We start from the raw sequence: 176,550 nt of genomic DNA, 5'->3' as shown, positions 1-176,550 counted from the left end.
CCGCCCTCCACCCTCCCCGCCGCCACCCACACGGCACCCCCGCACCCACACACTTCCACGCCTCACCACGCCGCCACGGCACCCCGCACCACCCCGACACCCGACCCTCGCCTCGACACTCCCCCGCACTCGACGCTCCCCAGCGCGCCCAGCCACACCCCCTGCACGTACGACTCGATTTAGCGACAGCTCTCCGCCGCTGAAAACGAGGTGATTCGCTAGGCTTAAGCGCGGCACCCGTCTTTCCGTACATGCGCCAAGGTGGCAGAGTCCGGCCATACGCGACGGCCTGCAGAGCCGTTATACGCCGGTTCAAATCCGGCCCTTGGCTTCTTTCGATTCAGCGACGAAACGCGACAGCCTCAGCGACGCGTCCGTGTCCCGACGAGCGCCCGTCGACGAGCGCCCGTCGACGCGCGCCTAAAGCGGGCCGGGCGGGTCGCACACTTCATCGAAAAGTAACGGTTAAACGCCGGGCGGACTGTCGTCCGCGTATGCAACGTCGTGCCGCGGCAATCTACGTCGCGTTCTTCGTCGTCGTCGGAGCGGCGTCGTTCTCGCTCATCGCTACGGCGAGCGCGCCGCACCTCTCCTTCGACAACCCGAACCACGAGCTCGCACCGGGCGAGAGCATCACCGTGGACGGGACTCAGTACCGGCTCACCGAGATCACCGCCGAGATGCAGGGCGGCGGTGGCGGCGGCCACGGCGGCGGTGGCCCGGCGACCCTGGTCCGCTCGGGGACGTTGGAGTGGACGAATCAGTCGTCGCGGTACACCGTCGAGTGGGCGAACGGCTCCACCGTGACGTACGACGGCGAGGACTGGACCGTCGTCGTCGAGAGCGGTGACGACCCGACGCAGTTCACGCTGCGCGAGAACATCGACCGGTCCGCCATCCTGCAGAACGACTCGTCGGTCGAGAACGAGACGACGACCGTCGACGGCCAGACGTACGTCGTGCGGAAGGCGACCGAGAACGGGAGCCGCGAACTCGTCCCGGCGGACGACTACTTCCCCGAGCCGGCGACCCGCGAGTACGCCGAGGGCGACGAGGTCTCGGACGTCCAGAACCACACCGCGACGGTCGCGTCCGTGACCGGGAGCGGTGCGACGCTGGAGTGGTTCGCGCCGCGCACGAACACCATCGACGTCGCGGACACCGCGAACGTGACGCTCGGGTCGACGACGTACTTCGCGCACTTCCCGAACAACCAGACGCTGGTGTTGACCCAGAACTTCGAGCAGTACGACGAGTACCAGCACCAGTCGTCGCTACACACGACGATGAAGAACGGGCTGTGGGGCGTCACCATCCTCAGCGGCGTCGTCGCCTTCCTCATGACCGGCTTGGCGTACCTGCCGTCGCGGTACTGAGCCGCCAGCCCCGCTTCGCCGCCACGACTGCACACGACTCGACTCCCGTTTTTCCGATTCGACGCGACCCGCCGAGCGGCGGCGCTGTCGAACGGCCGGTTCAGCTCGAAAACGGCGTCTCGCGGTGGTCGGCGGACCGCCGGTCCGCGGTTCGGTGGACGGGCACGATGGGATTTGAACCCACGGCCACCGGATTAGAAGTCCGGCGCTCTCATCCGGACTGAGCTACGTGCCCCGTCGTGGGTGAGTGCGGACAGCGGGAAAAACGACGCGGTTAGCGAGCCGTCACGGCGCCCGGCGGCCGGCTTCAGCGGAGCGCTGCGTCCCGTCGTCGGGGTCTTCCTGGTCCGGGTCGTCGTCGGGGTCGTCGTTGGGGTCGTCTTCGTCGTCCGGGTCCTCGTCGAGTCGGTGGTCGCCGCGTCCGGCTGGCGCGTCGCGAGCGGCCGGCGTGTCGCGGACGAGCGGGCGACTGCGTGGTGCTGTGTCGGGGACCATACGAGCCGGTCGGCCGCCGTCGACAAGAGCCCGGGTGACGTTCCGGTTCGGGGACACGTCCCGCGGATGCGTCGGCGCCGCCACGGGGTCCCGCAGCCCTTAACTCCGGGAGCGGCGAAGCCGGGAGTAATGCGAGTTATCGGGACGGTCGGCCTGCCGGGTAGCGGAAAGGGCGAGGCCGCCGCGGTCGCCGAGGAGGAGGGCGTCCCCGTCGTGACGATGGGGGACGTCATCCGCGAGGAGTGTCGGCGCCGCGGACTCGACCCCGCCGAGCACCACGGCGAGGTGGCGAAGGCGCTCCGCGAGGAGGAGGGCCCGGCCGCCATCGCGGAGCGGTCGATTCCGCTCATCGAGGAGGCCGCCGCCGAGACCGACGCGGACGCGGTGCTCGTCGACGGGCTCCGGTCGATGGTGGAACTGGAGCGGTTCCGCGACCGCTTCGGCGACGACTTCCTCCTGGTCAGCATCGAGGCGCCGTTCGACGTGCGCGCCGAGCGGCTCGGCGCCCGCGGCCGCGACGACTCCGACGTGGACGTGGACGCGCTGCGCCGCCGGGAGGAGCGCGAACTGGAGTTCGGGATGGGCGAGGTCATCGACGCCGCCGACGTCACCGTCGAGAACACCGAGTCGCTCGCGGCGTTCCGCGACCGGGTCCGCGACCTGCTCGGCGGCGCCGCAGCCGACGCGGACGCCGACGAGGCGGGGCGGGAGGCCGCCGGCGACGACGCCGCGGAGGTGCGCGAATGACGACGGTGTACAGCGTCGACGCCCGCATCGAGGTGCCGGTGCACCGCACGGAGGTCACGGACCGCGTCGCCGACGCCGTCACGAACCTGTTTCCGAACGCGGAACTGGAGTCGGAGCCGGGCGACCCCGGCCGGCTCGTCGCGGAGACGCACACTCTCGACCCGTTTTCGGACCTGCTGCACGAACAGGAGATTCTCGACACGGCGCGCCGCGAGTTCGAGCGCAACGCCGACGAGGACGGCTTCTCGTTCGAACTGAAAAAGCAGGCGGCGCTGCAGGGCGTCGTGAACTTCGCCGTCGGCGACACGGACGAACTCGGCGACATCCGCGTCGACGTGACCGTCCGGGAGCCGTCCGTCGAGGAGTACATCGACCACATCGCGCCGCCAACCGAGGGCGGCCGGCCGGTCGACCCGGACGCGACCCGCGGGTAGCGACGCCGGGGCCGCCGCTACGTGAACAGCACCACGGCGCCGAACAGGACGACGACGCCGAGCACGTCGCAGACGTTCGTGACGACCGGGATGACGACGTCGTCGGGGTCGAGCGACAGCACGTAGGCGACGTAGGTTGCGACGACGGTGACGGCGACGGCGAGCGCGGCGAGCGTGACGCCCGCGGTGGTGGCGACGAGCAGCACTGTCGTGACCGGGAGCGACGCGCCGCCGGTGAGCGACGCGAGCGCCCAGGCGCCGGCGCCGACGACCGGGAACAGCGTGGCGGCGAGCGCGACGGTCGCGACGGCGTTGCCGGCGAGTTCGTCGTCCGTCGCGTCGAAGCTGAGCGTCCCGAGGTGGAACGCGGTCGACAGCCGCGAGGCGAGGACGCTGCCGAGGTTCCCGGCGGTGCCGATTGTGACCGGTACCAGCACCAGCAGCGACGGCGCCCGGTACAGCCGCTGTTCGAAGCTGCCGAGCACCAGTCCGGAGCCGAGTTCGACGACGGTCAGCGCGAGCAGCACCGGGAGCGTCGCCCGCGTGATCGACCGGACGGTCCACTCGGTCGGCACTACCCGCCACCTCCGAGTGCGGCGAGCGTCACCCGGACCGCGAGCAGCAGGAACGCGACGCCGAACACGTCGCCGGTCGTCGTGACCAGCGGCCCGACGAGCGTGTCCGGGTTCCGGCCGCGGCGGTAGCCGGCGAACACGACCGTCACGACGACGGCGGTGAGCGCGACGCCCGACAGGACGCCGGCGATGAGCGCGATGCTTACCAGCACGGGCAGCGGCGCCGCGCCGCGGCCGAGCACCGCGAGCACGACGGCGGCGGCGACGGCGGCGAACACGGACGCGAACACGCCGTTCACGAGCGCCGCGGCGGCCGCCCCGCGGAGCCGTTCGTCGCCGACGGTCACCCGGGGCTCGATGAGCCCCTGGTGCAGCCCGGTGGAGAGCCGCGCCCCGAAGCTCCCGTAGACGTTTCCGCGGGTCGCGAGCAGCGCCGGCACCAGCACCAGCAGCCCCTCGACGGCGCGCAGTTCGGCGCGCATCCCGCCGAGCACGACGCCGGCGAGCAGCCCGCCGACCAGCGACGCCGACAGCGCCGGCAACGCCTCCCGGTAGGCCTCCCGTGCCGTTCCCAGCACGCCGCCGACGCCGTCGCCGCGCCCGCCGGTACTCATTCGTTCGGGGCAACGAGCGCCCCCGTGAAAAGTCGGCCGGGGTCTGCCGGCCGCCGAGCGCCGCGCCGTTCGGCGACGCGGCGGACCGACGCGCACTTGCCGGCGCGCACGAACGCTTCGGCAATGAGCGACCGCCAGGTGCTGTTGACGAACGACGACGGCGTGGACTCGCCGGGGCTCGCCGCGCTGTACGAGGAGCTGCGCGCCGTCGCGGACGTGACGGTCGTCGCGCCCGCGGCGGACCAGTCCGGCGTCGGACGCTCGCGCTCGCGCGCGGTCGACGTCGACGACCACGAGTGGGGGTACGCGGTCCACGGGACGCCCGCGGACTGCGCCGCCTTCGGGCTCCGCGGACTCGACCGCCGGTTCGACGTCGTCGTCTCCGGCTGTAACCTCGGCCCGAACTGCGGCGAGTACATCATGGGCCACTCCGGCACCGTCGGCGCCGCCGTCGAGGCCGCCTACCTCGGGACGCCCGCCGTCGCGGTCTCCGCGTACCACCGCGAGGAGTTCTTCCCGCCGAACCGGTTCACGTTCGACCTGCCGGCGCAGGTGACCCGCGACGTCGTCGAGCGCGCGGCCGGCGGCGGCGACGCCGACGTGTTCGACGCCGCGGACTACCTCAGCCTGAACGTCCCGGTCGAGGACGCCGGCCCGATGCGGGTGACCGAGCCGCTCGCGGACTACGGCGTCGACGCCCGCGACGCCACCGACGAGGAGCGCGACGAGTACGGCGGCGCCTACCGGCTCGAAAGCGACTACTGGGCGCGGCTCGACCAGCCGGACCGCTACCCGACGCTGGAGCAGGTGAGCCGGACGTACCCGACGTGGTCCGACCGCGCCGCCGTCGTCGACGGCGACGTCAGCCTCTCCGCGCTCCGCGTCCCGCAGGAGCCGGTGCACGACCCCGCGATCGACGACTTCGTCGCCCGCTACAACGACGTCCGCGGCGCGCTCGCCGCCGACGGCGACGGTGCCGGCGGTGCCGGCGACGTCGACCGGGGCAGTGGCAGCGACGTCGGCGACGCCGGCGACGACGACTGATTCTTCTCGGCTCCTCCGGTCCGTCGCCGGTCCATCCCCGTGCCGTCAGGATTCGAGCAGCGCGACGACGCCCGTCAGGGCCGCGGCGGCGACGAGCGCGAGCGCGAGGACGCCGAACGCCGCGCCGAAGCCGACGGCGTCCGCGACGACGCCGACGACCGCGGGCGCGACGGCGCCGGCGCCCATCAGCAGCGTCCGGACCGCGCCGAGGCCGCTGCCGGCGACCTCGTCCGGGATGACCGCCGCGAGGTAGGCGCCGCGGACCGGCCGGAAGCCGTGGCTGCCGAGGCCGAACGCGACGACGGCGGCGCCGAGCACCGCGGGGCCGGCGGCGCCGACGGCGAGCAGCGCGCCGAGCCCGCAGGCGGCGAGCGTCAGCGTCGCGCCGACGACCGGGAGGCGGCCGACGCGGTCGGAGAGGTCGCCGGTGACGAGCTGAACCGGGTTCACGACGAACAGCGCGCTGTACAGCAGCGACGCCGTCGCGTCCGGCAGCCCGGCGCTGTCGGTGAGGTACAGCGGCAGGAACGCGACGGCGCCGTTGTACGCGAACGAGAAGCACAGCGTCACGGCGACGAACGCGGAGAACGCGGGCCGGCGGAACAGCCGAACGTACGCCGCCGCGGAGACGCCGCCGTCGCCGCCGCCGCGGTCGGTGTCGGAGACGCGGTTCGGCACCCGGAGCAGGAACGCGGCGACGAGCGCGAGACCGGCGACGCCGCCGGCGAGAAACAGCGTGTGCCAGTCGGCCCACCCGGTGGCGACGGCGACGGTGACGGCGGCGGGCGCGACGACGCCGCCGAACGCGCCGAACGTGTCGAGGACGCCGAGCGCACGGCCGGTCCGCGTCGGGTAGATGCGCGAGAGCAGGCCGACGGCGACCGTCTTGTGCGCGCCGGTGCCGACGCCGACGAGCAGCATTCCGGCGACGAGCGCGACGAACCCGGCGGCGACGTCGCCGACGACCGGCACCACCACCACGTCGTCCCCGACGGCCGGGAACAGCGCCAGCGCGCCGACCGCCGCCGTCACCGCGCCCGCCGCGATGACTTTCGTGGCGCCGAGCCGGTCGGCGACGGCGCCGCTCGGGAACTGCATCAGCGCGTACACCGTCATCATCGCGGTGAACGCCGCGCCGAGCGCCGCGTTCGACGCGCCGAACGCGGCCTGATACGTCGGGAACAGCGGCGGGAACGCGTACCGCAGGAACTTCGCGAGGAACCAGATGAGCGCGGTCAGCGTCAGCGCGTCGTAGTCGGCGAGCGCGGACAGCCGCGGAACCCGGACGCGCATGGTCGTTCGAGCCGTCGGCGCGCCGCCTGAAAAGCGGACGGAAACCGGCGTTCGACCGGAAGCTGTCGGGGCCGCCGGAAGTCGTCGAGGCTGCCGGGGGTAGTCGATGCCGCCGGGAGTCACCGGGAGTTGTCGGAGTCGCCGCGACCGCCGCCTCCCGGGGATTACGCGGGCAGCGGGATGCTCTCGACGGTTTCGTAGACCGGGCCGTCGTCGGTCAGCGTCGACTCCGTGAGCCGGATTGCGTCGACGTCGAACCGGCCGACGACCGGCTCCTCGTCGAGGAACGCCTGCACCGTCGCTTTCCCGCGGGCGTCGTCCATCCGGGCGAGCGTCAGGTGCGGCGTGAAGTCGTGCTCCTCCGGCTCGAAGCCGAGCGCCGTGGTTTCGCGTTCGACGGCCTCGTGCAGCCGGGCGAGTTCGTCGGCGCCGTCGCCGACGCCGACCCAGACGACGTTGATGTACTCGGGCGACGGGAACGCGCCGACGCCGCCGACTTCGGCCTCGAACGGCTCGACGCCGGCGTCGTCGACGGCGCGTTCGAGCGCGGCGACCACGTCGTCGACGCGGTCCTCGTCGACGTCGCCGAGGAACTTCACGGTGAGGTGCGCCTGCGCGGGGTCGGTGAACCGGAGCGCCTCGACGTCTTCGAGCTCCTGCTGGACGGCGGCGAACTCGCCGGCGAGCGTCGCCGGGAGGTCGACCGAGACGAACAGTCGCGGCATACCGGTGGCTCCGCCGCCGAGCCGGAAAAGTCCGACGCGCAACATACATCCGTCCGCTCGGCCAACTCACGGGTAATGAGTGACGAAGAGCCAGAACCTGGGAGCCACGAGTTCTCGTCCGGGCAGGGGCTCGATGAGGACTACGACGAGTTCTCGCTCGACCCGGAGGAGCTGAACGCCGACCCGTCGAAGGTCGACCCGGTGGACACGCGCGTCATCACCGACATGCTCGACGAGCGGAACATCGCGAAAGACCAGGTGGACATCGACAGCCTGCTCGACGTCGGCCTCTCGTACATGGGTATCAACCGGTTCGAGGCCGCGACGGAGACGTTCGGCCGCGCCGCGCAGTTCGCCGAGGACGACTCGCTCGACGAGCAGGAGGCGTGGGTGAACAAGGGCGCAGCGCACGCCCAACTGGAGGAGTGGGACGAGGCCATCGGCGCCTACGAGGAGGCCATCCGCATCGACGACAGCTCCGAACACGCCGCGTCCGCCGAGACGAACCTCGCGTACGCGCTCCACAAGTCCGGCCGGACCGAGCAGGCGCTCGAACACGCCGAACGCGCCGTCGAGGCCGACCCGCGGTCGCCGCAGGCGTGGTACAACCGCGGCTTCTTCCTCGTCGAACGCGGCCTGCTCGAAGACGCCGTCAACGCCTTCGACAACGCCATCCGGCTCGGCATGCGGAACGCCGAGGTGCTCGAAGAGAAGGCCCGCGCGCTCGACGAACTCGGGAAAGTCGAGGAGGCCGAGGAGGTCGCAGAGGAAGCCGAGGAACTCCGCCAGCAGGCCGAAGCCGAGATGGTCGAGGAGTACGGGGAGCGCTGATGCTGCTGAAGGAGCGAGACACGCCCGAGGGCACGCTCGTGTCCGTCTGCGACCCGGACTGCCTCGGCGAGACGTTCGAGAGCGGCGACGTCACGCTCGCGGTCACCGAGGAGTTCTACGGCGGCGACGACGCCGAACTGGCCGACGCCGACGCCGTCGTCGCGAGTCTCCGCTCGGCCACGACCGCGAACCTCGTCGGCGAGGAGTGCGTCGGCGTCGCCGTCGACGCCGGCATCATCGACGAGGAGCGCGTACTCGAAGTCGACGGGACGCCCCACGCACAGCTCCTGTACGTCTAACTGACGCCCTGTATCCGGGCCGAGCGGAACGGTTTTCCGGCGCGCCGCGGACCAGCCGAACATGGAGTCACGTGTCCTCGTCCGAATCGACGTCCTCCTCGGCCTCCTGGCGCTGTCGCTCCTCGTCGCGTGCTGCTTTCTGGTCGCGCTGAACGCGTTCGCGGGCGGCGTCGCGCTGGTCGTCGTCGCCGCCGGGCTGTACGCGCTGTGGTCGTATCTCTCCGGGTTCCTCGGCGCCGTCGACGCCGCCCCGGCGTCCGACACTGCCGCCGCGGCCGACACCGGCGCTGCGGCCGACGCCGACGGCGACACCAGCACGGGCACCGATACCGACGCCTGAGCCCCGGCCGGTTCGCGGCGCCGAAGCCGAACGCGGCTTCTCGGCGCGCTTCGCGTAACTGCTCGCGGTTTCGCGTCGCTGACGCGACCGAAGGGGTGTTAGTCCTGCAAACCGTTCGTGGACCTAATGGGAACACAGGAGCTGTCTCCGCTCGACGTCGACGCCATCCGGGCGGACTTCCCCATCCTCGACCGGACGGTCGGCGGTGACGCCACCGTCCCCGGCGAGGGCGACGGGGACACGAAGCCGCTGGTGTACCTCGACAACGCGGCGACCAGCCACACGCCCGACCAGGTCGTCGACGCCATCGCGGACTACTACCGGTCGTACAACTCGAACGTCCACCGCGGCATCCACCACCTCAGCCAGGAGGCGAGCGTCGCCTACGAGCACGCCCACGACCGCGTCGCGGAGTTCATCGGGGCCGACGGCCGCGAGGAGGTCGTGTTCACGAAGAACACCACCGAGGCCGAGAACCTCGTCGCGTACGCCTGGGGGCTGAACGAACTCGGCCCGTCGGACAACGTCGTGCTCACCGAGATGGAGCACCACGCGTCGCTCGTCACGTGGCAGCAGATCGGGAAGAAGACCGGCGCCGACGTCCGGTTCATCCGCATCGACGACGACGGCCGCCTCGACATGGACCACGCCGCCGAACTCATAGACGACGACACCGCGATGGTGTCGGCGGTCCACGTCTCGAACACGCTCGGCACCATCAACCCGATTTCGGCGCTCGCCGACGTCGCGCACGACCACGGCGCGTACATCTTCGTCGACGGCGCCCAGTCCGTCCCGACCCGTCCCGTCGACGTCGACGACCTCGGCGCCGACTTCCTCGCGTTCTCCGGGCACAAGATGCTCGGCCCGACCGGCATCGGCGTCCTCTACGGCCGCGAGGAGCTGCTCGAAGAGATGGAGCCGTACCTGTACGGCGGCGAGATGATTCGGTCCGTCACCTACGAGGACTCCGAGTGGGAGGACCTGCCGTGGAAGTTCGAAGCCGGCACGCCCGTCATCGCGCAGGGCGTCGCGCTCCACGCCGCCATCGACTACCTCGACGACCTCGGCATGGACAACGTCGAACGCCACGAGTCCCTGCTCGCCGAGTACGCCTACGACCGGCTCACGGAGTTCGACGACGTCGAAATCTACGGTCCGCCCGGCGACGACCGCGGCGGCCTCGTCGCGTTCAACGTCGACGGCGTCCACGCCCACGACCTGTCGAGCATCCTCAACGACCACGCCGTCGCCGTCCGCGCCGGCGACCACTGCACCCAGCCGCTCCACGACAAACTCGGCGTCGCCGCCTCCGCCCGCGCCAGCTTCTACGTCTACAACACCCGCGACGAAATCGACGCGCTCGTCGACGCCATCGACGACGCCCGGCAACTGTTCGCCTGAAGCGGAGGCGGAGCCGGAGCGGTCGGCGTTGCCGGCGCGGTCCACGGGGCGGTAGCCTTTTCCACCGCAGCGCCCAATATTCCGGTAATATGGGTATCGGCGGCGGCTCCGACATGTATCGGCAGCAGATCCTCGACCACTACAAGAACCCGCGGAACTACGGCGAGATGGACGACCCGACGTTCTCGCACGTCGGCGAGAACCCCTCCTGTGGCGACACCATCCAGGTGGACGTGAAACTGGCCGACGACGACGAGACGATCGAGCGGGTCACGTTCTCCGGCGACGGCTGCGCCATCTCGCAGGCCTCGGCGTCGATGCTCTCCCAGCGCCTGCAGGGGATGACCATCGACGAACTGGAGGCGATGGACACCGACGACGTCACCGAGATGCTCGGCGTCGACATCTCCCCGATGCGAATCAAGTGCGCCGTGCTCGCCCGGCAGGTCGCACAGGACGGCGCGAAGCTGTACGAGGGCGACCTCGACGACCTCGACGTCACCAAGACCGAAGACGACGAGTAGCGACGGCGGCTCCTTCTCCCGGCCCGAGCGGCTCGACCAGCGGAGCCGCGTTCGTCGGCCGCGCGACCGGCTTCGCCTCGCCGGCGAAAGATTCACGCGGTCGCTCGCGTATGCACGGACCGTGCCTCCCCGCACGTCCGCTCCCCTCCTGGTCGCGGCGCTGGCCGTCCTCGCGCTCGCCGTGGGCGCCAGCACGTTCGACGCCGTCCACCGGCTCGACGGCGCGTCCGCCGGCGCGCCGAACGACGGTGTGCGCGCGGATTCGTCCAGCGCCAGCCCCGAACAGCAGCGCAGCCAACAGCAGGACGCCGCGCCCGACGACGATGCCGGCGCCGACACCGGCGGCGACGTCGACCGGACCGGCACCGGCGGGTCCCCGGTTCTCATGGTCGGCTTCGTCGCCGCCGGCGTGCTCGCGGCCGCCGTCCTCCTCCGGAGGCTCGCCGCCGGCGACGGCGAGTCCGTTGACCGGTCGACCGGCGACGGCTCCGACGACGACGCCGGGCGGAGAGCCGACCGGGCGGACCCGACGCCCGAGAACCCGGTCACTGCGGCGTGGCTCACGCTCGCGCGCCGCGTCGCCGGCGCCGACTGGCGACGCCGGACGCCCGGCGAAATCGCGGCTGCGGCGCGGGACGACGGGCTGCCGGCCGCCTCCGTCGCCGAACTCCGCGGCCTGTTCGAGCGGGTGCGCTACGGCGGCGCGCCGGTGACGCCCGAACGCGAGGCGCGCGCCGAAGCCGCGGTCGACCGGCTGGACGCGGGCGGCGAGAACGCACAGTGACGCCCGCGTCGCTCCGGCGAGCCCTGCTCGCCGTCGGCGTCGTCGGCTGTGCGTACGGACTCGTCGCCGTCGCGGTTCCGGCGGCGGCCGTCCCGCTCCCCCTTTCGACCCCGGTCGTCGCGGCGGTCGGACTCGCCGCGTTCGCCGCCGCCGCTGTCGGCGGGATGCGGCGGGTCCGGCGGCCACGACCGCTCCCCGTCGGGGACGGCCCGGAGCCGTATCCGGCGCCCGGCGACGACTGGCGAGCCAGGCTCGCAGCGACGAGCGCGGCCGACGAGGACGCCCAGCGCGCGCTCCGCGACGACCTCGCCGCGTCGGCGGTCGCGGCGCTGGCCGCACGCGGCACGCCGCCCGAGACCGCCCGCGACCGCGTCGAACGGGGCGTCTGGACGGACGACCCGCTCGCGGCGGCGTACCTCCGCGGCGACCCGCCGTCGCTCGCCGAGCGAATCAGGGCCGTGTTCGGCGGCGACGCCCCGTTCCGTCGGCGCGCCCGGCGGACGATGGCCGCCGTCGCCGCGATCCGCGAGGTGGACGAGTGACCCGGACGAGCCGCTGGGACGGCGCCGTCTCGCTCTCGCTCCTCGCGGTCGCGCTCGGCGTCGTGACCGGCCGGCCGGCGCTGCTCGTCGCCGCGTCGGTGCCGCTCGCGCTCGGCGCCGTCACGCGGGCGCGCGCCCCGCCGGAGCCGACGCTCACCGTCTCCCGCGACGTTTCGGAGCGAACGCCGCGCCCGGGCGAGGACGTCAGGGTCTCGCTCCGCGTCCGCAACGACGGCGACCGGACGCTCCGGTCGCTCCGGTTCGCCGACGACGTCCCGCGCGGACTCGACGTCGTCGACGGCTCCCCCGAGCGCGCCACGCCGCTCCGGCCCGACGCGACCGCGACGGTCGAGTACGTCGTGACCGCGGCCCGCGGGCGCCACGAGTTCGACGCGCTGACGGTTCGGACCGGCGCCCCGCCGTCCGGTCGGGAGCGGCGAACCACGGTCCGAGCCGACCCGGTCACCGTCGAGTGCGTCCCGCGGCTCGACAGCGACCCTCGGCCGCCGCGTCGGGCGGTCGCCCGGTTGGCCGGCACCGCTCCGAGCCCCGGCGAGGGCGCCGGCACCGAGTTCAGCTCCGTCAGGGAGTACCACCGCGGCGACCCGGTTTCGCACATCGACTGGCGCGGCTGGGCGAAGCGCGGCGAGCCGACGACGGTCGCGTTCCGCGCCGAGCGGACCGCCCGCGTCGTACTCGTCGTCGACGCCCGCGCCGCGGCCTACGTCGCTCCCGACCCGGCGGGGCCGCCGGCCGTAGACCGGTGTGTCGCCGCCGCCCGGTCCGTCGCCGGCGGCCTCCTCTCCGCCGGCCACCGAGTCGGCGTCGCCGCGCTGTCGCCGCGGCCGTGCAGAATCGGCCCGGGCGCCGGGTCGGGCCACCGTGCCCGGCTGGAGCGCGCGCTCGCGCTCTCCTCCGCGTTCGACGCGGCGCCACCGCCGAACGACGCCGCGGGTGACGACGCGGACGCCGTCGCGGGTGACGACGCGGACCGGGACGCACGGGCGGTGCTCGACGGCGTGCGCCGCTGGCTGCCGGGCGACGCGCGAGTCGTGGTCTGCTCGCCGCTGACCGACGACGGGGCCGTCGACGCCGCCCGGCGCCTGGCCGGGTACGGACACGAGGTCGCGGTGCTCTCGCCGGACCCGACGACCGTCGACTCCCCGGTGGCCCGCTTCGCGCGCGCCGAACGCGACCGGCGGCTCACGGCGCTTCGCAGCCGCGGAATCACGGTCGTCGACGTCCCGTTCGACGCCGACCCGGGCGACGCACTCCGGCGGAGGGCGCCGTGACTCGGCCCGGGCGGACCGGACTCGGCGTCGCCGTCGTCGCCGGAGCGGTCGCCGTCGGCGCGCTCCTCGCTGTCGGCGAGCCCCGGCCGGCGCTGCTCGCGCTCGGCGGCGTCGCGCTGGTCGCCGTCGGCGCACACCGGCCGGCTCGGCGCCCGGTTTCGCTCGGCGGCCTGACGCTCGCGGCCGGCGTTCTCCTCGCGGGCGCCGTCGGTGTCGGCGCGGTGCCGCTGCTCGTCGCGTCGGGCGCGGCCGCGCTCGCGTACGACGCCGCCGACCGGGCGGCGACGCTCCGCGCCGGGTCGAGGCGGACGACCGACACGCGGGAGGCCGAACTCAGCGGGTCGGCGCTGACGCTCATCGTCGTTCTCCTCGCCGGCGGCGGCGGGTACCTCGCGACGCTCGCCGTCTCGTCGGCGTCGGCGATCGCGGTGCTCGCGCTGCTCGCGGGCGCGGTGTCGCTGGTGGCGCTGCTCGGTAGCCGGGCGCCGTAGGGACGCTGCTCCCGCTCGGCCACGGTCTTGCGCGCGAGGAGATGAGGTCCGCGTGAGAATCGGTGCGTCGGGGCGGGGACCGGGACGAGGGCCGCCGGCCGGTGACGCTGCCGGGTCGGCGGTTACTCGGGCTTCAGGCCTTCGTCCTGCACGCGCATGATGGCCTCGCCGTCGGCGAGGTTCGGCGCGTCGACGAGTCGGACGATGCGCTTGTCGCCCTTCGACTTCCGGAGGTAGATGCGGAACGTCGAGGTGTGTCCGAGGATGTTGCCGCCGATGGGCTGGGTCGGGTCGCCGAAGTAGGAGTCGGGGTTGGAGGCGACCTGGTTCGTGACGAGCACGACGCAGTTGTAGAGGTCGCCGATGCGCATCAGGTCGTGGAGGTGCTTGTTGAGCTTCTGCTGGCGGTCGGCGAGTTCGCCGCGGCCGACGTACTCCGCGCGGAAGTGCGCGGTGAGCGAGTCGACAGCGAGCATCCGGACCGGCCGCTCGGTGTCCTCGTGTTCGCTCGCGAGCTCTTTCGCCTTCTCGGCGAGCAGAATCTGGTGGTTGGAGTTGAACGCCTTCGCGACGTGGATGTAGTCGAGGAAGTCCTCGACGAGCGTCTGCATCGCCTCGTCGTCGTCGGGCGACCCATCGATTTCGCGCTCTTCGAACTCGCGTTCGAGAATGTCGTCGTCGAGCCCGCGCACCATGTCGTCGATGCGTTCGGGGCGGAACGTGTCCTCGGAGTCGATGAAGATGGCGCTGCCGCCGAGCCCGCCGTCCTCCGGCTGGAGCTGGACGTTCACGGCCATCTGGTGGGTGACCTGCGACTTCCCGGCGCCGAACTCGCCGTACACCTCGGTGATGGACTGCGTTTCGAGGCCGCCGCCGAGCAGGTCGTCGGCCTCCGGAATCAGCCACGACAGCTTCCCGATCTGTTCGCGTCGTTCGAGCACCTGCGCGCCGGACTCGAAGCCGCCGACGTCGGCGGCCTCGCGGGCGCCCTGGATGATGTCGTTCGCCGTCGAGTCGCCGATGTCGGCGGTGTTCGACAGTTCGCCGGGGCTGGCGACCGCGATGCTCTGGTAGCTCTCGAAGCCCGATTCCACGAGTTTGTCCGCCGTCGCCGGGCCGACGCCCGGGAGGCTCTGGAGGTCGTCCTCTGCCATCGTGACTACTCGTTGCGCGGCTCCGCACATAAACCCTCGTTAACACCAAAGTGAAAGTGAAAATGCGGGACGCGAAGCCGCCGGCTACTCGGGAAACCGTAGGTTTAGGCGGGAGAAGGCGGATGCCGACGGGCGACTCGTCGGCGGCGTCGCCGCGGGCCGAGCGAAACTGAACCGGGTGGGAGGCCGGGGTCGGGTCCGGTGCCGCGAACTCGGGAGTCTCGCCGCGTCAAGGTCGCTTCTGGTTCTGGGTCACTCCCAGGGGTGTGCCCCGGGCGTGTCCGGCCACAGCGGGTACCAGTACTCCTTGTCGGGCTCTAAGTCGAGTTCGCCGTCGAGGACGGACTCCAGTTTGAACTCGATTCGGCGGTCGTGTTCGCCGCCGTCGGGCGCGAACGGGTAGTAGGCGCCGCGGCGGAACGAGTACACCCAGTAGGCGCGCTCGCGGCCGGCGTCGCGGCCGCCGGACCCGCCGCCGTCGCCGTCCCGTTCGAAGCCGAAGACGGCGGCGAGGAGCCGCGACCCGTAGCCGCGCTCGACGAACTCGTCGGCGGCGAAGTGGACGGACGTGACGAGGTCCTCGGGGTCGTCGTCGGCGAGCACGACCCAGTTGTAGCCGTGGTCGTCCTCGTGCCGCCGGAACTCGGTGCCGGTCTCCTCGCTGCCGGCGTCGAGGATGGACTCGACGGCGTCGACGGTGTCGGCGAAGTCGGTGGAGTCGACGGCGGAGAAACACAGCGCGGCCTCGCCGACCGGCCGGAAGCCGAGGTCGGCCTCCATGGTGACGTAGGCGGTGCTCATCCCGAACAGGTCTTCGGGGTCGGCGTCGCGGGCGGCGTCGGACTCGGCGCGGACACCGAGCGCCGACTTGAGCGAGTCGAACAGGCCCATCAGACGGTTTCCATCTCGCGCTCCAGGTCGCGGAGCCGCTCGACGCGCTTCTCCGTGCTCGGGTGCGTCGAGAACAGTTTGCCGACGATGCCGGTCTTGATGGGGATGACGAAGAACGCGTTCATCTCCGCGGAGTCGCGCAGGTCGTCGTCGGGCACCTTGTCCATCCGGCCGTCGATGGTGAGAAGCGCCGACGCGAGCGCGCCGGGCTTCCCGCTGATGGCGGCGCCGCCGCGGTCGGCCGCGAACTCGCGGTACCGCGAGAGCGCGCGAATCAGCAGGAACGACACGACCCACACGACGAGCGAGACGGCGATGGCGGCGAGCGCGCCGCCGTTCTGCCGGTCGCGGCCGCCCGTGAACAGCCATCCCCACCGCACGACGATGAACGCGATGGTCGACAGGAACGACGCGATGGTCATCACCATCACGTCGCGGTTCTTCACGTGCGCCAGTTCGTGCGCCAGCACGCCCTCGAGTTCGTCGTCGTCGAGCGCGTGCAGCAGTCCGGTCGTGACGCACACCGCCGAGCTCTTCTGTGACCGGCCGGTCGCGAACGCGTTCGGGACGCGCGAGTCGGCGACGGCGACCTTCGGCTTCGGCAGGTCGGCCTGCTGGCTCAGCCGCGTCACCGTCGCGTGCAGTTCGGGGTACTCCTCCTCGCTGACCTCGTGGGCGCCCATCGAGTACAGCGCCAGTTTGTCGCTGAAGAAGAACTGGCCGACGAGGAACAGCCCCATCACCGCGACGATGCCGAACATTCCGATGCTTGTCTGCGACAGCACGGCGATGAACACGACGTACAGCGCGAACAGCAGGAACATCGTGAAGAACATCCGGCCGCGCAGGCCCCAGTCCGTCTTCCACTCCATGTCTCTCACTACTTGACGGACGGCTTAAACGCTGTCGTGCGTGCGGCGACCGCGGCCCGCCCGATTCCGAGAACTAATACGCGAACGGGAAGCGTTATTGTCGCCGTTCCACCCGGTCTGTCCGTGCAGCAGCGCGGGCAGTCGTCGGTGCTCGGCGTCGTCGCGACGACCGCGGTCATCGTCCTCGTGGTCGGCACCGTCAGCTACGCGTTCGTCGGCGGGACCGTCACGGAGGCCCCGAGCCGCGACCCGGTCGGCGACTACCGGTTCGCGGTCGACGGCGAGGTCACCGTCACGAACGCCGGCGGCGACGCGCTCGACCCGGCTGTCCTCTCGCTCGTCGTCCGCGGCCCCGACGGCACCACCCGCGTCCCGTTCACCGACCCGGCGGTGACGCTGACGGCTGACCGGTTCGCGCCCGGAACGACGATGCGGTACGGCGGCGCGCCGCTCCCGCTTCCCGCCGGCACGACCGTCCACCTGTACGTCGTCCACGAGCCGACCGGAGCCGTCGTCGACGACGCGGTCGTCCAGATACCCGAAGCCACCGCGACGCCGACCGCAACGCCGACAGCGACGCCGACGGCGACACCGACAGTGACGCCGACGGCCACCGCGTCGCCGACGCCGACTGCCACGCCGTCGCCGACCGCGACGCCCGCTCCGCCCGAAATCCGCTCCTTCCGAGCGCACGGCACCGGCGGCGACCTCTCGGTCAGCGTCCGCGCCGACGCGCGGCTGTCCACGGTCCGCGTCGCCGTCTACGGCCTCCGCGGCCGGGAGTGGACCCGCGTGGCGACGCTGCCCCGCGACGCGTTCACCGTGCGCGCCGTCGGCGACGACTACCGCTACCGCGCCCGCATCGACGTGCCCGACGGCCTCTACCTCGCGTCGCTCTCGCGGGGCGCCGGCGACGACGCCCGAACGTACTCCGACTTCGCACTCGTCCGTGGCGGCGGCGACGGCGACCGCGGTGGGAACGACACCGGCGACGGCGACCCCGGTAGCGACGACGGTGGCGGCGAGGATGGAGGCAGTGGCGGCGGTAGCGACGATGGTGGCGGCGAGGATGGAGGCAGTGGCGGCGGTGGAGACGGCGACGACGACCCGTGGTGGCGGTGGTGGTGACGGAGCGGCAGCGACGCGGTCGGCGGTGACGCGGGGGACTTATTTCCGACGCGCCACCACTACCGGCGTGGTCGAAGTACTCCTCATCGTCGGACTCGCGGTCGCCGCGTTCGTCGGATTCAACATCGGCGGCTCCTCCACGGGGGTATCGTTCGGCCCCGCAGTCGGCAGCGGCCTGCTGTCGAAACTCGCGGCCGCGGCGCTGATGACCGGGTTCGCGTTCGCGGGCGCGTGGACGGTCGGCCGCGGCGTCATCGCGACGATGGGCGGCCGAATCGTCCCGTCGGCGCAGTTCACGCTCGGCGTCAGCGTCGCCGTCCTGTTTTTCGTCGGCCTGGCGCTGCTCATCTCGAACACGTTCGGGGTCCCGGCGTCCACGTCGATGACGGCGGTCGGCGCCATCGCCGGCCTCGGCGCCGCCACCGGGACGCTCATCACGGACACGATGGTCCGCATCGTCGGCTGGTGGCTCGTCTCGCCGGTCATCGCCTTCTGGGTGTGCGCCGTCATCGGTCGCTACCTCTACCCGCACCTCGACGCCCTGTTCGCCGTCGACCGCAGCGACGGCTCGCTGCTGTCGTTCGACGGCGTCGTCCCGACGCTCGCTGACAACACCACGCCGCGGGAGTTCGCCGGCACCGTCCTCGTCGTCGTCATCGCGTGCTACATGGCGTTCTCCGCGGGTGCGTCCAACGCCGCCAACGCCGTCGCGCCGCTGGTCGCCGGCGGCTCCGGGCCGCTGAAAATCGAGCAGGGCATCCTGCTCGCCTCCGCCGCCATCGGCCTCGGCGCGTTCACCATCGCCCGCCGGACGCTCGACACCGTCGGCAACGACCTCACCGACCTGCCGCTGCTCGCCGCGCTCGTCGTCGAGGTCGTCTCGGCGAGCCTCATCACGTTCCTGTCGTACATCGACATTCCGGCGTCGCTCGCCGTGTCGGCGACGATGTGTATCGTCGGGCTCGGCTGGGGCCGCGCCACCCGGACGTCGACGCTCGGCGACGCGGTCGGCGAGGCGGTCCGCGGCGAGGGTCCGGAGGTGTCGGTGAACGCGCTCGCCGCCGAAACCGAGGCGGGCGAAGTGCCGCAGGTCGGCGAGGAGCGCGGCTCCGACCTGCTCGCGGAGGACCTGTTCGACCCCGGGACGACCGGCCGCGTCATCTTCTTCTGGATTCTGACGCCGTCGCTGTCGTTCGCGGCGTCGTTCGCGCTGTTCACGCTGTTTTCGGTGTAGCCGGTCGCCCTGTCGACGCGGCGATTCGCCGCTCGTACGGCGCCGCCTCCGCGGACTTTTCGCCGGCTTCCCGTCGGTTTCCGCCGACGTTCCGATAACTTCCTTCGTCACCTCGACTTCCTCGGCGGCGGCCGCTGACCCTGGCTGGCCGGAGCGAAGCCGCGGGACGGAAACCGGTGTTTTGGCTGGCCTAAACGGCTGGCTTCGGCTGATGCCGGGGACCGAGATAGCAAAGTCTAATGCGTAACGACCGAAAAACGCCGGTGAGATGCCCACGGTCGAATACCTCAACTACGAAGTACTGGACGATCACGGCTGGGAGATGGACGACGACGACCTCTTCGAGGAGGCCGCCGACGCCGACCTCGACGAGGAGGACTACGGCGAAATCGAGGTCAACGAAGGCGAGTACATCCTCGAAGCCGCCGAGGCGCAGGGGTACGACTGGCCGTTCTCGTGCCGCGCCGGCGCCTGCGCGAACTGCGCGTCCATCCTGAAGGAGGGCGAAATCAACATGGACATGCAGCAGATCCTCAGCGACGAGGAGGTCAACGAGAAGAACGTCCGGCTCACCTGCATCGGGACGCCGGAGGCCGAGGAAGTCAAGATCGTCTACAACGCGAAGCACCTCGACTACCTCCAGAACCGCGTCATCTAACGCCGCTCCCGCGCCGTTTTCACCGTTTTTGCTCGCGGACAGCCACCGGCTCTCCCGGCCGCACCGCGCGTATACCAAACGCCTAACTCCCCTGCGTCCCGCCGTTCGGCAATGACCGTACTCGGCGTCGCCTCAGCCGCCGACCTGCTCCGGCTGTTCGTCGTCCCGGCGTTCGCGTGGGCGGCGTACCGGGACGTGCTGACGCGGCGGCTGCCGAACAAGCTGTGGCCGCCGCTGCTCGCCGTCGGCGTCGTCGCGCTCGCGCTCGACGTCCTCCGGTTCGCGCCATTCACCGGCTACGAGAGCCGACTGTTTCTGGTCCGCGTCGGCTTCGCGCTGCTGTTTCTCGTGCCGTTCTCGCTGCTCGCCTACCGGCTCGCGGCGTTCGGCGGCGCCGACACGAAGGCGCTCATCGTCCTCGCCGTCACCTACCCGGCGACCCCGGAGTACGTCGTGCCGCTGTGGTTGCTCCCGGAGACCTCGTGGCTGCACACCGCCGTCTTCCCGCTCCACCCGTCGGCGCTCGGCGTCACCGCGATGTCGGCGCTGACGAACGCGGTGCTGTTCGGCCTGCTGTACGTCGTCCACATCGGCGTCCGGAACGCCGTCGCCGGCCGGTTCTCCCCGGCGATGTTCGTCGGGACGCCGACCGCCGTGAGCCGGCTCCCCGACCGGCACGGCTCGCTGCTCGACACCGACGGCGCCGTCCCGACGCGCGGGCTCGACCTCGACGCCCTGCGGATGTACCTCCGGTGGCGCGGCTGCACGCTCGCCGAACTCCGTCGCGACCCGGCGGCCCACCGCGACCCGACGTCCGTCGGCGCCACCAACGACCCGACCGACGGCGCCGTCGACGCCGACGTCCCCGACGTCGCGGAGACGACGCCGCGCCCCGACGGCGGCGCCCCGACGGACGACGCCGCCGCGGTCGACGCGGCCGTCGAGTCCGCCGCTGACGGCGTCGCCGCCGAGGACGACCCGTGGGCGGCCGACCGGTTCCTCGCGGAAATCAGCGGGACGGCGTACGGCACGACGCCCGAGACGCTCCGGGAGGGGCTCGACCGGCTCGCCGAACACGACGTCGTCTGGGTGTCGCCGGGGCTGCCGTTCGTCGCGCCGCTGTTCGCCGGCCTCGTCGTCGCGCTCACCTACGGCGACGTGCTCACCGAACTGCTCCGCCTCGTCGGCGTTCTCTGAGCCGGCCCCGTCTCCGAGGCGGCGTCCGCCCCGGCTCCCACCGGTGGCGCGCGGCGGCCGTGCCGTGTCACGGCCGGAAGCGCGCGAGGGGCGGCGGCGCGACCGAGCGGCAGCGAGGCCGCGCCGGCGTCGGCTGGGGAGGGCGAGGCCACGCAAAAGACCTATGCGACGCACGCGCCTCCCGTCGACCAATGAGTGAGCAGACGGAGGAGACGGAGGCGGCGCCGACGCGGCGCGTCGACGTCGACTTCGGCGAGGACGGACTCGTCCCGGCGGTCGCACAGGACGCCGACTCCGGCGAGGTGTTGATGCTGGCGTACGTCACCGACGAGGCCCTCCGACGCACCCGCGAAACCGGCCGCGCCCACTACTACTCGCGCTCCCGCGACGAACTCTGGGAGAAGGGCGCCACCAGCGGCCACACCCAGGCCGTCGAGGAGGTCCGCGTCGACTGCGACGGCGACGCGCTGCTGTACCTCGTCGACCAGACTGGCGGCGCCTGCCACACCGGCCACCGGTCGTGTTTCCACCGCACCCTCGACGGCGACGAGGTCGGCGAGCGCGTGTTCGACCCCGAAGCAGTCTACGAGTGATGGCGGGACAGAACCGCGACACCGGCGCCGACGCGGACCGCGACGGCGACGCAGGCGGCAGCCACGACGACCGCGACGGCGACGCGGACGCCGCTGACGCCGCGGTCGACACGGACGTCGCCGGGCTCGTCGCGGAACTCCGCGACGCCCGCGACCGCCGCCGCGCCGCCGAAGCCGCCGTCCGAGACGTCGGCGAAGACGCGCTCGAAGCCGTCGCCGACGCCGTCGAACGCGCCGACGGCCTCCTCCGGCGCTACGAGGACTCCGCGACCGGCACCGGCGACTTCGAGGCGTACCTGGAGTTCCAGAGCCAGTTCGCCGAACTCGCCGAGTCGCTCCCGGACGACCTGCCCGCCCGCGACGCCTTCGACGCCGCGAACGACATCGTCGATCAGCGCCGGCTCTCCGACGCCGACTTCGCGGACGCCCGCGACGCGCTCGCGCCGGCCCGCGATCTCGCCGACCGGCTCGCCGAACGCGAACGCGCCGAAGACGCCGTCGCGGACGCCGAACGGCGCGCCACCGACCGGCTCGCCGAACTCGACGACCGAATCGACTCGCTCGAACGCCTCCTCGAACTCGGCGCCGCCGACCTCTCCGCGCCGACCGAACGGCTCCGCGACCCCATCTCGTCGTACAACGACGCCGTCACCGACGCCTTCGACCGGTTCCGCCGCGAAGAGCCCGCCCGGACGGTGCTGCGCGTCGTCGACGACGCCGCGTCGTTCCCGCTCGTCGACGCCGGCCCGGTGCCCGCCGAACTCCGCGAGTACGTCGAGTCGCACGCCGCCGGCGACGAGCCGGTGCCGACGCTGCTCGAATACGCCGACTACTCTCAGTCGAAACTGAGCCACTACGTCGACGACACCGACGCCTTCCGGACGACCGTCCCGGTTCACCGCACCGCGCTCGACCGGCTCTCCGCCGACCCGTACACCGTCGATTGGCCGCCGGCGCCCGCCGGCGAACTCCGCGCCGTCGCCGGCGAACTCGTGTCCGTCACCGCGAAGTTCGCCGACGAGGAGGTCGTCGCGAGGGTGCGCCGCGTCGGCCGACTCGCCGACCGCGACGACTACGACCGGCTCCGCACCGCCGCCGAAGCCGAAGCCCGGCTCGGCCCCGGCGAACGCGACCGGCTCGAACGCGGCGGCGTCCAGCGCGAACTCGACGCCGTCCGGGCCGCCCGGTCGACGCTCGCGGACGCGCTCGCCGAAGACGACGAACGCGACCGCTGACGCTGTCTACCAGTCGGCCAGCCGGGTTCATCGAAAAGCCACTCAGTCCACTCGGTCGGCTCGCCGCCGAACGCTGCGTCGTCAGTGCGTCGTCAGCGCGCCGATTCGAGCGCGTCGCGGACGGCGTCCGCCAGTTCCTCCGCGCGGTCGGGGTCGCGCGCCTCCGCGTACACGCGGACCTTCGGCTCCGTGCCGGACGGCCGGACGAGCACCCAGGCGTCGCCGTAGTCGAGCCGGTAGCCGTCGATGGTGTTCGGTTCGGCGTCGGCGGACGCCGCGAACGACTCGGCGGCGTCGAGCATCGACTGCAGTTCGGCGTCGTCGTCGTACTCGAGGTTGACGCGGACGTTGTGGTAGTCCGCGAACGGCTCCACCACCGTCGAGACGGCGGCGTCGCGCTCGGCGAGCAGTTCGAGGAACTTCGCGGCGATGAACGCGCCGTCGCGCACCAGCCGGTACTCCGGGAAGAAGACGCCGCCGTTCCCCTCGCCGGCGACCGGGACGGACTCGCCGTCGTCCCACAGCTCCCGGATTCGCGTGATGATGTTGGTCGAGCCGATGGGCGTCAGTTCGAGGTTCGCGCCGACGTCCTCGCAGACGTCGACGAGCCGCTGGGAGACGTTCACCGCGGCGACCGTCGTGTCGCCCTCCGAGAGCGCCGCGTCGGCGAGCGCCGCGAGCGACGCGTCGCCCTCGACGTAGTCGCCGTTCTCGTCGTAGAAGATGGCTCGGTCGGCGTCGCCGTCGTGTGCGACCCCGACGTCGGCATCGCTCGCGCGGACCAGTCTGCCGAGGTCGGCGAGGTTCTCCTCGACGGGCTCCGGGTCCCGGCCCGGGAAGTGGCCGTCCGGCTGGCCGTTCACGGTGACGACGTCGCAGCCGAGCCGCCGGAAGAAGCCGGGCGACGTGAGCGCGCCGGCGCCGTGGCCGGGGTCGAGCGCGACGGTGAGGTCCGCGTCGGCGACGGCGTCGCGGTCGACCGCCGCGAGCATCTCGTCGACGTAGTCGCCGTTCGCGGTGCCGACCGACCGGCGCGTCCCGACGTCGTCCCACGACACGGTGCTGACGTCGTCGGCGAGCAGCACCTCCTCGACGGCTTCGAGCCGGTGGACGGGAAGCTCGATTCCCTCCGCGCCGACCAGCTTCACGCCGTTGTACTCCGGCGGATTGTGCGACGCCGTGATGAGGACGCCGGGAACCGATTCGACTTCGCAGTACCTGACGAGCGCGGGAGTCGGGGTGACGCCGAGGTCGTCGACGTCGACGCCGGCGGCGGTGAGCCCGGACGCCGCGGCGTCCGCGAACGTCGCCCCGGACGTCCGGGTGTCGCGGCCGAGCGCCACCCGGTCAGTCCCCCACACGGTCGCCGCGGCGCCGGCGACCCGGAGGACGAACTCCGAGGTGAGCTCCTCGCCGGCGACGCCGCGGGTCCCGCTGGAGCCGAACACCTTCATTCGATTCGACAATCCGTCGGTGAGGGGATAGTGGTTCCGAACCGCCACGGAATCCGTCGCCCCGCCGACGATTCTTCCGCGGTTCACCGCCGCCGGCCGCGCCGAGAGAGGCGAGCGTTTAACCGGGAGAACGCCCCACCGTCACGCAGACATGGCGACGGCTGACGCGGAGACTGACGCCCCGGTGCCGGCGCTGCACGGGCGAGCACAGCGGTGTGCGGCGCGGCTGCGGGAGGCCGACTCGGTCCTGCTGGCGTCACACATCGACGCCGACGGGCTGACGAGCGCCGCGGTGGCGTCCCGCGCGCTCGAACGCGCCGGGCTGCAGTTCGAGACGCTGTTCTCGAAGCAGCTCGACGAGGCCGAAGTCGCCAGAATCGCCGCCACGGACTACGACACCGTGCTGTTCACCGACTTCGGGAGCGGCCAACTCGACGTCATCGCGCGCCACGAAGCCGCCGGCGACTTCACGCCGGTCATCGCCGACCACCACCAGCCGGCGGACGCCGACACGGAGTACCACCTGAACCCGCTGCTGGAGGGAATCGACGGCGCCGCGGAGCTCTCCGGCGCCGGCGCCGCCTACGTGCTCGCGCGGGCGCTCGAAGGCGACGGCGACAACCGCGACCTCGCGAAGCTCGCCGTCGTCGGCGCCGTCGGCGACATGCAGGACACCGACGGCGGGCTCCGCGGCGCCAACGAAGGCATCGTCGCGGACGGCGTCGCAGCCGGCGTGCTCGCCGAAGAGACCGACCTGGCGCTGTACGGCCGGCAGACCAGGCCGCTCCCCAAGCTGCTCGAGTACGCGAGCGAGGCCCGAATCCCCGGTATCTCGAACGACGAGGCCGGCGCCATCGAGTTCCTCTCCGGGCTGGACCTGCCGCTGAAGGACGGCGACGGCGACTGGCGGCGCTGGGTCGACCTCGACGGCGACGAACGCCAGCAGGTCGCGTCGGCGCTCATCCGCCGCGCCGTCGCCTCCGGCGTCCCGTCCGACCGAATCGACGGCCTCGTCGGCACCACGTACGTCCTCACCGACGAGACGCCCGGCACCGAACTGCGCGACGTCAGCGAGTTCTCGACGCTGCTGAACGCGACGGCGCGCTACGAACGCGCGGACGTCGGCCTCGCGGTGTGTCTCGGCGACCGCGGCGGCGCGCTCGACCGCGCCCGGACGCTGCTCCGGAACCACCGCCGGAACCTCTCGGAGGGGCTGCAGTGGGTGAAAACGGAGGGCGTCACCGCCGAGGAGAACGTCCAGTGGTTCGACGCCGAGAGCCGCATCCGCGAAACCATCGTCGGCATCGTCGCCGGCATGGCCGTCGGCGCCAGCGGCGTCTCCCGCAGCAAACCCATCGTCGCGTTCGCCGACAAGAACGACGACGAGGTGAAAGTGTCCGCCCGCGGCAGCGGCCACCTCGTCCGCGACGGCCTCGACCTCTCGGCCGTGATGCGCGAGGCGTCCCGCGCCGTCGGCGGCGACGGCGGCGGCCACGACGTCGCCGCCGGCGCGACTATTCCGCGGGGCGAACGTGACGCGTTCATCGAGGCGGCCGACGAACTGGTCGGCGAACAACTCGAATAACGCGGTATCCTCCGAAAATTGCGCACTTGGTCGACGACGGCGGCCAGTGCGGGGCTAGACGGATTCGGTCGTGGACTGGCTGCCGTCGTCGCCGATGTCGCGGAACAGCATCCGGTAGTCGTCGGTGGAGAACGCGGTCGCGAGGTCGTCGAGCTCCGATTCGAGCCCTTCGATGCGAGCGATGAGGTCGTCGTACTCCGGGCTCGACCGGAGCTCGGTCGGCGTCCGCTCCGTCTCCAGGACGGCCCGCTTCGTGACGAGCGCGGCGGTCCGCTGGAGCTTCGTGTCGTAGTTCGCGCGCGTGTCCAGCCGCTCCACGGCGGAAACGATGTCGTCGCGGGTCGCCGGCTTCACCAGGTAGAGGTCGAAGCCCATCTCGATGATGTCGACGTCCGGCTCGACGGCGGTCACCATCGCGACCCGGCAGTTCAGGTCGCGTGCGCGGAGTTCGGTGAGCACCTCCGACCCGGACAGGTCCGGGAGTCGCCGATCGAGCAGCACGGCGTCGACCGTCTCGTCGGCGAGCTCCAGCGCCTCCTCGCCCGTGGTCGCGACGTCGACGTCGTAGTCGTCGGCGAGGTAGCCCCGGTAGAGGTCTGCGACCTCCGGTTCGTCCTCGACGATCAGCACGTGCCGCGTCATCGCCCCGTACTCACCGTGGGCCGCGCGCGGAATCCAGTCATGGCTGTGACGGCGAATCCTCCGAACTTAAACCTATCGCACACGGCGGGCCTCGGCGTCGGAACCGTTTTCATTTATGCGGCCCCCACGTCTGTCAACGAGCATGGTCGATACGGTCAAAACCGGGGTCGACGGCCTCGACTCCATTCTCAACGGCGGGCTGGTGAAGGACGCGACGGTACTCGTGAGCGGGAACCCCGGCACCGGGAAGTCGCTGTTCGGCATCCAGTACCTCTACACCGGCGTCACCGAGTTCGACGAGCAGGGCATCTACATCTCCTTCGAGGAGAACGAAGCGGACATCCGGGAGGCGGCCGAGTCCATCGGGTTCTCCGAGTGGGGGTCGCTCGTCGACGACGGCGACATCAAAGTGTACGACAAGAGCCACATGCTCCGGGAGGGCGATTTCACCTCCACGATGGACACGCTGCTGGAGGACTTCGGCGAGCAGGCGTACGACCGCCTCGTCCTCGACTCGCTCACGATGTTCGAACTGTTCTTCGAGACGGAGCAGGAGAAACGCACCTACCTGTTGAAGTTCTCCGACATCCTCAAGCAGAACGGGCTGACGTCGCTGCTCATCAACGAGCAGGGCGCCGTCTTCCCCGAAACCGAAATCGGCCTCGAGAACTTCCTCACCGACGGGAACATCTACTTCATCCAGACGCCGACCGACTCCGGCGTGAACCGCTACGTCTGGGTCGCGAAGATGCGGAAACAGGACATCGACACCGACATCTTCCCGATGGAGATCGCCGACGGCGGCATCAAAGTGTACGAGCGCGCCGGCGGCTTCTCGATGATGGGCCGCGACGGCCCGGACGCCGGCTTCTAACCGGGCCGCCCGACGCGTCGCGCCTCAGACCCGCCCGGTCTCTCAGTTGTCGTTCATCGTCTGCCACACCTGGTCGAGCTTGTTCTTCACTTCCGACCGCCGCTCCAGCTCGACAGTGAGCCCGTCTCGGAACCTGACGTTGACCCCGTCGACGCAGCGCCGATACACCTTGATTCGGCGGTGTTCGTCCGACAGCGGCCGGTCGTGCAGCTCGATGAGGTCCGTCTCTTCGAGTTCGTTGATGCGTCGGTAGCAGGTCGCTATCGGGACGCCGAGTTCGTCCGAAAGCTCCTGTGCCGACTTCGGTTCCCCAGCCGCGTCGAGGATTTCGGGGTTGTACTTGTTCCCGAGCACCTCGATGATTTCCTCGTCGTCCACCGCCATTGAGTATCGTATCTGATTTTCCGAGGTATAAGCGTACCGACCGCATTCCGGCCGTGTCCGCCGAATCTGTCGGCGGCAACTGGGCGGTATCACGGCTGAATACCACGACGCACCTGGCCGACTGGAACGGTTCGACGGATTGAGGCAGACGTCGCCGGTAGTTATCTACTCTGAAAACTAGCGAGTCAGGTTTAATAGGTGAATCCGATTCGGTGGGTCCAGAGCCCGGCCGTACGGCACGAGCCGGGACCCACTACCAAACAGATGTTCGAGTTCATAACGGACGAGGAAGAGCGCGGTCAGGTTGGTATCGGGACGCTCATCGTGTTCATCGCGATGGTGCTCGTGGCGGCGATCGCCGCGGGGGTCCTGATCAACACGGCCGGCTTCCTCCAATCGAAAGCACAGGAAACGGGGCAGCAGTCAGCGAAGCAGGTGTCCGACCGCCTGCAGGAAGTCGTCACGTCTGGTAACGTCAACAACGGCGAGGTCGACTTCGTGAACGTCACGGTCACGCTCGCACCTGGCTCCGGGGAGGTCGACCTCTCTAACGCCACAATCAGCTGGATCGGGCCGCAAGGCACCGAGACGCTGACGCACAGCTCCGCGAGCGAGTCGGGGTGGCAGTTCACGACGTCCATCGTGAAGAACACCGACGGCTCCAACACGGTCCTGAACGACCCGGACGACCGGTTCAACATCGAGTTCGACCTCAACGCTTCCAGCAGTCCGGCGTTCCTCCAGGAGGGGCAGTCGGTGACCATCAAGATTAACACGATGTCGGGCGCGACCACGACGGTCCGGTTCACCGTCCCGCAGTCGCTCGACGGCAAGGACGCGGTGGAACTGTAACCATGTTCGAGTTCATCACCGAAGAGGAAGAGCGCGGTCAGGTTGGTATCGGGACGCTCATCGTGTTCATCGCGATGGTGCTCGTGGCGGCGATCGCCGCGGGGGTCCTGATCAACACGGCCGGCTTCCTCCAATCGAAAGCGCAGGCGACGGGTGAACAGTCCGCACAGCAGGTGTCCGACCGCCTGCAGGCCGTCTCGACCACCGGCCACGTCAACGGCTCGCAGGTCGACAAGGTCAACGTCACCGTCTCACAGGCACCGGGTGCAGGTGAGATCGACCTCCGGAACGTCTCCGTCAACTGGATCGGCCCTGACGGGACGTACACCATCGTTCACAACAAAGTGGCTGCGGGGGCGACCAGCGCCGACAGCCGCTTCACGGTGACCGAGGTCAAGGACGCTGACAACTCCGCGCCGGTTCTCAACGACGCCGACGACCGGCTGAAGATCACCTTCGATCTGTCCGACGCGAACTCGCCGAACGAACTCGCCGAGGGCGAATCGGTCACGATCAAGGTCAACACGATGGCGGGCGCGACCACGGCCATTCGGTTCACCGTTCCTGAGTCCCTCGACGGGAAGCAGGGCGTGGAACTGTAAGCCGGTCCCGCTGAATCGACTCACACCTTTTTAGCGCTCCACGAACGTACACTGCACTGATGAGCGACGACCACAGCGATCCGGCGCTCGACCCGGACGATCTCGACATCTCCCGGAGCGAGTACGTCCGGGAGCTGGGCGACGATCGCTACGTCGTCTCCGCGGGCGCGGGTCCGCCGCGCGCCCCGCCCGACCCGGAGGACGACGCTCCGGACGCCGACGCGGAGGCTCAGAGCCCGGAGGCGGCGGGCGACGCCGCCCCCGACGACTCGAATGCTCCCTCGGTGAGCGACATCGCGGCCCGCGACCTCGGCGGCGGCGCTGAGGCGAGCGCGGACGCCGCCGACGTCCCGACCGGCAGCGACGCGCTGGACGGCCTCCCGGGCGACGACGGGACGGCCACGTCGACGCAGCCGGCCGCCGAGCCGTCCAGCGGCGCGTCTCGGCAGCAGGACGAGTCGCCGGGCAGTCCGGCGTCACACAGCCGCCGGGGCGCGCCGTCGCAGAACCGCGGTTCGTCGGCCGCCGCCGGCGACGTGGACGCCGCGACGGTCGGGCAGTGGCTCGCGGAGTCGCTGTCGGAGTCGGAGTTCGAGTACGGTTTCGACGCGACGCTGTCGTTCGGCGACGAGACGACGCGGCACCGGATGGCGTCTGACGACGTCGTCGAGGCGTTCGAGACGCTGGCGACGTGGTTCGCGGGGTCGGCCGCCGGCGACGACGCGACGGCGGCGCGGGCGCTCGGGATTCTGCTCGTCGAGATGGACTCGTCGGTGGAGGTGCCGGCCGCGGCGGTGACGCGGTCGCTCGCCGACCTCGGCCTGTCGCGGAGCGACTCCATCGACGACCTGCTCGCCGCGATGGAGGAGTCCGGCGGACTGACGCTGGAGTAACGCCCGGCGCCGGCGCCTCCGCGAGGGCTCACCGAAGCGGCACGCGTCTGTTTTCACGGCTGATACTCTCGGGGGAGCGTTTATGTCCGCTGGAGGGTGGCAGATACCTATGCCGACTAAAGTGTTGATCGCCGACGACTCGGAGTTCATGCGGAACCTGCTCCGGGAGATTCTCGAAGGCGAGTTCGAAATCGTGGGGGAGGCGGAGAACGGCGTCGAAGCCGTCGACATGTACGGCGAGTACGACCCGGACCTGGTGATGATGGACATCGTGATGCCGATCCGGAACGGCATCGAGGCGACCGAGGAGATCACGGCGGACAACCCCGGCGCGAACATCATCATGTGCACCAGCGTCGGGCAGGAAGAGAAGATGAAAGCCGCCGTGAAGGCCGGCGCGGAGGGGTACATCACGAAGCCGTTCCAGAAACCGAACGTCCTCGAAGCAATCAACGACGTGGTCCCCGCGTAGGGATGTACGTCGACATCCAGTCGCTCGGCACCTTCAGCGACCTGGCGAGCCAGGGCGCCGACCGCGCCGCCGACGCCCTCGGCCAGCTCACCGGCACGGACGTGTACGTCGACGTCACGGACGTGACGCTGATGGCGGCGGGCGACCTCGAAGAGGCGTTCGCCGGCCGGGAGTTCGTCGGCGTCGAAATCGGGCTGCACGGCGGCATCGCCGGGCAGACCGTGATGGCGTTCGAACGCGACGCCGCCGGCGAACTCGTCTCGCGGCTCATGCCGGGCGGCAGCGACGACGACGCCCTCGTTCGCAGCGGCGTCACCGAAGCCGGCAACATCATGACGTCCGGGTTCATCGACGGCTGGGCCGACCACCTCGGCGTCGCCATCGACATGACGCCGCCGACGTACGTGCAGGCGTCCGGCCCCGACATCCTGCCGGACGGCGCGTTCGACTCGGACCGCGCCGGCGTGTTCATGTTCGAATCGCAGATCTCGTCGATGGACACGGAGCTGTCGTTCACCATCTACATGCTGCCGGAGTACGCCGGCTTCACCGACATGCTCGGCCACGACGGCGCGAACCCGAGCGCCTCCGCCGCCGCCGGCGAAGCCGTCCCGGTCGACAAGCTCCCGGCGTTCAACCAGATGACGAAACGCGGCGCGTCCAGCGCCGCCGACAACATCACGATGATGACCGGCACCGAAACCGACGTCGACGTCTCCCGGCTCCGGTTCGTCCCGGTGCAGGACGTCCCCTCGGAGGTGGGCGACGAAACCGTCGCCGGAACCATCTTCGAACTCCACGGGGAGCCGAGCGGCTTCCTCGCCATCCTGTTCGACGAGGCGTCCGCCGAGGAGGTCGCCGCCGGCATGATTCCGACCGAGACCGACCCCGGCATCGGCGACATGGAGAAGGGGGCGCTCCGGGAACTCGGCAACATCATGACGTCAGGGTTCATCGACGGCTGGGCGAACGTGCTCGGCACGTCCATCGAGCACACGCCGCCGCAGTTCGTCCACGACATGGGGTCGGCCGTGATGAGCCCGCTCGTCAGCCGGCTCTGCCGCCGACAGGACCACGCGTTCATCATCGACTCCACGGTCCACACGCCCGACGGCGACGTCCGGTGTGACATCTACGCGCTGCCGGACCAGCAGGAACTGGCGGCGGCGCTCGACCGCATCGACCCGGCGGCCGCCGACGGCGGAACGGTCGGGGGCGATGGACTTCACTGATTCTCACGCCAGTCCGGGCGGCGACGCGGCCCCGCCGACCGAGTTCACTATCGACGGCGCGCCGCGACGCAAAGTCGGCCTGTCAGAACACGGCGTCGCCACCGACGGCGCCGTCCTCGTCACCAGCGGCCTCGGCTCCTGTCTCGGCGTGACGCTGTACCACCCGCGGACCGAAACCGGCGGGCTGCTCCACGCGATGCTGCCGGCCGCGGCCGACCGGCCGGGTCCGGAGACGAAGTTCGTCGCGGAAGGGGTCGGGCTGCTCGTCGACGAACTCGTCGACGCCGGCGCGGCCCGCGGCGAACTCCGCGCGAAACTCGTCGGCGGCGCCGCCATCCTGAACCTGGATCTCGGCGACGACGCCGGCTCAATCGGCGAACGGAACGTCGCCGCGGCGGAAGCGGTGCTCGAACGGCTCGACGTCCCGGTCGTCGCGGACGACACGGGCGGTGACCGCGGCCGATCCATCCAGTTCGACACCGCCTCCGGCGACCTCCGCATCTCGTACGCCGACGGCTCACAGCTCGTACTGTAGCGTCGCGGTCGCCAACCGAGCCTCAAACTGCACTCACGGCCTTCTCCACGGCGAACCGCTCCCCTGCGCGCGGCAATTACTCTCGGGGCGGTAGTTCCTCGCGGCGGTAGTCTCTCACAGCGGTAGTTCCTCGCTGCGGTAGTCACGACGGCCACCGATTCGCCGACCGGAATCTCGTCCGCGACAGCCTGAGGCGTCTGTTATCGCCCCCGATAATCTGCGGGGAGGGTTTAAGTTTCGGTCAGGGAAGAATCGAGGCAATGGGTCTCCTCACCGCACTGTCGGGAGCCGGGGTCATCCCAGGCGGCCAGGCGTGGCTCCTCGCCTCGCTCGGCCTGCTCGGCGCGAGCCTCCTCGATCGGTTCCGCGACGGCGACGACGACTCCGTGGACACCGACGACTCCGAGGACCCGTTGCTCGACGACGACGGCGCGTTCGGCGGCGGCGACGCCGACGGCGGCGACGGCGGGGGCGACGACCTCGGCGAATTAGGCGAAATGGACGACTGGGACGACGACGACCCCTTCGGCGGCGGCGACGACGGGGGCGACGACTCCACAGCCGAACTAGAGAAGCGGCTCGAAGACCTCGAAAACGAGGTCGCCAGCCTCTCCTCCACCGTCAACACGGTCCGCTCGGAGAACGAGGAGATCTCCGGGCAGGTCGACGACATGGGCGAGGACGTCCGGAGCCTCCTCGACATCTACGAGATGGTGACGCGGGGCATCAACCCGTTCGTCGACGACGTCTCCACCGGCGGCATGGCCGGTGACGACCTCGGCGGCGAGGGCAGCTTCGGGCTGTTCGACGACGACGGCGCCGAGGAGGTAGAGGAGGACCTCGACGAGGACCTCGCCACCGCCGACGCGGAAGGGTTCTTCGACGAGGACCTCGCGGAGGACGACGACCTCGGCGACGGCGAAGACGACCTGGATGACGGGGACGACCTCGACGGGCTGGACGACGGCTTCGACGAACTCGACGATGAAACCGACGACGACACCACTGATTCAGAAACTATGGCGAGCGACAACGGAGGTAAGAGCTTCAGCGAACTGAAAGACGAATACGAATCCGGTGACGCCGACTGGGACGAAGCGCCCGGCGACGACGAGGCGGAGGCGGAGCCGGACGACGACCCGCTCGACGCGCTCGACGCGGGCCCGGAAGCCGGCAACGGCCACGGCGGCGACGACTTCGACGTGGCCGACGACCCCGAACCCGAGCCGGAACCGGACGCCGGGACGTCGACGGCCGCGCCGACGGACCCGAGTTCCGCGGGCGTCGGCGGCGACGACGGCGGCTTCGAGTTCGTCGAGGAGGACGACCTCTCCGACGAGCCGGAGAAGCCGTATCTCTGTGACCTCCCCGGCGACTACGTCGGCGACCTGATGGTGATGGAGTGGCTGGAGTACCTCGTCGAGGAGTCCAGCACCACCGACGCCGTCCGCGCCGTCAACTACTACCACCGCGTCGACTGGATCGACGACGACGTCGCAGACCAGCTCAAGGCGTTCCTCTCCGGCTTCGGCGACATCGACCGGAACCTCATGGACCGCCCCGGAACGTCCCAGCTCGACCTGGACCACCACACGCAGAGCCTGAAATACATCATGCAGCTAACCAACGCCACGGCCGAGTCGGTCGTCATCGACCGGTGGCCGCAGCTCTCGGGGGGCCTGCATGGGCCTCAGCGTTAGCGCGTCGTCGGCCGTCGTGTTCCTCGGCGTGTTCCTCGCCGCGGGCATCCTCTACCCGGCCGCAGCGAACGGCGCAGAACAGGTCACAGAAGCACACCACGCCGCACGCGACCGCGCGCTCGACCAGCAGAACACACACATCACCGTGACGAACGCAACGTACTACGACGGCAACTCGACGCTGGTCGTCACCGCCGAGAACGACGGCACCACGTCGCTGTCGCTCGACCACGTCGACCTGTTCGCCGACAACAGCTACGTCACGGTGCCGCCCGAGAACGTCACCGTCGCCGGCGACGCCGCGACGTCGCTGTGGCTGCCCGGCGAAACTGCCCGGTTCGAGGTCGGACTGCCGTCCGAGCCGAGTCGGAGCAGCGTCGTCGTGGACCACGGCGTCAGCGACGCCGAGGAGGTGGCCTGATGGCGGGCGGCAGCGCCGCCGAGATGATCCTGTTCATCGCCGCCATCCTCGTCGCCGCCTCCGTCGCCGGCACGCTCACCAGCGAGGTCGGCCGGGTCAGCGACGCCATCAGCGCCCGGTCCCTCGACGTCGCCGGCGACGTCCGTGCCGACACCGAAATCGTCTCCGATCCCGGCGCGCCCGTCTGGAACACGTCCGGCAACGGCAACGTCACGGTCTACGTCCGCAACACCGGGTCGTCCTCGCTCGAGGCGTCGCCGGCGGCGTTCGACGTGATACTCGACGGTCAGTACGAGACCGACGTGTCCGTCAGCGTCGTCGGCGCCGCGTCGACGTGGTACTCCGGCGAAGTCGTGAAGCTCGAAATCCCCGCAGACAACCTCGATGCGGGCGACCACCGGCTGAAGCTGGTGGTCCGCGAAGACGAGGAGGTGTTCACCTTCAGAACATGAGCCGGAACCAACAGAACACGCTGCTGTCCATCGGCCTTCCGGAGCGCGACCAGCTGAACAAGGAACTCGGCGGCGGCATCCCGCGCGGCTCCATCGTCCTCATGGAGGGCGACTACGGCGCCGGCAAGTCCGCCATCAGCCAGCGGTTCAGCTACGGGCTCGTCGAGGAGGGCGCGAGCGTCACGCTGCTGTCGACGGAGCTCACCGTCTCCGGGTTCATCGACCAGATGTACTCGCTCGACTACGACGTCACCAAGCCGCTGTTGAACGAGGAGCTGCTGTTCCTCGCAGCCGACTTCGACTCCGGCGGCAACTTCTCGGAGTCATCGGGCGACCGCAAGGAGCTGCTGAAGCGGCTGATGGAGGCGGAGACGATGTGGAACTCCGACGTCATCATCATCGACACGTTCGACTCCATCCTCCGGAACGACCCGACGTTCGAGGCGCTCGTCCGGAACAACGACGAGCGGCAGGCCGCCCTCGAAATCATCTCGTTCTTCCGCGACATGATTTCGGAGGGGAAAGTCATCGTCCTCACCGTCGACCCCTCGGCGGTCGGCGAGGAGGCCATCGGCCCGTTCCGCTCCATCGCGGACGTCTTCTTCGAACTCCAGATGGTGGAGGTCGGCAGCGACGTCCGGCGGAACATCGCCGTGAAACGCTTCGCCGGCATGGGCAGCCAGGTCGGCGACACCATCGGGTTCTCCGTGCGGTCCGGCACGGGAATCGTCATCGAGTCACGGAGCGTCGCCTGATGCCGGGGCCCGGCGTGCACCCGGTGCCGCGACCGCCGCGGCGACGCCGCACGCCACACGCGACAACCAGAGGTGATATGACATGACGGACCAAGGAACTGCGCAGCCGTCCAGCGAACTGAAGCAGCTCGCGATGAAGCGACCGCACCTCCGGGAGCACCTGCAGAAGTTCAAACAGATCACCGGGGAGTTCCCGATGTTCGTCGACGAAATCGAGGGCGAACACGAGACGCGGCGGCCGAACGTGCTGTACCCGGTCGGCGGCCCCATCTACTGTCACGTCTACGGCGACTTCGGGCAGGACACGAAGTACTACGCCGTCGAACCGACGCTGTCGTCGGCCGAAGAGCAGGTGCTCGACATCGTGAAGGGCAAACTGCTGAACAAGAGCGGCCACAAACAGACGCCGGACGCCGAAGCCGGCTACGACGACCTCATCGAGGAGCTGCTCGAAGAGGTCACCGTCATCGCCGAAGAGCAGGGCGACTACGGGCCGCTGTCGAAGGTGATGAACTTCGGGCGCACCGAGGTGTCCCAGCAGACCTACGAGTCGATTCGGTACCGGCTGAACCGCGACATCGTCGGGTTCGGGCCGCTCGAACCGGTGATGCGCGACCCGGAGAACGAGGACATTCACGTCATCGGGCCGAAGGAGTGCCACGTCGACCACGGCGTCTTCGGTATGCTGGAGACCACCGTCGACTTCGGGACGCCGAAGGAGTTCGACAACTGGCTCCGCAACATGGGCGAACGGATGGGCGACCCGGTCTCCGACTCCCACCCCATCGTCGACTCGACGCTCCCGGACGGCTCCCGTATCAACATCATCTACTCCGACGACGTCTCCATCAAGGGGTCGTCGCTCACCATCCGGCAGAGCGAGGACACGCCGCTGTCGGTCAACCAGATCACGAAGTGGGGGACGCTCAGCCCGGAGCTGGCGGCGTACCTCTGGCTGTGCCTGGAGAACGAACAGACCGTGTTCGTCGTCGGGGAGACGGCGTCCGGGAAGACGACGACGCTGAACTCCATCCTCTCGTACATCCCGCGGGACTCCAAGATATACACCGCGGAGGACACCGCGGAGGTCGTCCCGCCGCACAACACGTGGCAGCAGCTGCTCACCCGCGAGGGCGACGGCGGCGACTCGAACGACGTCGACATGTTCGACCTCGTCGCGGCCGCGCTGCGCTCCCGGCCCGACTACATCATCGTCGGTGAGGTGCGTGGCGCCGAAGGTCGCATGGCGTTCCAGGCCGCCCAGACCGGCCACCCCGTCATGCTGACGTTCCACGCGTCCGACATCGTCTCGATGATTCAGCGGTTCACGTCCGACCCCATCAACGTCCCCGAGACGTTCATGGACAACGCCGACGTCGCGCTGTTCCAGAACCGCGTGAAGCAGGGCGACAAGGTGCTTCGCCGCGTCACGTCCGTCCAGGAGATCGAGGGGTACTCGAAGGAGATGGACGGCGTCGTCACCCGCGAAGTGTTCAACTGGGACCCCGTCGAGGACGAAATCGTGTTCCGCGGCATGAACAACTCGTACGTCCTCGAAGACCAGATCGCGACGCTGCTCGGCTACGCAGACACCCGCGACATCTACGACGACCTGTCGTTCCGGGCCGACCTCGTCGACCGCATGATTCAGGAGGGCGTCCTCGGCTACCACGAGGTGAACGAGGCCATCACGTCGTTCCAGCGCGACGGCGTCGAGGGCCTCCCGTTCGACATGCACCGCTCGACGAGGTAGCGGGACCGACAGATGAGCACCGGCGCGTCGACGTCCGACTCCGAGCTGTTCCCCGACTCCGTAGCCGAGGCAGTCGCGGACCTGCTGGACTCGTACGACGCGCTCGACATGTCCAAGCGGAAGTACGTCGGCGTCGTGCTGCTGCCGTCGTTCGGCTTCCTCCTCCTGACGCTCGTCGGCGCCGTCCTGCTCCCGCTGCCGCTGACGGTCAGGCTCCCGATTCCGGCGCTCGGCCTGCTCGTGTTCGTCGCCGCGGTCATCTACCCGAAGCTGTACCTGAACGGCCGGAAGGTCGCCATCGAGAACCAGCTGCACCTCGTCATGACGCACATGACGGTGCTGTCGACGACGAACATCGACCGGATGGAGGTGTTCCGGACGCTCGCCGCAGAGGAGGAGTACGGCGCCGCCGCGGACGAACTCGCCCGCGTCACCCACCTCGTCGACACCTGGAACCAGTCGCTCGACGACGCGCTGCGCCGCCGCGCGAAGGAGGTGCCGTCGGACGCCTTCTCCGACTTCTTCGACCGGCTCGGCTACACCATCGGCGCCGGCCAGTCGCTCGACGACTTCCTGCTGTCCGAACAGGACGCCGTCATCCAGAACTACATCACGGTGTACGAGGGCGCGCTCGCGAACCTCGAGGTCATGAAGGACCTCTACATGTCGATGATTCTGTCGATGACGTTCGCGCTGGTGTTCGCCATCGTCCTCCCGATTCTCACCGGGAACAACCCGACCGCGACGGTGTCTGCGGTCATCGTCCTGTTCATGGTCGTTCAGCTCGCCTTCTACGTCATCATCCGGGCGATGGCGCCGCACGACCCGGTGTGGTTCCACTCCGAGCAGGGCGCGCCGTCGGACTTCCGGCTGTGGCTCAGCTTCGCGGTCGGCGTCGGCGCGACGTTCCTGCTCGTCGCGTACGTCGGCGCCGGCCTGTTCGACGTCGGCCCGGGGCTCCGCGGCCTCCTGTTCTTCCTCAACGAAATCCCGCTGCCGCTGTACATCTGCGTCCCCATCACGCCGATGGCGTTCACCGGCGTCATGCTCCGCATCGAAGAGCGCAACATCGAGGAGCGCGACGCCGAGTTCCCGTCGTTCATCCGCGCGCTCGGCGCCGCCGAATCCGCGAAGCAGTCCACCACCGGCGACGTCCTCGAGACGCTCCACCAGAAGGACTTCGGCGCGCTCACCGACTCCATCACGCGGCTGTACCGCCGGCTCAACATCCGCATCGACTCCGGGCAGGCGTGGTACACCTTCGCCACCGACACCCGGTCGTACCTCATCCAGAAGTTCTCCGACATGTACCTCGAGGGGCGGTCGATGGGCGGGGAGCCCAAACAGCTCGGCGAACTCATCTCCGAGAACATGAACACGGTGATGCAGCTCCGCGAGCAGCGCCGGCAGGCGACCGTCACCATGATCGGGCTGCTGTACGGCATCACGTCCGCCTCCGCGTTCGCGTTCTTCATCGGCCTGCAGGTCGTCAGCATCCTCGCCGACCTCTCCGCGCAGTTCAACATCACCGACACCGGCAGCGTCGGCCAGATCATCTACGCCGGCGCCTACGACATCGCGCTCATCGAGTTCCTGCTGCTGCTCGTCATCCTGTTCAACGCCGTCCTCTCGTCGGTGATGATTCGGACCATCGACGGCGGCAACAAGGCGAACGCCTACCTCCACTTCGTGCTGATGACGTGGCTCGGCTGCCTGGTCGCCATCTTCACGAAACACCTCGTCACGTCTATCCTGACCATCTGACGGGACTCGGCTCCGCCGCTCCCGGCTCGGCGCCCGCTCAAGCCTCCATTTCTCCCCGGGGTTCGTCTCCGCGGCAGCGCCCGTCTCCGCGGCAGCGCCCGTCTCCGCGGCAGCGCCCGTCAGCCGAGCAGCGACAGCGTCGCGGTCATGGCCGCGCCGGCGACCGGCGGAATCGTGAGGTTGTCGTCGACGACGTAGCCGCGGATGACCGGCTTCAGTCCGTCGGCGGCGGTCGCGCCAGCGGCGCCGGCGGCGGCGACCGCGACGCCGGCGACCCGGCCGAACGCCGGGACGGTGAACGGCACGGCGAGCGCGAAGCAGACGAGGAACATGACGCCGAGCACGCCCAGTTCCTTCGCGGTCGTCGCGTCGTTCGAGCCGAGGTAGCCCGACACCGGGTCGCCGATGGTCAACATCAGCACGGCCGGGACGGCCATCGCCGGCTGAAACACGACGACGGCGATGAACGAGCCGACCATGTACAGCGCGTAGCCGGCGACGTTGTCCTGTTCGTACTGGCGGGTCAGTTCGTCGTAGACGCGGTGGTCGACGCCGACGACGAGCCGGGCGAACTCGAGCGCGAACGCGACGACGACGGCGGCGCCGAACAGCGCCTGGAGCTGCGACCACGTCACCAGCTCCAGGACGTACAGCAGCGGCAGCCCCGTCCCGGACGCGTGGACGAGCCGTCGGTTGAGTTCGCCGCTCATCGGCTCAGGCCGTGTCGACGCCGGTGTCGATTTCGTCGTACGCGGCTGCGACGTCGCCGAACGTCCGGTCGGACTCGGCGTCGTGCAGCGCCGCGAGTTCGTCGGCGACGTCGTCGACGGGGAGCCGGACCTGCCGCGCCGAGTCGCGTTCGCGGACCGTCACGGTGTCCGGGCCGCCGCCTTCGAGGCCGTCGCGGTCGACGGTGACGCAGAACGGCGTGCCGACCTCGTCCTGCCGTCGGTACCGGCGGCCGATGCTGCCGGAGTCGTCGTACTCGACGGAGAGGCCGGCGTCGCGCAGCGCCGCCATCACGTCGTCGGCGAGCGCCGTCAGTTCGTCGTCGTTGGTGACGAGCGGGAAGACCGCGGCGTCCCGCGGCGCCACCTCGGACTCCAGCGAGAGGTACGTCCGCGGCTCGCCGTCGACGGTGTCCTCGCGGTAGGCGTGTTCGACGAGCGTGTACAGGATGCGGTCGACGCCGAACGACGGCTCGACGACGTGCGGCGTGACGTGCTCGCCGTTCTCCGTCACCTCCTCCACCGAGAAGTTCGCGACGTCCGCGTCCACCGCGTACGTCTCGCCGTCGACGGTGACGGTGACCTCGTCGGCGTCGAAGGCGTCCGGGTCGCGCTCGGCGAGCGACTCGAGCGCGTCAGCCACCGCGCCGGCGTCGCCGCCGAACTCGGGGCCGAGCGTCGCCATGTCCGGGTCGACCGTGGCGCGCTCCACCGTCTTCGGCTCGTCGTACTGCTGGAACACCGTGAACGACTCGCCGGAGTGTTCGGCGTGCTTTTTCAGGTCGTAGTCGCCGCGGTAGGCGAAGCCGGTGATTTCGATCCAGTCGCCGTCGACTTCGGCCTCGGCGTCCCAGCAGTCCGCGGCGTAGTGTGCGAGTTCGCCGGGGAGGTGCTGACGGAACCGGAACCGGTCCATGTCGACGCCGATGCGCTCGTACCACCCCTGCGCGACGCCGAGGTAGTACGCCACCCAGTCGGAGCCGATGACGCCTTCCTCGACCGCCTCGCCGACGGTCGCCGTGTACGGCTCGCCGTCCGCGCTCGCGGCTTCGCCGCTCGCCTCCGAGGCGCTCTGCGCCTCGCTGGCCTCCTGCTCGTCGGCGGGGTACAGCGTCACTTCGACGTCTTCGACGTCGGCCAGCGGCGGTTCGTCGGTCTCGGGGTCGATGAACTGCTCCAGTTCGGCCTGCGTGAACTCGCGGACGCGGATGATGCCCTTCCGCGGCGAAATCTCGTTCCGGTACGCCGGGCCGATCTGCGTGACGCCGAACGGCAGCCGGTTCCGGGCGTACTCTTTGAGCCGCGGGAACTCCACGAAGATGCCCTGCGCCGTTTCCGGGCGGAGGTAGCCGGGCTGGCCGGAGCCGGGGCCGATGGCGGTCTCGAACATGAGGTTGAACTCCTCGACCGGCTCGTCCGCCAGCGCGGCGTCGCAGGACGGGCAGCGCAGGTCGTGGTCGCGAATCAGCATCTCGACCTCCGAAATCGGGAGCGACTCGGCCTCCTCGATGCCGGTGTTGTCCTCGATGAGGTGGTCGGCGCGGTGGGACTCGCCGCACTCGGGGCACTCGACGAGCATGTCGTCGAAGCCGTCGAGGTGGCCGGACGCCTCGAAGACGGCCTCCGGCATCACGGTCGGCGCCTCGATTTCGTGGTTACCCTGCTTGACGGTGAACCGGTCACGCCACGCGGATTCGAGGTTGTCTTTCAGCGCGGCGCCCTGCGGGCCGTAGGTGTAGAAGCCGGCGACGCCGCCGTACGCGCCGTTGGCGCCGAAGAAGAAGCCGCGGCGCTTCGCCAGCTCCATGACGTCCGACTGCGTCGCCATTACAGCGCCTCCAGCAGGTCGACGTCGCGGACGATGCCGGCGAGGTCGCCGCCGGTGACGAGCGGGAGCTGCTCGACGTCGTTCGTGATCATCGCCTGGGCGGCCTCGGTGACGGTGCGGCGCCGGCCGACGGTGACGACGTCGGCGGTCATGAACTCGGACACCGCCTCTGCCGGAATCTGGACGTTCCGGGTCGGGACGTAGGCGTTCCCGACGGACTTGATGCCCTCCCACTTCCAGTCGTCGTCCTCGTCGGCGATGGAGCCGCCGGTGTCGTCTTCGCCCTCGACGATGCGCGCGACGTCGAGCACGTCGACCTCCGTGAGCACGCCGGCCATGTCGCCGTCGTCGCCCAGCACGACCGCGTACGGGACGTTCGCGTAGTACAGTTCGCGCTCGGCGACCGGGAGCGGCGTCTCGGCGTACACCGTGTTGACGTCGCGGCCGGCGACGTCGCCGCAGGTCTCGTCGACGTCGATGTCGCCGTGAGCGATGGCGTGGACGACGTCGGTGACGGTGACGATGCCGGCGAGCCGGTCGCCGTCGTCGGTTTCGACGACCGGGATGCGGCGGATGCCGTCGCCGAGCATGATCTGTGCGGCGTCCCGGAGGTTGGTCGACGGCGTCACCGTCGGTACCTCGCGCAGCAGCAGCGCGAGCTGGTCCTCGTCGGGGTTCTCCGTGATGTCGTCGCGGGAGACGAGGCCGCGGTACTGCTCGCCGCCGTCCGTCTCTTTCACCACCGGCACCGAGGAGAACTTGTACTCCTGCAGGTACGCTAGGGCGTCGTCGCGGCTGCCCGGGAGCGACACCGTCACCAGGTCCTCCCGCGGCGTCATCGCGTCGGCTACGTTCATACCCCGGCTTTCCCGCCGACGCCTCTTGTAAACTGCGAAGCCCCGTTCACCTGTCTCACGGTGCCGTTCAGCCGGACGGCCACCAGACTCACAACCCCGGGCGCCGTCCGACTCGTTCCACTCGGCCGTTTCGGCGATCGCGTCGCCGCGGCTGTCGTTCCGATGTGCTTATCAGTGTGTGGGAGAGAGTCGCATTCATGACACGGGTCAGCACGGAGCCCGAGGTGATGGCGTCAGTCGACGAATCCACCGCGGAGTTCGTCATTGCCGACATCGAACACGACGACGCGTGGCTCTCCATCGGAGAGCGAGACGCACCGGTCCTCGAGAACTGGTGTTGAGCCGCTGACCCGTCCGCGCACCGCTCTTCACTTTTCACGCCGCTCCGCCGCACGTCGACTCACAGCACGTCGCTCCGCCGCGCCGCCGTGGTGACACTGCGCAGCCGAACTCACACGACGTCGTCCGGATCGTGTTCGTCGGCCATCCGCTCCGCCTCCGCCGCGTAGCGCTCGCGCGCCTCCTCGTCGTCGACAGCGGCGACGTCGTCTTCGGTCTTTTCGACGGCCGCGGTCGCCGGGTTTCGCTGCAGTAACTCGACGGACGCTTGCCGCGTGTACGTGGCGTCGCCGTCGACCGTCGCGTACCGGAGCGTCACGGTCTGCCGCGTGTCGTACTCGCGTTCGACCAGCCAGAGGCGCATACCGTCGCGTCGGGCGCGAACGGAAAAAGCAGTGGGGAGTTCCGGCCGCCGCCGCGGCGTCCGCGTGGCTCAGCGGTCCGCGCCGAACTCGAAGCCGCCGGTGTCGCTGTCGGCGACGCCGCCGGCGCCGTCGTCCGGCTCGGAGTCGGCTTCCACGCCGCTGCGGCGGGCGATGCCGCCGTCCGTCCGGAACGGCGACTCGCCGCGGTTCACGCCGCCGTCCGTCTGGACGCCCGAGTCGCGGCCGCGCAGCTCCCTGACCCGATCGGAGAGCGCGTCGATGGCCTCCGTCTGCTCGTCCGTCGCCGCGACGATGCGGTCCGCCGCCGCCTCGGTCTCGCCGGACCGGTCCCGGACGTCCTCGATGGTGGCGGTCAGCTCCTCGACGGTCGCGGCCTGGTCGTCGGTCGCCCGCGACACCTCGGTGATGCCGTCGGCGGCCTGATCGATGGACGCCGCGATGTCCTCGAACGCCTCCAGTACGTCGTCGATCTGGTCGGCCGCGTGGTCGATCTGCTGGTGACTCTGCTCGGCGGCGACGACCGTCGAGTCGGTCTGGTTCTGGAGTTCGCTGATGTTCCCCGTGATCTGTTCGGTGTGCTGACGGGTCTCGTCGGCGAGGGTCTTGACCTCCTCGGCGACCACTGCGAAGCCGTCGCCGTCCTTGCCGGCGCGCGCCGCCTCGATGTTCGCGTTCAGCGCGAGCAGGTTCGTCTGCTCTGCGACGTCCGAGATGACCTCGACGACCGCCTCGATGTCGTCCATCCGGTCGCCGAGGTCCGTCACGGACTCGACGAGCTCCTCGCCGATTTCGGTCACTTCCTCCGTGGCTTCGCGGGCGTCCTCGGAGGCGTCGAGCCCCTCGTTGGCGGCGTCGCGCGCCTGGTCGGCGGCCGTGTCGACCTCCTCTGCGGTCGCGGCGACCTCCTCCATCGACGCGGAGAACGTCTGCATCTCCGAGACGGCTTCGGTGAGCAGCTCGTTCTGCTCGCCGACGTTCTCGGAGATGTCGCCGGCGGCGTCGACGGCTTCGTCCACGGACTCACGCAGGTGCTCCGTCCGGTCGTCCACGCCGCGAGTCATCTCCTGGAACTCCCGGCCGAGGTCGTTCACCTCCTCGACGACGGTGAGGAGCCGGTCGTCGAGCAGGTCGTTCTCGTGGTCGAAGTCGGCGCGGGCCGACAGTTCGCCGTCCATGAGCGACTGCATCGTGGACTGCAACTCGGTGACCAGTGATTCGACGGCCTCCTGCCGGCGCTGCTGTTCGGTCCGGTCGCGAACCGTCTCGATGACCGCGACCACGTCGCCGTCCTCGTACAGCGGCATCGCCGTGAAGTAGATGTGGCGGTCCTCGCCGTGACGGTCGGTCATCACGCTCTCGTCGCAGTAGAGGTTCTGCTCGCGGTCCTCGACGGACACCCCGAACTCCTTGTCCGCGGTCTGGGGCGCTTCGAGCACCTTGTCGGCGAGCGTCTTCGCCCGCCGGCCGTCGGGGTAGAACATCTCGCTGGCGTGTTCGTGGCCGACTGCGTCGTCGGCGGAGACGCCCGTGAGGTCCTCTATCGGGTTGTTCCAGGCAACGATTTCACCGTCCGCGTCGATCATGAACACCGGCGAGCCGACGCCGTCGAGCAGGAGGTCGTCGTCGACGTTCAGTTCTTCCGACTTCTCCTCTGCGGTCGGCATCTCGGCGGGGTCGCTGCTGTCCTGCACCGTGACCCCACCGTCCGGAACCGGGTCGGTCTGCGACCCGACGAGTTTCTCCCCGAGCCGCCTGAGCCAAGTACGCATACTGGAACCCGCCCAACCATTCCCCCTATACGTTTCCTTCAAATACTCAGATGTGATACTCCGGCGCCCGACGCGTCACCCTCAAGCGCGCCGAGCACCCACGGAGACACATGGACGCGAGCGCCGTCCGTGACCGGGCAGCGGCGTTCCCGCGTGAGCCCGGCGTCTACCAGTTCCACGAGGGCGACGCCGTGCTGTACGTCGGGAAGGCGCTGGACCTCCGCGACCGGGTGCGGTCGTACGCAGACCCGCGGAGCGCCCGCGTCGCCCGGATGGTGCAGCGGGCCGACGCGCTCGACTTCGCGGTCACCGACACGGAAACGCAGGCGCTGCTGCTCGAAGCGAACCTCATCAAGCGGCACAACCCCCGGTTCAACGTCCGGCTGAAAGACGACAAGTCGTACCCGCTCGTCCAGTTGACTGACCACGCCGTCCCGCGGATTCAGGTGACGCGCGACCCGGAGGAGGGCGCGACCGTGTTCGGGCCGTTCACGGACAAGGGCCGCGTCGAAACCGTCGTGAAGGCGCTGCGGGAGACGTACGGGCTCCGCGGCTGCTCGGACCACAAGTACAGCGGCCGCGACCGCCCGTGTCTCGACTACGAGATGGGGCTGTGCTCGGCGCCCTGCACCGGCGAAATTGCCGAATCCGCGTACCGCGAGGACGTCGAATCCGTGACTCGGTTCTTCGAGGGCGAGACGGGCGTGCTCGCGGACCCGCTGCGCCGCGCGATGGACGAGGCCGCACAGCAGCAGGAATACGAACGAGCGGCGAACCTCCGGGATAAACTCGACGCAGTCGAGTCGTTCCACGGCGCCGGCGAGGAGGCCGTGTCGAGCCGCGGCGACGAACGCGCGGTCGACGTCCTCGGCGCGGCCGTGGAGGGTGATTCGGCGGTGGTCGCTCGGCTGCACAGCGAACGCGGCCAGCTCGTCGACCGCACCCGCCACGTCCTCGAAGCGCCGGACGCCGAAGACCGGGTGGCGGAGGTGCTCGCGGCGTTCCTCGTGCAGTACTACGCCGAACGGGAGCTCCCGGACGCCGTCCTGCTCTCGGAGCGCCCCGCTGACGACGACGTGCTCGCGTGGCTCCGCGCCGAGGACGTCGCGGTCCGCGTCCCCGGCGCCGGTCGGGAGGCGAAGCTCGTCGAGCTCGCGCTGAAGAACGCGAGAAGCGGGCCGGCCCGCGAGGACGGCCTCGCGGCGCTCGGCGACGCGCTCGGCATCCCCCGGCCGGAGCGCATCGAGGGGTTCGACGTGAGCCACGCGCAGGGGAAACAGGTCGTCGGCTCCGACGTCTGTTTCGTGGACGGCGCCGCCGAGAAGGCGGACTACCGGCGGAAGAAGCTCGCCGACCGCAACGACGACTACGGGAACATGCGCGACCTGATTCGGTGGCGAGCGGTGTGCGCCGTCGAGGGTCGCGACGACCGACCGGATCCGGACCTGCTGCTCGTCGACGGCGGCGACGGACAGCTCGGCGCTGCTCGGGACGCGCTCCGCGAAGTCGGCTGGGACGTCCCGACGGTTGCGCTTGCCAAGGAGGACGAACTCGTAATCACGCCTGACCGGGTCTTCGATTGGCCGGAGGACGCGCCGCAGCTTCACGTCCTGCAGCGCGTCCGCGACGAGGCCCACCGGTTCGCCGTGCAGTACCACCAGACGCTCCGGGACGACGTCTCGACGGTACTCGACGACGTCCCGGGAATCGGGCCGGAGACGCGCCGGCGGCTCCTCCGGCGGTTCGGCAGCGTCGAGAACGTCCGGGCGGCGACGGAGGCGGACCTGACGGACGTCCCGGGCGTCGGCGAGAAGACGGCGCAGGCGCTCAAGGCGCGGCTGTGATGGCTGGCAGGCGGCGCGGCCTCGGACGCGGAGCGGTGCGCCGCACACCCGCTGGTCGCTCCGCGGCGACTGTCAGGTCACGGCGACGCTGGCCGCGTCCCCCTATTTGAATCTTCGCGGAGTCAGGCGGCGTCACCGTCGTCCGAAGCGACCGGGTCGGCGTCGTCGTCGGCGACGCCGGTATCGGCATCGGCGGCGTCGTCGACGAGCGGTGTCGCCGTCGCGGGGTCGAGCAGGTCGCTCCGGGCCAGCAGCCACGCCGCGGTGGCGATGAACGGGGCGCAGGCGACGATGCCGACCGGGATCGGGCCGAGCAGCGGATTCGGGTCGCCGGCGACGAACACGGCGGCGAGCGGCGCGATGGCGTTGACCGCGCCGTGCCCGACGGCAGCCGGCCACACAGACTCGACCCGGAACGTCGCCCAGGCGAAGATGACGCCGAGCGACACCGTGAACGGCAGGAACACGAGGAACCCCGTCCACGGGAATCCGGGGTAGCCGAAGCCGTACTCGTCTCCCATCGCGATGAGCGGCCAGTGCCAGACGCCCCAGACGACGCCGTGGAGCAGCACCGCCTCGCGGACGCCGAGCGGGAGCAGTTTCGGGAGCAGGTACGCCCGCCAGCCGAACTCCTCGCCGAACGCGAACAGCCCGTTGAGCAGCGGCGCGACCGTCACCGCGGCGACGACCTGGATTGCGACGAGCAGCGCCGGGTCGATACTCGTCGCGCCGGCCTCGGCGAGCGCGTCGGCGTACCCCTGCATCGACGGGTCGAACGTCGACGGGAACGCGGCGAAAAACAGGGCCGCGCCGAGCAGCGTCAGCACCGCGGGAGCGAGCCACATCGCGGCGTACGTCCGGAGGTTCCCCTCCGGGTTCGGGTCGAGCAGCAACTCGGTCCAGCCTTCATTCGTCGCGATTCGAGTGACGACGTTTCCGACGGCGGGGCCGAACATGTAGCCAGTCGGCAGCAGTACCGCGGAAACGGTCAGCGGCCCGACGAGCGTCGCGCTGTCGGTGAGGCCGCCGGTCGCGTAGATGACGGCTGCGGTCGCCCACGAGACGGCGAACGTCACGGCGAGGAACACCGAGACGCGGCGGGTGTCGACGTCCTCCATGCCGCACCCGTGACAGCGAACCGACGTGATTCTATCGGCTGCGTCGCGCGAAAACGAGGAGGAAACCGAAGACGGCCGAAGGCGGTGGCGAGGTCGCGGCGCGGAGTCAGGAGATTTTGTCGTACTGCTCGGAGAGCTTCTCGGCGGCTTCGTCCATCAGGTCGGCTTCGTAGTCGTCGAGGTCCCACTCCACGACTTCCTCGACGCCGTTCGAGCCGAGTTTGACGGGGACGCCGAAGGCGGTGTCCTCGTAGCCGAACTCGCCGTCGAGGACGACCGACCCCGGAAGCACTTCGCCGGTGTCCCGCAGGATGGCTTCGACCATGTGGGCGACGCCGGTCGCCGGCCCCCACTGGGTCGCGCCTTTCCGGCTGATGACGTCCATCGCGGACTCCTGGAGGTCGCCCAGTATCTCCTCTTTCTCGTCGGCGTCGAACGACGGGTCGCGGCCGTCGACGCGGACCTTCGAGAACACCGGGACCTGCGCGTCGCCGTGCTCGCCGAGAATCGTCGCCTCGACGTTCTTGACGGGGACGTCGAAGCGCTCGGAGAGCACGTACCGGAACCGCGCGGAGTCGAGTCGGCCGCCGAAGCCGACGACCGTGTGGCGGTCGCGGTCGCCGGCTTCGTACAGGTGGCGGTTCAGCAGGTCGACCGGGTTCGACGTCGTCACGGAGACGAAATCGTCGTTGTACTCGGCGAGCGACTCGCCGATGTCGGCCATTATCGGGGCGTTGTCCCCCGCGAGGTCGATGCGGGTCTGCCCCTCCTTCCGCGGGATTCCGGCCGTGATCACCACGACGTCGGACCCCTCGGTCGCAGAGTAGTCACCCTGTCGCACGCGCGTGTTCGAGTCGTAGGCGATGCCGTGGTTCGTGTCCGCGGCCTGCCCGACGGTTTTCTCCTCCATGTCGGGGATGTCGACGAACACGAGTTCGTCCGCGACGTCCCGAAGCGCCAGGTTGTAGCCGGCGGCGGCCCCGACCGTTCCGGCCGCACCGACGATGCTAACCTTCGTCATACCACGTAAACCCGGGGTCGAAATTCGGGTAAGCGTTTCGGAACCCGAGACTACGCCACGCAGACGACGTATCTCTATTCGTCGACTGTCGTATTCTGGTCCGCGTTCAACTCTCTCGGCCTCCGCGGCAGCGACGGAGGACGGGTCGGCTGCGCGGATTGACCGGGGTTTATCAGCCCGCACGTCCCCCATTCAGGGTAAGCTATGCCCATCGAGGACCGGGGGGACGCGAAACTCATCACGCACGCGCTCGCCAAGGACACCCTGTCGAAGCTCCGAGACGTCGAGACCGAGCAGGTCGCGTTCCGGAAGGGGCTCGTCAAACTCGGCCGCATCTGCGGCTACGAAATCATCGACGGCGCGATGGAGACCGAGTTCGTGTCGATTCAGACGCCGCTCGCCGAAACCACCGGCGAGCGCGTCAAGGGGCTCGACGACGTCGTCATCATCAACGTTCTGCGCGCCGCGACGCCGTTCGTCGAGGGGCTGTTGAAGGCGTTCCCGCGCGCCAAACAGGGCGTCATCTCCGCCGGCCGAAACGAGGAAGCCGGGATGGCCGAGGACGGCACCTTCCCCATCGAAATCGACTACACCAAACTCCCGGACATCGCGCCGACCGACACCGTCATCGTCGCCGACCCGATGCTCGCGACCGGGTCGACGATGTGCGCGGTGCTCGACCACGTCCTCGACCAGAACGCGACGCCCGAACACCTGTTCGTCCTGTCGGCGGTGTCGGCGCCGACCGGGCTGCTCCGCGTCGACAGCGAGTTCCCGGAGGCCGACCTGCTCACCGTCGCCATCGACGACGAACTCGACGACGACGGCTTCATCGTCCCCGGACTCGGCGACGCAGGCGACCGCGCCTTCCGAACGCAGTAGCGCCCGCGACCGCTGCTCGCCGCTCGCCGGTCACCGTCCACCGCTCACCGCTTTCCGTCTCGCCGCTCGCCAATCTCGACAATTCCGTCCGCGAGCGGCGCCACGGCTTTTTGAACCATGACGGCACCAGCACCGCCGTGACCTGACTGCGGCCGCGGCGGGGGAAGCGGGTGTGCGGCACGTCCCGCCGCGGCGACCAGTGCCGCCTGTCCGCCCACTACTCGCCCGACGGCACCGGTGACGTCGCCGTGCCGCACCCGGCCCGAGGCAACGCCTATATCCCTGGCTGACGCACCGGTGAGCCATGGCCGATTCCTGTGACGCCTGCGGCGACGACGTCGAGGACGCGCTCGCCCGCACGGTGCGGCTGTCGGTCGACCGGTCGAACGTCGACGAGCAGCGGCTCTGCCCGAGCTGCTTCGCCGACTGGATCGAACGCTACGCCGAGAAGATGCAGTCGGAGACCGGCGTCACCGTCGACGAGGACGACATCATCGTCGACTGAGCGGCGCTACGGCTCGACGGAGCAGGTCGTTCCGACGGCCAGCCCCTCCGCGTCGACGTGGGCCGCGAGGCAGCCGTAGTTGCAGAACGGCGTCTCCTCGTCCGGGTCGTCGTCGGCTTCTCGGACGTAGACGGGGTCGTGTGCCGTCACGTCACAGCCGCAGTACGCGCAGGCGGTGGTTGCCATCGCCGTCACGTACGTCCTGCAGCCGCAAAGAAGTCGCGACGCAGACGGCGTCCGAGAGGCGTTCCTCCCCCCGATTCGGCCGTGTCGTCCCTCGGTCTACTCGTCGCCGCTGCGGTCACCGCCCGCATCGTCGCCGTTTCCGTCTGCGTCGCTCTCCTCGCCGTCCTCGTCGTCGCCGGCGCTGAGTCCGTCGTTCTCCGGCCGGTCGAGTGCGCGCTCCGCGTCGTGGTACTCGGAGTAGCCGTCGAACCACCGGACGATGCGTTCGATTCGGTCGACGATGTGCGCCGGTTCGCCCGAGCGCGACAGCTCGTGGCCTTCACGCGGATACCGGACCATCCGCGTGTCGACGCCCTGTTTCCGCAGGATGCGGTGGAACAGCTCCGCCGTGTTCGCTGGCGTCCGGTAGTCCTGGTCCGAGTGGATGACGAGCGTCGGCGTCGTCACGCCGTCGGCGTGCGCCACCGGCGACTGCTCCCAGAGGAACTCCGGCTCCTCCCACGGGGTCGTGTCGTAGTCGCCTTCGACGAGCTTGTAGGCGCTGTCGGTCGACCCGTAGAAGCCGGTGAAGTCGTAGACGCCGCGCTGGGAGACGGCGGCGCGGTAGTAGTCGGTCTGCCCGACCGTCCACGACGTCATGAACCCGCCGAAGGAGCCGCCGGTGAGGAACACGTTCGACTCGTCGACGTAGTCGCGGGCGGCGACGGTTTCGGCGCCGGCCTGCACGTCCGTGAGCGTCACGTCGCCCCAGTCGCGCTCGATGGCCTGCATGAACTGTTCGCCGTAACCGGTGGAGCCGCGCGGGTTCGACCAGAAGACGACGTACCCGCGCGCCGCGAGCGTCTGGAACTCGTGCCACATCGTCCCGGACGTCGTCCACATCGCGTGCGGGCCGCCGTGGACTTCGACCGCCAGCGGGTACTGCTCGTCGCCGTCCTCGTCGAACCCCGGCGGCGTCAACACCCAGCCGTCGACGTCGCCCTGGTCCGACTCGAAGTGCAGCGCCTCCGGCTCGCGCACCTCGACGTCGTCGAGGTAGTCGGCGTTCAGCTCGGTGAGCCGCTGCTCCTCGTCGCCGACGGCGTCCTCGCCGGTGAGTACGAACACGTCGCCGGGGTGGTCCCACTCGCTTTTCGCGAGCACCGCCGCGGACTCGCCGACGTGGCCGCCGCTGATTTCGCCGCCGCGGTACTCCTTCGCCGGCGGTTCGCTCGCGTCGCCCGGCGCGGACCACAGCGCCGTCGCGCCCCGGTCGGGCGTCGTGAAGTACAGCGTCTCGCCGTCCGGCCCCCACTGCGGATGCGCCTCGAAGCCGAGCGTCCGGTCGAGCGTCTCGGTCACGTCGTACGTCTCTCCGGTTTCGCGGTCGTACACGTGGAGTTCGGTCGGCTGGATACTCGCCTGCTCCTCGGCGGTGTACAGGTAGGCGATTCGGTCGCCGGCCGCGGCGAGCGCGGCGCCCCAGCCGGACGACCGGTGGACGTCCTCGGCCTCCCCGGTGTCGGTGTCGTAGGCGACGATGTCGTACCGCAGGTCGTCGTCGGGGTCGTCGCCGACCTTGTCCGCGGCGAAGTACAGCGTCGACTCGTCGCCCCACGTCGGCGACATGTGGTCGTGGTCGCCGTCGGTGACGCGCGTCACGTCGCCGTCGTCGACGTCGAGGACGTACACCTGCGAGCGCTTCCCGTCGAAGTAGTGCTCGGCGGACCGGTAGACGGTGCGGTCGATGACCCGCGGGTCCGGCTCTTCGGATTCGTACTCGTCCGGAACCTCCAGGTCGCGGTCGGCGTCGCGGTCGTCGTCGGTCACCGACTGCGTGAACGCGATTCGGGAGCCGTCCGGGCTCCACTCGACGTTGCTCACGCCGCCGACGACGTCCGTCACCTGCTCGGCCTCCCCGCCGGCCAGCGGGAGCAGCCATAGCTGCTGGGTGTCGTCTTCTTTGCCGCGCGTCGACGTGAACGCCAGCCGGTCGCCGTCCGGCGAGAACCGCGGCTCGGCGTCGTTCCCTTCTTCGAGCGTCAGCCGCCGCGCGTCGTCGCTGCCGTCGGCCGGCACCACGTACACCGTCGACTCGTACTCCTCGTCGCCGTCCGGCACCGTCCGCACGAACGCGACGCGCTCTCCGTCCGGCGAGAGCCGCGGGTCGCCGGGCTTCGCGATGTCGTGGTAGTCGGCAGCCTGAATTCGCTCCATACCGCGGCGGTCGAAGCCGCGGCGGAAAGGCGTTCTGAACCCGGAACTCCGCGGTCGGTACGGGTGATTCCTGCCGATTCACTCGAACCGCGCCGGGTCGAACGCGGCCGGGTCGGTCGGCGGCGACTCGCCGCGGACGAGGTCGGCGACGACGCGTCCGCTGTAGGGGCCGAGCTGCAGTCCGGTCGCGCCGTGGCCGGTGGCGAGGTACGCGCCGTCGACGTCCGGCGCGGCGCCGACGAGCGGCAGGCCGTCCGCGGCGACCGGCCGGAGTCCGACGCGGGTGTCGGTCGGCTCCGCGTCCCGGAGGCCGGTGGCGACGCGGAGCGCTTCGCCGTACACGTCGTGGAGTCCTTCCAGCGTGGCGTGCGGCGCGAACCCGGTGCCGTCCTCGCGGGTGGCGCCGACGGCGACGCGGCCGTCCGGCCACGGGACGAGGTACTTGTGGCGGAACGCGGTCAGAATCGGCCAGCCGGCGGTGTTGTCGTCGACGTCGAAGTGGACGATTTGGCCGCGCTGCGGCTCGACGGGGATGTCGAGGCGGAGCGCGTCCGCGAACTCGCCGGACCACGCGCCGCCGGCGACGACGACCGCGTCGAACGCCCGGGTCTCGCCGCCGACGTCGACGCCGGTGACCGCGCCGCCGTCGGTTCTGATAGCCGTCACGTCGGCGCGTTCGACGGTGAGCCCGTGCGTCTCGCCGGCGGCGCGGAGCGCGTCGGCGAACTCGCGGCCGTCGACGCGCGCCTGGTCGCGGTACAGCATCGCCCGGTCGGCGTCGCCGAGCGGCGGGAACAGCTCGCGCGCTCGGTCGACCGAAATCTCCTCGAACGACCCGGGCTCGGGGGCGCCGTACTGTTCGGCTCGCCGCTCGGAGCGCCGTTTCGCGTCCGCGAACGGCTCGGCTTCGTCGTCGTCGAACGCGACGCTCAGCAGGTCGCAGTCGGCGTAGCCGTGGTCGGTCGCGCCGTCGGTTTCGAGCCGGTCGACCAGTTCCGGGTAGTACGCCGCGGCGTCGACGGCGAACTCGAACCACGGCTCCGACCCGGTTCGGCTGCTCGTCGCCGGCGCGATGATGCCGGCGCCGGCGTCGGTCGCTCTGCCCTCGTCCACCCGGTCGAACAGCACGGCGTCGACGCCGCCGCTGGCGAGGTGGTACGCGACCGACGACCCGACGATGCCGCCGCCGACGACGGCGACGCGGCTCGGTGAATCCATACGTCGAGGTTCGGCGCCGGCACCGTCAACGTACCTCCCGCCGACCCGGTTGCCGCTACCGCTTCGCCGCGGGCTCGTCGCGTCGTCGCCGGCGGGCTACTCGATGTCGACGCGGCCGCTGGTGGCGCTGCGAAGCCGGTCGCGGAGGCCCGCCGCGTCGTCGACGGGCGCGCGGACCCTGAACTCGACGGCCGCGTCGTACTCCGCGTCGAAGTCGACGCCGGCCGACTCCAGGATGCCGCGCACCGTCCCGGAGTCGTCGTAGGCGGTCGTCACCGCGAACCGCTCGTGCGGCACCTCCTCGGCGACGCCGGCGGCGTCGACGCCGTCCTTCACTGCTTTCGCGTACGCCCGCGCGAGGCCGCCGACCCCGAGGTTCGTGCCGCCGTAGTACCGCGTGACGACGACGACGAGGTTCCGGAGGTCGCGCTGCTGGAGGACGTTCAGCGCCGGCTTCCCGGCGGAGCCGGTCGGCTCGCCGTCGTCGCTCGAATACTCGCGGAGCAGCACGTCTCCGGGCGCCGTCGACGCGTCGTCGCCGGCCGGGACGCGGTAGGCGGGGACGTTGTGCGTGGCGTCGTCGTACTCGGCTTCGACGGCGGCGACGAACGCCTCGGCTTCGTCGACGGTGTCCGCCGGGGCGACGTGGCCGATGAACTCCGAGCCCTGCACGACGAACTCGGCGGCCGCCCGCTCTGCGACGGTCCGGTACGACTCCATGGCGGCCGTTGGGCGTCAGCGCTGAAAGGTCACTCGTCCGGCGCGGACTCCGCCGCGCCATCCACGTCGTCCACGCCGTCCCTGCTGTTCGCGCTGTTCGCGCTGTTCGCGCCGTGCTGCGCCTCCGGGTCGCCGACGAACAGCGCGAGGAACGCGGCGACGCCGACCAGTTCCGCGGCGAACGACACCAGCGCGAGCGCGTCGGTCGCGAGGTGGCCGGCGACGATGGTGACCGGGTTCCCGACGCCGTGGCCGGAGTAGAGGCCGCCGTGGCCGGTGAGGTGCCACCAGCAGTAGCCGACGAGGTACGTCCCGAGGACCCCGGCGGTCAGCGCGTACAGCCGACGGTGGTGTGCGCCGCGGACGACGACGGCCGCGAGCACCAGGAGCAGCACCGCCGACGGGACGAACAGGTACGGGCGCGGGTCGGCCGCCGAGAGCAGCGGCAGGTACACCGCCAGTTTCGGGAGTCCGACGAACAGGTGGACGGCGGCGGCGACGGCGGCGGCCTGTACGCCGATGATTCGGAGGACGGTCGCGGCGCGGTCGTTCATGGCTCGGCGTCGGGACTCGGCGGCGAAGAACACGTCGGTTCCGTCCGCGCGGCCTCAGAATTCGAGGCTCTTGACGTACGGCAGCTCCCGGATTTCGACGAGCAGGTCGCCCGGCACCGGCTCGTCGGTGATGACGTACAGCTTCGGGTCGTCGGCGAACTCCGGGTCGTCCGACAGCACCTGCCGCAGCGAGATGTCCGCGTCCGCGAGCATCCCCGTGATGTCGGCGACGATGCCGGCGGCGTCCGGGTCGCCCACCTCGACGGTGAGCACTGTCAGCCCGAGCACCGGCGCGAGGTCCATCAGGCTCGGCACGGACGTGATGTTCTCGAAGATGCTGCGTAGCTCGTCGTCCGCCAGAATCGCGGTCGTGGTCGTGTCGACGACGCGGCGGTCCACGCCGGCCTCCCGCGCGATGCCGGTGTTCGGGATCTCGATGCCGCCGGAGACGACGCGGCCGTCCTCGTTCACGGAGAAGCCCCGCTCCAACAGCAGCCGGATGACGGCCTGCTGACCGGGCGACCCCTCGAACTTCCCCATGATTTCGTCGAACATCCGTGTCCTACAGTGTACAGGGTTGGGCATAACAGTTCGGTGTCGCCGTCGCCGCCGCGTCGCCGCCGGGCCGGTGTTCCGTCGCTGCCGGGTCGCCGGGTCGACGCGGTCGGGCGTCACACCTCTGTCCGACGGAAGGCACTTGGCCTCCCGCGCCGACGTGGCTGACATGCGCGAACTCGACTGCGACTTCTGCGGCGCGCCGGCCGCCGGCGCCTACGAGGTCGTCCCGGAGGAACTCGACCCGGCGCCCGCCGAACAGGTCCGCGTCGTCCTCTGCGCCGACTGCCGCGCCACTCTCGACACCGTCGTCGGCCCGCTGCTCGACCGCCTCGGCGTCGACGACGCCGCCGACACCGCCGCCGCGGGCGACGTCAGAACCGGCGGCGGCGACGCCGACGCCAACGCCGCGGCCGGCCAGGAGCGCACCCCTGGACCCGACGCGGGCGGAGACGCAGGCGGCGCGGGCGGCGACGACGACGGCCCCGCGGACGCCGAACGCGGCCGGAAACTGTCGCCGGCGGACGACGCCGTCATCATCGACCCGGCGGGCCGCGTCGACAGCGAGGACGGCGCGCAGGCGGCGGCCCGCAGCGGCGACGACGGCGGCGACGCCGGATTCGACGACGGCGGGGACTCGCTCAACAGCCTCGTCACCGAGGCCGGCGGCGACGCCGACGCGGAGAACGGGGCCGGGGGCGCGGCGCGCGGTTCCGGCGACCCGACCGCCGCGGACGCCGACTCGGGCGGCGCCGACGACGCTGACGGCGACGACTCGGCCGCCGGCGCCGGGGCCGAACCGCCGAACTTCCGGAAGGTCATGCGGCTGTTGAACAACCGCGAGTTCCCGGTCGACCGCGCCGAAATCGTCGAGCTCGCCAGCGGCGCCTACGAACTCGACACGCGCGATGTCGACGACATCATCGACTACGCCGTCGACCGCGGCGTGCTCGCCGAGGAGAACGGCGCGCTCACGAAGGCGTGAGGCGCTGCGGCGACGGCCGCGGCGGCGACGGTTCTGGTGAACGGTAGCGGTGGTGACGGCGACGGCCGCGACAGCGACGGCGACGGCCGCGACGGGCGCCTGTTACAGTTCGCCTTTCGTGCTCGGCGTGTCGCTGCGGCGGTCGTCGAGCCGCGTCGCGTCGTCGAGCGCCCGGGCGAGCGCCTTGAACAGCGCCTCGACCTCGTGGTGGGCGTTGACGCCGCGCTCCACCTCCGCGTGCAGCGTCAGGCCGGCGTTCGTCGCCAGCGAATACGCGAAGTGCCGCGCCATGTCGCTGGTGAAGCCGCCGACCTGCGCCTGTGAGAACTCGCCGCGGAACTCGAAGTACGGCCGGCCGGCGACGTCGACGACGACGTTCGCGACGGCCTCGTCCAGCGGGACGCGCCGGTCGGCGTACCGCCGGATGCCGCGCTTGTCGCCGAGCGCCTCGTCGAGCGCCTCGCCGAGCACGATAGCGACGTCCTCGACGGTGTGGTGGTCGTCGACCGCGAGGTCGCCGTCACACCGCACCGTCAGGTCGAATAGGCCGTGTTTGGCGAGCGCCTCCAGCATGTGGTCGAAGAAGCCGATGCCGGTGTCGACCTCAGCGTCGCCGTCGCCGTCGACGGTCAGCGTAACCTCGACTGTCGTCTCCGCGGTGTCGCGGCTGACGGCCGCCGTGCGCTCGGTCATCGTCGGACCGACGACGCCGCGCGACAAGACCGTTGCGGAACCGCGGGTGTGGCGGAACCGCGGGTGTGGCGGGACCGCGGGTGTGGCGGGACCGCGGGTGTGGCGGGACCGCGGGTGCCCCGGAACCGCGGACGTGTCCGGCCGCCGCGTCGCCCGTGTCACCCCTCCGCCGTCTCCCCTGCCGTCTCTCCTGTCGCGGCGTCAGACCGCCATCGCCTCCTGCAGCGTGAACCGACCCTCGTAGAGCGCGGTGCCGACGACGACCGCGGCGGCGCCGGCGTCCCGGAGCGCCTCGATGTCGTACAGCGTCGCGACGCCGCCGGAGGCGATGACCGGGATGTCGACGGCGTCGGCGACCGCGGCGACCGCGGCGCGGTTCACGCCCTCCAGTTGCCCCTCGACGTCGACGTCGGTGAACAGGATGGCGCCGGCGCCGAGGCCCTCGTAGCGCGCCGCCGCCTCGGCCGGGTCCAGCCCGGTGGCTTCGGTCCAGCCGGAGACGACGACCTCGCCGTCTTTCGCGTCGAGGCTGACGACGACGCTGCCGGGGTGCTCCGCCGATATCTCCTCGACGACGTCGGGGTTCTCGACGGCGGCGGTGCCGAGGATGACGCGGTCGACGCCGTACTCCAGCAGCCACGTCGCGTCCGCGACCGACCGGATGCCGCCGCCGACCTGCACCGCCACGTCGTCGCCGACGGCGTCCACGACCGCCTCCAGCGCCGGCGCGTTCGCCCGCTCGCCGACGAACGCCCCGTCGAGGTCGACGAGGTGCAGCGTCTTCGCGCCCGCGTCCACCCACCGCTGTGCGACCTCGACCGGGTCGCCGTACCGCGACTCCGTGCCCGGCTCCCCCTGCACGAGCTGGACGGTTTCGCCGTCTTTCACGTCCACCGCCGGGATGACCTCGAACTCCGGAAACAGGCTCATGTCCCCGTGGTCAGCGGCGCCGGGCAAAACGTTCGTGGTCCCGACGGACCTGGTGCATCGACCGGAATCGGGGAGTCGACCCGGCTCGGCGGTCTCGGGGTCGCCGTCGCGGCGCTGCCCCACACTTATCTCGGCGCGCCGCGTCGGTCCGACGACAGATGACGGTGTACGAGTCGGATCTGCCGGGGGTGGGGAAGAAACACGAACTGGAGCTGAGCGACGGCGCCAGGCTCGTCGTCGTGACGCACAACTCCGGGAAGCGCGAGGTGTTCCGCCGCGCCTCGGCGGACGCGGACGCCGAGAAGCTGTTCGAACTCCCGGACGAGCTCGCGCGGACGTTCGGGACCGTCCTCGAGGGCGCGTACTTCCAGCCGGTGCAGTCCGCCGGCGCCGAGACGGTGCTCGGCGGCGACACGCTCCTCGAGTGGCACGAACTGCCCGCGGACTCGCCGCTCGTCGGGCAGACGCTGCAGGACGCGGACGTCCGCGGGCGGACGGGCGTCACCGTCATCGCGGTGCAGCGCGGCGACGAGACGATTCGGAACCCGTTCCCGGACACGACGCTGACGGACGGTGACACCGTCATCGTCGTCGGCACCGACGACCAGATGGACGCGTTCGCCGCCGAGTACGGGCTGGACTGATGGCGGGCGCCGGAGTCGGCGGCCTGCTCGCGCTCGGCGTCCTGTTCGCCGCCGTCGCCGCCGCCGGCGCGGTCGGTCGCCGCGTCGACCTCCCGTCGGTGCCGCTGTACGTCGTCGCCGGCGTCGTCGTCGGCCCGCACGTCGCCGGCGCGGTCGCTCCGTCGCTCGCCGTCCAGCCGACGGCGGGCGTCACGCTGCTCGCGGAGGTCGGCGTCGTGCTGCTGCTGTTCTTCCTCGGCCTGGAGTTCAGCATCGACCGGCTGCTCGCCGCGCGCCGCCGCCTCACCGCCGCCGCCGGCGTCGACCTGCTGGTGAACTTCCCGCTCGGCGTCGCCGTCGGCCTCCTGTTCGGCTGGGGGCCGGTCGCGGCGTTCCTGCTCGGCGGCGTCGTCTACGTCTCCTCGTCGGCGGTCATCACGAAGTCGCTCGTCGACCTCGGCTGGATCGCCGACCCCGAAGCCGAGCCGGTGCTTGGCGTCCTCGTCGCCGAAGACCTCGTCGTCGCCGTCTACCTCGCGCTCGCCGCCGCGCTCGTCGCCGGCGGCGACCCGGCGACGGCGCTGCCGTCCATCGCCGTCGCCGTTGGGTTCCTGCTCGTCGTCGCCGCCGCGGCGCAGTTCCTCGCGCCCCGGGTCGGCCACCTGTTCGGCGGCAACGACGAGGAGCTGGTGCTCCGGGTGCTCGCGCTCGCGCTCGTCGTCTCGGGCGTCGCGCTCGCCGTCGGCGCCTCCGAGGGCGTCGCCGGCTTCTTCGTCGGCGTCGGCGTCGGCGGCACGTCGCTGCACGACCGCGCCGCGGAGACGCTCGCACCGGTCAGGGACGCCGTCGCCGCCGTCTTCTTCGCGTGGGTCGGCCTCCGGACCGACCCGTGGCTGGTGATCGGCGTCGCCGCTCCGCTCGTCGTCGCCGTCGCGGTCACGGTGCCCGCGAAGGTCGTCTCGGGCACGTTCGCCGGGCGGCTGTACGGGCTCTCCGACCGGCGCGCCGTCCGCGTCGGGCTCGCGATGGTGCCGCGCGGCGAGTTCTCGCTCGTCATCGCCGCGCTCGCCGCCGCCTCCCCGAACCCGGTCGTCGCCGCGACGGTTCCGGCGTTCGCCGTCGGCTACGTGCTGTTCACGGCGTTCCTCGGCACCGTCGGGATGAGCCAGGCTGACCGCGTCGGCCGTTTCGTGGGCGTCGGTGACTATCACAACTGAATCGAGGGGCGAAACTGTCAAGTCCTCCTGGGTGTAGCGAAGAGTATGACCGAGTCGGTCGTCGCGGACTTCATCGGCCGGTTTTTCGTCCCCGGCGTTCGGGGGGAACCGCCGACCGGCCGCATCATCCTCAGCCAGCGCCGGCTGGTGCTGGCGGCCGACGACCACAAGGAGACGGTGCCGCTCTCGAAGGTGTTCGACGTGAAAGTCGGGCAGGTGCCGCCGGAGATGGCCGGCTACTTCAACGACACCGTCACCGTCGCGTACCGCTCCGGCGACGAGCGCCGCGTCGCCGCCATCGAAGGGAAGGACAAGAACATCGACCGGTTCGCGACGGTGCTGTTCAAGGTGCTGCTCAACGGCACCCCCGCGCTCGTCCGCCACCCGGCGCGCGTCGGCGGCCGGGTCACGGACGCCGACTCCGCGAGGGCGACGCTGGACGTCACCCGCGGCGCGCTGACGTTCGCGGACTGCCCGGAGCCGTTCACGGTCGACCTGAGCGCCGTCATCGACGTCGAACGGGAGGACCGCAACATCGGCGGCGGGAAGACCGCCGTCATCTCGTTCCGGCACATCCCGGACGGCACCGCCGTCACCTCGGAGGTGTCCATCGACTCCCCGCGGCTCACCAACATCCTCGGCCGCTACATCCGCCTGAAGTACGCCGACGTCCGCGAGGAGCTCGACGACGTCGACCTGCAGGAGCCCGAACTGGAGGTGCTCACCGCCATCTACTCCGCGGGCGAAGCCGTGTCGCTGTCGGCGGTCATCGACATGGAGCCCCAGCGGCTCACGATGCTGCTCAACGGCCTCGCCGACGACGGCCTCGTCGCCGACACCGAGTCCGGCACGACGCTCACCGCGAAAGGCCGCGTCGTCGTCGGCCAGCGCCTCGAATCCGTCAACACCTGACGCGGCCGCCGCAGCCGCGGTTCCTGTTCAGCCGGCCGCGACGACCTGGTTCTGTCAGCCGCCGTCGTCGACCCGATCTGTTCCGCCGCCGGCGACGCTTTTCACCTCGCGTCGTCCCTGCGGCTCCGGCCGGTACGCTTCGAAAATAGCGGCGTCGTTACTGTTCGTTCATCGCCTCGCTGGCGATGTTGCGGCCGCGCGGCATCAGGTTCACTTCCCGGCGCGTCCGGACCTCCTCGAGCACGTCGAGTTCGATGAGCCGCTCGAACGTCTCCTCGACGCGGTCGACGTCCATCCCGAGGAAGTTCGGGACCTCGAACGAGGAGACGCCGGAGTACAGCGCCATCAGGACTTCGCGCTCGGCCTCGGAGAGTTCGACGGCGCCCTGGTTCTGCTGTTGGCCCTGCTTCAGGTACGACTTCAGGACGGCGACGTGCCACGTCTCCCCGGAGAGGTACGTCTGGACGGACGTGCCGTTCTCGTCGGTGTGTTCGGCTTCGATGACGCCGCGCTTCTCGTCGAAGACGGTGCGCTCCACCTCTTCGAGCGTCCCGATGTCGTCGAGTTCGAGCCGGACGAACGCGCCGCTCTGGAGCGCGACGCTGACGCCGTCCGCCTCGATTTTGACGCGGGCGCGCTCGAACTCGGTGTCCTGGACGACGCCGCCCTCGACGGCGGGGTGGCGCGCGAAGATGACTTTCCGGTCGAGGAACGCCCGGTAGAGGTTCGTCCGGAACTCCTCGTGGTCCTCGGTGGTGAGCAGGAACACCTCGTCGTCGAACCGGAGGCTGACGTAGTTCGAGACGCGCGCCACCTCCTGGCTCGCGTCGTAGCGGCCGCCGAGCCCCTCGACTTTCGACAGCGACAGGGTGCGTTTCCCCTCGTTGCCGACGAGGACGATGCGCTTGTTCGACAGGATGATGCGGCCGTTCGTCCACGACACGTCGTTGATCTTCCGGCCGCCCTTCATCGCCTGCGCGAACCGGCCGCGGGTGTCCGTCACCTTGTACTCTTCTTGCTCCTGCTCTTTGCGTTGCTCCGTCATTGTCTAGCACCTCCGAGTTTCGACAGCGAGGCGAACGCTCGCTTCCGCACCTCCTTTTCGACGTCCTCGTCCGTGATTCGGTCGAGCGCCTCCTTCGCCCGCGACCCGCCGACGTCGCCGAGCGAGTACGCCGCCTTCGCGCGCGCCTCCGTCGACGCCTCGTCGTCGCGCAGCAGTGAGATGAGCGTCGACTCCACGTACAGCCCGTCGAGGTTGCTGATGCTGGTCGCGGCGAACTGCGCCGTCATCTTGTCGTCGTCGCCGAGCGCCTCCACGAGCGCGTCCACGACGGCCTCCGGCGGGTCGTCGCTGGTGACGCGCCCGAGGAACCAGACGGCGTTTCGGCGCTGACGGGCCTGCGAGGCCTCTTCGAGGATCTCGGTGAGCGGCCCGAGCACGGTCTCGTCGTCGGCCTGCTTCAGTTCGGAGACGACGGCGTCGCGGACGGCGTGGCTCTGCTTCGTCGGCGCGTTCGACAGCAGTTCGATGATGGAGAACACGGCGGTCCGCCGCACCGTGTCGTGCTCGTCGCCGAGCGCCGACGCCAGCATCGGCACCGGCTCCGCGCTGGAGGCGTTCCCGAGCGCGTTCGCGGCGACGCGCCGGATGCTGGGGTTGTCGTCGTCCAGCAGGTCGACCAGCGCGCTCAGCGCCGGCTGGGAGGCGATGGTGCCGAGCGCGTCCGCGGCGGCGGCCTTCACGGCGCCGTGGTCGTCGTCGAGTCGCTGCTTCAGTTTGCCGACCGGCCGCGGGTCGCCGATCTGGCCGAGCGCGTAGCAGGCGCGTTCGCGGACCCGGGGGTCGTCGTCGCCGAGCCCGCCGACCAGCGGCTTCACGGCGTCCGAGTCGCCGAGGTCGCCGAGCGCGTTCGCCGCCGCCATCCGGAACTCCGGCACCGACGACTGCAGCGCCTTCGCGTACGCCCGGACCGCCGCCCAGTCGGCCGCCGCCGGGTCGACGCCGAACTCCTCGGCGAGCAGCCGCTCGACGCAGCCGTCGCCGAGGTCGCCGAGCGCGTCGACGCCGGCCGCCCGCACCGAGTCGTCGTCGTCGTTGCGCGCGAGGTGGATGAGGACGTCGACGGTCCGGTCGTCCTCCGGGTCGCCGACGTCGCCGAGCATCTCCGCGGCGCGGCGGCGAACAGCGGCGCTGTCGCTGTTTTTCGCTCTGTCGGTGAGCGTCTCCATGTCGTTATCGCGGGCGAGTTTGTACAGCGACATTATCCCGTGTACTGGTAGATTCGGCTGCGTTTCGCGACGGCGTCGAACGCGTCACGGCAGCCGGGCGGCACCGTCTCGGTCTTCCCGACGACGAGGTAGCCGCCCGGCCGAAGCGCGGTCTGCAGCGTCTCGAACAGCGGCTCCTTGTACGCCGCGTCGATGTAGATGAGCAGGTTCCGGCAGAACAGCAGGTCGACGTCGGTCCGCGGCCGGTCCTGAATCAGGTCGTGCGTCTCGAACGTGACCCGCCGCTTCAGCGACTCGCGGATGCGGAACGTCGCGTCCTCCTGTTCGACGTACGGCTCGTAGCTCGTCAGCGGCCCGAGCTCCTCGCCGATGTCGGTGGTGCGCGTCGTCTCGTAGATGCCGGTGCGCGCCGCCTCGATGGCCTCCTCGCTGATGTCGCAGGCGTAGATGTCGAGGCTGCGGTCGTCGATGTCCGGGTCGTCCGCCGCCAGCATCGCCAGCGAGTACGGCTCGCGGCCGTCGGCGCACGGCGCGCTCCACGCCGTCACCGACCGCTGCTCGGCGGTGAGTTCCTGCACCACCGGCCGGAGGTCCGCCCACATGTCCGGGTCGCGGAAGAACCCGGTGACGTTGATGGTGAGCGCGTCGAGCAGCGCCTGCCGCTCGTCGTCGTCGCCGCGGAGGACGCTGAGGTAGTCGTCGTGGCTGTCGGCGTTCCGCCGCTGCATCCGCGCGGCGATGCGGCGCTGCAGGTACGCCTCGTTGTAGTACCCCGGCTCGAACGGCACCTCGTCTTCGACGTAGCGGATGACCCGCGACAGCCCGTCGTTCTCCACGGAACTCATCGCGGCTCCCCCAGCGTCTCCACGTCGAGGATGGTGACGACGTCGCCGTCGCCGAGCACCGCCGTCCCGGACAGCCCCGGGATGCCCGACAGGATGCCTTCGAGCGGCTTCACGACGACCTCCTCCTGGTGGAGCACGTCGTCGCAGTGCAGCGCAATCGGCCGCTTCTCCTCCCGGATTCGGAGCAGCATCCCGTCGTCCTCGTCGCCGCCGGCGTCGGTGCCGGCGCTTCCGACGTCGCCGCCGTAGCCGTCCGCGTCCGGGTCGCCGGGGACGGCGGCCGGGTCGTCCGGGCCGCTGCCGCCGTCGGCGTACGCCGCGTTCGCGGAGTCGCTGAGCACGTCGCCGAGCCGGACGACCGGGTAGATGTCGTCGTCGTGCCGGACGACCTCGTCTCCGTGGGCCGTGTCGATGCCGCCGGCGCGGGACACCTCCGCGATGTTCTTGATGGGGACGCCGTACTCGACGCCGTCGACCTCGACGAACATGACGCGGACGATGGCGACCGTCACGGGCAGCCGAATCTCGAACCGGGTGCCTTCGCCGGGCGTCGACTCCAGCGTGACGGCGCCGTCGAGCTGCTTGACGGTGGTGCGGACGACGTCCATGCCGACGCCGCGGCCCGACACGTCCGTCACTTCGTCGTTCGTGGAGAACCCGGGGTGGAACACGAGGTCGCGGGCCTCCGCGTCGTCCATCGCGTCGACTTCGGCCTGGGTCTTCACGCCCTTCTCGACGGCCTTCTCGCGGAGCGCGTCCGCCTCGATACCGCCGCCGTCGTCCTCGACGACGATGGTGACGTGGTCGCGTTCGCGGCTCGCCCGGAGCTCGATGGTGCCCTCCGGGTCCTTCCCGGCGGCCTCGCGCTCGGCGGGCGGCTCGATGCCGTGGTCGACCGCGTTCCGCAGGATGTGCACCAGCGGGTCGCGGATCTCGGTCAGGATGGTGCGGTCGAGTTCGATGTCGCGGCCGTCGATGTCGAACTGCACCTGCTTGTCCTGGTCGCGCGCCAGGTCGCGGACGAGCCGCGGGAACGTGTCCACGACCGCCGACAGCGGGATGAGCCGCATGTCCATCACGGTGTTCTGGAGGTTCGACGAGATCTTGTCGAGCTCGTCGAGGTTCTCCGACTCGATGCCGGCGGTCTCCATCTCGCGGCGGAGCTTGATGCGGCTCGTCACGAGCTGTTCGACCAGCCCGTACAGGTCGTCGAGCTGCTCGACGTCCACCCGGACCGACGAAATCGTGTCCGAGGAGCTGCTCGACCCGCCGGAGTCCCCGGTTTCGCCGTCCGCGGCGTCTCCAGCGTCGCCCTCCGCGTCGTCCGCGGTGTCGGAAGCGTCGGCGGCGGGCTCGCCGGTCGAACTGCCCGCCGCGTCTTCGTCGCCACCGGCGGCGTCGTCGCTGTCAGCGTCGCTGCCGGCGTCCGCTGATTCCGGAGCGTCGTCGCCGGGCGCCGGGTCGACCGCGTCCACGGACACCTCGTCGACCTGGCTGACGGCGTCGAGGCCGGCGGCGACGGCGTCGCCGGTGGTCGCCGGGACGTACACGTCGAACGTGTCGTCGTAGTCGCCGTCCTCGACCGCGTCGCGGTCCGGGTCCGTGCCGACGGCGCCGAACGCCTCCTCGACGGCCTCCAGCACGAACATCGCGTCGACGCCCGGCATCTCGGTGTCGCCGAGCGAGACGGTTCCGCGGTAGACGCCCTCGTCGTCGGCCGGCTCGATGCCGTGGTCGACGTCGACGTCGACGCCGGCCGACTCGGCGTCGTCGGTGTTGGGTTCCGATTCGAGGTCCGTGTCCGCCGTCGCCGCCGACTCCGATTCGGCCGCCGATTCCGTGTCTGCGTCGTCGCCGTCGCCGTTGCCGCCGGCGGTTTCGAGCGCCTCGGAGCCGTCCTCGGCGAGGGTGCGGAGCGCCTCCTCGGTGTCGGTCGGGTCGACGGCGGTGTCGCCGGTCTCGTCGATGTCGCCGAGCATCTCGTCGAGCAGGTCGACGCCCTCGAACAGCAGGTCCATGAGCTCCGGCGACACGTCGATGTCGCCGTCGCGGACCTCGTCGAGCAGGTCCTCCATCGCGTGCGCGAGCCCGGAGAAGTCGCCGAACCCCATCGCCGCGGCGTTCCCCTTCAGGGTGTGCGCGGTCCGGAAGATGGCGTCCATCGCCTCCGCGTCGTCCGGGTCGGATTCGAGCGCGAGCAGCGAGTTGTTCAGCTCCGTGATTCCCTCCTCGGACTCGCGGACGAACGCCCGGATGTGCGCTTCGGACATCAGCGCTCACCTCCGACGATGCCGACAGCGACGTCGTCGAGCGGCACCACGGAGTCGACGCTGCCGGTCTCGGCGGCGCGCTTCGGCATCCCGTAGACGACGCAGCTCTGTTCGTCCTGCGCGACGACGCGGCCGCCGGCGCGGCTGATGGCCTCGACGCCGTCGGCGCCGTCGCTCCCCATTCCGGTGAGGATGACGCCGACGAGCGGACCGTCGATGACCGCGGCCGCGGACTCCATCGTGACGTTCGCGGACGGCCGGACGCCCTGCCCGCGGTCCTCGTCGACGAGTTTCACGCGGAGCCGGCCGTCGCGGTAGTCCGACACCTCCATGTGGGCGCCGCCGCGCGCGACGAGCGCCTCGCCGCGGGCGATTCGGGCGCCGTCGGTCGCCTCCGACACGTCGAGGTCGCAGGCGTCGTCGAGCCGCTCGGCGAACCGGCCCGTGAACGCCTCCGGCATGTGCTGGACGACGAGGACGCGGATGTCGGCGTCGCCCGGGAGCCCCGAGAGGACGCGCTCGACGGCGTCCGGTCCGCCGGTCGACGAGCCGATGACGACCGTCGTGTTCGGCTCCACGTCGTGCGTCGACGTCGCGGTCAACGCCGCGGTCGTCCCGGTCGCGGACCGGCTCGCTGTCGTCGTGGACGCGCCGCCGCCCGAGATGTCGGCGCCCGCGACCGACCGGACCGTGTCCACGAGCTGGTCTTCGAGCCGTGAGACGCCCATCGACACCTCTCCGCCCGGCTTCGCGAAGAAGTCGACGGCGCCCGCGTCGAGCGCTTCGAACGTCTCCTCGGCGCCGTCTTCGGTGTACGCCGACAGCATCAACACCGGCGTCGGGTGTTCGCGCATCAGTTCCTCGACGGCTTCGATGCCGTCCATCTGCGGCATTTCGACGTCCATCGTGACGACGTCCGGGTCGGTGTCGCGGACGACCGACAGCACCTCCGTGCCGTCTTTCGCTTCCCCGACGACGTCCACCCCGCCCGCCTCCAGGATGTCCGTGATGAGTCCCCGCATGAACCGGGAGTCGTCCACGACGACCGTCCGCGGCGCAGCGGTGCCGCCGCGTGCGCTCCCTCCGGGCCGCGTGGCGTGTCGCGTCATGGCTTCAGCTTCCAACACGCCGTTCTTCAAGGCTCCGTCCCGAATTTCAGCGGTGATACCTCGGGGAGTACGGTTAAGGTCGGCGACCCGCCCGAATCGGGTATGGCGAGCACGCAACGCACATCTGACGGCGACGCGGCGGCGGAGGCGGACGTCACGCAGGTACTCGAGTTCGGCCTCGGCGAGGAAACGTACTGTCTCGACATCGCGTACATCGACGAGATCGTCGACGCGGCCGACCTGACGGCCATCCCGAACTCGCCCCGGCACGTCGAGGGCGTCATGGACCTCCGCGGCAAGACGACGACCATCATCGATCCGAAGACGCTGCTCGGCGTCGCGGAGAGCGGCGCGCGCGAACGAATCATCGTGTTCGACCCGGACGAGGTCAACGACGGCAACACCGTCGGCTGGGTCGTCGACGAGGTGTTCCAGGTCCGCGACGTCGCCGCCGACCAGGTCGACGAGGCGACGACCGCCGGCGACGACGACGTCCGCGGCATCGTCAAGGGCGACGACCGGTTCGTCGTCTGGGTCGAACCGCAGACCGAGTAACCCGGCCGCGTCGCGCCGGCGAAACTCCGATTCCAGTTCCGCGGTGTCGCTTCGACACCGCTTCACTGACGGTTCGATGATGGTTCTACGGTGCTTCTTCGACGCTTTAGTGACGCTTCGATAGCACGTCGACGTATTATCGACATCGCTTTTCTGCGGCTCCCCGGCGAAGCTGTCCGGGCTCTCTTCGCTCGCGCCCCCAGTCCGTTATCACGCCTGAGAGCCGGGGACGAATCCTTATGCGGCGCGTCGGCGCAGCACGACCATGCGCGTATCGAGCGGCGTGGACGGGTTCGACCGCCTGGTCGACGGCGGCCTCCCGGGCGGCAGGCTCTACGTCATCTGCGGCCCCCCGGGCAGCGGCAAGACGACGTTCTCCGCACAGTTCGTCGCCGACGGCGCCACCGACGGCGAGCGCTGCCTGTTCATCAGCATGCACGAGAGCCGCGATGACCTCGAACAGGACATGGCCGGCTACGACTTCGGCTTCGCGGAGGTGCTCGACTCCGGGAACGTCACGTTCCTCGACGCCTTCTCCTCCGACGGCAAACGGTTCTTCGGGATGCCGGGCGAACGCCGCGACCTCAACAGCATCTCCAACCGAATCACGTCGTTCGTCGAGTCCCGCGACGTCGACCGCGTCGTCATCGACTCGACGATGCTGCTCCGCTACTACCTCGACGACACCGACGACACCGTGATGCGGTTCCTCTCGTCGCTCAAGCGGACCGACGCCACGACGTACCTCATCTCCGAGATGACCGACCCGTCCGCGTACGCCGACGAACACTACCTGGCGCACGGCGTCATCTTCTTCCACAACTACATGGAGGACGACGGGATGCGCCGCGGCGTCCAGGTCGTGAAGATGCGGGGCACCGACGTCGACACCGACATCCACGACCTCCGGTTCACCGACGCCGGCCTCGCCGTCGGCGACGCCGACGCCACGATTCCCCAGTGATGTACGAGGAACGACTCGGCACCGACTGGACCGACATCTCCCCGGACGAAGCCATCCGCCGGGCGTACGCGCTCGGCGTCGCCGCCTCGTTCGGCTACCGGAACGACGACGAGTTCGACCGGCTCCGCGACGCCCTCGACACCTCCTACGACCGCAGCATCATCGACCTCGCCTACCAGGAGGGGAAACAGACCGCGACCGAACTCCGCGGCACCGACGACGTCGACGGCGCCGACGACATCTGGACTCACCTCGTCACGGGCGCGTCGCCCACGGACCCCGGCGACGTCGACGCCGAGGACGACCCGGGGACTCCCGGCCCTGCCGGCGAGTTCCCGACGATGCTCGACCGCGCCGCCCTCCTCGACCGCGCCGAACTGCTCGACGGGGGCGCCGACCTCGGCGCGCTCGGCTTCCCGTCGCTGCTCGGCTCGCCGACCGACCGGTCCGACGCGGAGGAGTGACTCGCCGTGTACTCCCCGAAGCGCATGGCGGCGCGGGCGTGGACAAAGGTTTTAGCCGTCGACCGCGTCGTTTCTCGTATGTTGGAGGACGCCCCGTTCTCTATCGACGGCACCCACGAGGGCCGGAGCCTCCTCATCGCCGGGCCGCCGATGACGGGGAAGTACGACCTGATGTTCCGGCTGCTCGCCGAGAACGCCGACCGCGGCATCATCATCACGACGGGTGACGCCGCCGAGGACGTCCGCGCCGACTTCGCGGAGGCCGCCGGCGTCGACCCGGAACTCGTCGGCGTCGTCGACTGCGTCTCCCGGCAGCGCGGGGCGTCCGTCACCGACTCCGAACGCGTCCGCTACGTCTCCTCGCCGAAGAACGTCACCGAAATCGGGATGAAGTTCACGGACCTCTTCGAGGTGTACCGCGAACACGGCGCCCCGGTCGGCGTCGGCATCCACTCGCTGTCGGAGCTGCTGATGTACCTCGACCCGCAGGACGTCTACCAGTTCGTCCGCGTGCTCACGAAGCAGGCCGAAAGCGAAGGCTGGTTCACCGTCTCCGTCATCGGCTCGACGATGCACGACGAACAGACGCTCCACACCATGTACGAGCCGTTCGACACCGTCATCAACACCCGCGAACAGGACGGCGCCCGCGAACTCCGCGTCCGCGACCGGCAGCAGACCGCGACCGCCTGGACGTCGTTCTGACCCGGGCCGGCCGGCTCCAGGCTCGGTGACTCCGCGGCCGCGCGACTTCTCCCGCGTCACGGCTCCGTCGACTCGGTAATCCGTGGAACCGAAAGTTCAATCATCGGCCGAGGGGAACCGTCGGCCGTGACAGACCACGTTCCGTTCACCGACATCTACGTCGACGACGACATCGTCGACGAGGTCACGGAGGTTCTCCAGAGCACCCGCTACGTCAAGGGCGAACGGCTCGAACAGTTCGAGGCGGCGTTCGCCCGCGAAGCCGGCGTCGAGCACGCCGTCGGGCTGTCGAGCGGAACGGCGGCGCTGCTGTTGGCGCTCGAAGGGCTGGGTCTCGGTGACGGGGACGATGTGTTCGTCCCCGGCCTGACCTTCTTCGCGACCGCGAGCACGGTTCTGAGGGCGGGTGCGACGCCGAAGTTCGTCGACGTCGACCCGGAGACGTACACGATGGACCCCGCGGAGCTGGAGCAGTCTGTCGAGGCGTCGGAGAACCCGGCGGCCGTCGTCCCGGTCCACATCTACGGGCAGATGGCGGACATGGAGGCCATCAACCGAATCGCCGACGAGCACGACCTCGCGGTCGTCGAAGACGCCTGTCAGGCTCACTTCGCGGAACGTGGCGGCGAACTCGCCGGGACGGCGGGCGACGCGGGCGCGTTCAGTTTCTACCCGTCGAAGAACATGACCGTCGGCGGCGACGGCGGGATGCTCGTCACCGACGACGGCGGCCTCGCCGACAAGGCGCGCGCGCTCCGGAACCACGGGCGGGGCGACGACGGCGTTCACCGCTACCTCGGCTTGAACTTCCGGCTCGACGAGGTCAGCGCCGTCGTCGGCGACGCGCAACTCGACCACATCCGAGCGTGGAACGACGGGCGTCGCCGAGCGGCGCATCGCTACACCGACGCGCTGGTCGACGTCGACGAGGTGGTCACGCCGACGGAGGCCGAAGACGCCACGCACGTCTATCACCTGTACGTCGTCCAGGCTCCGGACCGGGACGCGCTTCGGGCACACCTCGACGACCGCGGCATCGACACCGGCGTCCACTACCCGACGCCGCTGCACGAACACCCGGCCATCGAGGAGCGCGTCGGTGACGTGACGCTCGAACGGACGGAGGCGCTCTGTGACCGCATCGTCTCTCTCCCGATGCATCCCCGCCTGTCCGACGAGGAAATCGACGAGGTCTGTGCGGCCATCGAGGAGTTCTACCGATGAAGTACGCCGTCATCGGCACGGGCTACTGGGGCAGCAACCACGCCCGAATCGCCTCGGAGCTCCGCAGCGAGGGGGTCATCGAGGAGGCGTACCTGTGTGACGCCGACGAGGAGCGCGTCTCCGAAATCGCGGAGGCGTACGACCTCCCGTACGTCACCGACTACGCCGACCTCCCGGACGAAGGCGTCACCGCGGCGACGCTTTCGACGCCGTCGCCGACGCACCACGACATCGCCGTCGACCTCCTCGAATCGGGCGTCGACCTGCTCATCGAGAAGCCGCTGGCGCTCGACAGCGACGACGCGTGGAGCATCGTCGAAACCGCCGACGCCGAAAACCGGGTTCTCGCCGTCGGCCACATCTTCCGGTTCCACCCGGCGCTGAAGGAACTCAAGCGCCGCATCGACCGCGGCGAACTCGGCCGAATCAAGTACATGAACACGCGTCGCTTCTCGTTCCGCGTCCCCCGCGCGACCACCGGCGTCCTCTACTCGCTCGCCGTCCACGACGTGGACATCTCGAACTACCTGCTCGACGACGCGCCGAACGACATCTACTGCCGGCTCGACAGCGTCGTCCGCGACGACATCGACGAGACGGCGACGCTCGTGTTGAACTACGACGAGGCGACCTCCGTCATCAACGAGTCCTGGCAGGTACCGGTCTTCGGGAAGCAGCGAGACCTCGTCGTCGTCGGCTCGGAGAAAGCGGCGTACGTGGACTACCTCGAGGACAACGTGGTCGAAATCCACGAGAGCCGCGTCGTCAAACACGGCGACGAACTCCGCGCGCTCGAAGAAGGCGGGAAGACGTACGAGGTTGAAAACGACGAGCCGCTCCGGGTCGAAGTCGACGACTTCGTCTCCGCCTGCAAGGAACGGACGGAGCCGAGTTCGCCGGGGAGAATCGGTGCGGAGGTCGTCGAGCAACTCGAACTCGCCGAAGAGTCCTCCGAGCGGAACCAGACGGTTCCGCTCGACCGGTAGCTACTCCTGGGAGTACCCGGTTTTCGTCAGGTAGATTCGTCGGCCGTTCAGCTCCGTGTACGCCGGTTCGAACGGCGGGAAGTCGACCGCGCGGATGCGGTCGTACAGTTCGACGTCGTCCGGGTCGCCGAGTTCCTCCGGGTCGACCTGCTTCACGTCATCGAGGCTGTCCTTGGTGTAGAAGTACCGTTCGCCGCCGAACTCCGACTGCGGCGTTCCCATCTCCATGACGTCACCGGAGACGATGTGCGGAAGCATGTCCTCGAACAGCGCCTCGGACGCTTCTCGGGTTCGCTCGTACAGCGACCGCGCGGTGTCGTCCTCGTCGATCTCCACGAACCGGCGGTCGATGATGTCGCCGGCGTCGACGTCCTCGGCCATGAAGTGCATCGTGGTGCCGTGCTTCCAGTAATCGTCCTTCCGAGCGTTCATGATCGAGTGGCTGAAGACGTTGCTTCCGCGGTACCGTGGGAGTTCGGCCTGGTGGAGATTGATCGGCGCTTGGTCGGGGTGGTTCAGGAGTTCGGGGCCGAGGATGTTCGGGTAGTAGACGCTGATGAGGTAGTCCACCGGGTGGTCCAGCACCTCCCGCTCGGAGTCGATTGGCAGGACGTTCTCGTAGCCGAGTTCGTTCGCCCGCTCTCGAACCGACCCCTCCCACCACCGGTCGGAGTCGGCTCGGTACGTCACGATGATTTCGACGTCCACGTCGGGGTGCTCGTGGAGCCGTTCGAGACACCGAACACCCAGCGTGTGGCTTCCCAGAAAAGCGACCGTAACCATGCCGGCAGGTGCGGTGTACGAGACTAAACGCTTGCGATGGTGCCTCTCCTCGCCGTAAATCGATTCACCACTTTCGAACTCCCGCGACCTCCACCGGATTCTGTATCGCGGCATAGGATTTATCGTCTGGACCGCCGGGCTTACGTCCGCGCCGCCGAATCCTTCGGTAATGGCCGATTTCGACCCCGAGCAGTTCGAGGACAAGTACGCGAACTACTTTCCGGAGCTGCAGCGCGCGTACAAGAACGCGTTCGAGACGATGAACGACGCGTACGACTCGGAGCTGATTCACGCCATCGACCAGCAGGTGCTCAACGAGTCCGAGCCGTTCTACGACGAGGGGGCGTTCCGCGTCGAACTGCCCGAGAATCCGACGGAGCGCGTCACGGGCGTCGTCGTCGACGACGAGAAACTGGAGCGGACGCTCGACCGCTACGTCGAGGAGATCGAAGCGGAGCTGTACCGCGTGTTCGCCGTCGAGCCGCCCGCTGACGCGGACGTGTCCCCTGACGAGCACAAGGCATAAACCCACGTACTCCCAATTCGGACGTAATGAGTACCGACTCACAGGACGGCGACGACCTGCGTGACCGCGTCACGAACTTCCTGCGGCGGAACTTCCCGCAGATCCAGATGCACGGCGGCAGCGCCGCGATTCAGCACCTCGACCGCGAGACCGGCGAAATCAGTATTTCGCTCGGCGGCGCCTGCTCCGGCTGTGGCATCTCGCCGATGACGATTCAGGCCATCAAGTCCCGGATGACGAAGGAGATCCCGGAGATCACCCAGGTCCACGCCGACACCGGCATGGGCGGCGGCGCCGACGGCGACCTCGGCGGGATGAGCCACTCGAGCGACGGCATGTCCCCGTCGTTCCCCGGTGAGAGCGACGACGGCGAGGACGACGAAGGCCCGCAGGCCCCCTTCTAACTCGGCACTTCTTCCCTCTGTTTTCGCGGCTCGATAGCTACAGCGCCGTTCTACCGCCTAAATTCGGGTTCGCGGAGCCTCGGCGTTGCCGCCACGGCACGGCTGACTCTGTACGGGTGAATCCGTCGGTGTAAACCCGTACTCGCTATATCGAATCTGCCGTATCGGGGTGTCCGTCCTGGATTGCCGCGTCGGTGGTGGAGACCAGAAGACGGATTAACGGCGAGCGGGATTCCGCAGGTAATGAGCAACGACTCGCCGGAGAACGTCCTCTTCGTCGTGTTAGACACGGTCCGGAAGGACCGACTCGGTCCGTACGGCTACGACGGCGGCACGACGCCGGGGCTCGACGAGTTCGCCGCGGAGGCGACGGTGTTCGAGAACGCGGTCGCACCGGCGCCGTGGACACTTCCGGTGCACGCGTCGCTGTTCACCGGGATGTACCCGCACCAGCACGGCGCGGACCAGGAGAACCCGTACCTGGAGGGCGCGACGACGCTCGCGGAGACGCTGTCGGGCGCCGGCTACCGGACGGCGTGCTACTCGTCGAACGCCTGGATTACGCCGTACACGCACCTCACCGACGGCTTCGACGACCAGGACAACTTCTTCGAGGTGATGCCCGGCGACCTGCTCTCCGGGCCGCTCGCGAAGGCGTGGAAGACGATGAACGACAGCGACGCCCTCCGCACCGTCGCGGACAAACTGGTGTCGCTCGGCAACGTCGCCCACGAATACCTCGCGTCCGGCGAGGGCGCCGACTCGAAGACGCCGGCCGTGATGGACCGGACCCGGGAGTTCATCGAGGCGGCCGACGACGACGGCGACGACTGGTTCACGTTCATCAATCTGATGGACGCACACCTCCCGTATCACCCGCCCGAGGAGTACGTCGAGGAGTTCGCGCCGGGCGTCGACTCCACCGAGGTCTGCCAGAACTCGAAGGAGTACAACTGCGGCGCCCGCGACATCGACGACGACGAGTTCGACGCCATCCGCGGGCTGTACGACGCCGAAATCGCGCACATCGACGACCAGCTCACGGCGCTGTTCGACTGGCTGAAAGACACCGGCCGCTGGGACGACACCGCCGTCGTCGTCTGCGCCGACCACGGCGAACTCCACGGCGAACACGACCTGTACGGCCACGAGTTCAGCCTGTACGACCCGCTCGTGAACGTCCCGCTGATGGTGAAACACCCGGACCTCGACGGCGGCCGCCGCGAGGACACCGTCGAACTCGTCGACCTCTACCACACCGTCCTTGACGCACTCGGCGTCGACGGCGGCGACCCGGCGTCGGCGGGCGACGCAGCCGTTCCGCGTGACTCGACTCGGTCGCTGCTGTCGGCCGACTACCGCGAGTTCGCCGGCGTCGACGACCCGGACCCGGGGCAGGTCGGCGGCCCGACCGGCGAGTACGGCTTCGTCGAGTACTCCCGGCCCGTCGTCGAACTGAAACAGCTGGAGGAGAAGGCGTCGGCGGCCGGCATCGACCTCCCGGAGGACTCCCGATTCTACTCGCGGATGCGGGCCGCACGCGGCGCCGACGCCAAGTACGTCCGCATCGACCGCATCCCCGACGAGGCGTATCGGCTCGACAGCGACCCCGGCGAAACCCGGAACCTCGCCGGCGGGAGCGACGACCGCGTCGCCGACGCGGAAGCCGCACTCGGCGAGTTCGAAGCCGAAGCCGGCGGCGCGTGGACAGGTGCGGCTGACGGCGACGTCACCGACGACTCGCTTGACGAGATGGACGACGAAGCGAAAGACCGGCTCCGCGACCTCGGCTACGTCGAGTAGGTCGGGCTCCGATTCGTTCCGCAGTACCGCGGTTTCCGACTATCGGTCGCGGTCGGATTCGGCGCCGCTCGCGCCGCGCCGGGGCTGCCGCGTGCTCCGCGCGTCGCGGACGCGGCCGCCGTCGCGAATCTTGTCGTCGCAGAACGGGCAGCACCGCGGCTGGTCCATCGACTCCGGCGTGAACACGCGGAGGTAGTCGTCCGAGACGTACTCGCCGCAGTTCGCGCACTCTGGCATACCTCACCGAGCGGTCGCGGACGCAGTATACCCGAGCAATCGCTCGGAGTCCGCCGGGCGTCGCCCGCGTCACACGGACGTTCCCGGCTTCGGAGCGGCCCCGAATTGGTTCCTCCAATTCACATCTCAGTACTGCGATTATTCGAATATTCGTTACTCAGCGAAATCCGCGTGCTGACTCCCACGTCCGGAGTATATCCGCGAGCGTCCGATTCGTCGCCGCCGCGACGTCGTGGCCGGCGGCGCGGTCGACGACCGCTCCGTTGATCGCGTCCACCTCGGTTCGTCTGCCGGCGTCGACGTCCTGCAGCATCGACGACCGGTTCGCGGCCGTGTCGTCCGCGACGGCGTCGAGCGCGTCCACGGCGTCGCCGTCGGACAGCGGAACGCCCTCTGCGCGGGCGACTCGGGCGGTTTCGCGGGCGGCGCGCACCGCGGGCTCGCGGCCGGGCGCGTCCGTCACCGCGCCGTTGCGGACCCGCGCGAGCGCCGTCACGGCGTTGATGCCGGCGTTGACCGCGAGTTTCTCCCAGCGGCGACGCGGCATCTCCGGGTCGGCCGCACAGCGCAGGCCGGCGTCGCGGAACGCCGACGCGACCCGCTCGGCGCGGTCGCTGCCGCCGCCGTCGAGTTCGCCGACGTGGATGCGGCCGACGCCGGTGCACTCGACGCGACCCGGCTCCGCGAGTTCGGCGCCGTAGCTCGCGGTGCCGGCGAGCACCCGGTCGCCGAGCGCCTCGGCCAGCACCGCCTCGGTCAGGCCGTTCTGGAGCGAGCAGACGACCGCCGGGTCGCCGTCGCGGAGCGCCGCGGCGGCGTCGGCGGTGTCGTACGTCTTGACGGTGACGAGCGCGAGGTCCGGCCCCGCACCGTCGACGTCGCTCCCGGCGTCGACTCCGTCGTTGCGTTCGGCGTCGCGTCCGCCGCGTTCGCCGCGGCTCGGGGGCCAGTCGGTGACGGCGTCCGGGTAGGTGTGCGCGTCGAGCGCGCCGGTGACGCGGAGCCCGGCCTCGCGGACGCGGCTGACGTGTGGGTCGCGTCCGACGAGCGTGACGTCGTGTTCCCGGGCCAGCACGCCGCCGACGAGGCTGCCGAGCGAGCCGGCGCCGAACACCACGATGTCCATGGTGACGCCTCGTCGCGCGCCGAAAAGAGCGGTTCGGTGCCGCCCGCCGAGCGGGCGTGCCGTCGCGTCGCTGCCTCACGGTGCCGCTGGCTCACGGAGTCGCTGCGTCGCGGCGCCGTCGTGCTGCGTCGCTGCGGCGCCTCGCCGTCTCAGTCCTCGGTCCAGTAGTAGAGGTACTCCCTGGCGGCGCCGCAGTCCGGGCACTCGTCGGGGAGTTCGTCGATGTCGCCCATCGCGCCGCACTCGCTGCAGCGCCACACCAGTTCGCCCTCGCCGAACTCGTGGCCGGCGCGCTCGTGTTCGACGGACAGCGACGCGATTCCCTCCCGCGTCGTCACGTAGAAGCCGTCCTCGTCGAACCCGCGGACCGTGCCGAGTTTCTCGCCCGACTCCGTGTACACTGCCGCTCCGACGCCGACTGACGGTTCGTCTTCGGCCATACCCGGACGTGACGCCGCATCAGGCAAAAACACGCCGGCCGATTCGGGGTCCCGGCGGCCGATCGTCGGTCACCACGGCCGCGTCAGTCCGTCGCTCGAACGACGAGCGGCATGAGCGCACCGCCGACGGCGACGACGCTCGACCCGACGACGATGACGGTCGGATTCCCCCGAAGAACCCCGGCGACGACGGCGGCGGCTCCGGCGACGACGGCGAGCAGACAGCAGCCGAGCAGCACCGACGAACGAGTCGCGTCCACCATCACGAGACGGATTGCGGCGCCGCCGGAGTAAACGCTCGGTCGGCCGCCCGGCGCGCTACATGAAGTCCGCGATGCTCCCCTGCTTGTTCTTGTCGTTCTCGAAGATGGACTCCAGCGACCGGTCGAGGATTTCGAGCCGCTGTTTCGTGTACTCCCGGCAGCCGAACTCCTCGGCGACCTGCTTCGCCGTGTCCATGTACTTGTTGACGGAGCCGCGGTGCACCGTCAGCGTCATCCGGCCGCCGCACTCCCGGCAGTCCCCGGTCAGCGGCACCCGCCGGTACTTCTCGCCGCAGTCGAGACACCGCGTCTCCTGCCGCGAGAACGCCCGCAGATTCCCGATGAGGTCCGGCAGGAAGTGGTACTCGATGACGCGCTCCGCCACGTCCGTCTCGTCGACCGCGCGGAGCTTCCGCGCCAACTCCAGCTGCGCGTCCATCTTGTCCATCATCGACCCGAGCGTCTTGTACGCAGACAGGTCCGGGCCGAGCGCGATGTCCGACGTGTCGTGCGTGTGGTCGAACCCGCGGTACTCGTCGTCCGTCCCGAGCGTCTCCTCCGCGATCTGGACGTCGACCTCCTCCGGGTCCGCCATCTCCAGCGTCGCCTCGTAGAACTCCCGCGGATACCGCCGCACGATGTCCATGTTGTGCGCCTCGTCGTCGATTTCGCTCGGGTCGATGCGCGACGACATCACGAGCGGCGCGTCCATCTGCCCGCCGCGCTTGTCCGGCAGGAACTCCTTCGAGAAGTTCAGCAGGCCGTCCATCAGCAGCATCACGCAGTCCTCGTCGCCGTCGCACTGTCCGACGTAGAGGTCGTTCGCGACCAGCGTGTTCGTATCCGAGACGGTGAGACAGTACGTGGAGTCGACGTCGGACGCCACGGGCTCCACGGACACGACCTCGTCGACCCAGACGTCTCCACCGTCACCGAAGAGCCGCTGTGACCGCGTCTCGATTCGGTCGACTGCGTCATTTAGCGCGTCGTCTTCGTTCGGTATCGTATTCCGGTCGACGTCGAGTCCCTTCGGAGCCGGAATCGCGTCACCTTCCGAGAGTTCTCTCGCGTCGACGCGGTCGACGCTGCCGTCGTTCCACCGGCGCATCGAGTGGTCTGCAGTGACGGTCAGTTCACGGCCGCTTTTCGTTTCCACTCGAACGAGGTGGTCGGGTGACGGATGCTTCGAGACGGATTCGACCCGCTTGAGCGTTTGTTCGCCGTCCTCGGTTACTGATGGCACGTGCACGTCGCCGTCGAGTTCCTGTACCAGCGTGCCGAAGTCGTCCTGGTCGGCGGTTTCGGGGTCGAGTCGGTCCTCGACGAGCGTCTCGATTGCTGTGTAGTGAGTCTCGCCGTCCTCGTCTTCGAACCATACCTTCGTCTCCGGGTGGAAGCAGTTGCGACGTTTCGCGGCGTGGAAGTACGGGTGTGCGTAGCCGACGGCGGCGCTGGTGAAGCCGACGACGCGGCCGACGACGGCGGCGGAGGTGTGCGGCGCCATGCCGAAGACGAGTTCGCCGACGAGGTCGTCGCGTTCGTTCACTTCGTAGAACGGGTCGAGGCCGTAGAAGTCGGTGAGGAGTTCGTCGACGAAGTCCGCGGTCTTCATCATGTGTTCGGCGGCGCCGTCCGACAGCACGATGTCCTGGACGCGGAGTTCGACGAGCTGGTCGTCGTGGACGAGCGGTTCGCCGTCGATGTCGGTTTCGTAGCCGAGTTCGTGGAAGTGGTCGGCGGTGACGTCGAGTTCTTCGGGGCGGACGGCGGTGACCGGGAGGTCGGTCATGTCGTAGCGGACGGTGCCGTCTTTGAACGCGGAGACGCCGTGTTTGGCGCGCAGCACGCCTTTCTCCATCGCTTCGGGCGTCTTGTTCGCGGAGGTGAGCCCCTTCACGCCTTTCAGCATCTCGAAGGAGGCTTCGCGTTCGCCGAGGGCGTCGAGCGCGCTCCAGTACTCGTCGTTGAGGTCGACGGTGTGCCAGTCGGTGCTGTCGACGACGCGTTCGCAGTGTGGGCATTCGACGCGGCCGGATTCGTCGGGTTCGCAGACGGTGCCGCAGTCGTCGCATTCGAAGTACGGCTCGGTGTGGGTGTCGCAGTCCGGGCAGCTGACCTTGTAGGTGTGGGTGCCGCAGCCGGGGCATTCGCGGTCGCCGAGTCGGACGTCGACGACGCCGCGGCCGCGGTCGGTGTGTTCGGAGGCGGCTTCGCCGACGGAGCGCTGGCTGCCGCCGGCGTCGTTGATTGGGAACAGCGTGTGGACGGCCGGGGAGAGGTCGCGGCTCTCGGATTTCTCGGGGCGACCCATCCGGTTGCCGATGCGGGTCGGGGCGCGTTCGCGGACCGTGAACGGCGCGACGTCGTTGACCGCGCGGACGGCGTTGTCGCCGCCGGCCCAGTTCCGGGCGTCGGCGCTGAGTTCCTCCCATTCGCGCTGCAGTCCGTCGGTTACGCCGAGTTGACGGAGCAGCGGGCGGAAGTCGGGGATGCGGAGCGAGTCCGGCGTCTGGCTGTGTTCGACGAGCAGCGATTCGAGGGTGCGTCGAACCCGGTCGGTGTTCTCGACGACGAGCAGGTCGCCGGTGACGTCGCCGTCGGTGACGGCGTCGACGAGCGCCTCGAAGTCGTCGACGCTGACGTCGTGCCACAGGTAGGTGTACGCGGGGTGGAGCGGCGCGTCGTACTCGGCGGCCCATTCGAGCGCGCGGTCGGCGGCGGGGTCGTCGAGGTCGACGCGGCGGTCGTCGCGGAGCGCCTGGAGGTCGGCGCCGGCGGCGGCGAGGTCCTGCTCCCACCACTCGACGACGTACGAGGCGGGGGCGAGCGGATGGTTGTTCTCGACGAACTCGCCGTAGTTCACGAGGTACTCGCCGAGGTCGAGGATCTCCTCGACGCCGTTCCGGATTTCGAGCGCCTCCTTCGGGTCGTCGATGCGGCGGACGTCGCCGTTCGCCAGCCGAACCGTCGGGCCGTCGATGGAGTCGACGGGGACGACGCCGCCGGCTTTCCCGGGCCGCTCGGTCTTGATCTGGGTGCCGGTGGCGAGGAAGTCGTCGACGAGGTGCATCGTCGCCGGGTGGACGCCGGCGGTCGCGAAGCCGTGGTTTCGCGACCGGCCGTACCGGAGGCGGAAGCCGCCGGGCTCCGACGGGTGGCCGAACACGGGGCGGCCGGCGATGAGGTCGCGCAGGAACTTCTCGGACGGCTCGACGCGCTTCGGGCCGTCCGGCTCAGCGCCGTCCGGCAGGCCGCCGTCGTCGGCGTCGTCGGCGTCGGCGGACGCGGCTTCGCCGTCGGGTTCTCCCCCGTCGTCGCCGCCGTCACCGTCAGCGCCGTTCTCCTCGCCGTCCGCGTCGCCAGCGTCGCCGCCGCCGTCGGCGTAGGTGCCGTCGATGAGGTCCTGGAGCCACGGCCAGTCGACCTCGTCGAGCTGGCGGGTGTACCGCTGAATCTTCGGCGCCTTCAGCGCGATGCCCTCCGCGAGCACGAGACACATGCCGCCGCGGGCGGAGTTCGTGTCGACGCGTTCGAGGTCGCGGAAGCCGGACACCTCCTCGTCGCCGGTGGCTTCCCCGTCCAGCATAATCGGCATGTGCTCGGCGATGAACTTCGTCTCCTTGTCCTTCGGCGTGTACTGCAGCCCGGTCTCCTTGTCGTACAGCGACACCTCCTCGGCGTACCGCTCGATTTCGTCGGTGCGGGCGCTGTACTCCTCGATACCGAGCAGTGACCGGGCGTAGTCGCCGACGAGCACGGACAGCGCCTGCGCGGTTCCGCCGGCGGACCGGATCGGGCCGGCGTAGTAGACGTTCACGAACTCCGTGCCGTCGTCGTTCTCCAGGAGTTCGACGCGGTCGATTCCTTCGATCGGCGCGGCGACGACGCCTTCGGTGAGCAGCGCGACCGCTGTGCGGACGGCGCCCTCGACTTTGCCTTCGCGGCTGTCGAAGTCGCCGACGGTGCCCTCGACGAAGTCCGTGACCAGTTCGAGCGCCGCCTCCTCGCGGCTCATCTCGCCTTCGAGTTCCCGGACGCGCTCGGCGACGCCGGGGATGCCGAGGATGTTCTCGACGCGGTCGGCCATGTCGCGCGCCACCGGAATCTCGATGTCGGTGCCCGGGTCCTTCCCCTGTGCGCGCGCGGCTTCGGCGCGCTCGAACGCCTCGTCGAGCCGGTCTTCGATGCGGGCGAAGTAGCGTTCGTCGTCCGGTCTCATCGCGGCCGCTCCCTCCGTTCTACGGGTGACGTCCCCTGCGTCGCGGGCCGCGTCGTCGACGCGGCGGCCGCGGCTCTGTTCGAAGTTCGGGGTCGTCGATACACGTCACTCTCCAGCGCAGGCCAAGGTAAAAACAGTTCGTCCCGCACCGGCCGCGCGGCTGTCCGTCCCTGGCGTCGACCCGCCGATAGACCCCGGTCTGCCACGGTTTTCGGCCGTTACAGCCAGAGGTCGAGGTCGGTGACGTCGTCGTGTTCGCGGTCGAGCGGCGTCTCGAACGCGCGGAGGTACACTTCGCCGGCGAAGACGGTGCCGGCGTTCAGGTGGCCGGCGAGCGCCTGGCCGCTCCGCCGGGACAGCACGGCGTGGGTGTGCGCGAACCGGTCGCCGTCGAGACGTGCGACGTTGCCGACGCAGGCGGCGACCTCCAGCGGTTCGTCGAACTCGACCGAGCGGTACTCGGTGTCCTCCTGGTCGTAGAACCACACCTCGGCGTCCTGTACGGCGCCCATGGCGTTGAACCACGCGGCGTCCGCCTCGACGCGGTCCGCGAGCGCCTCGATCTCTTCGCGCCAGTCCGCGCCGTTGTCGAGGCTCGCGAGATACTCGCCCGACACCTCCACTTCGCGGTAGTTCATGCGGGAACCGTCGGCCGTTCCGGAGTAAAACCTTGCTCCCGTCTCCCGCGGGGCGCCGAGCGGAACGCCGAGCCGAACGTTCAAACCAGAAGCCGCGGCCAGTCGCCGCCGTGACCTGACAGTCGCCGCGCGGCGCCCAGCGGGTGCGCGACACGCCGCCGCGCGGACAGCAGCGCGCCGTGTCGCCTGCCAGCCATCCGTTCAGCCGCGCCGCTGCAGCGCCGCGCCGCCGTGGCCTGAAGCCCGGATCGTCGGTGTCACCCGGAGAACAGGCTGGCGTGCACCGGGGCGCGCTCGCTGCGCTGCTCCTCGCGGTCGTCGTCGCCGCGGTCCTCGTCGCGGACCGCGCGGCCGTCGACGCCGTCGGCGAAGAAGTCGCGGAGCGGCGGCCCGACCGACTCCGGCTCGACGAGGAAGGCGTCGTGGCCGTGGTCCGAGTCGACGACGTGGTGGGCGACCGGGACGTCGACGTCGTCGAAGGCGGCGGCGAGCGACCGCGACGCCTCGACCGTGAAGTGCCAGTCGCCGGTGAACGAGACGACGAGCGCCTCGCCCTCGAAGGCGGCGAGCGCGTCGGCGTCGGAGCCGTAGCCGGCGGCGAGGTCGTAGTCGTCCATCGCCCGGGTCAGGTAGCGGTAGCTGTTCGCGTCGAACCGCTCGACGAACCGGTCGGCGTTGTAGTCGAGGTACGACTCGACTTCGCGGTACGGGAAGAACGACGCCGCCGGGTCCTCCGGGAAGCGGTCGCTCCCGGCGTCGCGGCCGGCGGCGCGCCGCCCGAACTTCCGCTCCATCGACGCCTTCGAGAGGTACATGACGTGGCCGAGCTGCCGGGCGAGCGCGAGCCCCTGGTCCGGGTCGGGGCCGTCGCCGTAGTAGTCGCCGCCGTTCCAGTGCGGGTCGGTGGCGATGGCGCGGCGCGCCACGGCGTTGATGCCGAGACACTGCGGGTCGAGCCGCGCCGCGGTCGCGACGGCGGCGACGCGCCGGACGTCGTCGGGGTAGCGTTTCGCCCAGTCGAGCGCGTTCATCCCGCCGACGCTGCCGCCGACGACCGCGTGCAGCCGCCCGACGCCGAGTTCGTCGAGCAGCGCGCGCTGCGCCCGCGTCCAGTCCGCGACCGTGACCGGCGGGAACTCCGTCCCCCACGGCTCGCCGTCCGGCGCTTCGCTCGCGGGGCCGGACGAGCCGTAGCAGGAGCCGGGGACGTTCACGCAGACGACGTAGTACTCCGTGGTGTCGATTGCCTTCCCGGGGCCGACGACGTCGTTCCACCAGGCGCGCGCCTGCCCGGCGGTGCCGCCGGCGCCGTCCGCGTCGCCGTCGCCGTTCCCGCCGTCCGCAGCGTCGGCGTCGCCGGCGTCGTCCCGTCGCCAACTGTCGCTGCGCGGCGGCTCGGCGACGTGGTGGCTGCCGGTGAGCGCGTGGCAGACCAGCACGGCGTTCGAGCCGTCGAACTCGCCGTAGGTCTCGTAGGTGAGTTCGAGCTCCGGGATGGACTCGCCGCACTCGAACTGGAACTCGCCGAGCGTCTCTGTGGACGGCATTCAGGCCACCTCCGCGATGGCGCGGTCGAGGTCGGTGATGACGTCTTCGGGGTCTTCGATGCCGACGGAGCACCGCAGCAGGTCCGGGGTGACGCCGGCGGCGCGCTGCTCCGTCTCGCTGAGCTGTGCGTGGGTGGTGCTCGCGGGGTGGATGATGAGGGTGCGGGCGTCGCCGATGTTCGCGAGGAACGACGCCAGCTCCACTTCCTCGCAGAGCCGCTTCCCGGCGTCGAACCCGCCTTCGAGGCCGAACACGACCATGCCGCCGTAGTCGTCGAGGTACGTCGCGGCGTTGTCGTGGGTCGGGTGGTCCTCGAAGCCGGGGTAGGTGACCCACGCGACGTCGGGGTGGTCGCGGAGGTGTTCGGCGACGACGCGGGCGTTCTCGCAGTGGCGGTCCATGCGGAGCGGGAGCGTCGCGAGCCCCTGGATGGTCTGCCAGGCGTCGAACGGGGACTGGCAGTTGCCGAGTGCGCGGACGCTGCGGTGCCGGACGACCTCCGCGAAGGCGCGCTCGCCGAACCGCTCGGTGAAGTCGACGCCGAACGCCTCGTTTTCGCCGCTGAGTTCGTCGTAGTCGGCGTCCGGGTGGTCCCACGGGAAGGTGCCGCCGTCGACGAGGATGCCGCCGACGGTGGTGCCGCCGCCGTGTATCCACTTCGTGGTGGAGTTCCAGACGACGTCGGCGCCGTGGTCGATTGGGTTGCAGAGCGCCGGCGTGCCGAACGTGTTGTCGACGACGAGCGGGACGGCGTGGTCGTGGGCGATGTCGGCGACCCGTTCGAAGTCGGGCGTGACGAGCGACGGGTTCGCGACGGTTTCGACGTGGACGAAGGCGGTGTCGTCGTCGATGGCGTCGGCGTAGGCGTCGTAGTCGGTCGTCTCGACGGTGGTGAGGTCGACGCCGCGGCGGGACGCCATGTGGCTGAAGTAGGCGCTGGTGCCGCCGTACATGTCGGCGGACGCGACGATGTTGTCGCCGGCGCGCGCGAGCACGGAGGTCGCGGCGTCGATGGCGGCCATCCCGGATGCGGTGGCGATGGCGTCGGCGCCGCCTTCGAGCGCGGCGAGTCGGTGTTCGAGGACGCGGGTCGTCGGGTTCGAGATGCGAGTGTAGACGTCGCCGTCGCGTTCGAGCGCGTACAGGTCGGCGGCGACGTCGGCGTCTTCGAACCGGTACGACGTGGTCTGATAGATGGGCGGCGCGCGCGCGCCGGTCGCGGGGTCGCCCTGCCACCCGGCGTGTAGCGCCGTCGTGCGGGCGCCCCAGCCGTCCTCGGCGGCCCGTCGGCCGTCGTCGCCGGGGCTGTCTGCCCCGCCAGCGTCCTCGGTCATGTGTACGAAACATATTCCTCTTCGCTCTTATGCACGTCAGTTACGGCAAGCGCTGCCGGACGATGCCCGGACTCCCAAACGCTTTAGCGGAGACCGCGGGAACCGGCGGACATGGCCGCCATCGAGTTGGACGGCGTCACGAAGCGGTACGGCGACGTGACCGCCGTCCGCGACCTCGACGTCACTGTCGAGGAAGGCGAAGTGTACGGCTTCCTCGGGCCGAACGGCGCCGGGAAGTCGACGACCATCAACATGCTGTTGGACTTCGTGCGGCCCTCCAGCGGCAGCGTCGAGGTGCTCTCGCGCGACGCGCAAGCGGAGTCCGTCGCCGTCCGCGAACGCACCGGCGTGCTTCCCGAGGGATACGACGTCTACGACCGGCTCACCGGCCGGAAACACGTCGAGTTCGCGATGCGGTCGAAGGAACTCGACGGCGACCCGGACGCGATCCTCGACCGGGTCGGCATCGCCGACGCCGCCGACCGGAAGGCGGGCGACTACTCGAAGGGGATGCAGCAGCGGCTCGTCCTCGGCATGGCGCTCGTCGGCGACCCGGACCTGCTCGTCCTCGACGAGCCGTCGTCCGGGCTCGACCCGGCGGGCGCGAAGGAGATGCGCGAAATCGTGCGGGCTGAGGCGGACCGCGGCGCGACCGTGTTCTTCTCCAGCCACGTCCTCGGGCAGGTCGAGGCGGTGTGCGACCGCGTCGGCATCATGCGCGACGGCGAACTGGTCGCGGAGGACAGCATCTCCGGGCTGCGCGAAGCGGTCGGCGGCGAGGAGCAGCTCGTCATCACCGTCGACGCGGCCTCCGAGGAGGACCTCGAAGCGGTGCGGGCGCTCGACGGCGTCTCCACCGCCGACACGGACGGCGGCACCGTGACGGTGACCTGCGACAGCGACGCGAAGACCGCGGTCATCTCGGCGCTCGAAGACGCCGGCGTCGCAGTCAAGGACTTCTCGACGGAGGAGGCGAGCCTCGAAGACCTGTTCTTGCACTACACGAGCGCGGAGGACACGGAGACGGAGGTGACGGCATGAGCCTCGAAGCGGTCGCGCGCAAGGACTTCGAGGACGCGGTGCGGTCGCGGTGGCTGCTGGCGCTGTCGGCGGTGTTCGTGCTGCTGGTGACGCTCGTGGTCTTCCTGGTGCGGCCGGGGCAGGGGCAGACGCTGACGACCGGCGACCTGCTCGGCTCCATCTTCATCAAGGACGCGCTGGTGACGACGCTCATCCCGCTCATCGCGCTGGTCGTCTCGTACAACGCCGTGGTCGGCGAGCGCGCGACCGGGTCGCTGAAACTGCTGCTGTCGCTGCCGCACAGCCGGGCGGACGTCGTCTTCGGGAAGGTGGTCGGCCGCGCCGGCGCCATCGCGGTCCCCATCGTCGTCGGCTTCCTGCTCCCCGGGCTCGTCGCGGCCGTCGGACCGCTGCAGCTCCAGCCCGGCGTCTTCGTCGGCTACGTGCTGCTGACGGTGCTGCTCGCCGCGACGTTCGTCTCCATCGCCGTCGGCTTCTCGGCGGCGCTGGCGTCGAACCGGCTCGCCATCGGCGGCGCCGTCGGCCTCTACTTCCTGTTCGTGCCGCTGTGGGGCGCGATTCAGTTCCCGCTCCGGCTCTACCTCGGAATCGGCGGGACGCCGTCGTGGCTCCCCGTCTCCGGGTCGTCGCTGCTGCGGTTCCTGAAGCTCGTGAATCCGACCGGGTCGTTCAAAATCGTCTCCGGCGAGTTCGTCGGCGGCGCGCTGCTCGCCGGCGGCGCCGCCGGTCAGGGTGCCGGCGGCTTCGCGATGAACACCGAAATCGCGGCGTTCGCGATGCTGCTCGCCTGGCTGCTCGTCCCGCCGCTTCTGGGTCTCTGGCGGTTCGAACAGGCCGACCTGTAAACCGTCGCTCGCTTCCGCGAGCAGCCCGGCTCAGCCCTCGACTTCCTCTTCGGGCGGCCACTCGATGCCGTTGTCGGCGAGCAGGTCGGCGAAGCCCGACTCGTCGAGTTCGGGGACGCCGTGCTCGTCGGCGTCCTCCCGCTTCGTGGTGCCGGGGTCGTCGCCGACGACGAGGTAGTCGGTGTTTCCGGAGACGGAACTGGTGGCGTCGCCGCCGTTCGCCTCGACGGTCTCTTCGGCGGCGCGGCGCGGCACGGAGAGCGACCCGGTGAACACGAACGTCAGGCCGTCGAGCGGGCCGCCGGCTTCCACGCGGGCTTCCTGCGGCGTGACGTGTTCGAGCAGCGCGTCGATTTCGGCCTGGTTCTCCTCGTTCGCGAAGAAGTCGCGGATCTTCTCGGCGACCGTCGGCCCGACGTCGGGGACGTCGCGGAGCGCCGCCTCCGAGGCGGACCGGACGGCGTCGAAACTGCCGAACTCGCGGGCGAGCGCTCGGGCGGTCGCCGGACCGACCTCCGGGATGCCGAGCGCGACCAGGAAGTCCGGGAGCGCCGGCTCGGTCGACGCCTCGATTTCGCCGACCAGGTTGTCGGCGCTCGTCTCGCCCCACCCGTCCAGCGCCGCGAGTTCGTCCCGGCGGTCGGGGAGGTCGTACAGGTCGGAGACGGCTTCGAGCAGCCCGGCGTCGTGGAGCTGCTCGACGGTCTCCTCGCCGAGCCCCTCGATGTCGAGCGCGTCGCGGCTGGCGTAGTGTTCGATGGCGCGTTCGAGCTGTGCGGCGCACACCAGTCCGCCGGTGCAGAACGCGAGCGGGCCGTCGCGCTCCACGTCGCTGCCGCACACCGGGCACTCGTCGGGGAACTCGAACGGCTCTTCGGTGTTCGACTCGACGACCTCGGCGACCTGCGGGATGACGTCGCCGGCGCGTTTCACCCGGACCTTGTCGCCGACGTTGACGCCGAGTTCCTCGATTTCGTCGGGGTTGTGCAGCGTCGCCCGCGACACCGTGACGCCGCCGACGTCGACGGGGTCGAGCAGCGCGACCGGAGTGAGCCGGCCGGTCCGGCCGACCTGCACGACGACGTCCTCGACGGTCGTCTCTTCCGAGCGCGCCGGGAACTTGTAGGCGTACGCCCACCGGTAGCTCCGCGCCGTCGTGCCGAGTTCGTCGCACTTCGCCTCGTCGTTCACCTTGATGACGGTGCCGTCGATTTCGTAGTTCAGGTCCTCGCGGACCGCCAGCAGGTCGTCGCGGTAGTCGATGGCGGCGTCGACGTCGTCGACGAGTTCCGGCCGGTCGTTCGTGTGGAGGCCGAGCGCGTCGACGCGCCGCAGCTCCTCCCAGTTCGTCGCCGGGCGGTCCGGGCCGCCGTCGCCGGCGTCCCAGCCGAGCACGTCGTAGAAGAAGCAGTCGAGCGGCCGCTCCGCGACGGCGTCGAGGTCCAGCTGCCGGAGCGTGCCCGCGGCGGCGTTCCGCGGATTCGCGAACGGCTCCTCGCCGCGCTCGACGCGCTCGCGGTTGTACTCCTGGAACGCGTCGCGCGGCATGTACACCTCGCCGCGGACCGCGAGGAACGCGGGGGTGTCGCCGCCGAGCCGCTCCGGAATCGACCGGATGGTGCGCACCTGCTCGGTGACGTCGTCGCCCTCCTCGCCGTCGCCGCGGGTCGCCGCCCTGGCGTACCGGCCGTCCTCGTAGACGACCTCGACGGACAGCCCGTCGAACTTCGGCTCGCAGACGTAGTCGACGTCGCCGACTGCGTCCCGGACGCGCCGGTCGAAGTCCCGGACGTCCTCGGCGTCGGTCGACTGGTCGATGCTGAGCATCGGCGCGACGTGCTCGACGGTCGCCAGTTCGTCGAGCGTTCCGCCGCCCACCCGCCGCGTCGGCGAGTCAGCGGTCGCGAGGTCGAACGCCTCCTCCAGCTCCGCCAGCCGCGCGAACAGCTCGTCGTACGCCCGGTCGGAAATCAGCGGGTCGTTCTCCGCGTAGTACCGGTAGTCGTGTTCGCGGATCGCGGGCCTGAGCAGTTCGACCTGCCGCTCGGCCGCCTCCTCGCTGAGCTCGTCGACCGGCGCGAACTCCGTGTCCGGGTCGAGCAGGTACGGATTGTCGGGGTCGGCGTGACGGAGGTCCTCCGCGTCGACCTCGGCGGACTGGCTCATCACGTGGCCGTTGGAGTGGTTCCGCCTAAAGCGGTGGGGCGGCTCGACTCGGCGGTGGCTGCGGGAGTGCGGCGTCCGGGGAGGACGGCGATGCTTGCGTAGCCCGCGGGGCTTATCCCGTCCGCGTGGCACGTCCCGGTATGGACGACGACGACGAGGAGTTCCTGCTCCTCAACCCCGGCCCCGTACCGGTCCGAGACCACGTCCTCGACGCGATGAGCGAGCCGATGGTGTCCCACCGGTCGGCCGACTTCGAGGCGGTGTACGAGCGCGCGCAGTCCGGCGTCGACTACGTGTTCGAACACTCCGACCCGGACGGCGGCCGGACCGCCGCGGGCGGCACGTCGCTGCTGTTGAACGGCACCGCGACGATGGGGATGGAGGCGGCCGTCGCGAACCTCGTCTCCGACGGCGACGAGGTCGTCGTCCCGTACAACGGGAAGTTCGGCCGCCGGTTCGCCCGCATCGCCGAGCGCCACACCGACGACGTCGTCCGCGTCGACGTCGACTGGGGCGAATCCATCCCGGTCGACGCCGTCGCCGACGCCGTCAGCGACGACACCGCGCTCGTCGCGATGGTCCACAACGAGACCTCGACGGGCCTGCTGAACCCGGTCGAGCAGGTCGGCGAACTCGCCGCGGACCACGACGCCCGGTTCGTCGTCGACGGCGTGACCAGCGTCGGCGGCGACGAGTTCCGCGTCGACGACTGGAACGTCGACGTCGCCGTCACGGACGCCCAGAAGGCGCTCGAAGCGCCGCCCGGCATCTCCGCGCTGTACGTCGCCGACGGCGCCGCAGCCCACTTCGACGGCGAGGACGCGCCCTTCTACGAGGACCTCGACTGGCACCTCCGGAAGGCCGACAGTCACCAGACGCCGTTCACCTCGGCGGTGCCGCTGTTCCGCGGGATGGCGGAGGCCGTCGAGGCCATCGAGGCCGAGACGATGCCCGACCGCATCGCCCGGCACCGCCGGCAGGCCGCGGCGTTCCGCGACGGCTTCGACGCGATGGGGCTGGAGCGGTTCCCGGAGCCGACCGGCGACACCGAACTGTCGAACACGGTGACGGCCATCACGCTCCCGGACTCGATTCGCGGCGACGCCGACGACTTCTTCGACGCGGTCGCCGCCCGCAACGTCTCCATCTCCGGCGGGCAGGCGCACCTCGGCGGCGACATCTTCCGCGTCTCCAACATGGGGTCGCTCACCGACGCGCAGATACTCCGCGGCGTCCGCACCGTCGGCGAAGCGATGACCGACGCCGGCGTCGACGTCGACGTCGCGGCCGGCGTCGACGCGGCGGACGCGCGGCTGGACTGACCGGCGACCACGCACCGGCGACTCGCGGACCGTCTACGTTTCCGGCTCCGTTTCGGCGGTGAGCAGGCCGTCCTCCTCGAACAGCGTCGCGAGCGCGGCCATCGAGTCGACGACGACGTCGCAGGCCGGCTCGACGGCCGGCTTCGGCTCGTAGCCGACGGCGAGCCCCGCGACCTCCAGCATCGGCAGGTCGTTCGCGCCGTCGCCGACGGCGACGGTTCGGCTCAGCGGGACGCCCTGCTCGTCGGCGAGCCGCTCGAGCTGCTCGTCTTTCGTGCCCTCGATGAGCGGCCCGTCGACCTCGCCGGTGAGCCGGCCGCCCGACACCGGGAGCCGATTCGAGACGATTTCGTCGACCGCGACGCCCTCCCGCTCCAGCGCGCGCTGCACGCCGCGCTCGAAGCCGCCGGTGAGGATGGCGACGTAGTGGCCGTCGTCGCGGAGCCGCCGAATCACGTCGGCCGCGCCGGGCCGAAGCCGGACCTCGCCGTAGGCGGCTTCGGCGTCCTCGTCCGGGAGGCCGTCGAGCAGGTCGGCGCGCGACCGGAGGCTCTCGGCGTAACTGAGTTCGTCGTTCATCGCCCGCTCCGTGATGTCTTGCATCTGGTCGGCGACGCCCTTCCGGTCGCCGAGCAGCACCGTCATCTCCGAGTCGGAGAGCGTCCCGTCGAAGTCGAACGCGACCAGTTTCGTCATGGACGCCGATTGGCGCTCGGAGGCTTGAAACCACGCGGTCCGCGGCGAACTTCGCGGCCCGTGCCGCCTCGCCGGGCCGACCCACGCGGCTGCGGAGCCGAGTCGCCTCTGGCGGCCGACCGCCACCTGACGGCACGTCTCGGTGCATCGGCGGGATTTAACCGGATTCACGCCTAGTCGTAGCCATGGCCGACACGCCGGACATGGAGGACCTCATCGACACTGAGGACCCGAGCTTCGGGCACGTGATGGCGTGCGTGTTCGGGATTCAAGAACACGAGAGCCGGACGTACCTCCGGCTGCTCGACCACCCGGGCAGCACCGTCGAAGAGCTCGCCGGCGTGCTCGACCGCGACCGCTCGAACGTGAACCGGTCGCTGACGACGCTGCTGGAGAAGGGGCTGGCCGAACGCGAACGGCGGCTGCTCGACCCCGGCGGCTACGTCTACCAGTACACGGCGACGCCGCTCCCGGAGGCGAAAGAGCTGCTGCACGAGGCGCTCGACGAGTGGGTCGAGAACGTCCACGACCGCATCGAGGAGTTCGGCGGCGACGACGCGCTCCCGACGGAATCGGACGCGTAGCGCCCGCGGACCGCCGACGCAACGACGCGGAACCTCGATTCCTCCCGGCGACGGTTGCCGTTCGGCATCACCCGCCCCAATCCGCCGCTTTTTCACCGGCGAGGCCGACTGCCCGACCATGACCGACCTCGTCCTCGACGCGCCAGCCCAGTCCGCGCCGCCGGAAGCCGACGACGGCGTCTGGCTGGAGTGTATCGCCTGCGGCGAGCAGTTCGCGCCGTTCGACGCCGTCCGCTACACCTGCGACGACTGCGACGGCCTGCTCGAAGCCCGGTACGCCGACCACCCGACGTTCGACGACTTCTCCGGCGAAGGCGTCTGGCGGTACGCCGCCGCGCTGCCGTTCGCGGAAGACGAGATTGGCGCCGACGCGGACGGCGGCGCCGAATCCGGCGGCGCCTGGTACTCGCTGCCGGAGGGACACACGCCGCTGCACGAGGTGCCGCGGCTCCGCGAGGAGGTCGGCGTGAACCGCCTGCGCGTGAAACACGAAGGGATGAACCCGACCGGGTCGTTCAAGGACCGCGGCATGACCGTCGGCGTCCGCGTCGCCCGCGAACTCGGCGTCGGCCGGCTCGCGTGCGCCTCCACCGGCAACACGTCGGCGGCGCTCGCGGCGTACGGCGCCCGCGCCGGCATGGAGACGCTCGTGCTGCTCCCCGCCGGGAAAGTCGCCGCCGGGAAGGTCGCGCAGGCGAGCCTCCACGGCGCCCGAATCCTGGAGGTCGACGGCAACTTCGACGACTGCCTCGACATCGTCCAGGAGCTCGCGACCGACGGCGAGGCGTACCTCCTCAACTCCCTGAACCCGTTCCGGCTGGAGGGGCAGAAGACCATCGGCTTCGAGATTCTCGAACGGTTCCACGCCGACTACGGCACCTACCCGGACCGCGTCGTCCTCCCCGTCGGCAACGCCGGCAACACGGCGGCGCTGTTCAAGGCGTTCCGCGAACTCGTCGCCGCCGGCGAACTCACGCCCGACCAGGTCCCGGCGCTCACCGGCGTCCAGGCCGAAGGCGCCGCGCCGATGGTCGAGGCCATCGAGGACGGCGCCGACGAGGTGCGCCGCTGGCTCGACGTCGAGACGCGAGCGACCGCCATCCGCATCGGCAACCCGGTGAACGCGCCGAAGGCGCTCCCCGGCATCCGCGAGACCGGCGGCACCGCCGTCGCCGTCTCGGACGACGAAATCACGGACGCCCAGCGCGCCCTCGCCGGCGAGGGGGTCGGCGTCGAACCGGCGTCGGCCGCCTCCGTCGCCGGCCTCCGAAAACTCCGCGACGCCGGCGAAATCGCCGCCGACGAGGACGTCGTCTGTCTCACCACCGGGCACCTGCTGAAGGACCCGGACGCCGCCTTCGCCGCCGGCGACGACCCGGAGCCGGTCGCGAACTCGACCGAAGCCGTCCTCGACCTGCTCGAATAGCCGGCCCGGCAGCGACACCCGGCACCGCGTCTGCCGCCCGTCTCCCGGCCGTTCGACGCCCGTCGGACGGACGCTGATGCCCGTCCGACGGGTGCTTTTGTGCGCTCGCTGACTACGTGATAGCATGGCACGCGCGAGCGACGACGGTCCGCGGGAGTCCCGCGAGGGCGGCGGGGCCGAGGCGTCGGCGGCCGCCGCGCCGCCGACGCCGGCCGAACTGGCGCGGCTCCGCCGCGAGAACGAACGGCTTCGGGAGGCGGTCGAGGCGGAGCGCCGCCGCAGACGCCGCGTCATCACCCGCTACGAGTCGGTGCTGCAGGCGGACGACGAGGACGCCGCCGTCGTCACGCCGACGCCGCCGGCCGCCGCCGGGGATTCGGCCGCCGACTCGGCCGTCGACTCGGCCGCCGACTCGGCCGTCGACTCGGCCGCCGACGCTGCCCCGCGGAACGCCGGCGACGGCGCGGCGACCGTCTCCGGCGACGACAGGGGAACTGACTCCGGCGCCGACCGGGACGCTCACACCGGAGACCGGTCCGCTCTGCGGCGCTTCGCGGCGTGGGTCGGCAGCGTCACCCATCGGCTTCTGCTGGTCGGCAGGCGGTAGCAGCCGGCAGCCGCCGGTCGCGCGGTGGGCCGCACGGAATGCGGACAGCGAGGGTCGTGCCGCCGGTACCTCCAGCCGGGTGTTCACACCGATGCCAGACACCGCTCCCTGCTGTGCCGACTGTGCGTGTACGACCGCCGAACCGCCCTGCGAGTGCGACGACTGCACCTGCGACCCCTGCTGCTGCTGAGCCGGTCGCGCGCGCGCTGACGGCGCCGCAGCGCCCGCCGCCATCGGCACCGACGTTTCTTTTAAATACTGGTAGGGCGTCTCGCTGGTGACTCGTCGCGTCCGTCGCCGTCTTCACAGCGCCTGCGCCGCCTCGGCGACTCACTCAGCCCATGGCTCTACAGGTGACCCCCGAACTCTGGGCGTCGGCGTTCGCTGCCGTCGTGAGCGGCGCAGTCGCCGCGGCGACGTGGCGCCGACGCGGCACGCCCGGGGCGAAGCCGCTCGCGCTGTTCGCGGCCGCAGTCACCGTCTGGACCGCCGGCAACGCCGCGCAGGTCGCGGCGACGACGCTGCCGCTGAAACTGGCCGCGGTGAACCTCCAGTACGTCGGGCTGCTGGTCGTCCCGCCGGCGTGGCTGTGGTTCGCGGCGGCGTACACCGGCCGGTCGGACCTGCTGACCCGCCGCGTCGCCGCCGCGCTCGCCGTCCAGCCGGCCGTCACGATGGCGCTCACGCTCACGAACGGCTCACACCACCTGCTCCGGCTCACCGCGGAACTCGCCGTCGTCGACGGCGTCGTCGTGTTGACCCGGACGTTCGGGCCGTGGTTCTGGCTCACGATGGCGTACTCGAATCTGCTGCTCGCCGCCGGCACCGTGCTGCTGCTGCGAGCGATGGTTCGCTCCCACCGGCTCTACCGCGGCCAGGTCGTCGCCGTCATCGGCGGGACGCTCGCGCCGTTCGTCGCGTCGCTCGCGTTCTACGGCGGCGTCTCGCCCATCGAGCCGGAGGTGTTCTTCTCGGTGACCTCCGCGGGGTTCTGGCTGGCGCTCACCCGCTACGGCCTGTTCGACGTCGCGCCGGTCGCCCGCGACGCCATCATCCGCGACCTCCCCGACCCGATGTTCGTCGTCGACGGCACCGGCCGCGTCGTCGACGCGAACCCGGCGGCAACAGCCCTGCTCGCCGGCGCCTTCCCGGGCCGCGCGGATTCCGCCGACGCCGCCACCACCGCCGACGGGTCGCGCTCTGCCGACCTGGTCGGGTCGTTCGTCGACGACGCCGTCGCCGGCCTCGACGACGCGTGGCGCGGCGACCTCCGGTCCGTGCTCGCCGGCGACGACGCGCCCGAGGTGGTGCGGCTCGTCGGCGGCGACGAGGTCAGGTACTTCGCGCCGCACACCGTCCCGGCGCCGGGCCGCGACGCCGCCGCCGGCCGCATCGTGCTGCTGCGGGACGTCACGGACGTCGTCGAGCCGCACCGGCAACTCGAACAGCGGAACCGGCAGCTCGAACACGTCGCGGACGTGCTGAGCCACGACCTCCGGAACCTCATCAACGTCGCCGACGGCTACCTCGAACTGGCGCTCGCCGGCGAACCGGACGCCGAAGACCGCGTCCACTCCGCACACCGCCGGATGAACGAACTCATCGAGGAGACGCTGGAGGCGTCCCGCGCCGGCACCGGGACGCCCGACGTGGAGCCGGTGTCGCTGTCGGCCGCCGCGACCCGGGCGTGGAGCAACGTCGACACCGCGGACGCGACGCTCGACGTCGCCGAGGACGTGACGCTGCTCGCGGACGGCTCACAGCTCCGGACGCTGTTCGAGAACCTGTTCCGGAACAGCGTCGAGCACGCCGGCAGCGACGTCGCGGTCACCGTCGGCCGGTTCGCGGACGGCGACGTCGACGGCTTCTTCGTCGCGGACGACGGCCCCGGCATCCCGGCGGCCGACCGCCGCAGCGTCTTCGACCGCGGCCGCACCGGCGACGACGGCGGCACCGGGCTCGGCCTCTCCATCGTGAACGGCGTCGCCGACGCGCACGGCTGGGTCGTGTCGATTGCGGACGCCGACGGCGGCGGCGCGCGGTTCGAAGTCCGCGGCGTCGACGTGGCGCCGACGGCGGCCTCAGCGCCGGATTCGGAGTCAGCGTCAGGGCCAGCGTCGGAGCATTCGTCGGCGTCGTCGGGGGCGGTCGCCGCCGACGAAGGGAGCGGCAGCAGCGACGACGCCGGCAGTCGTCGCGGCGGGAAAAACGGCGGTGCGGCCAGCGCGGAATAGGCGGCGTCGCCGGACGCGGCGGCGGTGCCGACCCGGGTTTCGTCGGCGCTACTCCTCGTCGAGCGTGATGCTGGTCGCCTCGATGATGCGGTCGTCGTCGTGCAGCCGGTCGAGCGCCTCGTCCGGGACGGGGCCGTCGAGGTTGTAGACGGTGAGCGCCTCGCCGCCGATGGTCTCGCGGGCGTTGAACATCCCGGCGATGTTGACGTCGGCGTCGCCGAGGACGGTGCCGATGAAGCCGATGACGCCCGGCTCGTCGCGGTTGCGCGCGACCAGCATGTGGCCGTACGGGACGGCGTCGACGCGGTAGCCGTCGATGCGGACGACCCGCGGGTCGTCGCCGGCGAACAGCGTCCCGTCGACGGTCATCGAGCTGTCGCCGTCGTTGACGGTGACCGAGACGAGCGACTGGAAGTCCTCGGTCTGCCGCGTCTTGCTCTCGGTGACCTCGATGCCGCGGTCCTCCGCGAGCTGCGGCGCGTTCACCGCGTTCACCTCGTATTCGAGCTGCGAGAACACGCCCTTCAGCGCCGACGCCGTCACCAGTTCGACCTCCTCGTCGGCGATGTCGCCCTCGTAGCTCACCTCGACCGACGAGATGCGCTTGCCGAGGAGCTGTGCGGCGATGCGGCCGGCGGTTTCGGCGACGTCGATGTACGGCTTCACGCGCGGGAACGCCGACTCGTCCATCGACGGCGCGTTCAGCGCGTTCATCACCGGCTCGTCGTCGAACGCGGCGAGCACCTGCTTCGCCGTGTCGACGGCGACGTTCTCCTGGGCGGCCTCCGTCGACGCGCCGAGGTGCGGCGTCACGATGACGTCGTCGACGTCGAGCAGCGGCGAGTCCTCGGGCAGCGGCTCCTCCGCGAACACGTCGAGGGCGGCGCCGCGGACCGGGCCGTCCTCGACGGCGTCCGCGAGCGCGGCCTCGTCGACGATGCCGCCGCGGGCGCAGTTCACGAGGATGCCGTCGCCGAGCGCCTCCAGCTCCTCGGCGCCGACCATCCCCTCCGTCTCGGGGAGCAGCGGCGTGTGGATGGTCGCGAAGTCCGCGCGGGAGAGACACTCGTCGAGCTCTTCGACCAGTTCCGCGCCGAACTGGTCGGCGCGCTCCTCGGAGATGTACGGGTCGTAGACGACGAGGTCCATGCCGAGCGAGTCGAGCCGCTTCGCCACCTCCTGGCCGACGCGGCCGAGCCCGACGATGCCGAGCGTCTTGTGGTTGAGTTCGCGGCCGAGGTAGTCGCCTTTCGCCCACTCGCCCTCCTTCAGCCGGGCGTGCGCCTGCGGGATGGAGCGCGCGGCGGCGAACGCCATCGCGACGGTGTGCTCGGCGGCGGCGCGGACGTTCCCCTCCGGCGCGTTCGCGACGATGACGCCGTGGTCGGTCGCGGCGTCGATGTCGATGTTGTCGACGCCGATGCCGGCGCGGCCGACGATGACGAGTTCCGGCGCGGCCTCGAACAGTTCCTCGGAGACGTCGGTGCCGGAGCGAACGATGAGCGCGTTCGCGTCGGCGACGGCGTCCAGAAGCGCCTGCCCGTCGAGGTCGTAGCCCGTTTCGACCTCGTGGCCGGCGTCTCGCAGCAGCTCCAGCCCGGCGTCGGACACCGGGTCGGTGACGAGTACCTTCATGCTCCGAGGGAGCCTCGGCGCTCGGGTAAGCCTTTCTCCGTCGGCGGAACCTGCCCCGCCGAACCTATCCACGGACGCGCACACCGAACCCCTCCGTTTCGGGTGGAGTATCCGAACACCTGGGGTGAAACCGAGTCACAAACCGCGTCGCCGTCGCGGTCGGCGCTGCGTTGCCGCCGGCGTTGCGTTGCCACCGCCGCTACATCGCTGCCGCGTCGCCGCCGCTGCTGCACCGATAGTCGACGTTGCTGCCGCCGCGTCGCCGTCACTCGGCTTCCGCTTCCGGGGCGCGGCCGTACCCCATCTCCTCGATGCACGACCGCATCTCGTCCTCCTCGGCGTGCTTGTGGAGCCGCGTCGGCGTGTCGCAGTAGAACACGTCGCCGTCGTGCCGCAGCGTCAGGTCGCGCTCGTCGCCGAACAGTTCCGCGGTGACGACGACTCGGCGCCCCTCGCGCAGCGTGTCGAGAATCTCCTCGGTCGTCAGCTCTCCGGCGTCGACGCGGAGTGGGTCCATGCATACCGCTCGGGGTCGGCGGCTAATGGATTTGTCGCGCCGCCCCAGAATCGCCGGCGGTCAGGAGTCGGTAGCGGTCGGCAGGGGGCAGTCGTAATCGGTCGTCAGCGGTCGGCCGTCGCCGTCAGTTCGTCGTGGATTTCGAGCCGCCTTCGCTGGCCTGCTCGACGCTCTCGACGGGCGGCTCCGCGCCCTCCGCTGCCTCGGCGCCCGCCAGTTCCTTGTCGGTGTCGACGTGCCACCGGTCGACTTCGCTCTCGTACTCGGCGAGCCGGTCGGACACCGCCTGCTTCAGGTCGTCGTCGTTGACGTTCACCTCGAAGACGAACTCCTCGTCGGCGCCGCCGCGGTTCGTCTGCTGGATGTTCGCCGACACCAGTTCGTTGTCGAAGTAGTACGGCGCGAGCTGCGTCATCACGTTCCGGTAGACGGTGTCCTCCACCTTCCGGACGGCCTTCCGGCCGGCGGAGTCGGCGGCGCGGGCGACGTGGTCGATGGAGTCTTTCCACGACGACAGCGCGCCCTCGCTGTCGCCCTCCTCGACTTTCTCGTACGCGCCGGAGAGCTTCTCCCCGGCGGTCTGGAGGTCCTCCTCCGGCGTCTTCCCCTCCTTCTCGCCGGCGCCCTCGCCGACGCTGGCCTGCTCGGCCGTCTTCTCGGAGACGTCGCTGCGGAGATGTTCGTGCACCTTCGGCCGCCACTCGTTCCACGCCTCGAAGGCGTCGGGGTACTCCTCGCTGGCGTCGGCGTCCCGGAGCGCGCGAGTGATGCGTTCGCCGTGTTCGACGACGTCGCCCCACTCGCCGCGCTGTTTGAACCCGGAGATGCTCTCCTCCATTGCGGTTGGCGACCCGCTACGTGGCGGAACCGTATAAACGTCTCTCCGCCGTCGTGCGGTCGTCTGACGCGTGAACGGTTCCCACGGGCGCGGTGGGGTTGCCGCCGGATTCGGTCGTCGCCCACGGCGGATTACAGCGTCTCCTTGTACGCTTCGAGCGTCTCCTCGACGTCCTCGTCGGTGTGGGCGTACGAGACGAACTGGGACTCGAACTGGTTCGCGGTGAGCCAGACGCCGCGGTCTTTCATCTCCTGCCAGAACACGCGCTCCCAGCGGTCGGTCGCCGCCGCGGCGACGTCGGCGGCGTTCTTCGGGCAGAGGTCGTACCGCGGACACGACTCGCGCTGCCGGCAGCCGGCCTGACAGTGCCCCTCGAACGTCTCGGGCGCCTCGCGCGTGAAGACGGTCTTGAACATCGAGTCGGTGCCGACGACCGTGTACTCCGGGGCGCGGTCCTCGCAGATGTCCTGGATGCCGGCGCGGAGCTTCTCGCCGAGCCGGTTCACGTGGTCGTACACGTCGTTTTCGGCGGCGTAGCTGAGGTACTCGTAGCCGGCCGCCATCGTCACCGGGTGGCCGGAGAACGTCCCGGACTGGAAGACGTCGCCGGCGGGCGTGAACTGCTCGACGATTTCGGCGCGGCCGCCGACCGCGCCGACCGGGAAGCCGCCGCCGATGATCTTCCCGAACGTCGTCAGGTCCGGCGTGACGCCGAACTTCCCCTGCGCGCACTGCAGGCCGCCGACGCGGAAGCCGGTGATGACCTCGTCGAACACGAGCAGCGCGCCGTGGTCGTCACACAGCGACCGCAGCGTGTCGTGGTAGCCGTCGACCGGGTGGACGATACCGGTGTTCCCGAGAATCGGCTCGGTGAGCACCGCCGCGATGTCGTCGCCGTGCTCCGCGAACACCTCGGTCACCGCCGCCTCGTCGTTGAACGGCACCGCGATGGTGTGCTCGGCGAACGACTCCGGGACGCCCGGCGTCGACGGCTGCGTCTCCGTCGGGTCGTCGCCAGCCTCGACCAGCGTCGACTCCTGCGCGCCGTGGTAGCCGCCCTGCATCACGACGATCTTGTCGCGGCCCGTGTAGCCGCGCGCCAGCCGCACCGCCGACACCGTCGCTTCGGTGCCGGAGTTCACGAACCGCAGCATCTCCACGGACGGCACGTGCCGCTCGACGAACTCCGCCAGCTCCACCTCGATTTCGGTCGGCGCGCCGTACATCGGCCCCTGGCTGCTGTGCTGCTGAATCGCCGCCTGCACCGGCTCCGGCGCGTCGTGGCCGTACAGCAGCGGCCCGTACCCCATCACGTAGTCCACGTAGCGGTTCCCGTCCGCGTCGACGACGTGCGCGCCGTCGCCGCGCTCGACGAAGAACGGGTACGGCCGCGTCGCCCGCACGGAGGAGTTGACGCCGCCGGCCAGCACCGAAAGCGCCCGGTCGTACAGCTCCCGCGAACGCTGATGATTCATGAGCGACGCTACGACCGGACCGCTGAAAGTAGTTTCCGGCTCACGTCGCGTCGCGCGCGGGCTCGACGGGCCGGACTTCGCTGCAGTACAGCGACCGCGCCTGCCCGTCGTCGTCGGTCGGCGGGGACGCCGGCCGCACGACGTAGCCGTCCTGCAGCCGCGAGAGTTTTACCGGCGCCCGGTCCACGGTCGGCGGGTTCTCCGGCGCCTCGTCCCAGTCGTCGGAGCAGTCGTCACACCACTGCATGTCTGCGCCGACGGCTGGCACACAGGAGTAGGCCGCAGAATCGGCGGACTGCGTCGGAGTCCGTCGGGCGTCGCTGCCGCGTCCGCCGGCGGAGACCGGCGGTCCGTCGGGACGGGCGTGTCGACGGCGCGCGCCGCCGACAGCCGGTCCAGTGGTCCAACCTAGACGCGTCGCCGGGTCGGCGACTGCGGCGGCCACGGGGCGTGGCGGATACATCCACGTGGCGGCGCCGGCCGCCCGGATGAGCACCAGCGGAGGCGGCCGAACGCGCCCCGAGGCCGCGTCCGCGTCGGCGACGCGGCGGGCGTCGAGGTCGGAGGGCGATGGTCGTGAAGCGGTACGTGCTTGCCGCGGAGCGATACTGCGTCGAGCGCGCGGCCGAGGGAGGCCGCGGACCGAATCGGGACAAGACCGCGGACCGACCCGAGACGAGCCGGCGGGCCGAGCCGGGACGAGTCAGCGAGCCGATTCGAACCGGAGTCGGTGCCTACACCGCGTCGGGCCCGGTCTCTTCGGTCCGAATCTGGTAGGCCTCGTCGACGGGGAGGACGAACACCTTCCCGTCGCCCTTCTCGCCGGTCCGCGCGGCGTCGCTGATGGCCTCGGCGACGTCGGACGCGGGGACGTCGGCGACGACGCACTCCACTTTCACCTTCTGGTGGAGGTCGACGGTGTACTCCTCGCCGCGCCACTGGCCCTTCTTCGCGGGCTGGCTGCCGCGGCCGGAGACGTTCGTCACCGTGAGCGACGGCGCGCCGATTTCGGCGAGCCCCTTCTTCACGTCTGAGAGTTTGTCGGGCCGAATGTACGCCATCACCATCTTGATGTCGCGGCTCTCGGGTTCGCCGCCGTCGGTGCGGATTTCGCGACCGCCGTCAGTACGGATTTCGCGGCCGCCGTCGGTGCGAATCTCCTCGCCGCCGTCGGTCCGGACGTCGGTGCCGCCGTCAGTGCGGGCCTGGGCGCCGCCGTCGGCGACCGCGGGCTCGTCGGTTCCGCTCGTGAACTCGGGGTACGCGGAGAGGCCGTGCTCGCTCTGGTCGAGACCGGCTTCCTCGTCCTCGTGGCTGACGCGGAGGCCGATGACTGCGTCGATGGCTTTCATCGTGATGTAGGTGGTGACGACTGTCCAGGCGACGATAACGGCTGCGCCGACGACCTGAATCGCGAGCTGCGGGACGGAGAAACCGGCGACGTCGAAGAACGGGATGAGGATGGTCCCGATGATGCCGGCGGAGCCGTGGACCGCGAAGACGCCGCAGACGTCGTCGATTTTCAGCGAGTCGACGACCCAGCGGTAGACGATGGGCGTCTGCGCGCCGCCGATGAGACCGATGACGATGGCACCGGTCCAGGTGACGTGCGCGCAGGCGCCGGTGATGGCGACCAGGCCTGCGAGCAGGCCGTTCGCGGCGAACAGCGGGTCGGTGTCGCCGGTCCGCATCGAGGTCACGATGGTGGACGCGATCGCGCCGGTCCCCATCGCGAGCGTCGTGTTCAGGGCGACGCGGCCGAGCGCCGCGCCCTGGAAGGCGCCGTCGGCGGTGAGCACGGTCGCCTGCGTCCCGACGTTGAACGCGTACCAGCCGAACGCGAGGATGAGCGTCCCGATGACCGCGAACAGGACGCTGTGGCCCGGAATCGCGTTCGCGGAGCCGTCCTCGGAGAAGCGGCCTTCGCGCGGCCCGAGGACGTACGCCGCCGTGAGGCCGGCGACGCCGCCGAGCGCGTGGACGACCGTCGCGCCGGCGAAGTCCTTGTAGCCCGCGCCGATTGCCTGGCCGAGGTAGCCGGCCGACGAGAGCAGGCCGTTGCCGCCCCACGCGAACCCCTGAATCACGGGGTAGATGACGGCGGTCATGACGACCGCGAGGACGACGTACGCCTCGAACTTGATGCGGCCCGCGACGGCGCCGGAGACGATGGTCGCCGCCGTCATCGCGAAGACGGCGCCGAACAGCCAGCCGATCCACGCCGTCGGGTCGTTGACGTAGGCGAACGCCGAGGCGACGCTGAACGGGTCACCGGCGGTCGTCAGGTAGCCGGCGAGGCTCGCGATGCCCGCGCCGAGCAGGAAGTAGACGACGACGCCGAGCGACCAGTCCATCAGGTTCTTCATGACGACGTTCCCGGCGTTCTTCGCCCGGACCTGCCCGGCTTCCAGCAGCGCGAACCCCGGCTGCATGAAGAAGATGAGGAACGACACCATGAGCACCCAGACGGCGTTCACGCTGTTCGCGATCGCCGTCACGTCCGTCTGCAGGAGGAACGGTTCCATCACTCGACCCCTCCGATTGGTACACACTTGTTCACCGATTCCGTTGTATCCGTTTGGTCTGCGCACATCTGCACGCCGAGTAGGCTGAAACGGAAGGGCATAAAGGTTGGAGTTGAAAAATAACAAATTGCGGCTGGAAAATCGGCCAAACTGCCAATCTATTGCGGAATCAGATGTGTATAAGGACGTATTACCGCGAACTGGTTGGCAAACGTTGCAAAGAAACTCGACGCTCGTAATGTAAACAATCTGTCTATTCGGGTACTATCCGGCCGATTTCCCTCGCGCGCGCCACACCGACACACGTGTGAGACACTCACGCTCGCAAAAACTGCCGGCCGCGTCGGGGTGCCGCGCATCGTCGGTCGCCCGTCGGTCTGTCGGCCCGTCGCGCGTCGCCGCCGCCGCCGGCGGTCGCCGCCTCGGCTCGCTACTCGCGGAGCACGACGAGGTAGGTCAGCGCGGCGATGACGACGGTCGCGACCGCGAGGTTCCTCGGCGTGAACGACGCGACCCCGACGTAGTCCGCTGCGAACAGCGCGACGGCGCCGAACACCGCCGACAGAACCAGGTCGATACCGATGAGCACGCGGATGTCGCCGTCTGAAGCCATCGTCCGTGCCGTGTCGCGCGCGGACTTCAACCCTCCGCCGACCACCGCCGGACGACTGCCCCGGGCGACTGACCCAAGACGGCTGCCCGGGTCAGAGCGCGACGGCGTCGTCCTCCAGCGTCGGGAACCGCTCGGCGGCGTCCGACCAGTCCGCCTCCAGTTCCTCGTCGGTCAGGAGGCAGTCGTCGAGCGCCGCGCGGAGCGCCGCCTCGTCGACGTCGCGGCCGATGACGACGAACTCGGTGCGGCGGTCGCCCCACTCGTCGTGCCACTCCACGTCCGGGTGCATCCGGCGCTGCATCTCCCGGCGCGACTCCGACATCGCCGCCATCCACTCGCCGGACGGCTCCACACGGACCGACGGCCCGGCCTGCTCGACGTGCAGCGCGACGTCGTTCCGCCCCGCGACCCACACCCGGCCCTTCGACCGCAGCACCGCCGACGGCAGGTCGTCCAGCAGCGACGCGAACCGCTCGGGGTGCAGCGGCCGCCGCGCGCGGAACACGAACGAACCCACGCCGTACTCCGCCTCCGGGCCGTGTTCGTGCCCGTCGTGGCTGTCGTCGCCGTGTTCGTCGTCGTGACCGTCACCGTCGCCGTGGCCGTGCTGGTCTGCGTGTTCGGCGGCGCGCTGCCACGCCGCGGTTTCGCTGACCGTGTCGTGGTCGAACAGCCCGGTGTCGAGCAGGTCGGCCGGGTCGACCGCGCCGTGCGTCGTCTCGACGATTCGGGCCTCCGGGTTCAGCCGCCGGAGCAGCTCCACGGTCTCCGCGAGCGCGTCGTCGTCGACGCGGTCGGTCTTGTTGCACAGCAGGACGTTCGCGCACTCGACCTGCGCGACCAGGAGCTCCGACAGCGGCCGCGTCTCGCCGGCGTCCCGCTCGACCTGCCCCGGCCGGCGACGCCGAATCTCCTCGGTCTCCACGACGTCGTCGTCCGCCAGCGTCTCCCGGAACGTCTCGGCGTTGACGACGGTGGCGAGCGTGTCGAGGTCGTACGGCGCCGAGGCCGCGCCGGTGGTGAACTGCTGAGCGACCGGCGCCGGCTCCGAGATACCGGACGACTCCACGACGAGCGTGTCGAAGTCGCGTTCGCGCGCCAGCCGACTCACCGCGACCTCCAGGTCGTCCCGGAGGTCACAGCAGATACAGCCGTTCGACAGCTCCGCGACGCCGTCGCTGCCCGCCTGCACCCGTTCGGCGTCGACGTTCACCTCGCCCATGTCGTTGACGAGGACGGCGATGCGGCGGTCGCCCGGATTCGACAGCAGGTGGTTCAGCGTCGTCGTCTTCCCGGCGCCGAGCGCCCCGCTGAGGACGGTGACGGGAATCCCACGGCTCATAGTGGTCTGGTACCGCCACGCACACTTAGCCTCCTCGCCTCCTCGCCTCGTCGCTTCCGCCGCCCCTCGCCTCGTCGCTTCCGCCGCCCCGGTCGCTTCCGGCTGCTGCGCTTCCCGCGGCAGCGCGACCGCCCCGACACGCTTTTGGGTTCTTCATGGTAGTTGTGGGCATGAACCTCACTGACCGAATCGCCGCGTTCCGCGAGACGGTCGAGGAGTGGCTCCGCGGCCTCTATCACGGCATGATCTCCCACCCGGCGTACGAACTCATCGAGAAGGAGGCCGAAGACCAGGAGGACGCGTTCCTGCTGGCGTGCTTCCCGGACGCGTTCGGCATCCCGAGTCCGGTGTCGTACTACACCGCCGAACTGCTGCCGTACCTCGGCGAGGAGTTCGAGCAGTGGGAGCGCCGGATGTGGGACCGCGGCTCGGTGCTCGAACGCAAGGGCCAGCAGTACCACTTCTGATGGACCCGTTCGTCTTCTTCGGCGGCAAGGGCGGCGTCGGGAAAACCACCGTGTCATCGGCGTACGCGCACAGGTGCGCACGCGAGGGCGTCGACACGCTGCTCGTCTCGACCGACCCGGCCCACAGCACCGCCGACGTGTTCGACCAGTCGTTCTCGGACGACCCGACGCCGGTCGACGGCTACGACGCCCTCGAGGTCATGGAGATCGACCCGGAGGAGGCCGTCGACGAGCACCTGCTCGGCATCAAGCGCCAGCTCGGCGACCAGGTCAGCCCCGCCATCGTCAACGAGATCGACCGGCAAATCGAGCTGGCCCACCAGACGCCGGGCGCCCACGAGGCGGCGCTGTTCGACCGCTTCATCGACGTGATGCGCGACGCCGACCACGACCGCGTCGTCTTCGACACGTCGCCGACCGGCGGGACGCTCCGGCTGCTGTCGCTGCCGGAGTACCTCGGCGGCTGGATCGACCGGCTGCTCGAGAAGCGCGAGTCCAGCGTCGACCTGTACGAGAAGGCCGCCATCGGGAACCGCGAGCCGCGCCGCACCGCCCTCGGCGACCCCATCATCGCGCGGCTCCGCGACCGCAAGGAGAACTTCGAGTTCGCCGGCGAGACACTCCGGGAGGACGCGTCGTTCTACCTCGTCGCGAACCCGGACGAACTCTCCGTGCGGGAGACGCGCCGCGCCGTCGACAGCCTCGCCGACCGCGACCTCTCGGTGGCTGGGCTCGTCGTGAACCGACTGACTCCGGAGCCCGACGCGGGCGAGAACGGCCGCGGCGCCCGGTTCCTCCGCGACCGCGTCGAGACCGAACGCGAACGGCTGGCCGAACTCGAATCCTCGTTCGACCCGCCGGTCGTCGCGACCATCGAGACCCGCGTCTCGGAGGTGAAGGGCGACCTGCTCGACGAGGTCGCCGCCGAACTCGACGTCCCGGTCGACGCCCCCGCCTGAACGCCGCGCGGTCGCGCGACTGACGGCTCACCGCCCACGCCGCCGGCGACGATTCTGCGGTCGCGTCGGCATCGATTCCGCGTTCGCGTCGGCGATGACTCAGCACCAAACCTCATTCTCGGCGCCGCTTCGGTGTGAATTCGTGAGCGCTACAGAGGTATCAGTACACGAACGTAACACTTAATGACTATATATCCTTGGGGGACGGTGGACCATGGTACAAATTGCCGTGCTCGTCATCGCCTCGCTCATCACGTTCACCGCGGGGTACGTCGCGTACTCCCGCTACCTGAGCCAGTTCGTCGAACTGGACGAGGAGGCGGAGACACCGGCACACAAGTACGAAGACGGCCAGGAGTACGTACCGGCGAAGAAGTCGGTACTGCTGGGGCATCACTATTCGAGCATCGCGGGCGGCGCGCCCATCGTCGGCCCGATCACGGCGGGGGCGGCGTTCGGCTGGCTCCCCGCCATCGCGTGGATCGCCATCGGGAACCCGCTGATGGGCGCCGTCCACGACTTCATGTCGCTGTCCGCCAGCGTCCGACACGAAGGGAAGTCCATCGGCTACATCGTCGGCGAGTACGTCGGGGAGCGCGGGAAGGACATGCTGCTGTGGTTCGCCTTCCTCACCATCATCCTCGTCATCGCCGTGTTCGCGCTGGTGGTCGGCGTCGTCTTCGACGCCTACCCGTCGTCGGCGACCGCGAGCATGATCTACATCACGCTCGCGCTGCTGTTCGGCGTCTACCTCTACCAGCTCGACCTGCCGTTCCTGCCGGGCGCCGTCGCGTTCGTCGCGCTGGTGTTCGGCGGCGTCTGGGTCGGCCTGCAGTTCCCCATCGCGCTCGTCGACACCGGGTCGCACGCCGCTGACACCATCTACCTGCTCGGCGACGCCGCCGCGTGGAACTGGCTGCCGCTGTCGGAGGCGCAGAACCCGAACGTCGCCGCGTGGGTGCCGGTCATCCTCGTGTACGGCTTCGTCGCCAGCGTCCTCCCGGTGTGGGTGCTGCTGCAGCCGCGCGACTTCCTGACGTCCAGCCTGCTGTACGTCGGCGTCGGCGGGATGCTGCTCGGCGTCCTCGTCGCGACGGTCATGGGGCTGTTCGGCGGCGGCTTCTCCGTCGCCTTCTCCGGGACGACCTACACCAGCCTGCAGACGAATCTGCCGGCGTTCCTCGGGTTCAACAGCGCGCTCGGGCCGCTGTTCCCGTTCCTGTTCGTCACCATCGCCTGCGGCACCATCAGCGGCTTCCACTCGCTGGTGTCGTCCGGGACGACGGCGAAACAGCTCGACCGGGAGACCGACGCCCGCGACATCGGCTACGGCGCGATGCTCGGCGAGGGGCTGCTCGCGACCACCGCGGTCGCCGCGCTCGCCATCATCGGCACCACGAACTTCGGCTCCGGGCTCGCCGGCGCGCTCGCCAACTTCCCGGCGGGCGGCGCCGTCATGCTCGGCGCCGGCTTCGGCATCCCGACGGCCGCCGGCGCCGCGTTCATCGGGCTCGTGTTCGTCAGCTTCCTGCTGACCTCGACCGACACCGCGGTCCGGCTCGGCCGCTACATGTTCGAGGAGATCATCGGCACCCCGGAGACCAGCGTCGAGCAGGCGACGACGAACCGCTACGTCAACGCCGGCATCCTGCAGTGCATCCCGGCGTACCTGCTCGTCGCCTCCGGCCAGTGGGCGAGCCTCTGGCCGCTGTTCGGCAGCGCGAACCAGACGCTCGCGGCGCTCGCGCTGCTGGCGGCGACGCTGTGGCTCGCGAACTGGGACGACAGCAAGCAGCTGCTCAGCACCGGCGTCCCGCTCGTGTTGATGCTGGCGGTGACGCTCACCGCGCTGCTGTGGATCGGGCTGTACCGCGCCCCGACGTCGCTGCTCGCGGCGGACGGGCTCGTCAACCAGATATCGTTCGTCGTCCAGATCATCATCTCGCTCACCCTGGTCTACCTCGCCGCCTCGCTCGCGAAAATCGGCTACGACAACATCAAGAAGGCGCGCGGCTCGCTCCCCGAAGGCGCGATGCCGAGCGACGACTGACTCGCGGGCGAACGCCGCCCTCGAACCGCGGTTCTTTTCGCAGCAATCCCCGGAAGCGACTCGGCTCCAACGCGGGACGAGCGCCGGTCGCTACCGGCGGAGCAGCCGCGAGAGCCGGCCGAGAATCCCGCCTCCTTTCGCGTCGTCCTCGTCGTCCGCCCACGGCGCGAACGCGCGCCACACGTCGGCGGAGTCGCTGGCGACGTGCGCCTCCTCGTCGGGGGCGACGACGACCAGGTTCACCTCGTAGTGGCCGTAGTAGCCGTACTTGATGAGGGTCCGGTCGCGGAAGCCGGCGACGCGCGACCGGACGTCGTCGGTGAGTTCGGGGACGACGAACACGAACGTGAAGTCGGTGCGCTGGTGCTCTTCGTCCGGGTCGAGCCAGTCGTCCGCGAGGTCGTGGCCGAACGCGACCGCGTCGTCGAGGTCGGCGACGGTGAGCCGGTCGGCGCGCCGCGCGAACACGTGCTCTTCGACGGAGTGGTTCGCGTAGTTGATGGAGGGGTGGATGAACTGCTTGTGGTTCTCCATGCGGAGCTGGCCGTACAGCGCGTAGCGCTCGCCGTCGACCCGGCGGTCCCGTTCGAGGTCGTAGTTGAACCGCAGCGTGTCGGCGACCCGGTCGAAGTACTCGTCGTCCCAGGCGGGCGCGTCCGGCGCCGGCCGGTCGTCGTCGACAGCCGCGTCGACAGCGTCGGCCGCGTCGTCAGCGTCCCCTGGGTTCGCGGCGTCGTCCGCCGGGCCGCCGTGGCTCATCCGTCCGCCTCGGCGTCGCCGTCCGCGTCGTCTGCGTCGCCGTCCGCGTCGTCCGGCTCGTACGGGTGGACGTCGTCGACGGACGGCGCGCCGACCACGACGACGCGCGTCGCGACGCCGTCCTCCGGGACGTGCGCGTACTGCGGACTCGCCGGTTCGACGACGAACGCCTCGTCGGCGCCGACGACGTACTCGCCCTCCGGCGTGTCGACGTGGAGTTCGCCCTCGACGACGTAGAACACCTCCTCCTGGTCGTCGTGGTAGTGGTACGCGAGCGGGATTGCCTCGCCGGGGGCGACGTCGTACCGGTGGACGGCGACGTGTTCGAGGCCGGCGACGTCGCTGACGGACCGCTGTTCGGACGGCCGGTCGGGCGTCGGTTCGAGTTCGTCGACGTCGACGTGATGGTAGCTCATACCACCCGATTGTCGCGGGCGGCTAAAACTGCCACGACAACCGTTACAGTTCTCCGGTGCACACGGACGCCCATGGGAGGAACTGACACCGAGGCCTGCGGCCGCTGCGCGATGAGTTCGACCGCCGGCCTGGTCGACGGCGACGCCGACCCGTTCGACGGCGACCGCATCGAACTCTCCGACCGCGAGGCGCGCGCCGCGTCGCCGGCGGCGTGGCTCGGCGGCGTCGTCTCGCGGCTCGACGGCTGGGTCGAGTCGCTCACCTACGACCGCTGACCCACGGACCGCTAACACGAATCAGCGCCGGAAAACCAGGTCGTTCCTGGCCGAGACGGCCGGTCTGACCGTCCGACCCGCCCATCCGCAGCGTCGCCCGCCGCGAGTCGCTACGACTCTTCGTCCTGCCGGAGCCGTTCGACGACCGCCTCCGCGAGCGGCGCGAACGTCGCCTCCGCGGGCACGACGTCGACGTCGACGCCGGCGTCCTCGGCGGTCTCCCGCGTCGGATGGCCGATACAGCCGACGACGGCGTCGGCCAGTCCGTCCCGGGCGGCGTCGCGGACGCCGCGCTCCTCGGCGGCGTCGAGGAAGTGCGTCACCGTCAGCGACGACGTGAAGCAGGCGCCGTCCAGGTCGCCGGCGGCGGCGCGTTCGGCCGAGTCGCCGCTGTCGTCCGGCCGCACCAGCCGGTACAGCACTGTCTCGTGGACGTCCGCGTCGGCGTCGCGGAGCCCGTCGAGCAGCACCGGGCTGCCGTGGTCCGACCGCGCCACCTCGACGGAGACGCCCGCCGCGCGGTCGCTGAACGCGCGGACCAGCCCGGTCGACGAGTACTCGTCGGGCACCAGGTCGACGGTCCAGCCGGCGTCGCGCGCCGCGTCGGCCGTCGACGGGCCGATGGCGGCGACGGCCGTCTCCGACGGCTCCCAGCCGCTCTCGGCGGCGAGTTCGACGCCCGTCTTCGACGTGAACACGGTCCAGTCCGCCGGCGCCGGCGTCGCGCCGGTCGGCTCGACGGCGAGCATCGGGTCCGGGACCGGCTCGGCGCCGAGCGAGTCGAGCAGTTCGACGGCCGAACTGAGCCGGTCGTCGTCGGGGCGGAACACCGCGACCGTCGGCGTCGCGGCGTCGTCGCCGCCGCCCGCCGCCGAATCTGCGGCGCCCGATTCGGTCCGCCCCGTGGTTTCGACGTCGGTTGCGTCGCCGCCGTCGACGTCGGCGTCGCGGTCGGCGTCGCTGGCGCCGGTCATTCCGCATCACCAGCCGAGTCGCGCTCGCCGTCGGCGTCACCGGGCGCGTCGGGCGTTGCGACGGCGGTCGCCGCGGCGTCGCCGCGGCCCCGCAGGAACTCGACGACGCGCTCGCGGGTCGCGGCGACGTCGCCGATGACGGTGACTGCGGGCGGTTCGATGCCGGTCTCGTCGCGCACCGACACGATGCTGTCGAGGGTGCCGATGGCGACCCGCATGTCCGGCCACGTGCCGCGTTCGACCAGCGCCACCGGGGTTTCCGGCGGCATGCCGGCGTCGCGGAGCACCGCGGTGTAGTCCGGGAGCCGGCCGACGCCCATCAGGACGACGATGGTGCCGCCGGTGTCCGCCAGCGCCGGCCAGTCGACGGCGGACTCGTCTTTCGTCGGGTCCTCGTGGCCCGTGACGAACGAGACGGAGGAGGCGTGCTCGCGGTGGGTCACCGGGATGCCGGCGACGCCGGGCGCGGCCACCGCCGACGTGACGCCCGGGACGACCTCGAACGGGACGCCGTGGTCCGCGAGGTGTTCGGCCTCCTCGCCGCCGCGGCCGAACACGAACGGGTCGCCGCCCTTCAGCCGGACCACGGTCTCGCCGTCGCGGGCGAGTTCGACCAGCCGGTCGTTCGTGTACTCCTGGCTGGTGCGGTCGCCGCCGGCGCGCTTCCCGACGTCCTCGCGGCGCTCCGCCGGGACGGTGGAGAGGATCTCGGGGCCCGGGAGCTTGTCGTGCAGCACGACGTCGGCCTCGTCGAGCAGGCGCCGCGCCTTCACCGTCAGCAGCTCCGGGTCGCCCGGCCCGGAGCCGACGAGGTAGACGGTGCCGACCCCGTCGTTCGTCGCCTCCGTCTTCTCGTCCGACTCCGCGTCCGCGTCGGCGTCCGCGGAAGCGTCGGCGTCAGCGTCGTCGCTCACGCCGCCGTCACTCATCGGCGCCTCCGCCGTCCGCTTTCCGTTTCGCCTCCGCGGTCCCGTCGTCGGCGTCGCGTTTCGCCTCGGCGATGAGTTCGGCGGCGCCGCGGTCGGCGAGTTCCGCGGCGAAGTCCGCGGCGGCGCTCGCGTGCTGCTGCACCGGGAGGTCGCGGGACGCCGACACTTCGTCCTCGCCGTCGGCCGACAGCACCCGGACGCGGACCTGGACGTGTTCGCCCTGCAGCAGCGCGTGGACGCCGATGGGCGCGACGCAGCCGCCGCCGAGCTCCGCGAGGACGGTGCGTTCGACCGTCGTGCAGACCCGGGTGCGCGGGTGGTCGATCGCGTCCCGGACCGCCTCGACGACGTCGCTGTCGGCGGCGGTGACGGCGATTGCGCCCTGGCCGGGCGCCGGGACGAACTCGCCGCGTTCGAGCCGCTCGACCTCGTACTCGTCGCGGTGGAGCAGGTCCGACCGCCGGAGGCCGGCCTCCGCGAGCACGATGGCGTCGAGTTCGTGCTCCGGTTCGTACTCCATCGCGCCGCGCTGGAACTCCGAGAGGTCCTCGAACCACTCCTCGACGGTGCGTTCGTACGCCGCGTCGTCGTCTCCGTCGTCGTCCCGGCTGGCGTCCGGGTCGCCCTTCCGGTCGCGGTCGGCGTCGACGCGCGCCTCGTGTTCGCGCTGGAGGCTCGGCGCGATGAGCTTCTGGAGCCGCGTGTCGACGTTGCCGCGGAGCGGCACCACGTCGAGGTCCGGCCGCGCCGACAGCAACTGGGCTTTCCGCCGGAGCGACGACGTCCCGACGGTGGCGCCCATCGCCAGGTCGTCGACGCCGCCGCCGTCCGGCGTCACCAGCACGTCGCCCGACGGCGCGCGCTCGGGGACGCCGGCGACCGTCAGCCCGGCCGGCATCTCCGTCGGCATGTCCTTCATCGAGTGGACGGCGGCGTCGGCGTCGCCGTCGAGGACGCGCTCGTCGAGCGCGCGGACGAACGCCCCGGTCTTGCCGAGCCGCGTGATGAGTTCGTCTGTGAGGCGGTCGCCGCGCGTCTCGACCTCCAGCAGTTCGACGTGGCGGCGCCGGCGTTCGAGCGCCTCCTGTACGCTCACGGCCTGCCGGCGCGCCAGCGCTGACCCCCGCGTGGCGAGCCGCAGCGTCCAGTCTGTCATACCGTTCGATGCGTCGCCGCCGGCGAAAAGGCCCTCGCTTTGCCGCGCGCCGACGCCGGCCGACTGCCGCGCCGCTCGACGGCGACACCGCTGGGCCTCGAACGCGGTGCCGCCGCGCGGTCGGCGGGACGTTTATGCGCTGCGCGACGGTAGCACGGACGATGCCCCGGCTGAGTTCGGCGGCCGGCGGCGCGGCGCTCGCGGCCTGCGGGACCGCGCTGGCGGCGGTTCACGCCGTCCACGCGACCCAGATGCCGTTCGTCGCCGGGCTGTTCGAGGCGTGGGCGCCGCTCGTCGTCGCCGTCGGCGTCGCGGGCTACGGCGTCTGGCTGGCGTGGAGCGGCGCCGACCGCGTCAAGGTGCGGGCGGTGCTCCGCGGCGCGGCCATCGGCGTCGCCGTGATGCTGGTCGTGTTCGTCTGGACGGAGGGGCACCGAATCCTGACGGGCGCCGAAATCGAGCACCTGCCGTTCGTCGTCGCGAACGTCCTGACCGCCGGCATCGCCGTCGGCGTCGTGCTCGGCTCGTACGACGCGCGGTCCCAGCGGGAGCGACGCCGCGCGGAGGCGCTGTTCGCGAACCTCCCGAACCCGGCGCTGTACGTCGAACGAACGCCGAAGGGCCGCCGCGTCGAGGAGGTGAACGAGGCGTTCTGCACGACGTTCGGGACGACCGAGTCGTCGGTCGGCGGCCCGCTGGACGACTGTTTACCGCAGCCGGCGCCGGAGTCGCAGCCGCTGTCGGCGGTGCTGACGAACGACTCGTGGACCCGGTTCCGCTGCGCCGCCGCCGGCGGCCCGGGCGTCCGCGAGTTCGTCGTGACCGCCGCGCCGGGCGGCCAGCCCGGCCACGAGTTCGTGCTGCTCGTCGACATCACCGACGAGGGCCGCCGCGAACGCCGGCTGTCCGTGCTGAACCGGGTGCTGCGCCACGACGTCCGCAGCGCCGTCAACGTCATCGTCGGCCACGCCGAGCAGCTCGCGCCGCCGGACGACCCGCACCGCGAGGTCATCGAGACGCGCTCGGAGGTGCTGGTCGACCTGAGCCGCCGCGCGCGCGACCTCGACCGGCTGCTGTCGGGCGAGACGCCGTCGAGCGTCGTCGACCTCCGCGACCTCGTCGAGCGGCACGTCGACACCTTCGCCGCGGACGCGCCGAGCGTCTCGGTCGACTGCGACCTGCCGGACGACCCGGTGCTGTTCCGCGACAACGGCCTCGTCGGGACGGCCGTCGACGAACTGTTCGCGAACGTCCGCGAGCACGCCGGGCCGTCGCCGTCCGTCACCGTCAGCGTCACGGTCGACGGCGACGCGGCCCGGCTCAGCATCGCCGACGACGGCCCCGGCATCCCCGAGAGTGAGCGCGCCGTGTTGAGCCGCGAGGAGGAGACGGAACTGGACCACGCCAGCGGCGTCGGCCTCTGGTTCGTCACCTGGGTCGTCTCGGACCTCGGCGGCGACGTCGACGTCGCGGTCGACGACGGGACGACCGTGACGCTGGTGCTGCCGCTCGCCGCGGACGCCGCCGCGGACGACGCCGACGGGCCGCTGGCCGCCTCGGCGGGCCGCCGCGGCTACCCCGAGCGCGTCCCGCTCGACTCGGCTGGCGGTGCGGACAGCGGCGTCATCGACGCGGACGGCGGTGGCGACGTCGAGGACGCGGACGGCAGCGACGTCGAGGACGACGTGGTCAGCGGCGGCAACGTCGACGAGGGCCGCGACGGCGACGTTGACGGCGACGACGCGAGCGCTGGTGCGGACGGGGACGCCGGCGGCGACGCGGAGTCGCGCTGAGCGGCGGCGCAACGTTCGCCGCACCGAAACGGTTTAAGCGGCTGGAGACGGTACCATCGTTCGTGATGCTTGACGCCGTCGTTCCCGCCGGCCGCTGCCCGGAGCGACGCGTCCGAGTCCCGCGACGGGCCCTTTAGGCCCTACTCAATTTCTCCCCCCGATTGCTGGCGGCCGATTCACTCGATAGGGACGCTGAGCGTGCGGTATACCGTTAAATTACCAGTTCTAAAACGCTGAATTTAAGGGTGTGTGCCGGGCAGTACCGGTAATGACACGCGTGGCACTTGCGTTCAGTGGCGGACTCGACACGACCGTCTGCGTCCCGCTGCTCGAAGAGGAGTACGGCTACGACGAAGTCGTCGGCGTCACCGTCGACGTCGGCCAGCCGGCCGAGGAGTTCGCGGAGGCCGAAGAGACGGCCGACGCGCTCGGCCTCGAACACTACGTCGTCGACGCCCGCGAGGAGTTCGCGGCGCTCTGCATGGAGTCGGTCCGCGCGAACGCGACCTACCAGGGCTACCCGCTCGGCACCGCGCTCGCCCGCCCCGTCATCGCCGAGAAGATTCTCGACGTCGCCGACGAACACGACTGCGAAGCGCTCGCACACGGCTGCACCGGGAAGGGGAACGACCAGCTCCGGTTCGAGGCCGTCTGGCGCGCCTCCGACAAGGAGGTCATCGCGCCGGTCCGCGAACTCGGCCTCACCCGCGAGTGGGAAATCGACTACGCCGCCGAGAAAGACCTGCCCGTCGAGGGCGGCAACGAGGGCGCGTGGAGCATCGACACGAACCTCTGGTCGCGCTCCGTCGAGGGCGACGACCTCGAAGACCCGACGTACGTGCCGCCGGAGGACATCTACGACTGGACCGAGACGCCGGGCGGCACGGAGGCCGAGCTCGTCGAGGTCGGCTTCGAGGACGGCTACCCGGTGTCGCTGAACGGCGACGCGGTCGACCCGGTCGACCTCATCGAGGAGCTGAACGACCTCGCGGGCGCGCACGGCGTCGGCCGCACCGACATGATGGAAGACCGTATGCTCGGCCTGAAGGTCCGCGAGAACTACGAGCACCCGGCGGCGACCGTGCTGCTGACGGCGCACGAGGCGCTCGAACAGCTCGTCCTCACGAAGTCCGAGCGCGACTTCAAGCAGACCGTCGACGAGGAGTGGGCCCAGCAGGGCTACAAGGGCCTCGTCGACACGCCGCTGATGACGTCGCTCGAAGGGTTCCTCGAGGCGAACCAGTCGAAGGTCACCGGCACCGTCACCGTGAAGCTGCAGGGCGGACAGGTCCGGCCGGTCGCCCGCGACTCCGAGTTCGCCGTCTACTCCGAGTCGGCGGCGTCGTTCAACACGGAGACCGTCGACGGCATCGAGCAGGCCGACGCCACCGGCGTCGCGAAGTACCACGGCTTCCAGGAGCGGCTGGCGAACGCGGTCGCCGCCAACGCCGCGACGGACGCCGACGCACAGCCCACCGCCACCGACGGCGGCAACGAGGAGTAACGACGGATGACCGACGGCGACGACGCTGGCGAGGGCCACGCCGGCGACGGCAGCGCTGACGACGGTGACGGCGGCCGCGGCGGCAGCGACGCGGACACCGTGGTGCGCCGCGACCGGTTCGCGGGCGGCCCCGCGCGGTCGTTCCTCTCCAGTCTCGCCGCCGACCGCCGCATCTTCGACGCGGACCTCGCCGTCGACCGCGCGCACGTCGTGATGCTCGCCGAGCAGGGCGTCGTCGCGGACGACGACGCCGCGGTCATCCTCGCGGCGCTCGACGACGTCGAGGCAGCGGGCCACGGCGACCTGCCGGACGGCGAGGACGTCCACGAGGCCATCGAGTCGGCGGTCGTCGACCGCGTCGGCCCCGCCGGCGGCCGGATGCACACGGCGCGCTCGCGGAACGACGAGGTCGCGACGTGCATCCGGGTCAGGCTCCGCGAGGACCTGCTGGACGCCGCCGAGGCGACGCTGACGCTCCGCGAGGCGCTGCTGTCCGCGGCGGCCGAGGAGGCCGAGACGGTGATGCCGGGGTTCACTCACCGGCAGCCGGCGCAGCCGACGACCGCCGGCCACCTGCTGGCGTCGTACGCCGGCGCGCTCGAACGCGACACGGCGCGGCTGCTCGACGCGTACGACCGGACGAACCAGTCGCCGCTCGGCGCCGCCGCGTTCGCCGGCACGCCGTTCGACGTCGACCGCGAGCGCACCGCCGACCTGCTCGGCTTCGACGGCGTCGTCGAGAACGCGACCGACGCGGCGACCGGGCGGGACTTCCTCACGGAGTCGGCGGCGTCGCTGGCGTCGCTCGCCGCGACGCTCTCGGGGCTCGCCACCGACGGCGTCGAGGCCGCGAAGGACGGCTACCTCGTCCTCGACGACGACTACTCTTCGACCTCGTCCATCATGCCGCAGAAGGTGAACCCGGACACGCTGGAACTGGTCCGGGCGGTGTCGGGCGACGCGGTCGGCGACCTGACCGCGCTGCTGACGACGCTGAAGGGGCTGCCGCGGGCGTACAACCGCGACCTGCAGCGCGCGACGCCGCACGTGTGGGACGCCGTCGACGACGTCTCGGAGGCGACGGAGGTCGCCGCCGGCGCCGTCGCGACCGCCGAGTGGGACGAGGCGGCGTGTGCGGCCGACGCGGGCGCCGGCTTCTCCACGGCGACCGGCGTCGCGGACGCGCTCGCGATGGCCGGCGTCCCGTTCCGCACCGCGCACGAACTCGTCGCGGAGGCGGCCGCCGCCCTCGACGCCGGCGGCACCGCGGCCACCGGGAGCGACGACGGGGACGGCGCGGGCGGCGTCGACGCGGAAACGCTGGCCGCAAATCTTGACGCGGCCGCTGAGGAGGTACTTGGGGAGTCCGTGTACGAACACGTGAGCCGCGAGGAACTGCAGTCCGTGCTCGACCCCGCCGGGAGCGTCGCCTCTCGCGACTCCCGCGGCGGGCCGGCGCCCGACGCGCTGGCGGACTCCCTCGCGCGCATGGAATCGACGTACGACGACCACGCCGCGGCGGTGACCGCGCGCTACGAGGCGCTCGACGCCGCGGCCGACGACCGCGAGGAGGCGGTTGCCGACTATGTCTGAGCCGACCCGGCGGCGCTCGCGTCCGCTCCCGCGACGGCGACCACGGCCGCGACGACGAGCGACGGCGCCGCGACCGGCGCCGCGTCCACGACGGCCGGGGATTCCGACCCCGCCGCCGGCCCGTCCGGGCCAGCGAACTACTCGGGTTTCGGATACTCGGTCCGAATCCAACGGCGCGACGGTTTCTCCCCTTCGATAGCGCCGACGCCGTCATTATTTTTCGCTGACAATATCGACGGATTAAAGTCCGTTAGCGGGATACGTGGAGGTACAGCATGACCGAAGCCGAATGCGTCGAGTGCGGGGCGACAGTGACCCTGCACGACGACCTGGAGACCGGAGAGATCATCGACTGTGACACCTGCGGCGCCGAACTGGAAGTCGTCGACGTCTCCCCGCCGGTCCTCGAGCGAGCCCCGGAGCTCGAAGAGGACTGGGGGGAGTGAGATGAAGTTCGGTATCCTCTACTCGCGCATCCGGAAGGACGAGAAGCTGCTGCTGTCGGAGCTCCGCGACCGCGGCCACGACGTCGAGAAGATCGACGTCCGCTCACAGCGGTTCGGGCTCGACGGGAGCGGCGGCGCGCTCGACTGCGACCTCGTCGTCGACCGGTGTCTCGCGACGTCGCGGTCGCTGTACGCCACGAAGTTCCTGCGGCACTACGGCGTCCCGGTCGTGAACGCGCCGGAGACCGCAGAGACGTGCGCGAACAAGGTGAAGAACACGCTCGCGCTCGACGCCGCCGACGTCCCGACGCCGAACACGGAGGTGACGTTCACGGTCGACGCCGCGCTCGAATCCATCGAGTCGTTCGGCTACCCGTGCGTCATCAAGCCCGTCATCGGCTCGTGGGGACGGCTCATGGCGAAAGTCGAGTCGCGCTCGGCCGCCGAGGCCATCCTGGAGCACAAAGAGACGCTCGGCCACTACGAGCACAAGGTGTTCTACGTCCAGGAGTTCGTCGAGAAGCCGGGCCGCGACATCCGCGTGCTGGCCTGCGACGGCGAACCGGTCGCCGCGATGACGCGCAGCTCCGACCACTGGCTCACCAACGCCGCGAAGGGCGGCGAAACCGCTGCGTTCGACGTCGACGACGAGGTCGAGTCGCTGGTGAAGGCGGCGAGCGACGCCGTCGGCGGCGGCCTGCTCGGCATCGACCTGATGGAGACCGGCGACGGCTACACGGTCCACGAAGTGAACCACACCGTCGAGTTCAAGGCGCTCACCGACACCGTCGACGTCGACGTCCCGGCGGCGGTCGTCGACTGGCTCGAACTGAAAGCGGACGTCGCCTCCGGGGTGGCGCAGGCGCGATGACGCTGACCGCCTCGGTCGTCGGCGGCTCCGGGTTCACCGGCGGCGAACTGCTGCGGCTCCTCGTCGGCCACCCCGAGTTCGCGGTGGCGCAGGCGACGAGCCGCGAGTACGAGAACCGCACCGTCGGCTACGTCCACCCGAACCTCCGCGACCTCGACCTCCGGTTCACGTCGCCGGAGGACCTCGAGTCGGTGGACGTGCTGTTCGCGGCGACGCCGCACGGCGTCTCGATGCAGCACGTCGACGAGTTCCGCGACGCCGCCGACCTCGTCGTCGACCTGTCGGCGGACTTCCGGCTGCCCGAGGCGGACGCGTACGACGAGTGGTACGACGGCCACGTCGCGCCCGACCACCTCGCGGACGCCGAGTACGCGCTGCCCGAACTGAACCGCGAGAACCTCCCCGGCGCCGACCTCGTCGCCGCCGGCGGCTGCAACGCGACCGCGACGCTGCTCGCGATGAAGCCGCTCGTCGACGCCGGCGTCGTCACCGCCGACGACCGCGTCGTCGTCGACGTCAAGGTCGGCTCGTCGGAGGGCGGCGCCTCCGGCGGCAAGGCGTCGTCGCACCCGGAGCGCTCCGGCGTCGTCCGGCCGTACGCGCCGACCGGCCACCGCCACGAGGCGGAACTGGAGGCGTACCTCGGACTGTCGACCGCGTTCACCGTTCACGCCGTCGACATGACGCGCGGCGCGTCCGCGACGTGCCACGCGTTCCCCGCCGACGCCGTCTCGAAAGGCGACCTGTGGAGCGCGTACCGCGACGCCTACGACGACGAGCCGTTCGTCGACCTCGTCGCCGGCGGCGGCGGCGTCTACCGCTACCCGGAGCCGAAGTCGGTCGCCGGGACGAACCGCGCCGAAGTCGGCTTCGCGCTCGACCCGACGAACGGCCGCGTCGTCGCCTTCTGCGCCATCGACAACATGATGAAAGGCTCGGCCGGGCAGGCGGTCCACGCCGCCAACGTCGCGCTCGGCTTCGACGAAACCGCGGGCCTCGAACAGCTGGGGCTGCACCCCGTGGGTGCGCCGTGACCGACGCCCGCACCGACGGCGGCGAGCAGCCGCCGGTCGTCGTGAAACTCGGCGGCGCGCGCGCCGTCGACCCGGCGGGGGCAATCGGCGACGTCGCCCACCTCGTCGCGAACGGGCGGCGCGTCGTCGTCGTCCACGGCGGCTCCACCGCCGTCGACGACCTGCTCGCCGACCTCGGCCGCGACCCGGAGTACGTGGAGACGCCGAGCGGCGTCACCGGCCGGTTCACGGACGAGGCGACGATGGAGGCGTTCGAGATGGCGCTGCCCGGGAAGCTGAACACGGAGATGGTGGCGGCGCTGCACGGCGCCGACGTCGACGCCGTCGGGCTGTCGGGCGTCGACGGCGGCCTCGTCACCGGCCCGCGGAAGTCCGCGGTCCGCGTCGTCGAGGACGGCAAGAAGAAGATTCGCCGCGGCGACCACTCCGGCGTCCCGAAGGCCGTCAACGACGCGCTGTTGACGACGCTGCTCGACGACGGCTACGTCCCCGTGGTCTCCCCGCCGATGCTCGGCGAGGAGAGCGACGGCGACGTGACGCCCGTCAACGCCGACGCCGACCGCGTCGCCGCCGCGGTGGCGGGCGCGGTCGGCGCCGAACTCGTCGTCCTGACCGACGTCGCCGGCGTCTACGCGGACGCCGACGACCCGGACACGCTCATCGACGCCGTCACCACCGCCGCCGAGTTCGCGGACCTCGAAGCCGCCGCCGAGGGGTTCATGACGCGGAAAGTGATGGCGGCGAAGGAGGCGCTGGAGGGCGGCGCGGTCTCCGTCCACGTCTCCGACGCCAACGCCCGCGACCCGATCGTGGCGGCGCTCGACGGCGCCGGCACCCGCATCGACCGCGCTGCGGTCGTCGACGGCGACGCCGACGACGCGACGGAGGTGGAGCAGTGACCGACCGGTCAGCCGACGACGCGGCCGGCGGCGACACACCCGACGCCGCCGGCGTCGCCCCGCGCGACATGTCAGCGGCGGCCGTCGAGGGCGCCGGCGAGGGGTTCGTGTTCTCGGAGAAGCCCATCGAACTGGTGTCGGGCGACGGCGTCCACCTGACGGGCGCCGACGGCACCGACTACCTCGACTTCGGCGCGAGCTACGCCTGCGCGCCGCTCGGCCACTGCCCGCCCGGCGTCGTCGACGCCGTCCAGGAGCAGGCCGCCGAACTGCTGTACGTGCAGGGGTCGTACCCGGTTCGCGCGCGCACCGAACTGTACGACCGGCTCGGCGCCGTCGCGCCCGGCGACATCTCGAAGGTGTGGCTGTGCAACTCCGGCACCGAGGCGAACGAGGCGGCGATGAAGTTCGCGCGCTCGGCCACCGGCGACCAGAAGGTGGTCGCGACGAAGCGCGCCTTCCACGGCCGCACGCTCGGGTCGCTCGCGATGACCTGGAAGAAGCAGTACCGCGAGCCGTACGAACCGGTCGCCGGCGGCGTCGAGTTCGTCGATTACGGCGACGCGGACGCGCTCGCGGACGCCGTCGACGACGACACCGCCGCGGTGTTCCTCGAACCCGTGCAGGGCGAAGGCGGCGTCAACCCGGCGACGGCGGAGTACCTGCGGGCCGCCCGCGACGTCACCGCCGACGCCGGCGCCGCGCTGGTGCTCGACGAGATTCAGACCGGGCTCGGCCGGACCGGGACGCTGTGGGCCTGCGAACAGGCCGGCGTCGTCCCGGACGCGCTCACCACCGCGAAGGGGCTCGCCTCCGGGCTGCCGATGGGGGCGACGCTCGTCGCCGACTGGCTCGCGGAGGACGCCGGCAACCACGGGTCGACGTTCTCCGGCGGCCCGGTCGTCTCCGCCGCCGCGAACGCGACGCTGACCGAACTGGTCGAACGCGACCTGCCCGGTCACGCCGCCGACGTCGGCGACTACCTGCGGACCGAACTGTCGGCCGCCGTCGACGCCCACGACCTCCCGGTGCGCGAGGTCCGCGGCGAGGGGCTGCTCGTCGGCGTCGAAGTGAAACGCGGCGCGAACGCGATGCTGCGCGACTTCGCGCTCCAGCACGACATCCTCGCGCTGCCGGCGGGCCGCAGCGTCCTCAGGCTGCTCCCGCCGCTCGTCGTCGAGGAGCGCCACGTCGACCGCGTCGTCGACGCCTTCGTCGAGGTGCTCGGTGAATGACGCCGAACGCGGACGCCGCGGGCGACGCGGACGGCGCAGGTGACACGGACGGCGCAACTGACGCGGACAGCGGAGGCGACGCCGCCGACTACCACGACGCGCTCGACACCGAGGGCCGCAGGCTGCTGTTCGACCTCGTCTCCACGCCGTCGCCGTCGGGCGAGGAGGAGGCGGCGGCCGAACGGCTCGCCGCGTTCTTCGAGGCGCACGGCCGCGACGTGTTCGTCGACGACGTCGGGAACGTCCGCGCGCCGGCCGACGACGCCGTGCTGCTCACCTCCCACGTCGACACCGTCCCGGGCGAGATTCCGGTGCGGGTCGAAAGCGAAGCGGACGGTGACGGCGCCGACGACGAAGCGCCCGACGGCGGCCCCGTGCTGTGGGGCCGCGGCAGCGTCGACGCGACCGGCCCGCTCGCGGCGATGGCCGTCGCGGCCGTCGAGACCGGCGTGTCGTTCGCGGGCGTCGTCGGCGAGGAGACCAGTTCCCGCGGCGCCCGCCACCTCGTCGCGGACCGCGACGAGCCGGACGCCGTCGTGAACGGCGAGCCGTCCGGCTGGGACGCCGTGACGCTCGGCTACCGCGGCTTCCTCGCCGGAACCTACGTCGTCACCAGCGAGTCCGGCCACACGTCCCGCCCCGACCCGAACGCCATCGAACACGGCATGAACTGGTGGCGCCGCGTCGAGTCCGCCTTCGAGGCGGACGACTACGAGGCCGTCTTCGAGCAGGTGACGACGAAGCCGGTCGGCTTCGACGGCGGCCTCTCCGAGGACGGCCTGTCGATGGAGGCGACGATGGACGTCCAGTTCCGCGTCCCGCCGTCGCTCGAACCGGCCGACGTCCGCGAACGCGCCGACGCCGAACTCGACGAGGGGACGGTCCACTGGGAGGAGCCGATTCCGCCCGTGATGACCAGTCCGCGCAGCGACGTCGCCACCGCGTTCCGCGCCGCCATCCGCGACGTCGGCGGCGACCCGCGGCTCCTCCGGAAGACCGGCACCGCCGACGTGAATCTGTACGCCGACGCCTGGGACTGCCCGATGGCGACGTACGGCCCCGGCAACTCCGAACTCGACCACGCGCCAGACGAACGACTCCCGCTCGCGGAGTTCGACCGCGCAGTCGACGTGCTGTGTACGGTCAGCGAGCGCTTCCTCGACTCATGAGCACGAACCCGACCGCGTCCGAGACAGACCCGTCCGACGACTTCCCGGCCGACTTCCTCGACGTCGACGACCTCACGGCCGCCCAGCTCGACGCCGTACTCGACCGAGCCGAGGCGCTGAAAACCGGGCGGGACGCGACGACGCTGCCGCGGACGACGCTCGCGATGCTGTTCGAGAAGCCGTCGACGCGGACCCGCGCGAGCTTCGAAACCGGGATGACGCAGCTCGGCGGGCACGCCATGTTCCTCGGCCCCGACGACATCCAGCTCGGCCACGGCGAGCCGCTGAAGGACACGGCGCGGGCGCTCGCCGGCTACGCCGACGCCATCATGGCGCGCACCTTCGACCACGGCGACGTCGAGACGCTCGCCGAGTACGCGGACGTCCCGGTCGTCAACGGCCTCACCGACGAGGCCCATCCGTGCCAGACGCTCGCCGACCTCCTCACGATTCGCCAGGCGTTCGGCGGCCTCGACGACGTGTCGGTCGCGTGGGTCGGCGACGGCAACAACGTCGCCCGGTCGTTCGCGGTCGGCTGCGCGCTCGCCGGCGTCGACCTGACGGTCGCCACGCCGGACGGCTTCGGCCTCGGCGACGACGTGCTCGACCGGTGTACCGGCCTCGGCGCGGCGCCGACGCTCGCCGACGGCCCCGCCGACGCCGTCGCCGACGCCGACGTCGTCTACACGGACGTCTGGGTCAGCATGGGCCAGGAGAAGCGCCGCGAGGAGAAGCTCCCGGCGTTCGACGGCTACCAGCTCAACGAGGCGCTGCTCGCCGGCACCGACGCCGACGTCATGCACTGTCTCCCCGCCCACCGCGGCGAGGAAATCACGGACGACGTCATCGAGTCGGACCGCGCGCTCGTCTGGGAGCAGGCCGAAAACCGGATGCACGCCCAGAAGGCGCTGCTGGTCGAACTCCTGACCTGACCTGACCTGACCTGACCTGACCTGACCTGACCTGACCTGACCTGACCTGACCTGACCTGACTCCGCCCGCCGACCCGGCGGTTCCCGTCACAGTTTTTATCGTTCCGTCGCGTCACCGACGGAGCATGGACCGCCGAACCCGGGTGGCGCTCACGGCCGTGATTCTGTTCGCGGGCGCGGTGCTGCTGTTCGGGCTGACGGTGTACCCGTTCCAGTACGGCCCGGTGAAGAGCGCGCTCGTCGCCGCGGGGTTCGTCGCGCTGGCCGCGTTCGAAACCGTCCTCGACGACACGTCGTTTTAGCGTCGCCGCGGTTCGGCGCAGCCGGCTACGGCTCCGGCGGCTGGCCGTCGTAGGCGTCGTGGTCGGTGTAGAAGTTCAGCATCGCGAACTTCAGTTTCTCCGGGCCGATGTCGACCAGTTCCTCGCGCTCCTCCCGCGGGAAGGCGTCCCGGACCGAGTACTTCCCCATGTCGGCGGACGTGTAGCGCTTGTCGAGCAGCAGCCGGACGCCGAAGTCGTCGGGCGACCGGATGACGCGGCCGAGCGCCTGCCGCGTCTTCCGAACCGTCGGGATTTCGACGGCGTACTCCCAGCCGGCGTCCCGCGAGCGGTCGGCGAACGCGCGGTCGTAGGCGTCCTGCACCGCCTCCATGCGCTCGGAGAGCCGCGGGTACGGGACGCCGACGACGGCGACGGTGCGGGCGTCGTCGTCGTCGAAGCTGACGCCCTCGGCGAGCGTCCCCCACAGCGACGTGAACAGCGCGGCGTCGTCGCTGTCGACGAGGCGCGTCCGGAGCTGCTCGGTGTCCTGGCCGGAGCCGTCGAGCAGCAGCGTGCCGAGTTCCGGGTCGCCGGCGAGCAGTTCGTGGTACCGCTCGGCCTCGCCGTACGACGGGAAGAACAGCAGCGTGGAGCCCGGCGTGAACCGGACGGCGTCCGCGAGCGTCGACGCCACCGTCTCCTGGGTCGCCGGGTCGTCGCGCTCGGAGGCGAACAGCGCCGGCGTCGCCACCGAGTACGTCCGGCGGTTCTCCTCGGGGTACTCCATGCCGTACGCGAGCGTCGCCGGGTCGGTCAGCCCGAGGACGTCCTTCGTGACGTCGAACGGGCGGAGCGTCGCCGACATCAGCACCGACGCGTACACCTCGCCGAACAGCTCCTCGGTGACCTCCCGCGGGATGCAGGTGTACAGTTCGGCGCGGCCGTACACCTCGTCGGTGCCGGCGTCCCGGCGGACTGAGACGACCGGGTGCTGGCCGAGTTCGGCGCCGCCGTCCATCCACGCCGAGACGAAGCCGGCGGCCTGCAGCGTCTGGCACTCCCGGCGCGTCGTCGCCTCGCCGTTCTTGTAGGCGTCCTCGTAGTCCTCGTCGAGGCTGCGGCCGAGCTGCAGCGCGAGGTCGCACTCGGCGCGGATGCCGCTGCCCTCGTAGCGGTCGAGGAACGCGAGCGTCAGGTCGTCGCGCCGGTCGTCGTTCGCGATGGAGACGTCGGTCCAGTTCTCGCCGACTGACTCGCGTTCGCCGTAGCCGAGCCGGTCGTCGTACGTCGCCCGGAGCGCCTCCGCGAACGCGCCGAGGACGTTCTCTGCGGGCTCGGCGCGTGAGTCGTCGGTCTCGTCCAGCTCGTTCAGCGCGGCGTCGAGCGTGTTCTCGGTGAGGCTCTTCGAGGCGTGGTCGCGGGCGGCGTCCTCGACGTTGTGCGCCTCGTCGAACACCGTGATGACGTCGTCGGGGTCGCGGTCGAGCCACCGGAAGAACTGCTCGCGGATGGTCGGGTCGAGCAGGTGGTGGTAGTTGCAGACGACCAGTTCGACGTTCTCCATCCCCTCTTTCAGCAGCTCGTAGCCGCAGAAGCCGCGGCTGCCAGCGTACTCGTACACCTCGTCGGGGGTGCGGACGTCGTCGAACAGCCACGAGAAGAACTCGTCGGTGTCGCCGGTGAGGTTGTTGTAGTAGTAGTCGCAGGTGTTCGTCGCCTCCTCGATGTCGTCGTCGAGCGCGTCGAGCTCCTCGGCGACCGCCTGCCGCGCCTCCGCCGCGGAGCCGTCGTCGTCGCGGAGGTCGTCGGTGAGCTGCTCCATCCGCTCTTCGAGCTGTTCGCGGTCGGCCTGGTCGTCGACCAGCGACCGCGTCGTATCCCGGAGCGTCTGGCACTCCTGGTAGTCCACGTCGATGTGGCACATCGAGGACTTCCCGCGGAACACCGTCGCCCGAATCGGCTCGACGGCGTTGATGGCGCGGGCGTCCTCGACGAACTGCCGCATCTGCTGGTGGACGTTCGTCGTGATGACCACCGTCCGGTCGTGTTCGCGGGCGTGGCTCAGCGCCGGGACGAGCGCGGACAGCGTCTTCCCGGTGCCGGGCGCCCCCTCGAACAGGACGTCCTGGCCGCGGGCGAGCGCGTTGTCGACGCGGTCCATCGCCTCGCGCTGGTTCGGGTACGGCTCCTCGTACGGGAAGAACCGCAGGTGGTCGTCCGTCGTCGACACACGTCTCCTACTGCCTCACGGGATTTGAAGGTGCGGAAAGCGCGGTGAATCTGAAACCCGGATTCGTCGCCGTGCCGGCGCGAGGCGTGCGTCGCCGCCGAATCCGACCGGACGTCGCTGACTTTTTCGCCGCCGACCACGTTGACGGCGATATGAGCGACACTGACGCCAACGACGCCGGGGCGGGCGACGACTCCGGCTTCGACAAGGAGGCAGAGCGCGAGAAGCTCCGCGAGAAGTACGAGCAGGACCGCGAGAAGCGCGAGTCCACCCAGCGGATGAGCGAACTGCTGCTGCAGGGCGCGACGATGACGAACAAGCACTGTGACGCCTGCGGCGACCCAATCTTCCGGCAGAACGGCGAGGAGTTCTGCGCGACCTGCGACCAGCCCGGGCAGGGCGGCCAGCAGCCGGCCGACGGGCAGGCCGCCGGCGAACAGGCAGGCCAGCAGCAGCCGGCGCAGGCGGGTCAGCAGCAGTCGGCACAGACGGGCCAGCAGTCCGCTGGTCAGCAGCCGGCGCAGGCGGGTCAGCAGTCAGGTGGCCGGGGGACCGGCGCCGAGCGGCAGCCGAACTCGGCGCCGACGCAGCCGGGCGCTCGGGGCGACGACGCGGCACGGCGGCCCGCCGAGCCACGGCAGGCGGCGACTCGGTCGGTCGACGTCGGGGCGTCGACGCGCGGTGACGCCGCGGATTCGGCGCGAACCGGCGGCGACGCGGGAAGCCTCGACGGCGCGCGGGACGCGCTGGTGACGGCGCTCCAGCGGCACGCGCAGGCCGGCGCGGACGCGTCGGACCCGCGGACGGCCAGCGAACACCTCGACGCGGCGCGGGAGGCCGCCGAGGCGCTGTCGGCGCTGCGCCGGTGAGCGGCCTTCTCCCCGCGCCGCCGCGGCGTCGCTGCGGCCTGAACTGACCGCCGGAACCGTTATTTCGTCGCCGCCGCCCTGCTTCTGCATGGACGTCCTCGCCGCCGTCGACGGCTCCGAGAACAGTATGCGCGCGCTCCGGTTCGCCGCGGAGTTCGCCGCGCGCTACGACGCCGCGCTCCACGTCGTCCACGTCACCGACCAGCGCACCGAGGCGACCGAGCGCATCCTCGCCAGCGCCGAAGCCGTCCTGGAGGAGGCGGACGTCGACTCGGACGTGGAACTCGCCGTCGTCACGGAGATGGCGGTGCCGACGGCGCGCGCCGCCGGGAAGGAGCTGCTCGACCTCGTCGCGGACGAGGGGTTCGACCACGTCGTCGTGGGCCACCACGGCGCCGGCCGCGTCGAGCGCGCCATCCTCGGGAGCGCCAGCGAAACCGTGGTTCGCGGCACCACCGTCCCGGTGACCGTGGTCCCGTGAGGCGGCGTCGGCGCCGCCCGTCGCCCGCTATTCGGGGTAGTCGCTGCCGACGACGTCGCGGATGCGTTCGGCGGTGACCTCGCCGACGCCGGACACCTCCAGCAGGTCGTCCTCGCGGGCGGTCATGACGGCTTCGACGGTGCCGAAGTGTTCGAGCAGCGCCCGCGCCGTCACCGGGCCGATGTCGGCGATGGCGCTGACGACGTACTCCTGCTGCTCCGGCAGCGTCTTCGCGGCCTTCTCGCCGTGTGCGGACACCTCGCGGTCGTTCGTCTCCTGTTCGCGCTTCGCGATGACCTCCAGCAGGTCCGCGGTGTCCGCCTGGTCTTCGGTGCGGAGCACGGACGCGTCGAAGTCGATGGCGAGCGCCGAGAGCGCGCCGCGGACCGCGTTCGGGTGGACGTTGCGTTCGCCGTACAGGTCGTCGCCCTCGACGACGACGACCGGCCGGGCGTACGCCCGCGAGAGGTCGCCGACCTGCTCGAACATCGACCGGTCGCCGCCGACGAGCGTGTCGAGGAAGTCGGCGACGGACTTCCGCTCGACGGCGACCCGGTCGGACAGCACGTAGTCGCCGACCGCCAGCGTCTCCAGCCGCGTCGTCACGCCGTCGCGCGTCGACAGGTCCCGCGCGATGGTCGACTCCAGTTCGCGCTGGTCGATGACGATCTCCGTCCCGTCGACGTCGCCCGCGGTCGCGACGACGCCGTCCTCGGAGTCGCCGTCGGATTCGGCGTCTTCGGCTTCTGCGTCCGCTACGTCGCCGCCGCTGGAATCGTCGTCGGAGTCGCCGTCGTCGTCCGGGCCGTCGTCGTCGACGTCGGCCGAGAAATCAGCGAGCCCCGGCTGCGTCTCCGAGCCGGCGCCGGCCGCGGTGTCAGCGCTGGCACCGGTGTCGTCGTCGGCCGCGTCTGTACCCGCTTCTACGTCGGCGGCTGCGTCGCCGCCGGCGCCGTCCGCGTCGCCGTCGAAGTCGTCGAGGCCGGCCTGGCCGTCGCCGTCGAGGTCGGCGCTCACCTCGTCGGCGACGCCTTTCAGCTTCCGGAGTTCGTCCTCCATCTGCTGTTCCTTCCGGCGGCTAATCCAGAAGTACGCCTCGTCGCGGGTGTCGTTCGCCATCAGCACGACGACCTCGCCCTCGTCCTGCCGGCCGGTCCGACCCTTCCGCTGAATCGACCGAATCGCGGTCGGCACCGGCTCGAAGAACAGCACGAGGTCGACCTCCGGGACGTCCAGCCCCTCCTCGGCGACGGAGGTGGAGACGAGCACCTCGAACTCGCCGGCGCGGAAGGCGTCCAGCGTCTCCTGCTGTTGCGTCTGGGTCATGCCGTCGCTGCCCTCCTTGTCGCCCTGCCCGACGAACCGCCGGGTGTCGAACGACTGCGAGAGGAACTCGGTGAGCGCCTCGGCGGTGTCGCGCGACTCCGTGAACACGATGACGCGCTCGCCCCCGCCGATGCCGAGCGTCTGCGCCAACAGCACCCGGGTCTGCCGGAACTTCGGGTGGAGGTCGTCGAACGCCTCCGCCTTCCGCATCGCCTCGCGCACCTTCGGCTCGGCGACCAGCCGCTGGCTCGCCTTCGACGCCCCCGACGACTGCGCGGCGTTCCGCTGCCGCTCGAAGTACCGCCGGAGCGCCTCGACGCTCTGCGTCTCCACGAGTTCGACGGCGCGGCGGAGCTTCATCACCTCCGCGTGCGTCGACATCCCCTTGTAGGCGTCCGACTTCCCGGCGTCCATCATGCGCTGGAGCTCCGCGCGCATCTTGTTCAGGTCCGTCTGGGAGACGGACGGCTGGGTCGTACTGGAGACGCCGAGCGACTTCAGCTTCTCCAGGCGGTCGCTGATGACGTCGTTGAGCGCGTCCCGTATCTCGATGATTTCGTCGGGCAGGTCGATGCGCTCCCACTGGACGTCCGTGTCGTGGGTGTAGTCGGCGACGTCGGAGTCCTCCTCGGTCATCACTTCGACCTGGTCGAGCCCGAGGTTCTCACAGACCACCCGTATCTCCTCTTCGTCGCCGCCGGGGGAGGCGGACATGCCGGTGACGAGCGGCGACGCGGCGTCGGCGTGGTAGCGCTCGGCGATGTAGACGTACGCGTAGTCGCCGGTGCCGCGGTGGCACTCGTCGAAGGTGAGGTGGGTGACGTCGCGCAGCGACACGCGGTTGCCGACGAGGTCGTTTTCGACGACCTGCGGCGTCGCGATGACGATGCGGGCGTCGTCCCAGACGGCGGCGCGGTCGTCCGGGCTGACGTCGCCGGTGAACACGACGATTTCGTCGTCCGGGACGTTCAGCGCCTCGCGGTAGAAGTCGGCGTGCTGCTGGACCAGCGGCTTCGTCGGCGCGAGAAACAGCGCCTTCCCGCCGTCGTTGTGGAGGCGGTGTGCGGTGACCAGCAGCGACACCGTCGTCTTCCCGAGTCCGGTCGGGAGGCAGACGAGCGTGTGGCCGCGTTTCGCCGTGTCGGCGAGTTCGACCTGGTAGCGCCGCCGCTCGATGAACTGCGGCGACAGCAACGGATGGTCGACGTACTCCGTCTCGGGGTCGGCGGCCTCGGCCATCGGCGGGGCTAGGCCGTCATCGCGGGTAAACCTTCGCGAACCGCGGCGGAAGTGAAACGGCTCACTCGTCGGCTCGGTCGCCGGCCAGCCGGCGGTCCTCGCAGGCCCGCTCCGGCACCGACGAGTCCATGAGCGCCGCCCACTCCGGAATGTGACACTCCTGGGTCATCCTCAGCGTTGACATCACGAGCATCCGGCATAACCGTTTGGCTCGCACGACTCCGGGCTCCGGCCGGCGTCAGATGAGCTGTTCGCCGTCGTCGTCGTACAGTTCGATGGCGTCGACCGGGCAGGTGCGCGCCGCGAACTTCGCGTCGAGTTCGTCGCCCTCCGGGACTTCCAGCGAGAACAGGTCGTCGTCTATCTCGTCGGCGCCGGCGAGGTCCGCCTTGCCGTCGTCCATGTTCTTCTCGAAGGCGTCCCACTCGGCGACGCACTGGAACATCCCGACGCAGGTGTCGCGGTCAAACTCGATGTGCATACCGGACGGTTCGGCGGCGACGACGTAATGGCTTCGCCCGCGGCTGTCGCGGTCGGAGTCGTTGCTGTCGCGGTCGGGGTCGTCGCTGCGGCGGCCCGTCGACTCAGTCGGGTACTCCCAGCCCGCGGATTCAGCGGAGCAGCCGCGCGACGACGCCGCGGAGACCGGGCGCGACCGCGCCGTCCGGGACGAACGTGACGGCCGTGTCGCGGTCGATGCCGTCGTCGCCGCCGTTCTCGCCGGCCCAGCGGACGGCCGATTGCGTGGCGTTTCCGTCGCCGATGCCGCCGGCGACGACGTAGCCGTCCGGGGCGTGTACGACGAGTTCGTCCGCGCCGGGGTAGACGGTGCCCTCGCCGCCCATCGCGAGCGGCGGCGGGCTGCTGGCGTGGAACGCCGTGAACACGACTGCGCCGGCGCTCCGCACGGCGGCGTCGCGGCGCAGGTACGTGACGACGAGCGTCTCGCCGTCCATCCGGCTGGACACGGCGAACCGGTCGACGCGGTAGCCGACGACGTCCTCGATGACGGCGCCGCGCACCGTGTCGTTCCGGAGCGCGTCGGCGCCGTCGGTCAACTCCACGCGGGCGGTCCACCGGGTCGACGCGTTCTCGTACACCTGGACGGTCACGGCGGCGTGGCCGACTGCGACGTCGACGCCGTGTTCGGCCGCGGTCGCGGTCAGGCGCTCCCCGCAGACGTCACACGCGGGCTGCGGCGGCGCGCGGGCGGCCGCCGGTGTCGACGCGGCGGCGACGACGAGCAGGAGCGCGACCAGCGCGACGCTCCCGACCGTTCGGGCTCCGTTGGAGGGCATCGACTCCGGATTGTGCGCCCCGTGACAAGTATGTTCGTGCGGTGGCGGCGGCGCGGACGGGCAACTGTTTTGCGGCGCGGGGCTGACCGGCTACGCATGAAATCGGATTCGGGCGGCGAAGCGGCGAAGCGCGCGGCCGGCGTGGCCGCCGCCGACGAGGTGGAGCCGGGCGCGCTCGTCGGGCTCGGAACCGGGAGCACCGCGGCGCACGCCATCCGGCGGCTCGGCGAGCGCGTCGCCGACGGCCTCGACGTAACCGGCGTCACCACCTCCTACCAGTCGCGGCAGCTCGCGCGGGACGTCGGCGTCCCGCTGGAGTCGCTCGACGCCGTCGAGTCGGTCGACGTCGCCATCGACGGCGCCGACCAGGTCGCGGCGGACGCGAACGCGCTCGTGAAGGGCGGCGGCGCGGCGCACGCCCGCGAGAAAATCGTCGCCGGCGCCGCCGACCGGTTCGTCGTCGTCGCCGACGACACCAAGCTCGTGGACGCGCTCGACTTCCCGGTGCCGGTGGAGGTGCTTCCGGACGCCCGCTCCACCGTCGCCGCCGCGGTGCGGGACGCCGGCGGCGACCCGGCGCTCCGCGCGGCCGAACGGAAGGACGGCCCGGTCGTCACCGACAACGGGAACCTCGTGCTGGACTGCGAGTTCGGCGGCGTCGACGACCCCGCGTCGCTGTCGGCGACGCTGTCGGCGACGCCGGGCGTCGTCGAGCACGGACTGTTCGTCGGCCTGGCGGACGCCGTCGTCGTCGGGTCGGCGGACGGCGCCGCGGCTACGCGGACGCTCAAATAACGGGAGGAAAACTACCTGGTTACAGGTCGCGCGGCTGGACCGTCTTCCGGTCGTTCGCCTCGGCGCGGCGGGCGGCGTCGTCGAGCAGCTCCGCGACTTCCTCGTCGAGCGCGTCGTAGAAATCCGACGCGACGTTCTTCTCTTCCAGGTACTCCTTGACGGCTGCCTTGACGATGAGGTCTGCCATGCAGCCGGGATTTTCTCCGCCCTCCATATAAGATTTCCCAAGTTCGCCGCTCACGAAGGGGTGAGGCGGCCGTTCGCGGGGGTCTAGGGGGTGAACTTTTATGGTGTTCCCTATCGACGCCGGCAAGTCACCCCGCCCCGTCCGCCCCGGTATGCGCGAGACGCTCGACCGGCTTCACGCCGGCGAACTCACGCCCGCGGAGGCCGAAGCGCGGCTCCGCGGCTACGCCACGTCGACGGCGGGCAGGCTCGACGCCGCCCGCGACCGCAGACGCGGCGTCCCCGAAGGGATTCTCGCAGAGGGGAAGACGCCGGCGGAGACCGCCGCGATGGCGTCGACGTCGCTCGAAACGACCGGCCGGGCGCTCGTCACCCGCGCCGACGACCGCACCGTCCAGCGGCTCCGGACGTACCTCGCGGAGTCGCACCCCGACGCCGACGTCGACGTCGACACCCGCGGCGGCACCGTCGTCGCTCACGCGCCGGGCTACGACCCCGAATCCGTGGACGCCGACGTGCTCGTCGTCACCGGCGGCACGTCCGACGCGCCGGCCGCGCGGGAGGCCGCGACCGTCGCGCGGGAGGCCGGGCCGCGCGTCGAACTGGTCGAGGACGTCGGCGTCGCCAACATCGACCGCGTCCTCGACGAGAAAGACCGGCTCAGAGGCGCTGACGCGCTCGTCGTCGCCGCCGGCCGAGAGGGCGCCCTCCCCACGGTCGTCGCCGGACTGGTCGCGGCGCCGGTCATCGCGCTCCCGACGTCGATCGGCTACGGCGCCGGCGGCGAAGGGCAGGCGGCGCTGCTCGGCGCGCTCCAGTCCTGCACGGTGCTGTCGACCGTGAACGTCGACGCCGGCTTCGTCGCCGGCGCGCAGGCGGCCCTCATCGCTCGCCGGGTGGCGGCCGCACGCGACGACGGCTGACCGCGTCGACTGGCGGACCGGCTGTCAGCGTCGACGCACCGAATCGCGCTGTATCCGCGGTGTGGCAAGGGTATATGTTGGATGATGCTGTATGGTGACACACCGGCACGGTGGATGCCGGACGACCATGCCACGCTGCGACCACTGCGGGTCGCACGTGTCGGACCGCTTCGCACGCGTCTTCACCGACGAACACGGTCGGTTGAACGCCTGTCCGTCCTGCTCGGCGAACGCGGGCATCGCCGAAGCGGCGCGACACCGGACCCGCGCAGACGACTGAACAACGCTGCAAGCACCCGACGACGCCGCGGCCGCCGCCACCGACCCGGTGCCCGGTGGTTCCCCCGGGCGGCGCGGCGACCCGCTTTTATTCGCGCCCGACGACCCACCGGCAGTGACCGACCACCACGTCTACGTCCTCGAATGCGCCGACGGGACGTACTACACCGGCTACACCACCGACGTGGACCGACGCGTCGCCGAACACGACGCCGGCGAGGGCGCGAAGTACACCCGCGGCCGCACCCCGGTCGAACTCCGCCACGTCGAGACGTTCGACTCCAAGTCCGCCGCGATGAGCCGCGAGTACGAACTCAAACAGCGCTCGCGCGCCCAGAAGGAAGCGCTCCTCGACGACTGACCACCCGCGCTACGCGGCAGGTCCACCGGAATCGTCGTCGCCGTCGCTATCGCCGCTGCCGCTGCCGTCGTTGCTGCCGCGGTCCGCGGCGGCGGTGACGGCGTCGCCCGCGGATTCGACGGCCGCGCCGGCGGCGACGACTGCGTCGCCGGCGACCGAGGTCGCCTCGGCGGCCGCGTCGACCGCGAGGTCGCCTGCGGCGTCGAGTTCCGCGGCGACGTCGCGCTCCGGGACCGGTTCGTCTGGCCGGTGGGCGAGGTAGATTCCGAGCGCGAGCAGCCCGCCGACGACGGCGCCGAACAGGAACAGCACGCCGACCGTGGCGCCCCAGAACGGCGCGTTCTCCACGCCGCGGGCGTCCGCGTCGCGGTACACCCAGTAGCTCACCGCGCCGGTCAGGAACGCGATGATGACGAGCAGGCTCGCCTGCATGCCGACGACGGCGTCGAGCGGAGCGGACATACCCGCGGCTTCGGCCGCCCGGAACAAGCCGGTCGGTGATTCGTCGGAGTCGCACGGGGCCCGTCGAACGCCGAGCCGGTCAGCCCGGCCGCTGCGGCGCCGAACTCAGCGAATCACGGCTCGCGGTTCGCGGTTCGCGGTTCGCGGCTCACGGCTCGCCGTCCCGGCGGTCGAGGTAGCCGTTGACGAGCAGCGGGAGGAGGACGCCGAGGCCGACGAGGACGGCGCCGCCGGCCCACGTCGGCGGGTTCGTGAGTTCGGCCAGCGCGAACAGCGCGACGACGGCGAGCGCGATGCACGCCACGATGACGGTGTTTTCGCGGGAGACCATGCGCGAACCCAGCCGCGACCGCCGGAAAACTGTTCCGACGGTCCGGGCGCTTCGACGACGCGCCGCAGAACTATTCAGGGGTGTCGAGGAACGGCGCTTTCGTCGCGGCGTAGTGGGCGACGCGGCGGCCGAGCGTGACGGTGCGGTCGTACGTCGGGTCGTCCGAGAGCGCGTACCGGGAGTCGGCGCCGATTCCGTCGCCGGCGTCGGGGTCGTCGCGGTCGTCGAACTTGTCGCTGGCGTTGCGGACGCCGACCTGGAGCGGCGGCACCCAGCCGTGGACGCCGCGGACGGTCGCACGCATGTGTTCGAGCGTCGCCTCGAACGACCCGCCGCCGGCGACGACGAACAGGCCGACGACGGTGTCTTCGTACTCGTCGTGCGAGCACCAGTCGTGGAAGCTCCGGAACGTCGACGAGTACGAGCCGTGGTACACCGGCGAGGCGAGGAGGACGCCGTCTGCGGCCCGCACCCGTTCGAGCAGCGCGGCGACGTCGCCGGCCTCGGCGGCGTCGACGTCGGGGTGGTACAGCGGCACGTCGAGCGACGGGTCGCCGAGGTCGATGAAGTCGGTGTCGGCGCCGGCGTCGGCCGCCGCGTCGAGCGCGTACCGCAGAATCGTCTTGCTGTAGCTGCCGTCGCGCCGCGACCCGCAGACGGCGACGACGCGCGGGGAGTCCGTCATACAGTCGGATGGTCCACCTCCGACGAAAAGGCCGTCGGAACGCCGAGCGGCGCCGTCCGTCGACGTTCGGGCGGAGGGCGAGCCGTCGGTCGGGCGGCGGCCCGCCGCGTGCCACCCGGATTTTTCTTCCCGCCAGCCGACGGCTCCGCCATGGACGCCATCTCGTTCGGAACCGACGGCTGGCGGGCGACGCTCGACCAGTTCACCGACGACCGGGTCCGCGTCGTCGGGCAGGCGGTCGCGGACTACCTCGACGCCGAGGGCCTCGACGGCGAAGTCGTCGTCGGCTACGACGCCCGCCCCACCTCGGAGGGGTTCGCGGAGTCGCTCGCCGAGGTGCTCGCCGGGAACGGCTTCGACGCGGTGCTGCCGGAGCGCGACTGCCCGACGCCGGTGGCGGCGCACGCCGTCGTCCGCCGCGAGGCCGTCGGCGCGCTGATGGTGACGGCGTCGCACAACCCCCCGGAGTACAACGGCGTGAAGTTCATCCCGGCCGACGGCGCGCCGGCGCTCCCGGACGTCACCGAGCGCATCGAGGCGAACCTCCGCGAACCGGAACTGGACGCCGACGCCGCCGGCGACGTGACCCGCGCGGACCTCGCGACGGGCCACGCGACGCACGCGAGAGACGTCGTGGCGGAGCGCGTCGGCGTCGACGACCTCGACCTGTCGGGCGTCACGGTCGCGTACGACGCCATGCACGGCAGCGGCCGCGGCGTCACCGACGCGCTGCTCGAAGCCGCCGGCGCCGACGTCGTCCGCCTGCGCTGTGACCGCGACCCCGAGTTCGGCGGGTCGCCGCCGGAGCCGTCCGCCGAGCACCTCGAAGCGCTCATCGAACACGTCGAACACGGCGACGCGGACCTCGGCATCGCCAACGACGGCGACGCCGACCGCCTCGCGCTCGTGACGCCCGGCCGCGGCTTCCTCGACGAGAACCTCTTTTTCGCGGCGACGTACGACCGCCTGCTCGACACCGACGGCGGCCCCGCGGTCCGCACCGTCTCCACGACGTTCCTCGTCGACCGCATCGCCGACGCGCACGGCGAAGACGTCTACGAGACCGCGGTCGGATTCAAGTGGGTCGCGGAGGCGATGGGCGAACACGACGCGCTGATGGCCGGCGAGGAGTCCGGCGGCTTCTCCGTCCGCGGGCACATCCGCGAGAAGGACGGCGTCCTCATGGCGCTGCTCGCGGCCGCCGTCGAAGCCGACGAGCAGTACGACGACCGCGTCGACCGGCTCGAAGCCGAACACGGCCGCATCGTCGCCGACAAGACCAGCGTCGACTGCCCGGACCACCTGAAAGACCGCGTCGTCGCCGACCTCGCCGACGAAATCCCGGAGGAAGTCGCCGGCCAGCCGGTCGCCGACGTCGTCACCGTCGACGGCTTCAAGCTCCTGCTCGCGGACGGCTCGTGGATGCTCGTCCGCCCCAGCGGCACCGAACCGAAGATGCGAATCTACGCCGAATCCGGCTCGCAGGCCCGCTCAGACGCCATCCTCGCCGCCGGCCGCGACCTCGTCGGGCCGGCCGTCCAGGCGGCCGAATAGCCGCGGCTCACCGTCGCCGTCGAGGTCCGCGTCGCCGTCCGCGTTGCTGTCGCGGTTTTGGTCGTCGCCGTCGCGGTCTGCGTCTCGTTCTTCGATGCGGAATCCGAGCGCCGCGTAGAACGGCCGGACGTCCGGCCGGAACTCGGCGGTGAGCGCGCCGTCGACGCGGTCGGCGGCGGCCGCAAAGAGCGCGCTGCCGACGCCCTGCCCGCGTCGCCGCCGGCGGACCGCGACCGCCTCCACGTGGGTGCCGTCGAGCACCAGCACGCCGAGCGCCGATTTCTCGCCGCCGTCTCCGTCACCGCTGCCGCCGTCCTCGGCGAGGAGCACCTCGCCGGCGGCGACCCGGCCGTCGAGGTCCGGCGGGACGTCGAGCAGCGCGGCGTCGACGAGCCGCCGCGCGTCCAGCGCGTCGTCGGCGTCGGCGACGCGGACGCGGACGGTCATCCGCCCTTGATGAGCCGGAGCACCTTCACGCGGGCCGCGTCGACCGCGCGGTCCTCCGGGACCGGGCTGCCGTCCACCAGCACCGTCACCTCGTGGGGCGAGTAGCCGACCTCGCGGCACACGTCGGCGTACGTCGCGTCGTCGGCGAGCGAGAGCTCCGCTGTGGTCTCGCCGACGACCTCCGCAGTCACGTCCATGGGCGACCTGGGCGCTGGAGCGAGTTGAGCGTTGTTCCCCGCGGGCGCGCCGCGACCGAGGCCGGCCGTCAGGACGCGGCCCCGGCGGCGGCGCCGAGGCCGACGAGCGCGAGCGCGGCGGCCACCGGCGGGCCGACCGCGGGAAGGGCGGCGACGACCGCGACGGCGACGACGACTGCCGGCGGCGACCCCGACACGGAATCCGGGAGTCGCGCGGTGACGGCGTCGGCTGCCGCGGTTTCGCCGACGGCGAGCGCGAACAGGACCGCGGCGGCGACGACGGGCGCGGCGATGCCGAGCAGTGGCAGGCCGACGAGCGACGCGGCGAGGGCCGCCGCGCCGACCGCGGCCGCGACGCAGACCGCGACGCCGCGAACGGCGCTCCGAACCGGGCGGCTGCGGGCCCGCGCCGTGAGTCCCGGCACGGCGGCGCCGACGCGGGGGAGCGCGACCGCGAGCGCGCCGGCGAGCAGCGGGACGAGGTGCGGGAGCCACCCGGCGAACCGGACGACCGGGCCGACCGGGCCGAGCAGCGAGTCCGTCTGGCGGACGGCGCCGGTGACGACGCCGCCGCGGTCGACGAGCCGGGCGTCGTACTCCAGGTCGCCGTCGACGCGCGCCGCGTCCGCGAGGACGACGCGGCCGCCGAGCACCGTCGCGTCGCCGGTCCGCCCGGCGATTCTGACGGTTCCGCCGCCGGCGTTCAGCCCGCCGACGTCGCCGCGGACGACCACGGTTCCGGCGTACGCCGTCACCGGCCCCTCGACCGTGCCGTCGACGACGACGCGGCCGCCGAACGCCTGGACGTTCCCGGTGACGACGGCGCTCTCGGTCAGGACGACGACGCCGCCGTACGCGCGGACGGTGCCGTCGACGGTGCCGGCGATGACGACGCGGCCGCCGGTCCCGGTGACGCGCCCCGTCGCGGTCTCGTTCGGCCCGAGCACGACCGACGTGAACGGCCCCGAGGGGAGCGCCGACCCGGTTCCGGTCCCGTTCGCTGCCGACTCGGCGTCCGGAGCAGCGGCGCTTCCGGCCGCTCCGCCGCCGACGCCCGAGAACGCCGCGGCGAGCAGCACCGCCGCCAGCACCCCCACGGTCAGCAGCGCCGCGGCGCCGGTGCGGGACGCGGCGCTGCTCCGGCCGGCCACGTCCGCCGCTGTCTCGTCGGTGTCGGGCGGCACGCGCCGGCGTTTTCGGCGCGGTGGCATATGTCTCGTGGTCCGACGCGTCGCCACGGAAGGCTTACGTCGGCGACCGAGCAATCACCGGCAAGATGGCCGACATCCTGCCCTCCTTCCCCGACGTCGGCGGCGCCGAGGAACGCGAACCGCGCGTGCTCGGCGTCGACGCCGACGACGCCGACGACGTGCTGGCGGCGCTGTCCTCCGACACCGCCCGCCAGGTGCTCGCGACGCTGCACGACGACCCCGGCCCGGCGAGCGACGTCGCGGGCCGCGTCGACACCAGCCTCCAAAACGCCCAGTACCACCTGAAGCGGCTCCGCGACGCCGGCCTCGTCGAGGTCGCCGGAACCGCCTACTCCGAGAAGGGCCGCGAGATGGACGTGTACGCCCCCGCGGACCGCGCGCTGGTGCTGGTCGCCGGCCGCGAGGAGGACACTCGCGGCCTGAAGTCGACGCTGACGCGGCTGCTCGGCGGGATCGCCGTCGTCGGCGTCGGCGCGGCGGTCATCGAGCAGCTGCTCGGCGGGCCGTTCGCGCTCCGGTTCGGGATGGCGTCGAGCGGCGGCGCGGGCGGCGCGGACGGCACGACGACGACGAGCGAGAACGTCAGCGCCCAGGCCACGCCGACGCCGACGGCGACCGAAGGCGGATTCCACGTCGCGGAGGCGACGACGACCGCCGCGCCGACGGAGACCGCGGTGCAGACCACCGCGACCGCGACGAGCGCGGCGCCGACGCTGCTCGACCAGGTCGCCGCCTCGCCCGGCGCGCTGTTCTTCCTCGGCGGACTCGTCGCGCTCGCGCTCGCCGGCGTCTGGCTGACCCGCCGATAGACGGCGTCGCTCCCGCCGCAGTCCGGCTGATTTCTCGGACACGCGGGGTAGCTAAAAGGCGTCTTTGACTCTACGGTAAGTACTTGCTCGGGGCGATAGTAGCGAGTGGTACGGTCCCGGCGCTTCGGCCCTCCCCCGCGACGCGACGCCCTCCACGCGCCCCGACGGGACCGCGCACCCACCCGTTCCTCCGGCGACGCACGACCCGACAGCGGTGGCGACGCAGATGCAGACGGACAGCGGCGGCGACGCGTGTGGCTCCGAGAGCCGCCCGGTCAGTCGTCGCTCCGGTCGCGTTCGCGGAGCCTGAACCGCTCGAAGACGTCGCCGTCCGGCGTGACGAACCGGCCGGTCAGTCCGTCGCCGTCGACCGCTTCCTCCAGTTCGACGTGCGCGGCGCGGTTGCCGCGCGGTTCGGCGTGGCTCCCCGGGTTCAACAGCGGGACGTCGCCGGAGTCGTCGAACGTCGGCCGGTGGCTGTGCCCGAACACGACGACGTCCGCGTCGCGCTCCCGGCCGAACATGACCAGCCCGGTGCGTCCGCTGCGGCTCCGGTGCCGGACCGCGAACGTCAGGCCGCCGTAGCCGACGACGCGCTCGGTCGGCAGGCGGTCGCGGAGCGCCGAATCCGCGTTGTTTCCGGTGACGGCGTACAGCGACTCGTTCACGTCGAGGAAGGCGTCGAGGACGGCCTCGTGGGAGAAGTCGCCGGCGTGAATCACGGCGTCGGCCGCGCGGACCGCCTCGAGCGTGCGGCCGCGGAGCCGGTGGCTGTCGGTGCCGTGCGTGTCGGAGACGACGGTGAGCATACCGGGCGGTGCGACGCCGCCGTACTGAAACGTTCGGGTCGCGCCGGCTACGCCGCGTCGACGAGTTCGATGGCGTCGTCGCCGTTCGGGACGCAGCAGATGAACGCCGCGTCGTCGCCGCCGTCGTTGCGGTACCAGTGCGGGACGCCGGCCGGGATGAGCAGCGCGTCGCCGGCCGACACGGTGTACTCGTCGTCGCCGATGCCGACGGTGTACTCGCCGGCGAGGACGTACTGTTCGTGTTCGACGGCGTTGGTGTGCTCCGGGACGGTCGCGCCGGCGTCGAGCGTGAACCGCCGCATCGCGAACTGCGGCGCGCCGTCGGACTCGTCGACGAGGACGCCTTTCTGCATGCCGTCGGCGGCGTCGACGGGGTCGTAGTCGACGTCGTCGCCGCGGCGGACCAGGTGGTCGGCTTCGTCGGTCACGCCGCGGCGTACGCGGCGGCTCATCTTAAGGCCCGGCTTTATTGGTGCCGCGACGGAACGACTTCTCATGAAAGGCATCCGCATCGGGACCGTCGCAGGGATACCCGTCCAGTTGAACTGGACGTTCCTGCTCGTTCTCCCGCTGTTCGCGTGGCTCATCGGGACGCAGGTGACGCAGTTCGTCGAACTCATCAACGTCGCGTACGGCGCGTCGCTGGACGCGGCGGCGCTCACCGGCGGCGCGCTGCCGTACGTCCTCGGCACCGCGGCGGCGCTCGGCCTGTTCGTGTCCGTGCTGCTCCACGAGTTCGGCCACTCGCTCACCGCGATGCGGTTCGGCTACAGCATCGACTCCATCACGCTGTGGCTGTTCGGCGGCGTCGCCAGCTTCTCCGAAATCCCGGAGGACTGGAAGCAGGAGCTCACCATCGCCGTCGCCGGCCCCGTCGTCTCCGTGCTGCTCGGCGTGCTGTCGTACGTCGCGTTCAGGGCGTTCTCGCTGCCCGCGGAGGTCGCGTTCGTCGTCGGCTACCTCTCGCTGATGAACATCGTGCTCGCCGCGTTCAACATGCTTCCCGGCTTCCCGATGGACGGCGGCCGCGTGCTGCGCGCGCTGCTCGCCCGGAACCGGACGCACGCCCGCGCCACCCAGATTGCGGCGGAGGTCGGGAAGGTGTTCGCGTTCCTGCTCGGCCTGTACGGGCTGCTCCAGTTCGACCCGCTGGTCATCGGCCTCGCGTTCTTCATCTACATCGCCGGCGCCGGCGAAGCCCAGCAGACCGTGCTGCGCGCCGCCTTCGAGGGCGTCACCGTCGACGACATCATGACGCCAGGCTCGGAGCTGAAGACCGTGACGCCGGACACGTCGGTCGCGGCGCTCATGGAGCGGATGTTCACCGAGCGGCACACCGGCTACCCGGTGTTGGAGAACGGCCGGCTCGTCGGGATGGTGACGCTCGAAGACGCCCAGTCGGTGAAGGAAGTCGAACGCGACGCCTACACCGTCGGGGACGTCATGGAGACCGACGTCGCGAGCGTCACGCCCGACGCGGACGCGCTCGACGCGCTCGACACGATGCAAGACCGCGGCGTCGGACGGCTCGCCGTCGTCGACGCCGACGGCGAACTCGTCGGACTCATCTCCCGGACCGACCTGATGACCGCGTTCAACGTCATCCAGTCCGGCGGCCGCGACTCCGCCGGCCTCGGCCCCATCGGCGGCTCCGACGGCCTCCCCTCCGTCTCCGGCCGCTGACCGCCCGAACCGTTCCGCTTCCTCGATTTCGGCGCCCGCGTCGGACATCCCCGCGGAGCCGCGGCTCGTCGGTCGGTCGCAGCGAGAAGGTCCAGGTGCGAGAATTGAACCCGCGTCTCAGCCTCCACAAGGCTGAAGGATAGTCCACTACCCCAACCCGGACACGCACTCTCGTGTAGTCGGCTACGACTCAAATACGTTACGAACCCGGTGCGGCGGTGCGACCGCGGCGCACGCGTGGCGCAGAGCGCCGACCGACCGGACGCCGACCCGCCGGTCCGGCGCGGCGGCGCCGACTCACCGCTGGGCTTTTTGCGGCGAGCGCGCTACGAACAGCCAGCAGTGGCCATCACGGACAAGATTTACCTGAAGAACCACCGGCAGATCGCCTCCCAGCTCGACACGAGCATCCCGAAAGGGGCGTTCAAGGGGGCGACGCTGGACCTGCTGTTCACCGGCGACGGGCTCGCCGAACTGGACGAGACGACCCGCGACCGGGTGCTCGACTTCGCCGAGGACTTCCTCGACTGCGGCTGCGAGGACGCGCCCTACTGCGGCCACCCGGAGCGGAAGTTCATCCAGTACCTGCTGGAGCTGCGCGCGCAGGGGCTCGGCCCGGACGCCATCGTCGACGTGATGGGCGACGACTACATGCTGTACGCCTACCCCGGCGACGTCCTCTCGTTTCTCGACTCCGCGGTGCGGACGCTCGAAGCGGTCGAGTCGCTCGCGGACGTGGAGGGCGAACAGGAGATGACCGAGCGGGCGCGGCAGGCGAAGCAGGAACTGTCGGGCTGACCGCTCTCGGAGCCGGCTGACGAGCGACTCGCCGACGACCGGTCCGCCACCGACCGGGTCGCTGACGAGGCGGCGAGCCGCGCGGAGTCAGCCGAGCTGGTACGGCTCGTCGGCGTCGACGTCGAACTCGCGGTCGTCCTCGTCGTCGCCCTCCTCGTCGAGCGCGTCGAGGTCGACGACGTCCTCGCCGTCGTCGTCATCGAGCCGGTCCTGCAGGTACGCCGCGTAGCGCTTGTACTCGTCGAGCTGCTCGCGGAGGTGTTCGGACTCCAGTTCCAGCCGCTCGTGTTCGCGGACGAACCCCTTCGGCACCTCGACGGTCGGCGGGAACGGCGCGTCGCCGTCGGCGGACGCCTCGAACTCGTGCTCCGGGACGACGCGCACCTGGCCGTCGTGCTCGACGAGCGCGTCCACGTAGTCGCGGAACAGCGCCGACAGCGACAGGTCGCGCTCGTCGGCGATGTCGCGCAGCGCGGCGAACGTGTCCTCGTTCACGCGGAACGAGATCGTCTTGTTCTTGTTCCCCATCTGTCGGCTCTTCGGTGCTCCCGCCACTTAACGGTTCGTCAGACGTTCACAACCGGACCGCTGACGGCCGCACTCGCGACCGCTGACGCCCCGAACGGGCTTCCGAGGCGCTGCGGCGGGTCCGGCGAGTCAGCCGTCGACGCTGGCGCGTCGGAACGCAACCGCGAACACGACGAGGAAGGAGACGCCGATGACCGCCAGCGACCGCGCGAAGAACGCGAGGAACGACCCGGGCGGCCCGGTGAGGTACAGCGACAGCGTGAGCGCGACGAGCGTCCCGGCGCACGCCGCCCCGAAGGCCCAGTAGGCGGCCTTCTCCATGGACGGTGGACGCTACTCGCCTCGGAAAAACGCGGCGACTACTGGAGACGGAAACGGGGAAGAGCGGTGTGGGTGGGGGAACGCCGGTGACGGTGGGGAATGCGGCCGGCGGCGACCCGCCGGCCGACCGGTCGCGGGTGGCTGTGCAGTTACGCGGGCGCCTCTTCCTCGGGCTCTTCGAGTTCGTCGGTGTCGTCGAGTGACCCGAGCGCGGAGGCGGCGGCGTCGACGTAGTCGTCGACCGGCAGGTCGTACTGTTCGCGGGCCATCCGGGCGTACTCGTTGCCGTCGTCGTCGAAGTGGTCGACGCGGTCGAGGGTGCGCTCGGCGGTCTCGACGACCCAGCGGTCGCGGGTGGCGGCGTCGACGGTGCTGATGGACTCCGGACGGACGGAGACGTTCATGGAGCCGTCGTCGGTCTCGTAGGTCCGCGGCTTCCCGACCACGGCGACGTACGCCGGCGGTTCGAGGTCGCGGAGCGCGCTGGCGGCCTCCGGCTGGTACTGGCCGGCGTACACGAAGAAGGTCCCCGTCGGGTCGACGATGCGGCCCCGCCAGTACTCGTTGTCCTCGCCGACGTCCTCCTTCTCGGTGAGCGTGCCGACGAGGAACACGCGGTTCGCGCGTTCGCCGGTCGGCAGCAGGAGGTACAGCGGCGCGCGCTCGTCCTCGGACTCCTTGAACGTGTAGCTGCCGTCGTTGAACTCTCGGGCGAACACGCGTCGGGCGACTTCTCGGGTGGGAACGGTCTGGTTCTGGCTCATTTACATCGACCTCGCGCGGATGAGAACCGATTCGGCGTCAGCCGGACCGGCAAGCTGTTCGAACTCGTCGGCGAGCACGTACCTGCCGAGCGTCGGGCCGTGGACGCGGTAGTACCGGCCGACGACCATGTCCGCCATCTCCTCGGCGACGACGGTGGTGTCGAGGGCGTCCTGGGCCATCTGCTGGGCCTCGTCGAGCGAGATGCCGGTGAGTTCGGTCGTCGCCTCCTCGTTGAAGACGACTTCGTGGACCTGCTCGCCGTCGTCGATGACGGCTTTGATGCGCAGGTCGAACTCGCCGTCGACCTGGCCGTGCTCGGAGCAGCGGCCGTTCTGCAGGACGCGGGTGCAGTCGTCCTCCGGGCAGCGCTTGATGAGCCCGGAGCCGGACTGGATGTCGACGAGCGCCCCCTCGACCTCCGAGGAGTCCTCGCCGACCTCGACGTCCTCGTCGAGTTCGGTGATGGTCGTTGTCCGGTTCAGCTTCACGGAGTAGCTCCCCTGGTACTCGTCGGTGACGACGTTTCCGAGGGCGTAGCTCGCGCCTTCCTCCAGTTCGTCGAGTTCGCTGGTGGCGAACGAGACGAACCTGGTGGTTCCCGACTCGTCTCCCAACAGGCCTTCCTGCGCGATTGAGTCGTGGTCGGGGTCCCAGAGGTCGACGACCTTCACGCGAAGGTCGACCCACTGCTCGTCCTCGTCGATGTCGCCGACGAGCACCTGCTCGGCGCCGCCTGCGCCGAGTTCGTCGCGGTCGAGGTCCGCCTCGTCGAGGTACGAATTGACGACGCTGCGGCGCGCTTCGTCGACCGGGACGCGGTACTCGTTGACGAGCGAGTCGAGGCGCTCCTCGACGTCGTCGACGGTGAGGTCCAGGTGGTCCGAGAACTGCTCGCGTATCTCCTCTGCGTGGCTTCGTAAGTCTGCCATGGTTTCTCCTGCCTCCGATGTGTTATCCTGTGGGAGGCGTACGCCGGTTGGTGCTCGATAGTATTTAATATTCCGTGACCGCGGCGGAAGTGAATCGAGACGGTGCAGACCGTGAAGCAGCCGATTTCGGGCTCGGGTGGTCGCAGTCGAGCGGTTTGAACACCCGGATCCGGTCGGCCTCGGCTGTCTTCTCCCGGTCGTGGCCGTACTCGGCCGGGCCGACGGGCGACGAATCTATACCGGGCCGGACCGCACGCGGGGACGTGACGCTGACCGACCGATTCCGGCGCGTCCTCAGACAGCAGGCGCGGAAGGCGGGCCGCGAGTACGCTCGGAGCAGGCGGGCGTACCGCGACGGCCGCGACGGCGACGACGCGGAGCGGACGTGGGTCGACCCCGCGGAGTTCGACCTGCCGACGGACGCCGACGGCCGCGCCCGAATCGTCTGCCGGCGACACGCCGAAGAGCGCGCCGTCGCCGTCGACGCCGCCGGCCGCCCCGCCTGCTTCGACGCCGACCACCCGGACTGCGAGGGCTGCGCCGAGGACGTCCGCGACGGCCGCGTCCAGACGTGGTGACGACGGGAAGCCGGGAACGACGACCGACCTGCCGGCCGACGCGCTGACCGGGCCGTCGGTCCGCCCGCCGCGGTGCTGCCGTGTGCTTTTCAGTGCGGCCCGCGACCTGCGGGCATGGACCGTCCCGTGGTCGCGGTCGTCCTGGCGGGCGGCACCGGGTCGCGACTGTATCCGGCGTCGCGGAGCGACCGGCCGAAGCAGTTCCTGCCGCTGGTGGGCGAGCAGTCGCTGCTCGCCGCAACCGTCGACCGCGCCGGATTCGCCGACGAGGTACTCGTGTCGACCGCGCCCGCGTACGCCGCCGACGTCCCCGAGCACGCGCCGGACGCCGAAGTCGTGGTCGAGCCGGCGGCGAAGGACACCGGGCCCGCGCTGCTGTACGCGACCCACCGCGCCCGCGGCGCCGCCGACCACGACGACCCGGTCGTCGTGTGTCTCCCCGCAGACCACCACGTGCCGGACGGCGACGCCTTCGCGGACGCGATGCGGCGCGGCGCCCGCGTCGCGGCGGACACCGGCGCGCTCGTGACGTTCGGCGTGACGCCGACGCGGCCCGACCCCGGCTACGGCTACATCGAGCGCGGAGACGAGCGCGAGGACGAACGCGTCGACGCATACGACCTCGCCGCGTTCCACGAGAAGCCGGACGCCGACACCGCCGGCGAGTACGTCTCGCGCGGCTACCTCTGGAACGCCGGCATCTTCGCGTGGACGCCGTCGGCGCTGTTCGCCGCCGCGCGCGACACGCCGCTGGCACCGCTCGCGGACGCGCTCCGCCCCGCGGACGCGGCGGACGGTTCGGCGACGAACGCCGCCGGCGCTGAACGCGCAGTCGTTGACACCGACGCTGGTGACACAGCCGCTGCCGCCGTCGATACCGTCGACACCGACGCCGTCGTCGCCGGGTTCGACGCGGTCGACGCAGTGAGCATCGACTACGCGGTGCTGGAGCGCGTCGACGACGCTGTGGTCGTCCCCGCCGACTTCGCGTGGGACGACCTCGGCTCGTGGGACGCGCTCGAACGAGTGCTGCCGCAGGACTGCGACGGGAACACGCTCGCGGCCGACGCGGTCACCGTCGACGCCGCCGGCAACGTCGTCGCCGGCGACAAGCACGTCTCGCTCGTCGGCGTCGACGACCTCTGCGTCGTCGCCGTCGACGACCGCGTACTGGTCGTGCCGAAGGCGGACGCACAGCGCGTCCGCGAGGTCGTCGCCGAACTGAAACGAACCGGCGACTTCTGACCGGCCGATCAGCTCTGCAGGCCGCCGCCGTCGACGGGCAGCGCCGCGCCGTTGACGTACGACGCCCGGTCGGAGGCGAGGAACGCGACGACGTCGCCGAGTTCCTGCGGGTCGCCGACGCGGCCGAGCGGAACGTCCGCGGCCCACGACTCCAGACCCTCCTCGTAGCTGTCGAACTCGCCGCGCTCGATGCTGTCCTCGATGAGCTCTTCGATGCGCGCCGTCTCGTGCGACCCGGGCAGCACCGCGTTCGCCCGGACGGACGGCGCCCACTCGCGGGAAATCGTCTTGACGACGCCGATGACGGCGCGCCGGACCGCGTTCGACAGCACGAGGCCGTCGATGGCTTCGCGGACGCTCGTCGACGTGATGCAGGTGACGGTGCCGGCGTCGCTGTCGGCGAGATACGGGTGGGCGGCGCGGAGCGTCCAGACGACGCTCATCACGAGCGTGTCGAACGAGCCGTACCACTGGTCGTCGGTCAGCTCGTCGAACGTCCCCGGCGGCACGCCGCCGGCCGACGTGACGACGTGGTCGATGCCGCCGAACTCCTCGACGGTCGCCTCGACGAGCGCCTCAACGTCGCCGCGGTCCGTCAGGTCGGCCTGTACCGCGGCGACGTCGCCGGGTTCGACCGCGAGCGCGTCTGCCGCCGCGTCCAGCCGGTCTCGCGTCCGGCCGCAGATGACGACGTTCGCCCCCTCGCTCGCGAGCGCCTCCGCGGCCGCGAAGCCGAGGCCGCTCGAACTCGCCGTCACCAGCGCCGTCTCTCCGTCGAATCCGAGGTCCATGCCTCCACAGTCGCGGCGGCTCCACAAAAAAGTGGATTCGTCGGCGACCGGCCCGAGCGGCAGCGGGTCGGTGGTGCCTCGGCGCCGCAGCACCGCGGCGCCGCTACTCGGAGCGCCGGACGCGAACCGCCCCGTTCGCGGTGACGCCGACGAGCACCGGCGCGGCGACTTCGCGGCCCTGCACGGCGCTGCCGGCCTCGTCGCTCACCAGTTTCATCAGGTCCGGCGCGGTGCGGTTCACCTTCACCCCGGCGGCGTCACACGCCTCGTACACCCGGTCCGGGACGTCGTACAGGTCCGCGCCCGCCTCGATTTCGACGCGCACCGGCGCGGCGAGCGCCTCGGCGAACGAGACGGTTTCGCGGGCCCGGTCGACGTTGTCGCGGGCGCTCGCCTCGACGTTCGAGACGTTCGCGCGGGACGTCCCGAGCAGCGCCGCGATGTCCGCCTGCCGGACGCCTCGCTCGCGGAGCGCCAACACCTCCGCTTGCCGCCGGGTCAGCACGCTCCGGTCGGCGTCGAACCCGGCGCGGTCGAGTAGCTCGTCCACGTCGGCGTCCACCGCGTCGGCGCTGCCGTCCTCGGCCATGCTGAACACGAGGAGCCCCAGCGTACAAAAAGGATAGTTCGGACTGTCCGTCCGCGGCACCGCGACGACAGCGGGCTACGCGCCCCAGAAGTTGTCGCGCGAGCCGAGCCGCTCGTCTTCGTCGCGTCGGGACCGCCGCTCCGACTCCTCCGATTCGCCCGCCTCGCCCTCCTCGTCCTCCGCGGACTCCTCGTCTTCGTCCATCGGGAGCCGCTCGAGGATGGTTTTCGCGCGGGCGTGGTTCTGTTTCACCTGGTCGATGCGGACGCGAACGCGGCACGGCGGCAGCGCGCCGTCGACCATGACGATGAAGCCGTCCTCGGTCCGGCCGACGCCGGCGCCGCTCTCGTGGATGTCCTCCACGTCGAGAACGACCTCCTCGCCGGGCTTGACCGGCTGCTGTTTCAGGTCGGATATCGGCATGTCGTAGCTGTTACACCACTCGGCGCCGCCGCGGTCGCCGTAGTGCTGACACCCCATCCCCTGAATCCGTTCGGAGAAGCGGGGGCAGTCGTCTGCCAGTGGACAGTCCGGCATACAGACCGTTTGGCCGGGGGCGGTCTAAACGCTTCCGTCTGGGACTCGGACGGCGCTCCGGAGGCAGCACCGACTCCCGCGGCACCCGGGCGACTTTTCGACTGCCGGTCAGTACCGACGGTCGTGAACGACCGGGTTCCGGAGCTGTCGCTCGTCGCCGGCGGCGTCCTCGCCGCGTCGCTCGGCGGCTTCGCCTACTGGGGGACCGGCGACGCGTCGCAGGCGCTACTCACCGCGGCCGTCCTGCTGTACCCGTTCGCGGGCTACGCGGTTCGGCACGACGACGACCCGACGACGGTGCTTCCGCCGCGCGGCGTCGCCGCGGCGGCGGCAGCGGCGGCGACGCTGCTCCTGCTGGACGCCGTGGTCACGCCCGGCCCCGCGGTCGCCGTGGCGGTGCTGCGCGCGGCGTGGTTCGCGCTCCTCGTCGCGCTGCCGCCGGCCGCGTACGCGCTCCGCTACGGCGACCCGGTCGGCCGTCGGTCGGGGTGGCTGATGCTCGCCATCGGCGGCGGCGTCGGCCTGGTCCTCCTCGTCGCCGGCGTCGCCGCCGGGACGCCGTTCGGCGTCGCAGCGGCCGGGCTCGCGGCGCTCGCGGGGGCGCTCGGCGCCCGGTTCTGCGGCGTCGCCGCGACGGAGACTGCTCGACTGGTCGCCGTGGCCGCGGGCGTCGTGGCCGGCGGCGCCGTGCTGGCCGCAGCGGCGCTCGCCGGTGCCGTGACGACGACCGTCGTGGTTGCGGCGTCGGTCGCGGTGCTGGTGCCGTCGCTGTACGCGGCGCTGTCGGTCGAGACGCCGGCGTTCGACTGACTCGGCAGCCGGTGGATTTGGCGGGCAGGCGGCCGTGCTCGAAGCGTCGTCGGTGCGCCGTCGGGCCGCACAACCGCGTCCCGGCGCACCCCGTCGGTCAGCGCATCGGGGACGCTGGGCGCGGCATCCGATTTGAAGCCTCGGGCGAAGCGGCGGCTCAGAGGAAGTCGTGGACTTCCGAGTACCACATGTCGTGGTGGTCGACGCGGCCGACTCGTTCGGCGACGTCGACGGCGAGCGCGTGCCAGCAGCGCTCGTCCGGGTCGTCGGCGTCGAGGTTGTAGGTGGCGTCCGGGCAGTCGCAGCCGCCGTCCTCGACGACGTGTTCCTGCCGGTGCCCGACGACGACGGTGAAATCGCGGTACTGCTTCACGCGGCCCTCGGAGACGGCTTCGATGGCGCGGCGGCCGCGGCTTCCGTGCCGGTCGATGATGGCGGCGACGATGGGCGGGCGAAGTTCGCCGGCGGCGGCCAGCGCGGCGCGCCAGTCCTCCGACGGCTCGACCGGGTCGTGGGGGACATCGTCGGGGGCGTCTTCGGAGGTGCCGTCGCCTGCGCGGTCGGCGTCGCTCTCGGCGTCGGCGTCCGCGTCGGGCACGTCGGCTCCGCCGGCGGTCACGAGCCCCGATTGGCGTCCCCGAGGCAAAACGCTTCGGAACCGCCGGGTCGACGGCGCGAGAACCGGGAGACGACGCGGCGTCGCGGCGGGCGGCGTGGCGACGCCCGGGACGCCGGAACCGAAAGCATATTCGGCGGCGTGGCCACCGTCGACAGGAGAATGGACCCACGCATCCGCGAACACGCAGAAACCATCGTCGACCACTCCATCGACCTGCAGTCCGGCGACGACCTCGTCGTCCAGCTCCCGAGCGCCGCGGAGGACCTCGCGGTCGCGCTCCACGAACTGGCCGGCGACGTCGGCGCGAACCCGGTGTACCTCAACAACTCCGACCGCGCCGAGCGCGCCTTCCTCCGCGCCGGCGACGACGACTTCGAGACGCCGGAACACCAGCGCGTCCTGTTCGAGGAGGCCGACGCGTTCGTCATCGCCCGCGGCGGCCCGAACGTCTCCGAGAAGGCCGACGTCGACCCGGAGACCACGGCCGCGTGGAACCGCGCGTTCCGTCCGGTGCAGCGCGAGCGGCTCTCCAAGCGGTGGTGTCTCACGCAGTTCCCGACGTCCGGGCACGCCCAGCTCGCCGGGATGAGCACCGCCGAGTACGAGAACTTCGTGTACGACGCCGTGTCGCTCGACTGGGAGGCCCAGCGGGAGTTCCAGTCGCAGATGGTCGACATCCTCGACGACGCCGACGAGGTCCGCATCCGGAGCGGCGACCGGACCGACGTGACGATGTCCGTCGCGGGCAACTCCACGCTGAACGACTACGGCGAGAAGAACCTCCCGGGCGGGGAAGTGTTCACCGCGCCGGTGAAACACGAAGTCGACGGCGAGGTGTACTTCGACCTGCCGCTGTACCGGCAGGGCCGCGAAATCGAGGGCGCACACCTCCGCTTCGAGGACGGCCGCGTCGAGTCGTTCGCCGCCGAGCGCAACGAGGACGTCCTGGAGGGCGTGTTCAACACCGACGAGAACGCCCGGTACGTCGGCGAACTCGGCATCGGCATGAACCGCGCCATCGACCGCTTCACGTACAACATGCTGTTCGACGAGAAGATGGGCGACACCGTCCACATGGCGGTCGGGTCGGCGTACGGCGAGTGCGTCGGCGAGGAGAACGAAGTGAACGACTCCGCCGAGCACGTCGACATGATCGTCGACATGTCCGAAGACTCCGTCATCGAGGTCGACGGCGAGGTCGTCCAGCGGAACGGGACGTTCGTCTTCGAGGACGACGCGTAGCCGGGACTGCCGCGACGGCCGACTCCTGCGACGGCCGACCTACTCACGGTTCTCCGGTGCCGTCGGAGCAGACAGTTATGGCAGCCGAATTACTAATGTGTTGCTGTCCCAGGGGGCGTCATGAGTTTTATGGCCGTGCAACCGAGTGACACAGGTGTGCCGAAAGTTCACTGTCCAGACTGCGGGCGTCAGATCGGGATGCACGAACTCGAAGCGAAGACGACGACCCAGTCGAGCGGCTTCTCCACCAGGTACCGCTGTCCGTTCTGCCGGACGGACATGGACGACGTCACCGAACTGTTCGGGTAGCGCCCGGCGGTGCCGGCGCCGCGCGGGCCGCGCCCGGCTTACTCGTCGACGTCGAGTTCGAACTGCCCGTTCTCCGTGACGGTGTTCAGCACGACCGACGTGTTGGTCTCGCGGATGTCGGTGTCCGACAGCAGCCCCTTGATGCCCTCGTTCATCTCGTCGGTGTCGCGGAACTTCCCGATGGCGATGACGTCGTAGTCGCCGGTCACCTCGTACACCGACACCATCTGCTTCTGGTCTTCGAGGCGGTCGGTGATGTCCGGAAGCGCCTCGCCCTCGACTTTCAACTGGACGATGGCGGTGACGTCGTAGCCGAGCCGGTCGTAGTTGACGCGGGGCGTGTACCCCTCGATGACGCCTTCGTCTTCGAGTTCCCGGAGGTGGTTCGACACGGTCGTGACGGAGACGTCGAGCTCTTCGGCGAGGCTGCGCAGGCTCGCCCGCCCGTTCCCGAGCAGTTCGTTCACTAGCTTGGCGTCGAGGTTTTCGTACGTCATTACACCCAACCACGACTCCGGGGGTTTAGAATTTTACGAACGTCCACTCGAACGGCTCGATGGGGAAGGTTGCACCGACCGACAAGGATTTTATACTGGGTGTGTACCGGATACACGTCAGAAGGTATGACGGACGAAAACACGGTAGCAGACGGCGGCCTGAGCACCGAAGAACAGCGCGTACTCGACGAGATCGACGAGAAAGGAGTCGACTTCCTCCGGCTTCAGTTCACCGACATCCTCGGCACCGTCAAGAACGTCTCCATCCCGGCCACGCAGGCCGAAAAGGCGTTCTCCGAGGGCATCTACTTCGACGGCTCCTCCATCGACGGCTTCGTGCGGATTCAGGAGTCCGACATGCGGCTCAAACCGGACCCGAGCACGTTCGCGGTGCTCCCGTGGCGCACCCGCGAGGAGGGCGAAGGCGGCGCCGCTCGCCTCATCTGCGACGTCATCAACACGTCCACCGGCGAGCCGTTCGAGGGCGACCCGCGCCGCGTCCTGAAGGACGCGCTCGACCGCGCCGCCGACATGGGATTCACGGTCAACGCCGCGCCGGAACCGGAGTTCTTCCTGTTCGAGGAGGACGAGGACGGCCGCGCCACCACGAAAACCAACGACGCCGGCGGCTACTTCGACCTCGCGCCGAAGGACCTCGCCTCCGACGTGCGCCGTGACATCATCTACGGCCTGGAGGACATGGGCTTCGAAATCGAGGCCAGCCACCACGAGGTCGCCGAGGGCCAACACGAGATCAACTTCGAGTACGACGACGCGCTCACGACCGCCGACAACGTCGGGACGTTCCGCACGGTCGTCCGCGCCATCGCGGCTCAGCACGACCTCCACGCGACGTTCATGCCGAAGCCGATTCCGCGCATCAACGGCTCCGGGATGCACACGCACATCTCGCTGTTCACCGAAGACGGCGAGAACGCGTTCCACGACGAGGACGACGAGTTCAACCTCTCGGAGGAGGCCAAGCAGTTCACCGCCGGCATCCTCGAACACGCGCCCGCCATCGCGGCCGTGACGAACCCGACCGTTAACAGCTACAAGCGGCTCGTCCCGGGCTACGAGGCGCCCGTCTACGTCGCCTGGTCCGACCGGAACCGCTCGGCGCTCATCCGGAAGCCGGCCGCCCGCGTCCCGTCGGCGTCCCGCATCGAGGCGCGCTTCCCGGACCCGTCGTGCAACCCGTACCTCGCGTTCGCGGCGCTCATCCACGCCGGCCTCGACGGCATCGAGCGCGGCCTGGACTGCGACGACCCGGTCCGCGAGAACATCTACGAGTTCGACGCCGAGAAACGCGACGAGTACGGCATCACGACGCTCCCGTCGAACCTCGGCGAGGCCGTCGAGGAGTTCAAAGACGACGAGGTCGTTCAGGACGCCCTCGGCGAGCACATCACCGAGAAGTTCATCGAGGCGAAGACCGCCGAGTACGACGAGTACCGCGTCGAGGTCTCCCAGTGGGAGCTCGACCAGTACCTCGAAACGTACTGAACACCGCTCGGCTTCGAGTCGGTTCTTTTTGCGCCGCTGCGGAAGCGCTGCCGGCTCGCCGCGACTCTCGCTGAACAGCCGGTCGGCCGGTGTTCGAGGTCCGCGGTGAGTCCCGCCAGGGGCGACCGACGCCACCCGGTGAGAATCGCCGATGTGGATTTCTCGTCCCGGAGGAATGCGCTCGCATGGGAACCGTACTCGGAGTGGAAGGAGACCCGATTCGGCTGAACGTCCTCCTGTACCCACTGGGAGTCTGGGTGGTGATGGCGGGTCTCGCCGTCGCCAACGGTGGGCTTCGGGAGAAAGTACTCATTCCCCGTGTCGGGGACTACGCGGGACACGTGCTGAGCACGGCGCTGCTCGTCGCCGCGATACTCCTCGTCTCGGGCGTCTATTTCTCGTGGACGTCCATCGGCTACACACGGAGCGAACTCGTCCTCGTCGGCGTGGTCTGGACGGTGCTGACCGTCGGCTTCGAGTTCGCCGTGGGGTACGTCGAGGGGACGCCGGTTTCGGTCACACTCGGCCAGTACGACGTGCTCGCAGGGCAGGTCTGGATCGCGGTCCCGGTCGCGCTCCTCGTCTCCCCGCTGCTGTTCGGCTGGTACTTCTCCACCTAACTTCGGACCCCTTCGAAAACGCGGCCAACCTCGGGGCGACACTGGAGCCGCTCACCAGCCCATCCCGGGAGTCTATCACCAGCCCATCCCGGGATTGTCTGCGGCTTGACGGACCCAGGAAGCGACCTGCTCTTCGTCCAGCGTGTCCGCTTCCTCCACGTCTAGGGCCTGTCTCTCCGGCCCGGTCCCGCTTGGCGGTCTCGGGTCGAGGTACGATTCGCACACGAACGCGAGTTTCACGTGGTTCGAGAACGCGCTGAACGACGCGAACCACCCCCTGTCTTCGACGCCGTAGAACGGCTGGTGCCACTTCACGGCACGGCGTACCTCGGGCACTTCCCGCTGGAGTATCTCGTCGAACTGCGCCGCGACCGTGCGCTTCCACCCCGGCAGCGATGCGACGAACGCCGCGACCGCTGCTGACCCGTCACTGTCATCCGCCCTCCGCGCCGCCTGGTACCGCTTTTCGCGGTCGGTCCATTCCGTCTCCGACGGAACCCGGTCTGGGAGTTCGACGTCACCGAAGTCCTCGTCCACGATGGAGTTGGCTCCTGCCCGCCCCGTTATCGCGGTCACGACCACGACCGGGTCGGACTCTTCGCCCTCCGAGAACAGGTCGAACTCCAGGCGCAGCGTCCCGCCTCGCCAGTGGCGAGCGAAGCCGACCCAACTGTCGGTGTGGTCGTCCCGCGGGTCTCGTTCGACCCGGAAGAGACCCAGTAAGGCTGGAACGACGTCGGCCCCCCACTGAAGCCCCCGCTCTCGGTCCGTGAACTGGACGCCCTCGTCGTGGGCTTTGCTGTAGTCGGGCGCTCTGATCACTCGGTTCTCCATCACGAGTTCGGATACCTGCTGGGCCGAAACCGGGGCGGACGCGCTCATAGTCCCGCTTCTGTAGGCTGTGTGAGGGCATCAAGATTTCCTCGGCCCCCGTCAGCCCGATTCGCGTGTTGTCGCTGTCGCGAGACGTGACTACCGCTCGGCCTCGTCGCCGTCGGCCGACTCCGCGTCGTCGCTGTCGCCGTCGGCGTCGCTGTTGACGTCGCTGTCGCCGTCGGCGTCGACGTCGCCCGACTCCGCGTCGTCGCCGCCGGCCTGCTCTGCGTCGTCGGCCGCGCTGTCACCGTCGTCGTTCGCTGGTTCCGCGTCGGCGTCCGAGTCCGCGTCGACGTCGCGGACGCGGCTGACGACGGTGGGCCACGCGACGATGAGCGCGACGGCGCCGAACGACAGCGGGACCACCGCGAGCAGCCGGTACGGCGGCGTGTCCGGGACGACGCCGAAGACGTACGGGAGGCCGACGCTGGCCACGAAGGCGGCGGTGACGAACAGCGCCGCGACGACGCCGAGTCCGACGGCGGTGTCGACGCGGGACACCGGCGCGGTTTCGGTGCCGCGGAGCCGCCAGACGGCGTAGCCGCCGAAGCCGCCGCCGGCCGCGACGCCGGCTTCGACGAGTTCGGTGCCGTGGCCGCCGGCGGCGGCGACCGCGGCCGCGACGACGCCGAGACAGCCCGCCAGGAAGAACGGCCGGTCGGGGTGCGGGACGAACCCGGAGCGGGCGACGCGGCCGAACAGCCACAGCGCGGCGGCGCCGGCGACGACGCCGGCGACGACGTCGAGCAGGTGGTGGACGCCGAGCAGGAGCCGCGTCAGGCCGACGACGCCGATGACGGCGCCGGCGGCGGTCCAGCGGCGCCGGCGGTCCCAGACGTCGAGGAACGTCGCGAGCCCGCCGTAACACATCGTCGCGGCGATGGCGTGCCCGGACGGGAAGCCGAAGCCGTCGCCGGTCGCGGCGTTCTCGAAGACGACCGCGAGCAGCGTCGGGAGCCACGTCGGCGCCGGCGCGGTCGACGCGCCCGGCGGCCGCGGCAGCGCGAACAGGCTCTTCAGACCGACCGTGACCGCGAGCGCGCCGATGGCGACCGCGATGAGCGTCGCGCCGACGCGGCGCGGGTTCGCGGCGACCCGGCGGTCACCGAGCCAGTACAGCAGCCCGAACGACAGGTAGATGAACCAGGCGTCGCCGAGCTGCGTGAGCGCCGCGGCGACGACGACCACCCAGCCGGGGAGGCCGGCGACCAATTCCGGAACGCCGAGGCCGTGCATCCGTCACCTCACCGCCGCCCCCGGACGGCGTCGAGCGCCTTCCCGGGGACGTCGAGCAGATTCAGGCCGAGGCCGACCAGCACGAACAGCACGTACAGCCCGAGCGTCGACAGGAACAGCACGACCATCGCGCCGATGGCGAACCAGCCGTCCTCGTAGACGAACGCGCCGAGCGTCAGCACGACGCCGTACAGCAACACGAGGTACGGCCCCCAGCCGCGGGCGTGGCCGCGACGCATCCGGCCGCGGACGTAGCGTTTCAGTTCGTCCTCCAGCGCCGGTTTCTCCACGGTCCGCCCGTCGAGGTCGTCCAGCTCCGCGCGGAGCTCCGCGACGCGCCGTTCGAGGTCCGCGATGTCGGGCGCCGGCTCGTCGCGGTCGTCCTCGGCGTCGGTCATTCGTTCCCCGGCACGCGCGTCTCCCCCTTTACCGTGCCGGTCTCCGCCGTCGCTGACCGCCGAAGCGTCGCCTCCGGCTCCCTGCGCCCCGATTCCGCCGGCTCCGTCGTCGTGGCCGGGCGACCGGTGCGGGGTCAAGACGACGTTGACGACGACGCCGACGAGCACGACGATCCCGGCGAGGTACAGCCACGTCACGAACAGCAGGACGCCGCCGATGACGCCGTACACGTCGGCTTTCGTCCCGCTCCCCGCGGCCTGGAACTCCAGGTACGCCTGGAACGCCGCCTGCAGCACGGTCCAGCCGACGCCGGCGAACAGGGCGCCCGGGAGCACCTCCCGCAGCCCGACCCGCGGCTCCGGGAAGAAGTAGTACATCGGCAGGAACGCCGCGGTCAACACGGCCGGCAGCACCAGGATGCTCGCGACTTCGAGGAGCACGCCGAGCTCGAGCGCCGCGACGACGCTGCCGATGCCGACCATCACGGCGACGCTCGCGACGACGGACACCGCGACGACCGCGGAGTCTTTGAGCTGGTCGACGAGCCCCGGCGACTCCACGACGCCGTAGATGTTCGCGAACGCCGTGTCGACGCCGCGGAACACCTTCAGCGCACCCCACACCGCCAGCGCCAGACTGAACGCGGTCGCGCCGCTCCGCCCCGCGCCGCCCCGGAGCGCGTTCACCAGCAGCTCCTGCCCCGCCGGCGTGAGCAGGTCGCCGCTGGCGGCCACCACGACCTGCGCCAGCTGCTCGCCGCCGACCGCCGTGGCGACGACGAGCGCCAGCACAGCCGCCGGCAACAGCGAGACGAATCCGTAGTACGCGACCGCGGCCGCCAGGAACGTCACGTCCTGCTCTGACGTCGTCGCCGCCACCGCGCGAACCCCCGCAGCGAACCGGCCCGCGCGGCCGTCGAGGCTGTCGAACACGACCCACTGTTCGGCGGACTGGCGCTTCAAAGCCCGGGCTTCCCGGACGCGCCCGGACTGGCTCCTGTCTGCTCGCTGACTGTCCCCGGACGGCTCCCGAATCGGCACCGGACGGCTCCGGTCACCGCCAGGTCGCCGCGGGACGTCCTCCGCATGTCGGTCAGGCGAGGTCGGCGGTCGCCTCGCGCATCTCCGCGACGGAGGCGGTCGTCTTCACGGCGGTGCCGGAGTAGTGCGCCCGGGAGGCGTCGTAGCCGGCGTCACGGAGCGCGTCGACGAACTCGTCCATGCCGCGCGCCGGACGGCCCCACAGCTCGCAGAGCCGGTGCTGGTCGTAGTGCGTCGGCGTGTCGAGTTCGTCGGCGACGGCGCCGAGCAGTTTCCGGGCGCGCTTCACCTCGCCCATGTCGTCGGTGAGTTCGTCGCGGGCGGCCGCCGCGAACTCGTGGTCGGCGACCGGGCCGAGCCACAGCGGCCCGGCGGTGACGAGCCGCGCGGAGCCGCAGTGCGGGCAGTCGCCGGGCGGGTCGGCGACGAGGCCGCGTTCGGCGTCGCGTTCGAGGCAGTCCTGGCAGTGGTAGACGTGGCCGAGCTCGTCGATGCAGTCGTCGGCGGCGGAGGCGGAGGCGTCCAGCTCGAGGTAAGTACGGGCGTAGTGCCGCGAGACGTGCGACAGCACCGGCCGCGCGGCCTTGTCGCGGCTCGCCGCGCGCCGCACCAGCGCCGAAATCAGGATTCGCAGCCCCATCTCGGCGTGGTAGTCGGTGTTCCGCGGCACGGCGGAGTAGCGCCTGACGCCGGCGTCGAAGTGCGCGCCGCACAGCGGCGCCGTGTCGGTCGCGGTGGCACACAGCAGGTTCCGGGTGCCGGCGACGGCGGCGTCCGCGAACGGCATCGGCGACCCGTACGGGTCGAGGTCGACGACGTCGAAGAAGTCCTCGTGCAGCAGCGCGTTCACGTCGCGCTGGACGGCGCCGCAGCCCTGGTAGTCCGCGAGGTTCCGGTCGGCGAGCGCCACCGCGTCCGCGTCGACGTCGGCGCAGGTGACGTCCCACCCCTCCGCGGCGGCGCGGGTGCCGCGGACCCCGGAGGCCGCCATCGCGTCGAGGTACGTCTCTGCGCGGGGCTCCCGGTCGCCGTACGCGCGGAGCGCGGCGACGGTGACGTCCCGGTTCAGCTCCATCTCCGGGTTGTAGAACACGTCCTCGCCGCTCCCTTCGCTGGCGCCGTCGCGCGCCTCCGCCACCTCGACGGTGACGCCGCCCTCCGTGATGTTCATGGTGGCTAGCTGCGGCGCTCGGCCGGATAAGCGACGCGGACTCCTCGACGCCCCGGTTCTTCGTCGAGTCGGCGCTGCCGCTCGTTCGACGGCGTCGCCGTCGGCGAACACTCCTTTGTCGCCGTCGGGCGTAGCCCGGACCGATGCCGCCGGAGTGCACCCGGTGTGGCCGGGCCATGGACGCGAAGACGGGCGGAATCGCGGCGCTGCTCGGGCTGGCGTCGTACGACGGATACGAGTGCGAGAACTGCGGGACGCTCGTCTGTCAGGACTGCTACCGGAAGCGGGTCGTCGAACTCGCCGGCGCCGGACACGACCGGTGCCCGGCGTGTGACGGGCTGCTGTCGCCGCGGTGACGGCGACGAGCGCGAGTGGGCGGGGCGTCGACAGGCGGGAGTTCGGCGTCGACGTCGCCGGTCAGGAGTCGGCGCCGAGTTTCTGCCTGAGCAGCGACGGGACGTCGTCGAGCGCGTCGTCGAGCGCGTCGACGTTCGGGCCGCCGCCCTGCGCGAAGTCCGGCGGGCCGCCGCCGCCGCCGCCGACTCGGCCCGCGAGTTCGCCGACGAGGTCGCCGGCGTTCACGGCGACGTCGTCCGGGACGCCGACGACGAACGTCGCCGCGTCGCCGGCGCCGGAGCCGAGCACGGCGACCTTGCCGTCGTCGACCAGCGCGTTCGCGGTGGCGCGGAGCTCGTCGGTGTCGGCGTCCATCCGCTGGACGACCGCCGTGGCGCCGTCGACGTCGACCTCCTCGCCGCCGGACTCGGCGCGCAGCTCGGCGAGCTCCTCTTTCAGCCGGTCGATGGTCTTCCCGCGCTCCTTCCACTCCGTGAAGAACCGCTCTGCGGTCTCCGGGACGTCCTGCGGGTCGACGTCGAGCACGTCGGCGGCGTCGTACAGCGCGTCCTCGGTGCGGTGGGTGGCGTCGAGCGCCGCCTCGCCGGCGGCGAACACGACGCGCTCGACGCCGTCTTGCACCGGCTCGGTTTTCAGGACTTTGACGGTGCCGATGTCGCCGGTGTGAGCGACGTGGGTGCCGCCGCACGCCTGCACGTCGCTGCCGACCTTGATGACGCGAATCTCCTCGCCCGGCGGGATGCCGCCCTGATACAGGTCGAAGCCGTACTCGGACTCGGCGGCGTGGCGGTCCGGCCACTCCTGTTTCACCGGGAGGTTCTGCCGAATCAGGTCGTTCGCGACGCGCTCGATCTCCTTCACCTCCTCGCGGCTGATGCGGTCGTAGTGGGTCAGGTCGAGCCGCGAGGACTCGATGCCTTTCTGCGCGCCGGCCTGCCGGACGTGTTCGCCGAGCACCTGCCGGGCGGCGTGCCCGATGACGTGCGTCGCGGTGTGGTGCCGCATCAGGCGGCCGCGGCGCTCCGCGTCGACGTGGCCGCGGACGAACTCGCCCTTCCCGGGGTCCTCGTCGGTGCGGTGGAGGATGACGCCGTCGCGGATCTGGACGTCCTCGACCTCGACGGTCGCGTCGTCGGTGGACAGCGTCCCGCGGTCGGCGGGCTGCCCGCCGCCCTCCGGGTAGAACATGGTCTGGTCGAGCACGACGTCGAAGCCGCCGTCGCGTTCGAACACGTCGAGCACGACCGCCTCGAAGTCGGTGCGCTCCTGGTCGTCGTAGTACAGCCGCTCCGTCTTCGGGAGGTCGGCGAGCCGCTCGTCGCCCTCATCGTCGCCGTCGAACGCCTCGGCGGAGTCGTGGCGCGCCGCGACCAGCCCGTAGAAGTCGTCGGGGACCTGGACGGAGGCGCCGCGCTCCTCCGCGATTTCGCGGACCATGTCGGGCTGGATGCCGTGGCTGTCGTACAGCTCGATGAGCTCTTCGACCGGAATCGGGTCGCCGGTGCCGGCGTACTCGTCGGCGAGCGCCTCCACCTTCCGGCCGCCGCGTTCGAGCGTCTCGCGGTACTTCTCGACCTCGGTGCGGACGATGTCGCGGATGGTGTCGCGGTTCTCGTAGCCGAGCCGCTCGGCCTGCATGTCCACCAGTTCGTCGAGCGGGGCGTCGACGCCGACGTTGTCGACGAGCCGCTTCGTCCGGCGGAGCACCATCCGGGCGAGGTAGCCGGTGCCGACGTTCGACGGGACGATTTCGTCGCCGAACATGTACGCGAGCGTCCGGCAGTGGTCGGCGATGGCGTAGATGTCTTCGAGCGGCCGGAGCAGCTCGGTGAGCCGCTCCGTCTCGACGTCGAGCTTGTCGGCGATGTTGTCGCGGGCGGCGTCGACGTCCTCCACCTCGTCGATGTCGAGGTGGCCGGAGAGCTTCGAGGCGCGGTGGACCAGCGTCTCCTCCTCGTCGGTGAGGTCGACGCCGGCGTTCTCCTTCAGGAACTCGATGGCGTCCGGGTAGACGGACTCGTAGACGGTCGGCGTCCCCTGGCTCATCCACGTCCATCGCTCCAGCCCGTAGCCGGTGTCGACGATGTACGTGTCCATCTTCGAGTACGTGTTGCCGTCCTTCAGTTCGTAGTCGCCGTCGGGGTCCTGCTCCATCGACATGAAGACGAGCGTCGCCAGCTCGGCGCCCTTGTAGATGACTTCGATGGCGGGGCCGGCGTTGCCGCCGCCGACCCACGGGTCCTCGATGTACGTAATCTCGTCGAGGTCGGCGCCCATCTCCTCGAACAGGCCGTCGCAGTACCGGACGGTTTCGTCCTTCCAGTACACTTCGCCGGAGTAGGCGTACTCGTCGCCGACCTCCTCGCGGGCGTTGAACGCGTGGTGCGCCATCATCTCGAACGCCATGGTGTGCCGGCCGGTCTTCCCGACGTTGTCGATGTCCTGCATCCGGATGCACGGCTGGCTGACGCACAGCGGGTTCGCCGGCGGCGGCGTCTCGCCGGACGTGACGAGCGGCTGGAAGTCGTAGATAGAGGCCTGCGTCAACAGCACGTCGTCGCGCCACCGGTTCGCGGCGACCGGGTACGGCTCGATGCGTTCGTGGCCGTGCGCTTCGAAGTACGACAGGAACGCTTCGCGCATCTCCTCCAGCGTGTACTGCTCGTCGAAGCCGGGGTCGTCGATGAAGGAGTAGTCCTCACACGGCGGCTCCCCGCACAGCTCCCGCTCGGAGTCGCGGCTCCAGAAGTGGTCCCCGCAGGAGGCGCACTCCGTCCGCGTGAACCCTTCTTCCTCGAAGTAGTCGAGACGATACTCCGCGGTGAGGTCGCTCATTACGGACAAATTCTCCCGTCACCGTGCAAAAGGGTTCCGGGGACGGCGCGGACCACTTCGCCGACCGACATTCTTATGGCTCCGTTCGGCAACGTACGACAGAACCGGGGGTACTCCCCATGAACAGCCCACTCACGATTCTCGTCGCGGGCGCGGACACCGGCGTCGCGCGGGCGCTCGCGGCCCGCGACGTCACCGCGGAGCTCGTCGACCCGGGCGACGTCGCCGACGCGGTCAGGTCGCTGCGCCCCGACGCGGCCGTCCTCGCCGGGGACGTCGACCTCGACGCCGACGCGGTCGACGCGCTCGACGCGGCCGGCGCGCCCGTCGTCGCGTTCGGCGCGGAGCCGCCGGCCGCGACGTACGTCGACGGCTTCGCGCTCGACAGCGACGACCCGGTCGACGCCCTGCTCCGGGAGGTCAGGCAGGCGCTCGACGGCGAGACGCGGCTCCAGCTGCAGCGAACCCGGCGCCGCGTCACCCGGCTCCACGACAGCGCCGCTAGCATCGCGGCGTGCCGCAGCATCGAGGAGCTGTTCGACCGCACCGCCGACGCCGCCGACCGCGTGCTCGCGTTCGACCAGTGCTGGGTCGGCGTCCGCGACGGCGACAGCTTCCTGACGAAGGCCCGCGTCGGCGACTCCGACTGGCCGAAGGGCGACCGCGTCGACCTCGACGAGGGCGTCGCCGGCGAGACGTACCGCACCGGGAAGTCACGGCTCGTCGCCGACACCGCCGACAGCGACGTCGTCGCCGACCCGTACGGCGAAATCCGGTCGCTGGTGTCGGTCCCGGTCGGCGACAGCGGCGTCCTGCAGGCCGCGTCGGCGACGCCGAACGCCTTCACGGCCCGCGACCTCGAACTCGCCGAACTGCTCGCGACGCACGTCGGGCAGGCGTACGGCCGGCTGCGCGCGGAGGCCGACCTCCGGAGCCGGCAGCGCACCGTGACGGAGCTGCACGAGGCGGCGCCGGAGCTCATCGACGCGGAGTCCCGCGACGACCTGTTCGGGCTGACCGTCGACATCGCCGAGCGCGTGCTCGCGTTCGACCGGTCGTACCTGCTCGTCGCCGAGGACGACCGGTTCGCGATGGCGGCGACGTCCGACCCGGACGCGCCCGAGTCGGTGCCGCTGGACTTCGGCGTGGTCGCCCGGACCCACGAGACCGGCCGGTCGTTCGTCGTCGAGGACGTCTACGACCACCCGGTCGCCGAGTCCAGCGACGCGGACGCCGGCCACTCCCGGTCGCTGCTCAGCGTCCCGGTCGGCGACGACGCCGTCTTCCAGGCCGTCAAGGACAGCGCAGGCTCGTTCGACGACCGCGACCTCGAACTCGCTGAGCTACTCGTCTCGTACGTGACGGCGACGCTCGAACGCATCCGGTCGGAGGCGGCGCTGCGGGAGTCCCGCCGCGTCATCGAACGGCTGCACGCCGCGAGCGCGACGGTCGCCGCCGCCGAAACCGAGCAGGAGTTGCTCGACCGCACCATCGACGTCGTCGAGGACGTCCTGTCGCTGGAGAAGTCGACGCTGCTGCTCCGCGACGGCGACGTGCTCGTCCCGGTCGCGGAGTCGGCGGGCAGCCCCGAGAACGCCGCGCGGCCGATGCACGTCTCCGAGGGGCTCAGCGGGAAGACGCTGCGGACCGGCGAGTCGTCGCTCGTCGACCGCGTGGACGAACACGAGGACGCCGACCCGGCGCGGCCCGAGTACCGGTCGGGAATCAGCGTCCCGGTCGGCGACCTCGGCGTGTTCCAGGCGGTGTCGACGGAGTACGACGCGTTCGACGAGGACGACCTGAACCGGGCGGAGCTTCTGATGACGCACGTCGCGGTGTCGCTCGAACGGGTGCGGGCGGAGGAGGACCTGCGCGCCGAACGCGACCGGCTGTCGGCGCTGTTCGAGAACATCCCGGACGCCGCCGTCTCCTTCGAGATGGTGGACGGCAAGCCGATCGCGCGCTCGGTCAACAGCGCCTTCGAAGAGACGTTCGGCTACGACGCCGACGACGTCGTCGGCGCGAACGTCGACGACTTCCTCGTCCCGGAGGACGCCGCAGAGCAGGCCGACGAACTGAACGAACGGCTCCGCCGCGGCGACAACGTCCGCCGGGAGTGCCGGCGCCGCACCGCCGACGGCGTCCGCGACTTCCTGATGTACGTCGTGCCGCTGACGCTCGGCGAACAGAACGTCCGCGGCTACGCCATCTACTCCGACATCACCGAGCGGAAGGAGCGCGAACGCGCGCTCGAACGGCAGAACGAGCGGCTCGACGAGTTCGCGTCCGTCGTCAGCCACGACCTCCGCAACCCCATCTCCATCGCGGAGGGCTACCTCGAACTGGCGCGCGAAACCGGGGACGAGGCGCACCTCGACACGGTCGCGGACGCCATCGAGCGGATGCGGAACCTCATCGAGGACCTGCTCGCGCTCGCCCGCGAGGGCCGCGTCGTCGGCGACCCGGAGCCCGTCGACCTGAGCGGCGTCGCCCGGGAGGCGTGGGCGCACGTCGACACCGCCGACGCGACGCTGCACGTCGACGTCGACGCCGAGGTGCCGGCCGACGAGGACCGGCTGCACGAACTGTTCGAGAACCTGTTCCGGAACGCCGTCGAGCACGCCGGCAGCGACGCCGAAATCCGGGTGGAGTCGCTCGCGGACGCCGACGGCTTCGCGGTCTGCGACGACGGCCCCGGCGTCCCCGCCGACCAGCGCGACCGCGTCTTCGAAGCCGGCGTCACCACCAGCGAGGAGGGGACCGGCTTCGGGCTCCCCATCGTCCGCCGCATCGCCGAGGCGCACGGCTGGACCGTCGAACTCGGCGACAGCGACGACGGCGGCGCCTGCTTCCGATTCACCTTCGACTGAGCGGCGCGGTTCACCGTCGGGTGACGGCTTCGCCGCTCGTTCGGCGCGGCCTCAGGCGTCGGCGACGACGTCGCCGATGCGGTCGAGCGCCTCGTCGACGTCGTCGCGGTCGACGTCGAGGTGGGTGCAGAGCCGGCAGGTGTAGTCGCCGAACGCGGAGAAGGAGACGCCGCGCTCCTTGCACGCCGCCGAGAGCTCCTCGCCGGTGAGCCCGGCGTCCTCGCTGTTCACCATCACGATGTTGGTGTCCGGGTCGGACGCGGAGAGGCCGTCGACGTCGTTCAGGCCGTCGGCGAGCCGCTCGGCGTTGGCGTGGTCGTCGGCGAGCCGGTCGACGTTCTCCAGCGCTTCGAGCCCCGGCGCGGCGACGATGCCGGCCTGCCGCATCGCGCCGCCGAACAGCTTCCGGACGCGGCGCGCCCGGTCGACGTACTCCTCGGTGCCGCAGAGGACGGAGCCGACGGGGGCGCCGAGCCCCTTCGACAGGCAGAACATGACGGAGTCGACGTGTTCGGTCATCGCCGCCGGCTCGACGTCGAGGGCGACGCAGGCGTTCAGGAACCGGGCGCCGTCGAGGTGGACCGGGACGCCGAGGTCGCGTGCGGCCCGCGCGGCCTCGTCGACGTGGGCTTTCGGGACGGCGACGCCGCCGCGGGAGTTGTGCGTGTTTTCGAGACACAGCAGCCCCGTACCGGGGCGGTGGAGGTCCTCCTCGACGAAGCCGTCGCGGACCTGCTCGGCCGTCGGGACGCAGCGCTCGCCGGCGTCCAGAATCCGCGGCTGCACCTGCGAGAGCTGCGGGATGCCGCCGAGCTCCCACTTGTAGACGTGCGCCTGCTCGTCGCACAGCAGCTCCTCGCCGCGGTCGGTGTGCGTCCGAATCGCGATCTGGTTCCCCATCGTCCCGGACGGCACGAACAGCGCCGCCTCCATCCCGACGAGGTCGGCGGCGCGCCGCTCCAGTTCGTTGACGGACGGGTCGTCGCGGTAGACGTCGTCGCCGACGTCGGCGTCGCGGGCCGCGTCGCGCATCGCCGCCGACGGCTTCGTCACGGTGTCGGACCGGAAGTCGATCATACGAACCGATGCGGCGGCGCCGCGGAAATATCGCGCGGTCCCCCTGCGTCGTTGCTGATTCGTCGCCCGCGCGGGGCCGGAGTCGCAGTCGGACACGGCGCGGCGGCCCGGAGCCACGGCCGGGGTCGGAGCGACGGCCGGAGCCGCGGAATACAAGCCGAGTCGCCGCGAACGTCGACGTAGTGCCGTACGCTACGCACGACGGAGTCGACGTCTACTACGAGTCGGACGGGAGCGGGGAGCCCGTGGTGTTCCTCGGCGAAATCGGGCTGGGGCCGTGGCAGTGGGGGTGGCAGCACGCCCGGGTCGCCGGCCCGTACGAGGCGGTGGTGCCGGCGACTCGCGGCACCGACGAGTCGGGCGCGCCGCCGGCGCCGTGGACGATGGCGGACCTCGTCGGCGACGTTGACGCGGTGCTGGCGGACGCCGGCGTCGACTCGGCGCACTTCGTCGGCGTCGGCTTCGGCGCGGCGCTCGCGATGCGCATCGCGCTCTCGGAGGGCCGCGCCGAGACGCTGACGCTCGTCGGAGCCGCGGCGTCCGGCCGGGGTATCGACGCGGACGCGCTGTGGGCGGACCCGTCAGACCCGGAGGCGCTCCACCGGTCGCTGGAGGCGGCGCTGTCAGCCGACTTCTTCGACCGGCAGCCGGACGACGTCGCCCGGATGGTGGAGTGGCGCGGCGCCGAGGACGCCGACCGCGACGCCTGGACGGCCGCCAAGGGCGCGCTCGACGACTTCGACGTCTCCGACCGGCTGTACGAGCTGACGACGCCGACGCTGGTGCTGCACGGCACCGAGGACGCCGTCTGCCCGCCGACGAAAGGGGAGGAGCTGGCGGCGGGGCTGCCGCGCGGCGAGCACGTCCCGGTCGACGGCGCCGGCCACCTCGCGAACGTCGAGCACAGCCGCGTCGTGAACGACCACCTGCTGGCGTTTCTCGACGAACACACCGACGAGTGAGCGGTGCCGGCCGGCGACGTGAGGCCGGCGTTCGCGCGGCGTTCGAGACGGCGGCAGGCGATGCGGGGCGACGCAAGCCCTATGGTGCCGAGCCGCCCATCCTCGGTAATGACACGGCTTCGGCTCGCGCTGCTGAACGCAGCGGAGGACGACGAGAACACGGCGCGGAACTTCCGGCGCGAACTCGACGCCGACCTCGCGGAGTTCGACGTGAACGCGGGCGACCTCCCGGACCACTTCGGGTTCGACGGCGTCGTCATCACCGGGTCGCGGTCGTCGGTGTACTGGGACGACGAGTGGATTCCGCCGCTCGTCGACTGGGTCGGCGACGCCGCCGACCGCGGACTCCCGGTGCTCGGCGTCTGCTACGGCCACCAGGTCGTCGCGGAGGCGCTCGGCGGCCGCGTCGCCGGCATGGACGACTTCGAAATCGGCTACAACGAAATCGAGCAGGTGGACGACGACGAACTGTTCGACGGCATCGACGACCGGTTCACCGTGTTCACGACCCACGGCGACGCCGTCGTCGACCTGCCGCCCGGCGCGGAGCTGCTCGCCCGCAACGAGTTCGGCGTCCACGCGTTCCGAAAGGGCCGCTGCTGGGGCGTCCAGTTCCATCCCGAGTACGACGTGGAGACGGCTCGCGACGTCGCCGACGGGAAACGCGACCGCATCGGCGACGAGAAAGTCGACGCCGTCCTCGCCGACATCGACCCGGAGCGCTACGACGCCGCCTGCGAGGCAAAACAGCTGTTCGACAACTTCACGTCGTTCTGCCGCCGCGTCCGCGACGAGGCCGACGCCGCTGGCGCCGAAGCCTGACCGCTGCGGCGACGACGTTTCTGACGCGGAATCTGACCGCACAGGCGACGACGGCGGGGATTCGCGCTTCTCCGCGGACTGCTCCGACCGCGGAGTACCGACAAGTATTGCGAACGCCTTTTCACGGGCCGCTTCGGAGTCGGCGCCATGCTCGACTACGTGGGTCTCGAGGAGGACCTGTCCGCCGAGGAGAAACTGATTCGGGACACGGCGCGGGAGTTCGTCGACGAGGAGGTGCGGCCGGACATCGCAGAGCACTACGAGAACGGGACGTTCCCGACCGAGCTCATCCCGGAGATGGGCGAACTCGGCTTCTACGCGCCGAACCTGGAGGGGTACGGGTCGCCGAACGTCTCCGAGCGCGCGTACGGCGTGCTGATGCAGGAACTGGAGGCGTGCGACTCGGGGCTGCGGTCGATGGCGTCGGTGCAGGGCGCGCTGGTGATGTACCCGATTCACGCCTTCGGCTCGGCGGCCCAGAAGGAGGAGTGGCTGCCGGCGCTCGGCGAGGGCGAGGCGGTCGGCTGCTTCGGGCTGACCGAGCCGGAGCACGGCTCGAACCCCGCCGGCATGGAGACGCGCGCGGAGAAGGACGCCGACGGCTACGTGCTGAACGGCGCGAAGACGTGGATCACGAACGCGCCGATTGCGGACGTCGCCGTGGTGTGGGCGCGGGACGTCACGGACGTCGACGGCGACTCGGACGCGGACGCCCCGATTCGCGGCTTCCTCGTCGAGACGGACCGCGACGGCGTGACGACGAACGAGATCGACGGGAAGCTGTCGATGCGGGCGTCCGTCACCGGCGAAATCGGGCTGAACGACGCCCGGATTCCGGCGGAGAACGTCCTGCCGGACGTCGAGGGGATGAAGGGGCCGCTGTCGTGTCTGACGCAGGCGCGCTACGGCATCGCGTGGGGCGCGGTCGGCGCGGCCCGCGACTGCTTCGAGACGGCGCGGGACTACCAGCGCGACCGCGACCAGTTCGGCGGCCCGATCGCGCGGTTCCAGTTACAGCAGGACAAGTTCGCCGAGATGGCGACCCAGATCACGACGGCGCAGCTGCTCGCCTACCGGCTCGCCGACCTGAAAGCGCAGGGGCGGCTGCGGCCCCAGCAGGTGTCGATGGCGAAACGCAACAACGTCCGGATGGCGCGCGACCAGGCGCGCGTCGCCCGCGAGATGCTCGGCGGCAACGGCATCACCGGGGACTACTCGCCGATGCGGCACCTCAGCAACATGGAGACCGTCTACACCTACGAGGGCACCCACGACATCCACACGCTGATTCTCGGCGAGGACCTCACCGGAATCGCCGCCTACCAGTAACAGGCGACGAAGCCGACTTGAACGAACGGCGTGGCCGCGCGTCAACTGCCGGCAGTCGGTGTTTCAAGCGCCGGCCGCGCCTCCTGTTTCGGTTCCACAGGAGGAGTGGTACACGTCGACTTCTCCGGACGTATTGATCATCACAGTCACCGTCACGCAGTCGTCTCGAGTCTCGGTCAGGTCCGTTTCGCTCCACTTCCAATCGTCCACCTTCGTGCGCAGCCGATACGAGCCCGCCCCCCGAACGACGTTCTCCCAGACTGTCGAAGGGGCCTTCTTGGCTCCCTCGTCAGTTGTTGGCGCAGCATCGAACGAGACGGATTCATCGAACACTCTCTCCGCTCCGTCGAGTACGACGAGAGTGATCGTGTGTGCTGTGTCGTCCCAGTTCGATGCTGTTGAGCGTAGAAACACGAACCTCGGGCTCTCTACTTACTGCGCATCCTGAAAACGGGACTATGCTCCCCACCGCCGCCAAATACCCGCGACGAATCACGGCTCAATTATATATAGAGATGTAGTAATTTTGTTCTTGGGATATCGGTATCGCCACGGCGTTAACTGGTGCTCCCGGCCAAATGGGACCGGCTCAATACGAGAGTAGATTCGCCGCCCGGCTCGGTGCCCGCCGCACCGGCGACGGAACTGCCCGCTCGTCCACTGTTTGGGAACCATGCACACACCTAAGTAGGTCGCTCCTGTTTCGACCACCGAAGCGATGCCAGCACCAGTCCGTGACCGCCCGACCGTGCTCTCGTTCACCCGCGAGGAGGCGTGGGTCGCGCACGTCGCGCTCCTCGCCCAGCTCCGCGCGGCAGTCGACGCCGACGACTCGAAGCCGGACTATCCGGAGGTCGACGCGCTCGAAGCCGTGGAAGCCGACAGCGACCGGTTCGAGCCGCAGCACGTCCGCGTCATCCGGGACGCGCTGGTGTCGTATCTCGGCGACGCGCCGGTCCGCGACCGGGCGCCCGGCCGCGACGCGCTGCAGGCCGTGAACGCCGCGCTGCACTGACGGCGCCGCGATTCGGGTTCTCCGCCGTCACGCTCATTCGCCGGCTTCGTCGAGCCAGTAGTCGGCGGCGTCGCCGCGGCGGAAGTAGGCGTCGACGTCGCGGTCGCCGTCGCCGCCGGGCGGCGCGCCCGCCATCACGCCGACCTTCTCCGAATCCGGGTACACCAGGACGTCCGGGTCGCGCATCGTCGAGACCGACAGGTAGCGCAGCGGCCGGTCGCCGTCGTTGACGACGCGGTGCGCGCCGGACTCGTCGGCGGGCAGCGCCACGTAGTCGCCGGCGCGGATATCGTGCTGGTCGCCGTCGAGCCGGAGCAGGCCGTCGCCGTCGAGGACGTACAGCGCCTCCTCGTTCGCGGTGTGGTAGTGGTACGGCCACGCTCGCTTCCCCTGCGGGAGTTCGTAGAGGCTGCAGCCGATGTCGTCGCCGTCGGCAGCCGCGCCGAGTCGCTTCCGGCGGAACGCGACGTCCTCGCCGCGGGTCGTCTCGGTCCACTCCACGTCCTCTTCGTTCACCACGGGCATGTCCGCGGCGTCTCGCCGCGCCGACATAGTAGCAGCGCCCGTCCCGCGCGCCGATGCCGACGTTTTTGTACGCGACGCCGTATCCCTCTAGCAATGGGTATCGACCCGAACTTCGACGAGAACCGGGAGAAGGTCGGCGAGGAGAACGGCGTCGACGTGTGGGGCGAGGTCGACCCGCCGGAGAAACTCGGCATCCACGGGAGCCACGTCGCCGTCGACTACGACATCTGCATCGCCGACGGCGCCTGCCTGGAGAACTGCCCGGTGGACGTCTTCGACTGGGTGGACACGCCCGGCCACCCGGAGTCCGAGAAGAAAGTCGAGCCGACCCGCGAAGACCAGTGTATCGACTGCATGCTCTGCGTCGACATCTGCCCGGTGGACGCCATCGACGTCGACGCGTCACGGTCGTAACGACGCGGTCCAGGTCGGCTCCGGTTCGGCCTGCCCAGTTCTATCGGAGACTGTCCCGCCCGGTCCGCGACGGCTCAGTCGGCCGTCGCGGGCGACCCGGCGGGCCCCGGCACGGACGCGCCGCGTTCGTCCAGCGCCTCACACAGCAGTTCCGCGATGTCGACGACGTCGATGTCGTCTTCGAAGTCGCCGGTCTTCCGGCCGTCCTCGTACATCGTCCCGCACATCGGGCAGGCGACGACGAACTTCTCGACGTCGTCGCCGGCGTCGGTGTCTTCGAGCGCCTCGCGGAGCCGTTCCTCGCTCGGCTTCGTCTCCTCGTCGTGGTCCATCCAGAGGCCGCCGCCGCCGCCGCCACAGCAGAACGACTCCGAGCGGTTCCGCGGCATCTCGTGGAGGTCGACGCCGGTCGCCCGGATGACGTCGCGGGGCGCGTCGTACACGTCGTTCATGCGGCCGAGGTGGCACGGGTCGTGGTAGGTGACGGTGTAGTCGAGTTCGGTGCCGTCGAGGCCGAGCCGGCCCTGCTCGACGAGGTTCTCGACGACTTCGGTGTAGTGGAACACCGGGTCGTCGAACTCCGAGACTTCGGGGTACTCGTTGCGGAACGTGTTCATCGAGTGCGGGTCCGTCGTGACCACCTTCTCGAACGTCGCGGACGCGAACGCCTCCGTGTTGTCCTCGACGAGCATCTCGAACAGCCCCTCTTCGCCGACGCGGCGGACGTCGTTGCCGTCGTGCTGTTCGTCCTCGTAGAGGATGCCGTAGTCGACGTTCGCGCGCTCGAACAGCGTGGCGAGCGACCGGGCCACGCGGCGGTTCCGGTCGTCGTAGCTCGGGTACTCGCCGACGTACCACAGGAACTCGACGTCCTCCTCGCGGGCGTCCGGCACGTCGAACGGGAGGTCGTCGGTCCAGTCCGGCCGGTTCCGGGCGGGGTCGCCGAACGTGTTGCCGTTCTGGAACACGTTCATCATGGCCTCCTGCACCGCCTCGTCCATCTGGCCGGTCTCGGTGAGCCGACGGTTCAGCTGCGTGAACTGCGGGACGTGCTCGATGTCGACGGGGCAGGCGTCCATGCACGCCATACACGACATACAGGACTCCATCGACTCCGCGGCGACGACGGAGCTGCCGCCGTCGGCGACGATGTCGACCGCCTCGGTGCGGCCGGCGTCCAGCTCCTCGCGGTACCGTTTCAGGTCGAGGATGACGTCGCGCGGGTCGAGGTTCCGGCCGGACGCCTTCGCCGGGCAGGCGGACGAGCAGCGGCCGCACTTGGTGCAGGCGTCCTGGTCGAGGATGTGCCGCCACGAGAAGTCCTCGATGCTGCCGTAGCCGATTTCGTCGGGCGCGGCGTCCGCGGGGACGCCGGGGAGCCGGACGCCGGCCTTGTCGTCGCGGGTGACGACGTTCGCGAAGCTCGACACCATGTGGAACGGCTTGCCGTACGGGACGAGCGCGATGAAGCCGAACGCGAGCAGCGCGTGGCTCCACCACCCCCAGTGGTACAGCGTCTCCGCGAGCGCGGGGCGGAGGCCGAGTTCGGCGAACACGCCGGCGAGGAAGAAGCCGACGAACGACACCTGCTCGAACGCCAGGAACTGCAGGCCGGAGCCGGTTTCGGTGGCGGTGCCGACGATGCGGAACGCCTCGATGACGTAGCCGCCGACGCCGAGCGCGAACAGCGTCAGGACGAACGCGTCGTCCTCCAGCGACGTGTGCTTCCCCCAGAGCCGGCCGTCGCGCTCCGTGTACCGCCGGTACATCGCCATCGCGAGGCCGACGACGAACAGCAGCCCCATCGCGTCCATCACGAACGAGTACGACAGGTAGAAGTCGCCGACGAAGAACGACTCGCCGGTGACGGGCCGCCACAGGTCGATGTCGATGCCGAGGATAGTGGTGCCGATGAGCAGCGTCAGGAACCCCCAGAGGACGAACGCGTGCATCACGCCGGCGTACGCGTCGCGGTCGAACTGGTTCCGGTTCGAGAGCACGACCGACGCGGCGCTGACGACCCGGCCAGGGAGGTCGTCGAGGCGGTCGAACCAGTCGTCGTCGCCGTCGGCGTAGCGGGCGAACCGCCGGTAGGTCCCGTAGAGGAACAGGGCGACCGCGACCGCCGCGAGGTAGTAGAAGACGGCCTTCCCGACGGGCCCGACCGTCCAGAACGTCTCCCGTGTCACCTGGTCGGCTGGCATACGCATACGCCGGCAGGCCCCGAAGTTAACTCTTCGCCACCCGGCCGCGGCGCGACTGCCCGGGCCGCCGCCGCGTCGTGCGGTCCGTCCGCGGCCGTCTCGGCAGCATTCGCTCGAACCGAAACGAATCCGCGGTGTCGGGGGCGGCAGCGCTGTGGCGTCGTCGCCCGGTGACGTGGCCGGGCGTGTCGGTGTGGCCGAGCGCGGCGGTGTGGGCGAGCGTGCCGGCGTGGAGCGTGTCGTCGCCCCCGACCGCGAACGCCGGCACGCTCGGCCGTCTGTGGGTCGAACGCTCCGGGATTCGGTGCCAGCAGGCTTTTCTGTCCGCACGGCGTGAGACCCACGTCATGGACGAGAAGACCGCGGAACTCCGCGAAATCTTCGTCGACGCGACCGGAGCGGACACGGTCACCGAGAGCCAGGAGGAGACGCACGGCTCGCTGGCGGAGGAGCGCGGTGACGCGGCGGAGCGGCTCGGCGAACTCGTCGCGATGATGCGCGACCGCTACGAGTTCGACTCCTCGCTCGGCGACGACGACCTCGAGCGCGTCGTCCGGCGCTACTTCGACGGCGACGACGACGCCGCCATCGCCGACGCGCTCGGCGTCGACGCGGACGAGGTGTTCGACGCCCGGATGGACCTCCACCTCGTCCGGGACGCCGACCGCGACGCCCCGTTCGACCTCGACCGCCTCCGGTCGCTCCACATCGAAGACGCCCCGATGGCCGACCGCGTCGACGCGCTCGACGCCGACGAGGACGCCGTCGCGCACTTCACGGCCGTCGTCGACGCGGACCTGGAGTCGACCCGGGCGAACGACCGCTTCCGCGACGAGTTCGCGGACCTCCTCGACGACGCTGACCTCCAGGGCGGCCACACCACGGAGGCGCACGAGGACGGCCTGCGGGAGGCCACCGAAGACATCGAAACCGACGTCTCGTTCTGACCGCTCGCCCCGTTCTCCGCGGACGGCCCGTTCACCAGGCGTAGACGAGGCCGGCGAGCCCGGCGACCACCAGTCCGATTCCGGCCCACAGCAGCGCGTGGCTGACGCCGAAGCCGCGGTCGACGCGCTCGTGCAGGT

General features: G+C 70.7%; 184 protein-coding genes and 3 tRNA genes (1 of these 187 running past the window's edge). 98 read left to right on the top strand and 89 right to left on the bottom strand.

Annotated features, from left to right (window positions below; translation table 11 throughout):
• Window positions 1-255 precede the first annotated feature (255 nt).
• Both ACQUS7_RS10240 and ACQUS7_RS10235 read left to right on the top strand, forming a co-directional pair.
• Window positions 256-331, top strand: a tRNA-Cys gene (locus ACQUS7_RS10240).
• A 163-nt stretch (window positions 332-494) separates the two neighbouring features.
• Window positions 495-1,376, top strand: coding sequence for a hypothetical protein (locus ACQUS7_RS10235; protein WP_435146786.1), 882 nt, complete (start codon window positions 495-497; stop codon window positions 1,374-1,376).
• Between the two features lie 159 nt (window positions 1,377-1,535).
• Here the strand turns inward: ACQUS7_RS10235 and ACQUS7_RS10230 are convergent.
• Both ACQUS7_RS10230 and ACQUS7_RS10225 read right to left on the bottom strand, forming a co-directional pair.
• Window positions 1,536-1,611, bottom strand: a tRNA-Arg gene (locus ACQUS7_RS10230).
• 50 nt (window positions 1,612-1,661) lie between these two features.
• Entirely contained in the window at window positions 1,662-1,871 is a 210-nt protein-coding gene (locus ACQUS7_RS10225; protein ID WP_435126125.1) for a hypothetical protein, read from the bottom strand.
• A 129-nt stretch (window positions 1,872-2,000) separates the two neighbouring features.
• Here ACQUS7_RS10225 and ACQUS7_RS10220 point away from each other — a divergent pair, with 129 nt between their 5' ends.
• A complete protein-coding gene (locus tag ACQUS7_RS10220; RefSeq protein WP_435126127.1) occupies window positions 2,001-2,618 on the top strand; it encodes an AAA family ATPase in 618 nt (205 codons plus the stop codon).
• Window positions 2,615-3,052, top strand: coding sequence for an RNA-binding domain-containing protein (locus ACQUS7_RS10215; RefSeq protein ID WP_435126129.1), 438 nt, complete (start codon window positions 2,615-2,617; stop codon window positions 3,050-3,052). The genes ACQUS7_RS10220 and ACQUS7_RS10215 overlap by 4 nt, the downstream gene beginning before the upstream one ends.
• 17 nt (window positions 3,053-3,069) lie before the next feature.
• Here ACQUS7_RS10215 and ACQUS7_RS10210 read toward each other — a convergent pair whose 3' ends face one another.
• The gene (locus tag ACQUS7_RS10210; protein ID WP_435126132.1) at window positions 3,070-3,627 is read right to left on the bottom strand and encodes a magnesium transporter; all 558 of its coding nucleotides are present in this window, start codon (window positions 3,625-3,627) and stop codon (window positions 3,070-3,072) included.
• The gene (locus ACQUS7_RS10205) at window positions 3,627-4,241 is read right to left on the bottom strand and encodes a magnesium transporter (RefSeq protein ID WP_435126135.1); all 615 of its coding nucleotides are present in this window, start codon (window positions 4,239-4,241) and stop codon (window positions 3,627-3,629) included. The genes ACQUS7_RS10210 and ACQUS7_RS10205 overlap by 1 nt, the downstream gene beginning before the upstream one ends.
• A 123-nt stretch (window positions 4,242-4,364) precedes the next feature.
• On the opposite strand from ACQUS7_RS10205, the gene surE reads away from it, so the two are divergent.
• Window positions 4,365-5,285, top strand: coding sequence for a 5'/3'-nucleotidase SurE (gene surE / locus ACQUS7_RS10200; protein ID WP_435146780.1), 921 nt, complete (start codon window positions 4,365-4,367; stop codon window positions 5,283-5,285).
• A gap of 45 nt (window positions 5,286-5,330) precedes the next feature.
• On the opposite strand, the gene ACQUS7_RS10195 is transcribed toward surE, so the two are convergent.
• On the bottom strand, window positions 5,331-6,578 hold the full coding sequence (locus tag ACQUS7_RS10195; RefSeq protein ID WP_435126140.1) for an MFS transporter: 1,248 nt from the start codon (window positions 6,576-6,578) through the stop codon (window positions 5,331-5,333).
• A 164-nt stretch (window positions 6,579-6,742) separates the two neighbouring features.
• Window positions 6,743-7,303, bottom strand: a complete 561-nt coding sequence (thpR, locus tag ACQUS7_RS10190; RefSeq protein ID WP_435146777.1) for an RNA 2',3'-cyclic phosphodiesterase — start codon at window positions 7,301-7,303, stop codon at window positions 6,743-6,745.
• 75 nt (window positions 7,304-7,378) lie between these two features.
• On the opposite strand from thpR, the gene ACQUS7_RS10185 reads away from it, so the two are divergent.
• The 9 genes from ACQUS7_RS10185 (at window position 7,379) to ACQUS7_RS10145 (ending at window position 13,810) form a co-directional block, all read left to right on the top strand.
• Window positions 7,379-8,134: a tetratricopeptide repeat protein gene (locus ACQUS7_RS10185; protein WP_435126145.1), complete on the top strand. Its 756-nt coding sequence runs from the start codon at window positions 7,379-7,381 to the stop codon at window positions 8,132-8,134.
• A complete protein-coding gene (locus ACQUS7_RS10180) occupies window positions 8,134-8,433 on the top strand; it encodes a DUF424 domain-containing protein (protein WP_435126148.1) in 300 nt (99 codons plus the stop codon). The genes ACQUS7_RS10185 and ACQUS7_RS10180 overlap by 1 nt, the downstream gene beginning before the upstream one ends.
• 61 nt (window positions 8,434-8,494) lie before the next feature.
• Window positions 8,495-8,773: a hypothetical protein gene (locus ACQUS7_RS10175; RefSeq protein ID WP_435126149.1), complete on the top strand. Its 279-nt coding sequence runs from the start codon at window positions 8,495-8,497 to the stop codon at window positions 8,771-8,773.
• Window positions 8,774-8,899: 126 nt separating this feature from the next.
• The gene (gene sufS / locus ACQUS7_RS10170; RefSeq protein ID WP_435126151.1) at window positions 8,900-10,177 is read left to right on the top strand and encodes a bifunctional cysteine desulfurase/selenocysteine lyase SufS; all 1,278 of its coding nucleotides are present in this window, start codon (window positions 8,900-8,902) and stop codon (window positions 10,175-10,177) included.
• 95 nt (window positions 10,178-10,272) lie between these two features.
• A complete protein-coding gene (locus ACQUS7_RS10165; RefSeq protein WP_435128137.1) occupies window positions 10,273-10,701 on the top strand; it encodes an iron-sulfur cluster assembly scaffold protein in 429 nt (142 codons plus the stop codon).
• 121 nt (window positions 10,702-10,822) lie between these two features.
• Window positions 10,823-11,485: a DUF4129 domain-containing protein gene (locus ACQUS7_RS10160; RefSeq protein WP_435146773.1), complete on the top strand. Its 663-nt coding sequence runs from the start codon at window positions 10,823-10,825 to the stop codon at window positions 11,483-11,485.
• On the top strand, window positions 11,482-12,027 hold the full coding sequence (locus ACQUS7_RS10155; RefSeq protein ID WP_435146771.1) for a DUF7269 family protein: 546 nt from the start codon (window positions 11,482-11,484) through the stop codon (window positions 12,025-12,027). The genes ACQUS7_RS10160 and ACQUS7_RS10155 overlap by 4 nt, the downstream gene beginning before the upstream one ends.
• A complete protein-coding gene (locus ACQUS7_RS10150; protein ID WP_435146769.1) occupies window positions 12,024-13,319 on the top strand; it encodes a DUF58 domain-containing protein in 1,296 nt (431 codons plus the stop codon). Before ACQUS7_RS10155 ends, ACQUS7_RS10150 begins: the two co-directional genes overlap by 4 nt.
• Window positions 13,316-13,810 carry a DUF7519 family protein gene (locus ACQUS7_RS10145; RefSeq protein ID WP_435146767.1) on the top strand — a complete coding sequence of 165 codons (495 nt, stop codon included), beginning with the start codon at window positions 13,316-13,318 and terminating at the stop codon, window positions 13,808-13,810. The genes ACQUS7_RS10150 and ACQUS7_RS10145 overlap by 4 nt, the downstream gene beginning before the upstream one ends.
• Before the next feature lie 122 nt (window positions 13,811-13,932).
• On the opposite strand, the gene radA is transcribed toward ACQUS7_RS10145, so the two are convergent.
• From radA to htpX, 3 genes are all read right to left on the bottom strand, one after another.
• The gene (gene radA, locus ACQUS7_RS10140; protein WP_435146765.1) at window positions 13,933-14,964 is read right to left on the bottom strand and encodes a DNA repair and recombination protein RadA; all 1,032 of its coding nucleotides are present in this window, start codon (window positions 14,962-14,964) and stop codon (window positions 13,933-13,935) included.
• A 252-nt stretch (window positions 14,965-15,216) separates the two neighbouring features.
• Window positions 15,217-15,855 (bottom strand): PspA-associated protein PspAB, encoded by a 639-nt coding sequence (gene pspAB, locus ACQUS7_RS10135; RefSeq protein WP_435126169.1) that lies wholly within the window; start codon window positions 15,853-15,855, stop codon window positions 15,217-15,219.
• A complete protein-coding gene (gene htpX, locus ACQUS7_RS10130) occupies window positions 15,855-16,727 on the bottom strand; it encodes a zinc metalloprotease HtpX (protein WP_435146762.1) in 873 nt (290 codons plus the stop codon). Before htpX ends, pspAB begins: the two co-directional genes overlap by 1 nt.
• Window positions 16,728-16,850: 123 nt before the next feature.
• On the opposite strand from htpX, the gene ACQUS7_RS10125 reads away from it, so the two are divergent.
• From ACQUS7_RS10125 to ACQUS7_RS10100, 6 genes are all read left to right on the top strand, one after another.
• Window positions 16,851-17,855 (top strand): type IV pilin N-terminal domain-containing protein, encoded by a 1,005-nt coding sequence (locus tag ACQUS7_RS10125; protein WP_435146759.1) that lies wholly within the window; start codon window positions 16,851-16,853, stop codon window positions 17,853-17,855.
• Window positions 17,856-17,922: 67 nt separating this feature from the next.
• Window positions 17,923-19,089 (top strand): anion permease, encoded by a 1,167-nt coding sequence (locus ACQUS7_RS10120; protein ID WP_435126176.1) that lies wholly within the window; start codon window positions 17,923-17,925, stop codon window positions 19,087-19,089.
• A gap of 268 nt (window positions 19,090-19,357) precedes the next feature.
• Entirely contained in the window at window positions 19,358-19,747 is a 390-nt protein-coding gene (gene fer / locus ACQUS7_RS10115) for a ferredoxin Fer (RefSeq protein ID WP_435126178.1), read from the top strand.
• Between the two features lie 111 nt (window positions 19,748-19,858).
• Window positions 19,859-20,944, top strand: a complete 1,086-nt coding sequence (locus ACQUS7_RS10110; RefSeq protein WP_435146756.1) for a prepilin peptidase — start codon at window positions 19,859-19,861, stop codon at window positions 20,942-20,944.
• 191 nt (window positions 20,945-21,135) lie between these two features.
• Window positions 21,136-21,537, top strand: a complete 402-nt coding sequence (gene hisI / locus ACQUS7_RS10105) for a phosphoribosyl-AMP cyclohydrolase (protein ID WP_435126184.1) — start codon at window positions 21,136-21,138, stop codon at window positions 21,535-21,537.
• Window positions 21,537-22,772 carry a DUF7118 family protein gene (locus ACQUS7_RS10100; protein ID WP_435146754.1) on the top strand — a complete coding sequence of 412 codons (1,236 nt, stop codon included), beginning with the start codon at window positions 21,537-21,539 and terminating at the stop codon, window positions 22,770-22,772. Before hisI ends, ACQUS7_RS10100 begins: the two co-directional genes overlap by 1 nt.
• A gap of 92 nt (window positions 22,773-22,864) precedes the next feature.
• Here ACQUS7_RS10100 and glmM read toward each other — a convergent pair whose 3' ends face one another.
• Window positions 22,865-24,226: a phosphoglucosamine mutase gene (gene glmM, locus ACQUS7_RS10095; RefSeq protein WP_435146752.1), complete on the bottom strand. Its 1,362-nt coding sequence runs from the start codon at window positions 24,224-24,226 to the stop codon at window positions 22,865-22,867.
• Between the two features lie 151 nt (window positions 24,227-24,377).
• On the opposite strand from glmM, the gene ACQUS7_RS10090 reads away from it, so the two are divergent.
• Complete coding sequence (locus ACQUS7_RS10090; RefSeq protein WP_435146750.1) at window positions 24,378-25,811, top strand: DHHA1 domain-containing protein; 1,434 nt, start codon at window positions 24,378-24,380, stop codon at window positions 25,809-25,811.
• 54 nt (window positions 25,812-25,865) lie between these two features.
• Here the strand turns inward: ACQUS7_RS10090 and ACQUS7_RS10085 are convergent, their stop codons facing one another.
• Window positions 25,866-26,453 carry a response regulator transcription factor gene (locus tag ACQUS7_RS10085; protein ID WP_435146748.1) on the bottom strand — a complete coding sequence of 196 codons (588 nt, stop codon included), beginning with the start codon at window positions 26,451-26,453 and terminating at the stop codon, window positions 25,866-25,868.
• Between the two features lie 142 nt (window positions 26,454-26,595).
• Between ACQUS7_RS10085 and ACQUS7_RS10080 the strand changes: the two genes are divergently transcribed.
• Complete coding sequence (locus ACQUS7_RS10080) at window positions 26,596-27,327, top strand: RAD55 family ATPase (RefSeq protein WP_435126198.1); 732 nt, start codon at window positions 26,596-26,598, stop codon at window positions 27,325-27,327.
• A 42-nt stretch (window positions 27,328-27,369) separates the two neighbouring features.
• Here ACQUS7_RS10080 and ACQUS7_RS10075 read toward each other — a convergent pair whose 3' ends face one another.
• The gene (locus ACQUS7_RS10075) at window positions 27,370-27,711 is read right to left on the bottom strand and encodes an ArsR/SmtB family transcription factor (RefSeq protein ID WP_435126201.1); all 342 of its coding nucleotides are present in this window, start codon (window positions 27,709-27,711) and stop codon (window positions 27,370-27,372) included.
• Window positions 27,712-27,975: 264 nt separating this feature from the next.
• Between ACQUS7_RS10075 and ACQUS7_RS10070 the strand changes: the two genes are divergently transcribed.
• The 12 genes from ACQUS7_RS10070 (at window position 27,976) to flaJ (ending at window position 39,142) form a co-directional block, all read left to right on the top strand.
• Entirely contained in the window at window positions 27,976-28,563 is a 588-nt protein-coding gene (locus ACQUS7_RS10070; RefSeq protein WP_435146745.1) for an archaellin/type IV pilin N-terminal domain-containing protein, read from the top strand.
• Window positions 28,564-28,565: 2 nt separating this feature from the next.
• Window positions 28,566-29,165 carry an archaellin/type IV pilin N-terminal domain-containing protein gene (locus ACQUS7_RS10065; RefSeq protein ID WP_435146743.1) on the top strand — a complete coding sequence of 200 codons (600 nt, stop codon included), beginning with the start codon at window positions 28,566-28,568 and terminating at the stop codon, window positions 29,163-29,165.
• Window positions 29,166-29,224: 59 nt separating this feature from the next.
• Window positions 29,225-30,058 carry a DUF7500 family protein gene (locus tag ACQUS7_RS10060; protein WP_435146741.1) on the top strand — a complete coding sequence of 278 codons (834 nt, stop codon included), beginning with the start codon at window positions 29,225-29,227 and terminating at the stop codon, window positions 30,056-30,058.
• Between the two features lie 109 nt (window positions 30,059-30,167).
• Complete coding sequence (gene cheY, locus ACQUS7_RS10055) at window positions 30,168-30,530, top strand: chemotaxis protein CheY (RefSeq protein WP_435126212.1); 363 nt, start codon at window positions 30,168-30,170, stop codon at window positions 30,528-30,530.
• Between the two features lie 2 nt (window positions 30,531-30,532).
• Window positions 30,533-31,762 carry a chemotaxis protein CheC gene (locus ACQUS7_RS10050; protein WP_435126215.1) on the top strand — a complete coding sequence of 410 codons (1,230 nt, stop codon included), beginning with the start codon at window positions 30,533-30,535 and terminating at the stop codon, window positions 31,760-31,762.
• On the top strand, window positions 31,749-32,297 hold the full coding sequence (locus ACQUS7_RS10045; RefSeq protein WP_435126218.1) for a chemotaxis protein CheD: 549 nt from the start codon (window positions 31,749-31,751) through the stop codon (window positions 32,295-32,297). Before ACQUS7_RS10050 ends, ACQUS7_RS10045 begins: the two co-directional genes overlap by 14 nt.
• A gap of 260 nt (window positions 32,298-32,557) precedes the next feature.
• Window positions 32,558-33,997 carry a FlaD/FlaE family flagellar protein gene (locus ACQUS7_RS10040; protein WP_435146738.1) on the top strand — a complete coding sequence of 480 codons (1,440 nt, stop codon included), beginning with the start codon at window positions 32,558-32,560 and terminating at the stop codon, window positions 33,995-33,997.
• A complete protein-coding gene (locus ACQUS7_RS10035) occupies window positions 33,981-34,418 on the top strand; it encodes a hypothetical protein (RefSeq protein WP_435126223.1) in 438 nt (145 codons plus the stop codon). Before ACQUS7_RS10040 ends, ACQUS7_RS10035 begins: the two co-directional genes overlap by 17 nt.
• Window positions 34,418-34,870 carry a flagellar protein G gene (locus ACQUS7_RS10030; RefSeq protein ID WP_435146736.1) on the top strand — a complete coding sequence of 151 codons (453 nt, stop codon included), beginning with the start codon at window positions 34,418-34,420 and terminating at the stop codon, window positions 34,868-34,870. Before ACQUS7_RS10035 ends, ACQUS7_RS10030 begins: the two co-directional genes overlap by 1 nt.
• Window positions 34,867-35,625, top strand: coding sequence for an ATPase domain-containing protein (locus ACQUS7_RS10025; protein WP_435126228.1), 759 nt, complete (start codon window positions 34,867-34,869; stop codon window positions 35,623-35,625). Before ACQUS7_RS10030 ends, ACQUS7_RS10025 begins: the two co-directional genes overlap by 4 nt.
• 82 nt (window positions 35,626-35,707) lie before the next feature.
• On the top strand, window positions 35,708-37,378 hold the full coding sequence (locus tag ACQUS7_RS10020) for a type II/IV secretion system ATPase subunit (RefSeq protein WP_435126230.1): 1,671 nt from the start codon (window positions 35,708-35,710) through the stop codon (window positions 37,376-37,378).
• A 12-nt stretch (window positions 37,379-37,390) separates the two neighbouring features.
• Window positions 37,391-39,142 carry an archaellar assembly protein FlaJ gene (gene flaJ / locus ACQUS7_RS10015; protein WP_435126232.1) on the top strand — a complete coding sequence of 584 codons (1,752 nt, stop codon included), beginning with the start codon at window positions 37,391-37,393 and terminating at the stop codon, window positions 39,140-39,142.
• Between the two features lie 119 nt (window positions 39,143-39,261).
• Here the strand turns inward: flaJ and ACQUS7_RS10010 are convergent, their stop codons facing one another.
• The 3 genes from ACQUS7_RS10010 to ACQUS7_RS10000 are packed head-to-tail and all read right to left on the bottom strand — an operon-like array spanning window position 39,262 to window position 42,555.
• Window positions 39,262-39,852, bottom strand: coding sequence for a dolichol kinase (locus tag ACQUS7_RS10010; protein ID WP_435126234.1), 591 nt, complete (start codon window positions 39,850-39,852; stop codon window positions 39,262-39,264).
• A gap of 4 nt (window positions 39,853-39,856) precedes the next feature.
• Window positions 39,857-41,698: a glycine--tRNA ligase gene (glyS, locus tag ACQUS7_RS10005; protein ID WP_435126236.1), complete on the bottom strand. Its 1,842-nt coding sequence runs from the start codon at window positions 41,696-41,698 to the stop codon at window positions 39,857-39,859.
• Window positions 41,698-42,555: a CBS domain-containing protein gene (locus ACQUS7_RS10000; protein ID WP_435126238.1), complete on the bottom strand. Its 858-nt coding sequence runs from the start codon at window positions 42,553-42,555 to the stop codon at window positions 41,698-41,700. The genes glyS and ACQUS7_RS10000 overlap by 1 nt, the downstream gene beginning before the upstream one ends.
• Window positions 42,556-42,752: 197 nt before the next feature.
• Between ACQUS7_RS10000 and ACQUS7_RS09995 the strand changes: the two genes are divergently transcribed.
• Entirely contained in the window at window positions 42,753-42,896 is a 144-nt protein-coding gene (locus ACQUS7_RS09995) for a DUF7556 family protein (RefSeq protein WP_435126240.1), read from the top strand.
• 110 nt (window positions 42,897-43,006) lie between these two features.
• On the opposite strand, the gene ACQUS7_RS09990 is transcribed toward ACQUS7_RS09995, so the two are convergent.
• On the bottom strand, window positions 43,007-43,258 hold the full coding sequence (locus ACQUS7_RS09990) for a hypothetical protein (RefSeq protein ID WP_435126243.1): 252 nt from the start codon (window positions 43,256-43,258) through the stop codon (window positions 43,007-43,009).
• A 69-nt stretch (window positions 43,259-43,327) separates the two neighbouring features.
• Window positions 43,328-45,049: a methyl-accepting chemotaxis protein gene (locus ACQUS7_RS09985; RefSeq protein ID WP_435126244.1), complete on the bottom strand. Its 1,722-nt coding sequence runs from the start codon at window positions 45,047-45,049 to the stop codon at window positions 43,328-43,330.
• A gap of 110 nt (window positions 45,050-45,159) precedes the next feature.
• Between ACQUS7_RS09985 and ACQUS7_RS09980 the strand changes: the two genes are divergently transcribed.
• A complete protein-coding gene (locus tag ACQUS7_RS09980) occupies window positions 45,160-46,893 on the top strand; it encodes an excinuclease ABC subunit C (protein ID WP_435146731.1) in 1,734 nt (577 codons plus the stop codon).
• Window positions 46,894-47,015: 122 nt separating this feature from the next.
• Here the strand turns inward: ACQUS7_RS09980 and ACQUS7_RS09975 are convergent, their stop codons facing one another.
• Window positions 47,016-48,011 carry a CPBP family intramembrane glutamic endopeptidase gene (locus ACQUS7_RS09975; RefSeq protein WP_435146729.1) on the bottom strand — a complete coding sequence of 332 codons (996 nt, stop codon included), beginning with the start codon at window positions 48,009-48,011 and terminating at the stop codon, window positions 47,016-47,018.
• 106 nt (window positions 48,012-48,117) lie between these two features.
• Complete coding sequence (gene mdh, locus ACQUS7_RS09970) at window positions 48,118-49,032, bottom strand: malate dehydrogenase (RefSeq protein ID WP_435126251.1); 915 nt, start codon at window positions 49,030-49,032, stop codon at window positions 48,118-48,120.
• Window positions 49,033-49,236: 204 nt separating this feature from the next.
• Between mdh and upp the strand changes: the two genes are divergently transcribed.
• Both upp and ACQUS7_RS09960 read left to right on the top strand, forming a co-directional pair.
• Window positions 49,237-49,914: a uracil phosphoribosyltransferase gene (gene upp / locus ACQUS7_RS09965; protein WP_435126254.1), complete on the top strand. Its 678-nt coding sequence runs from the start codon at window positions 49,237-49,239 to the stop codon at window positions 49,912-49,914.
• 304 nt (window positions 49,915-50,218) lie between these two features.
• Window positions 50,219-50,419: a DUF7569 family protein gene (locus ACQUS7_RS09960; protein WP_435126257.1), complete on the top strand. Its 201-nt coding sequence runs from the start codon at window positions 50,219-50,221 to the stop codon at window positions 50,417-50,419.
• A 6-nt stretch (window positions 50,420-50,425) separates the two neighbouring features.
• On the opposite strand, the gene ACQUS7_RS09955 is transcribed toward ACQUS7_RS09960, so the two are convergent.
• The 6 genes from ACQUS7_RS09955 to ACQUS7_RS09930 all read right to left on the bottom strand — a co-directional run bounded on the left by ACQUS7_RS09955 (window position 50,426) and on the right by ACQUS7_RS09930 (window position 55,848).
• Window positions 50,426-50,605: a hypothetical protein gene (locus ACQUS7_RS09955; protein WP_435126259.1), complete on the bottom strand. Its 180-nt coding sequence runs from the start codon at window positions 50,603-50,605 to the stop codon at window positions 50,426-50,428.
• 96 nt (window positions 50,606-50,701) lie between these two features.
• Window positions 50,702-52,801 (bottom strand): S9 family peptidase, encoded by a 2,100-nt coding sequence (locus tag ACQUS7_RS09950; RefSeq protein ID WP_435146725.1) that lies wholly within the window; start codon window positions 52,799-52,801, stop codon window positions 50,702-50,704.
• Window positions 52,802-52,879: 78 nt separating this feature from the next.
• A complete protein-coding gene (locus tag ACQUS7_RS09945) occupies window positions 52,880-54,019 on the bottom strand; it encodes an NAD(P)/FAD-dependent oxidoreductase (RefSeq protein WP_435126265.1) in 1,140 nt (379 codons plus the stop codon).
• 96 nt (window positions 54,020-54,115) lie between these two features.
• Window positions 54,116-54,739 (bottom strand): IMPACT family protein, encoded by a 624-nt coding sequence (locus tag ACQUS7_RS09940; RefSeq protein WP_435126268.1) that lies wholly within the window; start codon window positions 54,737-54,739, stop codon window positions 54,116-54,118.
• A gap of 29 nt (window positions 54,740-54,768) precedes the next feature.
• Window positions 54,769-55,293, bottom strand: a complete 525-nt coding sequence (locus ACQUS7_RS09935; protein ID WP_435146723.1) for a hypothetical protein — start codon at window positions 55,291-55,293, stop codon at window positions 54,769-54,771.
• A 54-nt stretch (window positions 55,294-55,347) separates the two neighbouring features.
• Window positions 55,348-55,848, bottom strand: coding sequence for an amino acid-binding protein (locus ACQUS7_RS09930; protein WP_435146721.1), 501 nt, complete (start codon window positions 55,846-55,848; stop codon window positions 55,348-55,350).
• A 169-nt stretch (window positions 55,849-56,017) separates the two neighbouring features.
• Between ACQUS7_RS09930 and ACQUS7_RS09925 the strand changes: the two genes are divergently transcribed.
• Window positions 56,018-56,833 (top strand): hypothetical protein, encoded by an 816-nt coding sequence (locus ACQUS7_RS09925; protein ID WP_435146719.1) that lies wholly within the window; start codon window positions 56,018-56,020, stop codon window positions 56,831-56,833.
• A gap of 102 nt (window positions 56,834-56,935) precedes the next feature.
• Here ACQUS7_RS09925 and hisB read toward each other — a convergent pair whose 3' ends face one another.
• The gene (gene hisB / locus ACQUS7_RS09920; protein WP_435126279.1) at window positions 56,936-57,526 is read right to left on the bottom strand and encodes an imidazoleglycerol-phosphate dehydratase HisB; all 591 of its coding nucleotides are present in this window, start codon (window positions 57,524-57,526) and stop codon (window positions 56,936-56,938) included.
• 201 nt (window positions 57,527-57,727) lie between these two features.
• Window positions 57,728-58,450, bottom strand: a complete 723-nt coding sequence (gene hisA / locus ACQUS7_RS09915) for a 1-(5-phosphoribosyl)-5-[(5-phosphoribosylamino)methylideneamino]imidazole-4-carboxamide isomerase (RefSeq protein WP_435146794.1) — start codon at window positions 58,448-58,450, stop codon at window positions 57,728-57,730.
• A 164-nt stretch (window positions 58,451-58,614) separates the two neighbouring features.
• Between hisA and ACQUS7_RS09910 the strand changes: the two genes are divergently transcribed.
• The 3 genes from ACQUS7_RS09910 to ACQUS7_RS09900 are packed head-to-tail and all read left to right on the top strand — an operon-like array spanning window position 58,615 to window position 61,208.
• Window positions 58,615-59,100: a cation:proton antiporter regulatory subunit gene (locus ACQUS7_RS09910; protein WP_435146716.1), complete on the top strand. Its 486-nt coding sequence runs from the start codon at window positions 58,615-58,617 to the stop codon at window positions 59,098-59,100.
• Entirely contained in the window at window positions 59,100-60,296 is a 1,197-nt protein-coding gene (locus tag ACQUS7_RS09905) for a cation:proton antiporter (protein ID WP_435126284.1), read from the top strand. Before ACQUS7_RS09910 ends, ACQUS7_RS09905 begins: the two co-directional genes overlap by 1 nt.
• A gap of 45 nt (window positions 60,297-60,341) precedes the next feature.
• Entirely contained in the window at window positions 60,342-61,208 is an 867-nt protein-coding gene (locus tag ACQUS7_RS09900; RefSeq protein ID WP_435126287.1) for a CheF family chemotaxis protein, read from the top strand.
• A 157-nt stretch (window positions 61,209-61,365) separates the two neighbouring features.
• Here the strand turns inward: ACQUS7_RS09900 and ACQUS7_RS09895 are convergent, their stop codons facing one another.
• Genes ACQUS7_RS09895 through ACQUS7_RS09875 form a run of 5 tightly spaced genes read right to left on the bottom strand, consistent with a single transcriptional unit; the run spans window position 61,366 to window position 67,664 of the window.
• Entirely contained in the window at window positions 61,366-62,253 is an 888-nt protein-coding gene (locus ACQUS7_RS09895; RefSeq protein ID WP_435126289.1) for a CheF family chemotaxis protein, read from the bottom strand.
• On the bottom strand, window positions 62,250-63,473 hold the full coding sequence (locus ACQUS7_RS09890) for a HEAT repeat domain-containing protein (protein ID WP_435146713.1): 1,224 nt from the start codon (window positions 63,471-63,473) through the stop codon (window positions 62,250-62,252). The genes ACQUS7_RS09895 and ACQUS7_RS09890 overlap by 4 nt, the downstream gene beginning before the upstream one ends.
• Window positions 63,473-64,285 (bottom strand): CheR family methyltransferase, encoded by an 813-nt coding sequence (locus tag ACQUS7_RS09885; RefSeq protein ID WP_435146711.1) that lies wholly within the window; start codon window positions 64,283-64,285, stop codon window positions 63,473-63,475. The genes ACQUS7_RS09890 and ACQUS7_RS09885 overlap by 1 nt, the downstream gene beginning before the upstream one ends.
• Window positions 64,282-66,555 carry an ATP-binding protein gene (locus ACQUS7_RS09880; protein WP_435146709.1) on the bottom strand — a complete coding sequence of 758 codons (2,274 nt, stop codon included), beginning with the start codon at window positions 66,553-66,555 and terminating at the stop codon, window positions 64,282-64,284. Before ACQUS7_RS09880 ends, ACQUS7_RS09885 begins: the two co-directional genes overlap by 4 nt.
• Window positions 66,555-67,664 carry a protein-glutamate methylesterase/protein-glutamine glutaminase gene (locus ACQUS7_RS09875; RefSeq protein WP_435146707.1) on the bottom strand — a complete coding sequence of 370 codons (1,110 nt, stop codon included), beginning with the start codon at window positions 67,662-67,664 and terminating at the stop codon, window positions 66,555-66,557. Before ACQUS7_RS09875 ends, ACQUS7_RS09880 begins: the two co-directional genes overlap by 1 nt.
• Before the next feature lie 102 nt (window positions 67,665-67,766).
• Between ACQUS7_RS09875 and ACQUS7_RS09870 the strand changes: the two genes are divergently transcribed.
• The 6 genes from ACQUS7_RS09870 to ACQUS7_RS09845 all read left to right on the top strand — a co-directional run bounded on the left by ACQUS7_RS09870 (window position 67,767) and on the right by ACQUS7_RS09845 (window position 72,562).
• The gene (locus tag ACQUS7_RS09870; RefSeq protein WP_435126304.1) at window positions 67,767-68,219 is read left to right on the top strand and encodes a chemotaxis protein CheW; all 453 of its coding nucleotides are present in this window, start codon (window positions 67,767-67,769) and stop codon (window positions 68,217-68,219) included.
• A gap of 265 nt (window positions 68,220-68,484) precedes the next feature.
• On the top strand, window positions 68,485-69,183 hold the full coding sequence (locus ACQUS7_RS09865) for an RAD55 family ATPase (RefSeq protein ID WP_435146705.1): 699 nt from the start codon (window positions 68,485-68,487) through the stop codon (window positions 69,181-69,183).
• Entirely contained in the window at window positions 69,183-69,647 is a 465-nt protein-coding gene (locus tag ACQUS7_RS09860; RefSeq protein ID WP_435146703.1) for a hypothetical protein, read from the top strand. Before ACQUS7_RS09865 ends, ACQUS7_RS09860 begins: the two co-directional genes overlap by 1 nt.
• A 78-nt stretch (window positions 69,648-69,725) precedes the next feature.
• Entirely contained in the window at window positions 69,726-70,352 is a 627-nt protein-coding gene (locus ACQUS7_RS09855) for an RAD55 family ATPase (RefSeq protein ID WP_435126312.1), read from the top strand.
• Between the two features lie 126 nt (window positions 70,353-70,478).
• A complete protein-coding gene (locus ACQUS7_RS09850; RefSeq protein WP_435146701.1) occupies window positions 70,479-71,576 on the top strand; it encodes a DegT/DnrJ/EryC1/StrS family aminotransferase in 1,098 nt (365 codons plus the stop codon).
• Entirely contained in the window at window positions 71,573-72,562 is a 990-nt protein-coding gene (locus tag ACQUS7_RS09845) for a Gfo/Idh/MocA family protein (protein ID WP_435146699.1), read from the top strand. Before ACQUS7_RS09850 ends, ACQUS7_RS09845 begins: the two co-directional genes overlap by 4 nt.
• Here ACQUS7_RS09845 and ACQUS7_RS09840 read toward each other — a convergent pair whose 3' ends face one another.
• Complete coding sequence (locus tag ACQUS7_RS09840; RefSeq protein ID WP_435146697.1) at window positions 72,563-73,345, bottom strand: methionyl-tRNA formyltransferase; 783 nt, start codon at window positions 73,343-73,345, stop codon at window positions 72,563-72,565.
• Between the two features lie 169 nt (window positions 73,346-73,514).
• Between ACQUS7_RS09840 and ACQUS7_RS09835 the strand changes: the two genes are divergently transcribed.
• From ACQUS7_RS09835 to ACQUS7_RS09825, 3 genes are all read left to right on the top strand, one after another.
• Window positions 73,515-73,871 carry a DUF5783 family protein gene (locus ACQUS7_RS09835; RefSeq protein ID WP_435146695.1) on the top strand — a complete coding sequence of 119 codons (357 nt, stop codon included), beginning with the start codon at window positions 73,515-73,517 and terminating at the stop codon, window positions 73,869-73,871.
• 26 nt (window positions 73,872-73,897) lie between these two features.
• Complete coding sequence (locus tag ACQUS7_RS09830) at window positions 73,898-74,275, top strand: NifU family protein (RefSeq protein ID WP_435126327.1); 378 nt, start codon at window positions 73,898-73,900, stop codon at window positions 74,273-74,275.
• 243 nt (window positions 74,276-74,518) lie between these two features.
• Window positions 74,519-76,078, top strand: a complete 1,560-nt coding sequence (locus ACQUS7_RS09825; RefSeq protein ID WP_435146691.1) for a sulfatase — start codon at window positions 74,519-74,521, stop codon at window positions 76,076-76,078.
• A gap of 39 nt (window positions 76,079-76,117) precedes the next feature.
• Here ACQUS7_RS09825 and ACQUS7_RS09820 read toward each other — a convergent pair whose 3' ends face one another.
• From ACQUS7_RS09820 to ACQUS7_RS09785, 8 genes are all read right to left on the bottom strand, one after another.
• Entirely contained in the window at window positions 76,118-76,315 is a 198-nt protein-coding gene (locus ACQUS7_RS09820) for a DUF7563 family protein (RefSeq protein ID WP_435126332.1), read from the bottom strand.
• Between the two features lie 157 nt (window positions 76,316-76,472).
• Window positions 76,473-77,441, bottom strand: coding sequence for a ketopantoate reductase family protein (locus ACQUS7_RS09815; protein ID WP_435146689.1), 969 nt, complete (start codon window positions 77,439-77,441; stop codon window positions 76,473-76,475).
• A gap of 149 nt (window positions 77,442-77,590) precedes the next feature.
• Window positions 77,591-77,881, bottom strand: coding sequence for a DUF7130 family rubredoxin-like protein (locus ACQUS7_RS09810; RefSeq protein WP_435126337.1), 291 nt, complete (start codon window positions 77,879-77,881; stop codon window positions 77,591-77,593).
• A gap of 83 nt (window positions 77,882-77,964) precedes the next feature.
• Window positions 77,965-78,144: a hypothetical protein gene (locus ACQUS7_RS09805; protein ID WP_435126340.1), complete on the bottom strand. Its 180-nt coding sequence runs from the start codon at window positions 78,142-78,144 to the stop codon at window positions 77,965-77,967.
• 55 nt (window positions 78,145-78,199) lie between these two features.
• Window positions 78,200-82,363 (bottom strand): DNA-directed DNA polymerase II large subunit, encoded by a 4,164-nt coding sequence (locus ACQUS7_RS09800; RefSeq protein WP_435146686.1) that lies wholly within the window; start codon window positions 82,361-82,363, stop codon window positions 78,200-78,202.
• A gap of 218 nt (window positions 82,364-82,581) precedes the next feature.
• The gene (locus tag ACQUS7_RS09795; protein ID WP_435126345.1) at window positions 82,582-83,001 is read right to left on the bottom strand and encodes a PPC domain-containing DNA-binding protein; all 420 of its coding nucleotides are present in this window, start codon (window positions 82,999-83,001) and stop codon (window positions 82,582-82,584) included.
• A gap of 257 nt (window positions 83,002-83,258) precedes the next feature.
• On the bottom strand, window positions 83,259-84,548 hold the full coding sequence (gene metX / locus ACQUS7_RS09790) for a homoserine O-acetyltransferase MetX (RefSeq protein ID WP_435146684.1): 1,290 nt from the start codon (window positions 84,546-84,548) through the stop codon (window positions 83,259-83,261).
• On the bottom strand, window positions 84,549-85,883 hold the full coding sequence (locus ACQUS7_RS09785; RefSeq protein WP_435146682.1) for an O-acetylhomoserine aminocarboxypropyltransferase/cysteine synthase family protein: 1,335 nt from the start codon (window positions 85,881-85,883) through the stop codon (window positions 84,549-84,551).
• A 111-nt stretch (window positions 85,884-85,994) separates the two neighbouring features.
• On the opposite strand from ACQUS7_RS09785, the gene ACQUS7_RS09780 reads away from it, so the two are divergent.
• Together ACQUS7_RS09780 and ACQUS7_RS09775 are read left to right on the top strand one after the other, a co-directional pair.
• Entirely contained in the window at window positions 85,995-86,924 is a 930-nt protein-coding gene (locus tag ACQUS7_RS09780; RefSeq protein ID WP_435146680.1) for an ATP-binding cassette domain-containing protein, read from the top strand.
• Window positions 86,921-87,769, top strand: coding sequence for an ABC transporter permease subunit (locus ACQUS7_RS09775; RefSeq protein WP_435146677.1), 849 nt, complete (start codon window positions 86,921-86,923; stop codon window positions 87,767-87,769). The genes ACQUS7_RS09780 and ACQUS7_RS09775 overlap by 4 nt, the downstream gene beginning before the upstream one ends.
• 30 nt (window positions 87,770-87,799) lie before the next feature.
• Here ACQUS7_RS09775 and ligA read toward each other — a convergent pair whose 3' ends face one another.
• On the bottom strand, window positions 87,800-89,935 hold the full coding sequence (gene ligA / locus ACQUS7_RS09770) for an NAD-dependent DNA ligase LigA (protein ID WP_435146675.1): 2,136 nt from the start codon (window positions 89,933-89,935) through the stop codon (window positions 87,800-87,802).
• 140 nt (window positions 89,936-90,075) lie between these two features.
• Here ligA and ACQUS7_RS09765 point away from each other — a divergent pair, with 140 nt between their 5' ends.
• On the top strand, window positions 90,076-91,257 hold the full coding sequence (locus ACQUS7_RS09765; RefSeq protein ID WP_435146673.1) for a pyridoxal-phosphate-dependent aminotransferase family protein: 1,182 nt from the start codon (window positions 90,076-90,078) through the stop codon (window positions 91,255-91,257).
• Window positions 91,258-91,290: 33 nt separating this feature from the next.
• Here the strand turns inward: ACQUS7_RS09765 and serB are convergent, their stop codons facing one another.
• Window positions 91,291-92,079, bottom strand: coding sequence for a phosphoserine phosphatase SerB (gene serB / locus ACQUS7_RS09760; RefSeq protein WP_435146671.1), 789 nt, complete (start codon window positions 92,077-92,079; stop codon window positions 91,291-91,293).
• A 59-nt stretch (window positions 92,080-92,138) separates the two neighbouring features.
• Here serB and ACQUS7_RS09755 point away from each other — a divergent pair, with 59 nt between their 5' ends.
• From ACQUS7_RS09755 to ACQUS7_RS09740, 4 genes are all read left to right on the top strand, one after another.
• Window positions 92,139-92,537, top strand: coding sequence for a helix-turn-helix domain-containing protein (locus ACQUS7_RS09755; protein ID WP_435126369.1), 399 nt, complete (start codon window positions 92,139-92,141; stop codon window positions 92,535-92,537).
• Window positions 92,538-92,655: 118 nt separating this feature from the next.
• Complete coding sequence (gene thrC, locus ACQUS7_RS09750; RefSeq protein WP_435146669.1) at window positions 92,656-93,963, top strand: threonine synthase; 1,308 nt, start codon at window positions 92,656-92,658, stop codon at window positions 93,961-93,963.
• 124 nt (window positions 93,964-94,087) lie between these two features.
• Complete coding sequence (locus tag ACQUS7_RS09745) at window positions 94,088-94,570, top strand: hypothetical protein (RefSeq protein ID WP_435146666.1); 483 nt, start codon at window positions 94,088-94,090, stop codon at window positions 94,568-94,570.
• A 341-nt stretch (window positions 94,571-94,911) separates the two neighbouring features.
• The gene (locus ACQUS7_RS09740) at window positions 94,912-96,804 is read left to right on the top strand and encodes a histidine kinase N-terminal 7TM domain-containing protein (protein WP_435146664.1); all 1,893 of its coding nucleotides are present in this window, start codon (window positions 94,912-94,914) and stop codon (window positions 96,802-96,804) included.
• 48 nt (window positions 96,805-96,852) lie between these two features.
• Here the strand turns inward: ACQUS7_RS09740 and serA are convergent, their stop codons facing one another.
• The 8 genes from serA to ACQUS7_RS09700 form a co-directional block, all read right to left on the bottom strand.
• On the bottom strand, window positions 96,853-98,439 hold the full coding sequence (gene serA, locus ACQUS7_RS09735; RefSeq protein WP_435126381.1) for a phosphoglycerate dehydrogenase: 1,587 nt from the start codon (window positions 98,437-98,439) through the stop codon (window positions 96,853-96,855).
• Window positions 98,440-98,704: 265 nt separating this feature from the next.
• Complete coding sequence (locus ACQUS7_RS09730; protein WP_435126383.1) at window positions 98,705-98,956, bottom strand: hypothetical protein; 252 nt, start codon at window positions 98,954-98,956, stop codon at window positions 98,705-98,707.
• Window positions 98,957-99,080: 124 nt separating this feature from the next.
• Window positions 99,081-99,794, bottom strand: a complete 714-nt coding sequence (locus tag ACQUS7_RS09725; RefSeq protein ID WP_435126386.1) for a DUF5828 family protein — start codon at window positions 99,792-99,794, stop codon at window positions 99,081-99,083.
• A gap of 131 nt (window positions 99,795-99,925) precedes the next feature.
• Window positions 99,926-101,269, bottom strand: coding sequence for a glutamate-1-semialdehyde 2,1-aminomutase (gene hemL, locus ACQUS7_RS09720; protein ID WP_435126388.1), 1,344 nt, complete (start codon window positions 101,267-101,269; stop codon window positions 99,926-99,928).
• A 40-nt stretch (window positions 101,270-101,309) separates the two neighbouring features.
• Window positions 101,310-101,516, bottom strand: coding sequence for a hypothetical protein (locus ACQUS7_RS09715; RefSeq protein WP_435126391.1), 207 nt, complete (start codon window positions 101,514-101,516; stop codon window positions 101,310-101,312).
• Window positions 101,517-102,003: 487 nt separating this feature from the next.
• Complete coding sequence (locus ACQUS7_RS09710) at window positions 102,004-103,794, bottom strand: ammonium transporter (RefSeq protein WP_435146661.1); 1,791 nt, start codon at window positions 103,792-103,794, stop codon at window positions 102,004-102,006.
• 430 nt (window positions 103,795-104,224) lie between these two features.
• On the bottom strand, window positions 104,225-104,407 hold the full coding sequence (locus tag ACQUS7_RS09705; RefSeq protein ID WP_435126397.1) for a hypothetical protein: 183 nt from the start codon (window positions 104,405-104,407) through the stop codon (window positions 104,225-104,227).
• Window positions 104,408-104,498: 91 nt separating this feature from the next.
• Window positions 104,499-105,749, bottom strand: coding sequence for a CobW family GTP-binding protein (locus ACQUS7_RS09700; protein WP_435146659.1), 1,251 nt, complete (start codon window positions 105,747-105,749; stop codon window positions 104,499-104,501).
• A gap of 170 nt (window positions 105,750-105,919) precedes the next feature.
• Here ACQUS7_RS09700 and ACQUS7_RS09695 point away from each other — a divergent pair, with 170 nt between their 5' ends.
• The 3 genes from ACQUS7_RS09695 to ACQUS7_RS09685 all read left to right on the top strand — a co-directional run bounded on the left by ACQUS7_RS09695 (window position 105,920) and on the right by ACQUS7_RS09685 (window position 109,225).
• The gene (locus ACQUS7_RS09695) at window positions 105,920-106,216 is read left to right on the top strand and encodes a hypothetical protein (protein ID WP_435126401.1); all 297 of its coding nucleotides are present in this window, start codon (window positions 105,920-105,922) and stop codon (window positions 106,214-106,216) included.
• The gene (locus ACQUS7_RS09690; RefSeq protein WP_435146656.1) at window positions 106,216-107,175 is read left to right on the top strand and encodes an ArsA family ATPase; all 960 of its coding nucleotides are present in this window, start codon (window positions 106,216-106,218) and stop codon (window positions 107,173-107,175) included. Before ACQUS7_RS09695 ends, ACQUS7_RS09690 begins: the two co-directional genes overlap by 1 nt.
• Window positions 107,176-107,389: 214 nt before the next feature.
• Window positions 107,390-109,225, top strand: a complete 1,836-nt coding sequence (locus tag ACQUS7_RS09685; protein WP_435146654.1) for a carbon starvation CstA family protein — start codon at window positions 107,390-107,392, stop codon at window positions 109,223-109,225.
• 90 nt (window positions 109,226-109,315) lie between these two features.
• Here ACQUS7_RS09685 and ACQUS7_RS09680 read toward each other — a convergent pair whose 3' ends face one another.
• Together ACQUS7_RS09680 and ACQUS7_RS09675 are read right to left on the bottom strand one after the other, a co-directional pair.
• Window positions 109,316-109,984, bottom strand: coding sequence for a hypothetical protein (locus ACQUS7_RS09680; protein ID WP_435146652.1), 669 nt, complete (start codon window positions 109,982-109,984; stop codon window positions 109,316-109,318).
• Entirely contained in the window at window positions 109,981-110,400 is a 420-nt protein-coding gene (locus ACQUS7_RS09675) for a cupin domain-containing protein (protein WP_435146650.1), read from the bottom strand. The genes ACQUS7_RS09680 and ACQUS7_RS09675 overlap by 4 nt, the downstream gene beginning before the upstream one ends.
• A gap of 72 nt (window positions 110,401-110,472) precedes the next feature.
• Here ACQUS7_RS09675 and ACQUS7_RS09670 point away from each other — a divergent pair, with 72 nt between their 5' ends.
• Window positions 110,473-110,676: a hypothetical protein gene (locus ACQUS7_RS09670; RefSeq protein ID WP_435126412.1), complete on the top strand. Its 204-nt coding sequence runs from the start codon at window positions 110,473-110,475 to the stop codon at window positions 110,674-110,676.
• A 110-nt stretch (window positions 110,677-110,786) separates the two neighbouring features.
• Here ACQUS7_RS09670 and ACQUS7_RS09665 read toward each other — a convergent pair whose 3' ends face one another.
• The 3 genes from ACQUS7_RS09665 to hemC are packed head-to-tail and all read right to left on the bottom strand — an operon-like array spanning window position 110,787 to window position 113,735.
• Window positions 110,787-111,650, bottom strand: coding sequence for a uroporphyrinogen-III synthase (locus tag ACQUS7_RS09665; protein ID WP_435146648.1), 864 nt, complete (start codon window positions 111,648-111,650; stop codon window positions 110,787-110,789).
• Window positions 111,647-112,579: a uroporphyrinogen-III C-methyltransferase gene (gene cobA / locus ACQUS7_RS09660; protein ID WP_435146646.1), complete on the bottom strand. Its 933-nt coding sequence runs from the start codon at window positions 112,577-112,579 to the stop codon at window positions 111,647-111,649. The genes ACQUS7_RS09665 and cobA overlap by 4 nt, the downstream gene beginning before the upstream one ends.
• A complete protein-coding gene (gene hemC / locus ACQUS7_RS09655) occupies window positions 112,572-113,735 on the bottom strand; it encodes a hydroxymethylbilane synthase (protein WP_435146644.1) in 1,164 nt (387 codons plus the stop codon). The genes cobA and hemC overlap by 8 nt, the downstream gene beginning before the upstream one ends.
• A 161-nt stretch (window positions 113,736-113,896) precedes the next feature.
• Between hemC and ACQUS7_RS09650 the strand changes: the two genes are divergently transcribed.
• From ACQUS7_RS09650 to ACQUS7_RS09600, 11 genes are all read left to right on the top strand, one after another.
• Window positions 113,897-115,528: an ATP-binding protein gene (locus tag ACQUS7_RS09650; protein WP_435146641.1), complete on the top strand. Its 1,632-nt coding sequence runs from the start codon at window positions 113,897-113,899 to the stop codon at window positions 115,526-115,528.
• 268 nt (window positions 115,529-115,796) lie between these two features.
• Window positions 115,797-117,032: an argininosuccinate synthase gene (locus tag ACQUS7_RS09645; RefSeq protein ID WP_435146639.1), complete on the top strand. Its 1,236-nt coding sequence runs from the start codon at window positions 115,797-115,799 to the stop codon at window positions 117,030-117,032.
• A 6-nt stretch (window positions 117,033-117,038) separates the two neighbouring features.
• Entirely contained in the window at window positions 117,039-118,625 is a 1,587-nt protein-coding gene (argH, locus tag ACQUS7_RS09640) for an argininosuccinate lyase (protein WP_435146637.1), read from the top strand.
• A gap of 275 nt (window positions 118,626-118,900) precedes the next feature.
• Window positions 118,901-119,071, top strand: a complete 171-nt coding sequence (lysW, locus tag ACQUS7_RS09635; protein ID WP_435126429.1) for a lysine biosynthesis protein LysW — start codon at window positions 118,901-118,903, stop codon at window positions 119,069-119,071.
• A gap of 1 nt (window position 119,072) precedes the next feature.
• On the top strand, window positions 119,073-119,942 hold the full coding sequence (lysX, locus tag ACQUS7_RS09630) for a lysine biosynthesis protein LysX (RefSeq protein WP_435146634.1): 870 nt from the start codon (window positions 119,073-119,075) through the stop codon (window positions 119,940-119,942).
• The gene (argC, locus tag ACQUS7_RS09625) at window positions 119,939-120,976 is read left to right on the top strand and encodes an N-acetyl-gamma-glutamyl-phosphate reductase (RefSeq protein WP_435126434.1); all 1,038 of its coding nucleotides are present in this window, start codon (window positions 119,939-119,941) and stop codon (window positions 120,974-120,976) included. The genes lysX and argC overlap by 4 nt, the downstream gene beginning before the upstream one ends.
• Entirely contained in the window at window positions 120,973-121,875 is a 903-nt protein-coding gene (locus ACQUS7_RS09620) for an acetylglutamate/acetylaminoadipate kinase (RefSeq protein WP_435126437.1), read from the top strand. The genes argC and ACQUS7_RS09620 overlap by 4 nt, the downstream gene beginning before the upstream one ends.
• A gap of 68 nt (window positions 121,876-121,943) precedes the next feature.
• Window positions 121,944-123,110 (top strand): aspartate aminotransferase family protein, encoded by a 1,167-nt coding sequence (locus tag ACQUS7_RS09615; RefSeq protein ID WP_435146792.1) that lies wholly within the window; start codon window positions 121,944-121,946, stop codon window positions 123,108-123,110.
• On the top strand, window positions 123,107-124,279 hold the full coding sequence (locus ACQUS7_RS09610) for a [LysW]-lysine hydrolase (protein WP_435146631.1): 1,173 nt from the start codon (window positions 123,107-123,109) through the stop codon (window positions 124,277-124,279). Before ACQUS7_RS09615 ends, ACQUS7_RS09610 begins: the two co-directional genes overlap by 4 nt.
• Entirely contained in the window at window positions 124,276-125,211 is a 936-nt protein-coding gene (argF, locus tag ACQUS7_RS09605; protein WP_435146629.1) for an ornithine carbamoyltransferase, read from the top strand. The genes ACQUS7_RS09610 and argF overlap by 4 nt, the downstream gene beginning before the upstream one ends.
• Before the next feature lie 125 nt (window positions 125,212-125,336).
• Window positions 125,337-125,513, top strand: a complete 177-nt coding sequence (locus ACQUS7_RS09600) for a hypothetical protein (protein ID WP_435126444.1) — start codon at window positions 125,337-125,339, stop codon at window positions 125,511-125,513.
• A 25-nt stretch (window positions 125,514-125,538) separates the two neighbouring features.
• On the opposite strand, the gene ACQUS7_RS09595 is transcribed toward ACQUS7_RS09600, so the two are convergent.
• Window positions 125,539-127,704 carry an ATP-dependent DNA helicase gene (locus tag ACQUS7_RS09595; RefSeq protein WP_435146627.1) on the bottom strand — a complete coding sequence of 722 codons (2,166 nt, stop codon included), beginning with the start codon at window positions 127,702-127,704 and terminating at the stop codon, window positions 125,539-125,541.
• A gap of 152 nt (window positions 127,705-127,856) precedes the next feature.
• On the opposite strand from ACQUS7_RS09595, the gene ACQUS7_RS09590 reads away from it, so the two are divergent.
• Window positions 127,857-128,573 (top strand): Sjogren's syndrome/scleroderma autoantigen 1 family protein, encoded by a 717-nt coding sequence (locus tag ACQUS7_RS09590; RefSeq protein WP_435146624.1) that lies wholly within the window; start codon window positions 127,857-127,859, stop codon window positions 128,571-128,573.
• Window positions 128,574-128,661: 88 nt separating this feature from the next.
• Window positions 128,662-129,054 (top strand): universal stress protein, encoded by a 393-nt coding sequence (locus tag ACQUS7_RS09585; RefSeq protein WP_435146622.1) that lies wholly within the window; start codon window positions 128,662-128,664, stop codon window positions 129,052-129,054.
• A 27-nt stretch (window positions 129,055-129,081) separates the two neighbouring features.
• Here the strand turns inward: ACQUS7_RS09585 and ACQUS7_RS09580 are convergent, their stop codons facing one another.
• The 3 genes from ACQUS7_RS09580 to ACQUS7_RS09570 form a co-directional block, all read right to left on the bottom strand.
• Window positions 129,082-131,619 (bottom strand): DEAD/DEAH box helicase, encoded by a 2,538-nt coding sequence (locus tag ACQUS7_RS09580; protein ID WP_435146620.1) that lies wholly within the window; start codon window positions 131,617-131,619, stop codon window positions 129,082-129,084.
• Window positions 131,620-131,857: 238 nt separating this feature from the next.
• Window positions 131,858-132,100, bottom strand: a complete 243-nt coding sequence (locus ACQUS7_RS09575; RefSeq protein ID WP_435126456.1) for a ferredoxin — start codon at window positions 132,098-132,100, stop codon at window positions 131,858-131,860.
• A gap of 130 nt (window positions 132,101-132,230) precedes the next feature.
• Window positions 132,231-132,917 carry a hypothetical protein gene (locus ACQUS7_RS09570; RefSeq protein ID WP_435126458.1) on the bottom strand — a complete coding sequence of 229 codons (687 nt, stop codon included), beginning with the start codon at window positions 132,915-132,917 and terminating at the stop codon, window positions 132,231-132,233.
• A gap of 96 nt (window positions 132,918-133,013) precedes the next feature.
• On the opposite strand from ACQUS7_RS09570, the gene rpiA reads away from it, so the two are divergent.
• Entirely contained in the window at window positions 133,014-133,712 is a 699-nt protein-coding gene (gene rpiA, locus ACQUS7_RS09565) for a ribose-5-phosphate isomerase RpiA (RefSeq protein ID WP_435146618.1), read from the top strand.
• Between the two features lie 19 nt (window positions 133,713-133,731).
• Here the strand turns inward: rpiA and ACQUS7_RS09560 are convergent, their stop codons facing one another.
• Entirely contained in the window at window positions 133,732-133,899 is a 168-nt protein-coding gene (locus ACQUS7_RS09560; RefSeq protein WP_435126463.1) for a DUF1931 domain-containing protein, read from the bottom strand.
• A gap of 151 nt (window positions 133,900-134,050) precedes the next feature.
• Here ACQUS7_RS09560 and larB point away from each other — a divergent pair, with 151 nt between their 5' ends.
• From larB to ACQUS7_RS09545, 3 genes are all read left to right on the top strand, one after another.
• On the top strand, window positions 134,051-134,821 hold the full coding sequence (larB, locus tag ACQUS7_RS09555) for a nickel pincer cofactor biosynthesis protein LarB (protein ID WP_435126466.1): 771 nt from the start codon (window positions 134,051-134,053) through the stop codon (window positions 134,819-134,821).
• Between the two features lie 127 nt (window positions 134,822-134,948).
• Entirely contained in the window at window positions 134,949-135,101 is a 153-nt protein-coding gene (locus ACQUS7_RS09550) for a DUF7563 family protein (RefSeq protein ID WP_435126469.1), read from the top strand.
• A gap of 114 nt (window positions 135,102-135,215) precedes the next feature.
• A complete protein-coding gene (locus ACQUS7_RS09545) occupies window positions 135,216-135,461 on the top strand; it encodes a GIY-YIG nuclease family protein (RefSeq protein WP_435126471.1) in 246 nt (81 codons plus the stop codon).
• Window positions 135,462-135,470: 9 nt separating this feature from the next.
• Here ACQUS7_RS09545 and ACQUS7_RS09540 read toward each other — a convergent pair whose 3' ends face one another.
• The 3 genes from ACQUS7_RS09540 to ACQUS7_RS09530 all read right to left on the bottom strand — a co-directional run bounded on the left by ACQUS7_RS09540 (window position 135,471) and on the right by ACQUS7_RS09530 (window position 136,939).
• A complete protein-coding gene (locus ACQUS7_RS09540; protein WP_435126473.1) occupies window positions 135,471-135,923 on the bottom strand; it encodes a hypothetical protein in 453 nt (150 codons plus the stop codon).
• 148 nt (window positions 135,924-136,071) lie between these two features.
• Window positions 136,072-136,254 carry a hypothetical protein gene (locus tag ACQUS7_RS09535; RefSeq protein ID WP_435126476.1) on the bottom strand — a complete coding sequence of 61 codons (183 nt, stop codon included), beginning with the start codon at window positions 136,252-136,254 and terminating at the stop codon, window positions 136,072-136,074.
• Window positions 136,255-136,324: 70 nt separating this feature from the next.
• Window positions 136,325-136,939, bottom strand: coding sequence for an NADPH-dependent FMN reductase (locus ACQUS7_RS09530; RefSeq protein ID WP_435146614.1), 615 nt, complete (start codon window positions 136,937-136,939; stop codon window positions 136,325-136,327).
• Window positions 136,940-137,089: 150 nt separating this feature from the next.
• Here ACQUS7_RS09530 and ACQUS7_RS09525 point away from each other — a divergent pair, with 150 nt between their 5' ends.
• Window positions 137,090-138,493 (top strand): phosphoglucomutase/phosphomannomutase family protein, encoded by a 1,404-nt coding sequence (locus ACQUS7_RS09525; RefSeq protein WP_435146612.1) that lies wholly within the window; start codon window positions 137,090-137,092, stop codon window positions 138,491-138,493.
• Here the strand turns inward: ACQUS7_RS09525 and ACQUS7_RS09520 are convergent.
• From ACQUS7_RS09520 to ACQUS7_RS09510, 3 genes are all read right to left on the bottom strand, one after another.
• Window positions 138,431-138,940: a GNAT family N-acetyltransferase gene (locus ACQUS7_RS09520; RefSeq protein ID WP_435126482.1), complete on the bottom strand. Its 510-nt coding sequence runs from the start codon at window positions 138,938-138,940 to the stop codon at window positions 138,431-138,433. The genes ACQUS7_RS09525 and ACQUS7_RS09520 overlap by 63 nt on opposite strands.
• The gene (gene samp2 / locus ACQUS7_RS09515; RefSeq protein ID WP_435126485.1) at window positions 138,937-139,137 is read right to left on the bottom strand and encodes a ubiquitin-like small modifier protein SAMP2; all 201 of its coding nucleotides are present in this window, start codon (window positions 139,135-139,137) and stop codon (window positions 138,937-138,939) included. The genes ACQUS7_RS09520 and samp2 overlap by 4 nt, the downstream gene beginning before the upstream one ends.
• A 68-nt stretch (window positions 139,138-139,205) precedes the next feature.
• Complete coding sequence (locus ACQUS7_RS09510) at window positions 139,206-140,321, bottom strand: bactofilin family protein (RefSeq protein WP_435146609.1); 1,116 nt, start codon at window positions 140,319-140,321, stop codon at window positions 139,206-139,208.
• 92 nt (window positions 140,322-140,413) lie between these two features.
• Here ACQUS7_RS09510 and ACQUS7_RS09505 point away from each other — a divergent pair, with 92 nt between their 5' ends.
• The gene (locus tag ACQUS7_RS09505) at window positions 140,414-141,157 is read left to right on the top strand and encodes an ArsR/SmtB family transcription factor (protein ID WP_435146607.1); all 744 of its coding nucleotides are present in this window, start codon (window positions 140,414-140,416) and stop codon (window positions 141,155-141,157) included.
• Window positions 141,158-141,432: 275 nt separating this feature from the next.
• Here ACQUS7_RS09505 and ACQUS7_RS09500 read toward each other — a convergent pair whose 3' ends face one another.
• Both ACQUS7_RS09500 and ACQUS7_RS09495 read right to left on the bottom strand, forming a co-directional pair.
• On the bottom strand, window positions 141,433-141,966 hold the full coding sequence (locus ACQUS7_RS09500) for a metallophosphoesterase (protein ID WP_435126493.1): 534 nt from the start codon (window positions 141,964-141,966) through the stop codon (window positions 141,433-141,435).
• Window positions 141,967-142,013: 47 nt separating this feature from the next.
• A complete protein-coding gene (locus tag ACQUS7_RS09495; RefSeq protein WP_435146604.1) occupies window positions 142,014-142,394 on the bottom strand; it encodes a cupin domain-containing protein in 381 nt (126 codons plus the stop codon).
• 67 nt (window positions 142,395-142,461) lie between these two features.
• Between ACQUS7_RS09495 and ACQUS7_RS09490 the strand changes: the two genes are divergently transcribed.
• A complete protein-coding gene (locus ACQUS7_RS09490; RefSeq protein WP_435146602.1) occupies window positions 142,462-143,649 on the top strand; it encodes a M50 family metallopeptidase in 1,188 nt (395 codons plus the stop codon).
• A gap of 89 nt (window positions 143,650-143,738) precedes the next feature.
• On the opposite strand, the gene ACQUS7_RS09485 is transcribed toward ACQUS7_RS09490, so the two are convergent.
• Window positions 143,739-143,811 (bottom strand) — tRNA-His (locus ACQUS7_RS09485).
• A 180-nt stretch (window positions 143,812-143,991) separates the two neighbouring features.
• Between ACQUS7_RS09485 and ACQUS7_RS09480 the strand changes: the two genes are divergently transcribed.
• Entirely contained in the window at window positions 143,992-144,447 is a 456-nt protein-coding gene (locus tag ACQUS7_RS09480) for a DUF5814 domain-containing protein (RefSeq protein ID WP_435126500.1), read from the top strand.
• Window positions 144,448-144,534: 87 nt separating this feature from the next.
• Here ACQUS7_RS09480 and ACQUS7_RS09475 read toward each other — a convergent pair whose 3' ends face one another.
• From ACQUS7_RS09475 to ACQUS7_RS09460, 4 genes are all read right to left on the bottom strand, one after another.
• Complete coding sequence (locus ACQUS7_RS09475) at window positions 144,535-144,975, bottom strand: CopG family transcriptional regulator (RefSeq protein WP_435146600.1); 441 nt, start codon at window positions 144,973-144,975, stop codon at window positions 144,535-144,537.
• 129 nt (window positions 144,976-145,104) lie between these two features.
• Window positions 145,105-145,296 (bottom strand): hypothetical protein, encoded by a 192-nt coding sequence (locus ACQUS7_RS09470; protein WP_435126506.1) that lies wholly within the window; start codon window positions 145,294-145,296, stop codon window positions 145,105-145,107.
• 149 nt (window positions 145,297-145,445) lie between these two features.
• Window positions 145,446-146,060 (bottom strand): RPA family protein, encoded by a 615-nt coding sequence (locus ACQUS7_RS09465; RefSeq protein ID WP_435146598.1) that lies wholly within the window; start codon window positions 146,058-146,060, stop codon window positions 145,446-145,448.
• Entirely contained in the window at window positions 146,061-146,990 is a 930-nt protein-coding gene (locus ACQUS7_RS09460; protein ID WP_435146596.1) for a replication factor A, read from the bottom strand. It abuts the gene before it with no gap.
• Between the two features lie 269 nt (window positions 146,991-147,259).
• Here ACQUS7_RS09460 and ACQUS7_RS09455 point away from each other — a divergent pair, with 269 nt between their 5' ends.
• Entirely contained in the window at window positions 147,260-147,568 is a 309-nt protein-coding gene (locus ACQUS7_RS09455) for a DUF7091 family protein (protein ID WP_435128142.1), read from the top strand.
• Between the two features lie 114 nt (window positions 147,569-147,682).
• Window positions 147,683-148,813 carry a mannose-1-phosphate guanylyltransferase gene (locus ACQUS7_RS09450; protein ID WP_435146594.1) on the top strand — a complete coding sequence of 377 codons (1,131 nt, stop codon included), beginning with the start codon at window positions 147,683-147,685 and terminating at the stop codon, window positions 148,811-148,813.
• A gap of 8 nt (window positions 148,814-148,821) precedes the next feature.
• Here ACQUS7_RS09450 and ACQUS7_RS09445 read toward each other — a convergent pair whose 3' ends face one another.
• The 3 genes from ACQUS7_RS09445 to ACQUS7_RS09435 form a co-directional block, all read right to left on the bottom strand.
• Complete coding sequence (locus ACQUS7_RS09445; RefSeq protein ID WP_435126517.1) at window positions 148,822-149,604, bottom strand: SDR family oxidoreductase; 783 nt, start codon at window positions 149,602-149,604, stop codon at window positions 148,822-148,824.
• A gap of 103 nt (window positions 149,605-149,707) precedes the next feature.
• Entirely contained in the window at window positions 149,708-150,193 is a 486-nt protein-coding gene (locus ACQUS7_RS09440; protein ID WP_435126520.1) for a Tfx family DNA-binding protein, read from the bottom strand.
• 75 nt (window positions 150,194-150,268) lie between these two features.
• Window positions 150,269-150,730, bottom strand: coding sequence for a TRAM domain-containing protein (locus ACQUS7_RS09435; RefSeq protein WP_435126522.1), 462 nt, complete (start codon window positions 150,728-150,730; stop codon window positions 150,269-150,271).
• Between the two features lie 123 nt (window positions 150,731-150,853).
• Here ACQUS7_RS09435 and ACQUS7_RS09430 point away from each other — a divergent pair, with 123 nt between their 5' ends.
• Window positions 150,854-151,540, top strand: a complete 687-nt coding sequence (locus ACQUS7_RS09430) for a hypothetical protein (RefSeq protein WP_435146591.1) — start codon at window positions 150,854-150,856, stop codon at window positions 151,538-151,540.
• A gap of 157 nt (window positions 151,541-151,697) precedes the next feature.
• On the opposite strand, the gene ACQUS7_RS09425 is transcribed toward ACQUS7_RS09430, so the two are convergent.
• On the bottom strand, window positions 151,698-152,015 hold the full coding sequence (locus ACQUS7_RS09425) for a hypothetical protein (RefSeq protein ID WP_435128144.1): 318 nt from the start codon (window positions 152,013-152,015) through the stop codon (window positions 151,698-151,700).
• Window positions 152,016-152,318: 303 nt separating this feature from the next.
• Here ACQUS7_RS09425 and ACQUS7_RS09420 point away from each other — a divergent pair, with 303 nt between their 5' ends.
• Together ACQUS7_RS09420 and ACQUS7_RS09415 are read left to right on the top strand one after the other, a co-directional pair.
• Window positions 152,319-153,401, top strand: coding sequence for an aminopeptidase (locus ACQUS7_RS09420; RefSeq protein ID WP_435126527.1), 1,083 nt, complete (start codon window positions 152,319-152,321; stop codon window positions 153,399-153,401).
• Window positions 153,402-153,557: 156 nt separating this feature from the next.
• Window positions 153,558-153,710 carry a hypothetical protein gene (locus ACQUS7_RS09415; RefSeq protein WP_435126530.1) on the top strand — a complete coding sequence of 51 codons (153 nt, stop codon included), beginning with the start codon at window positions 153,558-153,560 and terminating at the stop codon, window positions 153,708-153,710.
• A 38-nt stretch (window positions 153,711-153,748) separates the two neighbouring features.
• On the opposite strand, the gene lrp is transcribed toward ACQUS7_RS09415, so the two are convergent.
• A complete protein-coding gene (gene lrp, locus ACQUS7_RS09410) occupies window positions 153,749-154,207 on the bottom strand; it encodes an HTH-type transcriptional regulator Lrp (protein WP_435126532.1) in 459 nt (152 codons plus the stop codon).
• Window positions 154,208-154,333: 126 nt separating this feature from the next.
• On the opposite strand from lrp, the gene glnA reads away from it, so the two are divergent.
• Window positions 154,334-155,713 (top strand): type I glutamate--ammonia ligase, encoded by a 1,380-nt coding sequence (gene glnA / locus ACQUS7_RS09405; RefSeq protein WP_435126535.1) that lies wholly within the window; start codon window positions 154,334-154,336, stop codon window positions 155,711-155,713.
• A gap of 185 nt (window positions 155,714-155,898) precedes the next feature.
• Window positions 155,899-156,333 (top strand): hypothetical protein, encoded by a 435-nt coding sequence (locus ACQUS7_RS09400; protein WP_435146588.1) that lies wholly within the window; start codon window positions 155,899-155,901, stop codon window positions 156,331-156,333.
• Window positions 156,334-156,408: 75 nt separating this feature from the next.
• Here ACQUS7_RS09400 and ACQUS7_RS09395 read toward each other — a convergent pair whose 3' ends face one another.
• The 4 genes from ACQUS7_RS09395 to ACQUS7_RS09380 all read right to left on the bottom strand — a co-directional run bounded on the left by ACQUS7_RS09395 (window position 156,409) and on the right by ACQUS7_RS09380 (window position 161,055).
• Window positions 156,409-157,215, bottom strand: coding sequence for a DUF1801 domain-containing protein (locus ACQUS7_RS09395; RefSeq protein WP_435146586.1), 807 nt, complete (start codon window positions 157,213-157,215; stop codon window positions 156,409-156,411).
• 90 nt (window positions 157,216-157,305) lie between these two features.
• Window positions 157,306-158,445, bottom strand: a complete 1,140-nt coding sequence (locus ACQUS7_RS09390) for a phosphatase PAP2 family protein (protein ID WP_435146584.1) — start codon at window positions 158,443-158,445, stop codon at window positions 157,306-157,308.
• 8 nt (window positions 158,446-158,453) lie between these two features.
• Window positions 158,454-159,776, bottom strand: a complete 1,323-nt coding sequence (locus ACQUS7_RS09385; protein ID WP_435146582.1) for a YihY/virulence factor BrkB family protein — start codon at window positions 159,774-159,776, stop codon at window positions 158,454-158,456.
• A 160-nt stretch (window positions 159,777-159,936) separates the two neighbouring features.
• The gene (locus ACQUS7_RS09380) at window positions 159,937-161,055 is read right to left on the bottom strand and encodes a tRNA (guanine(26)-N(2))-dimethyltransferase (RefSeq protein WP_435126548.1); all 1,119 of its coding nucleotides are present in this window, start codon (window positions 161,053-161,055) and stop codon (window positions 159,937-159,939) included.
• 176 nt (window positions 161,056-161,231) lie between these two features.
• Between ACQUS7_RS09380 and ACQUS7_RS09375 the strand changes: the two genes are divergently transcribed.
• Window positions 161,232-161,411, top strand: coding sequence for a hypothetical protein (locus ACQUS7_RS09375; RefSeq protein ID WP_435126551.1), 180 nt, complete (start codon window positions 161,232-161,234; stop codon window positions 161,409-161,411).
• A gap of 61 nt (window positions 161,412-161,472) precedes the next feature.
• Here the strand turns inward: ACQUS7_RS09375 and alaS are convergent, their stop codons facing one another.
• A complete protein-coding gene (alaS, locus tag ACQUS7_RS09370) occupies window positions 161,473-164,247 on the bottom strand; it encodes an alanine--tRNA ligase (RefSeq protein WP_435146579.1) in 2,775 nt (924 codons plus the stop codon).
• A gap of 119 nt (window positions 164,248-164,366) precedes the next feature.
• On the opposite strand from alaS, the gene ACQUS7_RS09365 reads away from it, so the two are divergent.
• Window positions 164,367-167,117 carry a GAF domain-containing protein gene (locus ACQUS7_RS09365; RefSeq protein ID WP_435146577.1) on the top strand — a complete coding sequence of 917 codons (2,751 nt, stop codon included), beginning with the start codon at window positions 164,367-164,369 and terminating at the stop codon, window positions 167,115-167,117.
• A gap of 51 nt (window positions 167,118-167,168) precedes the next feature.
• Here the strand turns inward: ACQUS7_RS09365 and ltaE are convergent, their stop codons facing one another.
• On the bottom strand, window positions 167,169-168,194 hold the full coding sequence (ltaE, locus tag ACQUS7_RS09360) for a low-specificity L-threonine aldolase (protein WP_435146575.1): 1,026 nt from the start codon (window positions 168,192-168,194) through the stop codon (window positions 167,169-167,171).
• A gap of 182 nt (window positions 168,195-168,376) precedes the next feature.
• Between ltaE and ACQUS7_RS09355 the strand changes: the two genes are divergently transcribed.
• The 3 genes from ACQUS7_RS09355 (at window position 168,377) to ACQUS7_RS09345 (ending at window position 171,307) form a co-directional block, all read left to right on the top strand.
• Entirely contained in the window at window positions 168,377-169,156 is a 780-nt protein-coding gene (locus ACQUS7_RS09355) for an alpha/beta fold hydrolase (protein ID WP_435126562.1), read from the top strand.
• A gap of 108 nt (window positions 169,157-169,264) precedes the next feature.
• A complete protein-coding gene (locus ACQUS7_RS09350; RefSeq protein WP_435126565.1) occupies window positions 169,265-169,978 on the top strand; it encodes a type 1 glutamine amidotransferase in 714 nt (237 codons plus the stop codon).
• 147 nt (window positions 169,979-170,125) lie between these two features.
• Window positions 170,126-171,307, top strand: coding sequence for an acyl-CoA dehydrogenase family protein (locus ACQUS7_RS09345; RefSeq protein WP_435146572.1), 1,182 nt, complete (start codon window positions 170,126-170,128; stop codon window positions 171,305-171,307).
• Window positions 171,308-171,370: 63 nt separating this feature from the next.
• Here the strand turns inward: ACQUS7_RS09345 and ACQUS7_RS09340 are convergent, their stop codons facing one another.
• On the bottom strand, window positions 171,371-171,721 hold the full coding sequence (locus ACQUS7_RS09340; RefSeq protein WP_435146570.1) for a hypothetical protein: 351 nt from the start codon (window positions 171,719-171,721) through the stop codon (window positions 171,371-171,373).
• A gap of 304 nt (window positions 171,722-172,025) precedes the next feature.
• On the opposite strand from ACQUS7_RS09340, the gene ACQUS7_RS09335 reads away from it, so the two are divergent.
• The gene (locus ACQUS7_RS09335) at window positions 172,026-172,322 is read left to right on the top strand and encodes a hypothetical protein (protein WP_435146567.1); all 297 of its coding nucleotides are present in this window, start codon (window positions 172,026-172,028) and stop codon (window positions 172,320-172,322) included.
• A gap of 33 nt (window positions 172,323-172,355) precedes the next feature.
• Here the strand turns inward: ACQUS7_RS09335 and ACQUS7_RS09330 are convergent, their stop codons facing one another.
• A complete protein-coding gene (locus ACQUS7_RS09330; protein ID WP_435146565.1) occupies window positions 172,356-172,847 on the bottom strand; it encodes a cupin domain-containing protein in 492 nt (163 codons plus the stop codon).
• A gap of 93 nt (window positions 172,848-172,940) precedes the next feature.
• Between ACQUS7_RS09330 and ACQUS7_RS09325 the strand changes: the two genes are divergently transcribed.
• On the top strand, window positions 172,941-173,261 hold the full coding sequence (locus ACQUS7_RS09325; protein WP_435126578.1) for a 4Fe-4S dicluster domain-containing protein: 321 nt from the start codon (window positions 172,941-172,943) through the stop codon (window positions 173,259-173,261).
• A 74-nt stretch (window positions 173,262-173,335) separates the two neighbouring features.
• Here the strand turns inward: ACQUS7_RS09325 and ACQUS7_RS09320 are convergent, their stop codons facing one another.
• Complete coding sequence (locus tag ACQUS7_RS09320; RefSeq protein WP_435146563.1) at window positions 173,336-175,471, bottom strand: heterodisulfide reductase-related iron-sulfur binding cluster; 2,136 nt, start codon at window positions 175,469-175,471, stop codon at window positions 173,336-173,338.
• 341 nt (window positions 175,472-175,812) lie between these two features.
• Here ACQUS7_RS09320 and ACQUS7_RS09315 point away from each other — a divergent pair, with 341 nt between their 5' ends.
• Entirely contained in the window at window positions 175,813-176,412 is a 600-nt protein-coding gene (locus ACQUS7_RS09315) for a conditioned medium-induced protein 4 (RefSeq protein WP_435146561.1), read from the top strand.
• A gap of 31 nt (window positions 176,413-176,443) precedes the next feature.
• Here the strand turns inward: ACQUS7_RS09315 and ACQUS7_RS09310 are convergent, their stop codons facing one another.
• Window positions 176,444-176,550, bottom strand: partial view of a hypothetical protein gene (locus ACQUS7_RS09310; RefSeq protein WP_435126586.1) — the final stretch only. The gene runs 253 nt beyond the window's last position; only the last 107 of its 360 coding nucleotides appear in the window; the start codon falls outside the window, past its right edge; it ends in the stop codon at window positions 176,444-176,446.

Source organism: Halobaculum sp. P14 (assembly GCF_051195155.1).
Classification (GTDB): Archaea; Halobacteriota; Halobacteria; order Halobacteriales; family Haloferacaceae; genus JBNTKA01.
This window is presented reverse-complemented; position numbering and strand designations above follow the sequence as displayed.

Bases quoted from the DNA above. Each gene is read 5' to 3' on its own strand.
- ACQUS7_RS10235 (WP_435146786.1), top strand. From the start codon at position 495: ATGCAACGTCGTGCCGCGGCAATCTACGTCGCGTTCTTCGTCGTCGTC.
- ACQUS7_RS10225 (WP_435126125.1), bottom strand. From the start codon at position 1,871: ATGGTCCCCGACACAGCACCACGCAGTCGCCCGCTCGTCCGCGACACG.
- ACQUS7_RS10220 (WP_435126127.1), top strand. From the start codon at position 2,001: ATGCGAGTTATCGGGACGGTCGGCCTGCCGGGTAGCGGAAAGGGCGAG.
- ACQUS7_RS10215 (WP_435126129.1), top strand. From the start codon at position 2,615: ATGACGACGGTGTACAGCGTCGACGCCCGCATCGAGGTGCCGGTGCAC.
- ACQUS7_RS10205 (WP_435126135.1), bottom strand. From the start codon at position 4,241: ATGAGTACCGGCGGGCGCGGCGACGGCGTCGGCGGCGTGCTGGGAACG.
- surE (WP_435146780.1), top strand. From the start codon at position 4,365: ATGAGCGACCGCCAGGTGCTGTTGACGAACGACGACGGCGTGGACTCG.
- ACQUS7_RS10195 (WP_435126140.1), bottom strand. From the start codon at position 6,578: ATGCGCGTCCGGGTTCCGCGGCTGTCCGCGCTCGCCGACTACGACGCG.
- thpR (WP_435146777.1), bottom strand. From the start codon at position 7,303: ATGCCGCGACTGTTCGTCTCGGTCGACCTCCCGGCGACGCTCGCCGGC.
- ACQUS7_RS10185 (WP_435126145.1), top strand. From the start codon at position 7,379: ATGAGTGACGAAGAGCCAGAACCTGGGAGCCACGAGTTCTCGTCCGGG.
- ACQUS7_RS10180 (WP_435126148.1), top strand. From the start codon at position 8,134: ATGCTGCTGAAGGAGCGAGACACGCCCGAGGGCACGCTCGTGTCCGTC.
- ACQUS7_RS10175 (WP_435126149.1), top strand. From the start codon at position 8,495: ATGGAGTCACGTGTCCTCGTCCGAATCGACGTCCTCCTCGGCCTCCTG.
- sufS (WP_435126151.1), top strand. From the start codon at position 8,900: ATGGGAACACAGGAGCTGTCTCCGCTCGACGTCGACGCCATCCGGGCG.
- radA (WP_435146765.1), bottom strand. From the start codon at position 14,964: ATGGCAGAGGACGACCTCCAGAGCCTCCCGGGCGTCGGCCCGGCGACG.
- pspAB (WP_435126169.1), bottom strand. From the start codon at position 15,855: ATGGGCCTGTTCGACTCGCTCAAGTCGGCGCTCGGTGTCCGCGCCGAG.
- htpX (WP_435146762.1), bottom strand. From the start codon at position 16,727: ATGGAGTGGAAGACGGACTGGGGCCTGCGCGGCCGGATGTTCTTCACG.
- fer (WP_435126178.1), top strand. From the start codon at position 19,358: ATGCCCACGGTCGAATACCTCAACTACGAAGTACTGGACGATCACGGC.
- ACQUS7_RS10110 (WP_435146756.1), top strand. From the start codon at position 19,859: ATGACCGTACTCGGCGTCGCCTCAGCCGCCGACCTGCTCCGGCTGTTC.
- hisI (WP_435126184.1), top strand. From the start codon at position 21,136: ATGAGTGAGCAGACGGAGGAGACGGAGGCGGCGCCGACGCGGCGCGTC.
- ACQUS7_RS10100 (WP_435146754.1), top strand. From the start codon at position 21,537: ATGGCGGGACAGAACCGCGACACCGGCGCCGACGCGGACCGCGACGGC.
- glmM (WP_435146752.1), bottom strand. From the start codon at position 24,226: ATGAAGGTGTTCGGCTCCAGCGGGACCCGCGGCGTCGCCGGCGAGGAG.
- ACQUS7_RS10090 (WP_435146750.1), top strand. From the start codon at position 24,378: ATGGCGACGGCTGACGCGGAGACTGACGCCCCGGTGCCGGCGCTGCAC.
- ACQUS7_RS10085 (WP_435146748.1), bottom strand. From the start codon at position 26,453: ATGACGCGGCACGTGCTGATCGTCGAGGACGAACCGGAGGTCGCAGAC.
- ACQUS7_RS10080 (WP_435126198.1), top strand. From the start codon at position 26,596: ATGGTCGATACGGTCAAAACCGGGGTCGACGGCCTCGACTCCATTCTC.
- ACQUS7_RS10075 (WP_435126201.1), bottom strand. From the start codon at position 27,711: ATGGCGGTGGACGACGAGGAAATCATCGAGGTGCTCGGGAACAAGTAC.
- ACQUS7_RS10070 (WP_435146745.1), top strand. From the start codon at position 27,976: ATGTTCGAGTTCATAACGGACGAGGAAGAGCGCGGTCAGGTTGGTATC.
- ACQUS7_RS10065 (WP_435146743.1), top strand. From the start codon at position 28,566: ATGTTCGAGTTCATCACCGAAGAGGAAGAGCGCGGTCAGGTTGGTATC.
- ACQUS7_RS10060 (WP_435146741.1), top strand. From the start codon at position 29,225: ATGAGCGACGACCACAGCGATCCGGCGCTCGACCCGGACGATCTCGAC.
- cheY (WP_435126212.1), top strand. From the start codon at position 30,168: ATGCCGACTAAAGTGTTGATCGCCGACGACTCGGAGTTCATGCGGAAC.
- ACQUS7_RS10050 (WP_435126215.1), top strand. From the start codon at position 30,533: ATGTACGTCGACATCCAGTCGCTCGGCACCTTCAGCGACCTGGCGAGC.
- ACQUS7_RS10045 (WP_435126218.1), top strand. From the start codon at position 31,749: ATGGACTTCACTGATTCTCACGCCAGTCCGGGCGGCGACGCGGCCCCG.
- ACQUS7_RS10040 (WP_435146738.1), top strand. From the start codon at position 32,558: ATGGGTCTCCTCACCGCACTGTCGGGAGCCGGGGTCATCCCAGGCGGC.
- ACQUS7_RS10035 (WP_435126223.1), top strand. From the start codon at position 33,981: ATGGGCCTCAGCGTTAGCGCGTCGTCGGCCGTCGTGTTCCTCGGCGTG.
- ACQUS7_RS10030 (WP_435146736.1), top strand. From the start codon at position 34,418: ATGGCGGGCGGCAGCGCCGCCGAGATGATCCTGTTCATCGCCGCCATC.
- ACQUS7_RS10025 (WP_435126228.1), top strand. From the start codon at position 34,867: ATGAGCCGGAACCAACAGAACACGCTGCTGTCCATCGGCCTTCCGGAG.
- ACQUS7_RS10020 (WP_435126230.1), top strand. From the start codon at position 35,708: ATGACGGACCAAGGAACTGCGCAGCCGTCCAGCGAACTGAAGCAGCTC.
- flaJ (WP_435126232.1), top strand. From the start codon at position 37,391: ATGAGCACCGGCGCGTCGACGTCCGACTCCGAGCTGTTCCCCGACTCC.
- ACQUS7_RS10010 (WP_435126234.1), bottom strand. From the start codon at position 39,852: ATGAGCGGCGAACTCAACCGACGGCTCGTCCACGCGTCCGGGACGGGG.
- glyS (WP_435126236.1), bottom strand. From the start codon at position 41,698: ATGGCGACGCAGTCGGACGTCATGGAGCTGGCGAAGCGCCGCGGCTTC.
- ACQUS7_RS10000 (WP_435126238.1), bottom strand. From the start codon at position 42,555: ATGAACGTAGCCGACGCGATGACGCCGCGGGAGGACCTGGTGACGGTG.
- ACQUS7_RS09995 (WP_435126240.1), top strand. From the start codon at position 42,753: ATGACACGGGTCAGCACGGAGCCCGAGGTGATGGCGTCAGTCGACGAA.
- ACQUS7_RS09990 (WP_435126243.1), bottom strand. From the start codon at position 43,258: ATGCGCCTCTGGCTGGTCGAACGCGAGTACGACACGCGGCAGACCGTG.
- ACQUS7_RS09985 (WP_435126244.1), bottom strand. From the start codon at position 45,049: ATGCGTACTTGGCTCAGGCGGCTCGGGGAGAAACTCGTCGGGTCGCAG.
- ACQUS7_RS09980 (WP_435146731.1), top strand. From the start codon at position 45,160: ATGGACGCGAGCGCCGTCCGTGACCGGGCAGCGGCGTTCCCGCGTGAG.
- ACQUS7_RS09975 (WP_435146729.1), bottom strand. From the start codon at position 48,011: ATGGAGGACGTCGACACCCGCCGCGTCTCGGTGTTCCTCGCCGTGACG.
- mdh (WP_435126251.1), bottom strand. From the start codon at position 49,032: ATGACGAAGGTTAGCATCGTCGGTGCGGCCGGAACGGTCGGGGCCGCC.
- upp (WP_435126254.1), top strand. From the start codon at position 49,237: ATGCCCATCGAGGACCGGGGGGACGCGAAACTCATCACGCACGCGCTC.
- ACQUS7_RS09960 (WP_435126257.1), top strand. From the start codon at position 50,219: ATGGCCGATTCCTGTGACGCCTGCGGCGACGACGTCGAGGACGCGCTC.
- ACQUS7_RS09955 (WP_435126259.1), bottom strand. From the start codon at position 50,605: ATGGCAACCACCGCCTGCGCGTACTGCGGCTGTGACGTGACGGCACAC.
- ACQUS7_RS09950 (WP_435146725.1), bottom strand. From the start codon at position 52,801: ATGGAGCGAATTCAGGCTGCCGACTACCACGACATCGCGAAGCCCGGC.
- ACQUS7_RS09945 (WP_435126265.1), bottom strand. From the start codon at position 54,019: ATGGATTCACCGAGCCGCGTCGCCGTCGTCGGCGGCGGCATCGTCGGG.
- ACQUS7_RS09940 (WP_435126268.1), bottom strand. From the start codon at position 54,739: ATGGAGTCGTACCGGACCGTCGCAGAGCGGGCGGCCGCCGAGTTCGTC.
- ACQUS7_RS09935 (WP_435146723.1), bottom strand. From the start codon at position 55,293: ATGAACGACCGCGCCGCGACCGTCCTCCGAATCATCGGCGTACAGGCC.
- ACQUS7_RS09930 (WP_435146721.1), bottom strand. From the start codon at position 55,848: ATGTTCGACGAAATCATGGGGAAGTTCGAGGGGTCGCCCGGTCAGCAG.
- ACQUS7_RS09925 (WP_435146719.1), top strand. From the start codon at position 56,018: ATGCGCGAACTCGACTGCGACTTCTGCGGCGCGCCGGCCGCCGGCGCC.
- hisB (WP_435126279.1), bottom strand. From the start codon at position 57,526: ATGACCGAGCGCACGGCGGCCGTCAGCCGCGACACCGCGGAGACGACA.
- ACQUS7_RS09910 (WP_435146716.1), top strand. From the start codon at position 58,615: ATGACGGTGTACGAGTCGGATCTGCCGGGGGTGGGGAAGAAACACGAA.
- ACQUS7_RS09905 (WP_435126284.1), top strand. From the start codon at position 59,100: ATGGCGGGCGCCGGAGTCGGCGGCCTGCTCGCGCTCGGCGTCCTGTTC.
- ACQUS7_RS09900 (WP_435126287.1), top strand. From the start codon at position 60,342: ATGACCGAGTCGGTCGTCGCGGACTTCATCGGCCGGTTTTTCGTCCCC.
- ACQUS7_RS09895 (WP_435126289.1), bottom strand. From the start codon at position 62,253: ATGACGGAGCAACGCAAAGAGCAGGAGCAAGAAGAGTACAAGGTGACG.
- ACQUS7_RS09890 (WP_435146713.1), bottom strand. From the start codon at position 63,473: ATGTCGCTGTACAAACTCGCCCGCGATAACGACATGGAGACGCTCACC.
- ACQUS7_RS09885 (WP_435146711.1), bottom strand. From the start codon at position 64,285: ATGAGTTCCGTGGAGAACGACGGGCTGTCGCGGGTCATCCGCTACGTC.
- ACQUS7_RS09880 (WP_435146709.1), bottom strand. From the start codon at position 66,555: ATGTCCGAAGCGCACATCCGGGCGTTCGTCCGCGAGTCCGAGGAGGGA.
- ACQUS7_RS09875 (WP_435146707.1), bottom strand. From the start codon at position 67,664: ATGACGCGACACGCCACGCGGCCCGGAGGGAGCGCACGCGGCGGCACC.
- ACQUS7_RS09870 (WP_435126304.1), top strand. From the start codon at position 67,767: ATGGCGAGCACGCAACGCACATCTGACGGCGACGCGGCGGCGGAGGCG.
- ACQUS7_RS09865 (WP_435146705.1), top strand. From the start codon at position 68,485: ATGCGCGTATCGAGCGGCGTGGACGGGTTCGACCGCCTGGTCGACGGC.
- ACQUS7_RS09860 (WP_435146703.1), top strand. From the start codon at position 69,183: ATGTACGAGGAACGACTCGGCACCGACTGGACCGACATCTCCCCGGAC.
- ACQUS7_RS09855 (WP_435126312.1), top strand. From the start codon at position 69,726: ATGTTGGAGGACGCCCCGTTCTCTATCGACGGCACCCACGAGGGCCGG.
- ACQUS7_RS09845 (WP_435146699.1), top strand. From the start codon at position 71,573: ATGAAGTACGCCGTCATCGGCACGGGCTACTGGGGCAGCAACCACGCC.
- ACQUS7_RS09840 (WP_435146697.1), bottom strand. From the start codon at position 73,345: ATGGTTACGGTCGCTTTTCTGGGAAGCCACACGCTGGGTGTTCGGTGT.
- ACQUS7_RS09835 (WP_435146695.1), top strand. From the start codon at position 73,515: ATGGCCGATTTCGACCCCGAGCAGTTCGAGGACAAGTACGCGAACTAC.
- ACQUS7_RS09830 (WP_435126327.1), top strand. From the start codon at position 73,898: ATGAGTACCGACTCACAGGACGGCGACGACCTGCGTGACCGCGTCACG.
- ACQUS7_RS09825 (WP_435146691.1), top strand. From the start codon at position 74,519: ATGAGCAACGACTCGCCGGAGAACGTCCTCTTCGTCGTGTTAGACACG.
- ACQUS7_RS09820 (WP_435126332.1), bottom strand. From the start codon at position 76,315: ATGCCAGAGTGCGCGAACTGCGGCGAGTACGTCTCGGACGACTACCTC.
- ACQUS7_RS09815 (WP_435146689.1), bottom strand. From the start codon at position 77,441: ATGGACATCGTGGTGTTCGGCGCCGGCTCGCTCGGCAGCCTCGTCGGC.
- ACQUS7_RS09810 (WP_435126337.1), bottom strand. From the start codon at position 77,881: ATGGCCGAAGACGAACCGTCAGTCGGCGTCGGAGCGGCAGTGTACACG.
- ACQUS7_RS09805 (WP_435126340.1), bottom strand. From the start codon at position 78,144: ATGGTGGACGCGACTCGTTCGTCGGTGCTGCTCGGCTGCTGTCTGCTC.
- ACQUS7_RS09800 (WP_435146686.1), bottom strand. From the start codon at position 82,363: ATGAGACCGGACGACGAACGCTACTTCGCCCGCATCGAAGACCGGCTC.
- ACQUS7_RS09795 (WP_435126345.1), bottom strand. From the start codon at position 83,001: ATGAACTACCGCGAAGTGGAGGTGTCGGGCGAGTATCTCGCGAGCCTC.
- metX (WP_435146684.1), bottom strand. From the start codon at position 84,548: ATGCCGTCCACAGAGACGCTCGGCGAGTTCCAGTTCGAGTGCGGCGAG.
- ACQUS7_RS09785 (WP_435146682.1), bottom strand. From the start codon at position 85,883: ATGACCGAGGACGCTGGCGGGGCAGACAGCCCCGGCGACGACGGCCGA.
- ACQUS7_RS09780 (WP_435146680.1), top strand. From the start codon at position 85,995: ATGGCCGCCATCGAGTTGGACGGCGTCACGAAGCGGTACGGCGACGTG.
- ACQUS7_RS09775 (WP_435146677.1), top strand. From the start codon at position 86,921: ATGAGCCTCGAAGCGGTCGCGCGCAAGGACTTCGAGGACGCGGTGCGG.
- ligA (WP_435146675.1), bottom strand. From the start codon at position 89,935: ATGAGCCAGTCCGCCGAGGTCGACGCGGAGGACCTCCGTCACGCCGAC.
- ACQUS7_RS09765 (WP_435146673.1), top strand. From the start codon at position 90,076: ATGGACGACGACGACGAGGAGTTCCTGCTCCTCAACCCCGGCCCCGTA.
- ACQUS7_RS09755 (WP_435126369.1), top strand. From the start codon at position 92,139: ATGGCCGACACGCCGGACATGGAGGACCTCATCGACACTGAGGACCCG.
- thrC (WP_435146669.1), top strand. From the start codon at position 92,656: ATGACCGACCTCGTCCTCGACGCGCCAGCCCAGTCCGCGCCGCCGGAA.
- ACQUS7_RS09745 (WP_435146666.1), top strand. From the start codon at position 94,088: ATGGCACGCGCGAGCGACGACGGTCCGCGGGAGTCCCGCGAGGGCGGC.
- ACQUS7_RS09740 (WP_435146664.1), top strand. From the start codon at position 94,912: ATGGCTCTACAGGTGACCCCCGAACTCTGGGCGTCGGCGTTCGCTGCC.
- serA (WP_435126381.1), bottom strand. From the start codon at position 98,439: ATGAAGGTACTCGTCACCGACCCGGTGTCCGACGCCGGGCTGGAGCTG.
- ACQUS7_RS09730 (WP_435126383.1), bottom strand. From the start codon at position 98,956: ATGGACCCACTCCGCGTCGACGCCGGAGAGCTGACGACCGAGGAGATT.
- ACQUS7_RS09725 (WP_435126386.1), bottom strand. From the start codon at position 99,794: ATGGAGGAGAGCATCTCCGGGTTCAAACAGCGCGGCGAGTGGGGCGAC.
- hemL (WP_435126388.1), bottom strand. From the start codon at position 101,269: ATGAATCATCAGCGTTCGCGGGAGCTGTACGACCGGGCGCTTTCGGTG.
- ACQUS7_RS09715 (WP_435126391.1), bottom strand. From the start codon at position 101,516: ATGCAGTGGTGTGACGACTGCTCCGACGACTGGGACGAGGCGCCGGAG.
- ACQUS7_RS09710 (WP_435146661.1), bottom strand. From the start codon at position 103,794: ATGGAACCGTTCCTCCTGCAGACGGACGTGACGGCGATCGCGAACAGC.
- ACQUS7_RS09705 (WP_435126397.1), bottom strand. From the start codon at position 104,407: ATGGCTTCAGACGGCGACATCCGCGTGCTCATCGGTATCGACCTGGTT.
- ACQUS7_RS09700 (WP_435146659.1), bottom strand. From the start codon at position 105,749: ATGAGCCGTGGGATTCCCGTCACCGTCCTCAGCGGGGCGCTCGGCGCC.
- ACQUS7_RS09695 (WP_435126401.1), top strand. From the start codon at position 105,920: ATGAACCTCACTGACCGAATCGCCGCGTTCCGCGAGACGGTCGAGGAG.
- ACQUS7_RS09690 (WP_435146656.1), top strand. From the start codon at position 106,216: ATGGACCCGTTCGTCTTCTTCGGCGGCAAGGGCGGCGTCGGGAAAACC.
- ACQUS7_RS09685 (WP_435146654.1), top strand. From the start codon at position 107,390: ATGGTACAAATTGCCGTGCTCGTCATCGCCTCGCTCATCACGTTCACC.
- ACQUS7_RS09680 (WP_435146652.1), bottom strand. From the start codon at position 109,984: ATGAGCCACGGCGGCCCGGCGGACGACGCCGCGAACCCAGGGGACGCT.
- ACQUS7_RS09675 (WP_435146650.1), bottom strand. From the start codon at position 110,400: ATGAGCTACCATCACGTCGACGTCGACGAACTCGAACCGACGCCCGAC.
- ACQUS7_RS09670 (WP_435126412.1), top strand. From the start codon at position 110,473: ATGGGAGGAACTGACACCGAGGCCTGCGGCCGCTGCGCGATGAGTTCG.
- ACQUS7_RS09665 (WP_435146648.1), bottom strand. From the start codon at position 111,650: ATGACCGGCGCCAGCGACGCCGACCGCGACGCCGACGTCGACGGCGGC.
- cobA (WP_435146646.1), bottom strand. From the start codon at position 112,579: ATGAGTGACGGCGGCGTGAGCGACGACGCTGACGCCGACGCTTCCGCG.
- hemC (WP_435146644.1), bottom strand. From the start codon at position 113,735: ATGACAGACTGGACGCTGCGGCTCGCCACGCGGGGGTCAGCGCTGGCG.
- ACQUS7_RS09650 (WP_435146641.1), top strand. From the start codon at position 113,897: ATGCCCCGGCTGAGTTCGGCGGCCGGCGGCGCGGCGCTCGCGGCCTGC.
- ACQUS7_RS09645 (WP_435146639.1), top strand. From the start codon at position 115,797: ATGACACGCGTGGCACTTGCGTTCAGTGGCGGACTCGACACGACCGTC.
- argH (WP_435146637.1), top strand. From the start codon at position 117,039: ATGACCGACGGCGACGACGCTGGCGAGGGCCACGCCGGCGACGGCAGC.
- lysW (WP_435126429.1), top strand. From the start codon at position 118,901: ATGACCGAAGCCGAATGCGTCGAGTGCGGGGCGACAGTGACCCTGCAC.
- lysX (WP_435146634.1), top strand. From the start codon at position 119,073: ATGAAGTTCGGTATCCTCTACTCGCGCATCCGGAAGGACGAGAAGCTG.
- argC (WP_435126434.1), top strand. From the start codon at position 119,939: ATGACGCTGACCGCCTCGGTCGTCGGCGGCTCCGGGTTCACCGGCGGC.
- ACQUS7_RS09615 (WP_435146792.1), top strand. From the start codon at position 121,944: ATGTCAGCGGCGGCCGTCGAGGGCGCCGGCGAGGGGTTCGTGTTCTCG.
- ACQUS7_RS09610 (WP_435146631.1), top strand. From the start codon at position 123,107: ATGACGCCGAACGCGGACGCCGCGGGCGACGCGGACGGCGCAGGTGAC.
- argF (WP_435146629.1), top strand. From the start codon at position 124,276: ATGAGCACGAACCCGACCGCGTCCGAGACAGACCCGTCCGACGACTTC.
- ACQUS7_RS09600 (WP_435126444.1), top strand. From the start codon at position 125,337: ATGGACCGCCGAACCCGGGTGGCGCTCACGGCCGTGATTCTGTTCGCG.
- ACQUS7_RS09590 (WP_435146624.1), top strand. From the start codon at position 127,857: ATGAGCGACACTGACGCCAACGACGCCGGGGCGGGCGACGACTCCGGC.
- ACQUS7_RS09585 (WP_435146622.1), top strand. From the start codon at position 128,662: ATGGACGTCCTCGCCGCCGTCGACGGCTCCGAGAACAGTATGCGCGCG.
- ACQUS7_RS09580 (WP_435146620.1), bottom strand. From the start codon at position 131,619: ATGGCCGAGGCCGCCGACCCCGAGACGGAGTACGTCGACCATCCGTTG.
- ACQUS7_RS09575 (WP_435126456.1), bottom strand. From the start codon at position 132,100: ATGCACATCGAGTTTGACCGCGACACCTGCGTCGGGATGTTCCAGTGC.
- ACQUS7_RS09570 (WP_435126458.1), bottom strand. From the start codon at position 132,917: ATGCCCTCCAACGGAGCCCGAACGGTCGGGAGCGTCGCGCTGGTCGCG.
- rpiA (WP_435146618.1), top strand. From the start codon at position 133,014: ATGAAATCGGATTCGGGCGGCGAAGCGGCGAAGCGCGCGGCCGGCGTG.
- ACQUS7_RS09560 (WP_435126463.1), bottom strand. From the start codon at position 133,899: ATGGCAGACCTCATCGTCAAGGCAGCCGTCAAGGAGTACCTGGAAGAG.
- larB (WP_435126466.1), top strand. From the start codon at position 134,051: ATGCGCGAGACGCTCGACCGGCTTCACGCCGGCGAACTCACGCCCGCG.
- ACQUS7_RS09550 (WP_435126469.1), top strand. From the start codon at position 134,949: ATGCCACGCTGCGACCACTGCGGGTCGCACGTGTCGGACCGCTTCGCA.
- ACQUS7_RS09540 (WP_435126473.1), bottom strand. From the start codon at position 135,923: ATGTCCGCTCCGCTCGACGCCGTCGTCGGCATGCAGGCGAGCCTGCTC.
- ACQUS7_RS09535 (WP_435126476.1), bottom strand. From the start codon at position 136,254: ATGGTCTCCCGCGAAAACACCGTCATCGTGGCGTGCATCGCGCTCGCC.
- ACQUS7_RS09530 (WP_435146614.1), bottom strand. From the start codon at position 136,939: ATGACGGACTCCCCGCGCGTCGTCGCCGTCTGCGGGTCGCGGCGCGAC.
- ACQUS7_RS09525 (WP_435146612.1), top strand. From the start codon at position 137,090: ATGGACGCCATCTCGTTCGGAACCGACGGCTGGCGGGCGACGCTCGAC.
- ACQUS7_RS09520 (WP_435126482.1), bottom strand. From the start codon at position 138,940: ATGACCGTCCGCGTCCGCGTCGCCGACGCCGACGACGCGCTGGACGCG.
- samp2 (WP_435126485.1), bottom strand. From the start codon at position 139,137: ATGGACGTGACTGCGGAGGTCGTCGGCGAGACCACAGCGGAGCTCTCG.
- ACQUS7_RS09505 (WP_435146607.1), top strand. From the start codon at position 140,414: ATGGCCGACATCCTGCCCTCCTTCCCCGACGTCGGCGGCGCCGAGGAA.
- ACQUS7_RS09500 (WP_435126493.1), bottom strand. From the start codon at position 141,966: ATGCTCACCGTCGTCTCCGACACGCACGGCACCGACAGCCACCGGCTC.
- ACQUS7_RS09490 (WP_435146602.1), top strand. From the start codon at position 142,462: ATGAAAGGCATCCGCATCGGGACCGTCGCAGGGATACCCGTCCAGTTG.
- ACQUS7_RS09475 (WP_435146600.1), bottom strand. From the start codon at position 144,975: ATGGGGAACAAGAACAAGACGATCTCGTTCCGCGTGAACGAGGACACG.
- ACQUS7_RS09470 (WP_435126506.1), bottom strand. From the start codon at position 145,296: ATGGAGAAGGCCGCCTACTGGGCCTTCGGGGCGGCGTGCGCCGGGACG.
- ACQUS7_RS09465 (WP_435146598.1), bottom strand. From the start codon at position 146,060: ATGAGCCAGAACCAGACCGTTCCCACCCGAGAAGTCGCCCGACGCGTG.
- ACQUS7_RS09460 (WP_435146596.1), bottom strand. From the start codon at position 146,990: ATGGCAGACTTACGAAGCCACGCAGAGGAGATACGCGAGCAGTTCTCG.
- ACQUS7_RS09450 (WP_435146594.1), top strand. From the start codon at position 147,683: ATGGACCGTCCCGTGGTCGCGGTCGTCCTGGCGGGCGGCACCGGGTCG.
- ACQUS7_RS09445 (WP_435126517.1), bottom strand. From the start codon at position 149,604: ATGGACCTCGGATTCGACGGAGAGACGGCGCTGGTGACGGCGAGTTCG.
- ACQUS7_RS09440 (WP_435126520.1), bottom strand. From the start codon at position 150,193: ATGGCCGAGGACGGCAGCGCCGACGCGGTGGACGCCGACGTGGACGAG.
- ACQUS7_RS09435 (WP_435126522.1), bottom strand. From the start codon at position 150,730: ATGCCGGACTGTCCACTGGCAGACGACTGCCCCCGCTTCTCCGAACGG.
- ACQUS7_RS09420 (WP_435126527.1), top strand. From the start codon at position 152,319: ATGGACCCACGCATCCGCGAACACGCAGAAACCATCGTCGACCACTCC.
- lrp (WP_435126532.1), bottom strand. From the start codon at position 154,207: ATGACGTACGAAAACCTCGACGCCAAGCTAGTGAACGAACTGCTCGGG.
- glnA (WP_435126535.1), top strand. From the start codon at position 154,334: ATGACGGACGAAAACACGGTAGCAGACGGCGGCCTGAGCACCGAAGAA.
- ACQUS7_RS09400 (WP_435146588.1), top strand. From the start codon at position 155,899: ATGGGAACCGTACTCGGAGTGGAAGGAGACCCGATTCGGCTGAACGTC.
- ACQUS7_RS09395 (WP_435146586.1), bottom strand. From the start codon at position 157,215: ATGAGCGCGTCCGCCCCGGTTTCGGCCCAGCAGGTATCCGAACTCGTG.
- ACQUS7_RS09390 (WP_435146584.1), bottom strand. From the start codon at position 158,445: ATGCACGGCCTCGGCGTTCCGGAATTGGTCGCCGGCCTCCCCGGCTGG.
- ACQUS7_RS09380 (WP_435126548.1), bottom strand. From the start codon at position 161,055: ATGAACATCACGGAGGGCGGCGTCACCGTCGAGGTGGCGGAGGCGCGC.
- ACQUS7_RS09375 (WP_435126551.1), top strand. From the start codon at position 161,232: ATGGACGCGAAGACGGGCGGAATCGCGGCGCTGCTCGGGCTGGCGTCG.
- alaS (WP_435146579.1), bottom strand. From the start codon at position 164,247: ATGAGCGACCTCACCGCGGAGTATCGTCTCGACTACTTCGAGGAAGAA.
- ACQUS7_RS09365 (WP_435146577.1), top strand. From the start codon at position 164,367: ATGAACAGCCCACTCACGATTCTCGTCGCGGGCGCGGACACCGGCGTC.
- ltaE (WP_435146575.1), bottom strand. From the start codon at position 168,194: ATGATCGACTTCCGGTCCGACACCGTGACGAAGCCGTCGGCGGCGATG.
- ACQUS7_RS09350 (WP_435126565.1), top strand. From the start codon at position 169,265: ATGACACGGCTTCGGCTCGCGCTGCTGAACGCAGCGGAGGACGACGAG.
- ACQUS7_RS09345 (WP_435146572.1), top strand. From the start codon at position 170,126: ATGCTCGACTACGTGGGTCTCGAGGAGGACCTGTCCGCCGAGGAGAAA.
- ACQUS7_RS09335 (WP_435146567.1), top strand. From the start codon at position 172,026: ATGCCAGCACCAGTCCGTGACCGCCCGACCGTGCTCTCGTTCACCCGC.
- ACQUS7_RS09330 (WP_435146565.1), bottom strand. From the start codon at position 172,847: ATGCCCGTGGTGAACGAAGAGGACGTGGAGTGGACCGAGACGACCCGC.
- ACQUS7_RS09325 (WP_435126578.1), top strand. From the start codon at position 172,941: ATGGGTATCGACCCGAACTTCGACGAGAACCGGGAGAAGGTCGGCGAG.
- ACQUS7_RS09320 (WP_435146563.1), bottom strand. From the start codon at position 175,471: ATGCGTATGCCAGCCGACCAGGTGACACGGGAGACGTTCTGGACGGTC.
- ACQUS7_RS09315 (WP_435146561.1), top strand. From the start codon at position 175,813: ATGGACGAGAAGACCGCGGAACTCCGCGAAATCTTCGTCGACGCGACC.